Genomic DNA, 168,982 nt, shown 5'->3' on the forward strand with positions numbered 1-168,982 from the left:
GACCCCAGGCAGTTGGCGCGCTGCTGCGCTATTTCCGCGATCTCGACACCGCCGAGGAGGCCTTTCAGAACGCCTGCCTGCGCGCGCTGAAAACCTGGCCGCAGAACGGGCCACCGCGCGATCCCGCGGCCTGGCTGATCATGGTCGGCCGCAACGTCGCCATCGACGAGGTCCGCCGCGCCCGCAAGCAGCAGCCGCTGCCGGAGGATGACCAAGCCATCTCCGATCTCGACGACGCCGAGGGCGCGCTCGCCGAGCGGCTCGACGGCTCGCACTACCGCGACGACATTTTGCGGCTGATGTTCATTTGCTGCCATCCCCAACTGCCGGCGACCCAGCAGATCGCGTTGGCCTTGCGCATCGTCTCCGGTCTCACGGTGAAGCAAATCGCGCGCGCCTTCCTGATTTCAGAAGCCGCGATGGAGCAGCGCATCACGCGCGCCAAGGCGAAGGTCGCGGAAGCGGGGACGCCGTTCGAATCGCCCGGTGCGGTCGAACGCTCCGAGCGGCTCGCCGGCGTTGCCGCAATGATCTACCTGATCTTCAACGAAGGCTATTCGGCGAGCGGCGACACCGCGGAGATCCGAAAGCTGCTGTGCGAGGAAGCGATCCGGCTGGCGCGGTTGCTGCTGCGGCTGTTCCAGAGTGAGCCGGAGATCATGGGGCTCACGGCCCTCATCTTGTTGCAGCACGCCCGCAGCGCTGCGCGCTTTGCTGCGGACGGCTCGCTGATCCTGCTCGACGACCAGGATCGCACGCTGTGGAACGGCACCATGATCGCGGAAGGCTTGGCGCTGATCGACAAGGCGATGCGCCACCGCCGCAGCGGCCCCTATCAGATCCAGGCCGCGATCGCCGCGCTGCATGCGCGCGCGTCGACGCCCGAGGAAACCGACTGGACGCAGATCGACCTGCTCTACGGCGCGCTCGAACTGATGCAGCCTTCGCCGGTGGTGACGCTCAACCGCGCGGTCGCGGTTTCCAAGGTGCGCGGACCGCAAGCGGCGCTCGAGCTGATCGAGCCGCTGGCGCCGAAACTCGCCAACTATTTCCATTTCTACGGCGTGCGCGGCGCCTTCCTGATGCAGCTCGGCCGCAACGACGAAGCCCGCATCGCCTTCGACCGCGCCATCGCACTCGCCAACACCTCTGCCGAAGCCGCCCATATCCGCATGCACATCGATCGCCTGATCCGGGACAGCCAGCCGAAGGGGGCCAATGGCGCCCGGCAGGGCGCGAAGGTGAAGTAGGGCACTCCTATAGCCACATCGTCATGGCCGGGCTTGTCCCGGGCATCCACGTTCTTTCTTGCGTCCAACGCGTGGATGGCCGGGACAAGCCCGGCGATGACGTCGGGAGGCAGCAAGCCAAAAAATCTCCTCCGGAATTGTCGGCTCTCGCCGTTCTCCTTCGTCTTAATCCCATATCCAGGGAGCCATTCATGCTGAAAGCCATTGCCATCATCGCCATCGTGCTCGCGGTCGGGATCGCGGGCATCCTCGTCTTCGCATTGACGAAACCCGACACGTTCCGCGTCGAGCGCTCGCTCGCCATGAAGGCGCCGGCCGCCGCGATCTATCCCCAGGTCGCCGATTTCCACTTCTGGACCAGCTGGTCGCCCTATGAGAACCGCGATCCCGCCATGAAGCGCACCTACGGCGGAACGGCGCAGGGCAAGGGCGCGACCTATGCCTGGGACGGCAATAATAATGTCGGCGCCGGCCATATGGAGATCCTCGAGGCGAACGCGTCGTCAAAGCTGCGCATCAAGCTCGACTTCGAGCGGCCGTTCGAAGGCCACAACACCGCCGAGTTCACCTTTGTGCCGCAAGGCGATGCCACACTGGTCACATGGGCGATGTACGGTCCGGCCCCGTTCATGTCCAAGGTGATGCAGGTGTTCATCAACATGGACAACATGATCGGCAAGGACTTTGAGGCCGGCCTCGCCAGCCTGAAGACGCTCACCGAGAAGTAACGCCCTCAAGAAGCGAAGAAGAGGAGAGAAACGATGCTCAATGCCTATCTGTTCTATCAGGACACCTGCGAAGCCGCGTTCAACTTCTACGCCAAGGTTCTGGGCGGCAAGATCGACGCCATGATGCGCTCATCGGACGCGCCGCCGGACATGCCTGCTGCGCCGGGCCGCGAGAAGATGATCATGCATGCGCGGATGTCGCTGCCCGACGGCAGTGTGCTGATGGCCTCCGACGTGCCGCCCGAGCACTTTAGCAAGCCGCAGGGCTTCTCGATCTCGTTCACGGTCAAGGACCCCGCGGACGGTGAGCGCAAGTTCAACGCGCTCGCCGACGGCGGCACCGTCACCATGCCCTACAGCAAGACGTTCTGGGCCAAGGGTTTTGGCATGTGCGTCGACAAGTTCGGGATTCCCTGGATGGTGAACTGCCCGGCCGAGGGAATGTGACAGCCGCGACCGCCTGATGCGCCAGGCCGTGATCCCTCTCCCGCTGTCGCGGGAGAGGGGCACTTATGATGTCGTCATGTCACACAGCCGGTCGGCTGGATGCTCGCTCACCGGATCGATCCGGTCACGTCATCGCTTGGCGGGGACGGTTCAACGCAGCGAGGGCAGATCACGAGTTTCGTGCCGAGCTGCTTGTCGTTCTCCGCTTCGATTTCGTCATGGATCGCCCACCACGCCTGCGAGTACGGGCGCAAGGTGCCGAGCACTCTTTCCCGCTCCTGATTGGGGTTGTCCTGCGCAGGAGTCGGATTCGCTGCGCGCCGCTTTGCGACGGAGGGACGATTAGGGGCCTGGTTCGGATCCCGGCCGAGGCCGTCCCATGCGATCGGTCGGCGCTCCTGCGCCGGCGCCACCGCGCATCCGAGGAGCGCTATGCAAAAAGTGAGCAAGACGAAGCCGTGACGAAGCATGCCGGACCCTTGGTGCGGTAGGCGACACGCAAACTCCGTATGCAGAGCCTTGCATCGCGCCGGTTGAATGGAACCTAAGGGAAACGACGTGGCCGCCTTGGCCCAATATGGAATCGTGTTGTCGCATCACATTGCGAGAGCAGTGAGGCCGCTTCGTGAAATGATGCTGATCGCATCGCACAACAACTGGCGAAATATTAGGCTGTGAACTCCGCGACAGAATCGCTAATAATTTCTTCATAAATTCTACAAACTGGGGTGGGCGTAACTTGGAAGGGGAGCGACCGATGGCAGCGGCGCTACAAATCAATTTTGCACTTTGGGGCATGCTCATCTGCGCGACCTTGGAATTGGCGCAGACCATCCAGAGGCTCTACTAGGCCGACGAGATGCGTGACCGGCGCAATTGCTTCGTCGCGCTCGTCCGCTAGCCCACGAGCAACGCGATGAGCGTGAAGCTGACGCTTGCGATCACGATCATCGAAAGTATGTAGTTGCGCGGCCGTGCCATTCGCGCGCGCGGCGGTCTCTGCCGCTGTAGTGGTTCGCTCGCCTGCCATACGGGTTCCGACGGCGCGAGCGCAGCCTCCGCACGCGAGCCGATATATTTCACATAGAACTCGAGCAGCCGCAGCGCGGATGACAGGTCCATCAGGCCCTCGCGATCGCGCCGCGACAGCAATTCGAATTCGACGGTTTCCTCGGAGCTCAACTGGCCAAGGACAATGCGTCCCTGATCCGACAGGCGGTAGTGAAAATCGAGGGGCTGCACGGCCTGCGACCCGTTTGAAAATGAGTAATCCTGAAAAAGCGGAACCATCCTAGTCTGTGACCACTGCTGAGATTGTGACGGCCCCTGCGGCCATCGCGACCCGAGCGGCCCCAATCTGGGCGGAACCATCATAGACGGTCGGGAAAGGCCGGAAACCGCGTAAATTGGGCAGGCATTGCGAAGCGGTTGAGCGGGTTTCGTGTCCGGATCGTCGGAATTTTGCAAAACTGCCTAATAGCCGGACAGCGGCGGATGCACCCCAGTCACACGTGGCCGCCTGTTGCTCAGCGGCAGCGTGGATAAATCGCCGCAAGATCGCGGCCCTTCAGCAAAAGCAATCTGGACGAGAGGCCGCCGTGACGGCTGATCCAGTCGCGCACCGGGCCGGGATAGGCCTGGAGCACCGCGTCGGACGCTTCCGGCTCGGCATAAAAACGCCCGCGCCGGTCGACCGAACGCGCCGCGTGGAAGCCGAGTACCGCGCGTTTGGTGACGCAGATGCGCTCGCCCGGCACGATGCTCAGCACCAGCGTGCAGGCGGACAGGCACGGACCGTCGATCACCACGCGCTCGCCGCTTTCGCGTACACTCTCGAACAGGTCGAGGAACGGCCCGACCTGTCCGCCCGGCGACTGGATGATGCGGATTTCGGCCATGGCGGGTGTGCCGGCGAGCAGCGCGGATGCGAGCAAGATGGTTTTGAGGAGGGTGGCGTGTCGCATCTTACTCTCCGCAAATTCGGCGCCGTAGGGTGGGCAAGGCGTAGCGAGCCCACCAATGGCACCGCAACTCAGGAGAGAGTGGTGGGCACGGCGCTTCGCGCCTTTTGCCCACGCTACAAATCCTGTGCCTACCCGTTCCGCCGTTCGCCGCGCAGCGTCGGCAGGCCGATGCCAGCCGCATCGAAGCCGCCATCGACGGCCAAAATTTGGCCGGTGATGTAGCTCGATCGTTCCGAGCACAGGAAATAGATCGCGTCCGCGAGTTCCTCCTCCAGGCCGTAGCGGTTGAGCGGAATGGCGTCGTGATAGTCGGCGCGGATCTCCCGGGTGTGGACCTGCTTCGCCATCGCGGTGTCGACCGGCCCCGGCGCGACCGCGTTGACGCGGATGTTGAGCGAGGCGAGCTCGACCGCGAGCTGCTTGGTCAGGTGCGCAAGGCCCGCCTTGCTGGTGCCATAGGCCGAACGCAGCGTCGAGGCGCGCACCGCCGAGATCGAGGTGACGTTGACGATGGCGCCGCCGCCTTGCTCGCGCATCAGCGGCGCGGCCGCCTTGGTGCACAGGAACGGGCCGGTGAGATTGACCGCCATGATCCTGTTCCAGTCGGCGTCGCTGGTCTCCAGCACTGGCGCGAACACGGCGACGCCGGCGTTGTTGACGAGCGCATCGAGCCGACCGAAGCGGCTCATGACCGCCGCCATTGCAGCTCCCACGGCGGCTGCGTCGGACACGTCGCAGGTGATTGCCAGCGTGTTATCGGGATTCTTCAGCGCCGCCGCCGCGCCTGCCTGCAGCTCCCCCTCGATATCGAGCAGCGCGACGCGCCACCCTTCGGCCAGGAATTTCTTGGCCGTCGCCAGCCCGATGCCTCGCGCGGCTCCGGTGACGAGGGCGACGTTTTGTGGGGCCTGCGGCATTTGCTAATCTGTCCTGTGTTCGAAAGGGGCGCGCACCAGCGCCGGCTCCTTTTACTTCGCTTTCGTCCCGGCAAGAAGGGCTCCAGCCCATGCTCATCGATCCCAGCACGATCCCGCTCGAGGAATGGCGGCCAGGTGTGAAGACCCGCATGGTCACATCCGCGCGCAACGGCGCGACCGCGCTCTGCATCTTCGAGCAATGGGTCGATCCCTGCGCCGGCGCGCCGACGCACAGCCACACGGTCGAGGAGGTGCTCACCGTGCGGGCGGGCGAGGCGGAGATGTGGGTCGAAGCCCGGCGTATCACGGTGACGGCCGGCCAGGCGCTGCTGGTTCCCGCCGGCCGCAAGCACGGTTTTCGCAATTCGGGAGTGACCATGCTGCATGTCCATGCGGTGTTGGCCTCGCCGGTCTTCGAGATGCTGCCGGAAGGGGCGAGTGAAGCGACGCGACGCTGGGAGCGGTAGGGTAAGGGCGTCTCTCTCTCTCTCTCTCTCTCCGTCACCCCAGGGTGGCCGCTTCTTCAGCGGCCCTCAAGGGGCGACGGGGATAGTGATAAAGCGAGAGCTTACGCCAGCTCCGCCGATGCGCGCTGCATGTTCGACGACATGTCGGAGGTCACGATGCTCTGCTCCTCGACCGCGGCCGCGGTGGAGGCGATGAACTCGTTGACGCCGGCAATCGCGGCCTTGATCGCGGTGAGCGAGTTCGCAACGTCGCCCGAGATGGTGTTCAGCGCGTCGATTTCGGAGGTAATCGTGTCGGTGGCCTGCTTGGCCTGGCCGGCGAGGTTCTTCACCTCGGAGGCGACCACGGCAAAGCCGCGGCCGGCTTCGCCCGCACGCGCCGATTCGATCGTGGCGTTGAGTGCAAGCAAATTGATCTGACTGGTGATGCCCGAAATCATCTCGACGATGCCGGTCATGGCCTGCGCCGCCGCAGTCAACTTCTGAGCCTGGCCGTCCGCGGACTCGACCCTCGTGGTCGCGACCTTGGAGGTCTCGCGCGATTTTGCCATGGTCTCGGAGATCTCGCGGATCGAGGCGCTCATCTGCTCGCTGCCGGCGGCGACGGCCTCGATCAGCCCGCGCGCATTTTCGGCCTTCTTGCGGCCGATCGCCTGCGCGGTGATGTCGGTGGCGTATTTCACCACCTTGTAGGGCTTGCCGTTGAGATCAAAAATCGGGTTGTAGGACGCTTGGATCCAGATTTCGCGGCCGCCCTTGGCGATCCGCTTGTATTCGGCGGCCTGGTATTCGCCGCGGTTGAGCGTTTCCCAGAACTGGCGGTAGGCCGCGGAGTTTTTCTCGTTCGGTTCCACAAACATGCTGTGGTGCTGGCCCTTGATCTCGGTCAGCGAGTAACCCATCGCCTTGAGAAAATTCTCGTTGGCGGTACGGATCGTGCCGTCCATGTTGAACTCGATCACGGCCTGCGACTTCTGGATCGCGGCGAGCTGGCCGTTGTTGTCGGCAGCCTTCATCTTCTGCGCGGTGACGTCGGTTGCGAATTTCACCACCTTGAACGGCTTGCCGGTCTCGTCGAGGATCGGGTTGTAGGTCGCGAGAATCCAGATCTCCTTGCCGCCCTTGCCGAGCCGCTTGTACTCGGCCGCCTCGAACTCGCCGCGGTTCAGCTTGACCCAGAACGCGGCATAGGCCGTGCTCACGCGATCCTCGGGCGTCACGAACATGCTGTGGTGCTTGCCCTTGATCTCGTCGAGCGAATAGCCCATCGCGCCCAGGAAGTTCTCGTTGGCGCTGACGATTGTGCCGTCCATGTTGAACTCGATCACGGCCTGCGCGCGGTTGATTGCGGCGATCTTGCCGGAGTCTTCCATGGTCTTGATCTTGTACGCCGTGATGTCGGTGGCGAACTTGATGAAGCTGACCACCTTGCCGTTCTTGTCCAGCAGCGGCGCGTACGAGGCATGAACCCAGACTTCCTTGCCGTTCTTGCCGAAGCGCTTGTATTGCGTGGTCTGGAATTCGCCGCGATTCAGGCTGGCCCAGAAGTCGCGATAGCGGGCGCTCTCGCGCTCAGCCGGACTGACGAAGATGCTGTGGTGCTTGCCCTTGATCTCGGCCAGCTTATAGCCGCTCATTTTCAGAAGGTTCTCGTTGGCATCGAGGATAGTGCCATCGAGATCGAATTCGATGACGGCCTGCGAGCGATCGAGGGCTTCGACTTCCGCGAGCGCGTGCTGGATCTTGGCCTTGCCGGTGAAATTGAACACTTAAGTTCCCCGTAATGGTTCAACTATGCATCGGCCGAGCTGCAATTGGCCTTGTCGAGAAAGTTGCATGCACGCGTTGACCAACTGTAAACCCTTGCAGGAAGCTGCGCCGTCTCCGTAGTTCCGCGTGCACCGGCCATGCTGCTCAACTCGCAGGCATTCCGGATTCATATGCACGGCGGGGTTCATAGGCAGGCCGTATTTGTACGGACGCACATCGCGATATTTTTCGCATCGTCTGTGTTGAATTTCGGCAAGCAATGTCGGCGCAAAGATGCGTGCATCGTCTTCAAGAGGATTTCTCTGCGAAAGACCGATCGATGCCTGACGATCGCGAGCACCTGATTCGAAACCTCTTCGCCGCCTATCTCGCCAACGATCGGCGAGGGGTCGCCGACGCATTGGCTGACGATTTCCGCTTCACCAGTCCGTTCGACGACGACATCGACAAGGCGGCCTATTTCGAGCGCTGCTGGAGCGACACCGGCTGGATCGCGCGACACGACATCGAGCGGATTTTCGTCCAGGGCGACGAGGCGTTCGTCACCTATCTCTGTCTGGCGACAGACGGCAGGAGCTTTCGTAACACGGAGTTCTTCACCTTTGCCGGTGGCAAGGTCCGCCGCATCGAAGTCTATTTCGGTGCGGCCCGGAAGGATGGGCGCTTCCTGCCACAGCCGCGCTAGCGGCCAGCGCAATAACCTCCGGAATAATTTTCATCACCCTGTCGGTTCCGTAAAAGTTCGTTCGTCTTGGAGGTGAGGGCGGGCGGCGCGGGCCGCCGCTCCCGTCCTTCCGGGGGGCGCCTTGCGGCGCAAACCCGAAATGACAAAGCAAGCAAGGAATGCTCATGCGCTTCATGATGCTGATGATCCCGCTCGGCTACGAGACCGCGCCGCCGGACGTGCAACTCGATCCCGAACGCGTCGCCGCGATGATGCGTTACAACGAGGCGCTCAGGGATGCCGGCGTGCTGATCACGCTCGACGGTCTGCATCCGCCGTCGATGGGCGCGCGCGTCTCGTTCGCGACCGGCGAGCCCATCGTGACCGACGGCCCCTTCGCCGAAGCCAAGGAAGTTCTGGGCGGCTACTGGATGATCGAGGTTGCCTCGCGCGAGGAGGCGATCGCCTGGGCGAAGAAGTGCCCGGCCTCCGCCAATGAGGTCATCGAGATCCGGCAGGTGCAGGAGATGGCCGACTTTCCGCCGGAGGTGCAGGCAGCCGCCGCCGGCTTCGAGGATCTGAAGAAGTAGCAGGGCCTCACGCGCGGCCAATGCATCGAACTTTTCTCATCCAACAACCTGAGGAGAACCCAATGAGCACTGAACAGACATTCCTCGCCGTCTATCTCGGCAGCGTGAGCGGCGCGAAGATGGCGGCATGGCAGGCGCTGCCGGAGGCCGAGCGGAAGGCGAAAGAGCAGGAGGGCTTGGCCGCCTGGCACGGCTGGGTCGAGAAGCACAAGGCCGTCATCGTCGAGTTGGGCGGACCGCTCGGCAAGACCCGGAGGATCGACGCCGGCGGTGTCACCGAGGTCAGCAATGCCTTGACCGGCTTCACGGTCGTGCGGGCCGCCTCGCAGGAGGCCGCCGCGGAACTGTTCAAGAACCACCCGCACTTTGCGATCTTCCCGGGCGAGGCCGTCGAGGTGATGCCGGTGTTGCCCATTCCCGGCCGCTAGGACGCGGGCGACCGTGAGAATACGGGGTTAATCACGCCCCATCGCAGCTAGTGACCTTCGCGCCCAGCTCATGTAAACCTCGTTCACATGAGCTGGCGCAAGGAGCAACGCCGCGCCGAGCGCGGCTATCACCACGGCAACCTGAAGGAAGCCCTGTTGCAGGCCGCCCTCGGGCTGATTGCCGAGAAGGGCGCGGCCGGCTTCACCTTCGCCGATGCCGCGCGTATGGCCGGCGTCAGCGCGGCGGCGCCTTACCGGCATTTCCGCGACCGCGACGAGTTGCTGTCCTCGATCGCGCAGCGCGGCTTCGAGCAGTTCGAGCAGCGCCTGACGGCAGCCTGGGACGATGGGCGCCCGGATACGGTCACGGCGTTCGAGCGCGTCGGGAAGGCCTATCTCGCCTTTGCCCGCGAGGAGCCTGCCTTCTACAACGCGATGTTCGAATCAGGCGTGCCGGTCGATTCAAATCCGGCGCTGCAGGCCGCCAGTGAACGCGCCTTCAACATCATTCGCGCCGCTGCAGAACGGCTTGCCGCGCTCGCACCGCCCGGTACGCCGCGACCACCGGCCATGATGATGGCGCTGCACATCTGGTCGATGGCCCACGGCGTAGCCTCGCTGTTCTCCCGCGGCGATGCCGCGCGGCGAAAACTGCCGATGTCGCCGGACGAGCTGCTCGAAGCCGAGGTGCTGATCTATCTGCGCGGTCTCGGCTTCCCGACCGACCGCCGCGCCCAGGCCAAGGGCGCCGAGCCGCCCCCGGTGCCACCGGAGGCATCCTCCGGTTCTGGCCTTCCGCCCGGCGGCCCCTGGGGCAAGCCGAAATAAAATTGCGCAAATAATTCGCCCACCCTGTCAGGCGGCCGGCTTGACAAAATCGCGGGATGGTCTAGCTATGTAAATGTTATTTACATTCACAACGGCGCTGGTGCCGTGATGGAGATGGAAATGGCCTACACCGCTGATGTCAATCGATGGCGCGGCCCTTCGGACCAACACCAACAATACGAGCATCCCCGCATGCTCGACACGCCCTGGCATCCCGGCTGGATCGCCGTGACCATCCTCGGCTTCATCATCTGGTGGCCGATCGGACTTGCCCTTCTCTTTTTCACACTCGGGAGCAGAAGAATGTCGTGCTGGAGCAACCAGGATCGCTGGCAGAACAAGATGGAGCGGATGCAGTACAAGATGGACCGCATGCGCGGCCGCATGGAGCGCCGTGGCTTTGGCTTCGGCTTCGGTCCGCCCTCGAGCGGCAACCGCGCCTTCGACGAGTACCGCACCGAGACGCTTCAACGGCTCGAGGAAGAGCAGGTCGAGTTCAAGAACTTCCTCGACCGTCTGCGTCACGCCAAGGACAAGGAAGAGTTCGATCAGTTCATGGCGCAGCACAAGACGCGCCCGACCCCGCCGCCGACCGACCAGCCGCAGGGCTGATCTAAATAGGCTGATCCGGCGTCTGCCTCTCAAAGCCTTCAGGCGCATGCCCCCAAAGTCCTGATGGCCCCGAGCCGCCCGCCTGCGCAACCCGCAGGCGGGCGGTTTGGTTTTTGGGGACCAGAACCAACTGTCGGCGAACCGACACCAAGACTTGCGCGTGCCACCTCAATCCGCCGCGCTGCTGGACGACGCGCATCATGGACCTCTACACCCGCCTGCTGCTTGCCGTGACCGCCTTGGCGGTGTTGGGCTACATCAGCTGGTCTATGGCAGTTGCGCGTCCGATCCCGACTGTCATTTTCGTCTCTGCGCCGGTGGGTGTGCGTTCTGCGGCGTTGATCACGTACATGTGCAGGATCGGTAGAACCCGATCCGCGCCGGGCCCGACCAAGCCCTGACGGCGCCTCCCGCGGCGCCAACGGGTACGACCATAACCAACGCCGAATGCAAAGAGATCGGCCGGCGCATCGCACTTCTCGAGCGCGCGACGGCGCTGTTCGACCGGTTCGGAACCACCGTGCCGGTGGCGATCGCGTTCCTCAACGGATGGCCGACGGAGGTCCAGCTCTATCCGCAGTGGCAGCTCGGCGAATCCTGGCGGTTCTTTCTCAGCCTTTATCTCTATATCTCTATTGGTTCGCCGCGCTCGCACTCGGCCGTGCGGTCTCGTTTGCGAAGGGGAGTCTCGCCCCATGATCCTGCTCCGCGATTTCGCGCTCTATGCTCTTCCCGTCCTCGTCGCAGCGGGCGGCTGGTGCTATGCACTCAGCCTGCGCAAGCAGGGCGGGCCTGGCCGGCGACGCGAGGGCAGGGCCATCCGGCCGGCCTGACTGGCGCCCCCACGCAGATCGCCTATATTTGCCGGTGCAAACGCAGGCAGAGCGGAGGCGGCGGTGGCAAAAGCTGCGATCATGGCGAGCGACAGCCTCTGGCAGGCGATCCGCGGCGAAGCGGAGCGTGCGGCGGCTGCGGATCCCGTCTTCGGCAAGGCCGTTGCCGACGCCATCCTCGCCCATGACGATCTTGCCGCCGCGCTCGCCGATCTGATCGGGCGCAGGCTTGGTGGAAGCGCAGCCGAGCGCGCGCGCTTCACGGCCTTTTCGAGCGACGCCTTTCGCGAGGAGGCGGACCTGATCGCAGCGGCCGCCCGCGACCTCCAGGCCATCGCGATCCACGATCCCGCCACCGCCGACCTGCTGCCGCCGCTGCTGCACTTCAAGGGCTACGTCGCGCTGCAAGCCTGGCGCGTCTCGAACTGGCTCTGGCGTCATGACCATCGCGACGCGGCGCTGCTGTTTCAGAACGAGGCCTCGAACGTCTTGCAGGTCAGCATTCATCCCTCCGCCAGCATCGGGTTATCCGTCTATCTCGACCACGCCACCGGCATCGTGATCGGTGCGAATGTGGTGATCGGCGACGAGGTCACCATCCTCCAGAATGTCAGCATCGGCCGCGGCAGTGAATTGCCGACGCGTTCCCCTCGCGTCGGGCGCGGCGTCTACATCGGCGCGGGCGCGTCCATTTTGGGCGACATCAGCATCGGCGAGTTTGCCAAGATCGGTGCCGGCACGGTCGTGACCGGCGACGTGCCTGGTGGCTGCACCGCCGTCGGCAACCCCGCGCGGCTGACCAATTGCCCCGAACCCGCCACGGCGGCCTGAATCATCAATCGATCCTCAGGAGATCTGCAAATGAAGACGGCAATCGTGATCGGCGTCGGCCCGGACCGCGGGCTTGGTGCCCGGCTCTGCAAGCGCCTGGCGGCCGATGGGCTCAAGGTGATCGTCGCGGGCCGGACGCTGTCTGCTTTGCAGGCGGTCGTCGGCGATATCGAAAAGTCGGGCGGCGCGGCCGTGCCCGTTGTTGCGGACGCGACCAGCGAGCGCGACGTCGTCGCCCTGTTCGACGCCGCAGGCGACGACCTCGACCTCGCCATCTATAACGCCGGCAACAACACGCCCGGCAAGATCATCGAGATGGACGCCGACTATTTCGAGAACGCCTGGCGCGTGGTCTGCTTCGGCGGCTTCCTGTTCGGCCGCGAGGCGGTGCGCCGCATGGTGCCGAAGAAGACCGGCACGCTGCTGTTCACCGGCGCCAGTGCCTCGCTGCGCGGACGCTCCGGCTACGGCGCCTTCAACTCGTCCAAGGCCGGCCTGCGCACCCTGGCCCAGGCGATGGCCAAGGAATATTCGAGCGACGGCATCCATGTCGGCCATGTCGTGGTCGACGGCGCGATCGCCGGCGACAAGATATTGTCGCGGTTCCCGGACGCTGCCGGCCGCGAGGACAGCCTGATCGACATCGAGGGCATCGTCGATGCCTTCGCCTTCCTCTACCGCCAGCCCGAACGCGCCTGGTCCTTCGAGCTCGATGTGCGGACCTCGAAGGAGAAGTGGTAGAAGGGCGGCCCTCGACCATTTCTACTGCCGTCATTGCCCGTGAAGGCGGGCAATCCAGTATTCCAGAAACAGCAATGAGATGCGGAGGAGCCGCAGCGCACTGGACACCCCGCTTGCCGCCTACGCTGAAGCCTTCGGCGCCCCTTGACCTCAACCCCGGCGAAGCCTTGGCGTAGCCGGGTCGCGGGGTATGACAGTTGCAAGGGTGGCGTAGACGATCAATACCCCGCCGCCAGCCCACTGTTGCGGCGCGGATCGTTCGCACCGTAGTAACGATTGTTGCCGACTTGCTTGCCGTCAAGCGACGGCGCGCCGACGATGATGACCGCCAAATGGTTCGCCGGCTGCGGCGGCCCGAATTTGTGCCCCATCCCTTCCAGGATCTTCTGCGTGTCCGGTGACAGCGCATAGTTCTCGACGTTGGTCATATCAGGCAGCCATTGCTGGTGGATGCGCGGCATGTCGACGGCCTCCTGCGCGTTCATGCCGTAGTCGATCGCATTGATCATGGTCTGCAGGACCGCCGTGATGATGCGGCTGCCGCCGGGCGTGCCGACGACCATGACCGTCTTGCCGTCCTTGGTGACGATGGTCGGGCTCATCGAGGACAATGGACGCTTGCCGGGAACGATGGCATTCGCCTCACCCTGCACCAGGCCATACAGGTTCGGCACCCCGACCTTGGCCGTGAAGTCGTCCATTTCGTCGTTCAGCAGCACGCCGGTCTTGGCCGCCGTTACCTTGGCGCCGAACCAATCGTTCAGCGTGTACGTCACCGATACCGCGTTGCCGTCCTTGTCCGCGATTGAATAGTGCGTGGTGTTGCTGCCCTCGTGCGGCGCGACGCCCGGCTTGATGTCCTTGGAGATCCCGGCCTTGTTCGGATCGATCACGGCGCGAACCTTGGTGGCGTAATTCTTGTCGAGGAGGCGGTCGAGCGGATTCTTCACGAAATCCGGATCGCCGAGATAGCTGTTGCGGTCCACGTAAGCATGCCGCATGGCCTCGATCTGCACGTGCACGGCCTGCGCGGAATGGTAGCCCAGCTCCTTCAGAGGATAGCCCTCCAGGATATTCAGGATCTCGCAGATGACGACGCCGCCCGAGCTCGGCGGCGGCGCGGAAATCACGTGATAGCCGCGATAGTCGCATTCGACAGGTGCGAGCTCGCGCGTCTTGTAGCCGTCGAGGTCGTCCTGCGTCAGCAGGCCCTTGCCGGCCTGGCTCGATGCCACGATGGCGCTGCCGACCCAGCCCTTATAGAAGCCGTCGGTGCCCTTGCTGCTGATCTCGCGCAGGGTTTTCGCCAGTTCGGATTGCAGCAGTCGATCGCCCACGCCGAACGGCTGGCCGTTGTTGAGGAAGATGGCGCTCGATGCCGGATCGTCCTTGAAATCGTCGGTTGCCGTGCGCAGCAGGTCGATGTCGCCCTGGTCGAGCACAAATCCCTGTTCGGCGAGCTGGATCGCGGGCGCGAGCAGGTCAGCGCGCTTCATGGTGCCGTATTTTTCGCGCGCATATTCCATGCCCGAGACGGAGCCTGGCACACCCACAGCCAGATGCCCCTTGGTCGAGATGCCCTTGATGACGTTGCCGTCCTTGTCGAGATACATATTGGCCGTCGCCGCCTTGGGCGCGGTCTCGCGGAAATCGAGGAAGGTCTTGCGGCCGTCGGCGAGCTGGATCGTCATGAAGCCGCCACCACCGAGATTGCCGGCGGCCGGATAGACGACGGCCAAGGCATAACCGACGGCCACAGCGGCATCGACGGCATTGCCGCCGCGCTTCAGCACATCGACACCCACCTGCGTCGCCAGATGCTGCGCGGACACCACCATGCCGTTTTGCGCGGCGACCGGCGCGACCGACGCCGCGCGCGCGGGGATGAACGTGACGAGGCTGACCGATATGATCGCGGCGGCCATCCACCGCACATTGGTTTGTGGTTTCGGCACTGGACGCTCCTCAGGCTGGGCCGGTGATGCCGGCACGTTGTTGTCCGCGAGCGCAGCCTATCAGCTCGTGACCGCCGTGAGATGCGAGATGGAGCATGTGGTCGTGGTGTAGCTGTGGCGCACGCTAAGGTCCTCCCGATTTCGGGTGGGGCGGGGCAGGGAAGGCTCCAGAAGGCGCGCCCGTTGCGCATAGTGTCGTAGCGCCACGAGTCCCGCTGCGCGCCCCCCTTGCGGGGGAGAGGGGTAGCCCGGGAAAAGGTGCTCGTTGCGTGCGTCCGATTTCATCACGGGTGGGAATCCCCGTGTGGTACCCCTCGCCCTGGTCCTCCCTGCAAGGGGGGAGGGAACCGATCTTGCCCGGAGCGGGCGGCTCCGATCCGTCGGCCGCCATGTTCCGGCAAAGCGGCCAACCGCCTGCGCTGCCTACCTTTCCGGCGGCCAAATCCGGTTCCGGTAACCCCACGTTAACCAACGCCGGGCTCTGGTAAGTGCGGACAATCGCGCCCAAAGCCCGAAGTCTGGGCCTTGGGTCAAGGCCCATAGTTTTGACATCTTGGCAGGGAATGCAGGCGGCCGGCTTTGGACGAGCCCCTGTACCCCAGAAAGACAAGGCTTTGAGCGGGCTTGCCGGCCGCGCCGGTTCTAGCGCGGCTGTTGGGGAACCGGCAGCCATTTGCTGGCCGGAGAGGTCAGGTAAATGATCGCCTTGAGAGGATACTGCTTATGAATCCGGCCGACGTGGCTCAGTCAGCCCTTCCGGTTGCCGCTTCCGCGGACGTGTCGCTGATTGCGCTGTTCTGGCAGGCTCACTGGATCGTGAAAGCGGTGATGCTGGGGCTTCTCGCCTGCTCGGTCTGGGTCTGGGCCATCGCGATCGACAAGATCTTTCTTTACGCGCGCACCCGCCGCTCGATGGACCGGTTCGAGCAGGCCTTCTGGTCCGGCGAGTCGATCGAGGAGCTCTATCGCACGCTCTCGGCGAAGCCGACGCATTCCATGGCGGCCTGCTTCGTTGCCGCGATGCGCGAGTGGAAGCGCTCGTTCGAGAGCCACGCCCGCTCGGTCGCGGGCCTTCAGATGCGCATCGACAAGGTGATGAACGTCTCGATCGCGCGCGAGGTCGAGCGGCTGGAACGCCGGCTGCTGGTGCTCGCCACCGTCGGCTCCGCCGGCCCCTTTGTCGGCCTGTTCGGCACGGTCTGGGGCATCATGTCGAGCTTCCAGTCGATCGCGGCCTCGAAAAATACCTCCCTGGCGGTGGTGGCGCCCGGCATTGCCGAAGCGCTGTTTGCGACCGCCGTCGGCCTTATCGCCGCCATTCCTGCCACTATTTTCTACAATAAGTTCACTTCCGAGGTGAACCGTCAGGCCCAGCGCCTGGAAGGTTTCGCCGATGAATTTTCCGCCATTCTGTCGCGTCAGATCGACGAGCGGGGCTGACGGACGGCATGTATAGTGTGAGGGGCAATTTGGGCACTCGATCATGGCGATGAACGTAGCTAGTTCGTCCGGAGGCGGCGGCCGCCGCGGCCGGCGCAAGCCCGTCGTGGCCGAGATCAACGTCACGCCGATGGTGGACGTGATGCTGGTGCTGCTCATCATCTTCATGGTGTCGGCTCCGATGTTGACGGTCGGCGTGCCGCTCGACCTGCCGCAGACCCAGGCCAAGAGCCTCGAAAACAACGATCAGAAGCCGATCCAGATGTCGGTCGACATCAAGGGCAAGGTGTTCATCAACGACGCCGAGATCGCGATCAACGAGCTGATCCCGAAGCTGAAGGCGATCACGGATGCGCGCGGCGGGCTCGAGGAGCGCATCTATCTGCGCGCGGACAAGAAGGCGGATTACGGAACGGTGGCCAAGGTCATGGGCCTGTTGTCCGGCGCGGGCTTCAAGAAGCTGGCGCTCGTGACCGAGGCGGATCAGGGGTGAACCGGTGAAGGTGAACGTCGACAAGACACTCGTTGCGTCGATTGCCCTCCACGTCCTCGTGCTTGGATGGGGACTGGTCACCTTTAGCAGCAAGGCCTATGTCGCGGAAGAATCGCTTCCGATCGACATCATCTCCACCGATCAGCTCGCGCAGATGATGTCGGGGCAGAAGACCGGCAAAAAGGAAGAGCCCAAGCCCAAGGTCGAGAAGATCGCCGAAGCCAAGGCCGAGGAAGACGCCGTCGGCAAGGTCACCGAGAAGAAAGAGCTGATCAAGACCAACTCGACGCCAGAGCCGCCGCCGAAACCCGTCGAGAAGCCGGTCGAGAAGAAGCCCGAGCCGCCCAAGCCGGTTGCCGAGGCCAAGCCCAAAGAAGAGCCGAAGCCGCAGGAAAAGAAGCCTGACCTAGCCAAGGAAGATCCGATCGCCGAGCTCCAGAAGAAGCTGGAGACCAAGAAGCCGCCGCCGAAGCCGGTCGAGCAGAAGGTTGCGGCCGTGCAGCCGCAGCAGCAGCCGAAGCCCAAGGAGCGCAGCTTCGATCCCGCGCAGATCCAGCGCGACCTCGACAAGCGTGCAGCGACCCGGCACGAGCTCGCCGGCTCGACGCTGAATGCGTCGGCTTCGCTGGGATCGACAACCGGGACGGCCGTTGCCAATGTCGCGACCTGGCGCGGCGCGTTCCAGAGCGCGGTCAAGCGCTGCTTTACGCCGACCTATAACGGGCAGGATGCCGAGCAGTACGAGGCCGACATCGACATCCCCATGAAGATCGATGGATCGCTCGCGTCGGAGCCGATCATCGTTGGAGTGAGGGGACCGTCGCGGTCGATTGCCCAGGCCATTGCCGAGAGCGCCAAACGCGCCATCGTGCAGTGTCAGGTTTATTCGTTCATGCCGAAGCAGCAGTACGAGAGCTGGAAGCTCATCCCGATGACTTTCGGCCTGAAAGATATGTTGTGACATCCGAACAAAAGAATTTTGCGATGAATAACGCTCTATCGATCTCCCGCCGTCGCTTCATCACGCTCACCGGATCGGCGCTCGCAGTGGCCGGAGGCGGAAGTGCCTTCGCGCAGGGCCAGCCGCGAATTCGTATCGACCCGACCGAGTTCCAGCCCGTCCCGATCGCGATCACCAACTTCCTGCCGGGAACGCCATCCGACGGCGACGTCGGCAATGGCGTCACGCAGGTCATCACCAACAACCTCAAGCGCTCGGGCCTGTTCGCGCCGATCGACCAGGCCGCCTTCATCGAGCGCATCAGCAATATGGACGTCGCGCCGCAATTCCAGAACTGGAAGACCATCAACGCACAGGCGGTGGTCACCGGCCGTATGACACGGCAGCAGGACGGCCGCCTCAAGGCCGAATTCCGCCTCTGGGACGTGGTCACCGGCCAGCAGCTCGCCGGCCAGCAATATTTCACCTCGCCGGAATACTGGCGCCGCATCGCCCACATCATCTCCGATCAGATCTACGAGCGGATGACCGGCGAAAAGGGCTATTTCGACAGCCGCGTCGTGTTCGTGGACGAGACCGGGCCGAAGGAACGCCGCGTCAAGCGGCTCGCGATGATGGACCAGGACGGCGCCAATGTGCGCTATCTGACCCGCGGCTCAGACCTCGTGCTGACGCCGCGCTTCTCGCCGAACTCGCAAGAGATCACCTACATGGAGTTCGGCCAGGGCGATCCGAAGGTCTATCTCTTCAACATCGAGACCGGCCAGCGCGAGATCGTCGGCAATTTCCCCGGCATGACCTTCGCGCCGCGCTTCTCGCCGGACGGCCAGCGCGTCATCATGAGCCTCCAGCAGGGCGGCAACTCCAACCTGTTCGTGATGGATCTGCGTTCGCGCTCGACCACGCGCCTCACCGACACGCCGGCGATCGACACCTCGCCGTCCTATTCGCCCGACGGCACCCGCATCTGCTTCGAGTCCGATCGTGGCGGCAGGTCGCAGATCTATGTGATGGCGGCGGGCGGCGGACAGGCGCAGCGCATCTCCTTTTCCAAGGACGACACCAACGCCACCTATTCGACGCCGGTGTGGTCGCCGCGCGGCGACTACATCGCCTTCACCAGGCAGGGCGGCGGGCAGTTCTCGATCGGCGTCATGAAGCCGGACGGCTCCGGCGAGCGGCTCCTCACCTCCGGCTATCACAATGAGGGCCCGACCTTCTCGCCCAACGGCCGCGTGCTGATGTTCTTCCGCGATCCCGGCGGCAATGGCGGACCCTCGCTCTACTCCGTCGACATCTCCGGCCGCAACGAGCTCAAGGTGCCGACGCCGGGCTTCGCCTCGGACCCGGCATGGTCGCCGCTGCTGTCCTCGACACCCGGCTAGAGCGTTTTGGAGCGAACTGGATACCGGTTCGCGTGAAACATCGGGGCTAAGACATTGCGCGTTCAGACGCGCGATGTTTTCGAAAAAACATGCCGATTTTTTCGGGGTTTGGTGCAGGACGCAAGCTTTCCTTCACCTTGTGCCCGGCAACGCTTGCCTAGTTGCTTGATATTTCAGCAGAAGCATGTTCGCTATTGCCGAAAAACAACTCGACTTTAACGATGTTCCCTCAGAAAGGCTTCATCAGGTCTGGGTAAAAGTACGCGCCAAACAGGACGCGTAACAAGCCGATGCAGCTGGCCGACCAGAAGCAGAGCGATCGAGACGAGCTGGAGCCGATACTCTACGCCGCTCTCATCAACTCTATGGTTCAGAATTTCTGGGCGATCTTCCTCGGCTCGGCCTCCGCGGCCGTGGCCGCGGTCATGACTGCGCTGAAGACGGGCGATGTCTGGCTGTGGCCGCTCGCATTCCTGCTGATCGCCATTGGCACCGCGCGGGCGTTCCAGATGCGCGGATACGAAAACCGTACGCATCCACTGTCATTCGAGGAAGCCAAGCATCTGGAGCCGCGCTACTGGATCGGCGCGCTCAGCTATGCGGCGGTGCTCGGCATTTGGGCCTTCGTCGTCATCATCAACAATGACGATCCGGTGGCTGACATGCTCGCTGTCGCCATCGGCATCGGCTACACCGCCGGGGGCGCCGCGCGTAATTACGGCCAACCCCGCGTGATCCAGTGGCACGTCGCGCTCGCTTGCGGTCCGATGTCGCTCGCTCTGCTGCTGCACGGCGGCCCCTACCACATCGGGCTCGCCATCCTGCTGATGTTCTTCTTCATCGGCTTGAAGAACATCAATCTCAGCCTGCATGCGATCTTCGTCAAGGCGCTGACCTCGAGCTTCCGTGAATCCGCGCTGGCAAGCCAGTTCGACACCGCGCTCAACAACATGCCGCATGGCTTGTGCATGTTTCGCGCCGACGGACGCCTTGCGGTGATGAACCATCGCTTCAGCGAGCTGATGGCGTTGCCCGAAGATCTGGTCAAGCGTGGCGCCACCGCTGCCGACATCGTATCAGCCTGCATCGCCGCCGGCTCCATCTCGGGGGAGAGCGGCAAGCAGATCCTGGCCGAGATCGAGCATGCGCGGATCTGCGAGATCGTCACCGCCGATCCGGATTCCTCGCGCGGCCGCGCGCTCGCCTGGACGTTCCAGCCGATGACCGGCGGCGGCACGGTGCTGCTGCTGGAAGACATCACCGAACGCACCAACGCGGAAGCCCGGATCACCCATCTCGCCCGCTATGACGAGCTCACGGCGCTGCCCAACCGGGTCAGCTTCCGCGACGAGATCGAACGGTTGCTGGCGATCTCGCACGACGCCGAGCGCCTCTCGGCGCTGCTGTTCGTCGATCTCGACCAGTTCAAGCAGGTCAACGACACGCTCGGCCATCCCTGCGGCGACCAGCTCCTGTGCGCGGTCGCCAACCGCCTGCGCGAGATGCTGCGGCCTGAGGATTTCGTCGCCCGCTTCGGCGGCGACGAGTTCGTCGTGTTCCAGCAGAATATCAGTTCGGCCGAGGATGCCGCGAGCCTTGCCCGCCGCATCGTCGAACGCCTGAGCGAGCGCTACCGCATCGACAATCATCTGGTCGAGATCGGCGCCAGCGTCGGCATCGCGCTGACCTCGCCGGACGGCGACGTCAGGGCCGACACGCTGCTCAAGAACGCCGACATGGCGCTCTATCGCGCCAAGGCCGACGGCCGCGGCACCTTCTGCTTCTTCCGCGACGAGATGGCGGCGACCGTCGAGGCTCGCCGCATCCTCGAGCTCGACCTGCGCAAGGCGCTGGCCAACGAGGAGTTCGAGCTGTTCTACCAGCCCCTGGTCAATCTGAAGTCCGGCAAGATCACCACCTGCGAGGCGCTGCTGCGCTGGAATCATCCGGTGCGCGGCACGGTTTCGCCGATCGACATCATCCCGGTCGCCGAAGACATGGGGCTGATCGTCGATCTCGGCCGCTGGATCCTGCGCCGCGCCTGCATGGAATGCATGAAGTGGCCCGACGGCGTCAGCGTCGCCGTCAACTTCTCGCCGCAGCAATTCCACCAGCGCGATGTGCTCAGCGAAATCCGCTACGCGCTCGAGGTCTCGGGGCTGCCGGCCCACCGGCTGGAGATCGAGATCACCGAGTCCTCGCTGCTTCGCAACACCCAGCTCACCCACGACACGCTGTCGCAACTGCATGCGCTCGGCGTGCGCATCTCGCTCGACGATTTCGGCACCGGCTATTCCAGCCTCAGCTACCTGCACAATTTCCCGATGCAGAAGGTGAAGATCGACCGCTCCTTCCTCGAGGGCATCGACACCGACCGGCCGCTGACGCTGCTGCGTGGCGTGGCGCGGCTGTCGGCCGACCTCGGCATGGCGGTCGTGGTCGAGGGCATCGAGACCAACGAGCAGCTCGAGCTGATCAGCGCCGACGGCACCGTCTCCGAGGCGCAAGGCTATCTGTTCAGCCGTCCGGTGCCCGCCGTGCGGATGCGCCAGCTTCTCAACGCCTCGCATGGACGACGCGGCGAGAGCCTGCTCCAGGTCGTCGGCTCACGCTCCTTCGCCTGAGTCCATCTCCAGAAATTTTCCGTCGTTTCAGTCAGTTGCTGGCCTACCGTAGTGCTACGGGGATTAACCCTATCCCCTCGATTGCTTTGCATCGTTGTTAAGGAGGTGTTAACAAATCCTCACGCGCGCGCAAGTTGTCCCGCGGCAAATGGCCCGGACTCGCGCATCGTGGTTGGTGGGTAAGGAGTTCGAATGCAGTCCTCAGCCAGATCTGTCATTTCGGCTGTTGGACGGGGAGCGGAGCTTCTGACCGACGTCGACTATCATCTTGCGGAGACGGCCGCGGAGAAAGAAGAAATCTACAACCTCCGCTACCGTGCCTATCTGCGCGAGGGCGCCGTCAGGGAATCGGCGGAAGCCCGGGTCACCGACCGCTACGACGAGCTGCCGAACGCGTGGACCTTCGGCGTCTATCTCCGCGGCCAACTCTGCAGCTCCGTGCGCATCAGCGTGCTGACCTCCGAATGGCGCGAGTCCACCTCGGCCGACGTCTTTCCCGACATCCTGCTGCCGCGGCTCGATCGCGGCGAGGTCATGATCGACCCAACCCGCTTTGTCGCCGATCCCGACCAAGTGAAGCGGGTTCCGGAATTGCCCTATCTCACGACCCGGCTCGCCTACATGGCGTGCGAGCACTTCAATGCCGATCTCGGCCTCGCCATCGTGCGTTCCGAGCATCAGGCCTTCTACCGGCGGGTCTTCCTGCACGAGACCATCGCCGAGCCCCGCCTGGTCCCGGGCCTCACCAAGCCGTTCGGACTGATGGCGGCGGATTTCCCGACCTTCCGCAAGAAGGTGTTCGAGCGCTATCCGATCATGCGGTCCACCGCCTTCGAGCGGCGGATGCTGTTCGGGCGCGGCGGGCAGCGCCAGGTGCCGCAGCGGCCGGTGCTGGTGGCGGAAGCCGCTCACGTCTGATTGCCTGCCGTCATCGCCCCGAGCCGCCGCACGCCTTTCGGCCGGGGCTCCGTTCGCCCCATCATCGTTCGGGCCCGAAATTCCAGCAAGAACCGGCGTTTTTGCTGGTCACGCGGCTTGCCTTCACCCTCGCGCCACATTTAGAACCCATTAACCATGACGGTTGCTTTTCGCGGTTTGGGGGCATTTGACCGGCTGAAGCAAGGTTCCATCAAGGTTGACGGAACGTTCGCTTAACCAACCCCCTGTAGACCGGACAGCAGTGGACGAACGCGAGCGTGGAGGCTCCGGAATGAAATACCCTATGCGTATCCTCCAGGGATTGAAGCTGGCTGCGGTGGTTGCGATCGCGCTGTCGATGGGCGCATGCGCGAACAAGAACGCAGCGACGGATGCGATGGCCAATGCTGCGACGCCTGGCAGCCAGCAGGATTTCGTCGTTAACGTGGGCGACCGCGTGTTCTTCGAAAGCGACCAGACCGATCTGACACCGCAGGCGATCGTGACCCTCGAGAAGCAGGCGCAGTGGCTCCAGAACTATCGGCAGTACAGCTTCACCATCGAGGGGCATGCCGACGAACGCGGCACCCGCGAATACAACATCGCGCTCGGCGCCCGCCGCGCCCAGTCGGTGCGTTCGTTCCTCGCCTCGCGCGGCATCGATCCGAACCGCATGCGCACGATCTCCTACGGCAAGGAGCGGCCGGTCGCCGTCTGTAACGATATTTCCTGCTGGTCGCAGAACCGTCGTGCCGTCACCGTGCTGAACGCGAGCTCCTGACGATCAGTCAGGCGCCGTTCATCTTCAAAAAAGGATTATGCCGGCGCCCTCTCGGGCGCCGGTTTCGTTTCAGCATTCTGTGACAGAAACCCCTTTGTGGCAGTCACATTTTTGGCGTACTCCACTTCAATGTGTGGCGCGTCGAAGGTTCCGTCGCAGGCCATTTCGCTTTCGTCGTCAGGGCAAGATGTCATCCAGATCCAAGGTCTTTACCGGCATCGTGGCGACCGCCGCGCTGCTCTCTTTGTGCTCGCCCGTGTTCGCGCAGTCCGATGATGACCCCGAGATGCGGATCGAGCGGCTGGAGAACCAGCTGCGCCAGCTCACGGGCCAGAACGAAGAGCTGCAATACCGTAACCGCCAGCTCGAAGAGCGGCTGCGGGCGCTCGAGGGCGGCGCGCAAGGCGCGCCGGGACAGGCGCCCAATGTCGCGGCCATGCCGCCCGCGCAGTCTGCGCCGCCCTATCGCCAGCAGCAACAGGCTCAGCCGCATTACGAGCAGCCGCAGATCGCTTCTCCCGCGCCGATCGTTCAGGAGCAGCCGGCGCCCGGTGCCCCCGGCACGCGCCGTCGCGGCGATTCCTTCGATCCGAACCAGAATCCGAATGCGCCCGGCGCGCCGCGCGCGCTCGGTGGCGGGCAGCAGCCGATGCCGGCAGGCACTCCTGGCGGCGCGCCCGGCGGGCGCGGTGCCGGCGAGCCGCTCGATCTCGCCAACACCAGCCCGCGCTACCAGCAAGGCGTGCCGCCGGCAGCCCAGCCCGGCTACCCGCCGGCCCAACAGGCGCCATCGGGCGGCGCTGGCCTGACGACCCTTCCGCCCTCGGCAACGCCGCGCGACGAGTTCGACCTCGGCATCGGCTACATGCAGCGCAAGGACTATGCGCTGGCCGAGCAGACCATGAAGAATTTTGCGCAGAAATATCCGAGCGACCCGCTGCTCGGGGACGCGCAATACTGGCTCGGCGAGAGCTATTTCCAGCGCCAGCAATACCGCGACTCCGCGGAAGCCTTCCTTGCCGTCACCACCAAGTACGACAAGTCCGCCAAGGCGCCGGATGCCCTGCTGCGGCTCGGTCAGTCGCTGGCAGCGCTGAAGGAGAAAGAGGCCGCCTGCGCCGCCTTCGGCGAAGTCGGCCGCAAATTTCCGCGGGCCTCCGCCGGCGTCAAAGCCGCGGTCGATCGCGAGCAGAAGCGGGTGAAGTGCTGACGCCTGGTATTTGCGCCCTGACAATGCGGATGCCGCTGCGCTAAATAGTCTGGCGATTGCCTGGGCAGCGTCATGTCAGACGACGACAATTCACCGATCTCGGCGCGCGCGGCGAAGCACCTCTTCACCGGGCTCAAAAACGCGCCGGCGCTGGTGCTCGCGGTCTCCGGCGGGCCTGACTCGGTCGCGCTGATGTGGCTCGCCGCGCGCTGGCAGCGCGGCCTTGCACGCGGTCCGCAACTGACCGTCGTCACCGTCGATCACGGCCTGCGCCCGGAGGCGGCGCGCGAGGCGCGCGAGGTCAAGCGGCTGGCTGCTGAGCTTGGGCTGGCCCACCGGACCCTGCGCTGGCGTGGCGCAAAGCCGAATACAGGACTGCCTGCCGCTGCACGCGAAGCCCGCTACCGCCTGCTTGCGCAAGCCGCGCGCAATGTCGGCGCGAGCCATGTGCTGACCGCTCACACCCGCGACGACCAGGCCGAAACCCTGTTGATGCGCCTTGTCCGCGGCAGCGGGCTTGCCGGGCTGTCGGCGATGGCGCGCCTCACGGAGCGCGACGGCATCGTGCTGGTGCGCCCGCTGCTCGATGTCCCGAAGTCGCAGCTGATCGCGACCTTGAGGCGGGCGAAGATCGGCTTTGCCGATGATCCCACCAATCGCGACACCGCCTTCACCCGGCCGCGGCTGCGCGCGCTGCTGCCGCAGCTCGCGGCCGAGGGCGGTGATAGCAGGAGCCTGGCGCGGCTCGCAGGCAGGCTTTCGCGCGCCAATGCGGCGGTCGACGTGCTGGTCGATGGCGCCGAGCGCTTTCTTCAGCTTCGGGCGCGCGGCGATGCGCCGCAGGTGGGCGTTCGCTGCTTCGAGGCCTCCGCGTTTGCCGTCCTGCCGGAGGAGGTCCGGTTGCGGCTCCTCCTGCGGGCCGTCAACGCCCTCGGTCATGAGGGGCCGGCGGAACTCGGCAAGGTCGAGACCCTCTCGGCCGCGCTCGACCAGGCCATGGCCGCAGGCCCCCGCGCAGCCGCAAATGGCCGGCCGGCACTGAAGCAGACCCTTGCGGGAGCCTTGATCAGCCTTGCCGGGGGGCGTATCCACATCGCACCGGCGCCGGCACGGCGGTCCAAGGGCGGATCATGACACCGGCCGTTTCCGCTGCGCGGCGTCAGGTCACCTTAACCAGCCAGGAAAAACCACGGCCAGGTCGCCATTATTTCAGCGGGAATCGTCCTAAGATGGGATAAATAGTCCCATCTCGTTCCCTTGGCAGCGACCGGGGCGGCACCTAAATTGTATGCGTCTAACCAAGAGGATTCCTTGGGGATTTCCTCGCACTGACAAAATAACTGTCCAAGATACCGCCCAAGGATCAGGCCGCGATCCGCGCGACCACGAAGGAAGATCGATGAACGCCAATCTGCGCAATTTCGCCCTCTGGGTCATCATTGTCTTGCTGCTGTTGGCGTTGTTCACGCTCTTCCAGAATCCGGGTCAGCGCGCCTCCTCGCAGGACATCGCCTTCTCCCAGCTCCTGAGCGAAGTTGACCGCGGCAATGTGCGCGACGTCGTGATCCAGGGTCCGGATATCCACGGTACCTTCACCAACGGCTCCAGCTTCCAGACCTATGCGCCGAACGATCCGACGCTGGTGAAGCGCCTCTATGACAGCAAGGTCCAGATCACCGCGAAGCCGCCCGGCGACAACGTGCCGTGGTTCGTCTCGCTGCTGGTTTCCTGGCTGCCCTTCATCGCGCTGATCGGCGTGTGGATCTTCCTGTCGCGGCAGATGCAGGGCGGCGCCGGCAAGGCGATGGGCTTTGGCAAGTCGCGCGCGAAGATGCTCACGGAAGCGCATGGCCGCGTCACCTTCGAGGACGTCGCCGGCGTGGACGAAGCCAAGCAGGACCTGCAGGAGATCGTCGAATTCCTGCGCGACCCCGGCAAATTCCAGCGCCTCGGCGGCCGCATCCCGCGCGGCGTGCTGCTGGTCGGCCCTCCTGGCACCGGTAAGACCCTGATCGCGCGTGCGGTCGCGGGCGAAGCCAACGTGCCGTTCTTCACCATCTCGGGTTCGGACTTCGTCGAAATGTTCGTCGGCGTCGGCGCCAGCCGCGTCCGCGACATGTTCGAGCAGGCCAAGAAGAACGCGCCCTGCATCATCTTCATCGACGAAATCGACGCCGTCGGCCGTCACCGTGGTGCCGGTCTCGGCGGCGGCAATGACGAGCGCGAGCAGACGCTGAACCAGTTGCTGGTCGAGATGGACGGCTTCGAGGCGAACGAGGGCGTGATCCTGATCGCCGCGACCAACCGTCCCGACGTGCTCGATCCCGCGCTGCTGCGTCCCGGCCGCTTCGACCGCCAGGTCGTGGTGCCCAATCCCGATGTCGTCGGCCGCGAGCAGATCCTCAAGGTTCACGTCCGCAAGGTGCCGCTGGCGCCGGATATCAACCTCAAGACCATCGCGCGCGGCACCCCGGGCTTCTCCGGGGCCGACCTGATGAACCTCGTCAACGAAGCCGCGCTCACCGCCGCCCGCCGTAACAAGCGGATGGTGACCCAGGCCGAGTTCGAAGAGGCCAAGGACAAGGTAATGATGGGCGCCGAGCGCAAGTCGCTCGTCATGACCGAGGAAGAGAAGCTGCTGACGGCCTATCACGAGGGCGGCCACGCCATCGTCGGCCTCAACGTCGTCGCGACCGACCCGATCCACAAGGCGACCATCATTCCGCGTGGTCGTGCGCTGGGCATGGTCATGCAGCTGCCCGAGCGCGACAAGTTGTCGATGTCGCTGGAGCAGATGACCTCGCGCCTCGCCATCATGATGGGCGGCCGCGTTGCCGAAGAGCTGATCTTCGGCCGCGAGAAGGTGACGTCCGGTGCGTCCTCCGACATCGAGCAGGCGACCCGTCTGGCTCGCATGATGGTGACGCGCTGGGGCCTGTCCGAGGCGCTCGGCACCGTGTCCTATGGCGAGAACCAGGACGAGGTGTTCCTGGGCATGTCGGTGTCGCGCACGCAGAATGCGTCGGAGGCCACGGTCCAGAAGATCGACACCGAGATCCGGCGTTTCGTGGAAGAGGGCTACAACGAAGCGACGCGCATTCTCACCGAGAAGCGAGCCGACCTCGAAGCGCTCGCCAAGGGCCTGCTCGAGTTCGAAACGCTCTCCGGCGAGGAGATCGTCGACCTGCTCAAGGGCAAGAAGCCGAACCGCGAATCGGTGCTCGAGCCGACCACGCCGCGCGCCTCCGCCGTGCCGCCCGCCGGCAAGTCGCGCCCGCGGCCCGATCCGGATCCCGGCCTGGAGCCCCAGCCGCAGGCGTAATCGCGAGCGGCAGATCGAATTGAAAAACGCGGCAGAAACGCCGCGTTTTTTTTGTTGGCGATTCCGTCATCCTGAGGTGCGAGGCATGGGACGCAATGCGTCCCATGAGGAGCCTCGAAGGATGAACGGCCCCGATGCAGCTGGGCCGTCGCCCTTCGAGGGCCGCCTCGTAGGGTGGGCACGCTGTCGCTTTGCCCACCCTACGATCGTCTCACTTCGCTGCTGCTCCGGGCCTCTCACCGCCACGCGCGAGGAAATGCAGCACATCATCGTTGAACTGCTCGGGGTCCTGCAGGAACGAGAAGTGGCTGACCTCAGGCTGGATCAGCAGGCCGGCGCCCGGAATGTTCGCCGCCATGAACTCGGTGTTCTCGCGCTTGATCGCCTCGTCGTGGTCACCGTCGACGATCCATGTCGGGACCTTGATGGAAGCGAGGTCGGAGGCCGTCCATTTCGGCTGGCTCTCCCACATCTTGGTAATCTCCGCGACGAAGCTCTTGTATTCGGTTGGTGTTGGCGACAGGCGCTTGTACTCGTCTCCTGCTCTTGCGATGTAGGTGTTGAAGACGTCGCTTGACGCAATATCGGCAACGCCTGACGGATCCGAATTCGCCGCAAAGGCGAACAGCTTGCTGACGCGAACCGGGTGCTTCATCGCGATGTCGAGACCGATGATCGCGCCGTCGCTCCAGCCGACGATCGCGGCCTTCTTGATCTTGAGATGATCGAGCAGGGCGACCACGTCCGAGGCCATCAGATCGTAGCCATACGGCTCCTGGTTGCGGCTGCTGCGACCGTGCCCACGGCTGTCCATGACGATCACCTGATAGTGGCGTTGCAGCGCTCGGACCTGGTGGCCCCAGTAATTGGCGTTGGCGAGACCGCCATGCAGCAGGATGACCGGCTCGCCGCGGCCGAATGTTGCGTACCAGACCTTGACGCCGTTGACGGGCGCGAAGCCGCTCTGTGTCGCCTTCGGCAATGTCGGCGTCGGCGGCAGGTTCAGCCATTGCGGCGCCGCCTGCGCCGCGGTGATCGCGGCCGTGACGAGAAGCGCCGTGAAAAGATTGCGAAACATCATGATGGGTATTCCTGTTCGCCCCCTGGAGATTACCGCACGGCAGCAACGGCGCGTCATCTCATAAGACGTTACAGATGTAGGATAGGCATGCTTCCACCTTCGCCCTCCGAGCTTCGGCGAGACAAGGCGCTTCGCCCACCCCTGCGATCGCCGCCCGATAATGATTGGAATTCGCCGCGATGTCATGGCATGCTCTCGTCAAATAAAGGTGCGGCGCGATCGCATCGACATAAGGGGAGGGAGCTGATGCGCTTGAATGCAGCATTGGGCGCGCTTGGCGCCGTTTCGTTCCTGCTGCTGCCTGCTGCTTCGCTTGCCGCCGAGATGCGCGGCGTTACGCCAACCGAAATCAGGATCGGCCAGACCATGCCCTACAGCGGCCCGGTCTCCGCGTTCGGCGCGCTCGGCAAGGGCGAGGTCGGCTATTTCAAGATGCTCAACGAGAGGGGCGGCATCAACGGCCGCAAGGTCAACCTGATCTCGCTCGACGACAGCTACGCGCCGCCGAAATCGGTCGAGCAGACGCGCAGGCTGGTCGAGAGCGACGAAGTCGCGCTGATTTTCTCCTCGATCGGCACTGCCCACAACACGGCGATCGCGAAATATCTCCAGAGCAAGAACGTGCCGCAGCTCTTCATCGGCTCCGGCGCCTCTAAATTCGCCGCCATCGCGCAATATCCGCAGGCGACGATGGGCGTGCAGGCGCCGTTCCGCTACGAGGCGCGGCTCTATGCGCGCTTTGCGCTGGCGAAGAACCCGAACGCGAAATTCGCCGTGATCTCGCAGAACGACGATTACGGCCGCGACTATCTCGCCGGCCTCAAGGACGTGCTCGGCGAGAAATACGATGCCGTCGTGACCGGTGCGACCTACGAGATCCAGGATCCCACGATCGACTCCCAGATCGTGAAATTGAAAGCATCAGGCGCCGATGTGTTCGTGATCGCGGCGACGCCGAAATTCGCGGCGCAGGCGATCCGCAAATCCTTCGAGATCGGCTGGCGTCCGATGACGTTCCTCTCCAATGTCGCGGTGTGGGTCTCGACCGTGATGGAGCCTGCGGGCCTGGAAGCCGGCACCGGCATTCTCTCCACCGCCTATGTGAAGGACCCCGACGATCCCGCCTGGAAGGACGATCCCGGCGTCAAGGGCTGGCGCGAGTTCATGACGAAATACGTGCCGGAGGCCGATCAGCACGACACCAACTACGTCAACGCCTACAACAGCGCGATGGCGCTGGAGGCGGTGCTGAAGGCGTGCGGCGACGACCTTTCGACCGAGAACATCCTGAAGCAGGCTTACGCGATCCGCGATCTTGAACTGCCGATGCTGCTGCCCGGTATCAAGGTCAATACCGGCCCGACCGATCACGTCCCGGTCGACCAGATGCAGTTCATGCGCTTCAACGGCAAGAGCTGGGAGCGTTTTGGCGAATTGCAGACGGGGAATTGAAGGCATCAGCTCGCGCGCGCGGTCTGACCTGTGTCAGCGCCACGCCTGATATCGCGAGCAGCCCGCCGACGATCAGCTTCGGGGTCATGCGCTCGCCGAGGAACAACACGCTCGACATCAAGGCGAACACCGGAAGCAGCAGGCCGAAAGGTGCGACGCGGCCCATGGAGCAGCGTCCGATCAGCCAGAACCAAAGGCCGAACCCCAGGATTCCGCCGATGAAGATCGTGTAGGCGAGCGCGAGCCAGCCACGTCCGTCCGCCGTGACGAGGCTCGCCGCCTGCCCATATTCCAGCAGCTGCGACATCACCAGGACCTGTGGCACCGTGAACAGCGACGACCATCCCATCAGCATCAGTGGATCAAAGGGGCCGTGGCGTTTGGTCAGGACATTGGACACGGCGAATGCGAAGGCGGCTGCGACCACGAGCAGCAGCGGCAGGATGCTTGCCGAAAGTCCGGGCCCCGCCGCCAGCACGACCACGCCGGCGAAGGCCAGCGCCACGCCGGCGGAGGTGGTCGTAGACGGCTTCTCGCCGAGCAGCGGCCACGCCAGCAGGACGGTGAAGGGCGTCGCGAGCTGATAGGCGACGGCCGACATGCTTCCCGAGCCGAGCCCGAGGCCGACATAGAACAGCCCGAAGTTCAGGCCGCCGAGGAAAATCGAAATCGCGGCGATGGGGCCAAGCTGCTTTCGTGTAGGTTTTCTGACGAACGGAACGAGCAGCAATGCGATGGCGAGGAAGCGCAGCGCGAGGAAGAAGAGCGGCGGAAACTCCGCAACGCCCACCTTGATGGCCACGAACTGGTAGCCCCAGAGCAGGGGAACGGCTACCGCGCAGGCGATCTGGAGGGCGGACATGGCATCTTCCTTTCTAGACTGATTGGTCCATATATCGGCGCGGCGGAAGCGAAGGCGTCACGGAGTGTCGACATGATCGGGTTATCTAGCTGACGAAGCGGTCGAGAAGCGCGTCGGCGGTAGCTTGCGATGTGGCTCGCGCCGGGGCCGTCTTGCCGACCACGCGCAGCCCTTCGACGAAGCAGACGAGAATTTTCGCGGCCGTGGCGGGATCGACTCCATCGGCCAGCTTGCCTGCACTCTTCGCGCGGGAGAGCGCACCAGCCACCCTGGTCTCCAAACTTCTGAAGAAGCCCGCAACGCGGCGGGCGACCTCCGCATCCTGGCCGGCCAGCTCCATGGCGGTGGCCACCAGCAGGCATCCGCGCCGGCCATTGGCACCGCTGGTGCGTTCGACGTAGCCGGAGAGATAGGCCCGCAAGGCGTCGACCGGCTCCCTGCCGGGGGCGAGCTCGACATCCATCCGCGCCACCGCATCCGCGATGTAGCGATCGAGCGCCCGCAGGAAGAGCGAGTGCTTGTCACCGAAAGCGGCATAAAGGCTGCCCCGCGAGAGCCTCGTGGCCCGCAGCAGGTCCGGCAGCGCCGTCGCGTGATAGCCGCGCGACCAGAACACATCCATGGCGCGTTCGACCGCGGCGTCCACGTCGAAGCTTCGGGGGCGGCCACGGGGCGATTGCGCTGGGGGCTGGCGGCTCATGATCAATATATAGACCGATCGGTCTTTAAATCGCAAGTACCCACTTCGGGACAAAGGCCGACGTCAGCGTCGAACGCTGAAATGGCTGCCTAGGGCCGGTTCCGGGCCTCGACGATGACAGGCCCGCACCGGGGCGCCCAACCAGCTATTGTGCCTTAGGTCGGTCCATCGAAAATCGCCTTGGCCTCGATGAAATCGCGCGTGTCCAAGCCTTCGGTGAAGCGGCCGAGCACCGGCGCCAGCAGGGTACGCGCCTGGCTGACCTTACCTGCCTCGCGCCATAGCCGGGCGAGCCCTGTCGCCGCGCGTAGCTCCCACATGCGCGCCGACTGCGCGGTCGCAAGCGTGCGCGCTCGCTCGAATTCCAGTCCAGCGTTGACCTTATCACCCTTTGCAAGTGCGAGTTCGGCGGCAAGCCGATGCACCTCCGCCTCGTACCAGCGCTCGTCCGTGGTCCGCACCAGGCGCAGTGCCTCGTCGAGCTGTTCCTCCGCCTCCGACCATCGACCCGCCCGCAGACAGGTCTCGGCCAGGATCGATCTCTTGTAGGGATGCTCGACCTTCTGCTCCGTTGCGGCGAGCTTTGCCAGCGCTTCACGCATCAAGTCGATGCCGTCTTCCGGCGCGCCGCGAATGGCCCGCGTCCAGCCTTCGAAAAGATGAGCGGTCGCGTGGAACACGACGATCCCTCTCTTCGCTGCAAGATCGACCAGAGTAGCAATATTCGCCTCCACCGCCGCACAATCCCCGCTCATGTGATGTAGATAGCAATCGTTGCTGAGGGCCATCGCGTAGTAGAACTCCGAGCGGTCCCTGGCCACTCCAATGGCTTCTCCGGCCAACGCATGCCCCTGGTTCGGAAATCCCAGCGCGAACATGGTCCATGCCAGGTATATCAGCGGGAAGGTGGGATACTGGCCGTGCGAGTATCGATTGACGCGCTCGCGGTCTACGCCATCGACGCGCAGCGAATCTTCCAGGTGCTGGCGAGCGCGAACAAGATCACCCAACAAGAACGCTGTACTGCCAATCAGGTACTCTGCCACCTTCAGCGCTGAAGCATTATGATCATGCTCCGCAATCTCCATGAACTCGCTCGCATAGCGTTCGGCATCGTGCAGCTTCGGCCGGTTGAAGGCACCGACAAACTGTCCATAGATGACTTCCAGCAGCCGATCGGCGTCGCCAACTTCCTCGCATAGTGCGCGGGCACGCCTATAGGTGAGCTCAGTCTGCGGTGAGCCCGAGCCACGGATGGCCCGGTACACCGCGCCGAGCGCCATCTGCAGGTCAAGCTCGGTACGCTTCCGCGCCTCGTCGCGCAGTTGCGGCACAAGTGCGACCGCGGCGGTCAAGACGTGCTCGGCCTCGACGTAATTGGAGCGTTCGCGCGCACGCGTGCCGGACCGCTGCCAATAGGCGATTGCGCGATCATATATGCCGGCGGCCGCGTAGTGGTGCGCCAGCAGTTCGGGCTGCGCTTCTGCAATCTCCGGGAATTGCTGCTCAAGTACGTCGGCGCTCTGTGCATGAAGTTGCTGTCTGGAGGTCAGGAGCAGCGTCCCGTAGGCGGCGTCCTGCACCAGTGCGTGCTTGAAGACGTAGCTGGTTTGAGGGGGCGAGCCGCGGCGGAACAGGAGTCCTGCCTGAACCAACGCATCCAAGGCCCCGGTCAGTGCGCCCCGGTTCGGTGGCAAGACAGCCGTCAGGAGGGCCTCGCTGAATTCGCGGCCCAGCACCGCCGCCACTTGCGCGACCTCCTTCGTCCCCGCCGTCCGGTCCAGCCGCGCAACGAGCGCGTCCTGCAGCGTCATCGGAACCGATAGCTGTAGTCGCCCGGCACGCCCGCAACCAGCTTCGTCGTTGGCCAAGCCGGCCTCGAGGACCGCCTTGGTCAGCTCCTCGATGAAAAGCGGCACGCCGTCCGTTTTTGCCACAATCTCTTGAATTATTTCCGCCGGCAGCGCTTCGGTGGCAGCCAACGCACCGACCATGTCAGCTGCCTGCGCTCGGCTCAGCCGATTGAGCATAAGCATGGTCAGATGGGGGCGGCCGCTCCATGGCGGTATGTAGTCGGGTCGGTAGGTAATCAGGATCAGGACGCGAGAATCCTGCACACGATCCATCGCGGCCGCGATGACGTCTGCGCTCGAAGCGTCGATCCAATGCGCGTCTTCCACCACGATCAGTACCGGCTTCCGGGTCGCCAGCCCAAGCACTCGATCGACCAATGCTGTCACGGTTCTCCGCTTAAGGCTCTCTGCCGTCAGCTCCAGCCTCGGATAGTGCGAAGCCACAGGGATCGACAGCAAGCCTGCAAACAGCGAAGCGATCTCGGGCACTGCCTGTTCGGATTCGGCCAGCATCTGCTCGAGCTTGTTCAGTTTGATCGCAGGCGGATCGGTTGGCAGGAACCCGGCTGCCTGTACCAACTGGCGCGCGAAGGGATATAGCGCGCTGGTCGTGAAATATGCCGAGCATTGGCACCGCAAGCGTACGTGCGGCAGGTCCGCTATTCGCTCGACGAGCGCCTCGGCAATCCGCGACTTGCCGATGCCAGGCTCCCCACAGAGCAAGACAACCTGGCCGTCGCCCTGCTTCGCCTGCTCCCAGCGACGCAGCAAAAAATTGACCTCCTCCTCGCGACCGATCAGCGGGAATGGCCCGCCAGGATGCAGCGCCTCGAAGCGGCTCTCGGTCAGACGCTCGCCGGTCACTCGCCACGCCTGCACAGGACGGGCGACGCCTTTCAGCTGGTGGACACCGATGTCTTCGTAGGTGAAAAGGCCTCCGACAAGGCGCTGCGTGCTGGCGCTGATTACCAAGGCATTGGGGGTGGCCAGCGACTGGAGCCGCGCAGCAACATTCGGTGTTTCACCGACGATCGCCATTTCCTCGCGTGCCCCGACCGCACCCATTTCTCCGGCCACCACGAGCCCGGTGTGCACGCCAAGGCGGACACCGAGCTGGATACCGACTTTCCTGAACAAATCTCGATTCAGCAGCGCGACCGCCTCGACGATATCGAGCCCGGCACTGACCGCACGTTGAGCGTCATCCTCATGCGCACGTGGAAGGCCGAAATAGACGAGCAGACCATCTCCAAGGTATTTCGCGAGATGACCGTCGTAGCGGTCGATCACGACGGCGCATGCCGCCTGATAGGCGAGCAGTAGATCGCGCAGCTGTTCAGGGTCCAGGGTACTGGAGAGAGCGGTGGAGTCGACGAGGTCGCAGAACATGACCGTCAATTGACGGCGTTCCCCCTCGGATGCGCTCGGAGCCGGAATGGCTGTCGCGTGCGTCGCCTGCGCGAGACCGGCGATCGCCTTGAGCAAACGTTTGCGGTCTGCCAGGCGTGCAATCCCGAGATCTTTCAGATCCTCGTTACTGAGCTCGGACAGCAGATCAAGGTCGACGCCGTTCTCGGCGAATGTTTCGGCAAATCGTCCAAGCCCGAGATCCTCGAGCCAAGCCCTGACATCGTGGCTCATTGCCGTGTCCTCGGACCCCCAAGAGTATCGCTTGAGTTCGCCGGCCCGTCACTGAGGTGGAGCGAGCTGACCGTTATCTTTGGCCGATGAGCAATCCTATCTCATACTATTTCGCCTGTGGGGCAAGGGGCAATCTTCGCTCGAATGCTGCTTGCTTCGCGGGATCGACCATCGTTGCGCGGTGCGGGACAACGCGGCTGGACTCAAATCGTGTTCTCGCAGGTGAGGGGTGTCGCGAGCACGCGCGCCACGAGAGACCAACGCGCGGGCCGCGACCGCGCTTTGCGGCGAGGGCAGAAGTGATGTAACTTCTCTTGCGAGCTGCCATGAGGACGTGCCGACAGTCCTGTGTTCGCCAACTATCTTAGCGGCAGCGCTGATGCCGTCGGCGGGCAAATTCCTAGACCTGTAATCTCTGGTCTGTTCAATCGCAGTCAAAACCGAGGCGCGAATGACGTGCACACCGCGTGAGGTGCGCGTGAAGGAAAATGCCGTATTTCACATCAGGAGCTTACAATGGATCGGAAAACCTTTCTGGTCGGCATTATCGCCGCCGCATGCCTTGTTACAACCTCTACACTCATGCCGGGCACCGGGCACGCCCAAGCGGATCCGAGAGTAACGAAATCGATGGAATCCTTAAAAGCTATGACGGCGAAATTAGGAGCCCCCAAGCTCGAAGGAAGGGAAGCTGTTGGGGGCAAAGACGCACCCGCTCTGTATTTCGGCACGACTAAGATCAGTAACAACTTTGACATCGTCGACGCGGTTGGAAGCGAGGACGGCAAAGGGATGACGGCCACGCTGTTTGCAAAAGACGGAGGCGAATACGTCCGAGTATCCACAAGTGTGCCAAAGCCCGATGGAAGCGGCCGAGCAGTTGGCACCGTCCTAGCCGGGCCAGCGCTTGAATCGATCAAGGCGGGGAAGAGCTATTACGGCGAGGTGCCGATACTGGGTACGCCCTACATAACGGGATACGAACCGATCAAGGACAGTACGGGCGCCGAAATCGGCGCCTATTACGTCGGCTACAAGAAGTAGTCGAGAGCCATAAGAAATCGTCTGGCGACACTGGACGCGCAGCCGTGGCTGTCGAGGCCCGAGTTGGGTCAAAATGCGGAGAACTCAGAGTGAGCAAAGTCAGTCCGCTCCACCCACCAAGCGGACCTCAATGAAAGGTGTCTCCACTTCGCTGATGGGTCACAAGCAGAAGAAAGCGCGGGTTGATGGAGCGGGGCGCGGCCGCTCGCCCGCGGAGGGTGTGTTCAACTGCTTATCCTGAAGCCGAAAAGTCTTCCAATACTCGAAAGGGCTAACTCGATAGTTCAGTTGCGCGGCGCGGCTCGACTGAGCAAGGTCATTATGCCGGACAATTGCCGTTTAACCCCGTCGGGTCTGCCTCAGATCAGCCGGCGAGCGATGATTCCGCTCGTTTGGTTCGATTGGATGGCACACAGCTGCTCGGAGCCTTTCGTGTGGTCCTATGCTGTTGCGGCGCTGTTCCTAGCGCTGTTAATGTTTGGTGCGATCGGGCTTGTTATTTTCAGCTTTGACTTTCCTGATGAACCGCGAGCTTAAGCATCGCTCATTCAGGCGTCGCGCACCAAGGCTGGAGTCCCGCTAGGGGCTGTTATCGGAAGCCAGCCGTCGGCCGGTCGGAATGACTGCTAAGGGGCCAGAGGCTCACTTAGCTACCTGCCTCGTTTCACAAAGGGGCGCCAAAACCTATCCTGCGGCAAGCCGTCCATAACCGATGCAGCTCATCGTCTGATGGGGCCCGAGTGGTCCATGCCGGTCTCGATGCACTCTTTCTTCAATTTTCTGTATTCCGGCGATCCGTAGAAATAGAGACCCGCAAGCATGGCCAGCGCCAAGCCTACACCCACCACGGCGCGCCGCATTAGCCTTCGTCGTCAGTCATGCGTTTCCTCGTCGTCGCGCGGGCCAAGGATCTGCCATTGCCTCCGGTACAATCGTACGCGCCAAAAACCGATAGCACATCTTGTAAGCATTTTAAGAAACTATTGAATGTTGGCCATAATACTCGATGCATATTGAATATTTTGAGGACAATGATGTCCGACATCATCAATTTCCCTCGTCCCGCACCGCATGCTGCCATCGTTCGGCTAAATGGACTCACAAATGTGCTGTCCGAGTTGGATGGAGAGAACCTTCGCACCCTAGATGACATGCGTCACGCACTATGGGTGCTCGACCTTGCCAACCAGTGCGTTCGGATCATTCTCCGCGATTTCGCAGATGATCCGAACATCCGTCAGCTTGCTCGGCACGCGGAAGAGCTGACCGCTTCGATGGAGGAAGCCCGTTACCTGGTTCAGGACCGGGGCAACAAATACCTGACACTGCGCCGCTCCCGGCGGTGACGCCGACCTGGTTGGAAGATGATCTAACGCGAGGTTGAAAGGGCCCGGGATATGAGGCTTGTCGCAACCCATCGGTATTCTTTTCTCGATGTCCAGACTCTGACTGAGCGTCAGGCGCGTGACACGCTATTTCGATACGGCGACAATTCCTTCCTGTTGCACATGACTCCCGGCGAAGGGGAGGACGACCAGCTTTTCTGGTTGGATAGCCGTGCGGCACTGCTCTGGATAAATCAAAGCGTCGAGGAATTCGGATCATTCTAAGGGGGGAATAGGAGCCTGCAGCCAATGGTAGAGACCCGGCATGCACCACGGTTCCGAGTGGCAATGCCAGCCCAGATCGAGTGCAGGCGCGACAAAATTCCTTGCGTGATCCGCAATATCTCGACGTCAGGTGCGGCGCTGCAACTTCAGGAATCGACTGACCGAATACCTGTCGCCTTCGCATTGATCGTATTGGACTCTGCTCTGAAGTTGCCCTGTCGCGTGGTCTGGCGGGCCCCCTTCAGAATCGGCGTGATGTTCGTTTGAAGGTTGTTCGGGCTTTGACGGCAGGTAATTTGGCGCTCAATTACCACCAGGGGATCGTGTCAACCGGCGTCCAAGTTCGCACGCCGAAATGGCAGCCTGGCGCCCGCTTTTGGAGAACGCGCGGTGTCTCCTATGGTCAAACGGCGAAATCGCCGGAACGCGCGCCTAAGTCCGCTTCACATCTTCAAGCGAACGTCGCATCTGAGAGAACACGCCAGAAGCCGCTTCCTCACTTCGACGGCGTCGCCGCCCCGCCGTCCGCTTTCTCCCGCACATGGACGACCGCGATGTCGTCCGCGTAGATCCGCTTCCAGCCCTTGAGCTGGTCAAGGATTTGCGGGCCCGGCGCATCGGCGACCAATAGCGTCGCGTCGATCTTGTACTGGTCGAGCAGGCGCGGCAGCAGCTCGGGCTTCTTGCCTTCCGTCGCCTTGAAGAAGTCCATCACGAACTTTTCGCCATAGAGCTCGGCACGGCCGTCGACGTAAACAGGGATATCGCGCGAGATCAGATAGCCGCCGAACTGGTAGGCGTTGAAGATGCGCTGTACCCCAAGCTTCTCGAGCAGGTCGACTGCCGCAACCGGCGTCTGCGCCATCGTGAAGGTGAAGCGGTGGTGGCTCATGTAGAGCGAGGTCGAGGTCCAGCTCGCGGCGACGATCATGAGCGCGCCGATTGCGGTGACGTAGCGGGCCGGCCAGCGGTCGGCTCCAGTGGCGTCAACCGGCGGGCGCGAGAACATCTCGCCGAGCGGCTTTGCCAGCACCAGCGGCACCAGGAATGCGAATGCCTCGATGCTCCTGACATGGGTCAGTGCGCTCCAGGTCAGGAACAGGATCAGGAAGATCCTGGGCGCCGAGAGCACGAGGCCGCGATAGTAGCCGAGCGCGATCAGGCCGAGCAGTGCGCCCTCGAACGAGGTGAAGGTCGCAAAGTTCGCCGGCATCCATTCGAAGATCAGCGAGAGCAGCTCGCCGAGGCTGAGGATGTTGGTCGCGCCCATCAGTGTCCGCCAGCCGTAAGGCGTGCAGCAGGCAGCGATCAGCGCGGCGACACCGAACAGCACCCAGCGCATGAACAGGGAAAGCCGTTTTCCCTTTTCGGCGTGCTCGACCGCCTCGAGCGAGATCGGGCCGATCAGCGCAAGGCCGAGCACGAAGCCGCCATGCAGGTTTGCCCACAGCGCCATCAGCGGCAGCCAATACCAGGACGGCGCGCTCTTGCGATCGGCCGCCGCCATCAGCAGGCCGACCCAGGCCACCATGACCGGCAGCGCCAGGATATGAGGACGCGCCAGGACGTGATGCAGCGATAGCAGCAGCGCCAGCATCGCGAACAGCACCGCGCGCGGTGCGCCGATCTGCGCGTCGAGCAGGTAGACGAAGATCGCGGCCGCGAGCGCGGCCCCGATCGCGGTGAGGATCACGGGCCCGGCCCAGTCCCATTGTGCATGGGAGAAGGCGAACAGCACCTGCGACAGCCACGACGTCGAAATCCAGGTCTCGCCGGTCCGGGTGAAGGAATAGAAGTCCGTGTAGGGAAGGGCGCGGTGATCGAGGATCCATTGCCCAATCTTGATCTGCCAGAACGAGTCGGAGTCCTGAAGCAGCGTGTCGCCGACAAAGAGGAAGAAGAGATAGGCGCCGGCGCCGACGCACAGCGGCACCAGTGTGCGCGCGCGGCTCTGCACCGCGATGCTGTTGGCAAAGGAAAGGGACATGCCGCCTCGTCGTCCTGTTTGTTCTTGTCGGCCGGAGCATGATCCGGACCCGAAGGGCCGCGTTAGCGCAAAGTGTGTAGCGGTTTTCTGGGAAGATCATGCTCAAGCAATAACCTGAAGCGCGATGAACGATTCATCTCCGCGCTTCAGGTCGAGCGGGCGGCATTGGACCACGCGCGGTCATAACTTCAGGTAAATCGCGCCCCGCAGCATTGCCGCGGATAGTTACGATTTAACCGATTGTTCTCAATTCCGGTTTACCATCGTCGAATACGTGCAATCCGCTTCGTGTTTACGCAGTCGAATTAACTGCGGCGCAATTCTTTGCGTCTACGTTCGGTTCCATGGTCGGGCGGCGCTGGGAAGCTGAAGACCAGACCATTTGTAAGCCTCGTGTACTCTTTGGGAGCAGTCTATGAAGAACCTCGTTTCGCGTTTCGTGAAGGATGAATCCGGCGCGACCGCCATTGAATACGGCCTGATCGCTGCCGGCATCGCGCTGGCGATCATCACCGTCGTCAACAACCTCGGCAGCTCGCTGAACACCAAGTTCGGCTCGATCTCGACCAGCCTCAAGTAAGACTGGACGATCCGAGAAAGTTTGAGAGCCCCGTCCTGGACGGGGCTCTTTTCTTTTGGGGGGCAGTCGCTACGGACGCGTTAAATTTCTCCGGCTTGCGGCATTTGAGGTGAGCGTCGTTGGGGATGCGGAAGTTTCCGCAGCCGTCATGGCTGGCTTGTTGTCCCAGCCATCCACGCCTTGCTTCGCGGGACAAAGAACGTGGATGTCCGGGCCTTCGCCGCGCCGAAGCGGCTTCGGCCGCGCAGGCGGGACGGGCCCAGGCTTGACGCTCCTGTCCATTCGCCATGACGCTCCACGCATTTGCATCTTGTCATCCAGTCTGAATAGTTGTTCAGTCCTTGCGGGACGATTTGCAACTATTGCAGTGACGACGCGTTCGGCCGCAGGGCGTGCGGCTGGCGTGTGGGACAGGAAGCGCGCCATGGTTTATCGGCGGACGCATCAAGTGGTGAAGCGCCTTGCGGCCAGGCGCAGTGCGATACTTGCTGCAGCGCGGGAAGCTGCGGCGGAGGGCGGGATGGCGGCGGTGCAGATCGCGCCGGTCGCGGTCCGGGCCAGTGTCGCGGCCGGGACGGTCTACCGCTACTTCCCGTCCAAGGCCGAGCTCATCTCCGAATTGATTGCCGAGGTGTCGCGCGACGAGCTCGCTGCGATCCGCCGGGCGGCCGATGCCGCGCCCGGCCCATCCTCGGCGCTGGCGGCAGCCGTCACCACCGTGGCGGTCCATACGCTGTCGCAGCGCAGGCTGGCCTGGGGTATCCTGGCCGAGCCGGTCGACGTCGATGTCAGCGCGTCCCGCTTGGCCAGCCGCCGCGAGATCGCCGGCGAGATCGCCACGCGGATCGACGCTGCCGTGCGTGCCGGCCACCTGCCGGCGCAGGACACCGCGCTCGCCGCCACCGCGCTGTTAGGGGCGCTGCATGAGGCGCTGGTCGGGCCGCTTGCGCCCGACAATCTCGAAGATCCCGCCAGGATGCGCGATGCGGTGCAGACCGTGACGCTGCTGGCGCTGCGCGCCGTCGGTGTCATGGACGCCCGCGCCAGGGGGCTGGTGGTGCAGCAGACGCTGTTGCCGGCGGCGAAGGCGCTGGTCGGGGCTTAAAACACCGGCGAGATCGGGGTGGAAACCTGATCGCGCTCAGGCCGTTGCCTCTGCGCGTCTTTTCGAAAAACCCCGGCACATTCGCCGGATCAGCCGGCTACTGTGCATGGGGTTGTTTTCGACATTTTTGTTTGCCGCCCGCAGGCCGACCTACATATTCGCGTCGCCCTCGGGGCCGACCGAGGCGATGCGGACCATGTTGGTGGTGCCGGGAATGCCGAGCGGCACGCCGGCGACGATGATCACGCGCTGGCCGGCGCGGACGAAGCCGTCCCTGAACGCGATCTGGCCGGCGCGGCCCACCATGTCGTCCTGGTCGCGGGCATCGTCCGCTACCACGCAATGCACGCCCCAGACGACGGCGAGCCGGCGTCCGGCGGTGATGTTCGGTGTGATCGCCACGATCGGCGGCTTCGGTCGCTCGCGCGCCACGCGCACGGCGGTCGAGCCCGAGCTGGTCCAGCAGATCAGCGCCGGCAGGTCGAGCGTCTCGGCGATCTGCCGCGCGGCGTCTGCGATGGCGTCGCCGGCAGTCGATTCCGGCGCGGGTCGCTGGGCCGCGACCACGGAGCGATAGGTCGGGTCGCGCTCAACCTCCTCGCCGATGCGGTTCATGGTCGAGACCGCCTCGACCGGGAATTTGCCGGCCGCCGATTCCGCCGACAGCATGATGGCGTCGGCGCCCTCATAGACGGCGGTGGCGACGTCGGAGACCTCGGCGCGGGTGGGCACCGGCGACTGGATCATCGATTCCAGCATCTGGGTTGCGATCACCACCGGCTTGCCGGCGCGGCGCGCCATGCGCGTCATCTGCTTCTGGAGGCTCGGCACCCGTTCCAGCGGCAGCTCGACGCCGAGGTCGCCGCGCGCCACCATCAGCGCATCGGAGGCGTCGATGATGTCGGCGAGGCGGTCGATCGCCTGCGGCTTCTCGATCTTGGCCATCACCGCGGCGCGCCCGCGGATCATCTTCTTGGCCTCGATCACGTCGTCGGCGCGCTGCACGAAGGACAGCGCGATCCAGTCGACGCCGGTCACCAGCGCGGCCTCGAGGTCGGCGCGGTCCTTCGGCGTCATCGCCGAGACCGGCAGGTCGGTGTCGGGCAGGCTGACGCCCTTGCGGTCGGACATCCGGCCGCCGACCACGACACGCGTCACCGCGTGCTCTTTCGAGGTCTCCTCCGCGATCAGGCGCACCTTGCCGTCGTCGAGCAGCAGCGAATGGCCGGGCCTGAGCGCAGCCAGGATCTCCGGATGCGGGAGATTGACGCGCGTGGCATCACCCGGCGCCTTGTCGGAATCGAGCGTGAAGGTCTGGCCGTTCTGGAGCTGGACCGCGCCTTCGGCGAAGGCGCCGAGCCTGAGCTTCGGGCCCTGGAGATCGACCAGGATGCCGATCGGCCGGCCATAGCTGCTCTCGACGTTGCGGATCGTCGCGACCAGCTCCCGCATCTTGTCATGCGGGGTGTGGCTCATATTGATGCGGAACAGGTCGGCGCCGGCCTCGAACAGGCGGCGGATCATCGCGAGGTCCGAAGAGGCGGGTCCAAGGGTCGCGAGAATCTTGATACGGCGAAGACGCCTCATGGCTTATTTCCAGACGGTGGCGAGGGAGCTGGCGGGAGGCCAGGCGCGGCGGGGGGCGTACCACCGGGCGGATTATTGGGCAAACCCGGAACGCCTCCACCCGGGCCGACTGGGCCCGGTAGACCGGGCACCCGCTGCTGCTGTGACGGTTGCTCGTTGGCGTCGGTCAGCTGCACGGTCCAGGCCCGCTGCTCGCCGGTATCGACCTCGAAATAGCCGGTCCGGTCGTAGCCGCGCGCGAGGCAGTCCTCGGTGCCGCGGATGGTGAATTCCTTGTCGCGCGAGCACATGAAGGCCTGGCCCGACCATTCGCCGCCGCGGTCGTAGTCGATGGCGTAGATGTAATAGTAGCGGGCGACCAGCGTTCCCCGCAGCAGGGTCTCGCAGGAGCGGGACGAGATGTTCCACCAGCCCTCGGTGGTCCAGCCCTCTGCGTCCTTGTAGCCGAGGGCAATGCCGACCCGGCTCGCTGTGTTGTTGCAAAGCCGGAAGTCGGCGGAGGCCGGGCTGGCCCAGAGGCACAGCAGTCCAACCACGAGCACCGGGACCAACCGGGCGAGCAGGCGAAGGGGGGAGCGGGGAGATTCGGCGATCATTGTCGCGGAAGCTATATCAGATCGTTGACGATTTGGCGTAGGGCCGGGGGGCGCTTGCCCCCCGCTTGGCTCAGGGGCCGTTTGCGCCGCGATATGGCAAAATCTGTGACAAGGACCCACCTGATCCCGTAAGGGTGACCCCCATCGGGGGCAGAGCCAATTCAGGCCTAAGGGATCCAGCCATGGCAATCGACGACAAAACCAGAACGGAGCTCGAGGCGGCCGCTTTCCGGCGCCTGGTCGATCATTTGAAGACCCGGACAGACGTCCAGAACATCGACCTGATGAATCTGGCGGGCTTCTGCCGCAACTGCCTGTCCAACTGGCTCAAGGACGCCGCCGACGCCCAAGGCGTTGCTCTCAGCAAGGACGAGAGCCGCGAGGCCGTCTACGGCATGCCCTATGAGACCTGGAAATCGAAATACCAGGGCACGGCCACGCCCGAGCAGATCGAGGCAATGAAGAAGGTCCATCCCCACGGGCACTGAACTGGCTTCGTCGGACGCGGCGTCCTGAGTCGCATCACACAACAGCTTTCTTCGCCTCGCCGCAGGAAGGTGTGGGCGCGCTGTGGACGAGCGCGATGCTGCCTTGAACGCGAGAGCGGCGAACCCTAAGGGTCAACCCAGCACGCGCGGTGAGGATGCCGGCGTCACCTCGTTTTGCCAGTTCCATTGGGAGTACCAAGATGGCCACCTCCGCCGCCGTCCGCGACGACGAGCCCGCGACGAAATTTGCCAAGGACCAGCTCAAATCCATCATCGAGCGCATCGAGCGGCTGGAGGAAGAGAAGAAGGCGATCTCCGACGACATCCGCGACGTCTATGCCGAGAGCAAGGGCAATGGCTACGACGTCAAGGCGCTGCGCACCATCGTGCGGATGCGCAAGCAGGACCCGAACGAGCGCGCCGAGGCCGAGACGATCCTCGAGACCTATATGCAGGCGCTGGGAATGCTCTGAGGCCCCGCTGTCGTCCTGACGAACGCCAGGACCAATAACCACAGGACGTGGTTATTGCGGCGGCCGGCAGTTGCATTATCGTTGCGCGGGATTGATACCGCGCTTCACCGATAGATCCCGCGGTATGGGTCCTGGCGTTCGCCAGGACGACACCGGTGTTGTGGCTTCATCGGGAGAGACGCCGTGACTGCGCCGAAGCTTCCGCGCGAGGTGAGCCGTGCCTTCGGCGCTCTTCCGACGCCGATCGGCAAGCGGTTGCTTCAGGTACGCGACCTGATCTTCGCAACCGCCGCGGCGCATGAAGAGGTTGGCAAGCTCACCGAGACCCTGAAATGGGGCGAGCCCGCTTACCTGACCGACGAGACCGGCAGTGGCTCTACGATCCGGCTTGGGCGCCTGAAGGACTCCGAGCACGCCGCCATCCTGTTCAACTGCAAGACGACGCTGATCGACACCTTTCGCGAGCGCTTTCCCGATGAGTTCGAATATCGGCAGACCCGGGCGCTATTGCTGGATGTCTCGGGCAAGTTGCCCAAACAGCCGCTATCGGTCTGTCTGTCGCTGGCGCTGACGTATCATCTGGATCGGCGGCGGAAGCGCTAGCAGTGCTTGAAGACGTCAGCGCAGCGCGGCGGTGCGCATGACGAACGACGTCGTCTGGAGCTTCGCGGTCGCGCTGCCCGTAAAGCTGTCGCAGGACAGGCCCTGCATCGGATCGTCGGCAAAGCCCATCGCGATCACGGCCTGCGGCTTGACGAAATAGCCGCGCAGGGCGGCGGTATCGAGCTCGCCCATCAGCGTCACCGACATCGCGCGGCTGGCGCTCGGCGACAGCATCACGATCTTGAGCCAGATGCTCTCGCCCTTGGCCGCGGAGAGCCGGGTTGCGGTTGCGACCATGCCGTCGATGCTCTTGCCGACCACCGTGTTGATCTCGGTCGCCTGAGCGAGGCGGGACGTCGCGGGCCGGGTGGAGCGCGGGATCGGCGCGGAGGCGGCGACGACGTTGCCGCGGTCGACCGGGGATGCGGACGCCGGCGCGTAGGCCAGCGCCTGATAGGCCGCGTTGGAGACGCTTGCGGTCGGCTGCGGATCGGTGGCGGCCGCGAGCGCCTGGCGGGCCTTCAGCGCAGCCACCTGTGCCGGCGTCGCCTGCTGCGGCGTGGCCGGGGTATCCCAGAAGCCGCGGGCATTGATGATGTCGGCGGGGGTCTCGAGCTTGCCGGCGGCAGGCTTGTCAGCCACGGGCGCGGGCTTCGGCTTGGGCGGCGCAACGAGCTGCGCATCGGCCGAGGCGAGCTGGATCGTCGCGGCAATTGACGGCTTGGCGCGCGGCGTCGGCACTGGCTCTGCGGGCTTGGCTGCGGCGGCGACCACGGTCGGCGCAACGGGCTTGGCGGCCGGGGCGGGCGCGGCCTCGTCATCCTCGTCGCTGCTCGTGGCGGCCGGAGCCGGCTTGCTTTTGAACAGGGCGGCAAAGAAATTCGGCTTGCCGCCGGAATCGTCGCCAGTGCCGCGGCGCTCGATGTCGGCCTTGGCGAGCTCATAGCCCTTCAGCGGGTTGCCGTCGGTCGGGACATGGACCGTGCGGCCGTCCGGGAAGACGCGGGCGAGCTGGTCATGCGTCATGCGCGGCCAGTGACGGATGCTGCCGGTGTCCAGATGCACGAAGGGCGAGCCTGAGGTCGGATAGAAGCCGACGCCGCCGCGCTGGAGGCGCAGGCCGGCGAAGCGGATCTGCTCCAGCGGCACGCCCGGAATGTAGAAGTCCATCGCATGTCCCAGCATGTGCTGGCTGAAGCGCGCCACACCCGAAGAGCGGCGGCGGAGCATGGCGTTGGTGGCGGGGGAGCGGTAGGAGGAGATGATCTGGATCGGCTGCTTGCCGTCGACGTCGCGATAGACTTCCCAGAGGATGTCGAAGAGGTGACGGTCCATGACCGTCTCGTCCTGGGTGCGCCAATCGCGCAGGAAATGGTTGAGCTGCTTCAGCGCCGCTTCGTCGTAGCGACCGTCGCGCTTGAAGGTGACGGTGAGGTCTTCGCCGGAATGGGTGTGGTGGAAGGAGAGCGTCTTGGTCTCGTTCAGCGCGGCGGCGTTATGAACCGAGCCCGCGGCGGCAAGCAGCATCACGGAGGCGAGGCCGATCCGGGATACGGCCTTCACTCCCCCATGGGACAACGACAGCACAGCGAATTGGCGTGCGATACCAGTCAGCACGTATGAGCCCACCCAGTCGACGAGCGTTCAAATGGACTCTCCCGCCAACCCCGTTAGCGCGAGAAAGAGGATGAACGCTTTCTTAAAGCAAGAAGGTTAATTCGAGGTTGACCTTCCCGCCCCCAAACCAAGTCAGAATACGAACCTAAGCGGTTGAGTGTGGCAAAAAAACGCCCGCTGCCCGAAGGCCAAGTCGACAATGGTTAACGTCACGCGACCCCATCAGGGGATGGAGTCGCTGATTTCATTGCGGAATTTCGGGAAATGCGGCGCCGAGCCGGGCTCAGCGGGTAAACACCCGCTGCGGCCGCCGGCCGACCGGAGCCGGCGGCGGGGCCACGGTCGGGGCCCCGAACAGCCGCTCGAAGAAGTTCGGACCCGACGAGCCGAAGCCGCCGCCATTGTTGGCCACCGCAACGCCCGAGGGCAGCGTCGTCGCCGGGCGCGAATAGCTCGGCTGGGAGTGTGCGACGACGTTCTCGAGGTCCTTGCCGCGGCCGTTCTTCAGGATGTTGATCATGGTCGCGTCACGGCCATAGACGTCCTTGCGGAATTGCAGCTTGCCGCCATCATCCACGAACGCGGTCTGGTAGGTGAGGTTGACCGGGATCGGCGTCGGGAATTTCAGGTCGATCTCGCTCTTGCCGTACATGCTGCGCACGCGTTCCGGCGTGTACTTCTCGTTCGGCATGGTGATGTTGAGCAGCACGGAGGCGTACTGATCCGGGTTCTGCACGCGCATGCAGCCATGGCTGAAGGCGCGGTCTTCCTTGGCGAACAGGTTCTTGTCCGGCGTATCGTGCTGATAGACCAGGAACTTGTTCGGGAAGTTGAAGCGGATGCGGCCGAGCGCGTTGGCTTCACCGGGCGGCTGCGAGATGTGCACCGAGCCGTCGCGGTTCTGTTCGAGCCTGAGGCCCATGCGCTGGAGCACGGTCGGGTCCTGCTGAAGCGCCGGCAGGTATTCGTTGTAGACGATCGACGGCGGCACGTTCCAGGTCGGGTTGACGGTGATGTACTTCATCGTCTCGGTGAGCAGCGGCGTCGCATGCGTGCCCGGCTTGCCGGTGACGACGCGGGTGGTCCAGACCTGCTGGCCGCGCTGCATCACCTTCAGCGTGTAGTCGGGAATGTTGAGGATGACATAGGCATCGCCCAGCGAGGGCACGCCGAGGTCGCGCGGCAGCCAGCGCCAACGCTCCATGTTCACCAGCACGGTGTCGATCTGCTTGTCACGCTTCGGCGCGTTGATCGCCTTGACCGTCCTGTCGTCGAGGATGCCGGTCGCCTTGATCTCGGCACCGTTCTGGAACTTGCGCACGGCTTCGGCGACGGTGGCGTCGTAGCGGGTGTCGCTGGCGTTCTCGGTAATGCCGAGCTTGGCGCGGAGCTGGGGCACGCGCGGATCTTCGACGACGATTTCAGCCTGCTTCTTGCCGGCCGGGGTGTATTTCAGCGCCGGACCGTCGCCGATCTCGATCGCCGGGCCGCTGCCCAGGCCGCGCAGCTCTGCGAGCTTGGCCTTCAGCTCCTTGTAGAGCTTCTGCGGCGGGTTGTAGCTGTCGAGCGCTGCGGAGGCATCGGCTGCGGTCGTGACCTTGGCGAGCACCTCGCTCGGATCGACCGGATGCTCGGGATAGAGGATGTCGCCGCTGACCTGCGACCAGTGCATGCGGCCGCTCTGGGCCTGGCGCGCATAGTCGAACATGCTGGCGGTGAGCTTCAGCTCGGCATCGGCGAGCGCATCGGGCGTCGTGGCGGCGGCGAAATCCGGCACCGGATAGTCGGCGGCATTGAGACCATCGGAGGCCGCATCCTTCAGCCGCGCGATCACGCCCTTGGCCGCAGCGGTGAGGCTGCCGCCCTGGGTCCAGACCGGCGCGAAGTCGCGTGCACCGTAAAACTTCTCGATAGCGGCGCGCTCGTTCTTGCGGTCGAAATGGCGCGAGGTCTTGGCGCCGATGATGTCCTTGAGCCTGTCGGCGACCGGCTGGTCGGCGGCGGGAACATTGCTCGCGGCCTTCACCGGCTCGGCGGCGGGAGCCGCGGCGGGGGCCGCAGGCGCAACCGGCGTTGCCGTCGCGGTGTCGGCCTTTGCCGGTTCAGATGTAGCAGGCTCGGTCTTCGCGGGCTCGGTCTTGGCGGTTTCGCTCTTCGGCGCCTCGGGCGCGGGCGTGGTGGCGACGTCGGAAGGCTTGGTCTCGACCTTGTCGGGGGCCGGTGCGGCTTCGGCCTTCACGGGCGCGGTTTCCTTGGCAGGCTCCTTCGCGGAGTCCTGAACCGTCGCGGTGGTGTCGAGCTTGATGTCGGATGCGGTCGGGGGCGGGACGTTGGCGGGCTCGGGGCGCGGGATCGCGGCTTCGATCGCGAGTTCGGCGGCGCTGCTGCGCGCCTGATCCTGCGCCAGGGCCGAGCTGGCCGATACCGTGAGGAAGGTCGCTGCGACCGTCATCAAGACACGGTCAAAGCCTGCACGGTGGTTCAAACAGTCACGCATTGTGTCGCACCCCTTGGGTGAACTGTCCCTCGTGGAACAGCTTCGTTATCGGCTAATTGAGCTTCGGCTAAAACCGCGCCGGCCTCTCGAAAGTTGCACGCCTGCACGCAACGATTCATACGTAGACGATATACAGGCCCCGTTTTGGCGGCCAGCGCTCCCCGGAACAACTCACGACAAACTGACTTCAAGAAAGTCCGTTTGCAACGGATTGTGCGCCTCCGCCAGGCGCTTTTCCCTGTGTCTGTCACTTCCAAGTCACGGTTCACGTCGCGGCCGAATTTTGCCGTAATGCGAAGGGCTTGCGGCGTCATCGCAACGCCAGGCGAACCTCCGTTCGCATGGGGCCTAATGCGTCTCCTCGCCGCTTTTTCCGCCATGTCCGGGAACCCCGGCTTCGTCCAGTTTGCGGTAGAGGGTGGACCGGCCGATTTTGAGGCGGCGGGCGACCTCGGACATTTGCCCCCGATAATGCGAGATCGCGAAACGGATGATCTCGTTCTCCATGTCCTCCAGCGGCCGGACGTCGCCGGTGGGGGTCAGCAGGGACAGGGTCCCCGCCAGCGGCAGCGGCGCGATCGGTATTTCACCGCCCGATACCACCGAGGGCGCCGCGATCGGCTCGAGCATCAGCGGCGCGGTCGGGATGTCCGTCCCGAGATGCGGCTGCGAGGTGAGCAAGGGGAAGTCGGCAAGGTCAAGCTGGTCGCCGTCGCTCATCACCACCGCGCGGTAGACCGCGTTTTCGAGTTGGCGGATGTTGCCCGGCCAGTCGAGCTGGGCGAGGTGCGCCACGGCCTCGCCGCTGATGCCGGTGATGGCGCGGTTCTCCTCGGCGGCAAAGCGCGCCAGGAAATGCCGGAGCAGATGCGGGATGTCCTCACGCCTGGCCCGCAGCGACGGAATCGTCAGCGGCAGCACGTGGAGGCGATAGAACAAATCTTCGCGGAAGTGCCCCTGCTTCACCCGCTCCAGCAGCCTGCGGTTGGTCGCGGAGACGATACGGACGTCGACCTTCAACGGCTTGCGCCCGCCGACCGCTTCGACCGCGCCTTCCTGGAGCGCGCGCAGCAGCTTGACCTGCGCGGTCAGCGGCAGCTCGCTCACCTCGTCCAGGAACAGCGTGCCGCCATGGGCCTCGACGAACTTGCCGGTGTGCCGTTCGGTGGCGCCGGTGAAGGCGCCCTTCTCGTGACCGAACAGGATCGACTCGACGAGGTTGTCGGGGATCGCGCCGCAATTGACCGCGACGAACGGCTTTGCCTTGCGCTCGCCGCTGCCATGGATGGCGCGCGCGAACATTTCCTTGCCGACCCCGGACTCGCCCTCGATCAGTACGGGGATCGAGGAGTTCGCGGCCTTCTGCGCCGCGCGCATCACGCCCGCCATCGCCTCGGCGCGCGTGATGATGTCGGAGAAGGTCAGCCGACCCTCGCGGCTGTGACGGATGCGCTGCAATTCGCCCTTCAGCGCAGAAGCGTTGAGTGCGTTGCGCAGGGAGACCTGGAGCCGCTCCACGCCAACCGGCTTGACGACGAAATCGGCCGCGCCCGCGCGCATCGCCGAGATCACGTTGTCGATGCCGCCATGGGCGGTCTGCACGATGACGGGCACGCTGAGGCCAGCCTCGCGGACTTTCGCCAGCACGCCCATGCCGTCGAGGCCGGGCATCACGAGATCGAGGATGACGGCGTCGATCGCAGGTGCATCGGGGGCGGTGAGGGCGGCGATCGCGGCGTCGCCGGACTCCACGACGACCGTCTCATAGCCGCATTTCTGCACCATGTTCTCGACCAGCCGGCGGGCTACGGCGTCGTCGTCGGCGATCAAAATACAGGCAGCCATGGTGTTCCCCGCACGCTACTACTATCTGTCTCGAATCGGGGCACTCTGGCCGAAGCCGATTAACGCACTCTTAAACCTTGATGCCCCCGCCCGCCGCCGCGATAGTTGAACACAGGTTTCCCACACAATGAATTCGCGCTCCAAGACCGCTCTCAAGACATCCGCACTTAAGAAGCCCGCTTCCAGCAAACCCGCTCTCCGCAAGCCGAGCACCAAGAAATCCGACGCCAAGGCAAAGCCCTCCAAGCCGTCACTCGCCAAGTCTTCACCCGCCAAGTCTTCACTCGCCAAGCCTTCGCCCGCAAAGCCTGCGAGCAAGACCGGCAAGCTTCCGGAGTGGAACCTCGCCGATCTCTATTCCGGGATCGATGCGCCGGAAGTGGCGCGCGATCTCGAAAAGATGGATGCCGATTGCGTCGCGTTCGAGGCCGACTACAAGGGCAAGCTCGCGACGGGAACAGCAAACGAAGATGGTGGAAAATGGCTCGCCGGGGCGGTGCGACGCTACGAGGCGATCGATGATCTCGCCGGCCGTCTCGGCTCCTATGCCGGCCTCGTCCACGCCGGCGACAGCGTTGATCCCAAGATTTCAAAGTTTTACGGCGATGTGTCAGAGCGGCTGACGGCTGCGTCCACGCATCTGCTGTTCTTCGCGCTCGAGCTCAATCGCGTCGATGACGATATTTTGAACCGCGCGATGCAGGCTGCCGAGCTCGCGTATTACCGTCCCTGGATCGATGATCTGCGCAAGGAGAAGCCGTATCAGCTCGACGACAAGCTCGAGCAGCTTTTCCTCGAGAAGTCGCAGACTGGCTATTCCGCCTTCAACCGGCTGTTCGACCAGACCATCTCCGGCCTGCGCTTCAAGGTCGGTGCAAAGGAACTGGCGATCGAGCCGACGCTCAATTTCCTGCAGGACCGTGATGGCGCCAAGCGCAAGGCCGCGGCCGAAGCGCTGGCGAAAACCTTCAAGGCCAACGAGCGCACGTTCGCGCTGATCACCAACACGCTCGCCAAGGACAAGGACATCTCCGATCGATGGCGCGGCTTTCAGGACGTCGCGGATTCCCGCCATCTGAACAACCGTGTCGAGCGCGAGGTGGTGGATGCGCTGGTTGCCTCCGTCCGTGCAGCCTATCCAAAGCTGTCGCATCGCTATTATGCGTTGAAGGCGAAGTGGTTCGGCAAGAAGCGGCTGGCTTATTGGGACCGCAACGCGCCGCTGCCGTTTGCCGCGACCGACGTCATTGGCTGGCCCGATGCGCGCAACATGGTGCTGACGGCCTATCGCGGTTTCTCGCCCAAGATGGCCGATATCGCCGAGCGCTTCTTCACCGACCGCTGGATCGACGCGCCGGTGCGTCCGGGCAAGGCGCCGGGCGCCTTCTCGCATCCGACCACGCCGTCGGCGCACCCTTACGTGCTGATGAACTACCAGGGCAAGCCGCGCGACGTGATGACGCTCGCGCACGAGCTCGGCCATGGCGTGCACCAGGTGCTGGCGGCGAAGAACGGCGCGCTGATGGCGCCGACGCCGCTGACGCTGGCCGAGACCGCAAGCGTGTTCGGCGAAATGCTCACCTTCAAGCGGCTCCTCGCTCAGACCAAGAACGCAAAACAGCGCCAGGCGCTGCTCGCCGGCAAGGTCGAGGACATGATCAATACGGTGGTGCGGCAGATCGCGTTCTATTCTTTCGAGCGCGCGGTCCACACCGAGCGCAAGAACGGCGAACTCACCGCGACGCGGCTCGGCGAGATCTGGCTGTCGGTGCAAGGCGAGAGCCTCGGGCCGGCGATCGAGATCAAGGCGGGCTACGAGAACTACTGGATGTACATCCCGCACTTCATCCACTCGCCGTTCTACGTCTACGCCTATGCTTTCGGCGATTGTCTCGTGAACTCGCTCTACGCCGTCTACGAGAATGCGGCCGAGGGCTTTGCCGAGCGCTATCTCGACATGCTCGCCGCCGGTGGCACCAAGCATTATTCCGAGCTGCTGCGGCCGTTCGGGCTCGATGCCAAGGATCCCAAATTCTGGGACGGCGGTCTCTCGGTCATCGCCGGGATGATCGACGAGCTCGAGGCGATGGGCTGAGGCGAAGCGCGAGTTCCTTCCCGGCACGCGGAATGCGGGTGCCGCAATTTTTTGTGGCACCCAAGTTCCATCCGTGGGCGCGGGCGACCTTCGCGACGGAGGCCGGCAATCTGCTACGTGGGATTGAACGTTCGCGCGGCCCGCAAGACTAACTCAACAGATACTCGAAAGATGATTTTCTACTATTGATTGTGGATTGATCGGTTTCCCCCTGGGGAGGCACCCATGCTCGATCAAGGGCTCGCCACGCCGGTTCCGATGGCGAGAAATGCTGCCGCCGTCGATCAGGAAACGCCCTGGTGCGAGAAGCACCATCAAATCGTCTGCGATGAGATCGAGGCGATCAACACCCGACGCGAGCCGGAACGGCGCCTCGATGCCGACGGCCTGCAACCCTGCCAGTTGCTCGACGTCGTCGGGCTTGCGTTGTCCGGCGGCGGCATTCGCTCGTCGGCCGTTTGCCTCGGCGTGCTCCAGGCACTGAACCACCACAATCTGATCGGCCGGATCGACTATCTCTCCACGGTGTCGGGCGGCGGCTATATCGGCACCTCGCTCAGCGCCACCATGACGGCGGCACGGCGCTTTGTGTTCGGCGAAAGACCCGCAGGCGGAACCGTCACGTCCGCCGAGATCAGCGATACGCCGTCGGTCGGACACCTGCGCAACTATTCCAACTATCTGATCCCTGCCGGTGCCCGCGATCTCCTGACCGGAGTTGCGATCGTCGTGCGGGGACTGGTCGCCAATATCGGGTTGACGTTACCCATCGTGCTGCTGCTTGCCGCCGTCACCATCTGGTCAACGCCGCTGCGGAGCTGCCTGACGGATGCGAACATCTTCGGCGTCAGTCTCAACAACAGGACGTTGTGCGAGCTGCACGATTTCAGCGACATCGATCGTTACGGTTTCAGCACATTCGGCCTGGTCGTCGCGCTGGTGATGTTCGCTTGCAGCGGGCTCGCCTATTTCGCCTCGCGCTCCGTCCGTGGCAGCGGTCCCAGCGTCGTGTTCGCCTATATCGGCGGGATCGCGCTATTGCTGGGCGTCGCGTGCGACTTCGCGCGGTTTCTCAAGGTCCAGCATTTTGCGTTGAGCCTGTCGATCGCAATCATCGGCGGCGTCCTGTTTTTCGGATGGGCGCTCAAGCAGTCGCTCGCGAGTCCCGGCAAGCGGCAGGAGTTCCGTTCCCATTGGCCGAGCATGGGCGCGACCTTCCTGGTGCTGCTGGCGGTGATCGCCTTCTTCGAGTTTCAGCCCTTCATGCTGGAGCAGATGTTCGATGTCGCCGAGAGCAGCGCAATCGGTGGACCGGCTGCTGCGGTTGCGATCACCTGGATCAAGTCGCTTGCGGCGGTGGCTGCGCCAATCGGTGTCTTCGTCACCGCGTTCAGGCAGCAATTCGTGGAATTGCTGAAGGGCAACAGCGCATCCTCGCAATGGGGTTCGCTTGTGCTCGCGGTCGTCGCGAAGGTCGCGCTATGGATCGCGGGCCTTGCGCTTCCGCTCGTCATCTGGGTCGCATACCTCTATCTGTCCTATTGGGGCATCGCCAACGACCTGTTCGAGAGGTGCCCTTCCGTTATGGGCGCAACCTCCCAGCGAGAGTGCCTGGTCAATGCCAAATCGAACGTGCCGTCCGGCAGCCTCGCAGGCAGGATTCAGTTCGATGCCAGCAAGGGGACCTTGTCGGCGGAAATCACGCCGAAAGCCGCACCGCAGGTCGTGGCAGATGCCGAGCAGTTGACGCCGACCTGGCACACGCCCGCCTGGCTCCTGTTTCTGGCTCAGAAAGCGGGGCAGGTGGTTCAGGTGCGTTTTCCGAGCCTGTTCCAGGGCAACGCTTCGGAGCTCGCCTACTCCTACAGTCTGCACATGGTGATCCTCTACACGTTCGCCGGCGTCCTGCTGTTCGCCATCTCGTTCTGCCTGACGCCGAATGCGAACTCGTTGCACCGCCTCTATCGCGATCGCCTGAGCAAGGCCTTCCTGTTCGATCCGACGCGTTCGGCCGACGGGCGCGTCGCGCCCGCCGAAGCCAGTCTCGACCAGGGACGCGATTTCAAGGCGCTCGATCGCATGAAGCTGACGGATCTCTACGCGGCTCCGGCCGCGATGGCCCGGATTCCAGGGCAGCCGGCGACGCCGAAGCTGCACGCGCCCTATCAGCTCATCAATACGGCGCTGAATATTCAAGGCTCCGACTTTGCCAACCGGCGCGGACGCAACGCGGATTTCTTCGTGTTCTCGGCCCTGAACGTCGGCAGCGAGGCGACGGGCTATGCGCCCACCGCTCTGGTGCAGGACGACGAGCAAAGTCTCGATCTCGCCACCGCAATGGCGATTTCCGGAGCTGCGGCCTCCGCGAACATGGGGTCGAACTCGATCAAGGCGCTGACGCCCACGCTTGCGCTTCTCAACGTCCGGCTTGGCTATTGGCTGAAGAACCCGCGTTACGTCGATGAGCGCGTGCGGCCGCAACGCCGCTCCACGCCGCTCTATTTCTGGTCGGAGATCTCGGGGCGCCTGTACGAGAACAGCGACAGCGTCTATCTGACGGACGGCGGCCATATTGAGAATCTCGGCGTCTACGAGCTGTTGCGCCGCCGCTGCAAGGTGATCATCGCGGTAGATGCGGAAGCCGATGCGCCGATGAATTTCGGCTCCCTGATGACGTTGCAGCGTTACGCCCGCATCGACCTCGGCGTCCGCATCGATCTGCCATGGACGCCGATTCGCGAGCGCACGCGTGCGCTGATGGCGCGCAATGCCGACAAGGCGGGCGATCCCGGCGCGGCCGACGAGCATGATGAGATTGCGCAAGACCATGTCCACGTCGCAATCGGCACCATCGACTATGGAGGAGATGAGCAGGGCTATCTCGTCTATGTCAAATCGTCGCTCAATGGCGACGAGAACGACTATATCCGGGACTACGCGCGGCGAAACGACCGCTTCCCCCACGAGACCACGGGTGACCAGTTCTTCTCGGAAGAGCAGTTCGAGGTCTACCGCGCGCTGGGCTTCCACATGGCTCACGGTTTCCTGTCCGGTGACAACCCGGTCGCGGTCGGGTGCGGCGTCGATCCGCATATGGCCCGATTCACTGAAGTGGGCGAGCCGGCGATCGACGCGGTCCGCGAGGCGCTCGGTCTTCCGATACCCCAGCGACGGACCGCGAGCGTCACCGCCACGATGATCGATCAGGGCTGAGCAGCGCGACAGCCGGATTCCCGGCAATCGGAATTCCAAATCACCTGATTTGCCCGAAACCGGCCATCGGTGCCGTTGCCCTGCCCGAAGGTTTGCGGTATCCCAGCCCAAGAATTCGACTTTCGACTGGGGACAATACATGGCTGACCATAGCGAAGTGGCGTACACCACCGCCGACGGCAACGACTACGTTGCCCACGAGCAGACCTATGAGGGCTTCATCAAGCTGGTGAAATACGGCACGGCCTCGGTCGCGCTCATCGTGATCCTGATGGCGATCTTCCTGACCTGACCTATCGGCAGCTGCACGCGCCAGGGGCAGCTGCTGCCCAGAATATTTGCATCAAAGCCGGTCCCAAAACCGGTATCGAACGCTGCGGGAGTAACGCCTAAGTTTGCGCGCGCGCTGTCCCGCGTCGCCGGAGGACCTATGAAGATCGCCGTTGCCAAGGAAATCGATCCGTCGGAGCCGCGTGTCGCCGCTTCGCCCGATACGGTGAAGAAGTTCAAGGCGTTGGGCGCCGAGATCGCCGTCGAGCCGGGCGCCGGGCTCAAGTCGGGTTTGCCGGATTCCGAATTCACCGCCGTGGGCGCCACCGTCAGCGCCGATGCGCTGAAGGACGCCGACATCATCATCAAGGTGAAGCGTCCCGAAGCCTCCGAGCTCGCGCAGTACAAGCGCGGTGCACTCGTCATCGCCATCATGGACCCCTACGGCAACGAGGCTGCGCTGAAGACGATCGCCGATTCCGGCGTCTCCGCCTTCGCGATGGAACTGATGCCGCGCATCACCCGCGCGCAGGTGATGGACGTGCTGTCGTCGCAGGCGAACCTTGCCGGCTACCGCGCCGTGATCGAGGGCGCCGAGGCCTTCGGCCGCGCCTTCCCGATGATGATGACCGCGGCCGGCACCGTGCCCGCCGCAAAGGTGTTCGTGATGGGCGTCGGCGTTGCCGGCCTCCAGGCGATCGCGACCGCGCGCCGTCTCGGCGCCATCGTCACCGCGACCGACGTGCGGCCGGCGACGAAAGAGCAGGTGGAATCGCTTGGTGCGAAGTTCCTCGCCGTCGAGGACGAGGAGTTCAAGAACGCGCAGACCGCCGGCGGCTACGCCAAGGAGATGTCCAAGGAATACCAGGCAAAGCAGGCCGCGCTGACCGCCGAGCACATCAAGAAGCAGGACATCGTGATCACGACCGCGCTGATTCCGGGCCGGCCTGCGCCGAAGCTCGTCTCGGGCGAGATGGTCAAGTCGATGAAGCCCGGTTCGGTGCTGGTCGATCTCGCCGTCGAGCGTGGCGGCAATGTCGAGGGCGCCAGGGCTGGTGAGGTCGTCGACCTCGATGGCATCAAGATCGTCGGCTACACCAACGTCGCCGGCCGCGTCGCGGCCTCGGCATCCAGCCTCTACGCACGCAATCTGTTCTCCTTCATCGAGACCATGGTCGACAAGAAAGAGAAGAAGCTCGCCGTGAACTGGGACGACGAGCTCGTCAAGGCCACCGCCCTGACCAAGGACGGCGCGGTGATCCACCCGAACTTCCAGCCGAAGGTTTAAGGAGAGCCGCCATGGAGCATGCTGCACAGGTCGTTGACCCCTTCATCTTTCGGCTGTCGATCTTCGTCCTCGCCGTCTTCGTCGGCTATTTCGTGGTGTGGTCGGTGACGCCGGCGCTGCACACGCCGCTGATGAGCGTGACCAATGCGATCTCGTCGGTGATCGTGGTCGGCGCGCTGCTTGCCGGCGGCGTTGCGAATGTCTCGAGCGGCTCGGGCTGGGCACGCGCCTTCGGCTTCGTGGCGCTGATCTTCGCCTGCGTGAACATTTTTGGCGGCTTCCTTGTCACCCAGCGGATGCTGGCGATGTACAAGAAGAAGTCGAAGTAAGCGGCCACCTCGGGCTGAAGGGATCAATGGGGACCTGAGATGAGCGCCAACCTCTCTGCATTTTTGTATCTCGTGGCGGGGGTGCTGTTCATCCTGTCGCTACGCGGGCTGTCGAGCCCGGCGTCATCGCGCCAGGGCAATCTGTTCGGCATGATCGGCATGGCGATCGCGGTCGCCACCACGCTCGCCAACCATCCGCCGGCAGACGGCCTCGCCTGGGTGCTCGTCATCGTCGGCATCGCCATCGGTGCCGCGATCGGTGCGGTGATTGCCCGCCGCGTGCCGATGACCTCGATGCCCGAACTGGTCGCCGCCTTCCACTCGCTGGTCGGCATGGCCGCGGTGCTGGTCGCCGCCGGCGCGTTCTACGCGCCCGAAGCCTTCGACATCGGCACCCCCGGCAACATCCATCCGCAGAGCCTCGTCGAGATGTCGCTCGGCGTCGCCATCGGCGCGCTGACCTTCACCGGCTCGGTGATCGCGTTCCTGAAGCTGTCCGCGCGGATGAGCGGCGCGCCGATCATCCTGCCCGCCCGTCACATCATCAACATCGCGATTGCGGTGGCGCTGGTGTTCTTCATCGTCCGCCTGGTCCTCACCGGTGGCGCGCTCGACTTCTGGCTGATCGTCATCCTGGCGCTGGCGCTCGGTGTGCTCATGATCATCCCGATCGGCGGCGCCGACATGCCGGTCGTGATCTCGATGCTGAACTCCTACTCCGGCTGGGCCGCGGCGGGCATCGGCTTCACGCTGGGCAATTCTGCGCTGATCATCACCGGTGCGCTGGTCGGCTCCTCGGGCGCGATCCTGTCCTATATCATGTGCCACGCGATGAACCGGTCCTTCATCTCGGTCATCCTCGGCGGCTTCGGCGGCGAGACCGCGGCCGCCGGCGGCGGCACCGGCGAGCAGAAGCCGGCCAAGCTCGGCTCGGCGGACGACGCGGCCTTCATCATGAAGAACGCCTCCAAGGTCATCATCGTGCCCGGTTATGGTATGGCGGTGGCGCAGGCCCAGCACGCGTTGCGCGAAATGGCCGACATCCTGAAGAAAGAAGGCGTCGAGGTGAAATACGCCATTCACCCGGTCGCGGGCCGCATGCCCGGCCACATGAATGTGCTGCTGGCCGAAGCCAACGTCCCTTACGACGAGGTGTTCGAGCTCGAGGACATCAACTCCGAGTTCGCGCAGGCCGACATCGCCTTCGTGATCGGCGCCAACGACGTCACCAACCCGGCGGCCGAGGAGGACAAGACCTCGCCGATCTACGGCATGCCCGTGCTCCAGGTCTGGAAGGCCGGCACTGTGATGTTCATCAAGCGCTCGCTGGCGTCGGGCTATGCCGGCATCGACAATCCGCTGTTCTATCGCGACAACACGATGATGCTGCTGGGCGACGCCAAGAAGGTCACCGAGAACATCGTCAAGGCGATGTAGCGCGCGGGAAGGCGAGCGGACTGTGGCCCTGAACAAGGAGTGGCACCGGTCCCATCGCATGCCACCGAAAGCGACACGCGAGCAGCGTCTCGCTTGGCACGCCGCCCATGCGGTAGCGTGCGGTTGCCGCGAGATTCCCTTGAGCATCCGCACCGACGTCCTCAAATTGCTCAAGAGCCGTCGCAAGCCCTGAACTCCGGAAATGGTGGGGGCTGCGATGACATTCCTGAAATGGATCGCCATCATCCTTGCGGCCGGCTATATCGCCGGTCTCATCCTGCTCTTTGTGAAGCAGCGCGCCATGCTGTTTCCGATTCCGACGGCCGAGCGCACGGCGCCTGCGGCAGCAGGATTTCCGGCGGCCGAAGAGCATGTCCTGACGACGTCTGACGGCGAGAAGGTCATCGTCTGGCATGTCCCCGCCAAACCCGGCCGTGCGGTGGTGCTGTTCTTCCACGGCAACGGCGATTTTCTCGCCGGCCTCGCCGGCCGCTTCAAAGCCATCACGGCTGACGGCACCGGTCTCGTCGCGCTGTCCTATCGCGGCTACGCGGGCTCCAGCGGCGCACCGGGCGAAGATGGCCTGCTGCGCGATGGCGCGGCTGCGTACGCGTTCGCGACAGCGCGCTATGACGCCCGGCGCCTAGTCGCCTGGGGCTTCTCGCTCGGGACCGGCGTTGCGGTCGCCGTCGCCTCCGAACATCCGGTCGGGAAGCTGATCCTCGAGGCGCCCTATACGTCGATCGCCGACGTCGCCGCCGCGCATTTCTGGTTCGTTCCGGCTCGTCTCCTGATCCGCGACCCCTTCCACTCGGATGAGCGCATCGCACGCGTCACGGCTCCGCTCCTGATCGTGCATGGCGCGCAGGACCAGACCATCCCGATCGCATTCGGCGAGAGGTTGTTTGCGCTGGCTCGCGAGCCGAAGCAGTTCGTCCGCATTCCCGGCGGCGGGCACGACGATCTCGGCAGCTTTGGCGCCATCGAGATCGCACGAAACTTCGTCAATGGCGGGTGAGGGCTGACGGGCGGGATCTTCTCGCGCATAATCGGTCCGTCACTTGAAGGAATCGCCCGCATGAGCGCACACGGACCGATGCCACGGTCGTCATGGATCTTCCCCGCTCTGGCGGTGCTGCTGTTCCTGATCGTCACTGCGACCGGGTACGGCTTCACGCTCACGGCCGGCGGCGGGCTGTTTGCGATCGTCCTGCTGGTGATCCTGTTCGGCACGGTGTTTGCGGCCGTTCATCATTCCGAGGTGATCGCGGAGCGGATTGGCGAGCCCTACGGCACGCTGCTGCTCACGCTGGCGGTGACCATCATCGAGGTCGCGCTGATTACCACGATCATGCTCGGCGACAAGCCGGCGCCGGAGCTCGCGCGCGACACCGTATTCGCGGTCGTGATGATCGTCTGCAACGGTCTCGTCGGTCTCTGCGTCTTCATCGGCGGCATGCGCTACCGCGAGCAGGGTTTTCAGGTCTCGGGCGCCAACGTCTATCTCAGCGTTCTGACTGCGATGGCCACCATCACGCTGATCATGCCAAATTACACGCTGACCACGCCGGGCCCGATCTATTCGACGCTGCAGCTCGGCTTCGTCGATCTCGCAACGATCGTGCTCTACGGCGTTTTCCTCTACACCCAGACCGTCCTGCACAAGGACTACTTCGTGCACGAGCGGGCGGACGGCGAGGGCGGCGAGGCTTGTTTGCCGGGCAGGATGCTGGTGCTCAGCATCGCGTTGCTGCTGATCTCGCTTTTGGCGGTCGTCCTCCTCGCCAAGAAGTTCTCGCTGGTCGTGGACGCGGTTGCGGTCCAGATCGGCGCCCCGCCGGCGTTCGCGGGCCTCCTCGTCGCCCTCCTGATCCTGATGCCGGAAGGCGTCTCGGCGATTGCTGCGGCGCGCAAGAACGACCTCCAGAAGAGTATCAACCTGGCGCTCGGTTCCTCGCTCGCGACCATCGGCCTGACCATTCCGGCGGTCGGGCTCGCGACTTACGTGCTCGAACAGCCGCTCGTGCTGGGGCTCAATCCCCAGAACACGGCCCTGTTATTCCTGACATTCTTGCTGAGCATGCTGACCTTCGGCACCGGCAGGACGAACGTCCTGTTCGGACTGGTCCATATGGTGGTATTTGCCGTCTACGTGTTCATGGTTTTCGTGCCCTGACGCACGATTCCCCAGGAGAGGTTCCGATGCTTGCCGCCAAGTCCGAAGTCCAGGTCGACAACGAAGAGGTCCGGGTGACCGAGTGGCGGCTCGGCCCGGGTAGCGCGACCGGGCATCACACCCACGGCATGGACTATGTCATTGTTCCCGTCGTCGCCGGCGAGATGACCATCGTGGCGCCTGGCGGCGAGCGCTCCAAGGCGCAGCTTGCGGCCGGAAAATCCTATTTCCGTAAGGCTGGGGTCCAACATGACGTACTTAACGAAACCTCAACCGAGATCGTGTTCCTTGAGATCGAGCTGAAGCCGTAAGTCTGGCGTTACCTTTGCCATCGATCCGTCGCAGTTGATCCCTTACAATGCCCCAAAGTTCCCGCATCTGATCGCGCGGGGAGTGGCCGAGAAATGCTGAAATACCTCGCTAAAATTTCGATGGATATTTTCCCCTCGGTGCTCGCGACGATCATCGGGGCTTACATCGTTAATCACTACATCAACGCCAAGCCCTCGGCTGATACCCCTGCAGCCGTGGTGGCGCCTGCCCAGGCCGGCAGTGACGGCAAGCCGGCGGACATCGCCAACCTTCCCGCGCCGGGCGTCAAGGCTAAGGGCGTCTCTGAGAAGAGCGTTTCCGAAAAGAGCGTGACCGACAAGGCAGCGGCCGAGAAGCCCGCCGACCATCAACCGGCCGAGGCCAAAGCCGCGGACGTTGCCCCCGCCGAGACCGGCCCGCGCGGCCGCCCGGCGCGTGAGAAGGCGGTCGCCAAGTCCGCTCCGGCTGTCGCGGCCCCCGCCACCGCCCCGGTGGTCGAGGCCAATTCGGCACCAGCTTCCCCGGCTGCCACCCCCGACGCCAACGATCTCGCGCGCGCCGCGATCGAGCGCCTGCGTAAGTCGCCTGAAGGCAAGGCTGCCGAGAAGGCTGCCGAGGCCAGATCCACCGAGGCCAGATCCACCGAGGCCAGATCCACCGAGGCCAAGTCGGCCGAGAAGACCCCGGAACCTGCGGTGCGGGAAGCCGCCCGCACTCCCGAAGCCCCGCGTGGCGTCACTGTGGAACCGGTTACGCTCCGTCCGCTGCCGCCGCCGATCACGGTGTCGACGCCTTCGTCCGAAGCCTATGGCAATGGCGGCGCGTCACCTGCCAATCCGCCCTACACCGCCTCGATCGGCAATGACGATCCCAACCGGATGACGCCGCCGGCCGACATTCCGGTGCCGGTGATCGCCCCGCCGCTCGACCTGCGCGCGGATGCCGGCGCGGCCATGCCGCGGCCGAAGAAGACCAATGTCGCCGACGAGATGCTGTCGGGCATGAAGTCGATGTTCAACTCCGTCCTGCCGAAGGGCGCCACCCCCGATTAAGACGGCGGGCTAGAGCGTTTTCGAGCGACGTGGACCCCCGGTTCGCGTGAAGAAAAGCGTCAAGACAAGAATCCAGAGCTTCTGATCCAATCAGAACCGATAATGCTCTCGCCGCGCTGTCAGCCGCCGACGCGGGCGAGGCCGCTGCGGGCGGCATCGTCGCGTGGACGAAGGGCGACCGCCTTGTTGTAGGACGTGGCCGCCTTGGCCTTGTCACCCAGCCGCTCATAGGCCTGTCCCCGCGCGGTCCACACCTGTGCGTTGTGCGGATCGGCTTCGGAGGCCTCATCGAGATCGGCCGCCGCGTCCTTGACCTTGCCGATGGCGAGATAGCTGATGGCGCGGCCGAGCAGCGGCTCGACCTTTTGCGGATTGAGCCCGTTGGCGGCGCTGAAATCGGCGATGGCGGAGGTATGCTCGTTGTTGCCCTGATAGATCAGGGCGCGGCCATACAGTGCCTGTGCGTTGTAGGGATCGAGCGCGACGGCACGGTTGAACTCGTCCAGCGCGCCAGCCATTTCCCCCGACTTTGCCAGGGTCTGGGCTTTTGCGGTGTGAGCCTGCGCCTCGCTGGCATTGCCGGCGCTGACCGCGCTGTCGGTGGCAGTCGCAGCCGACCTAGGTGCCTCCTGCGCCTTCTCCTTCTCCGGCGTCAGGGAGCCCAGGTCGAACGAGCAGCCGCACAGCACAATCCCCATCAAACCGAGCGCGAGCGGCTGTCGCAAGGGCTGGCATAGCCACGCCAAGCCGCGCACGGGGAAAGGGGAGGCCATCTACGGTTCGCTCGCGCTGGTGCCGCATCCGTAGTGCCCCCGTCCCAGAGAAGGCACCGCTCACAAAACAATAACGCGGGCCAGGGGCCCGCGTCATCGAAAACTGAAGTCTTGGAAAACTGAAGACTTGGACAACTGAAGACTTGGACAACTCAAGTCTTGCAGGCCAGGCAAAATCAGCGCGGTCCGCGCGGACCTGCACCCGGGCCGCTGCGGCCGCCACGATCACCGCCGGGACCGGCGCCGAACACCGGCTTCGGCTTCATCGGCAGCAGGCCTTCACGCTGGAGCTTCTTGCGGGCCAGCTTGCGCGCGCGGCGCACGGCTTCGGCCTTTTCACGGGCCTTCTTCTCGGAGGGCTTCTCGTAATGACCGCGGAGCTTCATCTCGCGGAAAATACCCTCGCGCTGCATCTTCTTCTTCAGCGCCTTGAGGGCTTGGTCGACATTGTTATCGCGAACGAGAACCTGCACGCGGCATCCTCTTCAGTGGATCGGATTTGAATTCTGGTAAGTCAAAGGGGATGGCAAAACGCGCAAGCCCTTAACCTTGAGGGCGCGGATGTATCAGACAAAACCTGGGATGTCCACCTGCCAACCGGGTTTTCGGGCCAAGTTCAGCCATTAAATGCGGCGAAAGTACCTCTGTGCGATCCTAATTTGGGTGATTAGGCGCCAAAAGACGGGCCGTTTTCCGGAGATTGGATCCGGAGGTCTTGAAATCAGGGGAGACGCCACATGGATATGAAGAAATACGCTGCCGAGGCGATCGGCACGTTCTGGCTCACATTCGCAGGCTGCGGCAGCGCCGTGATCGCGGCCGGCTTTCCGCAGGTCGGGATCGGCCTCGTCGGCGTGTCCCTGGCCTTCGGGTTGAGCGTGGTCACCATGGCCTATGCGATCGGCCACATCTCGGGCTGCCATCTCAATCCGGCCGTCACGGTCGGCCTTGCCGCCGGCGGGCGCTTTCCGGCCGGCCAGATCCTGCCTTACGTGATCGCGCAGGTCTGCGGTGCGATCGTGGCCGCCCAGCTGCTCTACATCATCGCCAGCGGCGCCCCCGGCTTCGACGTCACCAAGGGTTTTGCGTCGAACGGGTACGACGCGCATTCGCCGGGTCAGTACAGCATGGTCGCCTGCTTCATCACCGAGGTCGTGATGACCATGATGTTCCTGTTCATCATCATGGGTGCCACCCATGGCCGCGCGCCCGCGGGCTTCGCTCCGCTCGCGATCGGGCTCGCGCTGGTGATGATCCATCTCGTCAGCATCCCCGTCACCAACACATCGGTGAACCCGGCGCGGAGCACGGGGCCCGCGCTGTTCGTCGGCGGCTGGGCGCTGGCGCAGCTCTGGCTGTTCTGGGTCGCACCGCTGATCGGCGGCGCGCTGGGCGGGGTGCTCTATCGCTGGCTCAGCGAGGAGCCCTCAGGCGTCGTCGCGGGCGTGAAGACGGCGTAATCGAAAGGCGGGATCGCGGCATCCGCCGCAGTCCCGCTACTTGCCCTTCGTCGGCCTGACCTCGGTGACGTGGCCCATCTTGCGGCCGGGACGCGGCGTGCCCTTGCCGTAGATGTGCACGGTCGCGCCCGGGAGGGTCAGCCACTTCTCGTAATCGTTGATCTCGTCGCCGATCAAATTGGTCATGGTGACGATTTCGCCGTGGCGCACTGGCTTGCCGAGCGGCCAGCCGGCAATGGCGCGGATGTGTTGCTCGAACTGCGAGACCGAGGCGCCGTCGAGGGTCCAGTGCCCCGAATTGTGCACGCGCGGGGCGATCTCGTTGACCAGCACCTTCGGCCCGGTGCCGTTGGCGAGCACGAACATCTCGACCGCGAGCACGCCGACATAATCGAGCGCGCCGGCGATCTTGCCGGCGATGCTGCGGGCTTCCTCGGCCAGCGCGTCCGGGATCGGCGCGGGCGCGCGCGAGATCTTCAGAATGTGATCGCGGTGCTCGTTCTCGGTGACGTCGAAACATTCGACCTGGCCCGTGGCGGAGCGCGCGGCGATCACGGAGATCTCGCGTTCATACGGGATGAAGGCTTCGAGGATCGCCGATTTGGTGGCGAGACTGGTCCACACCTTGGCGATGTCGTCGCCCTCGCGGATGATGGCCTGGCCCTTGCCGTCATAGCCGAAGCGGCGGGTCTTCAGCACGGCCGGAAGGCCGATCCTGACAATCGCCTCGCGCAACGAAGCCACCGAGGTGACGTCGGCGTAAGCGGCCGTGCCGATGCCGAGCTTCGTGACGAAATCCTTCTCGGCGAGCCGGTCCTGCGTCGTCTCGAGGATCTTGCGGTTGGGCAGCACCGGGCGGCGCGCGTCGAGCACCATCGCGGCGGCGGACGGCACGTTCTCGAATTCGTAGGTGATGACGTCGACGTCGCCGGCGAACATCTCGAGCGCCTCGACGTCGGCATATTCGGCGCAGGTCGCGTTCAGCACGACGTCGAAGGCCGGCGAGTCCGGATCGGGCGAGAATACCTGGCAGCGCAGGCCGAGCCGCGCCGCAGCCATGGCCAGCATTCGCCCCAATTGTCCGCCGCCGAGGATTCCGATGGTGTCGCCGGGCTTCAGCTTCACCTGCTTTGCGTCAGTCACGCCTTGTCCTCCGGACGCTCGGCAACCGCCTCGGTTTGTGCCTTGCGCCAGGCGACGAGACGGTCGGACAGGGCCGGGTCGGACAATGCGAGCACCGAGGCTGCAAGCAGCGCCGCGTTGATCGCGCCGGCCTTGCCGATGGCGAGGGTGCCGACCGGGATGCCCGCGGGCATCTGCACGATCGAATAGAGCGAATCGATACCCTTGAGTGTCCGGGATTCGACGGGAACGCCGAACACCGGCAGTTCCGTCAGCGCCGCCGCCATGCCGGGCAGATGCGCAGCGCCACCTGCACCGGCGATGATGACCTTGTAGCCTGCCGCCTTGGCGCCCTTGGCGAATGCAAACAGCCGGTCGGGGGTGCGGTGTGCCGAAACGATGCGGGTCTCGGCGACAACGCCGAGCGCTGCGAGCGTGTCGGCGGCATGCCGCATCGTCTCCCAGTCCGACTGGCTTCCCATGATGATGGCGATCGGCGCGGTCATGACGTCAATTGTGCTCGGAAAACAGAAAGATAGGCCAGATTAACGGTTCCGGCCGGTGGCTCGCAAGGCGGTGGCAAGGAGAAGGGAATGCACTATCCTGTCTTGGTGAATCCCCGCAAGCCTTCATTGAGCAGGATGCCCATGAAGAAACCAAAAAGGGCGAACGCTGCGAAGGCCAAAAAGGGCCGGAAGACCAGCGCCAGCCGCTCCAGAGCCGCCCCCAAGGGGCTGGCAAAGCGCTCGGCCAGGCCGGCGCCGCGCGGAGCGTCGGCAGCCGACGCCACCAGGGCGACCATCCGTGGCCTGCGGAGCAAGCTCAAGGAGGCGGAGCGGCGGGTCGCGGAACTGGAAGCTGCGGCCGACACCGATTTCCTGCTCGAGATTCCGAACCGGCGCGGCTTCGAGCGCGAGCTCGCGCGCGCCATCGCCTACATGAAGCGCTACCGCGCCACCGGCGCGCTGATCGTACTCGACGTCGATCGCCTGAAGCCGATCAACGATTCCTTCGGCCATGCCGCCGGAGACGAGGTGCTGAAGGCGATCGCCGGCGCGCTGACGCGGCAGATCCGCGCCTCGGACGTCGTCGGCCGGCTTGGCGGCGACGAGTTCGCGCTGCTGCTCTGGAATCTCAGCGAGACCGACGCCAAGGCGAAGGCTGCGGCCTTCGAGCAGGCGATCGACGAATTGTCGTTTGCCTTTCGCGGTCAGCGCGTGAGCGCGGGCGCTTCCGCCGGTGTCGCGCTGCTGGGTGCGCAGTCCGATGCCGGCCGTGCGCTGGAGGAGGCTGATGCCGCCATGTATGTGCGCAAGGCACACCGGCGGCACGAGCCGCGGATCAGGCTGATCAGCAACTAGCGCATGATCCGGACCCGAAGGGCCGCGTTCGCGCAAACCGTGCAGCGGTTTTCCTGCGCGACAAACGCGGACAGCGTTGCGAGGAGATCGTGCTCGAGCAACAACCCTTACAGCGTGGCCAGATATTCCGGCACGTTGCCGAATTTGCGCAGCAGCGTGGCGTCGCCGAATTCGCCGGTCATGGGATCGCCGCTGCGGCTGAACGCAACCGCGCCGATATGGCCGGCACCGTGCGCCAGGATCTCGGCGCGCCGCAACGCGGCCGCCGAGCTCTGGCATTCCTCCGCGGCGCCCGCGACAGGCGATCCGTCGGCATCGATCAGGAAGGGCATTGCAACGTAGTAGGTCACATCCGACATGGCGTTGCTCCGATGTTGAACTCAGGCGGCGCTGCTGTTGCTCCGCAATTTGCTGCGCGCGGTCTCGGGAATGCAGCCGGCTGAAATCGCGGCCTGCAATTCTTCCAGCTCTGCTTCCAGGTATTCGTTGGCCATGATCAACGCCTTGATGGTGCTGCGCAGATTGCCGTCGCACATCGCGATCGCCTGGTCGCAGGCCTGTTCATAATGGCTGTTGTCGAGAAGGGCGGTTGTCGACATCTGCATTGTCCTCGGGTGTTTCGTGGGCGTTTCCTGGGGCGGTGGGATGTCCAAATGTTCCTATTTTGTTCTTTTCGAGTCAAGCGGATTCACATGCGGCGAGCCGCTGCGAAAAGGACCGTGCGGATCAGGCGATGATGTCCGGCGTGATCTGGTCTTCGATGAACGCGATACGGTCGCGCAACAACAGCTTGCGCTTCTTCAACCGCTGTAACCGCAACAGGTCGGGGGCAGGCGACTGATGCAGCGCGTCGATCGCGGCATCGAGATCTCGGTGTTCCTGCTGCAACCGGGTGAGCTCGGCTTCGAGCTCACGCTCGTCTTCATTGGTCATGTTTGCGGTGGCCGAAAACCCGATGGGCGTGAGATTCAAGGCTGTGGATGCCCTGTGGAAATTATCGTCCTTGCGCGCCGTGATCGCAAGCGATCTCGGGCCGCCGCTCACCGAACTCTCGCAAGATATTTCGACGATTCGCAGCGGTGTTGCGCAAGCACGTTGATATCATGGATTTTTCCAGCGTGGTTCCTTACTCACGCTTCGTTACATATGAATTTTCAAAAATGACACCGCGACGACGGATATTCATCGACAGAACGAATCGGTGATGTACACTTGCTCGTCCGGATCGAATCCAAGGTTTACCCCTACCGAGGAGGTTTCGAATGACAATTCAGGCACATCTGGTTGAATTGGAACGGAAGCACAAAACGCTCGAAAACGAATTGCACGAAGCTCTCGTGCACCTTTCAACAGACGACCTGCAAATTGTTGAGTTGAAGCGACGGAAGTTGATGGTCAAGGACCAGATCGAGCGTCTGAAGCACACCGGCGACACGCTCCACTAGTAACCCCCGTAACAGCGTCAAGTTGAACGTACCCTTTCACGCAGGGGTGAGAGCTGTTGCGCTCATCCCTGCCAGAAGGTGCGCACGCCGCGTGACATGTTTGCGCGGCGCCTAGATTTGCGCGAGCTCGGCGACGTGATCCGCGATCGCGAGCGATGACGTCAGCCCCGGCGATTCGATGCCGAACAGGTTGATCAGGCCTTCGACGCCGTGATCGCGCGGGCCCTGCATCAAGAAATCCTGCGTGGCCACCGCCGGCGGTACGATCTTCGGACGAATACCTGAATAGCTCGGCATCAGCGCGCCGTCGGGCAGCGTCGGCCAGTATTTCCGGATCGCCGGATAGAAGCGCTCGGCGCGTGATGGATCGACCTCGTAGTTGATCGTCTCGATCCACTCGACGTCGGGGCCGAAGCGTGCCTGCCCGGCCATGTCCAGCGTCAGGTGCACGCCGAGCCCACCTGGCTCGGGCACCGGATAGATCAGGTGCGAGAACGGCGCCTTGGCGTTGCAGCTGAAATAATTTCCCTTGGCGAGATAGGCCGGCGGAATCCGGTCAACCGGCATGCCGTCGATGTGTCGCGCCACATTCGTCGCCGAGAGCCCCGCGGCGTTGACGAGCAGGCCGCATTGCAGCGTCATCGGCGCTTCGCCGCCGGCCTCGATCTCGATCAAATCGCCGACCGCCTTGGCGCGGATCAGCGGGGTGTGAAACGCAAAGGCCGCGCCGGCTGCCTCGGCCTCGCCGCGCAGCGAGAGCATGTAGGCGTGGCTGTCGATGATGCCGGTCGATGGCGAGAGCAGCGCGGCATCGCAGGCGAGCGCCGGCTCCAGCGCGCGTGCGGCCTCGCCCGTGAGCAGCTGCATGTCGAGCACGCCATTGGCCTCGGCATGCGCCTTGATCGATTGCAGCTTCTCGGTCTCCTTGGCGCTGGTCGCGACGATCAGCTTGCCGCAGTTCTTGTGCGGGATGCCGCGCTCGCCGCAATAGCGGTACAGCGCATGCTTGCCGCTGACGCACATGCGCGCCATCCAGCTTCCGGCGCGGTAATAGATCCCGGCATGGATCACCTCGCTGTTGCGCGAGGAGGTGATGGTGCCGATGGCCTCGGCTTCCTCGAGCACGATCACCTCGCGCCCGGCCTGGGCGAGCTTTCGAGCCACCGCGAGCCCGACCACGCCGGCTCCGATGACGACGCAGTCGACCTTATCCATGGTTGTGCAAGCTGTCTGTTGAAATCAAGGGTGGTGTCGGGCCTGAGAGCGACGGCGCGGGGCCGTTTTCCATTAAGGAAGCATTTATCATGTCAGGGCAATTGCCGTATTTGGCGTCACATTTTTCTGTTGCGCGTACAGGCGTTTACCCGATCCAAACCCGCGAGGCCAGACAATCCGACGTTGAAATCGCGGGTGGCTGATGGCTGAGAAGAACTGGCACGTGGGCAGCACGCTTCCGATTGCTGTGCAGGCCGTCGTGTGCCTGGGCAGCGCGGTCGCGCCCGCGCGCGCCTTTGCGCTCTCGGACAGCTTCGCCCCGCCGAGCTATCTCGGCAAGCTCGATCCCAATTTGGTCTGGGAAGCCCTGATCGGCGGCATCGTCGTCTGTGCGTTCCTGGCCGCGATCGCGCTGTGGATCCATTCCTCGCTGCGCCGGACCAAGCGTTTGCAGTTGCGGCGCAACGCCTTCGTCTCCTCCGCCATGAACAATCTCAACCAGGGCGTGGTGATGACGGATGCACAGCGGCGCATCATCTTCTGCAACGACCGCTATCTCGAGATCTACGGCCTGACCCGTTCGGATCTGTGGACCGGCATGACCGGCTACGACATCCTCGAGCTGCGTCGCCAGCGCGGGGTCCTCGGCGGCGTCTCCGACGACGAATTCTACGAGAAGGCGGCGAGCCCCAACGGCCTGATCACCGAACTGCCTGATGGCCGCGCCATCCTGGTGAAATATTTCGTGTTGCCGAACGGCGGCTCGGTCGCGACGCATCTGGACGTCAGCGATCAGCGGAAGCTGTCACGGCAGCTCGCCTCCACCAAGCAATTCCTGGAAACCGTGCTCGACAACGTTCCGGCCTGCGTCGCCGCGAAGAACATCGAGGACGGCCGTTACATCTTCGCCAACAGCGCCTATGAACGGTTCTGGGGTTTCTCGCGCGACCACGTCGTCGGCAAGAATGCGCGTGAGCTGTTCGCGCCCATCTCGGCGGCCGGCATCGAGGCGGCCGATCGGGCGGCCCTGAATTCGCCGGACGGCCAGTTCCGCAATGAATTCGAGGTCGACCGCGGCGGTGAGAGGCGCATGGTTGCCTCGATGCGGATCGTGGTCCGCAACGAGAGCAACAAGCCCGAATTCCTGATGCTCGTGTTCGAGGATATCACCGACCGCCGCTCGCTCTCGCAGGAGCTGGAGAGCACCAAGAAGTTCCTCGAGCTCGTGGTCGACAACATTCCGGTGGCGCTGATCGTGGAGCAGGTCAAGGATGGCCGCTACCTGCTCGCCAATCGCAGCGCGGAGACGATCCTCAACCGCCGGCGCGAAGATGCCACGGGCCTGACCGCCTCCGACATCTTCAATCCCAAGGAAGCCAAGCTGATCATCGCGCGCGACGAGGCCGCGATCAAGAAGCGCGGGATGATCACCGAGGAGCACCCGATCTCCACCAAGGACGGCCTGCGGCTGTTCCTGACCCGGCGGGCGACCGTGCTCAGCGATGCCGGCGAGCCGCAATATCTGATCAAGACCCACGAAGACGTCACCGACCGCCGGCAGACCGAGTCGCGCATGGCGCATATGGCCTATCACGACGGCCTCACCGATTTGCCGAACCGCGCCGCCTTCCTTCAGGCGCTGACCCAGATGATCGAGGCCTGCGAAGGCACCAGCGAGGAGTTCGCCGTGCTCTGCGTCGACCTCGACGGCCTCAAGGAGGTCAACGACGTCTTCGGTCATGCGCTCGGCGACAAGCTCCTGATCGAGGTGGCCCAGCGGCTCCAGGATTCCGCGCGCGGCGGCGTGGTGGCGCGCCTGTCCGGCGACGAGTTCGGCCTGATCATCGACGGTAAGCAGCCGGAGGCGGGCCTTGCGCTGGCACAGCAGATCGGCGAGGCCGTTGCCCGGGAATTCCAGATCGACGGCCGGGCGGTTCGCGCGGGCGCCACCACCGGCATGTCGATCTTTCCGCATAATGGTGCCGACGGCGCGGCGCTGCTGGCCAATGCCGGCGCGGCGCTGTTCCGCGCCAAGCAGAAATCGCGCGGTACGATCAGCCTCTACCAGCCTGAGATGGACCAGCAGATCCGCGACCGCCGCGTGCTGCACCAGGACCTCTCGATGGCGATCAAGAACGGCGAGCTGTCGCTGGCCTTCCAGCCGCAGGGCATCGCGCGCCTCAGCGTCGCCGAGAGCGACATCATTGGCTTCGAGGCGCTGGCGCGCTGGCAGCATCCGGTCCGCGGCCAGGTCTCGCCGGCCGAATTCATCCCGATCGCCGAAGAGAGCGGCCTGATCGTCGAGATGGGCGAGTGGATCCTGCGCGAGGCATGCCGCGAGGCGGCGTCCTGGCCGAAGCCGCTCCAGGTCGCGGTCAACCTGTCGCCGGCGCAGTTCATGCACGGCGACGTGGTCGGGCTGGTCCATTCAATCCTGATCGAGACGGGCCTCGCACCCGGCCGGCTGGAGCTGGAAATCACCGAGGGCGTGCTGATCGAGGACTTTGATCGGGGTCTTGCACTGCTACGCCGGCTGAAGGCGCTCGGCGTGCGCATCTCCATGGACGATTTCGGCAGCGGTTATTCCTCGCTGAGCTATCTCCAGGCGTTCCCGTTCGACAAGATCAAGATCGACCGCGCCTTCATCATCAATCTCGGCCGCAATCCGCAATCGGCAGCCATCGTGCGCGCCGTGATCGATCTCGGCCACGGCCTCGAAATGTCAATCATCGCCGAGGGCGTCGAGACCCTCGATCAGCTCGCCTTCCTTGCCAAGGAGGGCTGCGACGGCGTGCAGGGCTACCTGCTCGGCAAGCCGCTGCCGATCGGGAAATATGCCGGCCTCGTCGGCCGCACCGAGACCATGGAGCTTGCGCTCAAGACCGGCTAGAGCGCTTTCGAGCCAAGTGGATACCGGTTCGCGTCAAGAAAACGCGTCAAAACAACAATCCAGAGCTTCGTTCCGATTTCATCGGAACGGAAATGGCTCTAGTGATGGCGGGCGCTCAGCTCCCATTCGACGGCCTCATGGCGGATTACGACCTTGCGATCATCGGCGGCGGCCTGAACGGTGTCAGCCTCGCCCGCGATGCCGCCGGCCGCGGCCTGCGTGTCATTCTGTTGGAGCAGGGCGATCTCGGCGGCGCGGCGTCATCCGCGACGCCGCGGCTGATCCATGGCGATCTGTCGGTGTTGGAACGCCGCGGTTTTTGGCGGGTGCGCCGGGCTTTGGCCGAGCGCCGGACCTGGCTTGCCATCGCGCCGCATCTGGTCCGGCCGATGCGTTTCGTGATCCCGGCCCATTCCGAGGAGCGTCCACCCTGGCTGCTGCGCGCCGGCTTGTACCTCTATGACAGCCTTACCAGTCGGAGCGGCCTGCCTGTCGCGACGACCCTCGACATCACGCACCATTCGGTCGGCAACGCGCTGAAGCGCCCGTTCGGCACGGCTTTCGAATATTCGGACTGCGTCGTCGATGATTCCCGCCTGGTGGTGCTGACGGCGCTGGATGCCGCCGAACGTGGCGCCGCGATCCGGACCGGGGCTCGCTGTGTCCGCGCCGATCGAACCGACACATGGCGCCTTGCAGTGGTCGATCGCGGCCATCGCGGCGCGATCACGGCCCGGGCGCTGGCCAATGCCACCGGCGGCTGGACGTCGATTGTCGCAGAGACCGTGCTGCGCCAGCCGCAGCCCACCATGGCGGCCATGCAAATGAGCCAGATTATCGTGCCCAGGCTGTTCGAGTCCGATAACGTCTACGTCTTCCAGAACAGCGATGGGCGGCTGATCTTCGCAAGCCCGTTCGAGCGGGAGTTCACGCTGATCGGCACGGTCACTCATGATTTCACAGGCGATCCCGCGATCGTGGCGATGCCTGGGACCGACGTCAGCTATCTCTGCGAGGCGGCCAGCCGCTATTTCCGCGAGCGTGTCGCGCCCACCGACGTGGTGCGCACGGTCTCCGGCGTCAACCTGACGCTGGCGCGGCGGCGCGACGGGACGACGCTGTTCCACGCGGGCCGGCGCAAGGCGCCGCTGATCACGATGTTCGGGGGCGACGTCACCACCTCTCGCCTGCGCGCGGAACGGGCGGTGACGCGGCTGACGCCGTTCTATCCGATGTCGCCGCGCTGGACCGCCGGCGCCGCGCTGCCCGGCGGGGACTTTGCCTGGGGTCGTTTCGACACCGAAGTCGACCTCGCGCGCGACCGCTGGCGCTTTCTCTCCGAGCCGCAGGCCCAGCGTCTGGTCGCGGCCTACGGCTCGCGGCTGCCCGCGGTGCTGGGTGATGCAAAGACGCGCGACGAACTCGGCCCCGCCTTCGGCCCCGAACTGACCGGCGCCGAAGTGCGCTATCTGATGACCCGCGAATGGGCGCGTTTTCCCGAGGATATTCTGTGGCGCCGTTCCAAGCTCGGCCTGACGATGCCGGCGGCTGAACGCGACGCGCTGGCGGCGTTCATGGCGAATGTGATGTGAGCGATCTTCCCCGAACCGGTTGAGCTAGGGACGATCGGCCGCTAGCGTGCGGCGGAATCGGGGTTGGCAGGGACCATGACGGACGAGTTGCCCAGAACAGACGCCGCGGCGGGTGCGGCCGGCGGAGATGCGCTTCCTGCGGGCCAGCCGCTACTGCGCATCGAGGGCGTCGCCAAGTCCTTTGGGACGTTCCGCGCCGTGGACGGCGTGTCGCTCGACATCAAGGCCGGCGAGTTTTTTGCGCTGCTTGGCCCGAGCGGCTGCGGCAAGACCACGCTTCTGCGCATGCTCGCCGGCTTCGAGGCGCCGGATGAGGGGCGCATCCTGCTCGGCGGCAAGGACATCGCGCAGGCGCTGCCGCATGAGCGCCCGATCAACATGATGTTCCAGAACTACGCGCTGTTCCCGCACCTCTCCGTGCGCGACAACATCGCGTTCGGCCTGAAGCGCGCCGGCTTGGCACGCGGCGACATCGCCGCGCGCGTGGCGGAGATGGTCGCGCTGGTGAAGCTCGAGGGGCTTGAGAAGCGCAAACCCGACCAGCTCTCCGGCGGTCAGCGTCAGCGCGTGGCGCTGGCGCGTGCATTGGCGCGCCGGCCGCAGCTCCTGCTGCTCGACGAGCCGCTCGCCGCGCTCGACAAGAAGCTGCGCGAGAGCACGCAGGGCGAGCTGATGGAGCTGCAGCGCCGGCTCGGCATGACCTTCATCATCGTCACCCACGACCAGGAGGAAGCGATGACGATGGCGAGCCGGATCGGCGTGATGAAGGCCGGCAGGCTCGCCCAGGTCGCGAGCCCCCGCGAGCTCTACGAGGCACCGCGCTCGCGCTGGATCGCGGAGTTCGTCGGCGACATCAATCTGTTCGACGCCGAGTCCAGATTGCGCGATGGTCATCGTCTGGTCATTGGCACGCGTGATGCGGGTACGCTGGTGGTGGCCGAGCCGCGCGAAGCGGTCGGCGCCGGAAAATTGTCGGTCGCGATTCGTCCTGAAAAGGTCAAGCTGTCGCGCCGCGCTCCGGTGAGCGAGGCTGGTCGTGAGACGGCGATCAACAGCCTGGACGGCGTGGTCGCCGACATCTGCTATCTGGGCGGCACCACCACCTACAAGGTGAAGCTCGATTCTGGCGGAATCCTGCAGGCTTCGGTCCCCAACAGCGCGCGCCTCGACGTCGACGCCTACAGCCTGAACCAGCACGTCGTCGCCTGGTTCACGCCTGATGATTGCGTGGTGCTGTCGTCATGAGCTCCCGCCGTATCTTCGCGCGGCCGGCGCGCTTTGCCGCGATCGTCCCCTATGTCTGGATGGTGCTGTTCTTCCTGGTGCCGTTCGGCTTCGTGCTCAAGATCAGCCTGTCGCAGACGGCGATCGCGCAGCCGCCTTACGAGCCGGTGTTCGACCTGATGGCGGGATGGGAGGTGCTGAAGGCCGCCTTTGCCGCGCTGTCGATCGACAATTTCAAGCTGCTTGCGTCCGACGACATCTATGTATTTGCCTATGTCCGCAGCCTCACCGTCGCCGTCACCGCGACTGCGCTGTTGCTCGTGATCGGCTATCCCATTGCCTATGGCATGGCGCGGTTGCCGAAACGCTGGCAGGCGGTGGCGATGGTGCTGGTGATCGTGCCGTTCTGGACCTCGTTCCTGATCCGCATCTACGCCTGGATCAACATCCTCCAGCATGACGGCCTGCTGAACCAGATCCTGCTGGCGCTGCATCTGGTCAGCCAGCCCGTGGTGTGGCTCTCGACCGACAGTGCGATGTATATCGGCATCGTCTATTCCTATCTGCCGTTCATGATCCTGCCGCTCTACGCCACGCTCGCGAAGATGGAGCCGATGCTCGAGGAGGCGGCCGGCGATCTCGGCGCGCCGCCCTGGCAGGTGTTCTGGCTCGTGACCTTTCCGCTGTCGCTGCCCGGCGTCGGGGCGGGCGTGCTGCTGTGCTTCATCCCCATCGTGGGCGAGTTCGTGATTCCGGACCTTCTGGCCGGCTCCAATTCGCTGATGATCGGCCAGACCCTGTGGCTCGAATTCTTCACCAACAAGGACTGGCCGGTCGCCTCCGCCGCGGCCATCGTGCTGCTGGTGGTGCTGCTGGTGCCGCTTCTGCTGTACGAACGGCTGCAGAAGCGGCAGCTGGAACAGGGGCGGTGAGGCGATGCGCAAGGTCTCCCGCCTGTCCCACTTCAACATCGCCTCGCTCGCATTGGGCCTGGCATTCCTCTATCTGCCGATCCTCATCCTCGTCATCTACTCCTTCAATGCCTCGCGGCTGGTCACGGTGTGGGGCGGCTGGTCGCTGCGCTGGTACCACGAGTTCTTCAATGACCGCGCCATGATCGAGGCGGCCTGGATGAGCCTGCGGGTCGCGGTCTCCTCCGCGACCATCGCGACGCTGCTCGGCACGCTCGCAGCCGTTGCGCTGTCGCGCGGCGAGCGTTTTCGCGGGCGCACGCTGTTCTCGGGCATGCTCTATGCCCCGCTGGTGATGCCGGAGGTGATCACTGGATTGTCGCTGCTGCTGTTGTTCGTCGCGCTCAACGCCGAGCGCGGCTTCTGGACGGTGACGATCGCGCATACCACGCTGACGATGTGCTTCGTCGCTGTCGTCGTGCAGTCCCGCCTCGGCTCGCTCGACCGTTCGCTGGAGGAGGCGGCGATGGACCTCGGCTGCAACCCGGTTCGCGCGTTCGTCGCCGTGACGCTACCGCTGATCGCGCCCGCGATCGTGGCGGGCTGGATGCTGGCCTTTACGCTCTCGCTCGACGATCTCGTGATCGCGAGTTTCACCACCGGCCCCGGCTCGGCGACGCTGCCGATCCGGATCTATTCGGAGGTGCGGCTTGGCGTGAAGCCCGAGATCAACGCGATCTGCACGCTGGTGATCGCCCTGATCGCGGTGGTCATCGTCATCGCCTCGCTTGCCTCGAAACTGTCGAGCTCGCAGGGCGAGAGTGCGGCGCCGCTGTAGGTCACGGCTGTCATTGCGAGGAGCACTTGCGACGAAGCAATCCAGGCAGTCGCCGCGGCAAGATTCTGGATCGCTTCGCTTCGCTCGCAATGACGGGCGGTTGCTACGATTTCACCGCACCTGCCGTAAGCCCGCCCACCATGTAGCGGCGGAAGGCGTAATAGACTGCGGCCGGCGGCAGCGCGTAAATGAAGCCGGTGGTCATCAGCAGTTCCCACGGGGAATCGTCGGCAGCGAGGAAGTTGCCGAGCGCGACGGGGAGGGTGATCTCGCGGTCGTTGGACAGAAGCAGGAACGCGTAGAGATATTCGTTCCAGGCAAGCAGCACCGCATAGGTGCCGATCGCGACCAGCGAGGGCATCATCAGCGGCAGGTAGACCAGGCGGAAGATCTGGAGCGTCGTGGCGCCGTCCATCACCGCGGCTTCATCCAGCTCGACCGGCAGCTTGTCGGAGGCCTGCTTGAGCACCCAGATCGCGTAGGGGCTGGCGATTGTCACCATGGCCAGGATCAGCGACCAGTGATTGTTGAGCAGGCCGTAATTGCCCATGGTGCGGTACATCGGCACCGCGAGGAACGCCGCCGGGATGAAATACGTGAAGAGCGCGAGGTTCAGCACCATGCGTCCGCCCGGCACCTTCAGTCGCGAGATCGAGAACGCAGCCGCGGTGGCAATGAACAGCGTCAGCGCGCCGACGGCGGCCGCGATCAGTGTCGAATTCCAGAACTGCACATAGAAGTCGCGCAGGAAGTAGTGCTGCTGCTTGAACACGATCTCGAAGTTGTGCAGCGTCGGATGATCCGGCCACAGCTTGCCCGAAAACGCGTCCTCCTTCGGGGAGATCGCGAACAGGAACATGTGGTAGATCGGAATCATCGTCCACAGGAACACGGGAATGCCGATCAGCAGCAACCGTGCTTCGGTCGCGACGTCGCGCCAGGAAAACTCGCTTACGCCGGGAAGCTTCATCGCGACAACCGTTTCATCATGAAATACACGAGCGGCAGGACGAACGGCATCGCGCAGACGATGGAGGCCATCGCGAGCGAAAGCTGGTCGAGCCGGAGATAGCGGATGCCGAGCGTCGCCAGCACATGCGTGAGGTCGGCCGGGCCACCGCCGGTGAGCAGATAGACGCTGTTGAAGTCACCGAGCGTCCAGATCATCGAGAGCAGCGTGCAGGTGACGTAGAGCGTCTGCATCGACGGCCAGGTGATGTAGCGGAATTTCTGCCACCAGCTTGCGCCATCGACCTCGGCGGCCTCGAACAGATCGTGCGCGATCGCAAGGCGTCCGGTGATCAGGATCAGCGTCCAGAACGGCAGCGACTTCCAGATGTGCACGCCGATCGCCATGGCAAGCGCCACGGTCGGGTCGTTCAGCCAGTTCGGGCCGTCATCGCCGGTGAAGGAGAAGATGAGGTGGTTGATCACGCCCCATTCGGGATTGAGCATGAAGCGCACCGACAGGATGGTCGGGATCGACGGCACCGCCCAGGGCAGGATGAAGATCACCGAGAGCCATTTGATCCAGGTGCGCTGCTGCGCGAAGAAGCCGGACAGGAACAGCGCGATCAGCATCTTGATGTTGATACCGATGACCAGGAAGATCAGCGTGTTGATCGCGGCGCGCGCGAAGATCGGATCGTGGTACAGCGCGACATAATTCGACGGGGCCCGCGCCAGCCACAGCCCGTAGCAGACGGGATAGACGACGAAGGCGAGGAAGACGAGCAGATAGGGCGCGAGCAGCACGATGCCCCAGACCTGCGCCGGGGTCAGCCGCGACGACAGGGGTGGGGCGGGCATCGACTGATCGCCAGAGAGCGTGATCGCCATTCTTCAGGACTCTTTGAAAGGACTTCCGGCCGCACGAGGCGGCCGGTATTAGCGTTTAGCCTCTCCCCGCGCCAGCGAGGAGAGGAAGAAAGAGAACTTAGCCTGCAACCTGCTTGATGCGGGCGATCAGTTCGTCGACGGCCTTGTCGACCGGGACCTTCTCGCTGACGACCCGGTTCATCGCCTTCGCCCACACGTTCTCGTTGTTGAGGATCGTGAACTTCCAGTTCTTGGTGAAGTCGAACGCGGCGGTACCGCCGGTGAACTGGGCGTAGACCGCCTTGCGGTGCTTGTCGGCCTGCCAGAACGGGCTGGCCTGGCTTTCCTTCGTCACCGGGAACCAGCGGCCGAGCGCGCCCTCGATATAGGGACGCACGTTCTCTTCCTGGAGCAGGAAGCTGATGAACTGCTTGGCCTCGGCCTTGTTCTTGGCCGCGGTGAACACCAGCCCGGTCTTGACGTCGGAGCGGTAGCGGATGGTCGAACCATCCGGCGCCTTCGGGAAGGACGCCGTGACGATGTCCTGCTCATAGGCCTTCTTGCCGGCGTCACGCTGCTCCTGGGTCAGAGCCTGGTTCTGCGAGTCCTCGAACCACTTCGCCGCGATCGAGATCGTGAAGTTGTGGGTCATCACGATGGTCTTGTTGTGGAAGGCGACGTTGTTGTCCGGATCCTTCCAGGTCGTGGAAGAGGGCGGCGTGCAGCCCTTGATATAGGTGTCGGTGTAGTCCTTCAGCGCGCTGATCAGATTCTCGCGCACCTTGGGATCGTCGACCAGGAGCTTGCCGTCGTCGTCGACCAGCTTGACGTGGTAGGCGTCCATGAAGGTGTAGAACGACTGGAAGGCATCGGTGGATTCCACGCCCATCGGCTGGCCGACGCCGTAGATGCGCTGGCCGGTGGCTTTACGGATACCCGGCTGGACCTTGTCGCACCAGAACGTCCAGTAGCCCGCCCAGTCGGTCGGGATGTCGGCGAGCTTGAAGCCGGCCTTCTCCAGCATGTCGTTCCAGATCTCGACATGCATGCTCTGCTGCTTCAGCGGGAAGCCGTAATAGGCCTTCTTCTTGGTGACGTCGTTGTAGAGGATCGACGCGTCCAGCGTGTTCTGCACGAACCGGTCCTTGATCGGCTCCATGACGTCGGAGAGGTCCTCGAGCTTGCCCTCATAGGCCCACTTGCCCTGGGCCTGCACGTCGTAGGAATCGGAATAGGCGACATCGGGCACGGTGCCGGCATCGAGCGCGGCGACCGTCTTCGGAATCATGTCCTGGATCGCGTACTGCGACAATTCGACCTTGATGCCGGTCTTGGCTTCGAACTTCTTGATCGTCTCGATCAGCGCGTCGTCTTCGGACCGATAGAAGCCCTTGCCCCACCAGACCGTGATCGTCTTCTGCTGCGCAAATGCGGGTGCAGCGGCTGCAAACAGCCCGGCCGCAGCGACCGCCAATGATACTGCGCCAATAACCTTGGATCTCACGTTTTTCTCCCTCAAACGGCCGGTGTTTTTAACCGGTCGTATAAAACACTAGCGCATGGCCGTCAGCCGATCTAGCGGCATCTTGTCAGACATAGGTCGTGGGGTGTCGGGCCAGCGCAGATGCTTAATCCGCGCATCGATCCAATCGCCGCATCAATTCGGCCGGATCAATTCGTATGAGGGGCTCAGGGCCTCAGAGCTGACACGCAAATACGCCGAACTGTCTCTTCAGCGGGTCCGACGGCTGGCATTGAAGGCCTTCGATCGGCTGTCCCCTGCGATCGATTGGACACCAGGCTTCACCGGTTCTGGCCCAATTGATGCCGCGATCGAAGAACGTGGGCGCGTCATATCTTGCCTCGATTGCCAGCGTCCCCTCCACGTCGGCAAAGCCCCAGCGCTCGCCCGATTGCGCCGGGACCAGGCCGTCCTGGAGCCGAATGCCGATCCGCCCATCCCGTGGCTTGATCAACCATGAACCGTGGGCATCGAGGATGCCGCGTCTGCCATCCTCGAATGCCATGGCCATATCAGGGCGGATGTGGCAGATGCGTTCAAAACGCTGCGTGGTGATCCACGCACCAGTCGAGGCATCGATGATGCCGTTCCTGTCACCCACTCGCGCCAGAACCGAACCGTTCGGCAATCCGGGCGAGATCGCGTCGAAAATGGGCTCGACGGCCCAGGTGGCATCAGCTCGCAATAATCCGAACTTGTCACCAAGACCGGCGACGGCGAGAGAGTTGTAGAAGGGGCCGGCACGATCAAACCGCTGCGACGTCATCGGCGTGAGATCGGCTGAAGCATAGGCAAATTTATCGCCGATCTTGAGGATATAAGGTCCGTCGCAGGTCACGGGCCTTGATAGCTCACCTTCCTGCGGTTCGATCGGCCTACCATCCTCGTCGAGAATCCGCGGCTTCTTGTCGATCTCACCGACAATACGCCCGTTGGCGCATCGTCCGAATGCAAGGTCGAACGAGGGCGGGACAACGACCTTGGCGTCTTCATCGAGAAGGCCGTGCTTCTTCTCGTTCTGAATGTCCCAGGACCCTTTCGTGGTCTCCTTCAAAAATATGTTCTCGTACTGGGGCTGGACGACCCATTCGCCGGAACGATTTATCAGGCCCGATCTCCCCTTCAGGCGGGCAGGCGTAAATCTGGCGTCGCGTGAAAATTGATGGACGCTCTCAAATTTTGGCTCGATCTTGAAGCGTCCCGAGCGATCGATGAAACCCCAGCGGTCATTGATCTTTGCGGAGGCCATCCCGTCGATGAACGAACCAAGATGCTGGAATTTTGGTTCGAGCTCCCAGCTCCCGTCGGGACGTATCGCGCCCCATCCGGAATCGACCCTTGCCAGCATGAGCGCTGAACCGTCGGTGTCATACGGCAGGATCGCGTCGAGAGAGGGCGGAACAAGCCAGGCGCCGGAGCGGTCCACGAGACCCCATTTGCCTGCCGCCGCGATCGTCCTGCCGTCTGCGATCGCGCCGAACAGTTCAAAAATCCCGTGGATGAATTGCTCCGTGCCCGCAATGCCTTCCGATGTGGTCCGTCTCTCGGTGGCAAAGAAGACCCTCTCGGTGAAGGGAACGACGTAGCCGAACTTGGGCTCAAGCACCGTCTTGCCGTCCAAGTCGATCAGGCCGGACCGTCCGCCGACGTCGATCTGCGCAAATCCGCGAGAGAAGCGATCTGCGATCGGATATTGCGGCTTTGCGATCACGCGACCGCTTGTGTCGACATAGCCGTAGCGGCCGTTCGATCGCACCAGCGCGCGGCCTTCATGGAAGGTATCGACCCAATCATATTCGGGCGGCACCGCAAGCGTACCGTCGCGGTTCACCGCGCCGCACAGGCCGTGAGGGAATCCGCACGAGGGCAGTGGAAACGAAGGGGGCGAGCCGAAGCCATTCGTGCCTTGGTTCGCACGAGCCACAGCGGCGTCGAAAATGACTTTCCCGGCGGGCAGGAGTGGAGCGGGGGGCCGATCACCGGCGTTCGGCTGCGAAACGTTCTGCGCGTTCACCATGGTCGTGAAGCCGAGAGCCGCGACGATCGCGGCCACCCGGTATCTTCCAAAACTTCCCATTCGGCGATGTCTCATCCTGCCTCAACCTCAGGTATGAAATCATCGTGGCGAAATACGGACGCTTCTCATGCTTTGGTGGAGACGCCTCCGTAGCCGATCCGCTCGGGGCTAATTCGACTTCGCGTTTTCCTTGGCGTTCTCGGCCGTCGGCGAATCTGCCGGCGCAGGGTGCTTCTCGCCGGTGATGCGCCGCTTCAGGAGGTCCAGGAAGGGAGACGCCGCAGGCGACTGGCGGATCAGGCTTTCAGGGTCGGGGAAGATCAGGGGATCGTCCCAGGGCCCCTGCACCATGAAGGGCAATTGAAAGCCGGACGTCGTATTGAGGCTCGCCACGCCCTTCATGTCGTATTCGCGCGTCGGCACCGAGGCGGTACCCGTCAGCGTGATCTTCGCCGCCGGCCCTTCGATGCGGATGTCCTCGGCGGTGGCGATCCCATCGGAGAATTTCACCGCGATGGTGAGATTGTCATAAGGGGTCGAGCCGTTGCGGAAATTGCCGCCACCCGACAGCGGCCGCCGTTCCAGCCGCTTCAGGAGCTGCTCGGCGTTGAATCCCGAGATCGCACCGTCGTGTCCGGTCACGGTGGCAGTGCCGTCGAGCGACTGCACGAGGCCGAACGGGCTCGAGCCGGAGGCCAGCAGCGAGACGTTGATGTTGCCGCGGCCGGACAGCTTGTTGAGGCCGAACAATTCGGAGGCGCAGGCCTGAAGATCGACATCGGTGAACTGGAATTGCGCCTTGACGTCGGCGACGGTGTCGGAGCGCGCGATCCCGAACGAGCCCTTGGCGATGCCGCCATAGACCTGAGCTTCGCCGACCGAGAGCGCCAGCGTGCCGTTGCGCAAGTTGGCGCCGATCGCGGTGCGGCCGAGCTTCGACGTCCCGACTGTCAGCCTGGCTGCCGACAGGCGCATGTCGAGGTCGGTGGTCGAAAGCCCGTTGAGATCGAACAGCTGCCTGTTCCAGTCGCGGGCGCCGCTGGCGAGCAGGCGGAAGGTCGAAATATAAGGTGTGAAGTCGAGCGCGTCGGCGGCAAGCGTCGCTTGCAGCGTCTGCCGGCCGTTATTGGCGTAGGTCATCACGCCCTCGGCGGTGTTGCCGTCGAGCTCGACATTGACGTTGGTGAGCGCGATCGAGGCGCCGACGACATTGGCGCGCGCCTTCAGCGCGAAGCGGCCGAAGCCGCCGCTGCCGGGCTGCGGCTGGCCGGTCCAGCGCAGCGCGTTGCGCAAGGACGGGCTGTCGATGGTGAGCGTGCCTTCCATCATCGGGCTGGTGCGGTTGGCGACGCTGCCGTCGAAGGCGAGCTTGAGCGGGGCGCTGGCGATCCGCGCCTTCAGCCCGGAGCGGTCGCCGGAGAGGGCGGCGACGAAATCGGCGAAGCTGATCGAGCCGTCGACGCGCTCGCCGCGCCAGTCGAATTGTCCGGTCGCGGCGAACGACCGCGAGATCGAGGGCCAGGCCAGCGACAGGTCGATGTCCTCGAACTTCTCGGAGGCGTGGGTGGCGACGTCCTCGTAATTGAGCACCCCGTCCTGGATCCTGATCTCGGAGAACGAGACCTGATTGTCGGCGCCCGGCTTCATGGTGCGCGCAATGGTCTGGATGAAGGGCGTCCAGTTGCTTTCGCCATCCTGCTTCAGGCTGACATGGATGCGCGGCCGCAGCAGCGTCAGGTCGGCGATCTCGAACCGCTGCAGCAGCAGCGGCAGCAGCCGGAGATTGGCGGTGAGCACGTCGACATGGAGCGCGGGATCGCTGGTGCCGCCGCCCTTCAGGCCGACGTCATGGAAGGAAATGTAGCTCGCCGGCAGCACCGAAATGTCGATACTGCCTGCCACGCTGAGCTCGAGCCCGGTGACGTCGCGGATCTGCGTTTCCACCGCCTTGCGCAGCGCGTCGCGGTTGATGAGCCAGGAGGTCGCGATCAGGGCGATCAGCGCGAGGCCGAGCAGCGCCGCGATCGGCGTCCCGAGGCGCTTCATTCCTTGGGCCATGGTCAATGGCATGTCCTGAACGGGTTGGTCGCTGGAGCCAGAAGGGCGGACCGAGAAACCTGCGTGCCCACGCCCAACCCCCGCAACTTGATGGGTTTTCTTGTCGCTTTCAAGGCCGCGGACGGGTCTGCCCACGGCGTGGGCAGCTTCTATCACCGGAGGGCGGAACGGAGAACCCCGTATCATTGACGGCTTTGGAGGATTTCGCCTAATAATCGCCGCCAATGAGGCGCGACGGCCTGCCAGCCAAAGGTTCACCCGAAGGTTATTTGCATGAACAAGGTCTATCCCGACGCCAAGTCGGCTCTCGAAGGCGTTCTGAAAGACAACATGATGATCATGTCGGGCGGCTTCGGCCTCTGCGGCATCGCCGAGGCGCTGTCGGACGCGATCCGCGAGTCCGGCGTCAAGGGCCTGACGTTCGTCTCCAACAATGCCGGCGTTGACGGCATCGGCCTCAGCCGCCTGCTCGAAACCCGCCAGATCAAGAAGATGATCTCGTCCTATGTTGGCGAGAACAAGCTGTTCGCCCAGCAATTCCTGGCCGGCGAGCTGGAACTCGAATTCAATCCTCAGGGCACACTGGCCGAGCGCATCCGCGCCGGCGGCGCCGGTATCCCGGCCTTCTACACCAAGACCGGCGTCGGCACGCTGATCGCCGAAGGCAAGGAAGTGAAGGAGTTCGACGGCGAGAAGTACCTGATGGAGCGCGGCCTGTTCGCCGACCTCGCCATCGTGCACGCCTGGAAGGGCGACACCGCCGGCAACCTGATCTACCGCAAGACCGCGCGCAACTTTAACCCGATGATGGCGACTGCCGCCAAGATCACGGTGGCCGAGGTCGAGCATCTGGTTCCGGCCGGTGAACTCAATCCCGACCACATCCACACGCCCGGCATCTTCGTGAAGCGCATCGTCGAGGTCGGCACGGCCAAGAAGCGCATCGAATTCCGCAACACCCGCCCGCGTAACGCCGCCTAAGCGTATCAGGAGACTCACATGGCCTGGACCCGTGAACAGATGGCCGCGCGCGCCGCGAAGGAACTGCGTGACGGCTACTACGTCAATCTCGGCATCGGCATCCCGACGCTGGTCTCGAACTTCATCCCCGACGGCGTCGATGTCAGCCTCCAGAGCGAGAACGGCATGCTCGGCATGGGCCCGTTCCCCTATGAGGACGAGGTGGATGCCGACCTCATCAATGCCGGCAAGCAGACCGTGAGCGAGCTGCCGTCGACCTCGTATTTCTCGAGCGCGGATTCCTTCGGGATGATCCGCGGCGGCCACATGGACCTGTCGATCCTCGGTGCCATGCAGGTGGCCCAGAACGGCGATCTCGCCAACTGGATGATCCCCGGCAAGATGGTCAAGGGCATGGGCGGCGCGATGGATCTCGTCGCCGGCGTCAAGCGCGTCGTCGTCGTGATGGAGCATTCGGCCAAGGACGGCTCGAAGCTGCTGAAGAAGTGCAATCTGCCGCTGACCGGCGAGCGTGTGGTCGACATGGTCGTCACCGATCTCGCGGTCTTCACCATCGACAAGCACGGCGACGGCGGCATGGCCCTGATCGAGCTCGCCGACGGTGTCTCGCTCGACGAGGTCAAGGCCAAGACCGAGGCGGAATTCCGCGTCGCGCTGAAGAATACGTAAAAGAGCAGTCGCGAATGATTGTGAAATGGCCGGGCTTCGTCCCGGCCATTTTCGTTTGGGGGGACGCGCACTGTCTCCACACCGTCATTGCGAGGAGCTCTTGCGACGAAGCAATCCAGACTTTCTCTGCGGAAGGATTCTGGATTGCTTCGTTGCGCTCGCAATGACGGAGTATGATGCGGCCCCGTCGTTCTTCACCTCACGTGTGCATCCGCTACGATCTCGCCGCCCACACCTTGCCCCACCGCGCCGACACGCTTGCGACCCATGACGGCTCCTCGCGCACCAGGCGGAAGCCGAGATTGGCGGGCGGCACGCCCTGCGCGCAGCCGCCGGCACGAGCGTCGCGGATGAAGTCGGTGACGTAGGCGCGGTGCGCGCCCTCGGCGACGCGCACGCCGCAATTCACGGTCGGGCGGCCGGCATTGCCGGCTTCGTCGATGCGCGAGCGCATGAAGCAGGTCGAGGTCCATTCCCAGACATTGCCGGCAATGTCCTCGATGCCGTGCTCGTTGGGGCCGAACTTGCCGAACGGATGGGCCGTGGTGTCGGAGAAATCGCGCTCGGATTCTCGCTCGTAACGGCTGATCCAGCGCTTTGAAGGATCGTCTGCGTCCACAGGCGCGCCGTCGTCCCTGAACCGGGAGCCTGCCGCAAAGGCCCATTCCGCGTCGCTCGGCAGGCGGTAGGTGTGGCCGGTCTTGCGCGACAGCCAGCCCGCATAGGCCTGCGCATCGTGCCAGCTCACCTGCACCGCGGGACGATCGGACGCAATCGCGACGCCGCGATCGAGCGCGCGGCAGGCGCCATCCCGGACGCAGAGCTGATAGTCGGATGACGAGACCTGGTGCCGCATGATGTGCAGCGGCCGGTTGAAGCGCATCGCGCGCAGCGGCACTTCGGCCTGCTGCCCCGCGCGAGTGAAATCGCCGGCCTCGCGATAGGAGAGACTGCCCGGCGCCACCCTGACGATGGCAGGCTCCGTCGCCGTGCCATGGACCGCCATGTCCGAGACCAGCGGCGCCACGGCGATCGGCCCTGCGAGCCCGGCGGCGCAGGCGAGCAGCAGTTTCAGCTTGAATGCGATCAGCATGGTCGTTCCCCCGAAGAAGAAGGGGCCGGTGATGACCGGCCCCTTGTCGTGTCTAGTTGGTGTTGGGAGCCGGTATCTCCGCAGGCGCCTTCACCTGGGTCATCAGGTCGTCGTTCCACTTGCCTTCGACCTTGAAATGCGCGGTGGCGCCGAGATCCGCCGCCTCGATCAGATTATGCGTGACATAGGCGTAGATGCCGGGCTGCAGGAACTTGTACAGCGCCGCTCCCGCCGAGCCGCCACGGATGAACCAGGTCTCGAGCCCGGTCTCCGGCGCGTTGGAGAATTTTCCGGTCTCCCAGACGTAGTCGCCATGGCCGCCGATCAGGTGCGGACGGCTGTCGCGATTGGCCTGCGAATGCACGATCAGCACGTTCTCGCCGACCTTGGCCGTCAGTGCGTTCTTGCCGGTGAGCGAGCCGACCTTGCCGTTGAACACGACATGCGTGGGGATCAGCTTCTTCATCACCTCTTCGGTCTCGGTGAAGGCCTCGCCAGGCGAATCATAGGACTTGAAGTTGCCCTTCTCGTCGCGCGGCACGTACATGTCCTGCTCGCCGACATAGTAGACCTTGTCGTATTTCAGCGCGTGGCCCCTGCCGTCGTTGAGGCCGTCGCGCGGCAGCACCATCACGGCACCGTTCATGCCAGAGACGACATGCCAGGGGATCATCGGGCCGCCCGGCGCGCAGTGATAGACGAATACGCCGGTCCGCGTCGCCTTCCAGCGCAGCACGACCTGCTCGCCGGGATTGACCAGCGTGAGCTCGGCGCCGCCGAGCGCGCCGGTCGCGGAGTGGAAGTCGATATTGTGCGGCATGGTGTTGGTCGAAGGATTGACCAGTGTCACTTCGACATAGTCGCCTTCATGCACGACCATCAACGGGCCCGGCATCGAGCCGTTGAAGGTCATGGCCTGGAAGGTGGTGCCCTTGTCGTCGATGACGACCTTCTTCTCTTCGATGTTGAGCTTGAACTCGACGATCTTGGGGCCCTGCGTCGTGGCCTGCTCGTGCGCGTGCACGAAGGGCGGGGCGACCAGTTCGACCTTCTGGCGCGGCAGCTTGAGATCGCTGGCCGCGAACGTGGGTGTCGCCAGCATCAGGGCGGTCGCGGCGGCGCTGATCAATGCGGCTCTGCGGGTGAACATCGGAAGCATCCTTCATCTGAAAGGGTTTTGATGACGGATGCAGTCTGCGCCTGTTACGGCAAGAGTGTTTGCGCTGCGACAAGCTTTTGCCGGATTCGCTTCCGGTAAAGTCCTTAAGAGGTTTGCCGAAGCTCGCGTCGACGATGCGAAGGACGCGACGCCGCGCGGCATCAGTTGCGGCAGCAGCAAATCGTTCGCATGTTCAGCTGCGCTCGATCGTGAATCGATGGTTGTCGATTAGAGAAGCTGGATCGCAATCCAGACCGTGCCCCAGACCGCGAGCGACAGCGCAGCAAGGATGGCGGCCGCGATGGCCAGCACGCGCGCGAGATAACCTGCGCCGACAGAAGGCGCCGCGGGGACCGGACGAAAATCGTCGAAGCGCGGGATATGACCGCGAACGCCGATGAGCCAGAGAACGAGATCGAGCGCGAGCGACGCCATGGCCTATCTCCAGTGAGTCATGATTGAACGTCACCATGACTCCGATCCGGCGCTCTGACTTTGAGCGAGCGCAAGGTGGTCCGCCCGAAAACGGGTAATCCAATGCCATCCGGGACGCGCCGCGCCACTGCGCGGCATCGATTTACGAATGGGTAAGATATGAGGACCGATCTCGCAGCGAGCTATGGCGAAGAACGTTTGCCGCGCTACACCAGCTATCCGACCGCGCCGCATTTCTCGCCGGCGATCGGCGCGGACACCTACGCAAGGTGGCTGTCCGAGCTTCCTGCAGGCGGCAGCGCCTCACTTTATCTGCACGTGCCGTTCTGCCGCGAGATGTGCTGGTATTGCGGCTGCCATACCCAGATCGTCCGCCGCGACGGGCTCATTGCAGCCTATCAGCGGACGCTGCGCAGTGAGATCGCGCAAGTCACCGAGGCCATCGGCCGCCGCATCAAGGTCGAGCACATCCATTTCGGTGGCGGCACGCCGACCATCATGGCGCCGGAGGCTTTTGCCGAGTTGATGGCGGCGATGCGCCACTCGTTCTTCGTGCTGCCGTCGGCCGAGATCGCGGTCGAGATCGATCCGCGCACGCTGACATCAGAGATGGTGGAGGCCATGCGGCTCTCCGGCGTCAACCGCGCGAGCCTTGGGGTACAGAGCTTCGATCCGGTCGTGCAGCGCGCGATCAATCGCGTGCAGAGCTATGAGCAGACGGCTTCTGTCGTCGATCGGCTGCATCGTGCCGGGATCAACGGGATCAACTTCGATTTGATCTACGGCTTGCCACACCAGACCGTAGCTTCCTGCCTGGACACCGTGCGGCGTTCGCTCGAGCTTGGGCCCGACCGCTTCTCGGTGTTTGGTTATGCGCATGTGCCTGATTTCAAGAAGCACCAGCGCATGATCGATGAGAGGCATCTGCCTGATGGTCTGGCGCGTCACGACCAGGCGTGCGCGATCGCCAATGCGCTGAAGGAGGCCGGCTATGTGCAGATCGGGCTCGACCATTTCGCGCGCCCCGACGACGCCATGGCCGTGGCCTTCGAGGAGCGGACGCTGCGGCGCAATTTCCAGGGCTACACCACCGACCGAGGCGAGGTCCTGCTCGGGTTCGGCGCCAGCGCAATCGGACATCTGCCGCAGGGCTATGTGCAGAACCAGGTGCAGATCGGCGCCTACGCACAAAGCATTGCCAATGGCGACTTGGCCACCGCAAAGGGCTACGGGCTCACCGACGACGACCGGCTGCGCGCCGACATCATCGAGCGCATCATGTGCGAATTCGGCGCCGATCTCGGTGACATCTGCGCACGTCATGGCGCACAGCCCGAGGCGATGCTGCAATCGGCCTCGCGCCTGAAGCCGCTGATCTCGGACGGCGTGGTGAGGCTGGACGGCGACCGCCTCGCGGTTGCAAGCGACTCGCGCTTCCTGGTGCGAAGCGTCGCTGCCGCGTTCGACGCGCATCTGGATCCGGCGAAGCAGTTGCACAGCAGGGCGGTGTAACCCGGAAGGACGGCGGAGGACCTGGCAACAGCTTGCGCTTCAACAAAGAAGCTCGGACCCGCTCCGCTATCGTCACTTCGGAACGGAGTTGTCCATGCCTTTCCGATCCGACGATCTGGTCGATGACATCATGCGCGCGGCGCCGCACACGATCCGCGTGTTCCTCGCCTTCAGGATGGCTTGCGTCGGCTGTCCGATCGCGACCTTCCACACCGTGGAAGACGCCTGCCGCGAGCATGGCATTGATCGCGACAAATTCCTCGCTGCGCTGTGCGAATGCGTGCCGGCGTGAGGCGGGTTGGAGTTCGCGCGGGTCGCGCGCGGATTCCCGGGCGAGGGCGGGCTTTCGCCGTAAGCGGAAGCGCCCCTCACCCCTAATTTTTAGATCGGGCTGCTGTCCGCCGTCCGCTCCGCCAGCACCACGATCTTGTGCGGATCGCGCAGGATGATGCGCTGACGGCCGCTCTCGACGAGGCCCTGGCTCTCCCAGCCGCTCAGGATACGGCTGACGGTATGCAGCGTGGTGCCGGTCATCTGCGCGATGTCCTGGCGGCTGATCGGGAAGTCGATCTCGATGCCGTGGTCGAGCTTCTTGCCGGACTGTTTTGCGAGCCGCAGCAGCGCATGCGCGACGCGCTGCTCGACCTGCTGGGTCGACATTTCCAGGATGCGGGTGTGGCTCTCCTGCAGCCGCGCGCCGACGGTTTGCAGCGTATTGGTGGCGATCGCCGGAAACCGCTCGATCAGCCGCGGCCAGGCCGAATTCGGCCAGATCAGCACCACACTGTCGTCGACCGCCATCGCGGTCGCGGGATAGTGCACGGCACCGATCGCCATCGCGAGGCCAAAGGTCTCGCCGGGCGCGACATAGCGCACGACGATCTGTTCGCCGGTCGGGGTGGTCTTGGTCGCGCGGACGTGGCCGTGCAGCAGCAGGAAGAAGGATTGCGCGTCAGCGCCCTGTTCGAAAATGGCCGTGTTCCTGGGATAGCGCGCCGAGCGGGCCTCGCGCAGGATCTCGTCGAGGTCATCAGGCTTGACGCCGGCGAATAGCGGCAGATGCGCAACCAGCGATGTGTCGACCTTGGCCATTCTGTCTCCTCGGCGCTCGGGAGTGTGATGGCACCTGTAATCGTCAGGCAGTTTGCGATAGCGCAAAACGGGCCGGCCGGACGGCAGTATTTTTCCAGGCAACGGTCCGAATTCACAGGAGTTGCCCCATGGCTGGCGCCCGATCCCGCAATTTTGAGGGCTGGCCGCTGTTTGCGAACAGTTTTCGCCCCTTTTTTCTGCTGGCCGCGATCCAGGCCGGGCTGTCAATTTTGGCCTGGCTGCCGATGTTCTACGGCGAGCTATCGGTCAGTTCGACGTTCGCGCCGCGCGACTGGCACGTCCACGAGATGCTCTATGGCTTCCTGCCGGCGGTGATCACGGGATTCCTGTTCACGGCGATCCCGAACTGGACCGGGCGGCTGCCGATCCAGGGGACGTCGCTGGGCGCGCTGCTGGTGGTCTGGCTCGCCGGACGTCTTGCAGTGACGCTGTCCGCCGATATCGGTTGGGCGTTCGCGCTCGTCGTCGATGCCGCCTTCCTGGCGCTGGTCGTCGCGGCCGCGACGCGCGAGATCATCGCGGGCGGTAATTGGCGCAATTTGCCAGTTGTGGTGCTCGTGCTGGTGCTGCTCGCCGGCAATGTCGCCTTCCATCTCGAAGCGCACTTCGAGGGCGCAGCCGATGTGGGCATCCGCGTTGGCATCGGTGTGGTCGTGCTGCTGATCTCGCTGATCGGCGGCCGCATCATCCCCAGCTTCACCCGCAACTGGCTGGTCAAGTTCAATCCCGGCCGCCTGCCGGTGCCGTTCGGCCGCTTCGACGGTGCGGTGATTGGATTGAGCGCGCTCGCGCTCGTTGCGTGGATCGTGGCGCCGCTGAACATGATCACCGGCGCGGTGATGGCGCTCGTCGGTGTGCTCCATCTGGTGCGGTTCGCGCGCTGGGCCGGCGACCGCACCTCGCGCGAGCGGCTGCTGCTGATCCTGCATGTCGGGTACATCTTCGTGCCGCTCGGTTTTCTCCTCAACGCTCTGGCCGGCTTCGGCCTGCTGCCGCCGAGCGCGGGCATTCACGCCTGGATGACGGGGGCTGCCGGAATCATGACGCTCGCGGTGATGACGCGCGCGAGCCTTGGCCATACCGGGCAGGCGCTGACGGCATCACCCGCCACCCAGGGCATCTATGTCGCGATCATCATCGCGGCACTGGCGCGGGTTGCTGCCGTTGTGTTGCCGGCGCAAAGCGATGTGCTGCTGCATATTGCGGCCTGCGGCTGGATCGTCGCGTTCCTCGGCTTTGCCGCCGCATTCGGACCGCTGCTCGCCGGAAATCCCCGGCGTGCGCTTGCGATCATGGGCATGCCGGCTCCGGCACGCTGAGCCTAGGCCGCGGACGCCGAGGGAACGTCGGCGGGCTTGGCCAGTGGCCGCACGCCTTTGCGCCATGCAGTGATGGTGCAGCCGAAACGGCCACGGAACCAGCGCGCCATCGCGCTCTGTGCGGAGAAGCCGAGTTGCGCGGCGACGTCCGCCAGCGGCCGGCCGGTGTCGTCGATCAACTGGATCACGAGATCGGCGCGCTGTGCGTCGAGGATGGCCGAGAAACTGGTGCCGGCTTCAGCGAGGTGCCGATGGATGGTGCGGCGGGTGCAGGCAAGATGCTCGGCCACGCGCTCGACCGTGCAGTCGCCGCCGGCGAGCAGGATGCGCACGACCTCGTCGACCTTCTCCTCCCAGCTTGCCGGCCGCGTCTCGATCGCCTCGATCCGCTTGCGCAGATAGCTCGCGATCAGCGGATGCGCGCTCGGGATCCGCCGCTCCATGTCGTGCGCTGACAACAGCATCGCATCGTCATCGGCATTGAAGGTGACGCGGCAACCGAAGAAGTCGCGGTAGCGCTTGCGGTCGTGTGGCGGCGGATAATGCAGATGCACTTCGAGCGGCCGCCAATCGCTGCTGAATAACGACTGGATGATGCGGTGAACGCTGCCCAGCGCCATGTCGATCGACTGGCGCGGCGCGGTCGGCTGCCGGCCGCGCAGATGCAGCGTGACGGTCACGGTCCGCTTGTTGCGGGTGACGTCCAGCTTCATGCCGTCGTGATGGACATGGATGAAGCGCGAGAATGCTTCGATCGCCTCGCCGACGGTCGCCTGTTCGCGCACGATCAGGCCGACCGCGCCGAAATTGGTCAGGCCGCCGCGCTCGGCGAGCCGCAAGCCGAAATCTTCAGCGCCTGAAGCCTCTGCCGACAATTCGAGCAGGCGGCGCAGAGCCGTGACGGCGATGGGCGTATCGGGCTTGTCGAGGCAGGCCAGCGGCAGCCTGACCTTGCGCATCATCTGTTTCGGGTCGAGCCCGACCGACCGGGCGACGTCCGGGTAGTAGCTCAAGCCTGCGCTGCGAATGAGGTCGGTCATGCGACCTGTTCCTGCCAGCCATTCCCGCAGATGTCCCGAAATGTAAAGTTTCTGTCCCGATCCGTCAAATCCGGGAACAGGATGGAACATACATAAGGGACACCGAAGCACGGGCGTGAATGCCGTGCGTGTGACGGCGCGGCGCGACGGAGTCCCGCTGCCGTCTCGGGCCATTTGACCAAGACATTGCTGGATCGGGACTATGCCGGGGAACATGCTTTCCAAGGGTGAGGTATTCGTCATTGAAACGGACGCGGCCTCGCGCGAACAACTTTCAATGGCGCTTCAACAGAGCGCCTACGACGTGATCTGCTTTGCCGACGGCGCAGCTTTGCTTTCGGAAGCCAAGGCGCGGATGCCGGCCTGCGTGCTGCTGGAGATGCCGCCCGATCGCTCCGGCCTCGACGTGCTCAAGCGCCTGCGCGAGGAGAACTGCATGGCTCCGGTTCTGGTGACGTCGGCGAACGGCAGCATCGCGATGGCCGTCGACGCGATCAAGAGCGGTGCGGCCGACTTCATCGAAAAGCCGTTCCGCACCCACGACATCATTGGCCGGATCGACGCCGCCATCGACGAGTTCGGCCAGCCCAGCTCGAACCGCCAGCGCTGGTTGCCCGGTTGCGAGCCCCTGACCGGGCGTGAGGGCGACGTGCTCGAGCATCTCGCCGCCGGCCTCACCAACAAGGAGATCGCCCGGCGCATGCATCTGAGCGCGCGCACGGTCGAAGGTTATCGCGCCGGCATCCTGAAGAAGGCCGGCGCCAAGAATGTGACAGATCTGCTCCGCCGCATCTTCGGCCAGGGTTCGCCCGCCCAGGTTTAAGTACTCCGCTGCGGGACCGCGACACGTTCCGCGGCCATGGTGCCGCCGCGGCGGCGCCCCACGGAAACCCCAATCGAACCAGTTCCTTCCCTGCCGCGTCTCATCACGATGGCGAGGCATTTTATCGCGCGCGTCCGGTTGGCGGCGTGGCGATACTGGCAGGAGGGACTTTATGCGCATCACCGCAAGATGTTTGGCAACGACGAGCCTGGTTCTGGTGAACATGGCGTCGCCCTCATGGGCCGCCGATGTGGACGCCACATCGGCGATCGACACCGTCACCGTCTATCCCGATGGCGCCACCGTCACCCGTGTCATCGCGCTGGACCTCGCCTCCGGTGACAGCACGCTCGTCGCCAGGGATTTTCCGCTTTCGCTCGATCCGTCCTCCCTTCGCGTCGAGGGCGAGGCGGGTGCCAAGCTCACCATCGGCACGATCGATGCCCGGCCGCCGCGTGCGGCGCCGCCAGTCAACCTGTCCGAACTCGACAAACGCATCGAAACGCTCAAGGACGAGCGCTCCGATTTGCAAGGAGCAATCGATGCGGCGGTCGCGCGGCGCAAATTCGCTCAGCGGTTTGCCGAAACCTCTCCTGCCGGCCTCGGCGACAAGGGCGAGGCCCGTCCAATCACCGAATGGCGGGCAGCCTTTAGCGCAGTCGGCGACGAGATCGCGACTGCCGACACCGCGATCCGAGACGCCACTCGAAAACAGCGCGAGAACGATCGCCAGATCGCGCAGCTCGAAGCCGAGCGTTCGGCCAAGCCGCCGAGCAAGCTCGAGGTGCGCATCGACGTCGCCTCGGCCGCCGCGACCAAGGCGACGCTGCGGGTGACTTACGCTGTCCGCAACGCGCGCTGGCTGCCGCTCTATGACGCCCGGCTCGACACCGGCGCCAAGGACCGCAAGCCGCAGGTCGAGCTGGTTCGCCGCGCCGAGGTCACGCAGTCGACCGGCGAGGATTGGTCCAACGTCACGCTCGGCGTCTCCACGGTGCGGATCGGTCGCGGCGGCAGCGCGCCGGAGCTCAACTCGCTGGTTGCGCAGTATCCGCAGGTACCGAAGCCGATGGCGCTCGGAACGGCTTCGGACCTTGCGCGGCCTGCGCCAGCCATGCGAGAGCGTTCCGCGCAATTTACGCCCTTGTCCAAGGCTCTCGAAGCTGCGGAGCCGCGTGAGCGTGCCGACGAGCAGCAGGCGGTTGCCGAGATCGGCGACTTCCAGGCCACATTCAAGATTCCCGGCCGCGTCAGCCTCGGTGCTGCCGAGGGCGCCAAGAGCCTGCGTATCGCTTCCATGAGCGTGCCCGCCGACCTCGCGGTGCGCGCGGCCCCGGTGATGGATCCGACCGCCTTCCTCGAAGCGAGTTTCAAGCAGACCGATGACACGACTCTGTTGCCGGGCAAGGTCGCGATCTACCGCGACGGCGTCTTCGTCGGCCGTGGCAAGCTGTCGGCCTCGGCCAAGGACGACATCGTGCGGCTCGGCTTCGGCGCCGACGACAAGGTCAAGATCGAACGTGCCGTGCTCAAGCGCAACGAAGGCTCGGCCGGCCTGCTCGTCACGACGTCGAAGACCGACGAGCGTTCGTTCAAGACGACGATCCGCAACGGCCACGACTTCCCGATCAAGGTTGCGATCGAGGATCAGCTGCCGGTCAGCGAGAGCGAGGATATCGTCGTCGAGATGCTGCCTGCGAGCACGCCGCCGACCGCGAGCAACATCCGCGACAAGCGCGGCGTGCTGGAATGGTCGTTCGACGCCAAGCCCGGCGAGGTGAAGGACATCAACTTCGCCTGGCGCATCCGCTGGCCGAAGGACAAGAGCATGGTGATCGTGCCGGCGGGGTAAACTCTCGCCTTGGGCGGCGCTTCCTTACCTCTCCCCGCAAGCGGGGCGAGGGAGCGCATCTTCACCGCGGCGGCGTCGAGTTCGCGCGCATCGACTGCGGCAATACGTAAGGCACGCCGTCGTCTGCCTGATGGACGACGGCGTCAATCTCGAAGATGTCGCGGATGATCTCGCGCGTGACGATTTTGCTGCGCGGGCCGTCGGCGGCGAGCCTGCCGCGGTTCAGGACGACGAGCCGGTCAGCGAAGCGGATTGCGAGGTTGAGGTCGTGCAGGATCGCGATGACAGCCGTGCCGCGTGCCGCGCGGCGCTGCGCGGCTTCGACGAGGTCGATCTGGTGGCGCAGATCGAGGCTCGAGGTCGGCTCGTCCAGCAGCAAAAGCCCCGGTCCGTGCTCGGCCTCGCCGCAGGCGAGCTGCACCAGCACCCGGGCGAAATGAGCGCGCTGCTGTTCGCCGCCCGATAGCGTCGGCAATTGCCGCTCGCGGAAATGCGATAGCCCTACCTCGTCCAGTGCGGCATCGACGAGTGCACCGGCATCGCGTGCGCTGCGGTCGCCGGCGCCCATCAGCACGATCTCCTCGAGCGTGAAGGGGAAGGTGACGTTGATGTGCTGGGACAGCATCGCTCGGCGCGCGGCAAGCTCGCGCGGCGTATAGCTTCTGATGTCGCGCTGCTTCAGCCGCACCTCGCCATCGTTTGGGCGGAGATCGCCGGAGAGCAGCCGCAGCAGCGTGGACTTCCCGGCCCCGTTCGGGCCGATGATCGCGACCATCTCGCCGGCCGCAACCGTCAGGCCGACGTCGTCGAGCAGCGTCGCGCGACCGGCGCGCTTGCTCAAGCCGCGAGCCTCGATCACGGCGCTCATAGCGAGGCGAGCCCGCGCTGCCGCAGCAGGATGCCGAGGAAGACCGGCGCGCCGACTGCGGCCGTCAAGATGCCGATCGGCATCTCCGCGGGCGCCACGATGGTGCGCGCCAGCGTGTCGGCGCCGACCATCAGGATCGCGCCGAGCAGCACCGAGGCCGGCAGCAGCAGCCGATGCGCCGGCCCGATAACGAGGCGCAGGAGGTGCGGCACGACGATGCCGACGAAGCCGATGACACCGCTGATGGAGACCGCAACCCCGGTCATGGCGGAGACCATGACGATCGAGATTCGCTTCAGACGCTCGACATCGACACCGCCGTGAAAGGCGTCGGCCTCGCCCAGCACCAGCAGATCGAGACCGCGTGCGATATAGGCGCAGGCCCCAACCCCGATGACCAGGACCGGCGCGAGCACGGCGGCCTTGGTCCAGGTGGCGCCGCTCATCGAACCCAGCATCCAGAACGTGATGTCGCGAAGCTGGCGGTCGTCGGCGATGAACACCAGCAGCCCGATGCCGGCATTGGTGATGGCTGTGATGGCGACGCCGGCGAGCAGGAAGATCGCGATCGAGGTCCGCCCGGCGCGGCTGGAGATGCTGTAGAGGATCGCGGTGGTGACCAGCGAGCCTGCGAAGGCCGCGAGCGGCAGCAGCTCGGTCTGGAGGAAACGCAGCGCCTCGCCGAAGCGCGAATCGGTGAAGACGATCGCGCTTGCGGCCGCGAGCGCCCCGCCGCTGGAGACGCCGACCAGCGCGGGATCGGCGAGCGGGTTACGAAACAGTCCTTGCATGATCGCGCCGGCGGCGGCGAGCAGGCCGCCGACCATCGCCGTGGCCGCGATCCGGGGAATGCGGATCGACCACAGCACGAGCTGGTCACGCGCCGTCATGGCATCGGCGGTTGCGTTGCCGGCAAAGCGGAGCGCGGCAGGCAGCCGGGAAAGGGGAATGCCGGCCGCGCCGACCGTCAGTGCGATGATCGCGGTCGCAATGAGCGCAGCCAGGAGGAGGGGAATGGCAATCGACGTAAACCGCCGTCCCGCGCGGGCTCGCCGCGGGCTTCGCGTCTCGGCCCCGGCCGCCACACTCATTGCCGGCAATTCGCCGCCGACAGAGCCGACGTGAACGCGCCGCCGCTATCGGCCAATGCCGGATAGAGCTTGACCGAGAGATCGCGCGCCGCCGCCGCCGTGCGCGGTCCGAAGCCGAGCAGATAGAGCCCGTCCATCGTGATAAAGCTCTTGTTGGCCGCGACCGGCGTCAGGGCAAAGCCGGGATGAGTATACACCGCGTCGGCCTGGAGCGAGTCCTTGCCGCGCTCGATCGACAGCACGACGTCGGGTTTTGCGGCCACGATCGCCTCGTCGCCGATGATCTTGTAGCCGTCGTAATCGTCGACGGCATTGGCGGCGCCGGCGAGCTGGATGATCTCGTCGGCGGCGGTCTTGTGGCCGGCGACCATCGCCCGTCCGTTCAGGAGCGACATCACGAACATCACGCGGGCCGGCTTCGTGACCTTGGCACGCAGTGCGCGCAGCTGCGCAAGATCCGCAGTCACTGCAGTGCTGAGGCATTCGGCGCGTGCATCGACGCCCATGGCGTGGCCAACCAGCTTGATCTTCTCGACCAGGCCCTCCTCGGAGAAGGACTCGGGCACCAGCACCAGCGGCACCTTCGCCGTCTCCAGCAGGTCCATGGTCTCGCGCGGGCCCGATCCCTGGATCGCCAGGATCAGGGTCGGGTTGAGGCCCAGCACGCCTTCGGCCGAAATCTGGCGCATGTAGCCGACATTGGGTTTGTCGTGCAGGGCCGCCGCCGGATAAAGGCTCGTGGTGTCGACGCCGACCAGGCGGCTCTCCAGCCCGAGTGCATAGAGGATCTCGGTGATGGCGCCACCGATCGAGACCGTCCGCGCGAAGTCGGTGACGGCGACATCGCGATTGCGCGCATCATGCACCGTGATGCCGGCCGCGTGCGCGCTCGACCCGAGCGCGATCGCGCCGGTGAGCAGGAGGTTTGCAAGGGTGCGACAAAATGTCATTGCGGGTTACTTCGTCAGGATCAGCTTGTTCTGCGAGGTCAGGCGGAGGCGATAGCTGTCCTCGCCATGCGCGATGATGATCTCGCGCTCCGCCGCAAAGAGCTCGCGGCTATCGATCCGGCTCCCGCGCATGATCAAAGTTCTCGTTGTTGCAGAAGGGCTTTGTGTGGGCCCTGCCGCATCGCCGCCGTTGTCTCCGGACGCTGCTGACATAGTAGGTGTGATGCGCTTTCGAAATCTTGGAGTACTGCCTGTTTGTATAAGCGGCATCAGGCGCATTCCAACGGCTGCAATTTACAATCGATATAAACTGCAACCTGATGTCATTGACCGTCAGAGTGTTGCCACGTAACCAAATGGAACAATGCGGGCCGGGGGGCCTGCGCCACAATAGCCAGCCAGTCGCCAGCCTCGTGCGGCGCACGCCAGCCAAACAAGACACAAGATGATTGGGTTGGGGTTATGGCTGACGGGGCTAGGTATTCGCGCGCGCTGATTTTGGGCGCGTCGGTGGTTTCAATTGCGGCGGTGTCGCCGGTGAGCAGCTTTGCGCAGACCGCGGATCAAGCCGCGCAATCATCCAAGCCGGCGAAGCCCAAGCAGGCCAAGCGCAATCCGGCCAAGCCGCAAGCTGTTCAGCAGCAGGCCAGCACCAGTGTGTGGGATGCACGCGCGCAGGCGATCGTCGGCGTCCAGGCGCTCGACACCATCACGGCCGCGGCGTCCAAGACCGAAGAGCGCGCGGTCGATGCGCTCGCACCGGTCAGCGTCGTGACGTCGTCGCAGATCGAAAGCCGCCAGGCCAGCACGGTCGGCGATCTCATCTATAATGTGCCCGGCGTATGGGTTCAGAACCGCGGCGACGAGCCGTCGACCTCGATCAATATCCGCGGCTTGCAGGATTTCGGCCGCGTCGCCGTGGTTGTTGACGGCGCGCGGCAGAACTATCAGCGCACGGGCCATTTCGCCAACGGCTCGTTCTTCCTCAACCCCGAGCTGATCAGCGGCATCGACATCGTTCGTGGTCCGACCGCCAACATCTACGGCTCCGGTGCGATCGGCGGCGTGGCGTCGTTCCGCACCAAGGATATCGAGGACGTCGTGCGTGCCGGCGAGCGCTGGGGCGTCGACGTCAAGACCATCCTTGGCAGCAATTACGGACGCGCGCTCGGTTCAGCCTTCGGCGGTGTTCACGTCAATCCGAATGTGGATGTGTTCGCGGGCGGCACCTATTCGACGCAGGAGAGCTACAAAGACGGCACCGGCTTCGAGGTCGCCAACACCGGCAACCGGCTCACCAGCGGCATCGCAAAGCTGACGGTGCGCCCGGCCGACGGGCACGAGATCAAGCTCGGCACCATCTTCCAGGAGGATATCTACAGCGTGGGCCAGCCGCCACGCCGTGCCGGCGATCCCAACTCGACCAATGCGAACGGCGCCAACAACCTGAGCGGCACGTCGATCTACAGGTCCGACGTCAAGAACTACACCACGACGCTCGGCTGGAAATATTCGCAGCCGGATGACCAGTGGTTCGACTGGGATGCGAAGGTCTACTGGAACCGCACGGAGAACGACCAGGTTAAGACCGCGCATACGAGCACGACGCCGTCGGTCTTCTGCGGCGGCGTGCCCGGCAATGCAGTGTCTGGCTGCATCGGCAGCAACCGCGGATATCTGCTCGATACGGTCGGCGTCGACGTGTACAACACCACGCGCTTCGAAACCGGCAGCTGGCGTCACGCGGTGACCTACGGACTGGACGCGTTCCAGGACAAGGTGTCGACGCAGGATAGGACCGGCACTTCGGAAGTGACGACGCCTGGCGGTCAGCGCACGGTGTCCGGCGGTTTCGTGCAGTGGAAGGCCAACTACACCTCCATGCTCGAGGTGATCGGCGCGCTTCGTTACGACAATTATCAGCTCTCCTCGGCATCCTCGTCGTCCGGCGGCGACCGTTTGTCGCCGAAGATCACCGTAGGGCTCGTTCCCACGGCGGTCGTGACGCCCTATGTCAGCTACGCCGAAGGTTATCGCGCGCCGTCGATCACGGAAACGCTGGTCAGCGGTCCGCATTCGGGCGCGACGGTCAACGACTCGTTCTTCCGCTGTCCGTCGGGCACGCCGGGGCCGGGCGCGGATTCGACCTTCTGCTTCGTTCCGAATCCGAACCTGCGGCCCGAGGTCGGCAAGAACAAGGAGATCGGCTTCAACATCAAGAAGAACGATCTGTTCACGGCGGGCGATACTCTGCGCGGCAAGATCAACGTGTTCCGCAACGACATCTCCGACTTCATCGATCAGGTCGCCTATGGAAATCCGCTGGTGGTCCCTACCGGCCCGCCGCCGGCGCCCTCCATCACCGTGCTTCCGTTCCTGCAATATCAGAACGTCGCGTCCGCCCGCATCCAGGGTCTCGAGGCCGAGGCGATGTACGACGCGAACACCTGGTTCTTCGGTCTCTCCGGCAGTTACCAGAACGGCAAAAACCTCCAGACGGGATTTGGCCTGTACAGCGTTCCGCCGCAGAAGGTCACGACGACCGCCGGCGTGCGGTTGCTGGACCGGACCCTGATCCTCTCGGTGATGTGGACGTCGGTGATCGCGAACACCGACATTCCGCCGACTTATACGCCGGCGACGTCGTACGATCTCGTCAACCTCTACGCCCAGTATCAGCCGCGGCCCGATCTCACGCTGAACTTCTCGGTCGAAAATCTTCTCAACCAGTACTACCGGCCCTACGCCATTCCGGTCGGCAGCACGGGCGATACGCAAAACGACGTGAAATGGGCGAGCGCCGGCCCCGGGCTCGTGGTCAAGGGAGGCCTGAAGTACCACTTCGGCGGCATCTAAGGAGTACGCCGACGACCCCACACGGGACGCCGTATTGACCGCCAGAGCCACGCTGATGTCCCGGCGTGGCTTCGGCGCGTTCTGATGAAACGTCCGGCCGGCATTCGCCGATCGGCAAGACTGAAAAGACTGACAGGAGAAAGATCGAATGTTTATCGCGATGAATCGTTTCCAGGTGAAGCTCGGCTCTGAAGCCGCGTTCGAGAGCGTCTGGCGCACCCGCGAATCCTATCTCGGCAGCATGGCCGGCTTCGTTGAATTCCACCTGCTCAAGGGGCCGGCGCTCGAGGACCACACGCTGTATTCCTCGCACACGGTCTGGATCGACAAGGCAGCCTTCGAGGCCTGGACGCGATCGGATGAATTCCGCCGCGCCCATGCGCGGGCCGACAACAAGACCGGCGAAAGCCTCTATCTCGGTCATCCCAAGTTCGAAGGGTTCGAGGTCATCATGACCGAGCGCAAGACGAACGCCGCCGCTTAGATCGCGGCCGATCACGAAAGGAAGCCGGACATGCTGAGCACCGATCTCGCCGATCTCAGGGCGTATATGGCCGACAATCCCGGTGCGGTGATCGAGGACGTTGCGCGCGAGCGCAAGATCACCCCGCGCGCGGTGATCGAGGCGCTGCCGTCGTCGATGGTGCGCGTTGGTGGCGGCGAGCATTTCGCCGCCGCCATGCAGGACATCGCCGGGTGGGGCGAGGTGACGCTCATCGTGCACACGGATGACGCGATCTTCGAGTTCACGGGCGCGGTCCCGGCGGGCGAGATCGGCCGCGGCTATTTCAACCTGATGCAGTCGAAGGGATTGCACGGCCACCTCCGCCACGAGCGCTGCGCGGCCTTGGCCTTCGTCGAGCGTCCCTTCATGGGCAAGACCTCGGCCTTCGTCGCGTTCGTCAATGCCGACGGCGGCATCATGTTCAAGGTCTTCGTCGGCCGCGACGAGACCCGGGCGCTGCGGGCGGACCAGCTCGTGCGATTCCGGCAACTGGCGGACCGGGTCGCGGCGTAATTTCCTTCTGTCTGTCGGGAGATCAGGATGCAGCGCAATTTTGGGCTTCGCCACATGATCCTAGCAATCGCGCTGGCGCTCGCGCCGGCCCCGGCCTTCGCGATCGACGAAGCGCTGTTGCCGCGCAATCTGTCGCCCTGGGGCATGTTCCTCGGCGCCGACATCATCGTGAAGGTGGTGATGGTGGGGCTCGCCATCGCATCGCTGGTGACGTGGACGGTGTGGCTCGCCAAGAGTATCGAGCTGCGCCGCAAGAGCAAGCTCGCCGTGGAGCGGACGCGTGCGCTCGAAGGCAAGATGAAGTTGGCGGAGGCGGCGGAGCGGACCGGCGATGCGCATGATGCGGTCGCGCAGCTCATCCAGTCCTGCGCGAAGGAGGCGGAGCTCTCCGGCGGCATTGTCGATGATGGCCTCCAGGAGCGCGTCGCGCTCCGGCTGGAGCGGGTCGAGGCCGCGATGTCGCGCCAGATTGCGCGCGGCACCGGCGTGCTCGCGACCATCGGCGCCACCGCGCCGTTCGTCGGCCTGTTCGGCACGGTCTGGGGTATCATGAATTCCTTCATCGGCATCTCCGAGAGCCACACCACGAGCCTTGCGGTGGTCGCGCCCGGCATCGCCGAGGCGCTGCTTGCGACCGCGCTCGGTCTCGTCGCCGCGATCCCGGCCGTGGTGATCTACAATCAGCTTGTCCGCGGCATCGCCAATTACCGGGCGCTGCTTGGGGACGCCTCGGCGCAGCTCATGCTGCTGGTCAGCCGGCAGCGCGACAACAGAGAGTTCCGCCTGGCGCGGGCGGCGGAGTAGGCCATGGCTGCCAAGCTCGGCACACGCGGGGGATCGCCGCTGAGGCGCGGCGACCCCGGCGATCTCGATGTCACCCATGAGATCAACGTCACGCCGTTCATCGACGTGATGCTGGTGCTGCTGATCATCTTCATGGTGGCCGCCCCGCTCGCCACCGTCGACATCGGCGTCGAGCTGCCGGCCACCGCCGCCGAGCCGCAGCCGCGGCCGGACAAGCCGACCTTCGTGACGGTGAAGCCGGATCTCACGGTGGCCGTCGGCGAGGAGACAATGGCGCGCGACGGCCTCGCCGCTGCGCTCGCCGTCGCCACTCAAGGCCGCAAGGACGAGCGCATCTATCTGCGCGCCGACAAGGCCGTGAGCTACGGTGACCTGATGGAGGTCATGAACACCTTGCGCAATGCCGGCTATCTCAAGGTCGCGCTGGTCGGCCTCGACGGACGCAGCTGATGGCCGCGAACGCCTTTGCCCTGCACGAGTCGCTTGGCGAACGCGAAACCGCGCGCTGGGGTGTATCGGGCGCGGTGATCGTGACGTTGCATGTTGCCGCCGCGGTGTTGGCGATGAGCTGGATCAGGTCGCAGCCGGAGCAGGGCGTCACCGTCCCGGCGATCATGGTCGATATGGCGCCGGTGACCTCGGCACCGCAGTCCACGCAAGAGGATGTCGCGCCCGGGCCGGTGATGCAGGAGGCCGACGCCTCGCCGCCGGAGCCCGTTAAGCAGCAGGCCGTCGAGGAGACCATCGCGCCGACGCCGCCGCAGGAAAAGCCTGAGGTCGTCGCGCCGCCGGAGCAGAAATTGGAGCCGACACCGGCCAAGCCCGAGCCGGCGAAGATCGTGCCGGTCGAGAAACCTGCACCGGCGAAGCCGAAGGTGGTTCGCCCGGAGGCCAAGAAGCCGTCGGAGGCGCCGCCCGCGCCGCGCACCAGCGCACCGCCACGCGCCGAGCGGGAGGCACCCGCAGCGTCCGCCATGAGCGCGGGCGCGGTCGCGTCGCTGGTTGCGACCTACAATCAGCGCGTCCGCGCGCATCTGATGCGCCTTCACTCCTATCCGTCCGGCGGCAACGGTCAGCGCGGGCTGGTCCGGGTGAGCTTCACGATCGGCCGTAACGGCCAGGTCACGTCCAGCCGCATCGCTTCGTCCGGCGTTGCCGCGTTCGATGCCAAGGCCACGTCGATGATCCACCAGGCCTCGCCGTTCCCGCCGATCCCGGCGGAGATCAAGAACAGCTCGATGAGCTTTACCGTTCCGGTGGACTTTATCGTGCGGTAGCCCTCCGCTGTCATGCCCCGCGACCCGGCTACGCCAAGGCTTCGCCGGCGACTCGGTCTAGGGGCGCCGAAGCCTCAGCGGAGGCGGCAAGCGGGGCATCCAGTACGCCGGGGCCGCGCGCTCAATCACCGGTGCCGCGGCGTACTGGATCGCCCGGTCGAGCCGGGCGATGACCGTGTTGAGAGAGCGTCGGCTTACTTCGCCTTCAGGAAATCCGCGACCTCGAGCAGCATGAACTCGTCGTCGTCGGCCTTGTTGGGATCGCGGCTGGACGAGAACGGCAGGTTGTTGTCGTTGCCGACGATGATGTGGGTGTCGTCGACGCGATCGACGTTCTCGATGGTGAAGAACGGGAAGGCGTAGACGCCGTCATTGAGCGGCTTCCGCGCCTTCTTGTCGGGGTCCTGGATCTTCATGAGGTCGATATAGCCGATCTTGCGCACAGGCTTGCCGACATTGGCGTCGGTCAGCTCGATCTTGTAGACGCGCTTGAACTTGGCGATGTCGGGGAAGCAGTTCTCGCCGCGGGTGCCTTGCGGGCAGGCCTTGTCTGCGGTGCCTTCGCCGTTGTCGCGCTCGATGATGAGGCCAGAGGCCTGATCGATCATGTTGAAGTCGCCGATGGCGTTGCCGTTCTGCTCGAACACATACTGCCAGTAGCGGCCGGTGAATTTTTCGGCGGCGACGTCGAATTCGAGGATGCGGGAGGCTTCCTTGCCGTCGACCTTTTCCCAATCCTTCTTGTCGGCGTCCCACAGCGGTCCCTCGAGCAGGCCGTAAAGGAACTTGCCGTCCTTCGAGGACGCAAAGCCCTCATAGCCCTTGGAGCGACGGAGGTTGACGTTGGTGTAGGTCGCGCCGGGTGCGCCTGGTGTCGCCACGGCCCAGTTGTCCGGCGAGCGCACCGGCTTGCCGTCGGCAACCGTCTCGAACACGCCGAGAATCTTGCCTGATTTGTCGGCCTTCAGGATGTAAGGGCCGAACTCGTCGCCGATCCAGTAGGTGTCGCCGATGATCTGGAAGCCCTCGGTGTCGAAGTCGGAGCCGGTCAGGTAGCGCTTCTGGGTGTCCTCATGCACGATGCGGAACGGCACCTTCTTGTCGGGATCGTGCAGAAAGATGGTTTCCTGGCGCTCGATCTTGCCGCTCGCCCAATCCATCTTGTAGCGGTTCAGGTACAACATCGAATCCGGCGAGTTGGCGCGCGCGCCCATGCCGTTGTCGGTGATGACCCAGTAGCTGCCGTCGGGCATGTGCTTGATGCCGGAATGGCCCTGCAGCGGCTGGCCCTTGAACGGCAGCGACACGCCGGTCGCCCGCTCATAGGACTTGCCCATCACGGTGCCGAGCGCGTCGACGCGCTTGCCGGTGGTGTACTTGCCTGAGGTCTTGAGATCGGCGGGGGCGTCACTCGGCGCGTCGATGAACGTCGCGGCCGGCATCACCACGTGGCCGGCGAGCTTCGCCGGGAATTCACCCTCGTTCTGTGCAAGCGCGGTGCTTGCGGTGAGAATGATCGTTGCGACGGTGCTGAGAAAAGTCGCGCGCATGTGCGTCTCCTGTTAGCGGACGATGCCTTATGCGGATCGCATGTTGCAGTTTTGTGAAACCGGGCGAAACGCCGCAGGCCGCTTCCGTCGCCCTCTCCCGGCTTGCGGGAAGAGGGCGACGAGAGAGCACGGTTACTCCTTTACCGCGCCGGTCAGTGAGGACACGTAATAGTCCACAAACAGCGAGTAGAAGATCGCAACCGGCAGCGAGCCGAGCAGCGATCCCGCCATCAGCGCGCCCCACTGGTAGACGTCGCCGGTGACGAGCTCGGTCAGGATCGCGACCGGCACGGTCTTGTTGGCGCCGCTCTGGATGAAGGCGAGCGCGTAGATGAACTCGTTCCAGGACAGCGTGAATGAGAAGATGCCGGCCGAGATCAGGCCGGGCACCGCCAGCGGCAGCGTGATCCGGCGCAGGATCTGCAGGCGCGTGGCGCCGTCGACCAGCGCGCATTCCTCGAGCTCGTAGGGAATCGACTTGAAATAGCCGATCAGCAGCCAGGTGCAGAACGGCACCAGGAAGGTCGGATAGACCAGGATCAGCGCCATCGGTGAGTCGAACAGGCCGAACTGCACCACGACGGTTGCGAGCGGGATGAACAGGATCGACGGCGGCACGAGATAGGCGAGATAGATGCCGAGGCCGACATAGGGACTGCCGCGGAAGCGCAGGCGTTCGATGGCGTAGGCGGCGAGCGTGCTCGCGATCAGCGACAGCGTGGTCGAGCCGATCGCGACCGTCATCGTCGTCCACAGCCAGCGCGGATAGGCGGTGTTGAACAGCAGGTGCTTGATGTGCGCCAGCGTCGGTGAGGAGATCCAGAACGGATTGTGCTCCTTGTAGTTCATCAGCTCCGCGTTCGGCTTGAACGACGTGATCGCCATCCAGTAGAACGGAAACAGCAGGATCAGCACGAAACAGCCGAGCGGCAGGTAGATCATCATCAGCCGCCGCAGCCCGGAATCCCAGGCCATGGTGTCGGGCGCCGCCTTCGCGTCGGCCACGGCAGGTTGCGCGACGGTATCAGTCATTGCTCTCTCCCTGCTGCCATTTGCGGCGCGCCAGGCCGAAATAGGAAAACAGCGTCGCGAACACCAGGAACGGGATCATCGACACCGCGATCGCCGCACCTTCGCCGAGCTCGCCGCCGGCGATGCCGCGCTGGAAGGCCAGCGTCGCCAGCAGATGGGTCGAGTTGCCGGGGCCGCCGCGGGTGATGGCGTAGACCAGCTGGAAGTCGGTGAAGGTGAAGATGATCGAGAAGGTCATGACGATGGCGAGGATCGGCATCATCATCGGGAAGGTGATGTAGCGGAAGCGCTGCCACGCGCTGGCGCCGTCGAGCATCGCGGCCTCGTAGAGCGAGGGCGAAATGGTCTGCAGGCCCGCCAGCAGCGAGATCGCGACGAAGGGAATGCCGCGCCAGATATTGGCAGCGATCAGCGAGAAGCGCGCCGGCCAGGGCGAGCCGAGGAAATCGATGTTGCTCGTGCGCCAATGCAGCACGTCCACCAGCAAATAGGAGATGATCGAGAATTGCGGATCGTAGATCCACCAGAACGCCAGCGCCGAAAGCACCGTCGGCACGATCCATGGCAACAGGATGATCGCCCGCAGCAGGCTCTTGAACGGAAAATGGTTGTTGAGCAGCAGCGCGAGCCAGAAGCCGAGCGCGAACTTTCCGAAGGTCGCGATCCCGGTGTAGACGACGCTGTAGAACACCGCGTTCCACCACAGCGAGTCCGTGAGCAGGTACTGGAAGTTCTCGAGGCCGACATAGACGCCCTTGCGGCCGATCGTGGTGTCGGTGAACGCGAGCCAGATGCCGAGGCCGAGCGGATAGGTCAGGAACACCGCGAGCAGTCCGAGCGCGGGCGCAAGGCACATCGCGATCAGGAACGGCTTGTAGTCGAACAGACGGACAAGCCAGTTTGGCTGCCGGTGGGCGAGGGCGAGAGGGGGAAGTGTGGTCACGGACATTAGCGTGTTGTCCTGTTCTAGGCTTTCACCACGTCGTCATTGCGAGGAGCGAAGCGACGAAGCAATCCAGGTTGTCGCCGCGGGGACGGACTGGATTGCTTCGCTCGCAATGGCGGTCTCTACTTCTGCCGCCGGAAGTACCGCTTGCAGCGCTGCTCGGCTTCCGCGGCTGCGGCCTCCGGCGTAGCAGCGCCGGTCGCGACCGACGCGCACATCTGGATCAGCACGTAGTCGGCGCTGACGGCGCCGGTCGCCGTCGAGATCGGGCCCCTGTAGCCGTCATAATAGGTGCTGTTCATGGTGTCCTTGAACAGCTTCACCTTGGGGTCCTGCGACCACACGGCGGCATCGGCATAGGCGGCCAGCGGCTGGGCCCAGTAGCCGGAATTGGCGTTGAGCCACGGCTCGTACTGGTCCTTTTCCAGCATGTATTGCAGGAAGGCCTTTGCGGCGTTCGGATACTGGCTGTGCTTGAACACCATGGCGTTCAATGTCAGGCCCGCCATCGGCGAGATCTTGGCCACGCCCTTCGGCAGCAATTGGTGCTCGGTATCGTCGGCGATCGCCTTGGTCGCGGGATCGTTCTTCAGGGAGAAATACAGCGAGACGCCGTTGGCGCTCAGGGAGATTTCCTGTGAGGCGTAGGCGCGGTTGTTGCTGACGTCGTTCCACGAGGTCGTGCCGGGGATGAAGGTGGGGTAGAGCTGCTTGACCCAGTTCAGCGCGGCGATCGTCTCCTTGCTGTTGATGATGACGTTGCCCTCTTCGTCGAGCAGGGCGGCGTTGTGTGACCACAGTGCCCAGTTCGCAAAACCGTTGCCGTCGCCCTTGGCGTTGCCGAGTGCGAAGCCGGCCGGCTTACCGGCTTTCTGGAGCTTCTGGCAGAGGTCGACGATGCCGGCGTGGTCCTCCGGCACCTTGTCGAAGCCGACCGATTGCAGGATCGATTTGCGGTAGATCAGGGGGCCGGCGGTGGCGCCGAACGGCAACCCGATCCAGGCGTCGCTCTTGTTCCTCTTGCCGTAGCGCTGCGCCAGCGGCAGCCAGCCGCCATAACGCTTGCCGACATAGTCGGCGACGTCGGTCAGCTCGATCAGCTTGTCGATATAGATGTGCGGAGCATCGGAGAAGCCGATGATGATGTCGGGGCCGGCGCCGGAATTGGCTGTTACTGCGGTCTGCTGGTTGATGTCCTCCCAGCCGACGAAGTCGACCTTGACCTCGACCCCGGTCTCCTTGGTGAATTTGGCTGCGTTGGCGCGGAACACGTCTTCGTCGGCCTGGACGAAGCGCACCGGCCGCAGCATGCGCAGGGTTGCGCCTTTCTCGATCGGCAGTTTCGGTGCGGGGACGTCCGCGGCCTTGATTGCGGATTGAGCGTGCGCTGCAACACCGGTTGCCGCGAGCGCGGTAGCGGACAGGCCCAGAGCCAAGGCATCACGACGCGTGATGTCATTCCTCATCAGTTCCTCCCTATGATGTCTCCCTTCCCGGCGTTGATCGCCGGTGAAGGGCCGTTCCGATTCCAGACGCGCTTGGCGCCGGCCGCCTAGCTGTTCGGTCCGCGATCCATGCTGACGGGCTGCCAGCGGCGGAGCGCGGTGCCTTGCAGCACCGACGGATTGACGCAGCTTACCGGCCACATGCCCTGAAGCACCAGTGACAATTCGTAGCCCACGCGGCGCTTGCGCGCCTCGTCGAACCGTGCCGAGGCCGAGGCGACATGGGCGGTCAGCGTCACGTTCTCCATGCTGAGGATCGGGTTGTTGTGCGACGGCGGTTCCTTCTCCAGCACGTCGAGCGCGGCGTGCGCAATCCAGCCCTCCTGGAGCGCCTTGATCAGGCCTTCCTCGTCCACGGTGGCGCCGCGGCCGGTATTGATGAAGACCGAGCCCTTCTTCATCTGCCGGAAGTGCTTCTCGGTGAGCATGTGATGCACCTCGGGTCGGGCGGGAGCGTGCATCGACACGAAGTCGGATTGCGACAGCACCTCGTTCAGCGTCGCCGGGATCACGCCGTGGTCGTACATCAGCGTTTCCTGGATGAAGGGATCGTAGGCCATCATGCGCAGGCCGAACGGGGCGGCGCGTTTCGCAACCGCACGCGCGACGCGGCCGAACGAGATGAAGCCGAGCGTCTGGCCCATCAGCCGCGGGATCTTGAGCAGCGCCGGCCGGCCTTCAGCCCAGCGCCCGTCGCGCACCATCCGATCCTGCTCGACCAGGCGGCGAAAGCCCGCGAGCAGCAGCATCATGGCGTGGTCGGCGACCTCTTCGATGAAGGTGTCGGGGATGTTGGTCACCGGGATTCCACGGGCTGTGGCGGCTTTCACGTCGACGCTGTCGACGCCGACTGAGCCGAGCGTGATGACCTTGCAGCTCTCCAGCGCGTCGATGATGTTTTTTGTGATCGGGATGCCCTTGGCGTAGATCGCGTCGGCATTCTTGGCGGCGGCGATGAACTCCGCCTCGTTGGCCGGCGCCTCGACGATCTCGGCATCGATCGGATCGAGCGCCTCGCGCTCGTAGGAATAATCGCTGCCTGCGACCGTGAAGCTCGCGCCCTTCGGCGTCACCACCCTGTATTTCGGCATTTCTTGCTCCCGATTTGGTTTGTCGGTTCTTGTTGCGGGCCCGGCCTTCTTGGCGGGCCTTTGCGTCTTTTACGCGAAATCGACGTGCGCGCGTACAATTCCCGGTTGCTGTCGCCAAGATAAATTGCCGGATTTGGCGCCATCGTCCGGGCTTCTACGGAGGCACGTAAGTAACTTGCTAAGGGGTCGCACACTAAAACTTGATTCAATTTCGATCGATTCACTCGCGTGCCCGTATTCCTTTTTCTCCGGAGCCATCCCGTGAAGTTGAGCAATCTGAAGATCGCCTCCAAGCTCGGTATTCTTGTCGGCGTCACCTTGTTGGGTCTGTGCATCTCCGGTCTTCTCGCCGGTTATCTGATGAAGCGCGAGATGGTGAATGCGCGCATCGACCAGGCGAAGTCGATCGTCGACCTCGGCCGCAACTACGCCGCGGCGCTGAAGAAGCGCGTCGATGCCGGCGAACTGACCAAGGACGCGGCGCTGGCCGACCTTCGCCGCTACGGCAACGCGATGACCTACGACAACGGCTCGGGCTATCTGTTCGGCACGTCCTATGACGGCATCACCCAGCTCGCGCCCGATCCGAAGCAGATCGGCACCAACCGCATGGATGTCGTGACCAACGGCCGCAAGCTGTCCGTCGAGCTGATGGAGGGCGTCAAGGCCAACGGCTCCATCCTGCTGTACTATGAATATGTGAAGCCCGGCCAGGAGACCCCGATCCGCAAGATCGGTTACGCAGTCGCCGTTCCCGGCTTCGACATGTATCTCGGCACCGGCGCCTATCTCGACGACATCGACGCCAAGATGGGCCCGGTGTTCTGGTCGCTCGGCCTCGCCATGCTCGGCATCGTCATCGTCGCCGGCGGCGTCGCCTGGATGATCGGCCGCAGCATCAGCCGCCCGCTCGCCCTGCTCGGGACCCGCATGAAGGATCTCGCCGATGGCAAGCTCGAGGGTGAGATTCCCGGCGTCGGCCGCGGTGACGAGGTCGGCGCGATGGCTGCCACCGTCCAGATCTTCAAGGACAACGCGGTCCGCATCCGCGACCTCGAGAAGACCGAGGCGGCTGCGAAGGAGCGCGCCGCGGCGGAACGCCGCAGCGCGATGGAAGGCATCGCCAACGACTTCGAACGCAGTGTCAACGGCATCGTCCGCTCGGTCTCCTCGGCCGCCGCCGGCATGCAGTCGACGGCGCAGTCGATGACCGCGACCGCGAGCGACGCCTCGTCGCGTGCCGCGACCGTCGGTGCGGCCTCGTCGAAGGCCTCGGGCAATGTCGGCACGGTTGCCGCCGCCGCCGAAGAGCTGTCGAGCTCGGTTGCGGAAATCTCCCGCCAGGTCACCCGTTCGACCGAGGTCGCGAGCCGCGCCGTCAGCGACGCCGAACGCACCAACGCCACCGTGCAGGTGCTCTCGACCGGCGCCGAGAAGATCGGCGAGGTCGTCAAGCTGATCCACTCGATCGCGGCGCAGACCAACCTGCTCGCGCTCAACGCCACCATCGAGGCGGCGCGCGCCGGCGAGTCCGGTCGCGGCTTCGCGGTCGTCGCCTCCGAGGTCAAGGCGCTGGCGAACCAGACCGCGAAGGCGACCGAGGAAATCTCCGCGCAAGTGGCGGCGATGCAGACCTCGACCAGCGACGCGGTCACGGCGATCTCCGGCATCACCCAGACCATCGCCGAGATGAGCGAGATCACTGCCGGCATTTCCGCCTCGATCGAGCAGCAGGGCGAGGCGACCCGCGAGATCGCCCGCAACATCCAGTCGGTCGCGGCCGGTTCGAGCGAGATCAACGCCCATATCGGCAGCGTCACCTCGGCCGCCGAAGCGACCGGCTCTGCTGCCACCGACGTGCTCACCAACGCCCGCGAGCTGGACAATCAGTCCGGCGCGCTGCGCAGCGCGGTCGACGGCTTCCTCGCCAAGGTCCGCGCCGCGTAAAGCCGAACGCACGGAATTCGTAGGGTGGGCAAAGGCGCGCAAGCGACGTGCCCACCTTTTTTTGAGTCCGTGGTGATGGATGGTGGGCACGCTTCGCTTTGCCGACCCTACTGCTTCTCGATCTTCGCGTTCGTGATCAGCTTCTCCCACAGCACCAGCTGCTCGTTCACGAAGGTGCCGAGCTGCTCCGGCGTGCCGGAGAACGCATCCATGCCGAGCGTGGCGAGCTGGGCCTTGATCTCCGGCTTCTCGACGATCTTCCTGATCTCGGCGTTCAGTCTGGTCACGATCTCCTTGGGCATGCCGGCGGGGCCGAAATAGCCCTGCCACGACGAGATGTCGAAATCGGGCACGCCGGCTTCCTGCATCGAGGGCAGGTTCGGCACCAGCGGCGAGCGGTCCTTGGTGGTGACGGCGAGCGCGCGCAACGCGTTGCCGTTGACGTGGGGAAGGCCGGTCAGGATGTCCACGAACATCATCGAGACGCGCCCACCCATGACGTCATTGAGCGCCGGCGGCGAGCTCTTGTAGGGCACGTGCAGGAGGTCGAGCCCGGCATTGTGCGCAAAGGTCGCGCCCGACACGATCGCCGAGGACGAGCCCGAAGCGTAGCTCAGCTTGCCCGGATTGGCCTTGCCGTAGGCGACGAGCTCGCCGACGGTCTTGGCCGGCACCTCCGGATGAATCACCAGCATGAAGGGCAGGTCGCCGGTCCGCGCGATCGGGGTGAAATCCTTGACGGGATCGTAGGTCAGGCTCTTGAGCAGATAGGGATTGGCCGAATGCGTGGTGTTGGTCGTCACCAGCAGCGTGTAGCCGTCGGGGGCGGCGCGCGCGACATAGGTCGCGGCGATCATGCCGTTGGCGCCCGCCTTGTTCTCGATCACGATACCGACGCCGAGCGCCTGCGACAAATGCTGCGAGATCAGCCGTGTCGTGGTGTCGGTGCCGCTGCCGGCCGCGAATGGCAGCACCAGCGTGATGTTGCGGCTAGGATAATTGTCGGCCTGCGCGGCAGATGCGGCGGCGAGGCACAGCGCGGCGGTGCCGATCGTGCGCAGGTTTCGAAGCAGCCCTGAAAGCATGTGTGGTCGTTCCCTCTTTTTCGTTGGCGGGGAACCTAGCCGGTCCACTTCAAAATCGGAAGACGGCAGGCGGGCACAGCGCGCCCGCGCCGCGGAATTATTTCACCGCGGAACCCTGGCGTGAGGCGATCACGACGCCGGCGAGCACGAGCGCATAGCCGATCAAATGAAACGGCTGGAGCTTCTCGCCGAGCAGGATGATCGCCATCGCCGAGCCGAACACCGGCACCAGATGGAAGAACGGCGCGGCGCGGTTCGGGCCGATCAGCGCGACGCCGCGGTTGAAGAACAGATAGGCGAGCGTCGAGGGGAAGATCAGGATGTAGCCGAGCGTTGCCAGCGTCACGGTGTCGAACTGCATGACATTGCCGCTCCAGGCTTCCCAGATCGCGGTGGGCAGCAGCATCATCGCGCCGCAGCAGGTGGTGAAGGAGAGAAAGGAGAGCTGATGAACTTTCGGCCGTCGCGGGATGAACGCGGAGTAGATTCCGAACGCCACCAGCGAGGAGGCGAACATGATATCGCCCCTGTTGAAGCTGATGCTCGCCAGCGCTGCGAGATCGCCGCGCAGGATGATGACGAGCACGCCGAGCAGCGAGATCGCGATGCCGGCGAGCTGTCCGCCGGTCAGCCGCACGCCGAACAGCACCAGCGACCACAGCGCGACGAACAGCGGTCCGGCCGACTGGATCAGCAGCGCGTTCAGCGCCTCCGTGTATTGCAGCGCCCAGTACGAGATCGCGTTGTTGAACGCAAAGCCGACCAGCGACAGGAACAGCATCAGCGGCAGGCTCTTGCGCAAATTCGGCCAGTCGCGCTTGAGATGCGGCCAGGCGAATGGCAACAAGATCAGGAACACCCCGAACCAGCGGATCGTCGTCACCGTCAGCGGCGGCACATGCGCGCCGACATGGCGCGCGAGCACGATGTTGCCGGCCCAGAACAGCGAGCTCAGGCTGAGCAGCAGATAAGGCTGGTTGTTGAGCCAACTGGCCGGATTCGAGGCCTTTGGCGCGGGCGAAGCAATCGTCATTGGCGTTGGATGCGACCTTGCGCCGGATTCTTGTTGTGACACAAGTCTCGCAGCCGCAAGGCTACAATGCAGGCATGGCTTGGGGAGGTGTCATTGGCGGTTAATATGTTGAACATCGAGGGCCTGGAGCGGCTCGATGCAAATGCGCCGGTCGTGATGCTGAACCTGATGCGTTTTCACGCGCACTCGCGCGATGGCGACGGTTCGGGCTGGGACGCATATCTTCGTTACAGTGCGATCACGGTGCCCATGATCAGGGCACGCGGCGGCACGCTGCTCTGGACCGGCGAAGCGAAGGCAGTCGCACTCGGCCCGCATGATGGCAACGACTGGGATTTCGTCGCGCTGGTCTATTACCCGACGGTTGCGGCTTTCATCGACATGATGACGTCGGAGGCTTACGAGACGCAGGCCGACCCGCATCGCGTCAACGGCTGCGCCGAGCACGTGATCATTGCCACGCGCGAGGCGTACAGCAAGTTCAGGATGAAGTAGTTGCCGTCTGTCGAGCGGCGGCTCTTCCCCTCTCCCCTTGTGGGAGAGGGTGGCTCGCCGCGTAGCGGCGAGACGGGTGAGGGGTCTCTTTCCGCGAGTCCGCCTCTCGATTTGAGTCTGCGGAAGCAACCTCTCATCCGGCGCTTCGCGCCACCTTCTCCCACAAGGGGAGAAGGAAGAAGCTACGTCGTCTGCTTTCTTGACGCCACGAACACGCCGGCCAGCACCAGCGCGAAGCCGATGAAGTGGAACGCCTGCGGGTGTTCGCCGAGGAACGCCATCGCCATGATCGAGCCGAACACCGGCACGACGTGGAAGAACGGCGCGGCGCGGTTGGCGCCGATCAGGCGCACACCGCGATTGAAGCAGAGATAGGCGAGTGTCGACGGGAACACCGCGACATAGAACAGGGTCAGCAAATTCGGCCCGTCGAGCTTCATCACCGGGCGCGCGGACAGCTCCCAGATCTCCAGCGGAATGAGACAGGCCGCGCCGGCGCCGAAGGTGAAGGCGAGGAACGACAGGCCGTGCATCGGCGGCCGCTTCAGGGTCAGCACCGAATACAGCGCGAAGATGATCAGCGCGACGATGAAGATGAGATCGCCCTTGTTGAACGCGATGTTCGACAGCGTGGTGAAATCGCCATGCAGAAGGATCGTCAGCACGCCGCACATCGAGAGAGCCACGCCGAACGCCTGTGCCGCGGTGAGGCGGACGCCGAGGATGGCCAGCGACCACAGCGCCACGACCAGCGGCGCGGCCGACTGGAGCAGCAGCGTGTTGAGCGCCTGGGTATGCTCCAGCGCCCAATATTGCAGTGTGTTGAAGGCGCCGATCCCGGTGATCGACAGCACGATCATCAGGCCGAGCCTGCTGCGGATCGCGGGCCAGTCCTGGGCGAGATGTTTCCGAGCGAACGGCAGCACCAGCAGGAAGGCGAAGGTCCAGCGCAGGAACGACAGCGTCACCGGCGGGATGTGGCCGGCGGCGAGCCGCCCGACAATGGCGTTGCCGGCCCAGCACATCGCGGTGATGCTGAGCAGCAGGTAAGGCTGGTTGGCGATCCAGTTGTGACCCGATGATTCGGAGCCCGTGGTCTGGCCGGTGGCGGACATTGTGATTGTTATGGCCCCGCGGAGGTGCGCCGAAGCCCCGGCCCGGCGAGGTCGGGCCGGCTGACAGCCCGGCATGCCCAAAGACACGGAAATCGAGCCTGCATCAACGGGGGGCGGATGCATCGCGACCATGCAGTGGCAGATCAGCACTCACGCTTTGGTCGAAGCTTACCGAGCTGCCCTGGAAGGCTTCTGGATTTTCCGGGGATATCAAAGGCTTAAATAGCCTCTTGAGCCCCGAAAAAGCCCCGTTCTTGCTTGCCTAGAGAGGCTGCTTCCTTTATCCGGTTGGCTGCCTCGCGTGTGAACGGCTCCGGCCGTCAGCTGGGCTGGCGCATCTAAAATCTTCAGAGGATTACCCGCGAATGGCCAACGTTGTCGTCGTCGGAGCCCAGTGGGGCGACGAAGGAAAGGGCAAGATCGTCGACTGGTTGTCGGAACAGGCCGACATCGTCGCGCGCTTCCAGGGCGGCCACAACGCCGGCCATACGCTGGTCATCAATGGCGAGACCTACAAGCTCGCGCTGTTGCCCTCAGGCGTGCTGCGCCCGTCGAAACTGGCGGTGATCGGCAATGGCGTCGTGTTCGATGCGCAAGCCTTCCTTGACGAGGTCGCCAAGCTGCGCGGACAGGGCGTGGCCGTCGGCCCGGAGAACCTGCGCGTCGCAGAGAATGTCACGCTGATCCTGCCGTTGCACCGCGAGCTCGACGCTCTGCGCGAGTCTTCCAACTCGGCGACTGCGATCGGCACCACACGTCGCGGCATCGGGCCGGCTTATGAGGACAAGGTCGGCCGTCGTGCCATCCGCCTGATGGACCTCGCCGACCTCGACACCCTGCCGCACAAGATCGACCGGTTGCTTGCTCACCACAATGCGTTGCGCCGCGGCCTGAACCTGCCCGAGTTCGACGGCAAGGACATCCTGAAGGAGCTGAGCGCGCTGGCGCCGCAGCTGCTGCCCTATGCCGAGACCGTGTGGCGGTTGCTCGACACCGAGCGGCGCGCGGGCAAGCGGATCCTGTTCGAGGGCGCGCAGGGCGCGCTGCTCGATGTCGACCACGGCACCTACCCTTACGTCACCTCCTCGAACACGGTGGCGGCGCAGGCCGCGACTGGCACGGGCATCGGTCCGGGCGGGGTCGGTTATGTGCTCGGTATCTGCAAGGCCTATACGACCCGGGTCGGCCAGGGCCCGTTCCCGACCGAGCTTCTGAATGAGATCGGCGAGGAGATCGGCCGCCGGGGCCGCGAGTTCGGGGTCAATACCGGCCGCAAGCGCCGCTGCGGCTGGTTCGACGCCGTGCTGGTCCGCCAGACCGTGCGGACCTGCGGCATCAACGGCCTGGCGTTGACCAAGCTGGACATCCTCGACGGTTTCGATTCGATCGAGGTCTGCACCGGTTATAAGCTCGACGGCAAGGAGATCGACCATTTCCCGGCCGGCGAGGGCGCCCAGGCCCGGGTCGAGCCGATCTACGAGACCATCGAGGGCTGGAAGGAGCCGACCGCCAATGCGCGGTCCTGGGCCGATCTGCCGGCCCAGGCCATTAAATATGTCCGCCGGATCGAGGAATTGGTTGGGTGCCCGGTCGCACTGCTTTCCACCAGCCCCGAACGCGAGGATACTATCCTGGTGCAAAATCCGTTTGAGGCTTAACGAAATCTTACCGGGACGCGCGTATAGTTGAGTTGAAATGGCTGATTACTATCCGCTGATCGCCCGCGCTATTGCCGCCCTGGACCCCAATGCTCCCGGCGAAAGCCGTCGCGCGCTCTATGAGCGGGCGCGCACGGCCCTGATTGCGCAGCTCCGTAGCGTGCAGCCGCCGCTATCCGAGTCCGAGATCACCCGCGAACGGTTGGCGCTGGAAGAGGCCGTTCGCAAGGTCGAATCGGAGGCCGCCCAGCGCGCCCGGGAGGCCTCGCGCCCCGGTGGCGGTGCCCGCAGCGGCGGCAGCGGTGACGCCTTCCGCCGGGCCAGCACCCGCGCCGCCGAGGGTAACCCGCCCCCGTCTCAGCCGACCGCCCCGCGCACCCGTCCGGCTCCTCCGCCGCCGCGTGCCGACCGCCCGTCCTTCAACGTCGATGATGACCAGGGCGAGGCCCCGCGTGCGCCGCGGGCCCCGCGTTTCGACGCGCCGCGCCAGCCGGGTCCCCCGGCAGCGCCGCCGATGCCGGAGCCGCCGGCTGCTCCGCCGGCCGGACGTGATCGCCCGCCCGGGCGCCGTCCGCCCGACGTCGGCCCGCCACCACCCGTGCCGCCGGCGCCGGGCGTGCGGGGTTTTCGCGACATCACCGCCGACGTGAACGATCTCGGCGGCGCTGCCGCGCAGGCCAACCGCGCCGCGCGCCGCACCTACGCCAATGTGCCCTCGCCCTCGCCGGAGTTTGACCGGCTGGAGCCGAGCCTGGAAAATCGCGCCGGCGAGCAGGACGCGCCCTATTCCTACGACGAGTCGATCGAGGAGGCCGAGCGCTACACGCCGCAGCCGCCATCCTCGCGGCCGGGGTCGGGGCGCCCGCACATCCCCGTCCTCGACCGTGATGCCAAGAAGGCCACGCGTGGCTCCGTTTTTCCGTTCAAGAGCGCGATCGCCGTCGGCATCGTGCTGATCCTGGTCGGCGCCGGCATCCTCTGGGGCAAGCCCCTGGTCCAGATCGTGAGCGGCCTGTTCAAGTCCTCGCCGACCCAGGTGGTGGAGGCGCCGAAGGACCCGGCCCAGCCGCAGAGCAAGCCCAAGATTCCGGATCGCGTCGGCCAGCCCTCGGCCAGCGACCAGCCGGTCGCGCCGGTGGCGCAGAAGGTCGTGCTCTATGACGAGGATCCGTCCGACCCGAAGGGCAAGCAATATGTCGGCTCGGTGGTGTGGCGGCTCGAGCCGATCAAGGCCTCGGGCAACCAGAAGGCCGACGTCGCCGTGCGCGCCGACATCGAGATCCCCGACCGCAAGTTCAAGATGACGATGTCGTTCCGCCGCAACACCGATTCGTCGCTGCCGGCGAGCCACACCGCGGAGTTGACCTTCATCCTGCCGCCGGATTTTCCGGGCGGCGGCGTCGCCAACGTGCCGGGCATCCTGATGAAGTCGAACGAGCAGGCGCGCGGCACGCCGCTCGCGGGTCTCGCGGTCAAGGTCACCGACGGCTTCTTCCTGGTCGGCCTCTCCAACGTCGACGCCGACCGCGCTCGCAACGTCCAGCTCCTGAAGGAGCGCTCATGGTTCGACGTGCCGCTGGTCTACGCCAACCAGCGCCGCGCCATCATCGCCATCGAGAAGGGCGCCCCTGGCGAGCGCGCCTTCAACGACGCATTCGCGCAGTGGGGCGACTAGGGCTCCTCTCTTCCTGTCGAGGGAGATCGTCATGCCCGGGGCTTGTCCCGGGCATCCACGGTCTTCGTGCCGCGGTCTAAGGCGTGGATGGCCGGGACAAGCCCGGCCATGACGCCAAGGATGGCCGACGTTATTGCGCCGCGGCCTCCCGCTTGCGCGCGGCCGCGTGCTCGCGGTCCATCACGGCGCGGCAGCCGGGGCTGACCTGCGCCTTGTTCCGCACCATGCAGGCCCTGATCCTGGAGATGTCGGGAATCTCACTGGAGCACAGCCGCATCGCATCACCCGTGCACATCTGCTGTGCTTCGGACGAGAAGGCGAGGCCGGGCGATGTCTGGAGTGCGATGGCGGTGGTCGCGAAAGCGAAGAGCGAAACGATGGTCGTGTAGCGTGTCATGACGAATGCGTCCCCGAGTTCCGTGGTTTGAACCACTTGGTTTTGGGGCGCCGCACGCGGCTTGATCTGCCGCATGTCACAGCCTTCACGCCGGGAACCCTAGTCCCGCATGTGGTCGCTCGATCTCTCGTGATGTTCGAATCGAAAAGTGCTGCGCCGCCCGATTCGAGTATGCGCCATTGTCACGCGGCTGCAATGGTGCGCTCGAATGAATTCGCAGTTGTTGCGTGTACGTCACGCAACAAAATGCGGCGCGAGATCAGATCAACCGATCAGACGATGCGCTTGCTTGTTCCACGTCGCTCGCGCCGAGTGCTGCGGCGTGTTCCTCGACGGCAGTGACGCCCTTCGCAGTGAGCTCGAACAGATCGCCATCCTTCATCACATAGCCGTCGGCGATCAGCTCGCCGATCTTGCCGTGCCTGTCGTCGGCAAAGGCGACCGACTGGCTGATGTCCCGCAGGATCGAGAGCTGTTCGTCGCGCAACATGGCTTCCCTCTCCGTGCGCCGGGGGTCGCTCCCGGCCTTACATGCCGTGGCTCTGAAATACCTTGCTGCAGGCCTTCGACAGCCTGGCCCGATTGGCTTGCAGGCATCCCTGCACCGCGCTGTCATTGCCGAGCTCCTTGCGGCAGAAGCGCGAGGCGTCACGCGAGCAGGCGTTCTGTTCCTGCGGCGTACCCATGTGGCCTTGCGCGAGAGCAGGCGCGGTCGACATGCCGCTCAGGGTTGTCAGGACGAGCGTCGCCATAAGGATGGATTTCCGGGACATCGACACAACTCCCAATCTGACTGCCGGTATGAATTTCAGTCCTGTCTGAACTCGTCGCATTGCCGCTTGTTCCCCTCAGGAAGGGGCAGGCGCCCCCGCTATTCAAGGTTCCCGCGTCGCTGCTATAACAGCGGGGAAGAATGAGGATACTCGATGAAACGCTATCTGGTGTTTGCGCTGGTCGGTCCGTTCGTCGGCGGGTTCCTGCTCCTGCTGACGACGACCTATCAGTCCGGTTACTGGGCCCAGACCAGTCTCAGCGAGGTCGGAAAGCTGTTCGCGGTGTTCTTCAAATCCCTGCAATACAGTTATTTGTTCGGCTTCCTGCCCTCGCTGATGATCGGTGCGGTCGACGACATCCTGGTCCACGTCCGCCGGATCGGCCCGGTACTGCGGATGCTGGTGGTCGGCCTGTTCGCCTTCGTGCTGGCGTCGCTGACCTACAGCTCGCGCGGGCCGGATTCGGGCGCGGTGCAGTTCATCCTGTACGGCCTGGTCGGATTCGTGCCGGCGGTGATTTCATCCTGGCTCGTACATAGATATGTCGAGGAGCCGCAGGCGGCTGCGGCACCGACCTGAACGCGCGACGTTCGGGCGCGGCGCGGCAACTTCCGCCACGCCAGCGCGTTCCCTAAAGGCCATGACGATGTCCGATGACGATATTCTTGCTCCGCACAGACCCCGTTCCGGTGCCCGCTCGGGCGGGAGTTTTTCGGGCACCAAAGCGCGCGGCCCGATCATCGACCAGGACGGCCATGAGATCCGTCCCGAAACACTGGAGCAGGGGTTTAGCGAGTTTCGCTTCGAGTTCGGCCAGGGAAACCCGTTCGGCGATCTGACGCGGGAGCAGCGGGTCGCGCGGATCGAGGCCATCGCAAAGCTGCTCGATGTCGCCTTCATCCTGCCCGGCACGAATATCCGCTACGGCATCGACGGGCTGATCGGGCTGATCCCGGTCGTCGGCGACATCATCACCACCGCGATCTCGCTGTGGCTGGTGCGCGAGGCCCGCGCGCTGGGCGCGCCGTGGTACCTCACCGCGCGCATGCTCGGCAACGTCGCGGTCGACGGCGTGGTCGGCATGGTGCCGTTCGCGGGTGATGCCTTCGACGTCATGTTCCGCGCCAACATGCGCAACGTCCGCCTGCTCCGCCGCTGGCTCGACAAGCAGCCGCGCATTTGAAGCTTGCGCAGTTCTTCGCCTTTTCCCGCAAGCGGGGAGAGGCGAGGACTCCCCAAACGCAAAAAGCGCGACGGCGTTTCAGCCATCGCGCCTTCAGCGCACATCGGAGGCTTGCGAAAGCTTATGCCGCGTCCGCGTCGGTGGTCGTCTCGACCGGCTTGGGACGGCGGGGCAGCGGGAAGGCTTCGCTCTCATAGAGCGAGCGGATGCCGTTCTGGTCGAAGCGCGCTTCCTCGACCTGGAGATAGGCGCCGTTCAGCGAATCCGTCGGCAACTGCTCCATCGCGAACTGCACGGCTTCGGCGGCGGTGCCGAACCGGCGATAGGTAAAGCCCGCACGCTTCTTCTTGCGGATCGCGGCGGGGAAGAGTTCGGCAGAGGTGTTGAAGTTGAACGGACGCAGTGGACGCATGGTCAAAGACCTCGTGATCTTGTCTGGGGCTTTAAGCGCGTGGGGTTTTGGAAGGCAGGGACCACGATCGGGTGGGCCCGCTGCACATCATTTTCGCCCACTAATATAGGCCGATTTGACAGAAATGCGACCCCTGCGATGGGAGATGATGAATCCGCGCATGGCAGCTCCGCGGACGCTGGAAATCAAGCAATTTCAATGATTTATTTGGTTTACAGTTTGCCAAGAAGCAGCAGCACGATGAGCACCACCAGTACCACGCCGCCGATCCCCATGCCGGAATGGCCCATGCCATAGCCATAGCCGCCGATCCGGCCGGACATGCCACCGATGAGATAGATGATCACCAGGATGATCAGGATGGTCCCAAGCGTCATGGATTCCTCCCTGGCGGCCGCCGGACTGCGCGCATCGGCCGCACCGCCAGGAGAGAAAAGCACATCGCGCCGCCGGGTTCCATGACGGAACCGGGCGGCGCGCGATGTTATTTGGGCTCGAGCTTCAGCGCAGCCGAGTTGATGCAGTAGCGCAGGCCGGTCGGGCCGGGGCCGTCGGGGAAGACGTGACCGAGATGGCCGCTGCACTTGGAGCAGAGTACCTCGGTGCGGATCATGCCGTGACTGGCATCGTGCTCCTCGTCGATATGGCTCTCGACCGCGGGCTGGGTGAAGCTTGGCCAGCCGCAGCCGGAATCGAACTTGGCATCGGACTCGAACAGCACATTGCCGCAGCCGGCGCAGACATAGGTGCCGGCACGGTGGTCGTGCTCATACTCGCCGGAGAAGGGACGCTCGGTCGCCTTCTCGCGCAGCACCGCGTACTGCATCGGCGACAATTCGCTGCGCCACTGCTCTTCGCTCTTGATGACCTTGTCGTCGGTGGTTTTCGTCTTGGTGTCGGGCATGGGTCTCCCGTTTGTTTGGCGATCTCGCGATCAGTTGGTGGCCTTGCTGGCGCTCACCAGCGTCGGCTTTTCAATGTAGTTATCCGCGAACAGCTTTTTCAGGTTCTCGACCTTCGGAATGTCGTTGTAGGCGATGTAGGGCTGGTTCGGGTGCAGCGTCAGATAGTCCTGGTGATAGGCCTCCGCCGGGTAGAACGCCTCGAGCGCGCCGACCTTGGTCACGATCGGCTTGCTGAAGACCTTGGCGCCGTTGAGCTGGGCGATATAGGCCTCCGCCACCTTCTTCTGCTCGTCGGAGGTGGTGAAGATCGCCGAGCGATATTGCGTGCCGGTGTCGGGGCCCTGGCGGTTGAGCTGGGTCGGGTCGTGCGCCACCGAGAAATAGATCTGGAGGATCTTGCCGTAGGAGATCTTCTTCGGGTCGTACTTGATCTCGACCGACTCGGCGTGTCCCGTCCGGCCGCTCGAGACCGTCTGGTAATCGGCCGTCGCCTTGGTGCCGCCGGCATAGCCGGAGACCGCGTTGACGACGCCCGCGGTGTGCTGGAACACGCCCTGTACGCCCCAGAAGCAGCCGCCGGCGATGACGGCGGTCTGGATCCCGGTTGCGGGCGCCGCATCCACGGTGGGAGCGGGGATCACGACCGCATCCTCCGCGGCCCTGGACGGCACGGCAAAAGCCAGCGTCAGTGCGGTGGTGGCGGCGAGCAGCGAGGCGAGGGCGGGGCGGCGCATGGCGATCCTCTTCGAAAGGTCTGACAGTGTAGGGCGGCCGGGGACGGGCGAACAGCCTGTCTGGCCGCGTTTTCTGACACCTGAGATACGGGCGCAGGCGGCGATTGTTACGGGGGGACGGACACGAGTCTGTGAAAAATTGCCTCGGACAGCGCGGCTTGGCGAGGCCGGGAACTCCGGGCTAGATGAACGCGCGCGATCGACGATCGACTCAGAAATGTGGTGGCTGGAGCTGACCTGACAACATGCTGCGCGTCATTCCCCTGACTCTCGCCCTGCTGGCCGCCTGGACCTCGATCGCCGCGGCGGCTCCCCAGGACGGCGACGACTTCGCCGTCTGCCGCGATCGCCAGTCGGAGGCGCAGGCCCGCGCGGCGGCCTGCGACAATCTGCTGAAGGCCGACAAGCTCACCGGCAAGGACAAATCGCTCGCGCTGGTCGTGCGCGGCAATGCGCTGATCAACAAGCGCGACTACGACCGCGCCATCGAGGCGCTGTCGTCCGCCATCGATCTCGATCCTGACAATGTCGGCGCGGTGAACCTGCGCGGCCTGTCCCATGAGCGCAAGGGCGAGGACGATCTCGCCATGGCCGACTACAATCTCGCGATCCAGAAGCGTTCGAATTTCGGCTACGCCTACAACAACCGCGGCACCATTCATCTGCGCCACGGCGCGCTGCAAAGCGCGCTCGACGATTTCAACCTGTCGATCAAATACACGCCATCGTTCCTGCTCGGCTGGACCAACCGCGCCCGCATGCGCACGCTGAACAAGGATTTTGACGGCGCGCTGAAGGATTTTGCGGAGGCTGAGAAGATCGATCCCGCCGCGCCGCAGATCGCCGGCAACCGCTGCATCACCTACGGCATGATGGGCAAATACGACCAGGCTTTCGGCGACTGCAACAGCCTGATCCAGAAGCAGCCGAAGAACGCCTTCGCGATCAACAATCGCGCCGACGTCAACATGATGAAGGGTGATTTCGACGCGGCCCTGAACGACTACAACACGGTGATTCAGCTCTACCCCAACAATGTGCGGGCGCATTCCGGCCGCGGCCAGATCTACGAGCGCAAGAAGGATCTCGCGCAGGCCCGCGCCGACTACCGCGCCGCCGCCTATTCGCTGACCAAGTTCGACGACCTCGACGTCGCGCGCGCCCGCGCCAAGGCGCAGGAGCGGCTCGCCGCGCTCACCCCGCAGGTGCCGGGCGGCGCCACCGGGCGCCGCGTTGCGCTGGTGATCGGCAATGGCGCCTACAAGAATGTCCATGCGCTGCCGAACCCGCCGCGCGACGCCAAGATGATCGCCGAGGTGCTGCGCGATCTCGGCTTCCAGACCGTGACGGATGCGCGGGACCTGACCCGGGACAAGTTCTTCCAGACGCTGCAGGCGTTCGCCGACGAAGCGGAAAAGGCCGATTGGGCCGTGGTCTATTACGCCGGCCACGGTTTCGAGATCGGCGGCGTGAACTACCTCGTTCCGATCGACGCCAGGCTTAGCGCCGACAAGGACGCCGAGACCGAGGCCGTTGCGCTGGAGCAGGTGATCGCCGCGGTGGGCGCTGCGAGAAAAGTGCGTCTGGTGATGCTGGATGCCTGCCGCGACAATCCCTTTGCGCCGACCATGCAGCGCACGCTGTCGCTCAAACTGGTGGACAAGGGCTTTTCCAACATCGAGCCCGGCGCCGGCTTCATGGTGGTCTACGCCGCCAAGCACGGCGAGACCGCGATGGACGGCGACGGCGGCGCCGACAGTCCCTTCGCCACCGCGCTCGCCCGCGAGATCAAGGTGCCGCGCGTCGAGATCCGGAAGCTGTTCGACATCGTCCGCGATGACGTCTGGTCCGCCACCAAGCACGAGCAGCAGCCGTTTTCATACGGCTCGCCGCCGGGACGCGAGGACTTTTATTTTGTTGCGGGGAAGTGACGAATTGGGGTGCGAAGCAACTCAATTCGTCATTCCGGGGCGATGCGAAGCATCGAACCTGGCAGCGGGGCTTTAAACAACGATACTCAGCCGCTTCGCCGCCCGCGTAATCCCCGTGTACAGCCACCGCGCCCGGCTCTCCCCAAACGCAAAACTCTCGTCGAACAGCACGACGTCGTCCCATTGCGAGCCCTGCGACTTGTGCACGGTCAGCACGTAGCCGTAGTCGAACTCGTCATAGGGCTTGCGCTGCTCCCAGGCGATCTGCTCGACGCCGCCTTCGAAGCAGTCGGCGCGCACGGAGACCTTGGTCACCTTGTGCCCAAAATCCTCGTCCGGCGACAAGCGCATGCTGAGGATGCGTGATTTCGAGCGCGAGGTGTTGCGCGACTTCACGCGCCACAGGCCGCCGTTGAACAGGCCCTTCTTGCGGTTGTTGCGCAGGCAGACCAGCTTGTCGCCGGCGACCGGGAAGACGTCCTCGATATTCTGGCGCTGGCGCACCCGCATATTGTACGCGCGTCGCGTGTTGTTGCGGCCGACCAGGACCTGGTCGGCGCCCATGACGCGGTCAGGGTCGAGCTCTTTCCGCGACACCACCTCGCTCTCGCCGTAACGGCCGATGTCGAGCTCGCGGCCCTCGCGCACGTCCATCGACATCCGCACGATCGGATCGTCTTGCGCCTGCCGGTGCACCTCGGTCAGCATCGCGTCCGGCTCGGTGTTGGTGAAGAAGCCGCCGCCCTGGATCGGCGGCAGCTGCGCGGGATCGCCCAGCACCAGCAGCGGGCAGTCGAACGACATCAGGTCGCGGCCCAGTTCGGCGTCGACCATCGAGCATTCGTCGATCACGATCAGCTTGGCCTTCGAGGCCGGCGCGTCGTCCCACAGCTCAAAGCTCGGCTGCTCCTCGCCGGATTCGCGGGCGCGGTAGATCAGCGAGTGGATGGTGGAGGCCTCGTCGCAGCCCTTGTTGCGCATGACGAGGGCCGCTTTGCCGGTGAAGGCCGCGAATTTCACCTCGCCGTCGACGCCTTCGGCGATATGCCGCGCCAGCGTGGTCTTGCCGGTGCCGGCAAAGCCGAACAGGCGAAAGATCGGCGGCGTGCCGTTGCGGCCGGGTTTTGCTTTAAGCCAGTCGCCGACGGCCTTGAGCGCGGCGTCCTGATGCGGGGTGAAAGTGGCCATATCTGTCTTGAGGAGGGGCGAAACGACGCGATTCGCCATCGTCCAAAACTAACCATTCGCCCCGCCGGTTCAAGCGCGCTCGCCCCGCTATTGCCGGCGGGGCACGCGTGTGAGCCTCGTAAGAGGTCGTCATGCCCGGGCTTGTCCCGCCTGCGCGGCCGAAGCCGCTTCGGGAGCGTTGGCTACTGCCAGCCGGGAACGCCGCGCATGTCGGGCAGATGGTGGGCGATGCCCTTGTGGCAGTCGATGCAGGTCTTTTCCTTGGTGAACAGGAAGCGCTGGTGCGCCACCGAGGCCCGCGGCGACTGCTTGGTGATGTCCATGGAATCGGCGCTGTGGCAGTTGCGGCACTCCAGGGAATCGTTGGCCTTGAAGCGCGCCCATTCATGCGCGGCCAGCTCGAGCCGGTGATCCAAAAATTTTTCGCGGGTGTCGATCGTGCCGAAGATCTTGCCCCAGACCTCCTTGGAGGCCTGCATCTTGCGCGCGATCTTGTCGGTCCAGTTGTGCGGCACGTGGCAGTCCGGGCAGGTCGCGCGCACGCCGGAGCGATTGGTGAAGTGGATGGTCGACTTCAGCTCGGCGTAGACGTTGTCCTTCATCTCGTGGCAGCCGGTGCAGAACTTCTCGGTGTTGGTCAGTTCCAGCGCGGTGTTGAAGCCGCCCCAGAAGATCACGCCGGCCGCAAAGCCCGCGAGCACCAGCACGCCGAGCCCGAACACCGAGCTCGGCCGGATCAGCACCTGCCAGAGCTCGCGCGCGAAGTCCCAGCAGCGCAGGATAAAGCTACGCTTGGCTTCCAGCTTGTCCTTGGGCTCGTCAGCGGCCGTCGTCATCGGCGGCCACCGGGGCTGGCGCGCGAGAGCAGCGTGTCGATGTCGATGAAATCGTTGCTCACCGGCGGCGTGGCGGTGTTCTGCGGCACGTGGCATTCCGTGCAGAAGAAGCGCCGCGGCGAGATCGAGGCCAGGAACTGGCCGTCGCGGTCCATGAAATGCGTGATCGAGACCATCGGCGCCTGCGATTCCGCGGTGCGTGCCCGCGCATGGCAGGACAGGCATTTGTTGCCGTTGAGGTCGATCTGGTAGCCGTCGATAGTGTGCGGAATGACCGGCGGCTGCTCCGGATAGTTGCGCGACTCCCGCTCGGACGTGTTGCGGTTCGGCAGCATCGGCGGCGCCGGGCCCTCGTCATTGAGCGGCGCCGGGCCGCGCAGACCCGAGGTCACCGTCTGCGCGGTCAGGGAGCTCGCGCCCGCGGCAATCGCGACTGCGAGCAGGGCTATGCCAAATCGTTTCATCATGACAGGTTCACCCGCTCGATGCGCACGGCGCATTTCTTGTAGTCGGTCTGCAGCGAGATCGGATCGGTGGCGTCCAGCGTCACCTTGTTGATCATCTTGGATTCATCGAACCACGGCACGAAGACGAGGCCACGCGGCGGCCGGTCGCGGCCGCGCGTCTCGACGCGGGCGCGGATGAAGCCGCGACGCGAGACCACCTTCACCTCGTCGCCGCGCCGGAGCTTGGCTTCCGACGCATCGTCGGGATGCATGAAGCAGACGGCTTCGGGAAACGCCTTGTAGAGCTCGGGCACGCGGCGCGTCATGGTGCCGGAATGCCAGTGCTCCAGCACGCGGCCGGTCGAGAGCCAGAGCGGATATTCGCTGTCGGGCGATTCCGCCGGCGGCTCATAGGGCAGGGCGAAGATGCGCGCCTTGCCGTCCGGATAGCCGTAGAACTGCACGTCTGTGCCCTGCTTGACATAGGGGTCGCGGCCCTCGCGGAAACGCCATTTGGTTTCCTGGCCGTTGACGACGGGCCAGCGCAGGCCGCGCTCGCGGTGATAGGCTTCGAACGGCGCGAGGTCGTGACCGTGGCCGCGGCCGAACGAGGCGTATTCCTCGAACAGGCCCTTCTGCACGTAGAAGCCGAACGCCCTGGATTCATCGTTGGCGTAGCCTTCCTCGATCTCCGAGGTCGCAAACTTGTCGACCTGGCCGTTCTTGTAGAGCACGTCGAACAGCGTCTTGCCGCGAACGTCCGGCTTCTTGGCGATCAGCTCCTCCGGCCACACTTCCTCGATCTTGAAACGCTTGGAGAACTCCATGAGCTGCCAGAGATCGGACTTGGCCTCGCCGGGCGCATTGACGAGCTGGTGCCAGAACTGCGTGCGCCGCTCGGCATTGCCGTAGGCGCCTTCCTTCTCCACCCACATCGCGGTCGGCAGGATCAGGTCGGCGGCGAGAGCCGTCACCGACGGATAGGCATCCGAGACCACGATGAAATTGTCGGGATTGCGGAAGCCGGGATAGGTCTCCTCGTTGACGTTGGGACCGGCCTGAAGGTTGTTGTTGACCTGCACCCAATAGGCGTTGATCAGGCCGTCCTTCAGCATCCGGCTTTGCAGCACGGCGTGGGCGCCGTTCTTGTCGGGGATGGTGCCTTCGGGCAGCAGCCAGAGATGCTCGGCGTGATCGCGGTGCGCCTTGTTGGTCACGACCATGTCGGCGGGCAGACGGTGCGAGAAGGTGCCGACCTCGCGCGCGGTGCCGCAGGCCGAAGGCTGGCCGGTCAGCGAGAACGGGCTGTTGCCGGGCGAGGAGATCTTTCCGGTCAGCAGGTGGATGTTGTAGACGAGGTTGTTGCACCAGACACCGCGGGTGTGCTGGTTGAAGCCCATGGTCCAGAACGAGACCACTTTTGTCTTCGGATCCGCATAGAGCTCGGCAAGCGCTTCCAGCCGGTTCAGCGGCACGCCGGACATTTTTGCCGCCTTCTCCAGCGTGTAGTCCGAGACGAATTTTACGTATTCTTCGTAGCTCATCTCGGTGGAGTCATTGGCCTTCGCCGCGCCCGTCGCTTTCTTCTGCAGCGGATGCTCGGGCCGCAGGCCGTAGCCGATGTCGGTTTGCCCGCGCCTGAAGATGGTATGCGCGGCGACGAAGTCCTTGTTGACCCGCCCGGTCGTGATGATGTGGTTGGCGATGGCGTTGAGGATGTAGAGGTCGGTCTGCGGCACGAACACCATGCCGATGTCGGCGAGGTCGAACGAGCGGTGCTCGAAGGTCGAGAGCACGGCGACGCGGACATGCGGCGCGGAGAGCCTGCGGTCGGCGAGGCGCGTCCACAGAATGGGGTGCATCTCCGCCATGTTGGAGCCCCACAGCACGAAGGCGTCGGTGGCCTCGATGTCGTCATAGCAGCCGGCCGGCTCGTCGATGCCGAAGGTGCGCATCATGCCGGCAACAGCCGAGGCCATGCAGTGGCGTGCGTTGGGATCGATGTTGTTGGTGCGGAACCCGGCCTTGAACAGCTTTGACGCCGCATAGCCTTCCCAGATCGTCCACTGGCCGGAGCCGAACATGGCGACGCCGTTGGGCCCGCGCTTTTTGAACGCCTCCTTCCACTTCAGCTCCATGATGTCGAACGCTTCGGTCCAGGACACCGGCGTGAAGTCGCCGTTCTTGTCGTACTTGCCGCCCGTCTTGCGTAGCAACGGCTGCGTCAGGCGGTCGTGGCCGTACATGATCTTGGAGAGGAAGTAGCCCTTGACGCAGTTGAGGCCGCGATTGACCTCGGCCTTGATGTCGCCGTGGGTGGCGACGACGCGGTTGTCCTTGGTCGCGACCATCACCGAGCAGCCGGTGCCGCAGAAGCGGCAGGCGGCCTTGTCCCATTTCAGTTCGCTGTTGTCGCGCTCGGCGACGAGATTGGCGGCGAGCGCCGGTGCCGGCATGCCCGCAGCGGCGGCCGCGATCGCGGCGGCCTCGAGCTTCAGCATCTGGCGGCGGTCGAGCTTCGGCGATGTCATGATGGCTCTCCCGTCCCTTAGGCGGCTTCGATGGCGTGGAAGACGAGCGCAGCCGAATAGACGTTCGGCAGCGACTGGATGGTGTTGAGCAGGGTGCCGAGGCTGCCGGCGTCAGGCGCTTCGGTCACGACGACGAGTTTTCCGCGCGGATCTCGTCCGTGAATTTCGCAGCCGGGAAGTGCTGCGATCTCCGCTTCCAGCGCGTCGAGGCGTTCGGGGCGCGCCTGCACCACGATGCTGGCGATCTCGCAGCCAGGAGGGGAGACGACGCGGTCGGCGGTGAGCACCCGGCCGGTGATCAATGCGCGGCGGTTGAGTGAGGCTTGGGCCATGATGCCTGTCTTTCGCTGTTCGGGATCAATGCGGGGAGGGCGGTGGGCCGGGAGGGCCGGCAAACATCTGGTAGATCCAGACGCCGAGCCCGTAAGAGCCGACCGTTCCGACCGCGAGGACGGGCATCACAACCGCGGTCAGGAACAGGAAAGCGAAAATCTCCATGCGCTTACGGCGCACGCGCGAAGTCGTGTCGTCAGGGGCCGACATATTCGGTCTCTCTGAAATGCTATTGGAATCGGGACGGCATCCGGGCCGTTGCCTTGCTGCACTTTAGATACGTTCGAGCCGCTAACGCGTTGATCTGGATCAACCCGTCGAGTTGGACTCACTCCGTAGTACCGCCGGAATCGGGCTTTCATTCACGACGTGCGGTCGAGGGATCCATCTCCCGCGCGGCGGAATTGCTCGTCCGTAGACAGCCGCGCCTCACCCATTAAGATGCGATCAACAACAATAATGCGGGAGAGGCGTCATGAAGTTCGGCATCTTCTACGAGCTGCAACTGCCACGGCCCTGGGTGGCTGGCGACGAGCTCGCCCTCTACCAGAACGCGCTCTCGCAGATGGAACTTGCCGACAAGCTCGGCTACGACCACGCCTGGGTCGTCGAGCATCACTTCCTCGAGGAATATTCGCACTCGCCGTCACCGGAATCCTTCCTCGCCGCCGCCAGCCAGCGCACGAAGAACATCCGCCTCGGCCACGGCATCCTCCAGCTCACCACCAACCATCCGGCCCGCGTCGCCGAGCGTGTCGCGGTGCTCGATCTGCTCTCCAACGGCCGCTGCGAATTCGGCATGGGCGAGAGCGCGTCCATCACCGAGCTGACGCCGTTCGGCCGCGACATGGAAACCAAGAAGGAGGTGTTTGAGGAGGCCGTAGCCGCGATCTTCCCGATGTTCAAGGATGCGGGCAGCGAGCACCACGGCAAGTATTTCGACATTCCCTTGCGCAATGTCGTGCCCAAGCCCGTGCAGAAGCCGCATCCGCCGCTGTGGATGGCTTGCTCGCAATTGCCGACCATCGAACGTGCCGGCCGTCACGGCTTTGGCGCGCTCGGCTTCCAGTTCGTCAGCGCCGACGCCGCCCATGCCTGGGTGCACGCCTATTACAACGCGATGACCAAGCGGTTGCACAAGCTCGCCGACTACGAGATCAATCCGAACATGGCGCTGGTCTCGTTCTTCATGTGCGCCAAGACGGACGAGGAGGCGCGTGCGCGCGCCGACGGTGCCACCTTCTTCCAGTTCGCGCTGCGCTTCTACGGCGCCTCGCAGAACCGCCAGCGGCCCGCGCCCTACACGGTCAACATGTGGGACGAGTACAACAAGTGGAAGCGCGATAACCCGGAAGCACAGGAAGCGGCCTTGCGCGGCGGCCTGATCGGCTCGCCCGAGACGATCCGCAGGAAGCTGAAGCGCTTCCAGTCCTCGCATATCGATCAGGTCATCCTGCTGAATCAAGCGGGCAAGAACAGCCACGAGCACATCTGCGAATCGCTGGAGCTGTTCGGCCGCGAGGTGATGCCGGAGTTCCAGAACGATCCGGCCCAGGCGGCGTGGAAGCAGGGCGTGATGAGCGGCGACATCAAGCTCGAGGAGATCGACACCGAAGCCTTTACGGACCGCTACGGCAAGCTCGCCATCAACGTCGCGCCGGCCCGGGCGGCGGCGGGGTAGGGGAGCGCTCGTGGCAAAACACCGGATCTATACGATGAGCTTCGCAAGCGTGTACCCGCTTTACGTTGCGAAGGCAGAGAAGAAGGGACGGACGAAATCAGAGGTCGATCAGATCATCTCCTGGCTGACAGGCTATGGTCAGAAGGAGCTGGAAGCTCAGCTGAAAAGGCAGACGGACTTTGAAACCTTCTTTGCGAGCGCTCCTCGAATCAATCCTCTGCGGGCCATGATCAAAGGCGTCGTTTGCGGCGTGCGGGTCGAGGACATCGAAGAACCAACGATGCGAGAGATCCGCTACCTGGACAAGCTCATCGATGAGCTGGCCAAGGGAAGGACAATGGACAAGATCTTGCGAAAAACGGATTCCTGAGCGGAGTCCTCCGTCCATTCGGCTCGGCGGCGTCGTGCGGCCCCTGCCGACGACCTCCGTCTTCCGCCCCGCCACCATTGCTGATAACTTTCAGCAAAAGGGGGGCGGGGGAAAACGATGCGGTTCCGCGAAATGGCTCCGAAGCCGGCGGCCGGCGATGTGACATCCGCGGTGCTGGCGATCGGCCGACCTGACTTCCCGAACATCCTCATCGACACGCTGCGCCGGCAAGCCGGCGTCAGCCATTGCATGGTGTTTGCGCTGACGCGTGCGGGCGCGGCGCGTTGCCTGCTCGATGCCGGAAACATCCCAACGGGTGGCGATCTCGGCGCCGCCTATGCCAGCCAGTTCCACGAATCCGATCCCAACCGCGATGCGCTGTTCGAGGGTGAGGGCGGGGTGCCGATCATGCTGCCCTCGTTCGCGCCGCGCATGTACGGCGCGCGCTACCGGAAGATCTTCTTCAACGACTCCGACATCGTCGACAAATGCGCCACCGCGATCTGGACCGACGACACCTGCTTCTATGTCAACTTCTACCGTATCACGTCCCAGGGCCGCTTCGGCAATGCCGAGCGTGCGCGGCTTCAGACCATCGCACCCGCGATCGGCGCCAGCGTCGCACGTCATTTCCAGCATGCCGCGACCGCGACGCCCGACCAGAACCTCGCCGCGTTGTTCGCAACGCGCGCGCCCCTCTCCGCGCTGACGCCGCGCGAGCAGGAGGTCTGCCGCCGCATCCTGCTCGGCTTCAGCTCCGAGGCGATCTCGCAAGCACTCGGCATCAGCCTGCATTCGACCCTGACCTACCGCAAGCGCGCCTATGAGCGGCTCGGCATCTCCTCGCAGAACGAATTATTTTCGATCGTGCTGGGCTTGCTGGCAGGGCCACGCGGCTTGAACTGAGGGGACTTGGTCTGCGATATCTGCTTCCGAGAGCAAAGCGGACATGCAATCTGCCGCCAGGGTCGTCGCCTTTCGACCCCAAGCGGACATCAGGCGGCGGAGCTCGTAGAGGCGCGAGAGACCGGCCTGACATGCGCGAACATGCTGCGGGCGTTCCAGGATGGGAACGCTCTTATCAGCGACGGCGGGCCGTCGAGTTGGATGCGGCCCTCGCCGGTGGCTTGGGCCCAGGTGAGCTGGCCGGCATGCCATTTGACGAATGCTTCCGCTTCCGCCGTGATGTAGAGATCCTCTTCGAAGCCGGGGTTTGTCTTGCAGATCTCGGTGTCTCCGAGTTCGATGAGTAGCCAATAGCGCTCGCGGCGCGGGCGGCCGGTGAAGTCGAAGCGAATGACGACGCGTCGATCCGGGAGCCGATCTCGGCGGAGCGCGTTGCACATCGACCACAGGGCCACAAAGGGGTCGAGGTGCTCGGGGGCAATCTCGAGCCAACGCGCCCCCCACTCGCCGAGCGACTGACAGACCGTGAAGAGATCGTGGCCTGCGGACGTGAGCTCGTAGCGGTGCCCGCGCCCGTCGGGCTTGAATGTCGACTCGACGATACCGACCCGTTCGAGCTGCTTGAGCCGTTGCGAGAGCAGGGTACGGGAGAGTCCGGGCGTGCCCTCCAAGATCTCGCTGAAGTTTCCGCAGCCAAGGTGCAGGTTGCGGATGATCAGAGGTGTCCAGCGCTCGGCGAAGATCTCGGCGCCACGGGCGATAGGACAATATTGGCCATACGTCCTCATGAGCCCAGTGTCCCACACCCGCCTTCGGCTTTGAAGTCCAGATTCTTGACTATGCGACGGTGGCTCGCCGTGGTCCGATCTCGCCTCTCGAAGAGAGGAGGACACCATGACGACACCAATGCCCGCGGAAGTCAGCCAGCGCAGCAAGGGGCCACCCCTCGTGGAGATCGAGGGGTTCCGAGGCCGGCTAATCAGTGCCGACCACGCCGACTACGACAGCGCCCGTGCAGTCTGGAACGGTGCCATTGACCGGCGCCCGCACCTAATCGCCCGATGCATCGGGACCGCCGACGTGGTCGCGGCCGTGCGTTTCGCCCGCAACCACGATCTAGGGATTGCTATACGGGGCGGAGGCCACAACGTGGCGGGCACTGCCGTTTGCGACGACGGGATCGTCATCGACCTCTCGGCGATGCGGGGCGTCCGAGTCGATCCCGCCGATCGCAGGGCGTGGGTGCAGGGCGGCGCGCTGTGGGGCGACGTCGACCACGAGACGCAGGCGCACGGTCTGGCCACCACCGGCGGAATCGTGAGCCACACCGGCGTCGCCGGACTCACCCTCGGCGGTGGCGTCGGCTGGCTGATGCGCAAGCACGGCCTTACGGTCGACAATCTGCTCGCCATTAACCTCGTAACGGCCGACGGCGGGCTGTTGCGGGTGTCCGAGGACGAGCACCCCGACCTGTTCTGGGCGTTGCGGGGCGGCGGGGGCAACTTCGGCGTGGTCACCTCGTTCGAGCTCCGCCTCCACCCCGTCGGACCCACCGTCCTGGCCGGGCCCATCCTCTGGGATGCGACCGACGCCGCGGAGGTCCTGCGTGTCTACCGCGACTTCATCGCAGGCGCTCCTGACGAACTCGGCACGGTCATAAGGTTCGGCACCGCGCCGCCGCTAACGGTCATCCCCGAGAATTTGCACTGGCGCCCAGTGATGATGGTTGGTGCCTGCTACGCCGGGCCGATCGAGGAAGGTGAGCGGGTGCTCCGCCCGCTCCGCGCATCCCGGACTCCCCTCCTCGACCTCGTCGGGCCCGCGCCGTACGTGGGATTCCAGAGCGCGCTCGACTCGACTGTCGTCCACGGTTGGAACTACTACTGGAAGTCCACCCACCTCCCCGAGGTCCGCGACGACCTCATTGACGTGATCACCGAGCACGCGTTCTCCTGCTCGTCACCGCGGTCGTACGCGGCGATGTTCCATCTGAAGGGAGCGGTGAGCCGAATAGCCGAGGGCGCGACGGCATTCGGGAACCGGCAAGCGTCGCACGCAATCACGCTCGATGCTGTGTGGCGGTCCGGAGAGGACTTCGGCGACCGGGACACGGCATGGACGAGGCAGTTCTTCGCCGCCCTCCGCCCCTTCCGCCAGGGCGTTTACGTCAACTTCCTCGGCGGCGACGAAGATCCGGGCCGGATCCGCGAGGCGTACGGCGACGCGGTCTATGACCGGCTGGTGGACGTAAAGACCACGTACGACCCCGAGAACGTCTTCCACCACAACCAGAACATCCGCCCCCGCGCCGGGACGCGGATCGTCGGGCCCACCAGCGCGCCACATTAGCGCACTGATGGCGGGGATTTCGGGAGCCGGCCGCGGCGCCGAGTAGGCGTACACAACGCCGGGGCGCTCAGCAAATGAGCGTCCCTACCGTGATCCCTGCACTCTCAGTTTGCTGCGCTTCCTCACGACAGCTTGTGGCCCCATAGCCGACATTCGATGCGGGAACCTCCATGTCTGCTCTGCGGCGTTGAGCCGGCTCGGTCCAGCAAGCTGGCGAGGTCAGTTCGTGACCCAAGGGCCGCCGTTAACGAAAGGTCGGAGCGTGTTCGCTCCGCCGGGGCGCTTCAGAGCTCGTTCGTCCCGCAATGAGATACGCATCGTCCACGGCGCCAAATTGATATCGTCAGTCTCAACTTTCATGCTGCCGAACGAGAGTTCGGCGTTAACCATCGCCAGCGCTTCCCGTTCGAGTGCCGTCGCTTCGAAGTTTCTTAAATTTTGCTGGGTACCTCTTCCAGGGCATGGTGACCTGGGGAAAGACATGAGCAAGCGGGCCAAACGTAAGAAGGCAGAGGCCCTCGCAATACCCACGGCCGCGAGAGTCGCAATTGGCGCCGTGGCCGTCGCCGTCGTGGGGTATAGCTTGCTGTCCAGCCCGGCGGACGTGCAACCGATACGAAAACCGTCCGCACAACAGGCCCAGGCGTCGTCAACTCCGGTTTACGTGGCAACTCCAGCTCGTGTATCAGCGCCAGCTCCGGCTGCGATTCCAGTCCCGGTCCCGGCGCCGATCCCGGCCCCGGCGGCTCTGGTCGAACCACCCAAAGCCGACGCTGGCGTTCCCGGAGCGCTTATCCGGCAGGTGGTTGACTACGCCAGCCGCCAGACGCCGGGCACCGTGATCATCGATACCGGAAACACATTCCTCTATTTCGTTCTGAACGACAGGCAGGCGATGCGCTACGGCATCGGTGTCGGCCGCGAAGGTTTCACATGGTCCGGTGAGCAGACTGTGGCCCGTAAGGCAGAATGGCCGGATTGGCATCCGCCTGTGGAGATGGTCTCGCGTCAGCCCTATCTGCCGCGGTTCATGGCGGGTGGTCCCGGCAACCCGCTCGGCGCCCGGGCGATGTATCTCGGCGAGACCGAATATCGAATTCACGGCACCAACAATCCCGATACGATCGGGAAGAAGGTTTCGTCCGGTTGTATCCGGCTGACCAATGACGACGTCACGGACCTCTACGAGCGGGTGAAAGTCGGAGCGAAGGTGATCGTGCTTCCGGCAAATGCTGCCCGCAGGCCTTCCCAGGGCGCGCCGACCGAGGCCGCGTTCCGGTTACCGGACCCGGCATCGCCGTCGAAGCGGCCCCTGGCGGCCAACGCGCAGATGCTCTCACCCGGACCGAAGATCGCCGAGGCCAAGTAACTCGGTCCTCCGTCCTCGGTCTGCAACCGAGACAAGCAGACATTCAAGTCGCCACTTTCAAGTCAGCTTGTGGTCCGTCAGCGAAGCTGCGACAGCTCCCATTGACGTCTGCTTGGCGGCGCATCGCGGGCTACATTTGGCCCACGCTGAGTTCTTCGCATTTTGACCCGAAGCAGAAGTTTTGCGGGCGGCCCCCACAGGAAATAATGGTTTATTCAACTATCGAAGTCGCGCGTATGGGCTGATTTATCGGCCGATCTTCTTGATGCAAGTGGGTTCGCTGCCGGGGTGAGGTATGCAATCCCAGTCAGGTCCAAAGCCCGCAGTGGCGTTCCGCTGTGGCAGGCAAGGGCAATAAACCACAACGGCCGCGAAGATGGTGACAACGATGATTGCCAACACCAGCGTCCATGCAATACCCGCACGATCCGGACTCCCGTGGAGGCGTCGAATGGGTGCTTCCTTGGATTGGGGTGCTTCACTGCCGTATCATCGATGTGGTCTCGGCGATACTTTGCGCATTCTCCAGAGCCGCCGCGATCTTCTCCAGGGCGACGTTCCTGTGCCGCATTTCGACGAGCTCTTGCTCGCACATCTCGATCATCGTCCGCCCGGACTGCCGCCCGCGCGCCTGTATGCCTGTTCGGCAATAAAGCCAGACCACCACCAGAGTGACAATTATGATGAGCCATGATAACGCCTGCCCCTGGCCGAAGTCCGCGATGTAGCGGCGGAAATCGCTCTTGGAGAGGTACGCATTGGCGCGACTGCTACGGGCGTCGCTATCGTTCGGATCGAGTGCGATCATCTGATCGTAGTCGGCGATAGCGCGGTCGACGTCACCCTTGGCTTGATATGCGTAGCCGCGATAGTAGTAGGCGTCCCTGTATTGCGGATAGAGCGCGATCGCCTGACTACAGTCGGCAATGACGCGATCGAGGTCACCCTTTTCCCTGTATACGAGGCAGCGGTTGTAGTAGGGGAGCGCATATTTCGGGTAAAGCGCGATCACTTGGTCATGGTCGGCGATGGCGCGATCGAGATCGCCTTTGGCATGGTAGGCGCTGCCGCGGCCCGTGAGGGCGAAATAGTTGTTCGCATTGAGCTGGATGCTGTCGGTGTAGTCCGCGATGGCACGGTCGATGTCACCTTTGACTTGATAGGCGTACCCGCGCTCGTCGTATCCGACCCGCTTTCCATAGTCCGACAGGCCACCTTCGAACGCCCGGTTAACGTCCGCTATCGCCCGGTCGTAGTCATGTCGTCGGTTGTAGATATGCGACCTGTTCAGCAGTGAGCCAACAGCTTTCGGCTCAAGCCGGATCGCCTCGGTGTAGTCCTTGAGGGCGCGGTCGACGCAATCGGCGAGGTTTGTCCATGACCAGGCGTAGCCGCGCTGATGATACAGGTTGGACAGATCGCTGTCATCGTAGTCTCCGCTTTCGATCGCGCGTGTGCAGGCGGCGATCGTCGCGGCAGCGGTTTCCTTCGATCCGTTCAAACACTCCTGTCGATCGTCGGCTGCCGCTGGCCGGCTGACGGCAGTGGCCGCCGCGAATACCAAGGCCGCCAGCCAGACATGCGCGGAAATCCCGGAGCGCATCCTCTTCTCCCCGCAATGCATCAGTGTTCGAGCTAACCGGCGGACGGCCTTTCAAGAGCCGCCGCGATCCTCTCCAACAACGCATTCGTGCGTTGGGATTCGAAGACCTGCTGCTCATAGAGATCGACCAGGCTCGTCCCGGACGATGCGCGCCTATTCTTGCGCGAGAGCCACACCCAGACGCTTATCAGCACAATGAATGGCAACCAGGAGACAACAAGACTCGCCAACCAGTACGGCAAACCACTGCCTGACGTGAATGCAAACAAGGCGACGAAAGCTCCGACAAGAGCGATCCACACAGCGACGGGCAGAAACCAAGAGCGAAGCTTGGTCATTCCAGGCACGACAGTCCCCTTGGTTGGTCTCAGGAATAACATGCTATCATTGGTTGTTCGGCCTTTCCATGCCCTTCCCTCTGCAGCCGTCGCAACGTGGTTAGCCGTTCCTTTGCGAGGTGCCAAATGCCGCCTGTCCCTATCGCTAGGGACAGACGCCGGCACCGGATTTCACTAGTCTGGCCCCAAGGAAACGAAAATCCCGGGGGAGACCGCCTTGAGCACCGCGCCGCGCATCGACATCGACCCTGTCGCATTCTGGGCCGATCCCTATCCGATGCTCGAAAAAATGCGGAAAGACGCGCCGATCGCCTTCGTGCCGCAGCTCGGTTCGACGCTGTTGGCGAGCCGCGACGACATCTCCATCTCCGAGAAGCAGATCGACGTGTTTTCTTCGCACCAGCCCGCCGGCCTGATGAACCGGCTGATGGGCCACAACATGATGCGCAAGGACGGCGAGGCGCATCAAATCGAGCGGCGTGCGATGTTTGCGACGGTGTCGCCGAAGACCGTGAAGGCGCACTGGACCGCGCTGTTCCAGGCGCACGCCGATCGTATCCTCGATGCGATCGAACCGGGCCGGATCGATTTCATGCGCGACTTCGCGCTGCCGTTTTCCGGCGAATGCCTGAAGTCGATCACCGGGCTCACGAATATCGGTTTCGGCGATATGGACGCGTGGTCGCAAGGCATGATCGAGGGCATCGCGAATTATGGCGGCGATCCCGCGGTCGAGGCGCGCTGCCACGCCGCAACGTCGGGTATCGATGCTGCGGTCGACGACATCCTGCCGGTGATGCGCAAAAATCCCGACCAGAGCATCCTCGGCGTCCTGCTCGCCTCCGGCATGCCGATGGAGAGCGTGCGCGCAAATGTAAAACTCGCGATATCAGGCGGCCAGAACGAGCCGCGCAAGGCGATCGCCGGCACGGTGTGGGCGCTGCTGAGCCACCCCGAGCAACTCGCTCTGGTGCGCAAGGGCGAGGTGACCTGGCTCGAGGCGTTCGAGGAATATGCCCGCTGGATCTCGCCGATCGGCATGTCGCCGCGACGCATCGCAAAACCGTGGTCGATCCGCGATGTCTCTTTCGAGCTTGATGAGCGCGTGTTCCTGATGTTCGGCTCGGCCAATCGCGACGAGAAGCACTTTGAGCGCGCCGATCAGTTCGACGTGCGGCGTGACACCTCCAAGAGCGTCGCCTTCGGCGCGGGCCCGCATTTCTGCGCCGGCGCCTGGGCCTCCCGTGCCATGATCGCGGATGTCGCGCTGCCGACGGTGTTTGCGCGAGCAAGGCAGCTCGAGATCGCCGATGACGAGCCGGTGCGGATTGGCGGCTGGGCCTTTCGCGGGCTGCAGAACTTGCCGGTGCGGTGGCATTAGCTTTGAGAGCGGGCCCTCGCCACCATTGCGGTGTCATCGCCCGGCTTGACCGGGCGATCCAGTACTCCGAGACAGTTGTGGTTGAATCGATAAGCCGCGGCGTACTGGATTCCCCGCCTTCGCGGGGAATGACAGCAGAGGTGCTGGAAGGAGCTCCGCGCGTCGGCAACCCCAGTCCGCAATGATGCCATCTTGCCCCTGTTTTGCCCGACAGGTCAATCTTATTTCGGAAAATACGTAAGCCATTGTTTTCGCACGACCCGGCTACTGTGCATGGGGTTGTTTCCGACATTTTATGTTCTGGTGCCGGGAGCGTCGGCCGGATTCCCGCGGCTCTCACATTCGCGTGCGGAAAAAATCCGTCTGCATGAGCGCGGCCGCTTGAAAGATTAATCATGCGCGCTGCCACACGCGCAGTGCTCGCATCGCTATTTTCCTTGGCGTCTCGACACCTCCGCTGACCCGCACCATCATTCCTGCAACGCAAAGGAATGACGGCCGCACGCGGCCGGGAGTGTGGAATGCAGCGTCGTGATTTTCTCAAACTCTCCGTTGGAACGGCGGCCGCCGCTGCATTTGCGTCACGCGCGACCGCGCAAGGCGCGGTGAAGGAAATTCGTATCGGCTACCAGAAGACCGGCGTGCTGGTCATCACGCGCCAGCAGGCTTCACTGGAAACACATTTCAATCCGCAAGGCATCGAGGTGAAATGGGTCGAGTTCTCCTCGGGCCCGCCGATGATGGAGGCGATGAACGTCGGCAGCGTCGATTACGGGGCGGTCGGCGATTCCCCGCCGGTGTTCGCCCAGGCCGCGGGTGCCGCGATTGTCTATGCGGCCGGCCAGCCCATCACCAACGGCCAGGGCATCCTGGTGCCGAAGGATTCGCCGATCCGCGTCCTCGCTGACCTGAAGGGCAAGCGCATCGGCTTCACCAAGGGGTCCAGCGCCCACAATGTCGTGGTGCAGACGCTGGAGAAGGCCGGTCTCACCTATGCGGACATCTCCCCGGTCTATCTGACGCCGCCGGATGCAGGTCCTGCCTTCGCTAACGGCAGCATCGAGGCCTGGGCGATCTGGGACCCGTATTTCGCGATCGGCGAGACCAAGCAGAACGGCCGCATCCTGATCAACGCGCGCGAGGTCACCAAGACCAACTCCTTCTACATCGCCAACCGTGAGTTCGCGAAGAGCCACGGTGCCATCCTGCAGCAGATCGTCGACGTGACGACCGCGACCGGCAAATGGGCCGAACAGCACCGCGACGAGGTCGCCAAATCGCTGGCTGCAATCACCGGCGTCCCGCTGGATATCCAGACGGTTGCGGCCGAACGCGCGAACTTCGTGGTCGGCCCCGTCACCGACGACATCGTCGCGACCCAGCAGGGCGTCGCCGACCGCTTCTACAAGCTCGGCCTGATCCCGAAGCCGATCGTCATCCGCGACATCGTCTGGCGCAACCCGGCAGCCTGACCGTGCCGACCGATCTTCCCACGCACAAGGGTTTGAACATGAGGCGTATCATTCAGCGTCTGATCGCGGCCATCGCGCTGTCGATCGGCATCGTCGCCGCCGCAGTCGGCACGTCCTACGGCCAGGACAAACAAGACAGGGTCGTCCGCATCGGCTACCAGAAATATGGCAAGCTGGTGCTGCTCAAGAGCAAGGGCACGCTGGAGCCGAAGCTCGCCGCCGACGGCTACAAGGTGGTGTGGACGGAATTCCCGTCGGGGCCGCCGCTGCTCGAAGCGCCCAATGTTGGCGCGATCGATTTCGGCAACACCGGCGAAGCTCCGCCGATCTTCGCGCAGGCCGCAGGCGCGCCGATCCAGTACGTCGCCTATGAGCCGCCGGCGCCGAAGGGCGAGGCGATCCTGGTGCCGAAGGACAGCCCGCTGAAATCGGTCGCCGACCTCAAGGGCAAGAAGGTCGCGCTGAACAAGGGCTCCAATGTCCACTATCTCCTGGTCAAGGCGCTGGAGAAGGCCGGTGTCAAATATTCGGAGATCGAGCCGGTGTTCCTGGCGCCGGCCGATGCGCGCGCCGCCTTCGAGCGCGGCGCCGTCGATGCCTGGGTGATCTGGGATCCGTTCCAGGCGGCGGCGGAGGCGGCCACCGGGGCGCGCACGCTCGCCGACGGCACCGGCATCGTCGCCAACTACCAGTTCTATTTCTCCTCGAAGAAATTCCTCGACGCCAATCCGAAGATCGTCGACGCCGTGCTCGCCGAACTCAGCACCGTCGATGACTGGGCCAAGGGCGACATCCATGCGGTCGCCGAGCAGCTGGCGCCAGCGATCGGCCTGTCGGTGCCGGTGGTCGAGGTGGCGCTGAAACGGCAGGCCTACGGCATCAAGCCGATCACCGATGCCGTCATCGCCGACCAGCAGCAGGTTGCCGACGCGTTCTTCGCGCTCAACCTGATCCCCAAATCCATCAAGATTTCCGACGTGGCGCGCAAGCCGGGGACTTGAACAAGATCATGAGCAAGCACATGAGTAAGCAATCCAACGCCAACATCCTCTGGTTCCTGCCGACCCACGGTGACGGCCGCTATCTCGGCACCGGCATCGGCGGCCGCGAGGTCAATTTCAACTATCTGCGCCAGGTCGCGCAGGCCGCCGACCAGCTCGGCTATTTCGGCGTGCTGCTGCCGACCGGGCGCTCCTGCGAGGATTCCTGGATCGTCGCCTCCAGCGTCGCGCCGTTCACCGAGCGGCTGCGCTATCTCGTCGCCGTCCGCCCCGGTCTGCAATCGCCGACCGTCGCCGCGCGCATGACCGCGACGCTCGACCGTGTCACGGGCGGCCGGCTGCTCGTCAACGTCGTCACCGGCGGCGATCCCGTCGAGAACAAGGGCGACGGCATCTTCCTCGGCCATGATGAGCGCTACGAGGTCACCCGCGAGTTCCTCAACGTCTATAGTGGCCTGCTCGCTGGCAAGACGGTCGATGTCGAGGGCAAGCACATTCACGTCGAGGGCAGCAGGCTGCTGTTTCCTCCGGTACAGTCGCCGCGCCCGCCGCTCTATTTCGGCGGCTCGTCGGATGCCGGCATCGATGTCGCCGTCGACACCGTCGACAAATATCTCACCTGGGGCGAGCCGCCGGCTCTGGTTGCCGAGAAGATCGCGAAGGTGAGGGCAATCGCGGAGGCGCGCGGCCGCAAGCTCTCCTTCGGCATCCGCCTTCACGTCATCGTTCGCGAGACCAATGAAGAGGCCTGGAGGGCTGCCAACGATCTGATCAAGCACGTCAGCGACGAGACCATCGCCACCGCGCAGAAGAACTTCGCGCGGATGGATTCGGTCGGCCAGCAGCGCATGGCGCAGCTTCACGGAGGCAAGCGCGACAAGCTCGAGATCGCCCCGAACCTGTGGGCCGGCGTCGGCCTCGTCCGCGGCGGCGCCGGCACGGCGCTGGTCGGCGACGCCGAGACCGTCGCGGCCCGCATCAAGGAGTATCAGGACATCGGCATCGATACCTTCATCATGTCGGGCTACCCGCATCTGGAGGAAGCCTATCGCTTCGCCGAGCTGGTGTTCCCGCTGCTCGCGCTGGAGCAGCCCAGTAACGTGACCAGGCTACACTTCAACGGCGGTCCTTTTGGTGAAACGGTCGGCAGCGATTTCCGACCGCAGCAGCGAGTGTCCGAGTCATGAGCCTGATCGACAGCGTTTCACTTCCGCGCGGCTTCCGCCTGCCGCGGGTCGACGGCCTGATCCAGTGGATCGTGCCGCTCGCCATCATCGCGATCTGGCAGGTCGCGAGCGTCACCGGCTTCGTGCCGACGCGGGTGCTGCCGGCGCCGAGCGACGTCGTGCTCGCCGGCTGGAAGCTGCTGCTCTCCGGCGAGCTCGTCCGCAACATCTGGGTGTCGTTCTGGCGCGCCTCGATCGGCTTCCTGATCGGCGGCGGCATCGGTTTCGCATTCGGTCTCGCCAACGGCCTGTCGCAGCTCTCGGCCAAGCTCACCGACACCACACTCCAGATGGTGCGCAACGTGCCGCATCTGGCGCTGATCCCGCTGGTCATTCTGTGGTTCGGCATCGACGAGAGCGCAAAGCTGTTCCTGGTCGCGCTCGGCGTCTTCTTCCCGATCTACCTCAATACGCTGCACGGCATCCGCACCGTCGATCCGCAGCTGATCGAGATGGGCCGTATCTACGGCATGACCGACGGCGAGCTGTTCCGCCGCGTGATCTTCCCGGGGGCGCTGCCCTCGATCTTCGTCGGCATCCGCTTCGCACTCGGCATCATGTGGCTCACCCTGATCGTCGCCGAGACCATCGCGGCGTCTTCAGGCCTCGGCTACATGGCGATGCAGGCGCGCGAGTTCATGCTGATCGACGTCGTCGTGCTGTCGATCCTCATTTATGCCCTGCTCGGCAAGCTCGCCGACAGTGCTTCCCGCGTGCTGGAGCGCCTGACGCTCTCCTGGCACCCCGCCTTCCAGAAACGCTGAGAGTGACATGCAGACAGCTCTTCGTACGTCCCTTCCCGAGTCCGAGCTCGCCAGCCGCGCCAAGTTCGCGCCTCAGGCCCGCGTCGTGCGCGAGGAGCGCCAAGAGGAACGCCAATCAGAACGCCAGGCACAGACCGCCGGCCTGCCGCTCAGCATCCGCGGCCTGCGCAAATCCTTCGGCGACAACGAAGTGCTGCGCGGCATCGATCTGCAGATTCCCGCCGGCCAGTTCGTCGCCATCGTGGGCAAGAGCGGTTGTGGCAAGAGCACGCTGCTGCGCCTCATCGCCGGCCTGGAAAAGATCGACGCCGGCAGCATCGGCTTCGTTCAGGATGTCCAGCCGGAAGACATTCGCGTGATGTTCCAGGAGCCGCGGCTGCTGCCCTGGGCGCGGGTGCTTTCCAATGTCGAGGTCGGTCTCGGCCGCGATCGTTCATCCGGCGATGCGCACGCCCGCGCCGAGAAGGCCTTGGCCGAGGTCGGGCTGACCGACAAGCGTGACCAGTGGCCGTCGGTGCTGTCGGGCGGCCAGAAGCAGCGCGTTGCGCTCGGCCGCGCGCTGGTTTCCCGTCCGCGCGTGCTCGCCTTCGACGAGCCGCTCGGCGCGCTGGACGCGCTGACCCGCATCTCCATGCAGCGTCTCTTGGAGCGCGTCTGGCGCGACCAGGGCTTTACCGCGATCCTGGTCACCCATGACGTTTCCGAAGCCGTCGCGCTGGCTGACCGGGTGCTCGTGATCGACGAGGGCCGGATTGCCCACGATGTTACGGTTAACGCCGCCCGGCCCCGCGAACGCGGCTCCGCGGAGCTGGCAAGCCTTGAAGGCTCGATCCTGAGCCATCTTTTGTCGGCGGATGATCGTACCTAAATACAAGGGAACCCCGTTTTGGGGACCATGCCATGAATGTAGTGCCCCGCGATCTCATGACTGAAACTGCCGTCTCGTCCGCCGATTTCCGCGGCGCCATGCGCCACCTCACCGGCGGCGTCAGCGTCATCACTGCCGGGCGGGGCAAGAACATCACCGGCATGACGGTCACCTCGGTGACCTCGCTGTCGGTCGATCCTCCGACGCTGCTGGTCAGCATCAATCGCGATGCCTCGTCCTTCCCGCTGATCCGCCGCTACGGCGCCTTCGGCGTCAACATCCTCGCGGCGGACCAGCTCGACGTCGCCGAGCGCTTTGCCGGCAAGGGCGGGCTGAAGGGGACCGATCGCTTCGCCGGCGCCCAGTGGGTGACGTCAGTCTCCGGCGTTCCGCTGCTGGTCGGCGCGTTGTCCGCCGTCCATTGCGAGGTCGAGGAGATCGTCGAACGCCACTCGCACGGCATCGTCATCGGGCGCGTGCGAGACGTCAGGAATTCGACCCGCAACGCTGCGCTGGCCTATTGGCACGGCCAGTATGTGGCGGTCGATCAGGACGAAGATGCGGCCAGGCTTGCGGAAGTCAGCGTTCCCGCCCGCGGCCTGCGCGGCGTTTGATCGCCGCTGACAGGCGGCCCTAAGGCTGGCCTTTTCCCCGTCATCGCTCTAGAAGCGCCCTGAGCCTTCCCGCCGGGACGGCAATGGAGCGGAACGATGAAGCGCGTCGCGACCTGGGCCTTCTATGCCATCGGCGCGCTGGCGATCGCCTATCTCGCGCTCTATGCGTATGCGATGTTCAGCGGCCAGCCGATCGTGCCGGGCGATCCCATCCATATTTTCCGCAAGCCGGATGCGCCGAGTTATTCGTAGAACTCGGGAGGTCTCGTAGGGTGGGCAAAGGCGCACTTGCGCCGTGCCCACCACCTTTGTGCGGTGGCAGCAGTGGTGGGCACGCTTCGCTTTGCCCACCCTACGGCACTTCCGATCACCCCCGCAAAATCGCCAGCGCCAGCGCCTGCGCGCGCGGCACGATGCTGTCGAGCTCGAGATATTCCTCCGGGGTATGCGCGAGCCCACCGACCGGCCCGAGGCCGCAGATGGTCGGCGTGCCGACCGCGGCGGTGAAGCCGGAATCGGCACAGCCTCCGGAGAACTCGCCCTGGAGCGTGGTGAGGCCAACCTGTTTTGCGGCGGCCTGATAATCTTCGAACAGGGCCTTCGACTCTGCGCTCTGCACCACCGGCACGAATTCGCCCTTGACCGTCAGCGTCGCGCTGGTGCCGGGCACGTAGGATGTCGCGATGATCTTTTCGATCGCGCCCATGATCCGCGCACGGTCGGCAGGATCGACATAGCGCAGGTCGATCTGGCCCTCGGCATAAGGCGCCGTGGTGTTGACAGACTGCCCGCCCGAGACGAGTCCGACATTGAGCGTGATTCCTTTGTCGAGATCGGTCAGGGCGTGAATCTGCACGATCTTGTGCGCGAGCTCGCCGATGGCGCTGACGCCGGCGGCGAAATTGGCACCGGAATGCGCGGCTTTGCCGGTGATGGCGAAGTGCATGAAGATGCCGCCCTTGCGGCCGGTCACGATGTTGCCAGTCGGGCGGCCCGGCTCGGAGTTGAACACGGCGCGGGCGGCGCGTCCTTCGCGCTCGATCACGGGTCGGGAGGAGGGGGAGCCGATCTCCTCGTCGGAGGTGATCAGCACCTTGATCGGATGCGGGCTGCCGCCGAATTTGTGGAAGGCGGTCGCCACGAAGATGTTCATTACGACGCCGGACTTCATGTCGGCAACGCCGGGTCCATAGGCGCGCTTGCCCTCAATCGTGAAGGGACGCCGTCCGGCCTCGCCCTTGCCGAACACGGTGTCGCGATGGCCCATCAACAGCACCGGCTTTTCATTGCTGCCGGGTTTGGCGATCTCGGCATGGATCGCATCGCCGAAGGTGGCGTTGCTCTCGCGCCGGAACGGAATGCCGTGCTCGGCAAAATGCCGCTCGAACCGCGCACCGACCGCATCGACGCCTTCCTTGTCATAGGATCCGGAATCGATGTTCACGACATCGCGCAGCAGGTCGATCATCGCCTGCCGCTGCGATGCCAGCCAGTCCGTGATTTGAGTCTCCGACATCGTCACTGTCCCCTACTGATGGTATGCTGCGCTTATAGAGCCAGTGTCGACGACGAGGTAGGCGTCGAACGCGGGCACCGTGCGCAGAATCGCACGTCAGGTGATGCAGAGGCGAAGTCGTGTGGCTTAACGGCGTGGTTCCGCCAATCGCGAGGCGTCGCGGTATTCGACGGATGCGGCTCTTGGCCGACGTCACGTCACTCCAAGATTCCATCGATCATGATGGATATCGATAGTGAACTGCTTCACTCGCGCGCCTCAACTGCCGATCATCGAATTCATCCCATCGGTCACGATGGTCGCGGTCCAAATGGGTCGGCCTGGCTTACCGTTCGCGCAGCATTGCGGAGTCGGTTATAGTCGGGACAGGCTGCCAGTTGGACGTGCCGAGGTCCGCAGCTCGATTTTCAAGGCAGCTCACGTGCCGTCGGCAGGCCGTGCCTTGCTCTCGCTCGGAGGGCTCTTTCCAAAGCTACATGTGTTGTCGCTCTAACTTCGACGGAGAGAAAACATGCCGCTGTTCATCTCGTACGTCTCATACTCGAATTCCGGCATCAAGGGATTGGTCGACAAGCCGGCCGATCGCACCGCGATCATCGGAGCAATGATCGAGAAGGCCGGCGGGAAGCTCCAGGGAGCGTTCATGACAACAGGCGCACATGACGCGCTCATCGTTGCGGAGTTCCCGGACGGAGCCGACGCTGTCGCCATCGGAATGGCGGCCGCGGCGAGCGGTGCCATCGCCAAGATTGAAACCGTGCGCGCCTGGAAGATGGGTGACTTCAAGGCCATTGCGGAAAAGGCCGCGAAGCTTGCAAGCGTCTACGTTCCGCCTGGCAAGTAGCCTAATGTGAGCGTGGCGCCACCATGTGGCAAAACACGCGGTCGCCGTGGCCGGGCTCGTCCCGGCCATTCGCGCGCTTCATGTGAATGCCCTGGGGCGGGCGTGATGAGATCGAGTCGCCGTTAGCTCACCCCATGGCCGGCATGCGCGGATACTCACCGGGCGTGCCCGCCGGCGTGATCGGAATGCCGCCGTCGGAATATTCATTGAGCTTGTTGCGCAGCGTGCGGATCGAGATACCCAGGATGTTGGCGGCATGGGTCCGGTTGCCGAGGCAGTGCTTCAGCGTCTCCAGGATCAGGTCCCGTTCGACATCCGCGACCGTGCGGCCGACCAGCGCGCGCGTGACCTGCTCGGCGGCCATGGTCGCATGCGCCACGGCCGGCGCGGTCTTGGCGAGGTCGAGGCGGTCGCCGTCCGGCGTGAGGATCGCGTCGGGCCCGATCTCGTCGCCCTGCGCCATCAGCACCGCGCGGTGCATGGTGTTCTCGAGCTCGCGGACGTTGCCCTGCCAGCGGTTGGTGGAGAGCACGCGGCGGGCCTCCGCCGAGATCGGGCGCATCGGCACGCCGTTGGCCTCGGCGTACTTCTTCACGAAGTGCTGGGCGAGCTCCAGAATGTCGGCGGGACGCTCGCGCAGCGGTGGGATCTTGAGATTCACGACGTTGAGGCGGAACAACAGATCCTCGCGGAACGTGCCTTCGCGCACGGCCTCCGCCAGGTTGCGGTTCGAGGTCGCGATGATGCGGATGTCCACCGGCACCGGCTTGGTGCCGCCGACGCGGTCGATCACGCGCTCCTGGATGGCGCGCAGCAGCTTCGATTGCAGGCGGACGTCCATCTCCGAGATTTCGTCGAGCAGCAGCGTGCCGCCGGTCGCCTCCTCGAACTTGCCGATGCGGCGGGCGATCGCGCCGGTGAAGGCGCCCTTCTCGTGGCCGAACAGTTCGGATTCCAGCAGATGCTCGGGGATCGCGGCGCAGTTGATCGAGATGAACGGCCGCTTGGCGCGGGCCGAACGGGTGTGGACGTAGCGCGCCAGCACTTCCTTGCCCGTGCCGGATTCGCCGGTGACCATCACCGAAGCGTCGGAGCCTGCGATCTGCTGGGCGAGCTTGATCACCTTGGCCATGGCTTCGTCGCGATAGACCAGCTCGCGGGAATCGTTGGCGACCGCGGCCAGCACCGCGGCGATCAGCTCCGGATCCGGCGGCAGCGGGATGTATTCCTTGGCGCCGGCATGGATCGCGGCGACCGCGGCGCGGGCGTCGTTGGTGATGCCGCAGGCGACGATCGGGGCGTGGATGTGTTCGGCCTCCAGGCGCATCACGAGATCGCGGATGTCGAGGGCGACGTCGACCAGCAAGAGGTCGGCGCCCTTGCCGCCGCGCAGGACGCGCATCGCCTGCTCGTGATCCTCGGCATGGGTCACGGTGGCGCCGTTCTCCATCGCGATCTTGGTGGCGGTGGTGAGCTGGCCCTTCAATGTGCCAACGATGAGAAGCCGCATGTCAGTCTCCTGTCCGTCTGGTCGCGCTGCCGCGCGTTAGTCCTTGCAGCTGCACCAGCTAGCTGCGTTCGGTCTTGATGATTTCAGTCATGGTCACGCCGAGCTTGTCCTCGACCAGGACGACTTCGCCGCGGGCGACCAGCTTGTTGTTGACATAGATGTCGATGGCCTCGCCGACGCGCCGGTCGAGCTCGAGCACCGTGCCGGGCCCGAGCTTCAATAGCTCGCTGACGTCCATCTTGGAGCGGCCGAGCACGGCCGAGACCTGCACCGGTACGTCGAACACGGCTTCGAGGTCGGCGGCGGCGCGCGCCGCATATTCGTCCTCGTTGTAGCCGACGTCGGTGCCGGTTGGCGGCATCGGGCCGTTAAGATCGGGCAGCGGGACCTGTCCGTCGGTGTCGCTCATGGCTTAGCTCCCCCTGCGGGACGCGATATAGCGTCCGACCATTTCGTCGATCTTGGCCGCGATGGCACCGCGCTCCAGCACCACGCCGCCATCGGCCCATTCGATCCGGCAGTCGCCGGTGGCAATTTCGGGCTCGGCCAGGATCACGAGCCGGCCTTCGAAGCCGCTCTGCTTGGCGAGCCGATCGATCTTCTCGCGCGCGCTGTCGTAGAGCGCGTCGTTGATGCGGACGACGAGATGCGGCGTCGCGACCAGGTGCGAGAAACAGTCCTTGACCAGCGCCATGATCTCGCCGAGCGGTTCGGCAGCGACCAGATCGGCGGACAGCTTGCGCGCCACCGCCACCGCGACGTCGACCGCCTCGGTCTCCATCTTGGACTCGATGTTGCCGATGCCCGAAGCAATTCCCCGAACCGCGATGTTGATCTCTTCCATGGCAAGCGCCACGCGGCGATCGCTCTCGGCTTTGGCTTCCTGCTGGCCGGCGGCAAAGCCGGCCTGATAGGCGCGGGCCTCGGCTTCCGCGACCTTCTGGGCTATCTCGGCAGCAGTCGCAGCCTTCTCGCGCGTCGTCCGCTCCGGCGCCGCGAAGTCGGTGTCGAACAGGAATTTTGCCGGAGCGCCCATCAATACACCAGCTCGTCGTCGGCGCGGTTCTTGGTCAGCATGATCTCGCCCTTGGCGGCGAGGTCTTTGGCGAGGTTGACCAGCAGCGCCTGGGCCTCGTCGACGTCGCGCAGGCGGACCGGGCCCATTGCCGCCATGTCGTCCTGGAGCATCTTGGCCGCGCGCGAGGACATGTTGCCGAAGAAGAAGTTGCGGACGTCCTCGTTGGCGCTCTTGAGCGCGACGCCGAGCTTGTCCTTGTCGACATTGCGCATCAGGGTCTGGGCCGAGCCGGAATCCAGCTTCACGAGGTCGTCGAAGGTGAACATCAGCGCCTTGATGCGCTCTGCCGATTCGCGGTTGTCCTCTTCGAGCGAGGTGATGAAGCGGGTTTCGGTCTGGCGGTCGAAATTGTTGAAGATTTCCGCCATCACCTCGTGGGCGTCGCGGCGGCGGGTCTGCGACAGGTTGGACATGAATTCGGTGCGCAGCGTCTTTTCCACGCTCTCGATCACCTCCTTCTGCACTGCTTCCATCTTCAGCATGCGGTTGACGACGTCGAGCGCGAGTTCCTCGGGGAAGATGCCGAGCACGCGCGCGGCGTGTTCCGGCTTCAGCTTCGACAGCACGACGGCGATGGTCTGCGGATATTCGTTCTTGAGATAGTTCGCGAGCACCTCTTCCTGCACGTTGGAGAGCTTCTCCCACATGTTGCGGCCTGCGGGGCCGCGGATCTCGTCCATGATGCCGTTGACGCGCTCGGGTGCCAGGTACTGCTGAAGCAGCCGCTCGGTGGCGTCGAAATTGCCCATCAGCGCGCCCGAGGCCGACATGCGCGAGACGAATTCGAGCAGCATGTCCTCGACAGTGTCGACCTCGACGGTGCCGAGCGTCGACATCTCCAGCGAGAGCTGGCGGACCTCGTCGTCGTCGAGTAGCGACCAGATCTTGCCGCCGTATTGCTCGCCGAGCGCCAGCATCAGGATCGCGGCGCGCTTCGGCCCGGCCACCGTTTCCATCTTGGCGCCGGCACGGCTGCCGGCACGCTGACCGAGCGTGGAGATCACGCTGGTGATGTCGTTCGAGTTGGCGTTTTGCAAGGAGGCGGCCATGTCAGATCACTTCTTGATTCACGAGGCTAAGTTACTTGGCGCGGATTACTTGACGCGGTTTACTTGGCTGGTTCGGTCAGCCACTGGCGGATGATGGCGACGGTTTCGTTGGGGTTGCGCTCGGCGAGCTCGCCGACGCGATGAACGGACTGGGCATGGACCTGGCCCTGGATGGTGGCGACGTCGATTGCGCTCGCGGCACCGCCCGGCAGCAGCGGCTGGCCGGCGGTGGGCGCGGCGTCTTCCGAGGCGGCCGGGCCGGTGAGGACGCCGGAGATGGCGGCGGCGACTTCGTCGGAGGCGAGGATGCGCTTGACCAGCGGGCGGATCACCAGGAACAGCACGACCAGGCCGAGCAGCATCATCACGCCGAGCTCGACGAAGTACATGACGTCGTCCTTGGTGAACTGGAGCATGCCGAGGAAGCCCGAGGGCTCGCCGATCGGGGCGGTGGAGGGGGCATCCGCAAAGCGCAGGTTGACGACCTCGACCTGGTCGCCGCGCTTCTGGTCGAAGCCGATCGCCGAACGCACCAGCGCGGAGATGCGGTCGAGCTGCTCCTTGGTGCGGTCCTGATAGGCCAGCTCGCCCTTGTCGTTCTTGGAATAGATGCCGTCGACCAGCACCGCGACCGAGATGCGGTTGACCCGGCCGGCCTCGGTCACCTCGGTCTTGGTGGTGCGGGAGATCTCGTAATTGTTGGTCTCTTCGGTCTTCTTGCTCTGGTCCTTCGCCGTCTGACCGCTGTTCTGCTGGTTGCCGGGCAACTCGTTGTTGACCGTGACCTGGCCGTTATTGTCGGCGGTCATGCTCTGCTCTTCGCGGGTCTGGCTCGAGCGCAGCACGCGGCCCTCGGGGTCGAACTTGTCCGAGGTCTGGGTGACCTTGTTGAAGTCGAAATCGGCCGAGAGCTGGACGCGGGCGCGGCCCGAGCCGACCACGGAGGAGACGATGTCCTCGACCTGCTTGCGCATCCGCTTCTCGAAGGAGATGCGGCGCTCGTCGCCGACTGCCTGCTCCGGATCGGTCGCGGCGCCGTCGGCGAGCAACTGGCCGGCCTCGTCGACGATCGAGACCCGCTGTGGCTTCAGCCCGTTGACGGCGGAGGCGACGAGGTGACGGATGGCGCGGATTTGCTGGGCCTCGAGCGAGCCGCGGACGCGGACCACGATCGAGGCCGACGGCTCCGGCGCCTCGCGCGCGAACAGCGGGCGCTCGGGCAGCACGAGGTGGACGCGGGCAGCCTGGATGCGGTCGATGGCGCGGATGGTGCGGGCGAGCTCGCCTTCGAGCGCGCGGAGATGGTTGATGTTCTGGACGAAGGAGGTGGTGCCGAGCGCATCCGACTTGTCGAACACCTCGTAGCCGACCCCGCCGCCCTTCGGCAGGCCGCCCTCGGCGAGCTTCATCCGGAGCCGGGTGACCTTGTCCTTGGGCACCATGATGATGCTGCCCTCATTCCGGATCTCGAACTGGATGCCTTGGCGCTCCAAGTCCTTGATAATACCGGAAGAATCCTCGACCGAGAGGTCGGTGAACAGCGTCGTCATCTGCGGCGTGGTCACGCGCATGATGACGAACGCGAAAAAGCCGATGAGCGCGGCGGTGACCGCGATCATCGCCCCGAACCGGGCGGCGCCGATACCCTTCAAAAAGTCCGCAAGACCTTGCAAGCAACCGCCCCGACAGCTTCGGCTGCTTTCACTGGAAAGGCCGACTGGGCAATTATTGCCTAGGTGATGGTTTCGATATGGTTAACGAAGATTAAGAGCTGGGACAAAAGTCGCGCCAAAAGGAAACATGAAAAAAATCGGCCTCGCGGGGCGAGGCCGATTTTCGTCAAAAGCCGCAGATTTCCGGATCGCTTACTGGCGATATTGCTGAATGCGGGTGGTGCGAAGCCCCGCAAGACCGTGCTGGTCGATGGAAAACTGCCAGGAGAGGAATTCGTCGACGGTCAGGGTATAACGGCTGCAGGCCTCCTCGAGGGAGAGAAGTCCGCCACGCACAGCGGCGACGACTTCGGCCTTACGGCGGATGACCCAGCGTTTGGTGCCGGGAGCGGGCAGATCTGCGATCGTCAGCGGACTGCCGTCCGGCCCGATGACGTATTTTACCCTCGGGCGATGGGGTTCTGTCATGGTGTACTCACAAACTCTCAACCACTGAACTCACGCCGTAACCCTACGCATGCGGGCTTAAAAATCCGCTAAGCCTAAGGCTTCAATACAATTCTCGTTGAAAATGGCTGGAACGCCGCCGGCCCGGAGGGCTGGACACCATGATCCGAGCCGGCCGAGCGGGTCTTCGTAAATACTTTACTAACAAACAGGGCGCATCAGGCGGCGCGCGAGCCTAGTTGCTGCTGGTCGCGATGATGCTCTTGACCTGGCTCAGGGTGTAGCTGGCGCCGTCGATGGTGAGCAGCGGCGGCGACTGGGTCAGGTCGACGGACGACACCACGCCCTGCACCTGCGCGGCGATGCCGACATTGTTGTTCGCGACGTCTTTGCCCGTGGCCGAGATCGTGTACTTGCCGTCGGGCCATTGCGTGCCGTCATTGCCCATTCCGTTCCAGGTGAAGGGAATGTCGCTGCCCGCGGCGGCGGTATATTTGCCGGTGAATACGGTCTGGCCCGTGGAATTGGCGACGGTGATGTCGACGGTGGAGTCGGAGGGCACGTTGAGATGCCAGGTCGCCGACGACTTCGTCATGGTCGCGGTCGAGCCGTCGACGAGGGCGGTCTTGCCGACGAACCCCAGCGCCTGGGTCGCCTGCGTGGTCTGTTGCAGGGTGACGAGCTGGGACAGTGAATCGTTGGTCTTGAGCTGCTGCTCGACGCCGGCGAACTGCACCAGCTGCTGGGTGAACTGGTTGGTGTCGAGCGGATCGAGCGGATTCTGGTTCTGCAACTGCGTCGTCAGCAGCGTCAGGAAGGTCTGGAAGTTGCCGGCGAGTGTCGCGCCCGTGTTGGAGCTCAGCGAGTTCGACGAGGACGACGACGATGAGGTCTGCGTCGTGCCGGAGACGGGCGTAGGCGCGGTGGCGGCATTCGTGGTGGTCATGTTCGAATACTCCTCACACTCTGATGTCGACGCCGCTGCTCGATCCGAGCATGCGGCCGTAGCCGCGCCCGACGGGCGCAGCAGGCACGGTGTCGTCCTCGCTGATGATCAGCCGGCGGGCATTGCCGCCATTGTCGTTGTTCTGGCCGGAGTTCTGGCCCGATGAATTCTGGTCGCGCAGGCTGAAGGACAGCCCGTTGCTGCCGGTCTTGAGGCCGGCATCGTCGAGCGCGCGCTGCAATTGCGGGGCGTCCTGCCGCAGCATCTGCAGCGTCTCCGGCTTCTCGACCGTCAGATGCGAGGTGACCTGGCCGTTGCGATCGACATTGATGCGCACGTCGATGCGGCCGAGATCGATCGGATCGAGGCTGATGTCGAAGCGCGTCTTGCCGGCACGCGCGGCGGCCGCGATCTCGATCGGCACGGCGTTGATGGGCACGGCATTCGTGTTGGCCGCGGTCGCGGTCAGCGTCGCGGTCGAAGCTGTCGCGGCCGAGGTCGTATTGGTCACCGGCGCCTGGATGGCGGAAGCCGCCTGCGCGCTGGTGTCGGTCGTGGGCACGACGGCTTGAGTGCCCGCATGCGCGTGCGTGTTCGCGGCAGTGGGTGTCGCGTCAGCGGCGCCGGCTTTCGCATCGGCCTTCGCGTCAGTCGCAGCGGAATCGGCCTGCGGTTTTGCGGCTTGCGCATGCGCGGCATTGGTGGTCGCATTCGCCGGGGTCTGCGCGGCGTTCGCCTTGCCTGCGTCCTGGCCGATATTGGAGACGTCCCTCTCGCCCTGCGCGGTCGCGACGGCCTTGAACGAAGGCTTTGGCGTGCCCTGGTCCACGGCGGCGATCAGGCCGCCGTTGGTCTTGGCATCGGTCGCGGTGCCGTCGGTCGTGCCGGTCGCGGTATCGCCAAGCGTCGCGGAAGTGTCCGCATCGACCTTGGCACCGGCGGTCCTGGCGCTCTTGTCGCTCGCCGTGGCGGTGTCGGTCTTGCCGCCCGCGATTTGCGCCGCCGTCGAGGCGCTGGCGGCGATGCCGGCAGCCGCAATCGTCAGCGGCGAGGCGGCGGCATCGCTGGCCTGGCTCGCGGCCGCGTTCGGATCGACCGGCACCACGGGCGGGGCAGCCACGATGGCGTTCGGATCGGGCACGGCGACCTGCGTCGCGTCGGGCTGCACGGCGGCATCGACGGAGACGGCAAGCCCGTCGGTGCCGTCGGTCTTGTCGCCCTTGGTGTCGTCGGACTTGCCCGCCGATTTGGCGTCGGAAGTCTCGGATTTGTCCTTGGTCTTGCTCGGCTTGGCCGGATCGGCCGTGGTGTCGCTCGCGGCGGGGGCCGATGGGTCGGTGTCGTCGCTCGCCTTGCTACGCGAGGAGGGGTCGGTCGAGGAGGTATCGCGCGGGCTCTTGTCCGAGGCGGATGACGACGAGGATGAAGAATCGGTCCGGCGCGGCGCAGTGTCCTGCGACTGCGCGTTGTTGCTAATCGCCTGGGTGTTGCTGTCGACCAGCGAGCCGAAGGAGTCGTTGGTGGACGTGTCTTTGGAGCTCTGCGACCGGGCAGGCTTTTGCTGCGTGCTCTGGACCTGCACGCTGGCTGGTACATCTGACGTCCGACCGACCACGGAAAACCCCTTGGAAACATCTTCGGCAAAGGGGTAGCAAGGAGCGGGCCAGCTTCCAGATGTGCTATTTTTGCAAGCAAAATCAATTAATTGGTTGGGTTTCACTCCCGCCGCGAGGAGTGCAAGAGCCCCGCCATTTCTGCCTCCCCGGCAAGAATTGCCCTAAGCAGGCCGCCCGCGTGATTGCTTCACCGGAATGCCGCCTATATTAAAGAGGTGCTCCAGCCGCTTTCGACCGGGCGATCGTGCCCTTCGGGAACCAAAGTTCCCGGGGATAGCCGATGTCCCGCGAGAAAGCCCAAAAATCGCGGATCGCGAACGCCGCCGTCACAACGCTTTAAGGCCCATGCTCAACAGTCTGGATCTCGAAGGCCGTCCTGAGGACACCAGGGTCGTCGTCGCCATGTCGGGCGGCGTCGATTCCTCGACGACGGCTGCGCTGCTCAAGGCCGAGGGCTATGACGTCGTCGGCATCACGCTCCAGCTCTACGATCATGGCGCGGCGACCCATCGCAAGGGCGCCTGCTGCGCCGGCCAGGACATCCACGACGCCCGCGATGTCGCCGCAAAGCTCGGCATTCCCCATTACGTGCTCGACTACGAGGATCGCTTTCGCGAGTCCGTCATCGACAATTTCGCCGACAGCTACGCGCTCGGCGAGACGCCGGTGCCGTGCATCGAGTGCAACCGCTCCGTCAAGTTCCGCGACCTGCTGAAGACCGCGCGCGAGCTTGGCGCGCAGGCGCTCGCCACCGGCCATTACGTCGCCTCGCGCCACCGCGACGACGGCCCGCGCGCGCTGGTCTGCGCCGCCGACAGCGACCGCGACCAGAGCTACTTCCTGTTCGCGACCACGCAGGAGCAACTCGACTTCCTGCGCTTTCCGCTCGGCGACATGACCAAGCCCGAGACGCGCGAGCTTGCGCGCCGTTTTGGTCTCGCCGTCGCCGACAAGCACGACAGCCAGGACATCTGCTTCGTGCCGACGGGCCGCTACACCGACATCATCACCCGCCTGCGTCCGAACGCGATGGACCCCGGCGACATCGTCGATCTCGACGGCCGCGTGCTCGGTCAGCACAACGGCATCGCCAATTTCACCGTCGGCCAGCGCCGCGGCCTCGGCATCGCAGCTCACGCGCCGCTGTTCGTGGTGCGGCTGGATGCAGCGAACCGCCGCGTCGTCGTCGGCCCGCGCGATGCGCTGAAGATGCACCGCATCGTGCTGCGCGACGTCAACTGGATCGGCGACGGCGACATCGACCGCGCCATCGGCAACGGCCTCGAGATGTTCGTGCGCGTCCGCTCGACCCGCAGCCCGCAGCCGGCCTGGCTGCGCGGCGGCAACGGCCATTACGAGGTCGAGCTCGTCGCCGGCGAGGAGGGCGTCTCGCCCGGCCAAGCCTGCGTGTTCTACGACGCGCCGAATGGGCAGGCCCGCGTGCTCGGCGGCGGCTTCATCCAGAGCGCCGCGGCCAAGGTTGCGAGCAGCACGGCGAGGCCGCTGGTGGAAGCGGTGCGCGGCTAAGCGCATGATCCGGAAGAGTGTGAGGCGGTTTTCCGACCAGATCATGCGCAAGATAAAAAGCTAGGCTGGGGCAGGGGGCATGGCAGCAGACATCTCGCGGGCCGGGGTCGAGAAGGCCTATGGCCGCTGGGCGCCGGTTTACGATCTCGTGTTCGGCAAGGTCTTTGACGCCGGCCGGCAGTCGACCATTCTGGAGGCCGACCGCATCGGCGGCCGCATCCTCGACGTCGGCGTCGGCACCGGCCTCTCGCTCTCCGATTATTCGCGCACCACGAAGATCTGCGGCGTCGACATCTCCGAGCCGATGCTGCGCAAGGCGCAGGCGCGCGTGCGGAGCTTGCGCCTCTCCAATGTCGAGGTGCTCTCGGTGATGGACGCGAAGAACCTCGCTTTCCCGAACAACGCCTTCGACGCGGTGGTCGCGCAATATGTCATCACCGCCGTGCCCGATCCCGAAGGCACGCTCGACGAGTTCGTGCGCGTGCTCAAGCCGGGCGGCGAGTTGATCCTCGTCAACCACATCGGCGCGGAGAGCGGCCCGCGCAAACTGTTCGAGCTGGCCTTCGCACCCGTCGCCCGCCGCCTCGGCTGGCGTCCGGAATTTCCGTGGGACCGCCTCGTCAACTGGGCGGCAAGGCACGGCGGGGTCACGCTCGCGGAGCGCCGTCCCATGCCGCCGATGGGGCACTTTTCGCTGATCCGCTACGTCAAATCGTAGTTGCGAGCAGCACGGGCTCGCGCCGCAAGTCGGCGCCTGTCGCCGCGAATCGAGACCTCATCCTGAGGAGCCCGCGTTAGCGGGGGTCTCGAAGGATGCGCCGCGACGAAACCCGCGACATTCCAGGCTTCAATTCGCTGTGCGTCGGCCGGAACCTCCGCATGGCCGGAGACGTTTCCCTTCCATGCGCACGACATCAAACATCATCCTTGCGGGCCTCCTGATCGTCGCTTCAGGCGCCGCGATCGCGCAGGCCCCGCCCGCCCCGGCGACGCCGCCGCAAGCGACCGCGCCGCCATCCCCGCAACACGCCGCCAACTGCACGCCGCAGGACCGCCCGAACCGCGCCACCGCGCCCGACGGCACCACCACCGGCCAGTCCCGGGAACCGCTCGGCGACAAGCTGGCAAAATCAGACGGCGTGCTCTGCCCGCCCTCCGGCGTCGACCCCGACATGCACGCCCCCGCGCCCTCTACGGACGGCGCCATGCCGGTCATCCCGCCCCCCGGCAGCCCAGGCGGCGACCAGACGGTCAGGCCGAAGTAGCTGTTGCGCCGTAGGCGGAGGCCGCCTTTCCTTCGCCTCGCCCCGCCCGCGGAAAGAGGCTAGAATCTGCGCAAAAGCGCGGATTCCGGGTGAGAGGGACTCTCGGCGAGTCAGGTAGCGGAAAACGGCTGCGTTCGGCCCCAAACAGGACGATTTAGCCAGCGAAATCACTGATCAATCGGCGCCACCTTGCTTGACTTCGCGCCGCCCCCTTCTTTATATGCCGCGCGTTCGCGAGATCGGCCCTATTCGGCCCTCGCGACCCTGTGGCGGGGTAGCTCAGCTGGTTAGAGCACGGGAATCATAATCCTGGGGTCGGGGGTTCGAGTCCCTCTCCCGCTACCACGTATCCCCCACTATGAGGGTGGGCCTCCGGAAAGACCCCTCCGCCGACCAGGGCGGCCAGCTTTCCCTTGACCTCGACCTCGAAGCCTTCCCATGGGCCTTTCGGGTAGACAATGACGCTGTGCACAAGGGACCTGAAGTCGGCGACCAACGGGCCGCGGTCGTCCTCCGCGCTTGCGTGGCTTGCTATCCTGTCGGCAAGCGCATTGACCGTCTCGATGTAGCGGTCCAGCGTCGCCGGATGCAGTGAGATAGAGGTAGGGGCCTCCTCGAGGGCAGCTATTTCCGCCTCGACGCGCAACCGTTCTTGCTTCAACTCGGCGATCCGTTGCCTGGCATCCTCCTCAGAAATCACGTACTTGATCACAAGATCAATGTTGCGCTGACGCTCGCCTTCGATCCGGTCACGTTTGGCCTCTAGCCGCAGGCGCTCCGCGGAAGCGTTTCCCGCAAGCCGCTCTCGTTCACTGTTGTAGTTGCGGACGTAGGTCCCGATCAGCCGTGGGTCCTTCAACTCCTCGACCATCCCACTGAGCACAAGTGTTTCGATGTCGCGCAAGTAGATGATCCTGCGATTCGAGCAACTGCCACTCTCGCGCACAGCTGAGCAACGAATCCTGGTCTTTCCGGTCTTGTCGCGGTCGTGAACTGACAGGCCAGATCCGCAACAACCGCACCGAAGAAGACCTGATAGGAGATGCGGGGCCCGTCGCTTCATGTGGCTGGCCAAATGTCCCTTCTCAGTCTTCAAGGCGTGCGCCTGCTCCCAAACTGACTGTTCGACGATCCGCAGTTGGGGCGCATCGATGCTCTGCCACTCCTCACGAGGGTTCGGACGAGACAATCGCTTGCCTGTATCGGGATCCTTCACCATCCTGACCTTGTTCCAGACGATACGGCCAGCATAGAGCTCATTGAAGATGAGTCCCGTCCCGCGCTTGGCGTTGCCATTGATCGTCGACGCATTCCATCGCCGACCTCGCGGCGGATGGATATTTTCCCGATTGAGATCCTGCGCGATCTCTCGTGGTGCCCGTCCCGCTGCGTATGCTGCAAAAATCCGTCGGACAATCGTAGCTTCATCTTCGATGATTTCGAGCTCGCCGGGTTTGCCGGGTACCGCTCGATATCCGTAAGCTCGCCCTCCTGCGTGTCGGCCGTCGCGTACCACGCCGGCCATGCCGCGGCGGACCTTCTTCGCGCCGTCCTCGCGCTGCATCTGTCCGACGAGGCCGCGGATCCCAATCAAGATTGAGTCCGCAGTGCCATCGTGGACGGCTTGGATCTCGATCCCCTGGAAAGACAACCTTTTGTGAATGCCGGCCAGATCCTCCATGTCACGTGAGAGCCGGTCCAATGCCTCTACGATCACCACCGTGAAGCGATGCTGACGTGCAGCGTCCATAAGCTGCATCAAACCATCGCGGCCGAATACCGATGCCCCAGAACGCGCCTTGTCTTCAAAGGTAGCAACGACATCGAGTTGGTGACGAGCCGCATAAGCGCGGCACAGCGCAATCTGGTCTTCAGTCGATTTTTCGTTTTGAAGCTCGGTCGAGAACCGAGCATAGATCGCCGCGGGTTTCATCTCGAATACCAGTCCTGATGGGCTTGTCGCCAGCGGCATCAAGATGATTCTTCATGAGGCGCTCGCTATCGAGAAGATGATCGCGCCTAGCATCCGCGATTGCAAGTGCTTCAACAAATTGGACCAAAGCAGGATCTAGTTCGCCTGAGGTTGCGCGCCCTGGTACACGATCGACTACTCCCACCAATCTCGCGCGCTTCATCCCAGTAGGATGCAGCGATCACTTGAGAAAGGGCAGGGCGTTTTCGCTCTATCGTAGAATTGAATGTTATGGCGTAGAAAAAGGACGGCCACTTCGAAACTCGAGATATAAGTCTCGACCAGCTATCGGTAAAGCAAGTACCCCGCGAGTAGCGTGGCTAGTACCGGGATCGCTCCCAGCACCAGAATTGATCCGCGACTTTGACGCTGCAGCACGAAGAGTGCCATGATCGCAGCACAAAGAGCAAGCAGCGCGACACCATGTAAGGTCAATCGATCCCAGCCCACAATGACGTAGCGTGACAAGTTCCACCCGGTTTGCTGGAGATCCCATAAAACGCCCTGACTGGTCATGAGCAAAGCGAGAGCGCCCGCAGCAGTGAACGGCGGAACTGCCGCGAGCAGGCCTAGGCGCTGTTGCCGCTTAGTAGCTAAGCGTACCGTTGCGGCTAGTCGCATCAGCACTAGGAAGTGGACGGCCATGAGGAGAAGCGCGCCGAAAACAATCGTTCCGGATGTAATTGTTGAATTGATCGTTAGAAATCGCCAAAGCGATGCACGTCTGTCGTCGAATGTGGCAAGCGTCGCGCTGGCCGAGGTAAACAGGAGTTGAAGTACAAATTCGAGGACGAAAGCACTGAAGAAGCCTAACAGGACGAAAAGCATCATGTCAGCACGGTACACCGCGCTGTGATCAGTCATGGCGATGGCGCGCGTCGCCGGCGCCGGGTGCAGTCCGAGAAAGCGGGACGAAAACCTGCGCAGTGCGGTTGTGTCGCGCGTGGTCACTGAAAAGACTTGGCGATAGGTCCAACAGCTATTGTCGCGGCGGCGTCAGCATAAAACTCCCGAAGTCGCGCTGCGGAGCGGCGCTCCAGCATCAGCACCAGGAAGATGCTTCCGAACAGCACTAAGTTTGCGACCATTCCAAATTCCATCCAGCCTAAGAGTGCCTTTCTCACTTCAGGCCATCCTCCAACGTTGCCGATGTCCGCCAAGGCAACCAACAGATTGAATAGGGCCGATCCGTAAGCGATTGACAGAAAAAGCGTAGCGGTGGTGTAGACAACGGACAGCCAATTCTCACGAAGCAGGTCACCAACGGCCAAATGTGCGTATTCATGAGCTAGTCGGTAGCGAAACCCTTCAGGTTCGCGTTTTATAAATGGCAAGGCCCCCCGACCGACGCCGACAACGTCGCGAGTTCCTATCCGCATTGCAAGAATGCGAGAGTCTCCCATTCCGCCGAGGGCTACCGCCACAGCGCGCGCCCCGAAAGTGCGGTTCAGGTCCCGGAGCATCCGTCGGGCCGAAACTGTGCGTAAGGACGTTATCCCGGATGACCGCGATGCGCCAGACCACAGCAGTTTGCGTCTGTCCGTTGGGGTGTGGCCGCAGAATTAGAACCGGGTGCGATGAGATTTTCGAGGAGCAGGTCTCCCCGGTTAGCCGCCGCGAGGAGTTGGAGCGGTGCCTCAAGTTCGTTCGGAAGGGAGACAGTCTAGTTGTGACGAAGCTGGATCGTTTAGCTCGCTCGATCCCTGATTTGGTGAAGATCATCGGCGCTCTTGAAGAGAAGGAAGCAACTCTGAACTGAGCTGCTGCCGGTTTGATGGACACCCGGTTAAGCTAATCCCACCTTGCGCTCGAACTCAACCGGGCTGAGATAGCCGATGGTCGAGTGCCTGCGGGTCGTGTTGTAAAATCGTTCGATGTAGTCGAACACATCGGCGCGTGCCTCGTCTCTGGTTCGATAAATCTTGTTGGCCGTACGCTCGGTCTTGAGCGAGGAGAAGAAGCTCTCCATCGCCGCGTTGTCCCAGACGTTGCCGGACCGGCTCATGCTGCAAACGATGCCGTGGTCGGCCATCAGGCGCTGGAACTGCTCGCTGGTGTACTGGCTGCCCTTGGTCGGAGTGATGCAACAGCGCATCCGGCTTGCCGCGTCGCCAGACGGCCATCAACAATGCGTCCGTCACAAGCTGTGCCGTCATGGCGGCACTCATCGACCAGCCCACCACGCGGCGTGAGAACAGGTCGATCACCGCTGCGACATAGAGCCAGCCTTCGGCCGTCCAGAGATAGGTGAAGTCGGCGATCCATTTCTGGTTGGGACGCTCGGCGGCGAACTGCCGGTCAAGGAGGTTCGCCGGTACGGTCTCGAGCTGTCGATCGCCGTCATCCTTCGGCAAGCGCCGACGTCGCGGCCGCGCCCGCAAACCTTGCAGGCGCATCAGCCGCTCAATCCGGTGCAGGCCGCAATCCGCCCCGTCGGCGAGCAGGTCACGCCACACCCGGCGTGCGCCATAGGTGCGGTCGCTGGCGACGAAGCTGGCCTTGACCTTGCCGCCGAGCTCCTCGTCGCTGCGGGATCTGGCGCTGGGAGAGCGGTTCAGCCAGGCATGTAAGCCCGACCGCGACACTCCCAGCGCATCGCATTGCCATGCCACCGGCCAGATCGTCCGGTGCTTCGCGACGAAGGCGAACTTCATGTCGCTTCCTTCGCGAAGTAGGCTGCGGCCTTTTTTAGGATATCCCGCTCGGCCTTCAGCTTGGCGACCTCGCGGCGCAGCCGCTCGATCTCTTGCTGCTCGGGCTTCATCTGCCCATGGCCGGGAAAGGCCTGCACCGGGTCAGAGCCGAACTCTTTCACCCATTTGCGCAGTACGTTCTCATGAACCCCCAGGTCGCGGCCCGCTTGCGCCGCGGACACCCCGCGCTCCCCGACAAGCTTGACCGCTTCGATCTTGAACTCTCGGCTGAACTTCCGTCTCTGCATGACCAACCTCCGGCTTGATAAAACACCCAATCTCGGTGTCCATCAAACCGGCAGCAGCTCAAACATTGGCTCGCACTATAGGTGAGCGTCTTAGGAGTGGCTCATCCCTTCCGGCAATTTCAAAAGAATTTGGTTTCTCTTCCACAGGGCTACGACAAGGTTTGGCGCGTCACGGCGTAACCCTGCCGCGCATGAGATCCGCAACATTGCGAGAGGTCGGAAGGCCGCCGAAAAAGCAAGCGTCGTGAATTCTGAGCATAGAAGCTAGCGGCCTGGCGCGCATCATCGGCTGGCTTCCGTGAGACGCCATCATCATCGTCCGACTCAGATGGTTGCGCGAGAAAAGCCGGGACGGATCGATAGAAGATCCGTCCTGCCGTCTTCGGCAGGCGGCAACTGATAAGGTTTTCAGAATTTTCTTATCAGTCATGAAGCGGATGGTTCAATTCGTACGCCCTGGGCAAGCTCGATACCAGGTCGGACGCATAGGTCAAAATCAATCTTGTAAAGTAGTTCGCGACGACAAAGACCGTTGTGAATCTCAACCCTATCAAAGATTGGAATGTCAAAATGAAATCGAAAAAGAAGCAGAAAAAGTTGCTTGGCCAATTTCTATCTAGGGCGTGTACTCATAAACCCGCGCCACAGTTAGGGTGCGGATGAGGTCCGCTGTGCTCCTGATAGCGGCGCAAAACCGGGCCTCACCGGAGGTTCGACTTGGTGCCGATTTTGTTGCAAAAGTCAGTTGAGACGAACTGGCAAGCGTGATTCCGTTGTGTTGGCGCGAATCGCGACGA

The 168,982-nt window shown here is 64.2% G+C and carries 161 protein-coding genes, 1 tRNA gene and 1 pseudogene (1 of these 163 only partly in view); 88 read left to right on the top strand and 75 right to left on the bottom strand.

Annotation, left to right across the window (positions count from 1 at the left end; all coding sequences use genetic code 11):
* The 3 genes from JQ627_RS20870 to JQ627_RS20880 all read left to right on the top strand — a co-directional run.
* On the top strand, window positions 1-1,250 hold the 3' portion of the coding sequence (locus JQ627_RS20870) for an RNA polymerase sigma factor (RefSeq protein ID WP_212486035.1). It extends 49 nt beyond the left edge of the window; only the last 1,250 of its 1,299 coding nucleotides appear in the window; its start codon lies off the left edge, out of view; the stop codon is at window positions 1,248-1,250.
* A 191-nt stretch (window positions 1,251-1,441) separates the two neighbouring features.
* Window positions 1,442-1,978 (top strand): SRPBCC family protein, encoded by a 537-nt coding sequence (locus JQ627_RS20875; RefSeq protein ID WP_212486036.1) that lies wholly within the window; start codon window positions 1,442-1,444, stop codon window positions 1,976-1,978.
* Between the two features lie 33 nt (window positions 1,979-2,011).
* The gene (locus JQ627_RS20880) at window positions 2,012-2,425 is read left to right on the top strand and encodes a VOC family protein (protein WP_212486037.1); all 414 of its coding nucleotides are present in this window, start codon (window positions 2,012-2,014) and stop codon (window positions 2,423-2,425) included.
* Between the two features lie 107 nt (window positions 2,426-2,532).
* Here the strand turns inward: JQ627_RS20880 and JQ627_RS20885 are convergent, their stop codons facing one another.
* From JQ627_RS20885 to JQ627_RS20900, 4 genes are all read right to left on the bottom strand, one after another.
* On the bottom strand, window positions 2,533-2,895 hold the full coding sequence (locus JQ627_RS20885) for a hypothetical protein (RefSeq protein ID WP_212486038.1): 363 nt from the start codon (window positions 2,893-2,895) through the stop codon (window positions 2,533-2,535).
* A 427-nt stretch (window positions 2,896-3,322) separates the two neighbouring features.
* Window positions 3,323-3,667, bottom strand: a complete 345-nt coding sequence (locus tag JQ627_RS20890) for a hypothetical protein (RefSeq protein ID WP_212486039.1) — start codon at window positions 3,665-3,667, stop codon at window positions 3,323-3,325.
* Window positions 3,668-3,951: 284 nt separating this feature from the next.
* Window positions 3,952-4,389 (bottom strand): hypothetical protein, encoded by a 438-nt coding sequence (locus JQ627_RS20895; protein WP_212486040.1) that lies wholly within the window; start codon window positions 4,387-4,389, stop codon window positions 3,952-3,954.
* 128 nt (window positions 4,390-4,517) lie between these two features.
* Window positions 4,518-5,306, bottom strand: a complete 789-nt coding sequence (locus JQ627_RS20900) for an SDR family NAD(P)-dependent oxidoreductase (protein ID WP_212486041.1) — start codon at window positions 5,304-5,306, stop codon at window positions 4,518-4,520.
* Between the two features lie 89 nt (window positions 5,307-5,395).
* Between JQ627_RS20900 and JQ627_RS20905 the strand changes: the two genes are divergently transcribed.
* A complete protein-coding gene (locus JQ627_RS20905) occupies window positions 5,396-5,773 on the top strand; it encodes a cupin domain-containing protein (RefSeq protein WP_212486042.1) in 378 nt (125 codons plus the stop codon).
* Between the two features lie 101 nt (window positions 5,774-5,874).
* On the opposite strand, the gene JQ627_RS20910 is transcribed toward JQ627_RS20905, so the two are convergent.
* Window positions 5,875-7,542 carry a PAS domain-containing methyl-accepting chemotaxis protein gene (locus tag JQ627_RS20910; protein WP_212486043.1) on the bottom strand — a complete coding sequence of 556 codons (1,668 nt, stop codon included), beginning with the start codon at window positions 7,540-7,542 and terminating at the stop codon, window positions 5,875-5,877.
* 320 nt (window positions 7,543-7,862) lie between these two features.
* Between JQ627_RS20910 and JQ627_RS20915 the strand changes: the two genes are divergently transcribed.
* The 8 genes from JQ627_RS20915 (at window position 7,863) to JQ627_RS20950 (ending at window position 13,070) form a co-directional block, all read left to right on the top strand.
* The gene (locus JQ627_RS20915; RefSeq protein WP_212486044.1) at window positions 7,863-8,228 is read left to right on the top strand and encodes a nuclear transport factor 2 family protein; all 366 of its coding nucleotides are present in this window, start codon (window positions 7,863-7,865) and stop codon (window positions 8,226-8,228) included.
* Window positions 8,229-8,392: 164 nt separating this feature from the next.
* Window positions 8,393-8,797, top strand: coding sequence for a YciI family protein (locus JQ627_RS20920; RefSeq protein ID WP_212486045.1), 405 nt, complete (start codon window positions 8,393-8,395; stop codon window positions 8,795-8,797).
* A gap of 62 nt (window positions 8,798-8,859) precedes the next feature.
* Window positions 8,860-9,225 (top strand): YciI family protein, encoded by a 366-nt coding sequence (locus JQ627_RS20925; RefSeq protein ID WP_212486046.1) that lies wholly within the window; start codon window positions 8,860-8,862, stop codon window positions 9,223-9,225.
* Window positions 9,226-9,312: 87 nt separating this feature from the next.
* The gene (locus JQ627_RS20930; RefSeq protein ID WP_212486047.1) at window positions 9,313-10,053 is read left to right on the top strand and encodes a TetR/AcrR family transcriptional regulator; all 741 of its coding nucleotides are present in this window, start codon (window positions 9,313-9,315) and stop codon (window positions 10,051-10,053) included.
* A 120-nt stretch (window positions 10,054-10,173) separates the two neighbouring features.
* Window positions 10,174-10,665 (top strand): DUF2852 domain-containing protein, encoded by a 492-nt coding sequence (locus tag JQ627_RS20935; protein ID WP_212486048.1) that lies wholly within the window; start codon window positions 10,174-10,176, stop codon window positions 10,663-10,665.
* A 695-nt stretch (window positions 10,666-11,360) separates the two neighbouring features.
* The gene (locus JQ627_RS20940; RefSeq protein WP_212486049.1) at window positions 11,361-11,498 is read left to right on the top strand and encodes a hypothetical protein; all 138 of its coding nucleotides are present in this window, start codon (window positions 11,361-11,363) and stop codon (window positions 11,496-11,498) included.
* A 63-nt stretch (window positions 11,499-11,561) separates the two neighbouring features.
* Window positions 11,562-12,329 (top strand): serine acetyltransferase, encoded by a 768-nt coding sequence (locus tag JQ627_RS20945; protein ID WP_212486050.1) that lies wholly within the window; start codon window positions 11,562-11,564, stop codon window positions 12,327-12,329.
* Window positions 12,330-12,359: 30 nt separating this feature from the next.
* Window positions 12,360-13,070: an SDR family NAD(P)-dependent oxidoreductase gene (locus JQ627_RS20950; RefSeq protein WP_212486051.1), complete on the top strand. Its 711-nt coding sequence runs from the start codon at window positions 12,360-12,362 to the stop codon at window positions 13,068-13,070.
* A gap of 218 nt (window positions 13,071-13,288) precedes the next feature.
* Here the strand turns inward: JQ627_RS20950 and ggt are convergent, their stop codons facing one another.
* On the bottom strand, window positions 13,289-14,995 hold the full coding sequence (gene ggt, locus JQ627_RS20955) for a gamma-glutamyltransferase (RefSeq protein ID WP_212486172.1): 1,707 nt from the start codon (window positions 14,993-14,995) through the stop codon (window positions 13,289-13,291).
* A 753-nt stretch (window positions 14,996-15,748) separates the two neighbouring features.
* On the opposite strand from ggt, the gene tolQ reads away from it, so the two are divergent.
* From tolQ to ftsH, 10 genes are all read left to right on the top strand, one after another.
* Complete coding sequence (gene tolQ / locus JQ627_RS20960; RefSeq protein WP_014492404.1) at window positions 15,749-16,465, top strand: protein TolQ; 717 nt, start codon at window positions 15,749-15,751, stop codon at window positions 16,463-16,465.
* Between the two features lie 43 nt (window positions 16,466-16,508).
* Window positions 16,509-16,958, top strand: a complete 450-nt coding sequence (gene tolR, locus JQ627_RS20965; RefSeq protein WP_028152217.1) for a protein TolR — start codon at window positions 16,509-16,511, stop codon at window positions 16,956-16,958.
* 4 nt (window positions 16,959-16,962) lie between these two features.
* On the top strand, window positions 16,963-17,919 hold the full coding sequence (locus JQ627_RS20970) for a protein TolA (protein WP_212486052.1): 957 nt from the start codon (window positions 16,963-16,965) through the stop codon (window positions 17,917-17,919).
* A 23-nt stretch (window positions 17,920-17,942) separates the two neighbouring features.
* Window positions 17,943-19,304, top strand: a complete 1,362-nt coding sequence (gene tolB / locus JQ627_RS20975) for a Tol-Pal system beta propeller repeat protein TolB (protein ID WP_212486053.1) — start codon at window positions 17,943-17,945, stop codon at window positions 19,302-19,304.
* Window positions 19,305-19,594: 290 nt separating this feature from the next.
* Window positions 19,595-21,928 carry a bifunctional diguanylate cyclase/phosphodiesterase gene (locus JQ627_RS20980; protein WP_212486054.1) on the top strand — a complete coding sequence of 778 codons (2,334 nt, stop codon included), beginning with the start codon at window positions 19,595-19,597 and terminating at the stop codon, window positions 21,926-21,928.
* A gap of 192 nt (window positions 21,929-22,120) precedes the next feature.
* A complete protein-coding gene (locus tag JQ627_RS20985; RefSeq protein ID WP_212486055.1) occupies window positions 22,121-22,846 on the top strand; it encodes an N-acyl amino acid synthase FeeM domain-containing protein in 726 nt (241 codons plus the stop codon).
* A 292-nt stretch (window positions 22,847-23,138) separates the two neighbouring features.
* Window positions 23,139-23,627 (top strand): peptidoglycan-associated lipoprotein Pal, encoded by a 489-nt coding sequence (pal, locus tag JQ627_RS20990; RefSeq protein WP_028152222.1) that lies wholly within the window; start codon window positions 23,139-23,141, stop codon window positions 23,625-23,627.
* 187 nt (window positions 23,628-23,814) lie between these two features.
* On the top strand, window positions 23,815-24,837 hold the full coding sequence (gene ybgF / locus JQ627_RS20995; RefSeq protein ID WP_212486056.1) for a tol-pal system protein YbgF: 1,023 nt from the start codon (window positions 23,815-23,817) through the stop codon (window positions 24,835-24,837).
* 72 nt (window positions 24,838-24,909) lie between these two features.
* Entirely contained in the window at window positions 24,910-25,971 is a 1,062-nt protein-coding gene (gene tilS, locus JQ627_RS21000; RefSeq protein ID WP_212486057.1) for a tRNA lysidine(34) synthetase TilS, read from the top strand.
* A 265-nt stretch (window positions 25,972-26,236) separates the two neighbouring features.
* Window positions 26,237-28,159 (top strand): ATP-dependent zinc metalloprotease FtsH, encoded by a 1,923-nt coding sequence (gene ftsH / locus JQ627_RS21005; protein ID WP_212486058.1) that lies wholly within the window; start codon window positions 26,237-26,239, stop codon window positions 28,157-28,159.
* Between the two features lie 211 nt (window positions 28,160-28,370).
* Here ftsH and JQ627_RS21010 read toward each other — a convergent pair whose 3' ends face one another.
* Window positions 28,371-29,240 (bottom strand): alpha/beta fold hydrolase, encoded by an 870-nt coding sequence (locus JQ627_RS21010; RefSeq protein WP_212486059.1) that lies wholly within the window; start codon window positions 29,238-29,240, stop codon window positions 28,371-28,373.
* A gap of 246 nt (window positions 29,241-29,486) precedes the next feature.
* Here JQ627_RS21010 and JQ627_RS21015 point away from each other — a divergent pair, with 246 nt between their 5' ends.
* On the top strand, window positions 29,487-30,692 hold the full coding sequence (locus JQ627_RS21015) for an ABC transporter substrate-binding protein (RefSeq protein ID WP_212486060.1): 1,206 nt from the start codon (window positions 29,487-29,489) through the stop codon (window positions 30,690-30,692).
* Here the strand turns inward: JQ627_RS21015 and JQ627_RS21020 are convergent.
* From JQ627_RS21020 to JQ627_RS21030, 3 genes are all read right to left on the bottom strand, one after another.
* The gene (locus JQ627_RS21020; protein WP_212486061.1) at window positions 30,643-31,554 is read right to left on the bottom strand and encodes a DMT family transporter; all 912 of its coding nucleotides are present in this window, start codon (window positions 31,552-31,554) and stop codon (window positions 30,643-30,645) included. The two genes, JQ627_RS21015 and JQ627_RS21020, sit on opposite strands and share 50 nt — an antisense overlap.
* A gap of 85 nt (window positions 31,555-31,639) precedes the next feature.
* A complete protein-coding gene (locus tag JQ627_RS21025; RefSeq protein WP_212486062.1) occupies window positions 31,640-32,254 on the bottom strand; it encodes a TetR/AcrR family transcriptional regulator in 615 nt (204 codons plus the stop codon).
* A gap of 155 nt (window positions 32,255-32,409) precedes the next feature.
* Window positions 32,410-35,748 (bottom strand): AAA family ATPase, encoded by a 3,339-nt coding sequence (locus tag JQ627_RS21030; RefSeq protein WP_212486063.1) that lies wholly within the window; start codon window positions 35,746-35,748, stop codon window positions 32,410-32,412.
* Between the two features lie 516 nt (window positions 35,749-36,264).
* On the opposite strand from JQ627_RS21030, the gene JQ627_RS21035 reads away from it, so the two are divergent.
* From JQ627_RS21035 to JQ627_RS21045, 3 genes are all read left to right on the top strand, one after another.
* Window positions 36,265-36,792, top strand: a complete 528-nt coding sequence (locus tag JQ627_RS21035; RefSeq protein WP_212486064.1) for a Cache 3/Cache 2 fusion domain-containing protein — start codon at window positions 36,265-36,267, stop codon at window positions 36,790-36,792.
* Between the two features lie 1,034 nt (window positions 36,793-37,826).
* On the top strand, window positions 37,827-38,138 hold the full coding sequence (locus JQ627_RS21040) for a hypothetical protein (RefSeq protein ID WP_212486065.1): 312 nt from the start codon (window positions 37,827-37,829) through the stop codon (window positions 38,136-38,138).
* Between the two features lie 288 nt (window positions 38,139-38,426).
* Window positions 38,427-38,669 (top strand): PilZ domain-containing protein, encoded by a 243-nt coding sequence (locus JQ627_RS21045; protein WP_212486066.1) that lies wholly within the window; start codon window positions 38,427-38,429, stop codon window positions 38,667-38,669.
* Window positions 38,670-38,898: 229 nt separating this feature from the next.
* On the opposite strand, the gene JQ627_RS21050 is transcribed toward JQ627_RS21045, so the two are convergent.
* Entirely contained in the window at window positions 38,899-40,389 is a 1,491-nt protein-coding gene (locus JQ627_RS21050; RefSeq protein ID WP_212486067.1) for a hypothetical protein, read from the bottom strand.
* A gap of 415 nt (window positions 40,390-40,804) precedes the next feature.
* Between JQ627_RS21050 and JQ627_RS21055 the strand changes: the two genes are divergently transcribed.
* Both JQ627_RS21055 and JQ627_RS21060 read left to right on the top strand, forming a co-directional pair.
* Window positions 40,805-40,969: a Flp family type IVb pilin gene (locus JQ627_RS21055; RefSeq protein WP_166813359.1), complete on the top strand. Its 165-nt coding sequence runs from the start codon at window positions 40,805-40,807 to the stop codon at window positions 40,967-40,969.
* A gap of 424 nt (window positions 40,970-41,393) precedes the next feature.
* The gene (locus JQ627_RS21060) at window positions 41,394-42,074 is read left to right on the top strand and encodes a TetR family transcriptional regulator (protein WP_212486068.1); all 681 of its coding nucleotides are present in this window, start codon (window positions 41,394-41,396) and stop codon (window positions 42,072-42,074) included.
* Between the two features lie 150 nt (window positions 42,075-42,224).
* Here JQ627_RS21060 and pyk read toward each other — a convergent pair whose 3' ends face one another.
* Together pyk and JQ627_RS21070 are read right to left on the bottom strand one after the other, a co-directional pair.
* On the bottom strand, window positions 42,225-43,661 hold the full coding sequence (gene pyk / locus JQ627_RS21065; protein ID WP_212486069.1) for a pyruvate kinase: 1,437 nt from the start codon (window positions 43,659-43,661) through the stop codon (window positions 42,225-42,227).
* Window positions 43,658-44,257 (bottom strand): DUF1036 domain-containing protein, encoded by a 600-nt coding sequence (locus JQ627_RS21070; RefSeq protein ID WP_212486070.1) that lies wholly within the window; start codon window positions 44,255-44,257, stop codon window positions 43,658-43,660. The genes pyk and JQ627_RS21070 overlap by 4 nt, the downstream gene beginning before the upstream one ends.
* A 182-nt stretch (window positions 44,258-44,439) precedes the next feature.
* Between JQ627_RS21070 and JQ627_RS21075 the strand changes: the two genes are divergently transcribed.
* From JQ627_RS21075 to JQ627_RS21085, 3 genes are all read left to right on the top strand, one after another.
* Entirely contained in the window at window positions 44,440-44,745 is a 306-nt protein-coding gene (locus JQ627_RS21075) for a DUF1244 domain-containing protein (RefSeq protein WP_092186846.1), read from the top strand.
* 200 nt (window positions 44,746-44,945) lie between these two features.
* Window positions 44,946-45,218, top strand: coding sequence for a DUF2312 domain-containing protein (locus JQ627_RS21080; protein WP_014492426.1), 273 nt, complete (start codon window positions 44,946-44,948; stop codon window positions 45,216-45,218).
* 183 nt (window positions 45,219-45,401) lie between these two features.
* Entirely contained in the window at window positions 45,402-45,821 is a 420-nt protein-coding gene (locus tag JQ627_RS21085) for a DUF1801 domain-containing protein (protein ID WP_212486071.1), read from the top strand.
* Window positions 45,822-45,836: 15 nt separating this feature from the next.
* Here JQ627_RS21085 and JQ627_RS21090 read toward each other — a convergent pair whose 3' ends face one another.
* From JQ627_RS21090 to JQ627_RS21100, 3 genes are all read right to left on the bottom strand, one after another.
* Window positions 45,837-47,450, bottom strand: coding sequence for a DUF882 domain-containing protein (locus JQ627_RS21090; RefSeq protein WP_212486072.1), 1,614 nt, complete (start codon window positions 47,448-47,450; stop codon window positions 45,837-45,839).
* A gap of 271 nt (window positions 47,451-47,721) precedes the next feature.
* On the bottom strand, window positions 47,722-49,935 hold the full coding sequence (locus JQ627_RS21095; protein WP_212486073.1) for a murein L,D-transpeptidase: 2,214 nt from the start codon (window positions 49,933-49,935) through the stop codon (window positions 47,722-47,724).
* A gap of 348 nt (window positions 49,936-50,283) precedes the next feature.
* Window positions 50,284-51,780 (bottom strand): sigma-54 dependent transcriptional regulator, encoded by a 1,497-nt coding sequence (locus JQ627_RS21100; RefSeq protein WP_212486074.1) that lies wholly within the window; start codon window positions 51,778-51,780, stop codon window positions 50,284-50,286.
* A gap of 127 nt (window positions 51,781-51,907) precedes the next feature.
* On the opposite strand from JQ627_RS21100, the gene JQ627_RS21105 reads away from it, so the two are divergent.
* The 10 genes from JQ627_RS21105 to JQ627_RS21150 all read left to right on the top strand — a co-directional run bounded on the left by JQ627_RS21105 (window position 51,908) and on the right by JQ627_RS21150 (window position 63,952).
* On the top strand, window positions 51,908-53,875 hold the full coding sequence (locus tag JQ627_RS21105) for a M3 family oligoendopeptidase (protein WP_212486075.1): 1,968 nt from the start codon (window positions 51,908-51,910) through the stop codon (window positions 53,873-53,875).
* Between the two features lie 225 nt (window positions 53,876-54,100).
* The gene (locus JQ627_RS21110; RefSeq protein WP_212486076.1) at window positions 54,101-57,088 is read left to right on the top strand and encodes a cell division protein; all 2,988 of its coding nucleotides are present in this window, start codon (window positions 54,101-54,103) and stop codon (window positions 57,086-57,088) included.
* Window positions 57,089-57,227: 139 nt separating this feature from the next.
* Window positions 57,228-57,380 (top strand): aa3-type cytochrome c oxidase subunit IV, encoded by a 153-nt coding sequence (locus JQ627_RS21115; RefSeq protein WP_008136857.1) that lies wholly within the window; start codon window positions 57,228-57,230, stop codon window positions 57,378-57,380.
* Between the two features lie 138 nt (window positions 57,381-57,518).
* Entirely contained in the window at window positions 57,519-58,646 is a 1,128-nt protein-coding gene (locus JQ627_RS21120; protein WP_212486077.1) for a Re/Si-specific NAD(P)(+) transhydrogenase subunit alpha, read from the top strand.
* An 11-nt stretch (window positions 58,647-58,657) separates the two neighbouring features.
* Window positions 58,658-58,975, top strand: a complete 318-nt coding sequence (locus tag JQ627_RS21125) for a proton-translocating transhydrogenase family protein (RefSeq protein ID WP_018317801.1) — start codon at window positions 58,658-58,660, stop codon at window positions 58,973-58,975.
* A 39-nt stretch (window positions 58,976-59,014) separates the two neighbouring features.
* Window positions 59,015-60,412: an NAD(P)(+) transhydrogenase (Re/Si-specific) subunit beta gene (locus JQ627_RS21130; RefSeq protein WP_212486078.1), complete on the top strand. Its 1,398-nt coding sequence runs from the start codon at window positions 59,015-59,017 to the stop codon at window positions 60,410-60,412.
* Window positions 60,413-60,629: 217 nt separating this feature from the next.
* On the top strand, window positions 60,630-61,430 hold the full coding sequence (locus tag JQ627_RS21135; protein ID WP_212486079.1) for an alpha/beta hydrolase: 801 nt from the start codon (window positions 60,630-60,632) through the stop codon (window positions 61,428-61,430).
* A gap of 60 nt (window positions 61,431-61,490) precedes the next feature.
* A complete protein-coding gene (locus JQ627_RS21140) occupies window positions 61,491-62,588 on the top strand; it encodes a calcium:proton antiporter (RefSeq protein WP_212486080.1) in 1,098 nt (365 codons plus the stop codon).
* 26 nt (window positions 62,589-62,614) lie between these two features.
* A complete protein-coding gene (locus tag JQ627_RS21145) occupies window positions 62,615-62,899 on the top strand; it encodes a cupin domain-containing protein (RefSeq protein ID WP_194404313.1) in 285 nt (94 codons plus the stop codon).
* Window positions 62,900-62,992: 93 nt separating this feature from the next.
* The gene (locus tag JQ627_RS21150) at window positions 62,993-63,952 is read left to right on the top strand and encodes a hypothetical protein (RefSeq protein ID WP_212486081.1); all 960 of its coding nucleotides are present in this window, start codon (window positions 62,993-62,995) and stop codon (window positions 63,950-63,952) included.
* Window positions 63,953-64,071: 119 nt separating this feature from the next.
* Here JQ627_RS21150 and JQ627_RS21155 read toward each other — a convergent pair whose 3' ends face one another.
* A complete protein-coding gene (locus JQ627_RS21155) occupies window positions 64,072-64,725 on the bottom strand; it encodes a tetratricopeptide repeat protein (protein WP_212486082.1) in 654 nt (217 codons plus the stop codon).
* 176 nt (window positions 64,726-64,901) lie between these two features.
* On the bottom strand, window positions 64,902-65,198 hold the full coding sequence (rpsU, locus tag JQ627_RS21160) for a 30S ribosomal protein S21 (protein WP_014492442.1): 297 nt from the start codon (window positions 65,196-65,198) through the stop codon (window positions 64,902-64,904).
* A gap of 264 nt (window positions 65,199-65,462) precedes the next feature.
* Here rpsU and aqpZ point away from each other — a divergent pair, with 264 nt between their 5' ends.
* Window positions 65,463-66,185, top strand: coding sequence for an aquaporin Z (gene aqpZ / locus JQ627_RS21165; RefSeq protein WP_212486083.1), 723 nt, complete (start codon window positions 65,463-65,465; stop codon window positions 66,183-66,185).
* 36 nt (window positions 66,186-66,221) lie between these two features.
* On the opposite strand, the gene JQ627_RS21170 is transcribed toward aqpZ, so the two are convergent.
* Window positions 66,222-67,328, bottom strand: coding sequence for a 5-(carboxyamino)imidazole ribonucleotide synthase (locus JQ627_RS21170; protein WP_212486084.1), 1,107 nt, complete (start codon window positions 67,326-67,328; stop codon window positions 66,222-66,224).
* Window positions 67,325-67,813 (bottom strand): 5-(carboxyamino)imidazole ribonucleotide mutase, encoded by a 489-nt coding sequence (gene purE, locus JQ627_RS21175; RefSeq protein ID WP_212486085.1) that lies wholly within the window; start codon window positions 67,811-67,813, stop codon window positions 67,325-67,327. The genes JQ627_RS21170 and purE overlap by 4 nt, the downstream gene beginning before the upstream one ends.
* 141 nt (window positions 67,814-67,954) lie before the next feature.
* Here purE and JQ627_RS21180 point away from each other — a divergent pair, with 141 nt between their 5' ends.
* Complete coding sequence (locus tag JQ627_RS21180) at window positions 67,955-68,668, top strand: GGDEF domain-containing protein (RefSeq protein ID WP_212486086.1); 714 nt, start codon at window positions 67,955-67,957, stop codon at window positions 68,666-68,668.
* A gap of 107 nt (window positions 68,669-68,775) precedes the next feature.
* Here JQ627_RS21180 and JQ627_RS21185 read toward each other — a convergent pair whose 3' ends face one another.
* From JQ627_RS21185 to JQ627_RS21195, 3 genes are all read right to left on the bottom strand, one after another.
* Window positions 68,776-69,027 (bottom strand): hypothetical protein, encoded by a 252-nt coding sequence (locus tag JQ627_RS21185; protein WP_212486087.1) that lies wholly within the window; start codon window positions 69,025-69,027, stop codon window positions 68,776-68,778.
* Between the two features lie 21 nt (window positions 69,028-69,048).
* Window positions 69,049-69,267, bottom strand: coding sequence for a hypothetical protein (locus tag JQ627_RS21190; protein WP_212486088.1), 219 nt, complete (start codon window positions 69,265-69,267; stop codon window positions 69,049-69,051).
* A 127-nt stretch (window positions 69,268-69,394) separates the two neighbouring features.
* On the bottom strand, window positions 69,395-69,601 hold the full coding sequence (locus tag JQ627_RS21195; RefSeq protein ID WP_008546179.1) for a YdcH family protein: 207 nt from the start codon (window positions 69,599-69,601) through the stop codon (window positions 69,395-69,397).
* A 329-nt stretch (window positions 69,602-69,930) separates the two neighbouring features.
* On the opposite strand from JQ627_RS21195, the gene JQ627_RS21200 reads away from it, so the two are divergent.
* A complete protein-coding gene (locus JQ627_RS21200; protein ID WP_008131172.1) occupies window positions 69,931-70,113 on the top strand; it encodes a YdcH family protein in 183 nt (60 codons plus the stop codon).
* Window positions 70,114-70,224: 111 nt separating this feature from the next.
* Here JQ627_RS21200 and JQ627_RS21205 read toward each other — a convergent pair whose 3' ends face one another.
* On the bottom strand, window positions 70,225-71,328 hold the full coding sequence (locus tag JQ627_RS21205; RefSeq protein ID WP_212486089.1) for an NAD(P)/FAD-dependent oxidoreductase: 1,104 nt from the start codon (window positions 71,326-71,328) through the stop codon (window positions 70,225-70,227).
* Window positions 71,329-71,530: 202 nt separating this feature from the next.
* Between JQ627_RS21205 and JQ627_RS21210 the strand changes: the two genes are divergently transcribed.
* From JQ627_RS21210 to JQ627_RS21230, 5 genes are all read left to right on the top strand, one after another.
* Window positions 71,531-74,218: an EAL domain-containing protein gene (locus tag JQ627_RS21210; RefSeq protein ID WP_212486090.1), complete on the top strand. Its 2,688-nt coding sequence runs from the start codon at window positions 71,531-71,533 to the stop codon at window positions 74,216-74,218.
* A 137-nt stretch (window positions 74,219-74,355) separates the two neighbouring features.
* The gene (locus tag JQ627_RS21215; RefSeq protein ID WP_212486091.1) at window positions 74,356-75,810 is read left to right on the top strand and encodes a glycerol-3-phosphate dehydrogenase; all 1,455 of its coding nucleotides are present in this window, start codon (window positions 74,356-74,358) and stop codon (window positions 75,808-75,810) included.
* Between the two features lie 75 nt (window positions 75,811-75,885).
* The gene (locus JQ627_RS21220; RefSeq protein ID WP_212486092.1) at window positions 75,886-77,055 is read left to right on the top strand and encodes an ABC transporter ATP-binding protein; all 1,170 of its coding nucleotides are present in this window, start codon (window positions 75,886-75,888) and stop codon (window positions 77,053-77,055) included.
* Window positions 77,052-77,966 carry an ABC transporter permease gene (locus JQ627_RS21225; RefSeq protein ID WP_212486093.1) on the top strand — a complete coding sequence of 305 codons (915 nt, stop codon included), beginning with the start codon at window positions 77,052-77,054 and terminating at the stop codon, window positions 77,964-77,966. The genes JQ627_RS21220 and JQ627_RS21225 overlap by 4 nt, the downstream gene beginning before the upstream one ends.
* 4 nt (window positions 77,967-77,970) lie before the next feature.
* Window positions 77,971-78,783, top strand: coding sequence for an ABC transporter permease (locus JQ627_RS21230; RefSeq protein ID WP_212486094.1), 813 nt, complete (start codon window positions 77,971-77,973; stop codon window positions 78,781-78,783).
* 103 nt (window positions 78,784-78,886) lie between these two features.
* Here the strand turns inward: JQ627_RS21230 and JQ627_RS21235 are convergent, their stop codons facing one another.
* From JQ627_RS21235 to JQ627_RS21255, 5 genes are all read right to left on the bottom strand, one after another.
* Window positions 78,887-79,753 (bottom strand): carbohydrate ABC transporter permease, encoded by an 867-nt coding sequence (locus tag JQ627_RS21235; RefSeq protein WP_212486095.1) that lies wholly within the window; start codon window positions 79,751-79,753, stop codon window positions 78,887-78,889.
* Window positions 79,750-80,622, bottom strand: a complete 873-nt coding sequence (locus JQ627_RS21240; RefSeq protein ID WP_212486096.1) for a carbohydrate ABC transporter permease — start codon at window positions 80,620-80,622, stop codon at window positions 79,750-79,752. Before JQ627_RS21240 ends, JQ627_RS21235 begins: the two co-directional genes overlap by 4 nt.
* A 97-nt stretch (window positions 80,623-80,719) precedes the next feature.
* Entirely contained in the window at window positions 80,720-82,105 is a 1,386-nt protein-coding gene (locus tag JQ627_RS21245) for an ABC transporter substrate-binding protein (RefSeq protein ID WP_212486097.1), read from the bottom strand.
* Between the two features lie 193 nt (window positions 82,106-82,298).
* Window positions 82,299-84,176: a WG repeat-containing protein gene (locus JQ627_RS21250; RefSeq protein ID WP_212486098.1), complete on the bottom strand. Its 1,878-nt coding sequence runs from the start codon at window positions 84,174-84,176 to the stop codon at window positions 82,299-82,301.
* Window positions 84,177-84,308: 132 nt separating this feature from the next.
* A complete protein-coding gene (locus tag JQ627_RS21255; protein ID WP_212486173.1) occupies window positions 84,309-86,198 on the bottom strand; it encodes an AsmA family protein in 1,890 nt (629 codons plus the stop codon).
* A 273-nt stretch (window positions 86,199-86,471) separates the two neighbouring features.
* Here JQ627_RS21255 and JQ627_RS21260 point away from each other — a divergent pair, with 273 nt between their 5' ends.
* Both JQ627_RS21260 and JQ627_RS21265 read left to right on the top strand, forming a co-directional pair.
* Complete coding sequence (locus JQ627_RS21260) at window positions 86,472-87,179, top strand: CoA transferase subunit A (protein ID WP_212486099.1); 708 nt, start codon at window positions 86,472-86,474, stop codon at window positions 87,177-87,179.
* Window positions 87,180-87,197: 18 nt separating this feature from the next.
* A complete protein-coding gene (locus tag JQ627_RS21265) occupies window positions 87,198-87,848 on the top strand; it encodes a 3-oxoacid CoA-transferase subunit B (protein WP_011089829.1) in 651 nt (216 codons plus the stop codon).
* A gap of 214 nt (window positions 87,849-88,062) precedes the next feature.
* Here the strand turns inward: JQ627_RS21265 and JQ627_RS21270 are convergent, their stop codons facing one another.
* The 3 genes from JQ627_RS21270 to JQ627_RS21280 form a co-directional block, all read right to left on the bottom strand.
* Complete coding sequence (locus JQ627_RS21270; RefSeq protein ID WP_212486100.1) at window positions 88,063-88,941, bottom strand: SUMF1/EgtB/PvdO family nonheme iron enzyme; 879 nt, start codon at window positions 88,939-88,941, stop codon at window positions 88,063-88,065.
* A gap of 52 nt (window positions 88,942-88,993) precedes the next feature.
* Window positions 88,994-90,091, bottom strand: coding sequence for a copper-containing nitrite reductase (gene nirK / locus JQ627_RS21275; protein WP_212486101.1), 1,098 nt, complete (start codon window positions 90,089-90,091; stop codon window positions 88,994-88,996).
* A 237-nt stretch (window positions 90,092-90,328) separates the two neighbouring features.
* The gene (locus JQ627_RS21280; RefSeq protein WP_212486102.1) at window positions 90,329-90,535 is read right to left on the bottom strand and encodes a hypothetical protein; all 207 of its coding nucleotides are present in this window, start codon (window positions 90,533-90,535) and stop codon (window positions 90,329-90,331) included.
* A gap of 159 nt (window positions 90,536-90,694) precedes the next feature.
* Here JQ627_RS21280 and hemN point away from each other — a divergent pair, with 159 nt between their 5' ends.
* Both hemN and JQ627_RS21290 read left to right on the top strand, forming a co-directional pair.
* Window positions 90,695-92,047 carry an oxygen-independent coproporphyrinogen III oxidase gene (hemN, locus tag JQ627_RS21285; RefSeq protein WP_212486103.1) on the top strand — a complete coding sequence of 451 codons (1,353 nt, stop codon included), beginning with the start codon at window positions 90,695-90,697 and terminating at the stop codon, window positions 92,045-92,047.
* Between the two features lie 94 nt (window positions 92,048-92,141).
* The gene (locus JQ627_RS21290; RefSeq protein WP_014492467.1) at window positions 92,142-92,339 is read left to right on the top strand and encodes a DUF1858 domain-containing protein; all 198 of its coding nucleotides are present in this window, start codon (window positions 92,142-92,144) and stop codon (window positions 92,337-92,339) included.
* 89 nt (window positions 92,340-92,428) lie between these two features.
* On the opposite strand, the gene JQ627_RS21295 is transcribed toward JQ627_RS21290, so the two are convergent.
* Window positions 92,429-93,139 (bottom strand): Crp/Fnr family transcriptional regulator, encoded by a 711-nt coding sequence (locus JQ627_RS21295; protein ID WP_212486104.1) that lies wholly within the window; start codon window positions 93,137-93,139, stop codon window positions 92,429-92,431.
* Between the two features lie 128 nt (window positions 93,140-93,267).
* Between JQ627_RS21295 and JQ627_RS21300 the strand changes: the two genes are divergently transcribed.
* On the top strand, window positions 93,268-94,479 hold the full coding sequence (locus tag JQ627_RS21300) for an NnrS family protein (RefSeq protein ID WP_212486105.1): 1,212 nt from the start codon (window positions 93,268-93,270) through the stop codon (window positions 94,477-94,479).
* A gap of 2 nt (window positions 94,480-94,481) precedes the next feature.
* Here the strand turns inward: JQ627_RS21300 and JQ627_RS21305 are convergent, their stop codons facing one another.
* Window positions 94,482-95,519, bottom strand: coding sequence for an AraC family transcriptional regulator (locus tag JQ627_RS21305; RefSeq protein ID WP_212486106.1), 1,038 nt, complete (start codon window positions 95,517-95,519; stop codon window positions 94,482-94,484).
* A 202-nt stretch (window positions 95,520-95,721) separates the two neighbouring features.
* Here JQ627_RS21305 and JQ627_RS21310 point away from each other — a divergent pair, with 202 nt between their 5' ends.
* Together JQ627_RS21310 and JQ627_RS21315 are read left to right on the top strand one after the other, a co-directional pair.
* Window positions 95,722-96,342 carry a response regulator transcription factor gene (locus JQ627_RS21310; RefSeq protein ID WP_212486107.1) on the top strand — a complete coding sequence of 207 codons (621 nt, stop codon included), beginning with the start codon at window positions 95,722-95,724 and terminating at the stop codon, window positions 96,340-96,342.
* A 172-nt stretch (window positions 96,343-96,514) separates the two neighbouring features.
* The gene (locus tag JQ627_RS21315; protein WP_212486108.1) at window positions 96,515-98,194 is read left to right on the top strand and encodes a mucoidy inhibitor MuiA family protein; all 1,680 of its coding nucleotides are present in this window, start codon (window positions 96,515-96,517) and stop codon (window positions 98,192-98,194) included.
* Between the two features lie 61 nt (window positions 98,195-98,255).
* On the opposite strand, the gene JQ627_RS21320 is transcribed toward JQ627_RS21315, so the two are convergent.
* From JQ627_RS21320 to JQ627_RS39110, 4 genes are read right to left on the bottom strand one after another with little or no spacing between them, the layout of a single operon-like run.
* The gene (locus JQ627_RS21320; RefSeq protein ID WP_212486109.1) at window positions 98,256-99,062 is read right to left on the bottom strand and encodes a heme ABC transporter ATP-binding protein; all 807 of its coding nucleotides are present in this window, start codon (window positions 99,060-99,062) and stop codon (window positions 98,256-98,258) included.
* Window positions 99,059-100,153, bottom strand: coding sequence for an iron ABC transporter permease (locus tag JQ627_RS21325; protein WP_212486110.1), 1,095 nt, complete (start codon window positions 100,151-100,153; stop codon window positions 99,059-99,061). The genes JQ627_RS21320 and JQ627_RS21325 overlap by 4 nt, the downstream gene beginning before the upstream one ends.
* Window positions 100,150-101,103: a hemin ABC transporter substrate-binding protein gene (locus JQ627_RS21330; RefSeq protein WP_212486111.1), complete on the bottom strand. Its 954-nt coding sequence runs from the start codon at window positions 101,101-101,103 to the stop codon at window positions 100,150-100,152. The genes JQ627_RS21325 and JQ627_RS21330 overlap by 4 nt, the downstream gene beginning before the upstream one ends.
* A 6-nt stretch (window positions 101,104-101,109) precedes the next feature.
* Entirely contained in the window at window positions 101,110-101,316 is a 207-nt protein-coding gene (locus JQ627_RS39110) for a hemin uptake protein HemP (protein WP_249143256.1), read from the bottom strand.
* A 249-nt stretch (window positions 101,317-101,565) separates the two neighbouring features.
* Between JQ627_RS39110 and JQ627_RS21340 the strand changes: the two genes are divergently transcribed.
* The 6 genes from JQ627_RS21340 (at window position 101,566) to JQ627_RS21365 (ending at window position 107,058) form a co-directional block, all read left to right on the top strand.
* Entirely contained in the window at window positions 101,566-103,959 is a 2,394-nt protein-coding gene (locus JQ627_RS21340; RefSeq protein WP_212486112.1) for a TonB-dependent hemoglobin/transferrin/lactoferrin family receptor, read from the top strand.
* A gap of 148 nt (window positions 103,960-104,107) precedes the next feature.
* Complete coding sequence (locus JQ627_RS21345; protein ID WP_212486113.1) at window positions 104,108-104,443, top strand: antibiotic biosynthesis monooxygenase; 336 nt, start codon at window positions 104,108-104,110, stop codon at window positions 104,441-104,443.
* 30 nt (window positions 104,444-104,473) lie between these two features.
* On the top strand, window positions 104,474-104,977 hold the full coding sequence (gene hutX, locus JQ627_RS21350) for a heme utilization cystosolic carrier protein HutX (RefSeq protein WP_212486114.1): 504 nt from the start codon (window positions 104,474-104,476) through the stop codon (window positions 104,975-104,977).
* 27 nt (window positions 104,978-105,004) lie between these two features.
* Window positions 105,005-105,781: a tonB-system energizer ExbB gene (gene exbB, locus JQ627_RS21355; RefSeq protein WP_212486115.1), complete on the top strand. Its 777-nt coding sequence runs from the start codon at window positions 105,005-105,007 to the stop codon at window positions 105,779-105,781.
* A gap of 3 nt (window positions 105,782-105,784) precedes the next feature.
* Window positions 105,785-106,231: a TonB system transport protein ExbD gene (gene exbD / locus JQ627_RS21360; protein ID WP_212486116.1), complete on the top strand. Its 447-nt coding sequence runs from the start codon at window positions 105,785-105,787 to the stop codon at window positions 106,229-106,231.
* Window positions 106,231-107,058 carry an energy transducer TonB gene (locus JQ627_RS21365; RefSeq protein ID WP_212486117.1) on the top strand — a complete coding sequence of 276 codons (828 nt, stop codon included), beginning with the start codon at window positions 106,231-106,233 and terminating at the stop codon, window positions 107,056-107,058. Before exbD ends, JQ627_RS21365 begins: the two co-directional genes overlap by 1 nt.
* 194 nt (window positions 107,059-107,252) lie before the next feature.
* On the opposite strand, the gene JQ627_RS21370 is transcribed toward JQ627_RS21365, so the two are convergent.
* From JQ627_RS21370 to JQ627_RS21390, 5 genes are all read right to left on the bottom strand, one after another.
* Complete coding sequence (locus tag JQ627_RS21370; protein ID WP_212486118.1) at window positions 107,253-108,608, bottom strand: esterase-like activity of phytase family protein; 1,356 nt, start codon at window positions 108,606-108,608, stop codon at window positions 107,253-107,255.
* Between the two features lie 132 nt (window positions 108,609-108,740).
* Entirely contained in the window at window positions 108,741-109,640 is a 900-nt protein-coding gene (locus tag JQ627_RS21375) for a carbohydrate ABC transporter permease (RefSeq protein ID WP_212486119.1), read from the bottom strand.
* A complete protein-coding gene (locus JQ627_RS21380; protein ID WP_212486120.1) occupies window positions 109,633-110,589 on the bottom strand; it encodes a carbohydrate ABC transporter permease in 957 nt (318 codons plus the stop codon). Before JQ627_RS21380 ends, JQ627_RS21375 begins: the two co-directional genes overlap by 8 nt.
* Before the next feature lie 119 nt (window positions 110,590-110,708).
* The gene (locus JQ627_RS21385; RefSeq protein ID WP_212486121.1) at window positions 110,709-112,052 is read right to left on the bottom strand and encodes an ABC transporter substrate-binding protein; all 1,344 of its coding nucleotides are present in this window, start codon (window positions 112,050-112,052) and stop codon (window positions 110,709-110,711) included.
* A gap of 86 nt (window positions 112,053-112,138) precedes the next feature.
* On the bottom strand, window positions 112,139-113,182 hold the full coding sequence (locus JQ627_RS21390; protein WP_212486122.1) for a C-terminal binding protein: 1,044 nt from the start codon (window positions 113,180-113,182) through the stop codon (window positions 112,139-112,141).
* Between the two features lie 261 nt (window positions 113,183-113,443).
* On the opposite strand from JQ627_RS21390, the gene JQ627_RS21395 reads away from it, so the two are divergent.
* Window positions 113,444-115,129 carry a methyl-accepting chemotaxis protein gene (locus tag JQ627_RS21395; protein ID WP_212486123.1) on the top strand — a complete coding sequence of 562 codons (1,686 nt, stop codon included), beginning with the start codon at window positions 113,444-113,446 and terminating at the stop codon, window positions 115,127-115,129.
* 107 nt (window positions 115,130-115,236) lie between these two features.
* Here the strand turns inward: JQ627_RS21395 and JQ627_RS21400 are convergent, their stop codons facing one another.
* Both JQ627_RS21400 and JQ627_RS21405 read right to left on the bottom strand, forming a co-directional pair.
* Window positions 115,237-116,214 (bottom strand): tripartite tricarboxylate transporter substrate binding protein, encoded by a 978-nt coding sequence (locus JQ627_RS21400; protein ID WP_212486124.1) that lies wholly within the window; start codon window positions 116,212-116,214, stop codon window positions 115,237-115,239.
* Window positions 116,215-116,311: 97 nt separating this feature from the next.
* Window positions 116,312-117,247: a DMT family transporter gene (locus JQ627_RS21405; RefSeq protein ID WP_212486125.1), complete on the bottom strand. Its 936-nt coding sequence runs from the start codon at window positions 117,245-117,247 to the stop codon at window positions 116,312-116,314.
* 105 nt (window positions 117,248-117,352) lie between these two features.
* On the opposite strand from JQ627_RS21405, the gene JQ627_RS21410 reads away from it, so the two are divergent.
* Window positions 117,353-117,742: a DUF1330 domain-containing protein gene (locus JQ627_RS21410; protein ID WP_212486174.1), complete on the top strand. Its 390-nt coding sequence runs from the start codon at window positions 117,353-117,355 to the stop codon at window positions 117,740-117,742.
* A 182-nt stretch (window positions 117,743-117,924) separates the two neighbouring features.
* Here the strand turns inward: JQ627_RS21410 and JQ627_RS21415 are convergent, their stop codons facing one another.
* A complete protein-coding gene (locus tag JQ627_RS21415) occupies window positions 117,925-118,857 on the bottom strand; it encodes a DMT family transporter (protein ID WP_212486126.1) in 933 nt (310 codons plus the stop codon).
* Window positions 118,858-119,222: 365 nt separating this feature from the next.
* Between JQ627_RS21415 and JQ627_RS21420 the strand changes: the two genes are divergently transcribed.
* Together JQ627_RS21420 and JQ627_RS21425 are read left to right on the top strand one after the other, a co-directional pair.
* Window positions 119,223-120,515 (top strand): adenylosuccinate synthase, encoded by a 1,293-nt coding sequence (locus tag JQ627_RS21420; protein WP_212486127.1) that lies wholly within the window; start codon window positions 119,223-119,225, stop codon window positions 120,513-120,515.
* A 37-nt stretch (window positions 120,516-120,552) separates the two neighbouring features.
* A complete protein-coding gene (locus tag JQ627_RS21425) occupies window positions 120,553-122,190 on the top strand; it encodes a hypothetical protein (RefSeq protein ID WP_212486128.1) in 1,638 nt (545 codons plus the stop codon).
* Window positions 122,191-122,320: 130 nt separating this feature from the next.
* Here JQ627_RS21425 and JQ627_RS21430 read toward each other — a convergent pair whose 3' ends face one another.
* The 3 genes from JQ627_RS21430 to JQ627_RS21440 form a co-directional block, all read right to left on the bottom strand.
* Window positions 122,321-122,587 (bottom strand): hypothetical protein, encoded by a 267-nt coding sequence (locus tag JQ627_RS21430; RefSeq protein WP_249143240.1) that lies wholly within the window; start codon window positions 122,585-122,587, stop codon window positions 122,321-122,323.
* A gap of 259 nt (window positions 122,588-122,846) precedes the next feature.
* Window positions 122,847-123,077: a hypothetical protein gene (locus JQ627_RS21435; RefSeq protein WP_094893564.1), complete on the bottom strand. Its 231-nt coding sequence runs from the start codon at window positions 123,075-123,077 to the stop codon at window positions 122,847-122,849.
* Between the two features lie 37 nt (window positions 123,078-123,114).
* The gene (locus JQ627_RS21440; protein WP_212486130.1) at window positions 123,115-123,360 is read right to left on the bottom strand and encodes a hypothetical protein; all 246 of its coding nucleotides are present in this window, start codon (window positions 123,358-123,360) and stop codon (window positions 123,115-123,117) included.
* A 153-nt stretch (window positions 123,361-123,513) separates the two neighbouring features.
* Between JQ627_RS21440 and JQ627_RS21445 the strand changes: the two genes are divergently transcribed.
* Window positions 123,514-123,939, top strand: a complete 426-nt coding sequence (locus JQ627_RS21445) for a DUF5413 family protein (RefSeq protein WP_212486131.1) — start codon at window positions 123,514-123,516, stop codon at window positions 123,937-123,939.
* 61 nt (window positions 123,940-124,000) lie between these two features.
* Entirely contained in the window at window positions 124,001-124,543 is a 543-nt protein-coding gene (locus JQ627_RS21450) for a DUF4112 domain-containing protein (protein ID WP_212486132.1), read from the top strand.
* Between the two features lie 121 nt (window positions 124,544-124,664).
* On the opposite strand, the gene JQ627_RS21455 is transcribed toward JQ627_RS21450, so the two are convergent.
* The 4 genes from JQ627_RS21455 to msrA all read right to left on the bottom strand — a co-directional run bounded on the left by JQ627_RS21455 (window position 124,665) and on the right by msrA (window position 126,594).
* Entirely contained in the window at window positions 124,665-124,955 is a 291-nt protein-coding gene (locus JQ627_RS21455) for a hypothetical protein (protein WP_212486133.1), read from the bottom strand.
* A gap of 212 nt (window positions 124,956-125,167) precedes the next feature.
* Window positions 125,168-125,332 carry a DUF3309 family protein gene (locus tag JQ627_RS21460; protein ID WP_212486134.1) on the bottom strand — a complete coding sequence of 55 codons (165 nt, stop codon included), beginning with the start codon at window positions 125,330-125,332 and terminating at the stop codon, window positions 125,168-125,170.
* Window positions 125,333-125,439: 107 nt separating this feature from the next.
* A complete protein-coding gene (gene msrB, locus JQ627_RS21465; RefSeq protein WP_212486135.1) occupies window positions 125,440-125,859 on the bottom strand; it encodes a peptide-methionine (R)-S-oxide reductase MsrB in 420 nt (139 codons plus the stop codon).
* Window positions 125,860-125,889: 30 nt separating this feature from the next.
* On the bottom strand, window positions 125,890-126,594 hold the full coding sequence (gene msrA, locus JQ627_RS21470; RefSeq protein WP_212486136.1) for a peptide-methionine (S)-S-oxide reductase MsrA: 705 nt from the start codon (window positions 126,592-126,594) through the stop codon (window positions 125,890-125,892).
* A 245-nt stretch (window positions 126,595-126,839) separates the two neighbouring features.
* Between msrA and JQ627_RS21475 the strand changes: the two genes are divergently transcribed.
* Window positions 126,840-128,525 (top strand): caspase family protein, encoded by a 1,686-nt coding sequence (locus JQ627_RS21475; protein WP_212486137.1) that lies wholly within the window; start codon window positions 126,840-126,842, stop codon window positions 128,523-128,525.
* Window positions 128,526-128,597: 72 nt separating this feature from the next.
* Here the strand turns inward: JQ627_RS21475 and JQ627_RS21480 are convergent, their stop codons facing one another.
* The 6 genes from JQ627_RS21480 to napE all read right to left on the bottom strand — a co-directional run bounded on the left by JQ627_RS21480 (window position 128,598) and on the right by napE (window position 134,069).
* On the bottom strand, window positions 128,598-129,713 hold the full coding sequence (locus tag JQ627_RS21480) for an ATP-dependent RecD-like DNA helicase (RefSeq protein ID WP_212486138.1): 1,116 nt from the start codon (window positions 129,711-129,713) through the stop codon (window positions 128,598-128,600).
* A gap of 182 nt (window positions 129,714-129,895) precedes the next feature.
* Window positions 129,896-130,549, bottom strand: coding sequence for a NapC/NirT family cytochrome c (locus JQ627_RS21485; protein ID WP_212486139.1), 654 nt, complete (start codon window positions 130,547-130,549; stop codon window positions 129,896-129,898).
* Window positions 130,546-131,016 (bottom strand): nitrate reductase cytochrome c-type subunit, encoded by a 471-nt coding sequence (locus JQ627_RS21490; protein WP_212486140.1) that lies wholly within the window; start codon window positions 131,014-131,016, stop codon window positions 130,546-130,548. Before JQ627_RS21490 ends, JQ627_RS21485 begins: the two co-directional genes overlap by 4 nt.
* Window positions 131,013-133,526 carry a nitrate reductase catalytic subunit NapA gene (gene napA / locus JQ627_RS21495; RefSeq protein WP_212486141.1) on the bottom strand — a complete coding sequence of 838 codons (2,514 nt, stop codon included), beginning with the start codon at window positions 133,524-133,526 and terminating at the stop codon, window positions 131,013-131,015. The genes JQ627_RS21490 and napA overlap by 4 nt, the downstream gene beginning before the upstream one ends.
* A gap of 17 nt (window positions 133,527-133,543) precedes the next feature.
* Complete coding sequence (locus JQ627_RS21500; RefSeq protein WP_212486142.1) at window positions 133,544-133,858, bottom strand: chaperone NapD; 315 nt, start codon at window positions 133,856-133,858, stop codon at window positions 133,544-133,546.
* Window positions 133,859-133,883: 25 nt separating this feature from the next.
* Window positions 133,884-134,069, bottom strand: a complete 186-nt coding sequence (napE, locus tag JQ627_RS21505; RefSeq protein WP_027532529.1) for a periplasmic nitrate reductase, NapE protein — start codon at window positions 134,067-134,069, stop codon at window positions 133,884-133,886.
* Between the two features lie 265 nt (window positions 134,070-134,334).
* On the opposite strand from napE, the gene JQ627_RS21510 reads away from it, so the two are divergent.
* The 3 genes from JQ627_RS21510 (at window position 134,335) to JQ627_RS21520 (ending at window position 136,816) form a co-directional block, all read left to right on the top strand.
* Window positions 134,335-135,540 (top strand): LLM class flavin-dependent oxidoreductase, encoded by a 1,206-nt coding sequence (locus JQ627_RS21510; protein ID WP_212486143.1) that lies wholly within the window; start codon window positions 134,335-134,337, stop codon window positions 135,538-135,540.
* A 10-nt stretch (window positions 135,541-135,550) separates the two neighbouring features.
* A complete protein-coding gene (locus JQ627_RS21515) occupies window positions 135,551-135,910 on the top strand; it encodes a DUF2200 domain-containing protein (protein ID WP_212486144.1) in 360 nt (119 codons plus the stop codon).
* Window positions 135,911-136,027: 117 nt separating this feature from the next.
* Complete coding sequence (locus JQ627_RS21520; RefSeq protein WP_212486145.1) at window positions 136,028-136,816, top strand: helix-turn-helix transcriptional regulator; 789 nt, start codon at window positions 136,028-136,030, stop codon at window positions 136,814-136,816.
* An 89-nt stretch (window positions 136,817-136,905) separates the two neighbouring features.
* Here the strand turns inward: JQ627_RS21520 and JQ627_RS21525 are convergent, their stop codons facing one another.
* Window positions 136,906-137,604 carry a helix-turn-helix domain-containing protein gene (locus tag JQ627_RS21525; protein WP_212486146.1) on the bottom strand — a complete coding sequence of 233 codons (699 nt, stop codon included), beginning with the start codon at window positions 137,602-137,604 and terminating at the stop codon, window positions 136,906-136,908.
* Between the two features lie 106 nt (window positions 137,605-137,710).
* Here JQ627_RS21525 and JQ627_RS21530 point away from each other — a divergent pair, with 106 nt between their 5' ends.
* Window positions 137,711-139,165, top strand: coding sequence for an FAD-binding oxidoreductase (locus JQ627_RS21530; protein WP_212486147.1), 1,455 nt, complete (start codon window positions 137,711-137,713; stop codon window positions 139,163-139,165).
* 481 nt (window positions 139,166-139,646) lie between these two features.
* Entirely contained in the window at window positions 139,647-140,534 is an 888-nt protein-coding gene (locus JQ627_RS21535) for a L,D-transpeptidase (RefSeq protein WP_212486148.1), read from the top strand.
* Window positions 140,535-141,012: 478 nt separating this feature from the next.
* Here JQ627_RS21535 and JQ627_RS21540 read toward each other — a convergent pair whose 3' ends face one another.
* Both JQ627_RS21540 and JQ627_RS21545 read right to left on the bottom strand, forming a co-directional pair.
* Window positions 141,013-142,137 (bottom strand): tetratricopeptide repeat protein, encoded by a 1,125-nt coding sequence (locus JQ627_RS21540; RefSeq protein WP_212486149.1) that lies wholly within the window; start codon window positions 142,135-142,137, stop codon window positions 141,013-141,015.
* Between the two features lie 32 nt (window positions 142,138-142,169).
* A complete protein-coding gene (locus JQ627_RS21545) occupies window positions 142,170-142,475 on the bottom strand; it encodes a hypothetical protein (protein ID WP_249143242.1) in 306 nt (101 codons plus the stop codon).
* A gap of 217 nt (window positions 142,476-142,692) precedes the next feature.
* Between JQ627_RS21545 and JQ627_RS21550 the strand changes: the two genes are divergently transcribed.
* The 8 genes from JQ627_RS21550 (at window position 142,693) to JQ627_RS21585 (ending at window position 150,053) form a co-directional block, all read left to right on the top strand.
* A complete protein-coding gene (locus tag JQ627_RS21550; RefSeq protein ID WP_212486150.1) occupies window positions 142,693-143,856 on the top strand; it encodes a cytochrome P450 in 1,164 nt (387 codons plus the stop codon).
* 521 nt (window positions 143,857-144,377) lie between these two features.
* Window positions 144,378-145,328, top strand: a complete 951-nt coding sequence (locus JQ627_RS21555; RefSeq protein ID WP_212486151.1) for a sulfonate ABC transporter substrate-binding protein — start codon at window positions 144,378-144,380, stop codon at window positions 145,326-145,328.
* Between the two features lie 38 nt (window positions 145,329-145,366).
* Window positions 145,367-146,329: a sulfonate ABC transporter substrate-binding protein gene (locus JQ627_RS21560; protein WP_212486152.1), complete on the top strand. Its 963-nt coding sequence runs from the start codon at window positions 145,367-145,369 to the stop codon at window positions 146,327-146,329.
* An 8-nt stretch (window positions 146,330-146,337) separates the two neighbouring features.
* Window positions 146,338-147,516, top strand: coding sequence for an FMNH2-dependent alkanesulfonate monooxygenase (gene ssuD / locus JQ627_RS21565; protein ID WP_212486153.1), 1,179 nt, complete (start codon window positions 146,338-146,340; stop codon window positions 147,514-147,516).
* The gene (ssuC, locus tag JQ627_RS21570) at window positions 147,513-148,319 is read left to right on the top strand and encodes an aliphatic sulfonate ABC transporter permease SsuC (RefSeq protein WP_212486154.1); all 807 of its coding nucleotides are present in this window, start codon (window positions 147,513-147,515) and stop codon (window positions 148,317-148,319) included. Before ssuD ends, ssuC begins: the two co-directional genes overlap by 4 nt.
* Window positions 148,320-148,326: 7 nt before the next feature.
* On the top strand, window positions 148,327-149,187 hold the full coding sequence (locus tag JQ627_RS21575; protein WP_212486155.1) for an ATP-binding cassette domain-containing protein: 861 nt from the start codon (window positions 148,327-148,329) through the stop codon (window positions 149,185-149,187).
* Window positions 149,188-149,219: 32 nt separating this feature from the next.
* A complete protein-coding gene (locus tag JQ627_RS21580; RefSeq protein ID WP_212486156.1) occupies window positions 149,220-149,801 on the top strand; it encodes a flavin reductase family protein in 582 nt (193 codons plus the stop codon).
* A gap of 96 nt (window positions 149,802-149,897) precedes the next feature.
* Window positions 149,898-150,053, top strand: a complete 156-nt coding sequence (locus JQ627_RS21585) for a hypothetical protein (protein ID WP_008131268.1) — start codon at window positions 149,898-149,900, stop codon at window positions 150,051-150,053.
* Between the two features lie 115 nt (window positions 150,054-150,168).
* On the opposite strand, the gene JQ627_RS21590 is transcribed toward JQ627_RS21585, so the two are convergent.
* Complete coding sequence (locus tag JQ627_RS21590) at window positions 150,169-151,317, bottom strand: M20 family metallopeptidase (protein ID WP_212486157.1); 1,149 nt, start codon at window positions 151,315-151,317, stop codon at window positions 150,169-150,171.
* 511 nt (window positions 151,318-151,828) lie between these two features.
* Between JQ627_RS21590 and JQ627_RS21595 the strand changes: the two genes are divergently transcribed.
* A complete protein-coding gene (locus JQ627_RS21595) occupies window positions 151,829-152,161 on the top strand; it encodes a GYD domain-containing protein (RefSeq protein WP_212486158.1) in 333 nt (110 codons plus the stop codon).
* Between the two features lie 127 nt (window positions 152,162-152,288).
* On the opposite strand, the gene JQ627_RS21600 is transcribed toward JQ627_RS21595, so the two are convergent.
* The 8 genes from JQ627_RS21600 to JQ627_RS21635 form a co-directional block, all read right to left on the bottom strand.
* Window positions 152,289-153,671: a sigma-54-dependent Fis family transcriptional regulator gene (locus JQ627_RS21600; protein ID WP_212486159.1), complete on the bottom strand. Its 1,383-nt coding sequence runs from the start codon at window positions 153,669-153,671 to the stop codon at window positions 152,289-152,291.
* A gap of 58 nt (window positions 153,672-153,729) precedes the next feature.
* A complete protein-coding gene (fliN, locus tag JQ627_RS21605; RefSeq protein ID WP_018318401.1) occupies window positions 153,730-154,080 on the bottom strand; it encodes a flagellar motor switch protein FliN in 351 nt (116 codons plus the stop codon).
* Between the two features lie 3 nt (window positions 154,081-154,083).
* On the bottom strand, window positions 154,084-154,707 hold the full coding sequence (locus JQ627_RS21610; protein ID WP_212486160.1) for a FliH/SctL family protein: 624 nt from the start codon (window positions 154,705-154,707) through the stop codon (window positions 154,084-154,086).
* Window positions 154,707-155,798, bottom strand: coding sequence for a flagellar motor switch protein FliG (gene fliG, locus JQ627_RS21615; RefSeq protein ID WP_212486161.1), 1,092 nt, complete (start codon window positions 155,796-155,798; stop codon window positions 154,707-154,709). The genes JQ627_RS21610 and fliG overlap by 1 nt, the downstream gene beginning before the upstream one ends.
* Window positions 155,799-155,857: 59 nt before the next feature.
* Window positions 155,858-157,471 (bottom strand): flagellar basal-body MS-ring/collar protein FliF, encoded by a 1,614-nt coding sequence (fliF, locus tag JQ627_RS21620; protein ID WP_212486162.1) that lies wholly within the window; start codon window positions 157,469-157,471, stop codon window positions 155,858-155,860.
* 192 nt (window positions 157,472-157,663) lie between these two features.
* Window positions 157,664-157,939 (bottom strand): DUF1153 domain-containing protein, encoded by a 276-nt coding sequence (locus tag JQ627_RS21625; protein ID WP_002714638.1) that lies wholly within the window; start codon window positions 157,937-157,939, stop codon window positions 157,664-157,666.
* Window positions 157,940-158,153: 214 nt separating this feature from the next.
* Window positions 158,154-158,864 carry a flagellar hook assembly protein FlgD gene (locus tag JQ627_RS21630; protein WP_212486163.1) on the bottom strand — a complete coding sequence of 237 codons (711 nt, stop codon included), beginning with the start codon at window positions 158,862-158,864 and terminating at the stop codon, window positions 158,154-158,156.
* A gap of 13 nt (window positions 158,865-158,877) precedes the next feature.
* Entirely contained in the window at window positions 158,878-160,479 is a 1,602-nt protein-coding gene (locus JQ627_RS21635) for a flagellar hook-length control protein FliK (RefSeq protein ID WP_212486164.1), read from the bottom strand.
* 346 nt (window positions 160,480-160,825) lie between these two features.
* On the opposite strand from JQ627_RS21635, the gene mnmA reads away from it, so the two are divergent.
* The 4 genes from mnmA to JQ627_RS21655 all read left to right on the top strand — a co-directional run bounded on the left by mnmA (window position 160,826) and on the right by JQ627_RS21655 (window position 163,617).
* Window positions 160,826-162,007, top strand: a complete 1,182-nt coding sequence (gene mnmA / locus JQ627_RS21640; protein ID WP_212486165.1) for a tRNA 2-thiouridine(34) synthase MnmA — start codon at window positions 160,826-160,828, stop codon at window positions 162,005-162,007.
* 79 nt (window positions 162,008-162,086) lie between these two features.
* Entirely contained in the window at window positions 162,087-162,725 is a 639-nt protein-coding gene (locus JQ627_RS21645; RefSeq protein ID WP_212486166.1) for a class I SAM-dependent methyltransferase, read from the top strand.
* 184 nt (window positions 162,726-162,909) lie between these two features.
* Window positions 162,910-163,272: a hypothetical protein gene (locus JQ627_RS21650; protein ID WP_212486167.1), complete on the top strand. Its 363-nt coding sequence runs from the start codon at window positions 162,910-162,912 to the stop codon at window positions 163,270-163,272.
* A gap of 268 nt (window positions 163,273-163,540) precedes the next feature.
* Window positions 163,541-163,617: transfer RNA gene (locus JQ627_RS21655), tRNA-Met, on the top strand.
* On the opposite strand, the gene JQ627_RS21660 is transcribed toward JQ627_RS21655, so the two are convergent.
* From JQ627_RS21660 to JQ627_RS21670, 3 genes are all read right to left on the bottom strand, one after another.
* A complete protein-coding gene (locus JQ627_RS21660; RefSeq protein WP_312015797.1) occupies window positions 163,574-165,244 on the bottom strand; it encodes a recombinase family protein in 1,671 nt (556 codons plus the stop codon). The genes JQ627_RS21655 and JQ627_RS21660 overlap by 44 nt on opposite strands.
* 285 nt (window positions 165,245-165,529) lie before the next feature.
* Window positions 165,530-166,195 (bottom strand): hypothetical protein, encoded by a 666-nt coding sequence (locus tag JQ627_RS21665; protein WP_212486168.1) that lies wholly within the window; start codon window positions 166,193-166,195, stop codon window positions 165,530-165,532.
* Entirely contained in the window at window positions 166,192-166,668 is a 477-nt protein-coding gene (locus JQ627_RS21670) for a hypothetical protein (protein WP_212486169.1), read from the bottom strand. Before JQ627_RS21670 ends, JQ627_RS21665 begins: the two co-directional genes overlap by 4 nt.
* An 86-nt stretch (window positions 166,669-166,754) precedes the next feature.
* On the opposite strand from JQ627_RS21670, the gene JQ627_RS21675 reads away from it, so the two are divergent.
* Entirely contained in the window at window positions 166,755-167,003 is a 249-nt protein-coding gene (locus JQ627_RS21675; protein ID WP_249143244.1) for a recombinase family protein, read from the top strand.
* Window positions 167,004-167,030: 27 nt separating this feature from the next.
* Here the strand turns inward: JQ627_RS21675 and JQ627_RS21680 are convergent.
* Window positions 167,031-168,185, bottom strand: a pseudogene (locus JQ627_RS21680) (IS3 family transposase).
* Window positions 168,186-168,982: the final 797 nt, after the last annotated feature.

Source organism: Bradyrhizobium liaoningense (assembly GCF_018130785.1).
GTDB classification, from domain to species: domain Bacteria; phylum Pseudomonadota; class Alphaproteobacteria; order Rhizobiales; family Xanthobacteraceae; genus Bradyrhizobium; species Bradyrhizobium liaoningense_A.

What these genes read in the sequence shown, in the direction of transcription:
- tolB (WP_212486053.1), top strand. Translation starts at nt 17,943, where the DNA reads ATGAATAACGCTCTATCGATCTCCCGCCGTCGCTTCATCACGCTCACC.
- JQ627_RS21590 (WP_212486157.1), bottom strand. Translation starts at nt 151,317, where the DNA reads ATGTCGGAGACTCAAATCACGGACTGGCTGGCATCGCAGCGGCAGGCG.
- JQ627_RS21430 (WP_249143240.1), bottom strand. Translation starts at nt 122,587, where the DNA reads ATGACACGCTACACGACCATCGTTTCGCTCTTCGCTTTCGCGACCACC.
- JQ627_RS21240 (WP_212486096.1), bottom strand. Translation starts at nt 80,622, where the DNA reads ATGGCGATCACGCTCTCTGGCGATCAGTCGATGCCCGCCCCACCCCTG.
- JQ627_RS21010 (WP_212486059.1), bottom strand. Translation starts at nt 29,240, where the DNA reads ATGATGTTTCGCAATCTTTTCACGGCGCTTCTCGTCACGGCCGCGATC.
- JQ627_RS21380 (WP_212486120.1), bottom strand. Translation starts at nt 110,589, where the DNA reads ATGTCCGTGACCACACTTCCCCCTCTCGCCCTCGCCCACCGGCAGCCA.
- JQ627_RS20920 (WP_212486045.1), top strand. Translation starts at nt 8,393, where the DNA reads ATGCGCTTCATGATGCTGATGATCCCGCTCGGCTACGAGACCGCGCCG.
- ftsH (WP_212486058.1), top strand. Translation starts at nt 26,237, where the DNA reads ATGAACGCCAATCTGCGCAATTTCGCCCTCTGGGTCATCATTGTCTTG.
- JQ627_RS20880 (WP_212486037.1), top strand. Translation starts at nt 2,012, where the DNA reads ATGCTCAATGCCTATCTGTTCTATCAGGACACCTGCGAAGCCGCGTTC.
- JQ627_RS20940 (WP_212486049.1), top strand. Translation starts at nt 11,361, where the DNA reads ATGATCCTGCTCCGCGATTTCGCGCTCTATGCTCTTCCCGTCCTCGTC.
- JQ627_RS21095 (WP_212486073.1), bottom strand. Translation starts at nt 49,935, where the DNA reads ATGCGTGACTGTTTGAACCACCGTGCAGGCTTTGACCGTGTCTTGATG.
- JQ627_RS21045 (WP_212486066.1), top strand. Translation starts at nt 38,427, where the DNA reads ATGGTAGAGACCCGGCATGCACCACGGTTCCGAGTGGCAATGCCAGCC.
- JQ627_RS21345 (WP_212486113.1), top strand. Translation starts at nt 104,108, where the DNA reads ATGTTTATCGCGATGAATCGTTTCCAGGTGAAGCTCGGCTCTGAAGCC.
- JQ627_RS21270 (WP_212486100.1), bottom strand. Translation starts at nt 88,941, where the DNA reads ATGCTGATCGCATTCAAGCTGAAACTGCTGCTCGCCTGCGCCGCCGGG.
- JQ627_RS21210 (WP_212486090.1), top strand. Translation starts at nt 71,531, where the DNA reads ATGGCTGAGAAGAACTGGCACGTGGGCAGCACGCTTCCGATTGCTGTG.
- JQ627_RS21340 (WP_212486112.1), top strand. Translation starts at nt 101,566, where the DNA reads ATGGCTGACGGGGCTAGGTATTCGCGCGCGCTGATTTTGGGCGCGTCG.
- ggt (WP_212486172.1), bottom strand. Translation starts at nt 14,995, where the DNA reads ATGGCCGCCGCGATCATATCGGTCAGCCTCGTCACGTTCATCCCCGCG.
- JQ627_RS21225 (WP_212486093.1), top strand. Translation starts at nt 77,052, where the DNA reads ATGAGCTCCCGCCGTATCTTCGCGCGGCCGGCGCGCTTTGCCGCGATC.
- JQ627_RS21595 (WP_212486158.1), top strand. Translation starts at nt 151,829, where the DNA reads ATGCCGCTGTTCATCTCGTACGTCTCATACTCGAATTCCGGCATCAAG.
- JQ627_RS21330 (WP_212486111.1), bottom strand. Translation starts at nt 101,103, where the DNA reads ATGACATTTTGTCGCACCCTTGCAAACCTCCTGCTCACCGGCGCGATC.
- JQ627_RS21235 (WP_212486095.1), bottom strand. Translation starts at nt 79,753, where the DNA reads ATGAAGCTTCCCGGCGTAAGCGAGTTTTCCTGGCGCGACGTCGCGACC.
- JQ627_RS21525 (WP_212486146.1), bottom strand. Translation starts at nt 137,604, where the DNA reads ATGAGGACGTATGGCCAATATTGTCCTATCGCCCGTGGCGCCGAGATC.
- JQ627_RS21455 (WP_212486133.1), bottom strand. Translation starts at nt 124,955, where the DNA reads ATGCGTCCACTGCGTCCGTTCAACTTCAACACCTCTGCCGAACTCTTC.
- JQ627_RS21530 (WP_212486147.1), top strand. Translation starts at nt 137,711, where the DNA reads ATGACGACACCAATGCCCGCGGAAGTCAGCCAGCGCAGCAAGGGGCCA.
- JQ627_RS21675 (WP_249143244.1), top strand. Translation starts at nt 166,755, where the DNA reads ATGCGCCAGACCACAGCAGTTTGCGTCTGTCCGTTGGGGTGTGGCCGC.
- JQ627_RS20875 (WP_212486036.1), top strand. Translation starts at nt 1,442, where the DNA reads ATGCTGAAAGCCATTGCCATCATCGCCATCGTGCTCGCGGTCGGGATC.
- nirK (WP_212486101.1), bottom strand. Translation starts at nt 90,091, where the DNA reads ATGTTCACCCGCAGAGCCGCATTGATCAGCGCCGCCGCGACCGCCCTG.
- JQ627_RS21105 (WP_212486075.1), top strand. Translation starts at nt 51,908, where the DNA reads ATGAATTCGCGCTCCAAGACCGCTCTCAAGACATCCGCACTTAAGAAG.
- JQ627_RS20895 (WP_212486040.1), bottom strand. Translation starts at nt 4,389, where the DNA reads ATGCGACACGCCACCCTCCTCAAAACCATCTTGCTCGCATCCGCGCTG.
- JQ627_RS21055 (WP_166813359.1), top strand. Translation starts at nt 40,805, where the DNA reads ATGAAGAACCTCGTTTCGCGTTTCGTGAAGGATGAATCCGGCGCGACC.
- JQ627_RS21190 (WP_212486088.1), bottom strand. Translation starts at nt 69,267, where the DNA reads ATGTCGACAACCGCCCTTCTCGACAACAGCCATTATGAACAGGCCTGC.
- JQ627_RS21035 (WP_212486064.1), top strand. Translation starts at nt 36,265, where the DNA reads ATGGATCGGAAAACCTTTCTGGTCGGCATTATCGCCGCCGCATGCCTT.
- purE (WP_212486085.1), bottom strand. Translation starts at nt 67,813, where the DNA reads ATGACCGCGCCGATCGCCATCATCATGGGAAGCCAGTCGGACTGGGAG.
- JQ627_RS20950 (WP_212486051.1), top strand. Translation starts at nt 12,360, where the DNA reads ATGAAGACGGCAATCGTGATCGGCGTCGGCCCGGACCGCGGGCTTGGT.
- JQ627_RS20885 (WP_212486038.1), bottom strand. Translation starts at nt 2,895, where the DNA reads ATGCTTCGTCACGGCTTCGTCTTGCTCACTTTTTGCATAGCGCTCCTC.
- ssuC (WP_212486154.1), top strand. Translation starts at nt 147,513, where the DNA reads ATGAGCCTGATCGACAGCGTTTCACTTCCGCGCGGCTTCCGCCTGCCG.
- JQ627_RS20925 (WP_212486046.1), top strand. Translation starts at nt 8,860, where the DNA reads ATGAGCACTGAACAGACATTCCTCGCCGTCTATCTCGGCAGCGTGAGC.
- JQ627_RS21300 (WP_212486105.1), top strand. Translation starts at nt 93,268, where the DNA reads ATGGCTGGCGCCCGATCCCGCAATTTTGAGGGCTGGCCGCTGTTTGCG.
- JQ627_RS21610 (WP_212486160.1), bottom strand. Translation starts at nt 154,707, where the DNA reads ATGGGCGCTCCGGCAAAATTCCTGTTCGACACCGACTTCGCGGCGCCG.
- JQ627_RS21475 (WP_212486137.1), top strand. Translation starts at nt 126,840, where the DNA reads ATGCTGCGCGTCATTCCCCTGACTCTCGCCCTGCTGGCCGCCTGGACC.
- ssuD (WP_212486153.1), top strand. Translation starts at nt 146,338, where the DNA reads ATGAGCAAGCACATGAGTAAGCAATCCAACGCCAACATCCTCTGGTTC.
- hutX (WP_212486114.1), top strand. Translation starts at nt 104,474, where the DNA reads ATGCTGAGCACCGATCTCGCCGATCTCAGGGCGTATATGGCCGACAAT.
- JQ627_RS21545 (WP_249143242.1), bottom strand. Translation starts at nt 142,475, where the DNA reads ATGACCAAGCTTCGCTCTTGGTTTCTGCCCGTCGCTGTGTGGATCGCT.
- fliN (WP_018318401.1), bottom strand. Translation starts at nt 154,080, where the DNA reads ATGAGCGACACCGACGGACAGGTCCCGCTGCCCGATCTTAACGGCCCG.
- JQ627_RS21510 (WP_212486143.1), top strand. Translation starts at nt 134,335, where the DNA reads ATGAAGTTCGGCATCTTCTACGAGCTGCAACTGCCACGGCCCTGGGTG.
- JQ627_RS21410 (WP_212486174.1), top strand. Translation starts at nt 117,353, where the DNA reads ATGTTGAACATCGAGGGCCTGGAGCGGCTCGATGCAAATGCGCCGGTC.
- JQ627_RS21315 (WP_212486108.1), top strand. Translation starts at nt 96,515, where the DNA reads ATGCGCATCACCGCAAGATGTTTGGCAACGACGAGCCTGGTTCTGGTG.
- tolQ (WP_014492404.1), top strand. Translation starts at nt 15,749, where the DNA reads ATGAATCCGGCCGACGTGGCTCAGTCAGCCCTTCCGGTTGCCGCTTCC.
- JQ627_RS21645 (WP_212486166.1), top strand. Translation starts at nt 162,087, where the DNA reads ATGGCAGCAGACATCTCGCGGGCCGGGGTCGAGAAGGCCTATGGCCGC.
- JQ627_RS21535 (WP_212486148.1), top strand. Translation starts at nt 139,647, where the DNA reads ATGAGCAAGCGGGCCAAACGTAAGAAGGCAGAGGCCCTCGCAATACCC.
- JQ627_RS21385 (WP_212486121.1), bottom strand. Translation starts at nt 112,052, where the DNA reads ATGAGGAATGACATCACGCGTCGTGATGCCTTGGCTCTGGGCCTGTCC.
- JQ627_RS21445 (WP_212486131.1), top strand. Translation starts at nt 123,514, where the DNA reads ATGAAACGCTATCTGGTGTTTGCGCTGGTCGGTCCGTTCGTCGGCGGG.
- JQ627_RS20900 (WP_212486041.1), bottom strand. Translation starts at nt 5,306, where the DNA reads ATGCCGCAGGCCCCACAAAACGTCGCCCTCGTCACCGGAGCCGCGCGA.
- JQ627_RS21575 (WP_212486155.1), top strand. Translation starts at nt 148,327, where the DNA reads ATGCAGACAGCTCTTCGTACGTCCCTTCCCGAGTCCGAGCTCGCCAGC.
- JQ627_RS21370 (WP_212486118.1), bottom strand. Translation starts at nt 108,608, where the DNA reads ATGCGCGCGACTTTTCTCAGCACCGTCGCAACGATCATTCTCACCGCA.
- JQ627_RS21125 (WP_018317801.1), top strand. Translation starts at nt 58,658, where the DNA reads ATGGAGCATGCTGCACAGGTCGTTGACCCCTTCATCTTTCGGCTGTCG.
- napE (WP_027532529.1), bottom strand. Translation starts at nt 134,069, where the DNA reads ATGTCGGCCCCTGACGACACGACTTCGCGCGTGCGCCGTAAGCGCATG.
- JQ627_RS21400 (WP_212486124.1), bottom strand. Translation starts at nt 116,214, where the DNA reads ATGCTTTCAGGGCTGCTTCGAAACCTGCGCACGATCGGCACCGCCGCG.
- JQ627_RS21080 (WP_014492426.1), top strand. Translation starts at nt 44,946, where the DNA reads ATGGCCACCTCCGCCGCCGTCCGCGACGACGAGCCCGCGACGAAATTT.
- JQ627_RS20935 (WP_212486048.1), top strand. Translation starts at nt 10,174, where the DNA reads ATGGCCTACACCGCTGATGTCAATCGATGGCGCGGCCCTTCGGACCAA.
- JQ627_RS21625 (WP_002714638.1), bottom strand. Translation starts at nt 157,939, where the DNA reads ATGACAGAACCCCATCGCCCGAGGGTAAAATACGTCATCGGGCCGGAC.
- JQ627_RS21290 (WP_014492467.1), top strand. Translation starts at nt 92,142, where the DNA reads ATGCCTTTCCGATCCGACGATCTGGTCGATGACATCATGCGCGCGGCG.
- JQ627_RS21405 (WP_212486125.1), bottom strand. Translation starts at nt 117,247, where the DNA reads ATGACGATTGCTTCGCCCGCGCCAAAGGCCTCGAATCCGGCCAGTTGG.
- JQ627_RS21195 (WP_008546179.1), bottom strand. Translation starts at nt 69,601, where the DNA reads ATGACCAATGAAGACGAGCGTGAGCTCGAAGCCGAGCTCACCCGGTTG.
- JQ627_RS21040 (WP_212486065.1), top strand. Translation starts at nt 37,827, where the DNA reads ATGTCCGACATCATCAATTTCCCTCGTCCCGCACCGCATGCTGCCATC.
- JQ627_RS21145 (WP_194404313.1), top strand. Translation starts at nt 62,615, where the DNA reads ATGCTTGCCGCCAAGTCCGAAGTCCAGGTCGACAACGAAGAGGTCCGG.
- JQ627_RS21100 (WP_212486074.1), bottom strand. Translation starts at nt 51,780, where the DNA reads ATGGCTGCCTGTATTTTGATCGCCGACGACGACGCCGTAGCCCGCCGG.
- JQ627_RS21050 (WP_212486067.1), bottom strand. Translation starts at nt 40,389, where the DNA reads ATGTCCCTTTCCTTTGCCAACAGCATCGCGGTGCAGAGCCGCGCGCGC.
- JQ627_RS21120 (WP_212486077.1), top strand. Translation starts at nt 57,519, where the DNA reads ATGAAGATCGCCGTTGCCAAGGAAATCGATCCGTCGGAGCCGCGTGTC.
- JQ627_RS21180 (WP_212486086.1), top strand. Translation starts at nt 67,955, where the DNA reads ATGAAGAAACCAAAAAGGGCGAACGCTGCGAAGGCCAAAAAGGGCCGG.
- JQ627_RS21425 (WP_212486128.1), top strand. Translation starts at nt 120,553, where the DNA reads ATGGCTGATTACTATCCGCTGATCGCCCGCGCTATTGCCGCCCTGGAC.
- ybgF (WP_212486056.1), top strand. Translation starts at nt 23,815, where the DNA reads ATGTCATCCAGATCCAAGGTCTTTACCGGCATCGTGGCGACCGCCGCG.
- JQ627_RS21255 (WP_212486173.1), bottom strand. Translation starts at nt 86,198, where the DNA reads ATGGCCCAAGGAATGAAGCGCCTCGGGACGCCGATCGCGGCGCTGCTC.
- JQ627_RS20930 (WP_212486047.1), top strand. Translation starts at nt 9,313, where the DNA reads ATGAGCTGGCGCAAGGAGCAACGCCGCGCCGAGCGCGGCTATCACCAC.
- JQ627_RS21440 (WP_212486130.1), bottom strand. Translation starts at nt 123,360, where the DNA reads ATGTCCCGGAAATCCATCCTTATGGCGACGCTCGTCCTGACAACCCTG.
- msrA (WP_212486136.1), bottom strand. Translation starts at nt 126,594, where the DNA reads ATGCGCCGCCCCGCCCTCGCCTCGCTGCTCGCCGCCACCACCGCACTG.
- JQ627_RS21310 (WP_212486107.1), top strand. Translation starts at nt 95,722, where the DNA reads ATGCCGGGGAACATGCTTTCCAAGGGTGAGGTATTCGTCATTGAAACG.
- exbD (WP_212486116.1), top strand. Translation starts at nt 105,785, where the DNA reads ATGGCTGCCAAGCTCGGCACACGCGGGGGATCGCCGCTGAGGCGCGGC.
- JQ627_RS21490 (WP_212486140.1), bottom strand. Translation starts at nt 131,016, where the DNA reads ATGATGAAACGATTTGGCATAGCCCTGCTCGCAGTCGCGATTGCCGCG.
- JQ627_RS21555 (WP_212486151.1), top strand. Translation starts at nt 144,378, where the DNA reads ATGCAGCGTCGTGATTTTCTCAAACTCTCCGTTGGAACGGCGGCCGCC.
- JQ627_RS20905 (WP_212486042.1), top strand. Translation starts at nt 5,396, where the DNA reads ATGCTCATCGATCCCAGCACGATCCCGCTCGAGGAATGGCGGCCAGGT.
- JQ627_RS21075 (WP_092186846.1), top strand. Translation starts at nt 44,440, where the DNA reads ATGGCAATCGACGACAAAACCAGAACGGAGCTCGAGGCGGCCGCTTTC.
- JQ627_RS21600 (WP_212486159.1), bottom strand. Translation starts at nt 153,671, where the DNA reads ATGCGGCTTCTCATCGTTGGCACATTGAAGGGCCAGCTCACCACCGCC.
- JQ627_RS20915 (WP_212486044.1), top strand. Translation starts at nt 7,863, where the DNA reads ATGCCTGACGATCGCGAGCACCTGATTCGAAACCTCTTCGCCGCCTAT.
- JQ627_RS21265 (WP_011089829.1), top strand. Translation starts at nt 87,198, where the DNA reads ATGGCCTGGACCCGTGAACAGATGGCCGCGCGCGCCGCGAAGGAACTG.
- JQ627_RS21305 (WP_212486106.1), bottom strand. Translation starts at nt 95,519, where the DNA reads ATGACCGACCTCATTCGCAGCGCAGGCTTGAGCTACTACCCGGACGTC.
- JQ627_RS21070 (WP_212486070.1), bottom strand. Translation starts at nt 44,257, where the DNA reads ATGATCGCCGAATCTCCCCGCTCCCCCCTTCGCCTGCTCGCCCGGTTG.
- JQ627_RS21200 (WP_008131172.1), top strand. Translation starts at nt 69,931, where the DNA reads ATGACAATTCAGGCACATCTGGTTGAATTGGAACGGAAGCACAAAACG.
- JQ627_RS21215 (WP_212486091.1), top strand. Translation starts at nt 74,356, where the DNA reads ATGGCGGATTACGACCTTGCGATCATCGGCGGCGGCCTGAACGGTGTC.
- JQ627_RS21185 (WP_212486087.1), bottom strand. Translation starts at nt 69,027, where the DNA reads ATGTCGGATGTGACCTACTACGTTGCAATGCCCTTCCTGATCGATGCC.
- JQ627_RS21320 (WP_212486109.1), bottom strand. Translation starts at nt 99,062, where the DNA reads ATGAGCGCCGTGATCGAGGCTCGCGGCTTGAGCAAGCGCGCCGGTCGC.
- JQ627_RS21155 (WP_212486082.1), bottom strand. Translation starts at nt 64,725, where the DNA reads ATGGCCTCCCCTTTCCCCGTGCGCGGCTTGGCGTGGCTATGCCAGCCC.
- JQ627_RS21660 (WP_312015797.1), bottom strand. Translation starts at nt 165,244, where the DNA reads ATGCCGCTGGCGACAAGCCCATCAGGACTGGTATTCGAGATGAAACCC.
- JQ627_RS21375 (WP_212486119.1), bottom strand. Translation starts at nt 109,640, where the DNA reads ATGACTGATACCGTCGCGCAACCTGCCGTGGCCGACGCGAAGGCGGCG.
- JQ627_RS21020 (WP_212486061.1), bottom strand. Translation starts at nt 31,554, where the DNA reads ATGTCCGCCCTCCAGATCGCCTGCGCGGTAGCCGTTCCCCTGCTCTGG.
- napA (WP_212486141.1), bottom strand. Translation starts at nt 133,526, where the DNA reads ATGACATCGCCGAAGCTCGACCGCCGCCAGATGCTGAAGCTCGAGGCC.
- JQ627_RS21110 (WP_212486076.1), top strand. Translation starts at nt 54,101, where the DNA reads ATGCTCGATCAAGGGCTCGCCACGCCGGTTCCGATGGCGAGAAATGCT.
- JQ627_RS21150 (WP_212486081.1), top strand. Translation starts at nt 62,993, where the DNA reads ATGCTGAAATACCTCGCTAAAATTTCGATGGATATTTTCCCCTCGGTG.
- JQ627_RS21115 (WP_008136857.1), top strand. Translation starts at nt 57,228, where the DNA reads ATGGCTGACCATAGCGAAGTGGCGTACACCACCGCCGACGGCAACGAC.
- JQ627_RS21460 (WP_212486134.1), bottom strand. Translation starts at nt 125,332, where the DNA reads ATGACGCTTGGGACCATCCTGATCATCCTGGTGATCATCTATCTCATC.
- JQ627_RS20980 (WP_212486054.1), top strand. Translation starts at nt 19,595, where the DNA reads ATGCAGCTGGCCGACCAGAAGCAGAGCGATCGAGACGAGCTGGAGCCG.
- JQ627_RS21390 (WP_212486122.1), bottom strand. Translation starts at nt 113,182, where the DNA reads ATGCCGAAATACAGGGTGGTGACGCCGAAGGGCGCGAGCTTCACGGTC.
- JQ627_RS21140 (WP_212486080.1), top strand. Translation starts at nt 61,491, where the DNA reads ATGAGCGCACACGGACCGATGCCACGGTCGTCATGGATCTTCCCCGCT.
- JQ627_RS39110 (WP_249143256.1), bottom strand. Translation starts at nt 101,316, where the DNA reads ATGTCAGCAGCGTCCGGAGACAACGGCGGCGATGCGGCAGGGCCCACA.
- JQ627_RS21500 (WP_212486142.1), bottom strand. Translation starts at nt 133,858, where the DNA reads ATGGCCCAAGCCTCACTCAACCGCCGCGCATTGATCACCGGCCGGGTG.
- JQ627_RS21015 (WP_212486060.1), top strand. Translation starts at nt 29,487, where the DNA reads ATGCGCTTGAATGCAGCATTGGGCGCGCTTGGCGCCGTTTCGTTCCTG.
- JQ627_RS21580 (WP_212486156.1), top strand. Translation starts at nt 149,220, where the DNA reads ATGAATGTAGTGCCCCGCGATCTCATGACTGAAACTGCCGTCTCGTCC.
- JQ627_RS21025 (WP_212486062.1), bottom strand. Translation starts at nt 32,254, where the DNA reads ATGAGCCGCCAGCCCCCAGCGCAATCGCCCCGTGGCCGCCCCCGAAGC.
- JQ627_RS21135 (WP_212486079.1), top strand. Translation starts at nt 60,630, where the DNA reads ATGACATTCCTGAAATGGATCGCCATCATCCTTGCGGCCGGCTATATC.
- mnmA (WP_212486165.1), top strand. Translation starts at nt 160,826, where the DNA reads ATGCTCAACAGTCTGGATCTCGAAGGCCGTCCTGAGGACACCAGGGTC.
- aqpZ (WP_212486083.1), top strand. Translation starts at nt 65,463, where the DNA reads ATGGATATGAAGAAATACGCTGCCGAGGCGATCGGCACGTTCTGGCTC.
- pal (WP_028152222.1), top strand. Translation starts at nt 23,139, where the DNA reads ATGAAATACCCTATGCGTATCCTCCAGGGATTGAAGCTGGCTGCGGTG.
- JQ627_RS20985 (WP_212486055.1), top strand. Translation starts at nt 22,121, where the DNA reads ATGCAGTCCTCAGCCAGATCTGTCATTTCGGCTGTTGGACGGGGAGCG.
- JQ627_RS21260 (WP_212486099.1), top strand. Translation starts at nt 86,472, where the DNA reads ATGAACAAGGTCTATCCCGACGCCAAGTCGGCTCTCGAAGGCGTTCTG.
- JQ627_RS21325 (WP_212486110.1), bottom strand. Translation starts at nt 100,153, where the DNA reads ATGAGTGTGGCGGCCGGGGCCGAGACGCGAAGCCCGCGGCGAGCCCGC.
- JQ627_RS21585 (WP_008131268.1), top strand. Translation starts at nt 149,898, where the DNA reads ATGAAGCGCGTCGCGACCTGGGCCTTCTATGCCATCGGCGCGCTGGCG.
- exbB (WP_212486115.1), top strand. Translation starts at nt 105,005, where the DNA reads ATGCAGCGCAATTTTGGGCTTCGCCACATGATCCTAGCAATCGCGCTG.
- JQ627_RS21450 (WP_212486132.1), top strand. Translation starts at nt 124,001, where the DNA reads ATGACGATGTCCGATGACGATATTCTTGCTCCGCACAGACCCCGTTCC.
- JQ627_RS21220 (WP_212486092.1), top strand. Translation starts at nt 75,886, where the DNA reads ATGACGGACGAGTTGCCCAGAACAGACGCCGCGGCGGGTGCGGCCGGC.
- pyk (WP_212486069.1), bottom strand. Translation starts at nt 43,661, where the DNA reads ATGAGGCGTCTTCGCCGTATCAAGATTCTCGCGACCCTTGGACCCGCC.
- JQ627_RS21130 (WP_212486078.1), top strand. Translation starts at nt 59,015, where the DNA reads ATGAGCGCCAACCTCTCTGCATTTTTGTATCTCGTGGCGGGGGTGCTG.
- JQ627_RS21650 (WP_212486167.1), top strand. Translation starts at nt 162,910, where the DNA reads ATGCGCACGACATCAAACATCATCCTTGCGGGCCTCCTGATCGTCGCT.
- fliG (WP_212486161.1), bottom strand. Translation starts at nt 155,798, where the DNA reads ATGGCCGCCTCCTTGCAAAACGCCAACTCGAACGACATCACCAGCGTG.
- JQ627_RS21415 (WP_212486126.1), bottom strand. Translation starts at nt 118,857, where the DNA reads ATGTCCGCCACCGGCCAGACCACGGGCTCCGAATCATCGGGTCACAAC.
- JQ627_RS21205 (WP_212486089.1), bottom strand. Translation starts at nt 71,328, where the DNA reads ATGGATAAGGTCGACTGCGTCGTCATCGGAGCCGGCGTGGTCGGGCTC.
- JQ627_RS21060 (WP_212486068.1), top strand. Translation starts at nt 41,394, where the DNA reads ATGGTTTATCGGCGGACGCATCAAGTGGTGAAGCGCCTTGCGGCCAGG.
- hemN (WP_212486103.1), top strand. Translation starts at nt 90,695, where the DNA reads ATGAGGACCGATCTCGCAGCGAGCTATGGCGAAGAACGTTTGCCGCGC.
- JQ627_RS21230 (WP_212486094.1), top strand. Translation starts at nt 77,971, where the DNA reads ATGCGCAAGGTCTCCCGCCTGTCCCACTTCAACATCGCCTCGCTCGCA.
- JQ627_RS21435 (WP_094893564.1), bottom strand. Translation starts at nt 123,077, where the DNA reads ATGTTGCGCGACGAACAGCTCTCGATCCTGCGGGACATCAGCCAGTCG.
- JQ627_RS21365 (WP_212486117.1), top strand. Translation starts at nt 106,231, where the DNA reads ATGGCCGCGAACGCCTTTGCCCTGCACGAGTCGCTTGGCGAACGCGAA.
- JQ627_RS21295 (WP_212486104.1), bottom strand. Translation starts at nt 93,139, where the DNA reads ATGGCCAAGGTCGACACATCGCTGGTTGCGCATCTGCCGCTATTCGCC.
- JQ627_RS21540 (WP_212486149.1), bottom strand. Translation starts at nt 142,137, where the DNA reads ATGCGCTCCGGGATTTCCGCGCATGTCTGGCTGGCGGCCTTGGTATTC.
- msrB (WP_212486135.1), bottom strand. Translation starts at nt 125,859, where the DNA reads ATGCCCGACACCAAGACGAAAACCACCGACGACAAGGTCATCAAGAGC.
- JQ627_RS21560 (WP_212486152.1), top strand. Translation starts at nt 145,367, where the DNA reads ATGAGGCGTATCATTCAGCGTCTGATCGCGGCCATCGCGCTGTCGATC.
- JQ627_RS21630 (WP_212486163.1), bottom strand. Translation starts at nt 158,864, where the DNA reads ATGACCACCACGAATGCCGCCACCGCGCCTACGCCCGTCTCCGGCACG.
- JQ627_RS21520 (WP_212486145.1), top strand. Translation starts at nt 136,028, where the DNA reads ATGCGGTTCCGCGAAATGGCTCCGAAGCCGGCGGCCGGCGATGTGACA.
- JQ627_RS21485 (WP_212486139.1), bottom strand. Translation starts at nt 130,549, where the DNA reads ATGACGACGGCCGCTGACGAGCCCAAGGACAAGCTGGAAGCCAAGCGT.
- JQ627_RS21420 (WP_212486127.1), top strand. Translation starts at nt 119,223, where the DNA reads ATGGCCAACGTTGTCGTCGTCGGAGCCCAGTGGGGCGACGAAGGAAAG.
- tilS (WP_212486057.1), top strand. Translation starts at nt 24,910, where the DNA reads ATGTCAGACGACGACAATTCACCGATCTCGGCGCGCGCGGCGAAGCAC.
- JQ627_RS21280 (WP_212486102.1), bottom strand. Translation starts at nt 90,535, where the DNA reads ATGGCGTCGCTCGCGCTCGATCTCGTTCTCTGGCTCATCGGCGTTCGC.
- JQ627_RS21480 (WP_212486138.1), bottom strand. Translation starts at nt 129,713, where the DNA reads ATGGCCACTTTCACCCCGCATCAGGACGCCGCGCTCAAGGCCGTCGGC.
- tolR (WP_028152217.1), top strand. Translation starts at nt 16,509, where the DNA reads ATGGCGATGAACGTAGCTAGTTCGTCCGGAGGCGGCGGCCGCCGCGGC.
- JQ627_RS21030 (WP_212486063.1), bottom strand. Translation starts at nt 35,748, where the DNA reads ATGAGCCACGATGTCAGGGCTTGGCTCGAGGATCTCGGGCTTGGACGA.